This is a genomic window from Mesobacillus maritimus (assembly GCF_044803185.1).
GTDB classification, from domain to species: domain Bacteria; phylum Bacillota; class Bacilli; order Bacillales; family Cytobacillaceae; genus Mesobacillus_B; species Mesobacillus_B maritimus_B.
On the sequence record NZ_CP085225.1, the window covers coordinates 5,304,980 to 5,535,665 of the forward strand.

Annotated in this window: 202 protein-coding genes, 1 pseudogene, 1 riboswitch and 1 other annotated feature (2 of these 205 cut by a window edge); of the genes and pseudogenes, 40 read left to right on the forward strand and 163 right to left on the reverse strand. The window is 40.9% G+C overall.

Translation table 11 applies throughout. The features are described from left to right. The 7 genes from LG336_RS25570 to LG336_RS25600 form a co-directional block, all read right to left on the reverse strand. On the reverse strand, window positions 1-184 hold the start of the coding sequence (locus LG336_RS25570) for an NAD-dependent epimerase/dehydratase family protein (protein ID WP_404330290.1). 830 nt of this gene lie to the left of the window's left edge; 184 of the gene's 1,014 nt are visible here — the first part of the coding sequence; it begins with the start codon at window positions 182-184; the stop codon falls past the left edge of the window. A 140-nt stretch (window positions 185-324) separates the two neighbouring features. After that, window positions 325-1,056 carry a FadR/GntR family transcriptional regulator gene (locus LG336_RS25575; RefSeq protein WP_404330291.1) on the reverse strand — a complete coding sequence of 244 codons (732 nt, stop codon included), beginning with the start codon at window positions 1,054-1,056 and terminating at the stop codon, window positions 325-327. A 128-nt stretch (window positions 1,057-1,184) separates the two neighbouring features. Continuing rightward, on the reverse strand, window positions 1,185-2,570 hold the full coding sequence (locus LG336_RS25580) for an NCS1 family transporter (protein ID WP_404330292.1): 1,386 nt from the start codon (window positions 2,568-2,570) through the stop codon (window positions 1,185-1,187). Further along, a complete protein-coding gene (locus LG336_RS25585; RefSeq protein WP_404330293.1) occupies window positions 2,563-3,846 on the reverse strand; it encodes a M20 family metallo-hydrolase in 1,284 nt (427 codons plus the stop codon). The genes LG336_RS25580 and LG336_RS25585 overlap by 8 nt, the downstream gene beginning before the upstream one ends. Next, entirely contained in the window at window positions 3,815-5,239 is a 1,425-nt protein-coding gene (hydA, locus tag LG336_RS25590; protein WP_404333284.1) for a dihydropyrimidinase, read from the reverse strand. Before hydA ends, LG336_RS25585 begins: the two co-directional genes overlap by 32 nt. A gap of 495 nt (window positions 5,240-5,734) precedes the next feature. After that, on the reverse strand, window positions 5,735-6,520 hold the full coding sequence (locus tag LG336_RS25595) for a glucose 1-dehydrogenase (protein ID WP_404330294.1): 786 nt from the start codon (window positions 6,518-6,520) through the stop codon (window positions 5,735-5,737). 152 nt (window positions 6,521-6,672) lie between these two features. Beyond that, entirely contained in the window at window positions 6,673-7,410 is a 738-nt protein-coding gene (locus LG336_RS25600) for an SDR family NAD(P)-dependent oxidoreductase (protein WP_404333285.1), read from the reverse strand. A 751-nt stretch (window positions 7,411-8,161) separates the two neighbouring features. On the opposite strand from LG336_RS25600, the gene LG336_RS25605 reads away from it, so the two are divergent. Next, on the forward strand, window positions 8,162-8,758 hold the full coding sequence (locus LG336_RS25605) for a TetR/AcrR family transcriptional regulator (RefSeq protein WP_404333286.1): 597 nt from the start codon (window positions 8,162-8,164) through the stop codon (window positions 8,756-8,758). Between the two features lie 87 nt (window positions 8,759-8,845). Here LG336_RS25605 and LG336_RS25610 read toward each other — a convergent pair whose 3' ends face one another. The 11 genes from LG336_RS25610 to LG336_RS25660 form a co-directional block, all read right to left on the reverse strand. After that, window positions 8,846-8,989 carry a hypothetical protein gene (locus LG336_RS25610; RefSeq protein WP_404330295.1) on the reverse strand — a complete coding sequence of 48 codons (144 nt, stop codon included), beginning with the start codon at window positions 8,987-8,989 and terminating at the stop codon, window positions 8,846-8,848. 31 nt (window positions 8,990-9,020) lie between these two features. Continuing rightward, on the reverse strand, window positions 9,021-9,662 hold the full coding sequence (locus LG336_RS25615; protein WP_404330296.1) for an SDR family NAD(P)-dependent oxidoreductase: 642 nt from the start codon (window positions 9,660-9,662) through the stop codon (window positions 9,021-9,023). A gap of 171 nt (window positions 9,663-9,833) precedes the next feature. Continuing rightward, a complete protein-coding gene (locus tag LG336_RS25620; protein WP_404330297.1) occupies window positions 9,834-10,811 on the reverse strand; it encodes an alpha/beta hydrolase fold domain-containing protein in 978 nt (325 codons plus the stop codon). A gap of 243 nt (window positions 10,812-11,054) precedes the next feature. Next, window positions 11,055-11,756: a TerC family protein gene (locus tag LG336_RS25625; RefSeq protein WP_404330298.1), complete on the reverse strand. Its 702-nt coding sequence runs from the start codon at window positions 11,754-11,756 to the stop codon at window positions 11,055-11,057. 490 nt (window positions 11,757-12,246) lie between these two features. Further along, complete coding sequence (locus LG336_RS25630) at window positions 12,247-13,533, reverse strand: SLC13 family permease (RefSeq protein WP_404330299.1); 1,287 nt, start codon at window positions 13,531-13,533, stop codon at window positions 12,247-12,249. 140 nt (window positions 13,534-13,673) lie between these two features. Further along, window positions 13,674-14,837, reverse strand: coding sequence for an exo-alpha-sialidase (locus LG336_RS25635; protein ID WP_404330300.1), 1,164 nt, complete (start codon window positions 14,835-14,837; stop codon window positions 13,674-13,676). A 31-nt stretch (window positions 14,838-14,868) separates the two neighbouring features. Further along, window positions 14,869-15,309: a YhcH/YjgK/YiaL family protein gene (locus tag LG336_RS25640; RefSeq protein ID WP_404330301.1), complete on the reverse strand. Its 441-nt coding sequence runs from the start codon at window positions 15,307-15,309 to the stop codon at window positions 14,869-14,871. Then, window positions 15,306-16,355: a 4-hydroxythreonine-4-phosphate dehydrogenase PdxA gene (gene pdxA, locus LG336_RS25645; RefSeq protein WP_404330302.1), complete on the reverse strand. Its 1,050-nt coding sequence runs from the start codon at window positions 16,353-16,355 to the stop codon at window positions 15,306-15,308. Before pdxA ends, LG336_RS25640 begins: the two co-directional genes overlap by 4 nt. A gap of 13 nt (window positions 16,356-16,368) precedes the next feature. After that, window positions 16,369-17,268, reverse strand: coding sequence for a 4-hydroxy-tetrahydrodipicolinate synthase (gene dapA / locus LG336_RS25650; protein WP_404330303.1), 900 nt, complete (start codon window positions 17,266-17,268; stop codon window positions 16,369-16,371). 11 nt (window positions 17,269-17,279) lie between these two features. Next, a complete protein-coding gene (locus tag LG336_RS25655) occupies window positions 17,280-18,437 on the reverse strand; it encodes an iron-containing alcohol dehydrogenase (protein WP_404330304.1) in 1,158 nt (385 codons plus the stop codon). After that, complete coding sequence (locus LG336_RS25660; protein WP_404330305.1) at window positions 18,421-19,671, reverse strand: four-carbon acid sugar kinase family protein; 1,251 nt, start codon at window positions 19,669-19,671, stop codon at window positions 18,421-18,423. Before LG336_RS25660 ends, LG336_RS25655 begins: the two co-directional genes overlap by 17 nt. A 171-nt stretch (window positions 19,672-19,842) precedes the next feature. Between LG336_RS25660 and LG336_RS25665 the strand changes: the two genes are divergently transcribed. Then, on the forward strand, window positions 19,843-21,630 hold the full coding sequence (locus tag LG336_RS25665; protein ID WP_404330306.1) for a PrpR N-terminal domain-containing protein: 1,788 nt from the start codon (window positions 19,843-19,845) through the stop codon (window positions 21,628-21,630). Window positions 21,631-22,082: 452 nt separating this feature from the next. Here the strand turns inward: LG336_RS25665 and LG336_RS25670 are convergent, their stop codons facing one another. The 7 genes from LG336_RS25670 to LG336_RS25700 all read right to left on the reverse strand — a co-directional run bounded on the left by LG336_RS25670 (window position 22,083) and on the right by LG336_RS25700 (window position 31,134). Beyond that, a complete protein-coding gene (locus LG336_RS25670; RefSeq protein WP_404330307.1) occupies window positions 22,083-23,714 on the reverse strand; it encodes an alpha-glucosidase in 1,632 nt (543 codons plus the stop codon). A gap of 136 nt (window positions 23,715-23,850) precedes the next feature. Beyond that, window positions 23,851-24,870, reverse strand: coding sequence for a LacI family DNA-binding transcriptional regulator (locus LG336_RS25675; protein WP_404330308.1), 1,020 nt, complete (start codon window positions 24,868-24,870; stop codon window positions 23,851-23,853). A 35-nt stretch (window positions 24,871-24,905) separates the two neighbouring features. Further along, window positions 24,906-25,583, reverse strand: coding sequence for a beta-phosphoglucomutase (gene pgmB / locus LG336_RS25680; RefSeq protein ID WP_404330309.1), 678 nt, complete (start codon window positions 25,581-25,583; stop codon window positions 24,906-24,908). Window positions 25,584-25,603: 20 nt separating this feature from the next. Beyond that, entirely contained in the window at window positions 25,604-26,431 is an 828-nt protein-coding gene (locus LG336_RS25685) for a carbohydrate ABC transporter permease (RefSeq protein WP_404330310.1), read from the reverse strand. Window positions 26,432-26,436: 5 nt separating this feature from the next. Further along, window positions 26,437-27,318, reverse strand: a complete 882-nt coding sequence (locus tag LG336_RS25690) for a carbohydrate ABC transporter permease (protein ID WP_404330311.1) — start codon at window positions 27,316-27,318, stop codon at window positions 26,437-26,439. A gap of 188 nt (window positions 27,319-27,506) precedes the next feature. Further along, the gene (locus tag LG336_RS25695; protein WP_404330312.1) at window positions 27,507-28,763 is read right to left on the reverse strand and encodes an extracellular solute-binding protein; all 1,257 of its coding nucleotides are present in this window, start codon (window positions 28,761-28,763) and stop codon (window positions 27,507-27,509) included. A gap of 28 nt (window positions 28,764-28,791) precedes the next feature. Then, window positions 28,792-31,134 (reverse strand): glycoside hydrolase family 65 protein, encoded by a 2,343-nt coding sequence (locus LG336_RS25700; RefSeq protein WP_404330313.1) that lies wholly within the window; start codon window positions 31,132-31,134, stop codon window positions 28,792-28,794. A gap of 829 nt (window positions 31,135-31,963) precedes the next feature. Between LG336_RS25700 and LG336_RS25705 the strand changes: the two genes are divergently transcribed. The 5 genes from LG336_RS25705 to LG336_RS25725 all read left to right on the forward strand — a co-directional run bounded on the left by LG336_RS25705 (window position 31,964) and on the right by LG336_RS25725 (window position 37,292). Further along, window positions 31,964-32,200, forward strand: a complete 237-nt coding sequence (locus LG336_RS25705; RefSeq protein ID WP_404330314.1) for a hypothetical protein — start codon at window positions 31,964-31,966, stop codon at window positions 32,198-32,200. 124 nt (window positions 32,201-32,324) lie between these two features. Further along, window positions 32,325-33,107, forward strand: coding sequence for an NUDIX domain-containing protein (locus LG336_RS25710; protein WP_404330315.1), 783 nt, complete (start codon window positions 32,325-32,327; stop codon window positions 33,105-33,107). A gap of 1,337 nt (window positions 33,108-34,444) precedes the next feature. Continuing rightward, the gene (locus tag LG336_RS25715) at window positions 34,445-35,458 is read left to right on the forward strand and encodes a TRAP transporter substrate-binding protein (RefSeq protein WP_404330316.1); all 1,014 of its coding nucleotides are present in this window, start codon (window positions 34,445-34,447) and stop codon (window positions 35,456-35,458) included. A 28-nt stretch (window positions 35,459-35,486) separates the two neighbouring features. After that, complete coding sequence (locus LG336_RS25720) at window positions 35,487-35,960, forward strand: TRAP transporter small permease (protein WP_404330317.1); 474 nt, start codon at window positions 35,487-35,489, stop codon at window positions 35,958-35,960. A 24-nt stretch (window positions 35,961-35,984) separates the two neighbouring features. Further along, entirely contained in the window at window positions 35,985-37,292 is a 1,308-nt protein-coding gene (locus tag LG336_RS25725; protein WP_404330318.1) for a TRAP transporter large permease, read from the forward strand. Window positions 37,293-37,912: 620 nt separating this feature from the next. Here the strand turns inward: LG336_RS25725 and LG336_RS25730 are convergent. The 11 genes from LG336_RS25730 to LG336_RS25780 form a co-directional block, all read right to left on the reverse strand. Further along, window positions 37,913-39,271 carry a multi antimicrobial extrusion protein MatE gene (locus LG336_RS25730; RefSeq protein ID WP_404330319.1) on the reverse strand — a complete coding sequence of 453 codons (1,359 nt, stop codon included), beginning with the start codon at window positions 39,269-39,271 and terminating at the stop codon, window positions 37,913-37,915. 424 nt (window positions 39,272-39,695) lie between these two features. After that, window positions 39,696-41,183, reverse strand: a complete 1,488-nt coding sequence (locus LG336_RS25735) for a UxaA family hydrolase (RefSeq protein ID WP_404330320.1) — start codon at window positions 41,181-41,183, stop codon at window positions 39,696-39,698. 12 nt (window positions 41,184-41,195) lie between these two features. Next, window positions 41,196-42,665 carry a tagaturonate reductase gene (locus LG336_RS25740; RefSeq protein ID WP_404330321.1) on the reverse strand — a complete coding sequence of 490 codons (1,470 nt, stop codon included), beginning with the start codon at window positions 42,663-42,665 and terminating at the stop codon, window positions 41,196-41,198. Window positions 42,666-42,739: 74 nt separating this feature from the next. Beyond that, on the reverse strand, window positions 42,740-43,750 hold the full coding sequence (locus LG336_RS25745; protein WP_404330322.1) for a LacI family DNA-binding transcriptional regulator: 1,011 nt from the start codon (window positions 43,748-43,750) through the stop codon (window positions 42,740-42,742). A gap of 84 nt (window positions 43,751-43,834) precedes the next feature. Then, window positions 43,835-45,247, reverse strand: a complete 1,413-nt coding sequence (gene uxaC, locus LG336_RS25750; RefSeq protein WP_404330323.1) for a glucuronate isomerase — start codon at window positions 45,245-45,247, stop codon at window positions 43,835-43,837. Window positions 45,248-45,625: 378 nt separating this feature from the next. Further along, a complete protein-coding gene (locus LG336_RS25755; protein WP_404330324.1) occupies window positions 45,626-46,639 on the reverse strand; it encodes a PfkB family carbohydrate kinase in 1,014 nt (337 codons plus the stop codon). A 4-nt stretch (window positions 46,640-46,643) separates the two neighbouring features. Further along, window positions 46,644-47,291, reverse strand: a complete 648-nt coding sequence (locus tag LG336_RS25760; RefSeq protein WP_404330325.1) for a bifunctional 4-hydroxy-2-oxoglutarate aldolase/2-dehydro-3-deoxy-phosphogluconate aldolase — start codon at window positions 47,289-47,291, stop codon at window positions 46,644-46,646. A 1,137-nt stretch (window positions 47,292-48,428) separates the two neighbouring features. Continuing rightward, window positions 48,429-50,102, reverse strand: coding sequence for an SLC13 family permease (locus LG336_RS25765; protein ID WP_404330326.1), 1,674 nt, complete (start codon window positions 50,100-50,102; stop codon window positions 48,429-48,431). 80 nt (window positions 50,103-50,182) lie between these two features. Further along, window positions 50,183-50,881 carry a response regulator gene (locus LG336_RS25770; RefSeq protein WP_404330327.1) on the reverse strand — a complete coding sequence of 233 codons (699 nt, stop codon included), beginning with the start codon at window positions 50,879-50,881 and terminating at the stop codon, window positions 50,183-50,185. 59 nt (window positions 50,882-50,940) lie between these two features. Continuing rightward, window positions 50,941-52,551 carry an ATP-binding protein gene (locus LG336_RS25775; RefSeq protein ID WP_404330328.1) on the reverse strand — a complete coding sequence of 537 codons (1,611 nt, stop codon included), beginning with the start codon at window positions 52,549-52,551 and terminating at the stop codon, window positions 50,941-50,943. Between the two features lie 459 nt (window positions 52,552-53,010). Beyond that, entirely contained in the window at window positions 53,011-53,457 is a 447-nt protein-coding gene (locus LG336_RS25780) for a transposase (protein WP_404330329.1), read from the reverse strand. A gap of 841 nt (window positions 53,458-54,298) precedes the next feature. Between LG336_RS25780 and LG336_RS25785 the strand changes: the two genes are divergently transcribed. The 3 genes from LG336_RS25785 (at window position 54,299) to LG336_RS25795 (ending at window position 57,346) form a co-directional block, all read left to right on the forward strand. After that, complete coding sequence (locus LG336_RS25785) at window positions 54,299-54,541, forward strand: hypothetical protein (protein WP_404330330.1); 243 nt, start codon at window positions 54,299-54,301, stop codon at window positions 54,539-54,541. Window positions 54,542-54,663: 122 nt separating this feature from the next. Next, window positions 54,664-55,446, forward strand: a complete 783-nt coding sequence (locus tag LG336_RS25790; RefSeq protein ID WP_404330331.1) for an NUDIX domain-containing protein — start codon at window positions 54,664-54,666, stop codon at window positions 55,444-55,446. Between the two features lie 298 nt (window positions 55,447-55,744). Further along, window positions 55,745-55,859: a sequence feature (23S ribosomal RNA rRNA prediction is too short), on the forward strand. Between the two features lie 218 nt (window positions 55,860-56,077). Continuing rightward, window positions 56,078-57,346 (forward strand): IS4 family transposase, encoded by a 1,269-nt coding sequence (locus LG336_RS25795; protein WP_404330332.1) that lies wholly within the window; start codon window positions 56,078-56,080, stop codon window positions 57,344-57,346. A 229-nt stretch (window positions 57,347-57,575) separates the two neighbouring features. Here LG336_RS25795 and LG336_RS25800 read toward each other — a convergent pair whose 3' ends face one another. From LG336_RS25800 to LG336_RS25820, 5 genes are all read right to left on the reverse strand, one after another. Next, a complete protein-coding gene (locus LG336_RS25800) occupies window positions 57,576-58,445 on the reverse strand; it encodes a S8 family peptidase (protein WP_404330333.1) in 870 nt (289 codons plus the stop codon). 268 nt (window positions 58,446-58,713) lie between these two features. Beyond that, complete coding sequence (locus LG336_RS25805; protein ID WP_404330334.1) at window positions 58,714-59,352, reverse strand: hypothetical protein; 639 nt, start codon at window positions 59,350-59,352, stop codon at window positions 58,714-58,716. 865 nt (window positions 59,353-60,217) lie between these two features. Then, the gene (locus tag LG336_RS25810; protein WP_404333287.1) at window positions 60,218-61,141 is read right to left on the reverse strand and encodes an ArsA family ATPase; all 924 of its coding nucleotides are present in this window, start codon (window positions 61,139-61,141) and stop codon (window positions 60,218-60,220) included. A gap of 36 nt (window positions 61,142-61,177) precedes the next feature. Continuing rightward, the gene (locus LG336_RS25815; RefSeq protein ID WP_404330335.1) at window positions 61,178-61,441 is read right to left on the reverse strand and encodes a cory-CC-star protein; all 264 of its coding nucleotides are present in this window, start codon (window positions 61,439-61,441) and stop codon (window positions 61,178-61,180) included. Window positions 61,442-61,506: 65 nt separating this feature from the next. Continuing rightward, the gene (locus LG336_RS25820) at window positions 61,507-63,237 is read right to left on the reverse strand and encodes a carbon starvation protein A (protein ID WP_404330336.1); all 1,731 of its coding nucleotides are present in this window, start codon (window positions 63,235-63,237) and stop codon (window positions 61,507-61,509) included. A 924-nt stretch (window positions 63,238-64,161) separates the two neighbouring features. On the opposite strand from LG336_RS25820, the gene LG336_RS25825 reads away from it, so the two are divergent. After that, window positions 64,162-64,893: a hypothetical protein gene (locus LG336_RS25825; protein WP_404330337.1), complete on the forward strand. Its 732-nt coding sequence runs from the start codon at window positions 64,162-64,164 to the stop codon at window positions 64,891-64,893. A gap of 544 nt (window positions 64,894-65,437) precedes the next feature. Here LG336_RS25825 and LG336_RS25830 read toward each other — a convergent pair. The 4 genes from LG336_RS25830 to LG336_RS25845 form a co-directional block, all read right to left on the reverse strand. Next, on the reverse strand, window positions 65,438-65,647 hold the full coding sequence (locus LG336_RS25830; RefSeq protein ID WP_404330338.1) for a hypothetical protein: 210 nt from the start codon (window positions 65,645-65,647) through the stop codon (window positions 65,438-65,440). 594 nt (window positions 65,648-66,241) lie between these two features. Further along, complete coding sequence (locus LG336_RS25835; protein WP_404330339.1) at window positions 66,242-66,721, reverse strand: hypothetical protein; 480 nt, start codon at window positions 66,719-66,721, stop codon at window positions 66,242-66,244. A gap of 1,048 nt (window positions 66,722-67,769) precedes the next feature. Beyond that, a complete protein-coding gene (locus tag LG336_RS25840; RefSeq protein WP_404330340.1) occupies window positions 67,770-68,609 on the reverse strand; it encodes a protein kinase in 840 nt (279 codons plus the stop codon). A gap of 591 nt (window positions 68,610-69,200) precedes the next feature. Next, window positions 69,201-70,709, reverse strand: coding sequence for an amidase family protein (locus LG336_RS25845; RefSeq protein ID WP_404333288.1), 1,509 nt, complete (start codon window positions 70,707-70,709; stop codon window positions 69,201-69,203). A 440-nt stretch (window positions 70,710-71,149) separates the two neighbouring features. On the opposite strand from LG336_RS25845, the gene LG336_RS25850 reads away from it, so the two are divergent. The 3 genes from LG336_RS25850 (at window position 71,150) to LG336_RS25860 (ending at window position 73,630) form a co-directional block, all read left to right on the forward strand. After that, window positions 71,150-71,920: a hypothetical protein gene (locus LG336_RS25850; protein ID WP_404330341.1), complete on the forward strand. Its 771-nt coding sequence runs from the start codon at window positions 71,150-71,152 to the stop codon at window positions 71,918-71,920. Window positions 71,921-72,684: 764 nt separating this feature from the next. After that, window positions 72,685-72,915, forward strand: coding sequence for a helix-turn-helix domain-containing protein (locus LG336_RS25855; protein WP_404330342.1), 231 nt, complete (start codon window positions 72,685-72,687; stop codon window positions 72,913-72,915). A 193-nt stretch (window positions 72,916-73,108) separates the two neighbouring features. Next, window positions 73,109-73,630 (forward strand): competence protein ComK, encoded by a 522-nt coding sequence (locus LG336_RS25860; RefSeq protein WP_404330343.1) that lies wholly within the window; start codon window positions 73,109-73,111, stop codon window positions 73,628-73,630. A 166-nt stretch (window positions 73,631-73,796) separates the two neighbouring features. Here the strand turns inward: LG336_RS25860 and LG336_RS25865 are convergent, their stop codons facing one another. Next, entirely contained in the window at window positions 73,797-74,117 is a 321-nt protein-coding gene (locus LG336_RS25865) for a carboxymuconolactone decarboxylase family protein (RefSeq protein ID WP_404330344.1), read from the reverse strand. Window positions 74,118-74,132: 15 nt separating this feature from the next. Further along, window positions 74,133-74,378: a hypothetical protein gene (locus LG336_RS25870; protein ID WP_404330345.1), complete on the reverse strand. Its 246-nt coding sequence runs from the start codon at window positions 74,376-74,378 to the stop codon at window positions 74,133-74,135. A gap of 497 nt (window positions 74,379-74,875) precedes the next feature. Between LG336_RS25870 and LG336_RS25875 the strand changes: the two genes are divergently transcribed. From LG336_RS25875 to LG336_RS25885, 3 genes are all read left to right on the forward strand, one after another. Continuing rightward, the gene (locus LG336_RS25875) at window positions 74,876-75,340 is read left to right on the forward strand and encodes a hypothetical protein (protein ID WP_404330346.1); all 465 of its coding nucleotides are present in this window, start codon (window positions 74,876-74,878) and stop codon (window positions 75,338-75,340) included. A gap of 412 nt (window positions 75,341-75,752) precedes the next feature. Further along, window positions 75,753-75,938 carry a hypothetical protein gene (locus LG336_RS25880; protein WP_404330347.1) on the forward strand — a complete coding sequence of 62 codons (186 nt, stop codon included), beginning with the start codon at window positions 75,753-75,755 and terminating at the stop codon, window positions 75,936-75,938. Window positions 75,939-76,444: 506 nt separating this feature from the next. Further along, entirely contained in the window at window positions 76,445-78,046 is a 1,602-nt protein-coding gene (locus LG336_RS25885) for an acetamidase/formamidase family protein (protein WP_404330348.1), read from the forward strand. Window positions 78,047-78,378: 332 nt separating this feature from the next. On the opposite strand, the gene LG336_RS25890 is transcribed toward LG336_RS25885, so the two are convergent. The 3 genes from LG336_RS25890 to LG336_RS25900 all read right to left on the reverse strand — a co-directional run bounded on the left by LG336_RS25890 (window position 78,379) and on the right by LG336_RS25900 (window position 81,597). Beyond that, on the reverse strand, window positions 78,379-79,119 hold the full coding sequence (locus LG336_RS25890; RefSeq protein WP_404330349.1) for a hypothetical protein: 741 nt from the start codon (window positions 79,117-79,119) through the stop codon (window positions 78,379-78,381). Window positions 79,120-79,304: 185 nt separating this feature from the next. Next, window positions 79,305-80,090 carry an REP-associated tyrosine transposase gene (locus LG336_RS25895; RefSeq protein WP_404330350.1) on the reverse strand — a complete coding sequence of 262 codons (786 nt, stop codon included), beginning with the start codon at window positions 80,088-80,090 and terminating at the stop codon, window positions 79,305-79,307. Between the two features lie 10 nt (window positions 80,091-80,100). Beyond that, window positions 80,101-81,597: a YifB family Mg chelatase-like AAA ATPase gene (locus LG336_RS25900; RefSeq protein ID WP_404330351.1), complete on the reverse strand. Its 1,497-nt coding sequence runs from the start codon at window positions 81,595-81,597 to the stop codon at window positions 80,101-80,103. A gap of 505 nt (window positions 81,598-82,102) precedes the next feature. Here LG336_RS25900 and LG336_RS25905 point away from each other — a divergent pair. From LG336_RS25905 to LG336_RS25915, 3 genes are all read left to right on the forward strand, one after another. Continuing rightward, complete coding sequence (locus LG336_RS25905) at window positions 82,103-82,312, forward strand: ATP-binding protein (RefSeq protein WP_404333289.1); 210 nt, start codon at window positions 82,103-82,105, stop codon at window positions 82,310-82,312. 21 nt (window positions 82,313-82,333) lie between these two features. Next, window positions 82,334-82,660: a hypothetical protein gene (locus LG336_RS25910; RefSeq protein ID WP_404330352.1), complete on the forward strand. Its 327-nt coding sequence runs from the start codon at window positions 82,334-82,336 to the stop codon at window positions 82,658-82,660. A 137-nt stretch (window positions 82,661-82,797) separates the two neighbouring features. Beyond that, the gene (locus LG336_RS25915) at window positions 82,798-84,075 is read left to right on the forward strand and encodes an IS110 family transposase (RefSeq protein ID WP_404333290.1); all 1,278 of its coding nucleotides are present in this window, start codon (window positions 82,798-82,800) and stop codon (window positions 84,073-84,075) included. A 530-nt stretch (window positions 84,076-84,605) separates the two neighbouring features. On the opposite strand, the gene LG336_RS25920 is transcribed toward LG336_RS25915, so the two are convergent. From LG336_RS25920 to LG336_RS25935, 4 genes are all read right to left on the reverse strand, one after another. Further along, a complete protein-coding gene (locus tag LG336_RS25920) occupies window positions 84,606-85,589 on the reverse strand; it encodes an ATP-binding protein (RefSeq protein WP_404330353.1) in 984 nt (327 codons plus the stop codon). A gap of 425 nt (window positions 85,590-86,014) precedes the next feature. Next, a complete protein-coding gene (locus tag LG336_RS25925; RefSeq protein ID WP_404330354.1) occupies window positions 86,015-86,164 on the reverse strand; it encodes a hypothetical protein in 150 nt (49 codons plus the stop codon). 152 nt (window positions 86,165-86,316) lie between these two features. Continuing rightward, window positions 86,317-87,210 carry a DUF4393 domain-containing protein gene (locus tag LG336_RS25930; protein ID WP_404330355.1) on the reverse strand — a complete coding sequence of 298 codons (894 nt, stop codon included), beginning with the start codon at window positions 87,208-87,210 and terminating at the stop codon, window positions 86,317-86,319. A gap of 266 nt (window positions 87,211-87,476) precedes the next feature. Then, window positions 87,477-88,040 (reverse strand): hypothetical protein, encoded by a 564-nt coding sequence (locus tag LG336_RS25935; protein ID WP_404330356.1) that lies wholly within the window; start codon window positions 88,038-88,040, stop codon window positions 87,477-87,479. A 424-nt stretch (window positions 88,041-88,464) separates the two neighbouring features. Here LG336_RS25935 and LG336_RS25940 point away from each other — a divergent pair, with 424 nt between their 5' ends. Beyond that, complete coding sequence (locus LG336_RS25940) at window positions 88,465-88,968, forward strand: hypothetical protein (protein WP_404330357.1); 504 nt, start codon at window positions 88,465-88,467, stop codon at window positions 88,966-88,968. A 2,680-nt stretch (window positions 88,969-91,648) separates the two neighbouring features. Here the strand turns inward: LG336_RS25940 and LG336_RS25945 are convergent. The 3 genes and pseudogenes from LG336_RS25945 to LG336_RS25955 all read right to left on the reverse strand — a co-directional run bounded on the left by LG336_RS25945 (window position 91,649) and on the right by LG336_RS25955 (window position 95,471). Next, window positions 91,649-92,236, reverse strand: coding sequence for a magnesium chelatase domain-containing protein (locus tag LG336_RS25945; protein ID WP_404330358.1), 588 nt, complete (start codon window positions 92,234-92,236; stop codon window positions 91,649-91,651). Window positions 92,237-92,806: 570 nt separating this feature from the next. Next, the gene (locus tag LG336_RS25950; protein WP_404330359.1) at window positions 92,807-94,255 is read right to left on the reverse strand and encodes a YifB family Mg chelatase-like AAA ATPase; all 1,449 of its coding nucleotides are present in this window, start codon (window positions 94,253-94,255) and stop codon (window positions 92,807-92,809) included. Window positions 94,256-94,878: 623 nt separating this feature from the next. Further along, window positions 94,879-95,471 (reverse strand): annotated as a pseudogene (locus LG336_RS25955) (magnesium chelatase domain-containing protein). 403 nt (window positions 95,472-95,874) lie between these two features. Here LG336_RS25955 and LG336_RS25960 point away from each other — a divergent pair. Next, window positions 95,875-96,456, forward strand: coding sequence for a hypothetical protein (locus LG336_RS25960; protein WP_404330360.1), 582 nt, complete (start codon window positions 95,875-95,877; stop codon window positions 96,454-96,456). Window positions 96,457-96,565: 109 nt separating this feature from the next. On the opposite strand, the gene LG336_RS25965 is transcribed toward LG336_RS25960, so the two are convergent. From LG336_RS25965 to LG336_RS26070, 22 genes are all read right to left on the reverse strand, one after another. After that, a complete protein-coding gene (locus LG336_RS25965) occupies window positions 96,566-97,594 on the reverse strand; it encodes a GDP-mannose 4,6-dehydratase (RefSeq protein WP_404330361.1) in 1,029 nt (342 codons plus the stop codon). Next, on the reverse strand, window positions 97,575-98,945 hold the full coding sequence (locus tag LG336_RS25970) for a UDP-glucose dehydrogenase family protein (protein ID WP_404330362.1): 1,371 nt from the start codon (window positions 98,943-98,945) through the stop codon (window positions 97,575-97,577). The genes LG336_RS25965 and LG336_RS25970 overlap by 20 nt, the downstream gene beginning before the upstream one ends. Before the next feature lie 97 nt (window positions 98,946-99,042). After that, window positions 99,043-99,936, reverse strand: a complete 894-nt coding sequence (locus LG336_RS25975) for an ATP-grasp fold amidoligase family protein (protein WP_404330363.1) — start codon at window positions 99,934-99,936, stop codon at window positions 99,043-99,045. A 93-nt stretch (window positions 99,937-100,029) separates the two neighbouring features. Next, on the reverse strand, window positions 100,030-101,400 hold the full coding sequence (locus LG336_RS25980) for a lipopolysaccharide biosynthesis protein (RefSeq protein WP_404330364.1): 1,371 nt from the start codon (window positions 101,398-101,400) through the stop codon (window positions 100,030-100,032). 52 nt (window positions 101,401-101,452) lie between these two features. Then, complete coding sequence (locus tag LG336_RS25985; protein WP_404330365.1) at window positions 101,453-102,565, reverse strand: glycosyltransferase; 1,113 nt, start codon at window positions 102,563-102,565, stop codon at window positions 101,453-101,455. A gap of 111 nt (window positions 102,566-102,676) precedes the next feature. Continuing rightward, a complete protein-coding gene (locus LG336_RS25990) occupies window positions 102,677-103,750 on the reverse strand; it encodes a glycosyltransferase family 2 protein (protein ID WP_404330366.1) in 1,074 nt (357 codons plus the stop codon). 88 nt (window positions 103,751-103,838) lie between these two features. After that, window positions 103,839-104,966, reverse strand: a complete 1,128-nt coding sequence (wecB, locus tag LG336_RS25995; RefSeq protein WP_404330367.1) for a non-hydrolyzing UDP-N-acetylglucosamine 2-epimerase — start codon at window positions 104,964-104,966, stop codon at window positions 103,839-103,841. A 3-nt stretch (window positions 104,967-104,969) separates the two neighbouring features. After that, the gene (locus LG336_RS26000; protein WP_404330368.1) at window positions 104,970-106,079 is read right to left on the reverse strand and encodes a capsular polysaccharide biosynthesis protein CapF; all 1,110 of its coding nucleotides are present in this window, start codon (window positions 106,077-106,079) and stop codon (window positions 104,970-104,972) included. Between the two features lie 28 nt (window positions 106,080-106,107). Then, window positions 106,108-107,364, reverse strand: a complete 1,257-nt coding sequence (locus LG336_RS26005) for a glycosyltransferase (protein WP_404330369.1) — start codon at window positions 107,362-107,364, stop codon at window positions 106,108-106,110. 11 nt (window positions 107,365-107,375) lie between these two features. Next, window positions 107,376-108,605 (reverse strand): hypothetical protein, encoded by a 1,230-nt coding sequence (locus tag LG336_RS26010; RefSeq protein WP_404330370.1) that lies wholly within the window; start codon window positions 108,603-108,605, stop codon window positions 107,376-107,378. Window positions 108,606-108,608: 3 nt separating this feature from the next. Beyond that, on the reverse strand, window positions 108,609-109,733 hold the full coding sequence (locus LG336_RS26015; protein WP_404330371.1) for a hypothetical protein: 1,125 nt from the start codon (window positions 109,731-109,733) through the stop codon (window positions 108,609-108,611). Window positions 109,734-109,750: 17 nt separating this feature from the next. Further along, a complete protein-coding gene (locus LG336_RS26020; protein ID WP_404330372.1) occupies window positions 109,751-110,788 on the reverse strand; it encodes a polysaccharide biosynthesis protein in 1,038 nt (345 codons plus the stop codon). 4 nt (window positions 110,789-110,792) lie between these two features. Then, window positions 110,793-112,028 (reverse strand): glycosyltransferase family 4 protein, encoded by a 1,236-nt coding sequence (locus LG336_RS26025; RefSeq protein ID WP_404330373.1) that lies wholly within the window; start codon window positions 112,026-112,028, stop codon window positions 110,793-110,795. A gap of 5 nt (window positions 112,029-112,033) precedes the next feature. Further along, a complete protein-coding gene (locus tag LG336_RS26030) occupies window positions 112,034-112,906 on the reverse strand; it encodes an NAD-dependent epimerase/dehydratase family protein (RefSeq protein ID WP_404330374.1) in 873 nt (290 codons plus the stop codon). Beyond that, window positions 112,903-113,562: a sugar transferase gene (locus tag LG336_RS26035; RefSeq protein WP_404330375.1), complete on the reverse strand. Its 660-nt coding sequence runs from the start codon at window positions 113,560-113,562 to the stop codon at window positions 112,903-112,905. Before LG336_RS26035 ends, LG336_RS26030 begins: the two co-directional genes overlap by 4 nt. Before the next feature lie 2 nt (window positions 113,563-113,564). Next, window positions 113,565-114,386, reverse strand: coding sequence for a formyltransferase family protein (locus LG336_RS26040; protein WP_404330376.1), 822 nt, complete (start codon window positions 114,384-114,386; stop codon window positions 113,565-113,567). Between the two features lie 22 nt (window positions 114,387-114,408). Next, window positions 114,409-115,089, reverse strand: a complete 681-nt coding sequence (locus tag LG336_RS26045; protein WP_075983040.1) for a PIG-L deacetylase family protein — start codon at window positions 115,087-115,089, stop codon at window positions 114,409-114,411. Window positions 115,090-116,375: 1,286 nt separating this feature from the next. Beyond that, a complete protein-coding gene (locus LG336_RS26050; protein ID WP_404330377.1) occupies window positions 116,376-116,795 on the reverse strand; it encodes a type IV pilin protein in 420 nt (139 codons plus the stop codon). A 221-nt stretch (window positions 116,796-117,016) separates the two neighbouring features. Continuing rightward, the gene (locus LG336_RS26055) at window positions 117,017-118,834 is read right to left on the reverse strand and encodes a polysaccharide biosynthesis protein (protein WP_404330378.1); all 1,818 of its coding nucleotides are present in this window, start codon (window positions 118,832-118,834) and stop codon (window positions 117,017-117,019) included. Between the two features lie 487 nt (window positions 118,835-119,321). After that, entirely contained in the window at window positions 119,322-120,086 is a 765-nt protein-coding gene (locus tag LG336_RS26060; RefSeq protein WP_404330379.1) for a tyrosine-protein phosphatase, read from the reverse strand. Between the two features lie 116 nt (window positions 120,087-120,202). Continuing rightward, the gene (locus LG336_RS26065; RefSeq protein ID WP_404330380.1) at window positions 120,203-120,907 is read right to left on the reverse strand and encodes a CpsD/CapB family tyrosine-protein kinase; all 705 of its coding nucleotides are present in this window, start codon (window positions 120,905-120,907) and stop codon (window positions 120,203-120,205) included. Continuing rightward, entirely contained in the window at window positions 120,897-121,643 is a 747-nt protein-coding gene (locus LG336_RS26070) for a YveK family protein (protein WP_404330381.1), read from the reverse strand. The genes LG336_RS26065 and LG336_RS26070 overlap by 11 nt, the downstream gene beginning before the upstream one ends. Before the next feature lie 204 nt (window positions 121,644-121,847). On the opposite strand from LG336_RS26070, the gene LG336_RS26075 reads away from it, so the two are divergent. Then, entirely contained in the window at window positions 121,848-122,630 is a 783-nt protein-coding gene (locus tag LG336_RS26075; RefSeq protein ID WP_404330382.1) for an SGNH/GDSL hydrolase family protein, read from the forward strand. A gap of 66 nt (window positions 122,631-122,696) precedes the next feature. Here LG336_RS26075 and LG336_RS26080 read toward each other — a convergent pair whose 3' ends face one another. Then, window positions 122,697-122,834 carry a hypothetical protein gene (locus LG336_RS26080; protein WP_404330383.1) on the reverse strand — a complete coding sequence of 46 codons (138 nt, stop codon included), beginning with the start codon at window positions 122,832-122,834 and terminating at the stop codon, window positions 122,697-122,699. A gap of 21 nt (window positions 122,835-122,855) precedes the next feature. Further along, a riboswitch (cyclic di-GMP riboswitch) is annotated at window positions 122,856-122,941 on the reverse strand. A gap of 180 nt (window positions 122,942-123,121) precedes the next feature. Then, a complete protein-coding gene (locus LG336_RS26085; protein WP_404330384.1) occupies window positions 123,122-123,277 on the reverse strand; it encodes a hypothetical protein in 156 nt (51 codons plus the stop codon). A gap of 189 nt (window positions 123,278-123,466) precedes the next feature. Here LG336_RS26085 and LG336_RS26090 point away from each other — a divergent pair, with 189 nt between their 5' ends. Beyond that, window positions 123,467-124,522 (forward strand): LysM peptidoglycan-binding domain-containing protein, encoded by a 1,056-nt coding sequence (locus tag LG336_RS26090; protein ID WP_404330385.1) that lies wholly within the window; start codon window positions 123,467-123,469, stop codon window positions 124,520-124,522. 329 nt (window positions 124,523-124,851) lie between these two features. Here LG336_RS26090 and LG336_RS26095 read toward each other — a convergent pair whose 3' ends face one another. From LG336_RS26095 to LG336_RS26130, 8 genes are all read right to left on the reverse strand, one after another. Next, window positions 124,852-126,957, reverse strand: a complete 2,106-nt coding sequence (locus LG336_RS26095) for an OmpL47-type beta-barrel domain-containing protein (RefSeq protein WP_404330386.1) — start codon at window positions 126,955-126,957, stop codon at window positions 124,852-124,854. A gap of 189 nt (window positions 126,958-127,146) precedes the next feature. Further along, entirely contained in the window at window positions 127,147-127,557 is a 411-nt protein-coding gene (locus LG336_RS26100; protein WP_404330387.1) for a DUF2809 domain-containing protein, read from the reverse strand. Between the two features lie 309 nt (window positions 127,558-127,866). After that, complete coding sequence (locus LG336_RS26105) at window positions 127,867-129,309, reverse strand: DUF4179 domain-containing protein (RefSeq protein WP_404330388.1); 1,443 nt, start codon at window positions 129,307-129,309, stop codon at window positions 127,867-127,869. After that, window positions 129,306-129,812 (reverse strand): sigma-70 family RNA polymerase sigma factor, encoded by a 507-nt coding sequence (locus LG336_RS26110; RefSeq protein WP_404330389.1) that lies wholly within the window; start codon window positions 129,810-129,812, stop codon window positions 129,306-129,308. Before LG336_RS26110 ends, LG336_RS26105 begins: the two co-directional genes overlap by 4 nt. A 380-nt stretch (window positions 129,813-130,192) precedes the next feature. Next, on the reverse strand, window positions 130,193-132,556 hold the full coding sequence (locus tag LG336_RS26115) for a carboxypeptidase regulatory-like domain-containing protein (protein ID WP_404330390.1): 2,364 nt from the start codon (window positions 132,554-132,556) through the stop codon (window positions 130,193-130,195). A 202-nt stretch (window positions 132,557-132,758) separates the two neighbouring features. Beyond that, window positions 132,759-132,929, reverse strand: a complete 171-nt coding sequence (locus LG336_RS26120) for a hypothetical protein (protein ID WP_404330391.1) — start codon at window positions 132,927-132,929, stop codon at window positions 132,759-132,761. Window positions 132,930-133,197: 268 nt separating this feature from the next. Continuing rightward, window positions 133,198-133,374 (reverse strand): hypothetical protein, encoded by a 177-nt coding sequence (locus LG336_RS26125; RefSeq protein ID WP_404330392.1) that lies wholly within the window; start codon window positions 133,372-133,374, stop codon window positions 133,198-133,200. 3 nt (window positions 133,375-133,377) lie between these two features. Next, window positions 133,378-133,653 (reverse strand): hypothetical protein, encoded by a 276-nt coding sequence (locus tag LG336_RS26130; RefSeq protein WP_404330393.1) that lies wholly within the window; start codon window positions 133,651-133,653, stop codon window positions 133,378-133,380. Window positions 133,654-134,029: 376 nt separating this feature from the next. On the opposite strand from LG336_RS26130, the gene LG336_RS26135 reads away from it, so the two are divergent. The 3 genes from LG336_RS26135 to LG336_RS26145 all read left to right on the forward strand — a co-directional run bounded on the left by LG336_RS26135 (window position 134,030) and on the right by LG336_RS26145 (window position 137,915). Next, window positions 134,030-135,109: a Fe(3+) ABC transporter substrate-binding protein gene (locus tag LG336_RS26135; protein WP_404330394.1), complete on the forward strand. Its 1,080-nt coding sequence runs from the start codon at window positions 134,030-134,032 to the stop codon at window positions 135,107-135,109. Between the two features lie 473 nt (window positions 135,110-135,582). Then, entirely contained in the window at window positions 135,583-137,232 is a 1,650-nt protein-coding gene (locus LG336_RS26140; RefSeq protein WP_404330395.1) for an ABC transporter permease, read from the forward strand. Continuing rightward, window positions 137,229-137,915 (forward strand): ABC transporter ATP-binding protein, encoded by a 687-nt coding sequence (locus tag LG336_RS26145; RefSeq protein ID WP_404330396.1) that lies wholly within the window; start codon window positions 137,229-137,231, stop codon window positions 137,913-137,915. Before LG336_RS26140 ends, LG336_RS26145 begins: the two co-directional genes overlap by 4 nt. Before the next feature lie 219 nt (window positions 137,916-138,134). Here LG336_RS26145 and LG336_RS26150 read toward each other — a convergent pair whose 3' ends face one another. The 4 genes from LG336_RS26150 to LG336_RS26165 all read right to left on the reverse strand — a co-directional run bounded on the left by LG336_RS26150 (window position 138,135) and on the right by LG336_RS26165 (window position 142,103). Next, on the reverse strand, window positions 138,135-138,845 hold the full coding sequence (locus LG336_RS26150; RefSeq protein WP_404330397.1) for a hypothetical protein: 711 nt from the start codon (window positions 138,843-138,845) through the stop codon (window positions 138,135-138,137). Window positions 138,846-139,942: 1,097 nt separating this feature from the next. After that, window positions 139,943-141,325, reverse strand: coding sequence for an L-cystine transporter (locus tag LG336_RS26155; RefSeq protein ID WP_404330398.1), 1,383 nt, complete (start codon window positions 141,323-141,325; stop codon window positions 139,943-139,945). Window positions 141,326-141,544: 219 nt separating this feature from the next. Next, window positions 141,545-141,889, reverse strand: coding sequence for a type II toxin-antitoxin system PemK/MazF family toxin (locus LG336_RS26160; RefSeq protein WP_404330399.1), 345 nt, complete (start codon window positions 141,887-141,889; stop codon window positions 141,545-141,547). Further along, on the reverse strand, window positions 141,879-142,103 hold the full coding sequence (locus LG336_RS26165; protein ID WP_404330400.1) for a hypothetical protein: 225 nt from the start codon (window positions 142,101-142,103) through the stop codon (window positions 141,879-141,881). Before LG336_RS26165 ends, LG336_RS26160 begins: the two co-directional genes overlap by 11 nt. Before the next feature lie 242 nt (window positions 142,104-142,345). On the opposite strand from LG336_RS26165, the gene LG336_RS26170 reads away from it, so the two are divergent. The 3 genes from LG336_RS26170 (at window position 142,346) to LG336_RS26180 (ending at window position 147,278) form a co-directional block, all read left to right on the forward strand. Continuing rightward, complete coding sequence (locus tag LG336_RS26170; RefSeq protein ID WP_404330401.1) at window positions 142,346-144,781, forward strand: Lon protease family protein; 2,436 nt, start codon at window positions 142,346-142,348, stop codon at window positions 144,779-144,781. A 539-nt stretch (window positions 144,782-145,320) separates the two neighbouring features. Beyond that, window positions 145,321-146,673: a TrkH family potassium uptake protein gene (locus LG336_RS26175; protein ID WP_404330402.1), complete on the forward strand. Its 1,353-nt coding sequence runs from the start codon at window positions 145,321-145,323 to the stop codon at window positions 146,671-146,673. A gap of 188 nt (window positions 146,674-146,861) precedes the next feature. Further along, window positions 146,862-147,278 carry a hypothetical protein gene (locus LG336_RS26180; protein ID WP_404330403.1) on the forward strand — a complete coding sequence of 139 codons (417 nt, stop codon included), beginning with the start codon at window positions 146,862-146,864 and terminating at the stop codon, window positions 147,276-147,278. A 293-nt stretch (window positions 147,279-147,571) separates the two neighbouring features. Here the strand turns inward: LG336_RS26180 and LG336_RS26185 are convergent, their stop codons facing one another. After that, a complete protein-coding gene (locus LG336_RS26185; RefSeq protein ID WP_404330404.1) occupies window positions 147,572-148,096 on the reverse strand; it encodes a hypothetical protein in 525 nt (174 codons plus the stop codon). A 190-nt stretch (window positions 148,097-148,286) separates the two neighbouring features. On the opposite strand from LG336_RS26185, the gene crcB (LG336_RS26190) reads away from it, so the two are divergent. From crcB (LG336_RS26190) to LG336_RS26200, 3 genes are all read left to right on the forward strand, one after another. Beyond that, window positions 148,287-148,661, forward strand: coding sequence for a fluoride efflux transporter CrcB (gene crcB, locus LG336_RS26190; RefSeq protein ID WP_404330405.1), 375 nt, complete (start codon window positions 148,287-148,289; stop codon window positions 148,659-148,661). Further along, window positions 148,658-149,014, forward strand: a complete 357-nt coding sequence (gene crcB / locus LG336_RS26195) for a fluoride efflux transporter CrcB (protein WP_404330406.1) — start codon at window positions 148,658-148,660, stop codon at window positions 149,012-149,014. Before crcB (LG336_RS26190) ends, crcB (LG336_RS26195) begins: the two co-directional genes overlap by 4 nt. Before the next feature lie 686 nt (window positions 149,015-149,700). After that, complete coding sequence (locus LG336_RS26200) at window positions 149,701-150,714, forward strand: DUF3231 family protein (RefSeq protein WP_404330407.1); 1,014 nt, start codon at window positions 149,701-149,703, stop codon at window positions 150,712-150,714. Between the two features lie 50 nt (window positions 150,715-150,764). Here the strand turns inward: LG336_RS26200 and LG336_RS26205 are convergent, their stop codons facing one another. Together LG336_RS26205 and LG336_RS26210 are read right to left on the reverse strand one after the other, a co-directional pair. Continuing rightward, on the reverse strand, window positions 150,765-152,186 hold the full coding sequence (locus tag LG336_RS26205; protein ID WP_404330408.1) for an efflux RND transporter periplasmic adaptor subunit: 1,422 nt from the start codon (window positions 152,184-152,186) through the stop codon (window positions 150,765-150,767). 17 nt (window positions 152,187-152,203) lie between these two features. Then, window positions 152,204-152,866, reverse strand: a complete 663-nt coding sequence (locus tag LG336_RS26210) for a hypothetical protein (protein ID WP_404330409.1) — start codon at window positions 152,864-152,866, stop codon at window positions 152,204-152,206. 250 nt (window positions 152,867-153,116) lie between these two features. Between LG336_RS26210 and LG336_RS26215 the strand changes: the two genes are divergently transcribed. Together LG336_RS26215 and LG336_RS26220 are read left to right on the forward strand one after the other, a co-directional pair. Next, window positions 153,117-154,742, forward strand: coding sequence for an SWIM zinc finger domain-containing protein (locus LG336_RS26215; protein WP_404333291.1), 1,626 nt, complete (start codon window positions 153,117-153,119; stop codon window positions 154,740-154,742). Window positions 154,743-154,962: 220 nt separating this feature from the next. Beyond that, entirely contained in the window at window positions 154,963-157,875 is a 2,913-nt protein-coding gene (locus LG336_RS26220) for a DEAD/DEAH box helicase (RefSeq protein ID WP_404330410.1), read from the forward strand. 937 nt (window positions 157,876-158,812) lie between these two features. Here the strand turns inward: LG336_RS26220 and LG336_RS26225 are convergent. The 10 genes from LG336_RS26225 to ssb all read right to left on the reverse strand — a co-directional run bounded on the left by LG336_RS26225 (window position 158,813) and on the right by ssb (window position 166,542). Beyond that, window positions 158,813-159,529 carry a sulfite exporter TauE/SafE family protein gene (locus LG336_RS26225; protein ID WP_404330411.1) on the reverse strand — a complete coding sequence of 239 codons (717 nt, stop codon included), beginning with the start codon at window positions 159,527-159,529 and terminating at the stop codon, window positions 158,813-158,815. Between the two features lie 68 nt (window positions 159,530-159,597). After that, on the reverse strand, window positions 159,598-160,269 hold the full coding sequence (locus tag LG336_RS26230; protein ID WP_404330412.1) for a YdeI/OmpD-associated family protein: 672 nt from the start codon (window positions 160,267-160,269) through the stop codon (window positions 159,598-159,600). A gap of 84 nt (window positions 160,270-160,353) precedes the next feature. After that, the gene (locus tag LG336_RS26235) at window positions 160,354-161,352 is read right to left on the reverse strand and encodes a D-cysteine desulfhydrase (protein ID WP_404330413.1); all 999 of its coding nucleotides are present in this window, start codon (window positions 161,350-161,352) and stop codon (window positions 160,354-160,356) included. A 265-nt stretch (window positions 161,353-161,617) separates the two neighbouring features. Beyond that, complete coding sequence (locus tag LG336_RS26240; RefSeq protein ID WP_404330414.1) at window positions 161,618-162,082, reverse strand: NUDIX hydrolase; 465 nt, start codon at window positions 162,080-162,082, stop codon at window positions 161,618-161,620. A gap of 134 nt (window positions 162,083-162,216) precedes the next feature. Next, window positions 162,217-162,690 (reverse strand): DUF2062 domain-containing protein, encoded by a 474-nt coding sequence (locus LG336_RS26245; RefSeq protein ID WP_404330415.1) that lies wholly within the window; start codon window positions 162,688-162,690, stop codon window positions 162,217-162,219. 101 nt (window positions 162,691-162,791) lie between these two features. Further along, the gene (locus tag LG336_RS26250) at window positions 162,792-164,330 is read right to left on the reverse strand and encodes a BCCT family transporter (RefSeq protein WP_404330416.1); all 1,539 of its coding nucleotides are present in this window, start codon (window positions 164,328-164,330) and stop codon (window positions 162,792-162,794) included. A gap of 88 nt (window positions 164,331-164,418) precedes the next feature. Next, window positions 164,419-165,276 carry an MBL fold metallo-hydrolase gene (locus LG336_RS26255; protein ID WP_404330417.1) on the reverse strand — a complete coding sequence of 286 codons (858 nt, stop codon included), beginning with the start codon at window positions 165,274-165,276 and terminating at the stop codon, window positions 164,419-164,421. A 20-nt stretch (window positions 165,277-165,296) separates the two neighbouring features. Then, window positions 165,297-165,725 (reverse strand): VOC family protein, encoded by a 429-nt coding sequence (locus LG336_RS26260; protein WP_404330418.1) that lies wholly within the window; start codon window positions 165,723-165,725, stop codon window positions 165,297-165,299. Between the two features lie 246 nt (window positions 165,726-165,971). Continuing rightward, window positions 165,972-166,175 carry a hypothetical protein gene (locus tag LG336_RS26265; protein WP_404330419.1) on the reverse strand — a complete coding sequence of 68 codons (204 nt, stop codon included), beginning with the start codon at window positions 166,173-166,175 and terminating at the stop codon, window positions 165,972-165,974. Beyond that, window positions 166,156-166,542 carry a single-stranded DNA-binding protein gene (gene ssb / locus LG336_RS26270; RefSeq protein ID WP_404330420.1) on the reverse strand — a complete coding sequence of 129 codons (387 nt, stop codon included), beginning with the start codon at window positions 166,540-166,542 and terminating at the stop codon, window positions 166,156-166,158. The genes LG336_RS26265 and ssb overlap by 20 nt, the downstream gene beginning before the upstream one ends. A 257-nt stretch (window positions 166,543-166,799) precedes the next feature. Between ssb and LG336_RS26275 the strand changes: the two genes are divergently transcribed. Beyond that, on the forward strand, window positions 166,800-167,234 hold the full coding sequence (locus LG336_RS26275; RefSeq protein ID WP_404330421.1) for a YwpF family protein: 435 nt from the start codon (window positions 166,800-166,802) through the stop codon (window positions 167,232-167,234). A gap of 63 nt (window positions 167,235-167,297) precedes the next feature. On the opposite strand, the gene LG336_RS26280 is transcribed toward LG336_RS26275, so the two are convergent. Next, on the reverse strand, window positions 167,298-167,711 hold the full coding sequence (locus LG336_RS26280) for a hypothetical protein (protein ID WP_404330422.1): 414 nt from the start codon (window positions 167,709-167,711) through the stop codon (window positions 167,298-167,300). Window positions 167,712-168,073: 362 nt separating this feature from the next. Between LG336_RS26280 and LG336_RS26285 the strand changes: the two genes are divergently transcribed. Then, window positions 168,074-168,382 (forward strand): DUF3221 domain-containing protein, encoded by a 309-nt coding sequence (locus LG336_RS26285; RefSeq protein ID WP_404330423.1) that lies wholly within the window; start codon window positions 168,074-168,076, stop codon window positions 168,380-168,382. 94 nt (window positions 168,383-168,476) lie between these two features. Here the strand turns inward: LG336_RS26285 and fabZ are convergent, their stop codons facing one another. The 11 genes from fabZ to LG336_RS26340 all read right to left on the reverse strand — a co-directional run bounded on the left by fabZ (window position 168,477) and on the right by LG336_RS26340 (window position 180,984). Beyond that, window positions 168,477-168,899 carry a 3-hydroxyacyl-ACP dehydratase FabZ gene (gene fabZ, locus LG336_RS26290; protein ID WP_404330424.1) on the reverse strand — a complete coding sequence of 141 codons (423 nt, stop codon included), beginning with the start codon at window positions 168,897-168,899 and terminating at the stop codon, window positions 168,477-168,479. 98 nt (window positions 168,900-168,997) lie between these two features. Continuing rightward, a complete protein-coding gene (locus LG336_RS26295; protein ID WP_404330425.1) occupies window positions 168,998-169,267 on the reverse strand; it encodes a DNA-directed RNA polymerase subunit beta in 270 nt (89 codons plus the stop codon). 385 nt (window positions 169,268-169,652) lie between these two features. Further along, window positions 169,653-170,654 carry a rod shape-determining protein gene (locus tag LG336_RS26300; protein ID WP_404330426.1) on the reverse strand — a complete coding sequence of 334 codons (1,002 nt, stop codon included), beginning with the start codon at window positions 170,652-170,654 and terminating at the stop codon, window positions 169,653-169,655. 641 nt (window positions 170,655-171,295) lie between these two features. Further along, complete coding sequence (gene spoIIID / locus LG336_RS26305) at window positions 171,296-171,568, reverse strand: sporulation transcriptional regulator SpoIIID (RefSeq protein ID WP_046522783.1); 273 nt, start codon at window positions 171,566-171,568, stop codon at window positions 171,296-171,298. 334 nt (window positions 171,569-171,902) lie between these two features. Then, a complete protein-coding gene (locus LG336_RS26310) occupies window positions 171,903-172,556 on the reverse strand; it encodes a PolC-type DNA polymerase III (protein WP_404330427.1) in 654 nt (217 codons plus the stop codon). Between the two features lie 156 nt (window positions 172,557-172,712). Continuing rightward, window positions 172,713-174,593, reverse strand: a complete 1,881-nt coding sequence (locus tag LG336_RS26315) for a DUF294 nucleotidyltransferase-like domain-containing protein (protein WP_404330428.1) — start codon at window positions 174,591-174,593, stop codon at window positions 172,713-172,715. After that, window positions 174,574-176,244, reverse strand: a complete 1,671-nt coding sequence (locus LG336_RS26320) for a sodium:solute symporter family protein (protein WP_404330429.1) — start codon at window positions 176,242-176,244, stop codon at window positions 174,574-174,576. Before LG336_RS26320 ends, LG336_RS26315 begins: the two co-directional genes overlap by 20 nt. A 33-nt stretch (window positions 176,245-176,277) precedes the next feature. Further along, the gene (locus tag LG336_RS26325; RefSeq protein WP_404330430.1) at window positions 176,278-176,583 is read right to left on the reverse strand and encodes a DUF4212 domain-containing protein; all 306 of its coding nucleotides are present in this window, start codon (window positions 176,581-176,583) and stop codon (window positions 176,278-176,280) included. 273 nt (window positions 176,584-176,856) lie between these two features. Further along, window positions 176,857-177,039 carry a hypothetical protein gene (locus LG336_RS26330; RefSeq protein ID WP_404330431.1) on the reverse strand — a complete coding sequence of 61 codons (183 nt, stop codon included), beginning with the start codon at window positions 177,037-177,039 and terminating at the stop codon, window positions 176,857-176,859. 882 nt (window positions 177,040-177,921) lie between these two features. After that, the gene (locus LG336_RS26335; protein ID WP_404330432.1) at window positions 177,922-179,913 is read right to left on the reverse strand and encodes a penicillin-binding transpeptidase domain-containing protein; all 1,992 of its coding nucleotides are present in this window, start codon (window positions 179,911-179,913) and stop codon (window positions 177,922-177,924) included. Between the two features lie 102 nt (window positions 179,914-180,015). Beyond that, window positions 180,016-180,984 carry a peptidoglycan DD-metalloendopeptidase family protein gene (locus tag LG336_RS26340; protein ID WP_404330433.1) on the reverse strand — a complete coding sequence of 323 codons (969 nt, stop codon included), beginning with the start codon at window positions 180,982-180,984 and terminating at the stop codon, window positions 180,016-180,018. Window positions 180,985-181,110: 126 nt separating this feature from the next. Between LG336_RS26340 and LG336_RS26345 the strand changes: the two genes are divergently transcribed. Both LG336_RS26345 and LG336_RS26350 read left to right on the forward strand, forming a co-directional pair. Then, window positions 181,111-181,530: a VanZ family protein gene (locus tag LG336_RS26345; RefSeq protein WP_404330434.1), complete on the forward strand. Its 420-nt coding sequence runs from the start codon at window positions 181,111-181,113 to the stop codon at window positions 181,528-181,530. Between the two features lie 315 nt (window positions 181,531-181,845). Then, on the forward strand, window positions 181,846-182,868 hold the full coding sequence (locus LG336_RS26350; protein WP_404330435.1) for a nuclease-related domain-containing protein: 1,023 nt from the start codon (window positions 181,846-181,848) through the stop codon (window positions 182,866-182,868). Window positions 182,869-182,909: 41 nt separating this feature from the next. Here the strand turns inward: LG336_RS26350 and spoIID are convergent, their stop codons facing one another. From spoIID to LG336_RS26520, 34 genes are all read right to left on the reverse strand, one after another. Then, complete coding sequence (gene spoIID / locus LG336_RS26355) at window positions 182,910-183,941, reverse strand: stage II sporulation protein D (protein ID WP_404330436.1); 1,032 nt, start codon at window positions 183,939-183,941, stop codon at window positions 182,910-182,912. A 342-nt stretch (window positions 183,942-184,283) separates the two neighbouring features. Further along, entirely contained in the window at window positions 184,284-185,591 is a 1,308-nt protein-coding gene (gene murA / locus LG336_RS26360; protein WP_404330437.1) for a UDP-N-acetylglucosamine 1-carboxyvinyltransferase, read from the reverse strand. Window positions 185,592-185,623: 32 nt separating this feature from the next. Then, window positions 185,624-186,322, reverse strand: coding sequence for a YwmB family TATA-box binding protein (locus LG336_RS26365; RefSeq protein WP_404330438.1), 699 nt, complete (start codon window positions 186,320-186,322; stop codon window positions 185,624-185,626). 325 nt (window positions 186,323-186,647) lie between these two features. Then, on the reverse strand, window positions 186,648-186,884 hold the full coding sequence (locus LG336_RS26370; RefSeq protein WP_404330439.1) for a DUF1146 family protein: 237 nt from the start codon (window positions 186,882-186,884) through the stop codon (window positions 186,648-186,650). 290 nt (window positions 186,885-187,174) lie between these two features. Further along, window positions 187,175-188,686: an NADH-quinone oxidoreductase subunit NuoN gene (gene nuoN, locus LG336_RS26375; protein WP_404330440.1), complete on the reverse strand. Its 1,512-nt coding sequence runs from the start codon at window positions 188,684-188,686 to the stop codon at window positions 187,175-187,177. 6 nt (window positions 188,687-188,692) lie between these two features. Continuing rightward, complete coding sequence (locus LG336_RS26380; RefSeq protein ID WP_404330441.1) at window positions 188,693-190,195, reverse strand: NADH-quinone oxidoreductase subunit M; 1,503 nt, start codon at window positions 190,193-190,195, stop codon at window positions 188,693-188,695. Then, a complete protein-coding gene (gene nuoL / locus LG336_RS26385; protein ID WP_404333292.1) occupies window positions 190,195-192,060 on the reverse strand; it encodes an NADH-quinone oxidoreductase subunit L in 1,866 nt (621 codons plus the stop codon). The genes LG336_RS26380 and nuoL overlap by 1 nt, the downstream gene beginning before the upstream one ends. A 158-nt stretch (window positions 192,061-192,218) precedes the next feature. Next, window positions 192,219-192,524: an NADH-quinone oxidoreductase subunit NuoK gene (gene nuoK, locus LG336_RS26390; protein WP_404330442.1), complete on the reverse strand. Its 306-nt coding sequence runs from the start codon at window positions 192,522-192,524 to the stop codon at window positions 192,219-192,221. Continuing rightward, window positions 192,521-193,048, reverse strand: a complete 528-nt coding sequence (locus tag LG336_RS26395) for an NADH-quinone oxidoreductase subunit J (RefSeq protein ID WP_404330443.1) — start codon at window positions 193,046-193,048, stop codon at window positions 192,521-192,523. The genes nuoK and LG336_RS26395 overlap by 4 nt, the downstream gene beginning before the upstream one ends. Beyond that, a complete protein-coding gene (nuoI, locus tag LG336_RS26400; protein ID WP_404330444.1) occupies window positions 193,045-193,464 on the reverse strand; it encodes an NADH-quinone oxidoreductase subunit NuoI in 420 nt (139 codons plus the stop codon). Before nuoI ends, LG336_RS26395 begins: the two co-directional genes overlap by 4 nt. Before the next feature lie 277 nt (window positions 193,465-193,741). Further along, window positions 193,742-194,755 (reverse strand): NADH-quinone oxidoreductase subunit NuoH, encoded by a 1,014-nt coding sequence (nuoH, locus tag LG336_RS26405; RefSeq protein ID WP_404330445.1) that lies wholly within the window; start codon window positions 194,753-194,755, stop codon window positions 193,742-193,744. Next, window positions 194,755-195,855, reverse strand: a complete 1,101-nt coding sequence (locus tag LG336_RS26410; RefSeq protein WP_404333293.1) for an NADH-quinone oxidoreductase subunit D — start codon at window positions 195,853-195,855, stop codon at window positions 194,755-194,757. The genes nuoH and LG336_RS26410 overlap by 1 nt, the downstream gene beginning before the upstream one ends. Before the next feature lie 6 nt (window positions 195,856-195,861). Then, window positions 195,862-197,181, reverse strand: coding sequence for an NADH-quinone oxidoreductase subunit C (locus LG336_RS26415; RefSeq protein WP_404330446.1), 1,320 nt, complete (start codon window positions 197,179-197,181; stop codon window positions 195,862-195,864). 3 nt (window positions 197,182-197,184) lie between these two features. Further along, window positions 197,185-197,697: an NADH-quinone oxidoreductase subunit B family protein gene (locus tag LG336_RS26420; RefSeq protein WP_221873617.1), complete on the reverse strand. Its 513-nt coding sequence runs from the start codon at window positions 197,695-197,697 to the stop codon at window positions 197,185-197,187. Beyond that, window positions 197,688-198,065 (reverse strand): NADH-quinone oxidoreductase subunit A, encoded by a 378-nt coding sequence (locus LG336_RS26425; RefSeq protein WP_404330447.1) that lies wholly within the window; start codon window positions 198,063-198,065, stop codon window positions 197,688-197,690. Before LG336_RS26425 ends, LG336_RS26420 begins: the two co-directional genes overlap by 10 nt. A gap of 1,019 nt (window positions 198,066-199,084) precedes the next feature. Then, entirely contained in the window at window positions 199,085-199,492 is a 408-nt protein-coding gene (locus LG336_RS26430; protein ID WP_404330448.1) for a F0F1 ATP synthase subunit epsilon, read from the reverse strand. A 22-nt stretch (window positions 199,493-199,514) separates the two neighbouring features. Beyond that, window positions 199,515-200,936 carry a F0F1 ATP synthase subunit beta gene (gene atpD, locus LG336_RS26435; protein WP_404330449.1) on the reverse strand — a complete coding sequence of 474 codons (1,422 nt, stop codon included), beginning with the start codon at window positions 200,934-200,936 and terminating at the stop codon, window positions 199,515-199,517. Between the two features lie 84 nt (window positions 200,937-201,020). Beyond that, window positions 201,021-201,878 (reverse strand): ATP synthase F1 subunit gamma, encoded by an 858-nt coding sequence (atpG, locus tag LG336_RS26440; protein ID WP_404330450.1) that lies wholly within the window; start codon window positions 201,876-201,878, stop codon window positions 201,021-201,023. Window positions 201,879-202,079: 201 nt separating this feature from the next. Beyond that, window positions 202,080-203,588 carry a F0F1 ATP synthase subunit alpha gene (gene atpA / locus LG336_RS26445; protein WP_404330451.1) on the reverse strand — a complete coding sequence of 503 codons (1,509 nt, stop codon included), beginning with the start codon at window positions 203,586-203,588 and terminating at the stop codon, window positions 202,080-202,082. Between the two features lie 24 nt (window positions 203,589-203,612). Further along, window positions 203,613-204,149 carry a F0F1 ATP synthase subunit delta gene (locus LG336_RS26450; RefSeq protein WP_404330452.1) on the reverse strand — a complete coding sequence of 179 codons (537 nt, stop codon included), beginning with the start codon at window positions 204,147-204,149 and terminating at the stop codon, window positions 203,613-203,615. Then, window positions 204,146-204,667 (reverse strand): F0F1 ATP synthase subunit B, encoded by a 522-nt coding sequence (locus LG336_RS26455; protein WP_404330453.1) that lies wholly within the window; start codon window positions 204,665-204,667, stop codon window positions 204,146-204,148. The genes LG336_RS26450 and LG336_RS26455 overlap by 4 nt, the downstream gene beginning before the upstream one ends. A 177-nt stretch (window positions 204,668-204,844) precedes the next feature. Further along, entirely contained in the window at window positions 204,845-205,057 is a 213-nt protein-coding gene (gene atpE, locus LG336_RS26460) for a F0F1 ATP synthase subunit C (protein ID WP_404330454.1), read from the reverse strand. 69 nt (window positions 205,058-205,126) lie between these two features. Further along, window positions 205,127-205,840 carry a F0F1 ATP synthase subunit A gene (gene atpB / locus LG336_RS26465; RefSeq protein WP_404330455.1) on the reverse strand — a complete coding sequence of 238 codons (714 nt, stop codon included), beginning with the start codon at window positions 205,838-205,840 and terminating at the stop codon, window positions 205,127-205,129. Between the two features lie 23 nt (window positions 205,841-205,863). Beyond that, window positions 205,864-206,238: an ATP synthase subunit I gene (locus LG336_RS26470; protein ID WP_404330456.1), complete on the reverse strand. Its 375-nt coding sequence runs from the start codon at window positions 206,236-206,238 to the stop codon at window positions 205,864-205,866. Then, window positions 206,238-206,465: an AtpZ/AtpI family protein gene (locus LG336_RS26475; RefSeq protein ID WP_404330457.1), complete on the reverse strand. Its 228-nt coding sequence runs from the start codon at window positions 206,463-206,465 to the stop codon at window positions 206,238-206,240. Before LG336_RS26475 ends, LG336_RS26470 begins: the two co-directional genes overlap by 1 nt. 264 nt (window positions 206,466-206,729) lie before the next feature. After that, window positions 206,730-209,114 carry a S8 family serine peptidase gene (locus LG336_RS26480; protein WP_404330458.1) on the reverse strand — a complete coding sequence of 795 codons (2,385 nt, stop codon included), beginning with the start codon at window positions 209,112-209,114 and terminating at the stop codon, window positions 206,730-206,732. A 474-nt stretch (window positions 209,115-209,588) separates the two neighbouring features. Next, a complete protein-coding gene (gene upp / locus LG336_RS26485) occupies window positions 209,589-210,218 on the reverse strand; it encodes a uracil phosphoribosyltransferase (RefSeq protein ID WP_404330459.1) in 630 nt (209 codons plus the stop codon). Between the two features lie 258 nt (window positions 210,219-210,476). Continuing rightward, window positions 210,477-211,718 (reverse strand): serine hydroxymethyltransferase, encoded by a 1,242-nt coding sequence (glyA, locus tag LG336_RS26490; protein ID WP_404330460.1) that lies wholly within the window; start codon window positions 211,716-211,718, stop codon window positions 210,477-210,479. A gap of 814 nt (window positions 211,719-212,532) precedes the next feature. Further along, window positions 212,533-213,096, reverse strand: a complete 564-nt coding sequence (locus tag LG336_RS26495; RefSeq protein ID WP_404330461.1) for a TIGR01440 family protein — start codon at window positions 213,094-213,096, stop codon at window positions 212,533-212,535. Between the two features lie 72 nt (window positions 213,097-213,168). Then, complete coding sequence (gene rpiB, locus LG336_RS26500) at window positions 213,169-213,609, reverse strand: ribose 5-phosphate isomerase B (RefSeq protein ID WP_404330462.1); 441 nt, start codon at window positions 213,607-213,609, stop codon at window positions 213,169-213,171. A 97-nt stretch (window positions 213,610-213,706) separates the two neighbouring features. Continuing rightward, complete coding sequence (locus tag LG336_RS26505) at window positions 213,707-214,144, reverse strand: low molecular weight protein arginine phosphatase (protein WP_404330463.1); 438 nt, start codon at window positions 214,142-214,144, stop codon at window positions 213,707-213,709. A 157-nt stretch (window positions 214,145-214,301) separates the two neighbouring features. Next, window positions 214,302-214,850, reverse strand: a complete 549-nt coding sequence (locus tag LG336_RS26510) for a manganese efflux pump MntP family protein (protein ID WP_404330464.1) — start codon at window positions 214,848-214,850, stop codon at window positions 214,302-214,304. Between the two features lie 905 nt (window positions 214,851-215,755). Continuing rightward, a complete protein-coding gene (locus tag LG336_RS26515) occupies window positions 215,756-216,802 on the reverse strand; it encodes an L-threonylcarbamoyladenylate synthase (protein WP_404330465.1) in 1,047 nt (348 codons plus the stop codon). Window positions 216,803-217,011: 209 nt separating this feature from the next. After that, window positions 217,012-217,467, reverse strand: coding sequence for a hypothetical protein (locus tag LG336_RS26520; protein ID WP_404330466.1), 456 nt, complete (start codon window positions 217,465-217,467; stop codon window positions 217,012-217,014). Window positions 217,468-217,626: 159 nt separating this feature from the next. On the opposite strand from LG336_RS26520, the gene LG336_RS26525 reads away from it, so the two are divergent. Next, complete coding sequence (locus tag LG336_RS26525) at window positions 217,627-217,968, forward strand: cupin domain-containing protein (protein ID WP_404330467.1); 342 nt, start codon at window positions 217,627-217,629, stop codon at window positions 217,966-217,968. Between the two features lie 266 nt (window positions 217,969-218,234). Here LG336_RS26525 and spoIIR read toward each other — a convergent pair whose 3' ends face one another. From spoIIR to LG336_RS26580, 11 genes are all read right to left on the reverse strand, one after another. Next, window positions 218,235-218,981, reverse strand: a complete 747-nt coding sequence (spoIIR, locus tag LG336_RS26530; protein WP_404330468.1) for a stage II sporulation protein R — start codon at window positions 218,979-218,981, stop codon at window positions 218,235-218,237. Window positions 218,982-219,764: 783 nt separating this feature from the next. Next, window positions 219,765-221,345: a Vga family ABC-F type ribosomal protection protein gene (locus LG336_RS26535; protein ID WP_404330469.1), complete on the reverse strand. Its 1,581-nt coding sequence runs from the start codon at window positions 221,343-221,345 to the stop codon at window positions 219,765-219,767. A 388-nt stretch (window positions 221,346-221,733) separates the two neighbouring features. After that, window positions 221,734-222,594, reverse strand: coding sequence for a peptide chain release factor N(5)-glutamine methyltransferase (gene prmC, locus LG336_RS26540; RefSeq protein ID WP_404330470.1), 861 nt, complete (start codon window positions 222,592-222,594; stop codon window positions 221,734-221,736). Next, entirely contained in the window at window positions 222,587-223,660 is a 1,074-nt protein-coding gene (prfA, locus tag LG336_RS26545) for a peptide chain release factor 1 (RefSeq protein WP_404330471.1), read from the reverse strand. Before prfA ends, prmC begins: the two co-directional genes overlap by 8 nt. Before the next feature lie 724 nt (window positions 223,661-224,384). Next, on the reverse strand, window positions 224,385-225,005 hold the full coding sequence (locus LG336_RS26550) for a thymidine kinase (RefSeq protein WP_404333294.1): 621 nt from the start codon (window positions 225,003-225,005) through the stop codon (window positions 224,385-224,387). 136 nt (window positions 225,006-225,141) lie between these two features. Further along, complete coding sequence (rpmE, locus tag LG336_RS26555; RefSeq protein WP_404330472.1) at window positions 225,142-225,360, reverse strand: 50S ribosomal protein L31; 219 nt, start codon at window positions 225,358-225,360, stop codon at window positions 225,142-225,144. 168 nt (window positions 225,361-225,528) lie between these two features. Then, a complete protein-coding gene (rho, locus tag LG336_RS26560; RefSeq protein ID WP_404330473.1) occupies window positions 225,529-226,803 on the reverse strand; it encodes a transcription termination factor Rho in 1,275 nt (424 codons plus the stop codon). Window positions 226,804-227,082: 279 nt separating this feature from the next. Then, entirely contained in the window at window positions 227,083-228,045 is a 963-nt protein-coding gene (gene glpX, locus LG336_RS26565; RefSeq protein WP_404330474.1) for a class II fructose-bisphosphatase, read from the reverse strand. Window positions 228,046-228,138: 93 nt separating this feature from the next. Beyond that, complete coding sequence (locus tag LG336_RS26570) at window positions 228,139-229,425, reverse strand: UDP-N-acetylglucosamine 1-carboxyvinyltransferase (protein WP_404330475.1); 1,287 nt, start codon at window positions 229,423-229,425, stop codon at window positions 228,139-228,141. 365 nt (window positions 229,426-229,790) lie between these two features. Then, entirely contained in the window at window positions 229,791-230,435 is a 645-nt protein-coding gene (gene fsa / locus LG336_RS26575; protein WP_404330476.1) for a fructose-6-phosphate aldolase, read from the reverse strand. A gap of 98 nt (window positions 230,436-230,533) precedes the next feature. After that, window positions 230,534-230,686 carry the 3' portion of a class II fructose-bisphosphate aldolase gene (locus LG336_RS26580; protein ID WP_404330477.1) on the reverse strand. The gene runs 705 nt beyond the window's last position, so only the last 153 of its 858 coding nucleotides appear in the window; the start codon falls outside the window, past its right edge — the gene reads right to left on this strand; it ends in the stop codon at window positions 230,534-230,536.

Consider the following 230,686-nt stretch of genomic DNA (forward strand, 5'->3'; position numbering starts at 1 on the left):
GGCTTCTATCTAAAACATTGCCTTCAATATATTCATATTTTCCAAGACGCCCCTCTAAGGATGGAATAGCTTCATCCGGTACAGGGAGGGTTGCATAATTTACTACATTTATATTTTCATCTAAAAGCCGTTCAGTAATATTAATTCCCACAAACCCTGAACCCCCCGTTAGTAAAACAGTCATGAAAACCACCCTTTCCCTTCTATTACTCTAGTTAAAATTAGACTAGTAACTCAAAGCCATCTAATGATGTTCCCTCTCCCCAACCTTTGATGACTCAACTAAGTAAAGCAGTGCGTTCAAATCAGCCGAGGCTTTATCTATTAATCGTTCTGGACAATGTTCTTTTGCCGATTCTGGATAACGATTGATTTGTTGGAGGTATATTCAAGGTGCTCATACATGGCATCATAAGCTGCATCCGCATCCTGGTCACGAATCGCATGAAAGATTTTAATATGGTAGTTTGCTGATATTTCATTTTCACCTGGCTCTGTAAAGAGTATGTTCCTCGTTTTTCGAATTCCATGTTTCATCAGTTCCTGCACAATCGCGATAAAACTATTAAGAGTTGGGTTTTTAGCAGCCTTTAACACGCTTGCATGGAAGTTAATATCCGCCTGGATTACCTTTTCTAATTCATTGGTTTCCTTAATTTCGTAAGCATATTTTCCAATGGCTTGCAGATCCTCTTCTGTTCTCCTAAGGGCAGCTAACCGAGCAATTCCGGATTCCAACAATGTTCTTGTTTCAAAAAGATTACTGTGACTTTCCGTATCTTCCTGTAAAAACATCAGTAAAGGCGCAATAATCCCATTCATGGTCGGTTTTTTAAGAAACGTACCTTCTCCCGGCTTTACATACACCACATCAAGCGCTTCCAAAATACGTAATGCTTCTCGAACTGAGGTCCTACTTACATTTAGCTCCTCTGCAAGCTTACGTTCAGGCAAAATCAAGTCACCTGGCTTTAACCTTCCATCAGCAATTAATAAATGCAATTGTTCTATGACAAGTTCATAGTTTCGTTTACTTTTTTCAACTGGTTTAAACATTTAATCCCCCTACCTATAACCGTTATCAACCTCAAATTTTGCTACTTTTCCAGTTGTTTTACACCGTCCCCATGTCTCACAAAAATTGAAGCACCTCTAGAAGAGGCGCCACAAATGAGATGAATCCCTCAGTTCTTCGCTTCAACAGCAGGCGGATTTACCGATATCCAGTCCGCTTCCACCTGTTCATATTTCTTTTCAACCCCTAACTTTTTAAGAGCCAAATAGACAACAAATCCTGTCGGAAGACCAACTAACCAAGCAATCTCGAGCAGCCAGAAAGAAACGACGGCACCGACAAACATCGCAATATAGGCAACAGGACTATATCCCTTCCAATAGCTGTACACCCCTGTGCTTTGTTCATAGATCGCTTTCATATTCACCTTCTGCCTTCTAACAAACCAATAGTCTGCAAGCATGATTCCTAAAATCGGACCAAGGAAGGAAGAATAAACATTTTGGAAGGTAAAAAACATTTCACTGGTGAATAACAACCATGGCATGGTAACAAAAGAAAGAATTCCTGTGATGATAACGCCATTCTTCCATTTCGTTTTAAATAAATCCTGAAAAACTAACGCTGGTGGCAGAATGTTCAAAGTAAGATTGGAGGTCACCTGTGCCAACACGATAAAGATTAAGAGAACAATTCCAAAAAACGGTGTCGGCGATAAGGTAACCAAAGCGGTGATCGGATCATCACTACCCGTACCCATAAAAATGATCATCCCTGAGAAGACCATATAGAGCCATGGCGGAATAATTCCCCCCAAGTTAGCAGTAAAACTAGCCTTTTGTGTCGCTGGTTTAATATGACGAATTAAATCGGAACTATTGAGCATTACCGTAGAGAAGTTTGCCACGGCACCGGCAACACCGGCCCAGAAAAGGAACCCCCATGAACCTGGGACTTCAGTATACTGACCAAAATTTATTTTCCCATTGGTAAATACATGCCACATGAAATACGTCAACATGACAAAGATAATGATGGACATAGCGGAGTCAAACCAAGCAATAGACTCGATTCCCTTGATCGCGATAATGGTTTGAAGGATGATTAGGAGAGTAAAATAGAGATATTTCAGATCAGGTAAATCAAATAACATCGTCATAACTGTATTGATTGAGAGGGCCCCTATCCATGTTCCAATTCCATACCAAGCAATGGCAGGGATGGAACGAAGGATATGTGGAAGCTTTGCCCCTCTATAGCCAAAGCTGGAACGAGCCTGAATCGTAAAAGGAATTCCGTATTTCAAGCCAGCTGCTCCATTCAGCGTCATAAAAACACCTACCAGTAAAGCTGAAACAATCCCGACACCAATCGTCTGATAGAGATTTAATCCACCCTGTAACAGGAAGGAACCAATCACCATGACCTGGACGATAATCGCGGAGGACCACATGACCATCATATACGAGAGAGGACTCATGGTCCGCTGATCGAGCGGGATGGGATTTAACCCATCCAAATCGACTGTTTTATTTTCAACTGGAGCTTTACTCATTTGACCCAACCCCTTCATTGGCTAATTGATAGAGCGTGTTTGTCAAAACCTGAACTCCACTTGCCACCTGCTTAAATTCGGTCCATTCCCTTGCATCGTGACTAATTCCATCACGGCTTGGAATAAAAATCATCCCAAATGGAACAATTTTGGACATGATCATCGAGTCGTGATAGGCTCCACTTGCCAACACTTGGTGATCCATTTTTAATTCTTCACAAACCTTTTTAATCGTGTTCGTGATGAGACTGTCAGCTTGAGCAGGCTGATCATGGGTTTTTACCTCTAGTTCATAGGAAACGCCCCGTTTAGCACATACAGCTTGAATGACCTCGTTTAAAAGGGCCATAAATTTCTCTTTGTTTTCTCCATCCGCATCTCGGCTATCAATCGTCATCACAACCTCATTAGGTATAACATTGCTAGCCCCTGGAAATACCTTCAAATCGCCAACGGTAAAAACAGTATGAGCTTTTGTGGAATCTTTAGCCCATGTTTCCAATGTTAAAAGAATCTCCGCAGCCGCCGGCATCGGGTCCTTTCGTAAGTTCATTGGAGTGGACCCTGCATGGCGCTGTTCCCCTTTTATCGTCAGTTTGACTTCTGTTGGAGCGGCAATAACGTTGACAATTCCAATTTCCTTTTGATTAGTTTCAAGTACAGGGCCCTGTTCAATATGCAGCTCGACAAACATCCCAATTTCACCTTGTTTAATGCGAACTTGCTCCAATTTGTCTGGTCGGTAGTTTGCCCGTTTCATTGCTTCATAGAGAGAAATTCCGTCCTTATCCTTGAGTTTCACTAGGTCTTCACTAGAAAGCTGGTTTGTCATCGCGCGACTACCTAAACAGCCCATCCCAAAGCGTGTCGGTTCCTCGGAAACAAAGATAACAGCAACCAAGTCACGTTCATGTTTTAGCCCACTTTCTTTTATCAAACGCAAGGCCTCAATCGCCCCAAGTACCCCGACAATTCCATCAAACATTCCACTGTTCAAAGGGGCATCCAAATGGGAGCCGCTCCAAACTGGCGGAAGATCCGAATTACTTCCGGGAAGCTTCCCAAAGATATTCCCCATCACATCCTCGGACACTTCCAATCCAATTTCTTTCATATATTCCTTTACATAATGCTTTGCCGCCAAATCACGGTTTGTGTAGACAATTCTCGTAATCCCATGCTCCGGAGTTTCATTGAATTCAGCCAGTTCGTAAAGCTGCGCTTTTAAGCGTTCAAGCGACTGGTCAAATAGTACTTTTCTGTTTAGATCTAGCATCTGCAGAACCCCCTAGTAAGGAAGAATGAAACGCTCGACGGTACTGGTATTTTCCTCTACCTAACTCTCCAGTAAATTTTCCTTCCTTCGCAATCACGTCGCCTCGTGAGAGAACATGGGTTAAAACACCTTGAATCTCTCTACCTTCATATGCGTTATAATCTAGGTTTTGATATTGTGTCTCAGCCGTAATCGTTCGAGTGCGATTCGGGTCTACAAGGACGAGATCGGCATCAAATCCCACCGCAACACTTCCTTTATTTGGATAAAGACCAAAGAGCTTAGCTGGTGCCGTACTGGTGATTTCTACAAATTTCTGCAGCGAGATGCGTCCTTCTTGAACACCATATTGGAAGGCGATGGAGTACAGATCCTCGATTCCAGGCACACCGTTTGGAATCTTTGAAAAGTTGTTTCTTCCCATTGTCTTTTGCCCTTCAAAACGGAATGGACAATGATCAGAACCTAGCGTTGAAAGTGAGCCTGAAGCCAATCCCGCCCAAAGCACCTCTTGGTTCGATTTATCCCTTAATGGTGGCGAGCAGACGTACTTCCCTCCTTCAAAGTCCGGTAAAGCAAGATAGCTTTCATCTAAAACTAAATATTGAGGACAAGTCTCCGCAAAAGCTGTGACTCCTCTTTTTTTAGCCATTTCGACCTTTTCAAGAGCTTCCTTACAACTAACATGAACAATATAGACCGGGGCATTCGCTACTTCAGCAATCGAAAGTGCTCGTGCTGTTGCTTCCGCTTCCAGTTCAGCCGGACGAGTATAGGCGTGATAGATGGGATCGGTATTGCCTTTTGAGATCGCCTCAGCAACCATATCGTCGATAATATCGCCATTTTCAGCATGGACATTGGTCACAATTCCATGTTCGCCGGCTTTTTTCATGATTTTATACATCTCTAAATCATTCACCATGAGTTCGCCTTTATAAGCCATAAACAGCTTAATCGATGTAACCCCTTCTTCCTTCGCTAACACTGGCAACTCTTCTAAAATTTCATCGCTATATTCATTGATAATGGAGTGAAAGCCATAATCGATCGCAGAGATTTTCGCTTTCTCCTTCCATTCTCGCAGATTTTCAATTAGCGTCTGGTTTTTACCGGGGTTGGTGAAATTGATGATCGAGGTAATGCCTCCAACCGCTGCAGCCTTTGACCCGCTTTCGAAATCATCTGCCGTCCCCGTACTTTGGAATGGCCAAGCAAGATGAGTATGAACATCAATACCGCCTGGCATGATGTATTGCCCACGGGCATCAATCACCTCAGCCCCAGCAGAAGGAAGAATCTCCTCCGCGATCTCAACAATCTTTTCCCCCTTCACTCGAATATCCGCCTGATACACATCCGTCGCCGTCACAATCGTCCCGTTTTTAATCACCTTTTCCAACCAACATCATCCCCCTATTCCCTAGTCTTCAAATTGGTTTATTGGTCCACTGGTCTAACCAGTAAATTCTATAAAGTATATTCCTTGTACTTTTCTGATTATTCCAATAAGTCGAGATTAAATTTTGACATCCTTTGCCTAATCCACCCCTCAAACGTCTCGCATAAAAAAAGCCCAGCTAGCAGATACTGCCAGTTGGGCTTTTTAGACTTATTCATCTATGCGATAAAACCGGCTGCCCTTTAGGGGGAAATAGGTTCTTGATCCCGCACATTTTTCTAAAATAGATTTCTCTAATTCCACTAATCAAACGTTTGTATAAGTTCGACTTGGTGTGACAAGCTTCTTCGGACTTCCCCTCCATGTAGAACAAAAAACCGGTGAGCGGATCTCACCGGTTTTGCTATCTTATTATAAGAAACTACCCCATATTCACTGACACCATCTTATTATTCTGGGACAAGGAACCTGTCCCCTTGTCCCGCATTAGTACTTATAAGACTGTCCGCCATCAATTGGAATAACGGTTGCGTTGATGAAGTTGGCTTGGTCAGATAATAGGAATGCGGCGAGGTATCCTACTTCTTCTGGCTTTCCAAAGCGCTTCATTGGGTTTGGTTGCACAAATTGTTTTCCTACTTCTTCCCAGTTGTCTGGATCCATTTGTTTTAGTGAACCTTCGACCATTGGCGTCATGATTGCCCCTGGTGCAATCGCTTTGACACTGACTCCGTATTGGCCATATTCGATTCCAGAGTTCCTCGTTAATCCGACAACACCATGTTTACTTGCAGCATAACCCGATTGGTTCCCAACCCCACGGATTCCACCAACAGAAGCGGTATTGACGACAGAACCATATCCTTGTTCCTTCATCACCTTCAGCACATATTTCATACCATAGAACACACCGTTTAAGTTAACATTGACAACTTTTTGGAATTCCTCAATACCAAAATCCTCTGTGAGGTTTTGCTTTCCTTCGATTCCCGCATTATTGAAGAAACTATCAATCTTACCGAACGTTTCAACCGTCTGATTCACGTAGTTTTCAACCGCTTTTTCATCTGCCACATTTGCCGTAATCAGTAACACTTCTGCGTTAGGTGCCAATTCTAAAACTTTCTGTTTTGTTTCTTCTAATGCTGCCTGATTTAAATCAACAAGCACAAGCTTTGCTCCCTCTTTTGCCACTTGCAGGGCCGCAGCTTGGCCTAGGCCAGAGCCTCCCCCAGTAATTAAAACGACTTTGCCATCAAAACGATTGTTCATGCTAGTTTCCTCCTATGATTTCAAAGGGAAAGTTCTTCCCCTTGTAAAATATTTTTAAGTCAAACATCTCTATTTAAAGATACACATTTAGAGATTTCTACTAAAATTTTTATCAGACACCAATTGTAACCAGCCTTTACTAGATTGCCCGATTACTGAGCCGTATATCCACCATCAACAGTCAAAGTATTTCCTGTCATGAACGACGAATCATCTGATGCCATGAACAGGACCGCTTTGGCCATTTCCCCCGCTTTTCCTAGACGCTTCATAGGAGTCGCAGCCGCCAACACTTGCTTGCTTTCCTCTGGGATAATCGGTGTATCGATGAATCCTGGGCATAATGCGTTCACGCGAATATTTTGTTCTGCATATTCAAGGGCTAGCGAACGTGTTAGGTTGATGACGCCACCTTTTGCGGCATTGTAGGCTGCTGACCCCGGCGAACCAACCCAACCGTACATCGATGCTGTATTCACAATTGTACCGCCGCCCGCTTTTAACATTTCCCGGATCGCTTCACGTGCGACCAAGAAAACGCCATCCAAGTCTACATTTACGGTGTTTCGCCATTCTGAGTACTCTAATTCATGTGAAGGTTGAACACGGCCAATTCCAGCGTTGTTAAAAACAATATCCACCTTGCCGAACGCTTCCACGGTTTGCTTAAATAAGTCCGCAACCTCTTCCTCACTCGTAATATTGGCTTTGATAAACAGAGCTTCTGCTTTAAGCGCTTTCAATTCCGCTTCAAAAGCCTTCCCCTTTTCTTCATTTAAATCCACAAGCACCACTTTGGCACCTTCTGAAACGAATAAACGTGCAGTCTCTGCGCCAATTCCAGATGCACCACCGGTAATCACAGCGACTTTATCTTGTAATTTTTTCATCATACATACCCCCTGTTCTGATGTCAGCGACAAAAACACACAATCTATCAGGAAAGTCACACTTTATTCAGTAAATTGTGCTATTTTGTTCACACTTTAATTGTCGCTCTTTTATTTTCTTTTCACAATCAGTAAGATATCAGTAAGTGTCTAGTTAATAGACACTTACTGAGACTTTGTCTACTTTCAAGGGAGCACAGGGACGTACCGAGACCACTGAAAAAGTAAATTTCAGCTAATTAACGTCATACAGCACTTTTTCTTTCTTCCTGGCCATTTTGGTGCGTCATGAAACTTTCATACAGCACTTTTTCCTTCTCCTCAGCCATTTTGGCGCGCTATGAAGCTTTCATACAGCACTTTTTCTTTCTCCTCGGCCATTTTGGTGCGCTATGAAGCTTTCATACAGCACTTTTTCTTTCTCCTCAGCCATTTTGGCGCGCTATGAAGCTTTCATACAGCACTTTTTCCTTCCTCTCAGTCATTTTGGCGCGCTATGAAGCTTTCATACAGCACTTTTTCTTTCTCCCCAGCCATTTTGGCGCGCTATGAAGCTTTCATACAGCACTTTTTCTTTCTCCTCGGCCATTTTGGTGCGCTATAAAGCTTTCATACAGCACTTTTTCCTTCCTCTCGGACGTACCCAGTGCTTCATTTGATATAATGACTCTGATGGAAGCAATGGGGCCGTCCCTCTGCCTCTACTTCTACTTCTACTTCTACTTATATCCAGGGAGGGTTTTCTGTGAAAATGGACCAAAACTCCGTATCTCCTCGAAAAAATCGAACAAAGGAACATTTAAAACTTGCCTTGATCGACCTAATTAAAGAAAAGGGATACCACTCCGTTTCAGTAAAAGACATCGTTGATCGGGCTGCCTATAATCGGAGCACGTTCTATATCCATTTTCTTGATAAAATGGAACTAGCAGAGGACTTGCTTGTTTCCATGCTTCAAGGGTTAGAGGAGGCTGTCGCTGAACCGTATGCCCCTGGTCAAAAAGTGTACACCTCAAAACTCAACCCGCCAGCGTTTAATATCATTTCCTATATCTATAAGCAGCGGAACTTTTTCGAGCTGATCAATTGTGATGACACCTTACCCGGCTTACACCTGAAATTTCCGCGGACCATTTTAAAGATTTATCAGGAAAAATTCACGTTCGAAACCATCAATCACATGCCAGTAAATATGGATTATTTCAAACGATACACGGCCTACGGCTTTTACGGACTCATCCAAAATTGGATTACAGGCGGCTTCAAAGAAACCCAAGAAGAATTCATCCGCGAAATCATTGATCTATCAAAAACACATATTTATTCAGTAAAATATATCGGGGAATAACGGGGAAGAAGGGAAGCACTGCTCCTCCTATCCCCAAAAAAGAAAAAGCCCCCTTAATAAGGGGACCTTCTCTAAAATGTACAGGGACTATACACCTGAAACCTCAACCTGACCTGAAACATGGGGACGGTTCTTCTGTCCCACATAAATACATTTGTTCATCGCAATCCAGCCAAGCAATAAATGATGAAATAAAGAAATGCCACCAATGACATTTAAATTTTCAGCCACAGTGGATCATTAATATCAAAAGTAAAAAGGACTAAAAAGATGCGTAAAGCCACACTCCTTCTATCCCTTTACTTCGACTCCCGAATGGGACCTGAGAACCGTCCCCATGTCTAGGACCCGGTGACACTCCATTCACATAGATGTTATGTTTTGACATTTCTAAGGCAAGGTGCCTCGTCAAATAATCAACCCCTGCCTTAGAGGCTCCGTAGGACGGTGCTGCATTTTTGTGACCGGATTTAGCTGTAGAGGAACTGACATTCACAATTTTCCCATACTTTTGTTCAATCATATAAGGCAAAACAGCTTTGCTAAAATATATATTTCCATTCAAATTGACATCCAGAACTTTATACCAATCTTCCAAGTTCATATCTAGCGTGGAACTGCGCATATTTATACCAGCATTATTGACTAAAATATCGATTTTACCGAAAAAACTCTTCGTCTTCTTAGCTGTCACTGTCGCTGTCTCTGGATTCGTTACATCTCCTAAATGAACAATACACTGCCTTCCCATGGATTGAACTTCGTCAGCCACCTCGTTCAATAACATAGCATTTGTCCCAATTATGACAAGGGATGCACCGTTTTTCGCTAACGTTAAAGCAATGCTCTTTCCAATGCCTCTACTAGCCCCTGAAACAATTGCTACTTTCCCTTCCAATAACATCCAAACACCCTCCTCCAGACATAGGAACGGTTCCGTCCCACATAAACACATATTTTCCGCTACAAGATCGTTGTAGAGGAGAGACACAGGGACAGGTTCATTGTCCCAGTCCCTATAGCCACTACTGACTAGTGACAAAACTGGGACACGGTGCCTGTCCCCTTGTCCCTACTACAGTCTGTTTTTTAAAAACTGATAGGCCATTTGATCAGCTTCATGTCCCATCGATGGGCCATGATTAGCCTGGGAAGATGATAAATACATCGCGTCCGCATTAGAAGACACTAGGGCTTTATAAAGACTCTCGCTCTGATCAATAGGCACTAGAGGGTCCTTGCCACCGTGCAAAATCATCATCGGTGGACAATCTGCACTTACATATGTAATAGGACTACATTTTTTTGCTAATTCTATATACTTCCAATCAGGGTCACCCGTATCGCAGCTTTCTAGCACTTGATTCAAATCTACTAACGATTTTCCAGGTTCAGTATATCCAAGAATTTGGGTGATCACATCATCCATGGATTTGCCTGCATGATCGACTTCTGTTCCAGACAGATTCTTTATTGCTTCATTCGCGTTGCTCCTGAGGAGTGCTACTAGGTCGGATGGAGCATAAAAAATGGTTGCTGCCTTGACTGCACTCGTATATTCTTGGTTACCGCCGACATCCCCTTCCATTTCACTGCAATTTGCGCTCATTGCGACCATTGCGGCTAGATGTCCGCCAGCAGAATTCCCCAACACACCAATCCGTTCGGGATCGATATGATATTTCTCTGAATTTGCTTTTAGGAACCGCACTACTCCCTTGCAGTCATGGATACACGCTGGGAAAACAGACTGACTAGCCAACCGGTAGGATGGGGATACAACAGTAAATCCTTGCTCTACCAATCTTATAAGTTCCCGGCAATAGACTGCTTTTTGAGTAACCTGCTTGTATTCTCCATACATCCATCCACCTCCGAAATAGTAAATGATGCATGGTCCTGGCGTTTTCTGGTTAAGATCTTGATAGATATCCATTTTCAGCGTGTATGGCTCCCCATTATCCAGGGTTACCTCCGCAAAGGGAACATCTTCGTAGCGCGGCGGGCGCCCAGGTGGACATAAAGGTTTTACTTTAGGTAGTAGTTGTTCCATACAAGTTTCCTCCCTATATTCTATTACTTTTAGACTCACAATCTACTTGTAATAGACTAAAACATGGGGACGGTTCTTCTGTCCCACACGACTCCATAATGGGACCTGAGAACCGTCCCCATGTCTACCGGACCTGAGAACCGTCCCCATGTCTACCGACTTCATTCTTCTAAAAAAACCCCTGCTTCTAGGAAAAGGGAAACTGTCAGCAAGGGGGATCTTTTTCTTTTTAACTCAATACTTTTAAACCACCTGTTTTGATTTCTCTTTTTCATCACTTACACTTTTCATTACTACCACTTTATTTTCCTTTAGTTTCCCCGCAATAATAACCCCTGCAACGACCACTAGTTCGAATCCATATTTAATGAAAGGGTTTGTGAAATATCCTTTTAAGAAAGGTTCACCTACGATCATTTTCGATGCTGTCCAAGCTAAGATTCCTGATCCAATTGTAATAATGACAGGGAATCGTTCAATCCATTTCAAGATTAATGTACTTCCCCACATCACAACAGGTACAGAAATAAGTAGTCCAAGAATAACAAGCAAAGTATTACCGTGCGCAGCACCTGCTACCGCTAATACATTATCTAATCCCATTAATGCATCGGCTATAATGACCGTTCGGATGGCTGCCCAAAAATTGTCTCCAGCTTTAATATCATCATGTTTGTCATCATCAACTAGTAGTTTATATGCAATAATAACTAGAAGAAGACCCCCTACTAAATGCAATCCCGGTATATTCAAAAGCCATACGACTGCAAGAGTTGCAATTGTCCGAATAATAATGGCTCCAATTGATCCCCATAAAATTACTTTCTTTTGTTGATGTACGGGCAGCTTCCTTGCTGCAAGCCCAATTAGTATGGCATTATCGCCCGCTAATACCAAATCAATGGCAATGATCATAAATAGTGCTGTTAAAAATTCCATTTCCATTTATATTCCTCCCTTAATAAAAGGCTCTTTTCGTAAAGATTGTTGTTAAAATTGTAAAAATCATAAAACCGATTTTTACTACCTAAAGCCGATTTTAACGTAATATAAGCTATTTACTACGTTATAGTAAGTTTGCAAGCTCTTTTCTCAAATAATAATAGCTATTTTGGCATGTAACAAAGCTTAATTCATTCAATTCTATTTCTAAAAGCAACAAAGTTTGAGAAAAGAGCCTAATAAAAAGTAAAAATAAAGAGACCTTTGCCATTTAATTAGGCAAAGGTCTCGCTAAGCATGGTTATATGCCAACAAAGCCGATGGAGTAATCCATGTATTGACGACTTTGTTTCAGGTTCCCCTGACGCTACTCCCCTTCACAAGGATTCATGTTGCCCCTCTAGGAATTGCAAAGGAAGGGAACCCCTCCCTACTATATGTTCAATTTCTACAGCTCGTCCCACTTAATTCAACTGTTCCTTCTATCACTTTATTAGTTTACAGGGAACATCACGATAGCACCTACACATAGTGCAAAAATACGGATCAGGTACATAGGTACTGAGAACAACCAGAACTGTGGAAGCTTATATTTACCCATACCTAGAATCATTGCAGGCATCCCATCGATTGGCATGAACCCGCCGTTCCATCCAGATATTACAACCGCAGTTGCGGCAGCAACAGGATTAAGTCCCAAACTCATGCTAGTAGCAATAGCGATTGGCGCAAAGATGAATACAGAACCCATATTTGAACCAGTAAAAGTCGCACAGGTACTAGTTAGAAGTGCGAAGATGAAGATAAGAAGGAATGGATTGATATCCGTACCCAATGCATTCGCAACAGCATCTCCAATCATAGCTGTAAATCCAGAGTTAGCCAGAGCGTCAGCAACGCCAATAACACCAGCCATCATAATAATTACAGGTGCACCCATATTATCTCGAACTTCCTTGAAGTCAAGTACGTTGATCATTAGTATGAATGCTCCCATAAGGCCAGGGATGACAAAGGCAGCATTGCCCAACACATTCATAAGCATCATTCCAACAACACTGACCATAAATGCAGCGATGGTGCTGTATTCTTTCCATGCAGGCATAGCCCCCATTTCAGTCGTAGCTGCCACCTCATCAAATGCAGAACCACCTTCTGTTATTGAATGATCTGGTAGAAGACGATAAGCAACCAAAGCCCATACTAAGAAACCAAGAGCCAGGATGAAATTTACTACAGCAAATTTCGACATAGACAGTCCGCCGGTATAACCTGCCGTTTCCAGTACGCTAACCGTAACCCCATAGAAGAGTGCTACATTGAAAGGAATTAAAGGGTGGTTCGTAGCGAACCCCAAAGGCATCATCAGTTTGGACGTAGGCATTTTTTTATTGTAAGGGATCGTAGAGATCAAAGATAGAATCAGTACATAGTAACCAGTGGCACCGGCACCTGGAAAACTGGCACCAAGCATAACGACCACGAGCAAAAGAGCATAGCTCTTGTAACCGCCCTTTTTTACCAAACCAAGCATAGAGGACTGAACCTTACCAATTAATCTAGTCTTCATTAGTCCGGCCATCACAACCATAAAGCCTGCGACCATGACAACGCTTGGGTTAATAAAGCCTGCGAACGCCTCCTGAACAGTGGACAGACCGACAACGACTAGCAAAAGGCAGGCCAGGATTGGTGGTGCGCCGAAGGCCATTTTGTCTGTCATGATTAGTACAATCATCAGAACCAAGATACCTAGGGCAAGAATCATTTCCATTGTCATTTTTGTTTCTCCTCTCTCTTAGGGGATGACACTTTGCTATCATATTTTAGAGACTGTCAAGGTCTCTTAGTGAGCCTAAGCAGCTGTTTGGTTATAGAGACCTACTCTCTTTTCTTTATAATAATGTGACAACTTACTATCTAACCTATTTCTCCAGATGTAGGGTTGTACACACCTTCATTTTCGCGTTTTTCACCATAAATATCTTCAACTGAAAAACTGGTATATTTTACACATATTCTATTCTTATAGGCATATACTAAATGTAAAAGTCCTTCCGCATCTTGGTAAATAGTAGGATATTCAAATTGTGAATTATTCGTTTTATTTTCTGCTCCAATGAAACCTTCAGCGTGTTCAATAATTCGACCGATTGGCCAAGTATTTCCGCCATCTTCAGACACTGAAACCACTACCGGGTTTCTTAATCCAGGCCATGCTACTTTTCCAAATTCAGGATTGTTGGCAGCGTTTGCATTATAGGCAATCGCAATCGCATTGTTATCCAGTTTAATTGCACTGATACTTGCATTATTATTTGGTAGAGTTGTTGGCTGAGGCACTGTCCAAGAATCTCCATTATCCGTTGACTCGCTTCTATAAATAGAATCTGCAAATCTACTTCTCATAAAAGCCACTAAATGGCCATCTTCTAATTCGATCACATTGGCATGTACTCGTCCATTACTTTCAGGCATGCGTACTTCTTTCCATGTTTGTCCTTCATCATCTGATACTTGAAATACGGTAGGATCGTTTGTAAGACCGAATTCCGAATCCTCACATACCCACGTACTAAAAATCCATCTTCCATTGCTTAATACTTGAATACTTTGGCGCGCAAATGTACCAGGCTGGCTAAATAATACTTCTGGTTCCGTCCAATTTTCACCATTGTCGTAAGTTTTCTGATATTTAATAATCGACGTAAACTGCATATTATCTTTATCTGGTCGTCGACCTTCCTGAGAAGTATAGAGTAACCATACTGATTGATCAGGTGCGTGGAAAAATGATGGGTTTTGCTCACTACGCGTCTCATCCTGCGAGACAATTTTCGGTTCATTCCACTCCCCCGATTCATGATTAAATTTTGATAATACAATTGAAATATCGGGACTGCCTTCAAATGAACCTGCAAACCATGCACACAATAAATCCCCATTGTCTAACTTCGTAATCGTTGGTGCATGTGCGGTTGGAAAAGGACCAGATGGAATTAACGAAAAATCAATATTTGTATAAGCATCATGATATAATTTACCGTTTGGAATAGACTCGTTAATGACTATTTTATTACTCATATTAATCACTCTAATCACCTTATCTTTCTAATTAAATTTCGATCTTAATGACCGCTTTCTTGTATTTCGTCGCTTGATTTATATATTTTAACGCTTTATGTCCATCGTGAGGCAGGCAAATATAGGCCATCCCTTTAGTGATTTTCATGGTTTCTTTCGGACTACCGTTTAGTCGAACTACATCCTTTTCCGGGTTGTATTCAACTTCAACTACTAATTGATTAATGGGTGCCCACGCTACATATTCCGAACCATCCAAAACAATTTGAACATCCATATATTTTTTATGTGCTTCAAATGTTCCTTCATCTATAGGAGTCGTAGTTCCTTCCTGAAAGAATAAATACCCACCATCAAAATCAAATCGCTTGGTATAATCTAGTTCGACTTCGTTTAATTTCTCTAAACCATTAGCAATTCTAGGATTTAACGACCTATATTCGCCTAAATTTTCTGTTAAATCAATGATCATACGATTGACTGCGTTTCTTTATTCGCATTATTTGCTAGCTGTACCGCGTAATCAATAGCATTTTCAAGACTAATTTCACTCGCAGTCATACTACCCGCTTGATCGAATGCTGTTCCATGATCAACTGAGGTTCGGATAATGGGTAATCCCAATGTAATATTAACTCCAGAAACCTCTTTCCATTTATTTTGTTCTTTATCATATACAAACCCTAATAGTTTTAATGGGATATGTCCTTGGTCATGGTACATGACCACAACGATATCATACATCCCTCCACGCGCTTTTGAGAATACTGTATCTGCTGGTAAAGGTCCGATTGCATTGATCCCTTCACTTTTAGCTACTTCAATAGCAGGGATGATCTCATCAATTTCTTCCGTACCAAACAATCCATTTTCTCCACAATGTGGATTTAATCCCGCCACAGCAATCCTTGGATTTTCAATCCCCAAGTTTACACAAGCTTGATGGGCAATTTTTATGACATCCAATACTCTCTCTTTTTTCACTAAATCGCAGGCTTGTCTTAAAGAAACATGCGTTGAAACGTGAACCACCCTTAAATCACCATCAGCTAACATCATCGAGAATTTACTAGTATTTGTAAGCTCTCCATAAATTTCAGTATGACCAGCAAAGTGGTGTCCAGCTAAGTTTAACGCTTCTTTATTCAATGGATTCGTAACGGTTGCGTCTACTTTCCCCTCAAGTGCTAATTCAATGACTTTTTCAACATAGAGATAGGCCGCATTTCCGGCTTCTTTAGACACTTCACCAATCGGTAATTCATTTGCATCTACAGAACCTAAGTCAATGACATCCATTGTTCCCCATTCATACAATCCATCTTCTGGTGTAGTAATGACATTTACTTTAATTTTGAACTCTGGGAATTTCTCTAAATAGCTTTCTATAATACTTTTATCTCCAATGAGTAAGGGGTTACATTTTTCATATAAGCTTTTCTTTTGAAAAGCTTTGATTGAGATCTCGGGTCCGATACCTGCAGGATCTCCCATTGTTATTCCGATAATTTTTTTCATAATGTCCTCCTAACTACTTCATCCCTGCTTCACTATTTTCATTTAGTACTGATTTTAATGCTGCAATTCCTTCATCAGACACTTGATTGAATGGTGCACGGCACTTCCCAACCGGATAGCCAAGTAGTTCAACCGCAGTTTTTACCACAGTATTTGGATTCGCAAATTTAAAACAATCTCTAAAACTTCTGATAGAATCTTGATAGTTACGAGCTTCTTCAATTTGACCCTTTACAAATTGTTCATATATTTGAGCCATCGTAAACGGGTACACATTCGAACATCCTGCAATACCGCCTGTTCCCCCAGCAAGTAACGTCCATAATATTAAGGAATCATTCCCTGATAGCACAGAAAAATCTTCTCTATTTCTAGTTCGTTCAATATATTGAAGAATATTATCAAAGTTCCCACTACTATCTTTAACTCCAACAATATTGTCAATGCGACTTAGTTTTTCAACCGTCGCAGGTTGAATCGTATTCCCTGTTCTAGCTGGAATATTGTATAAAACAATTGGCATATCCACCGCTTCAGCAACAGTTTTAAAATGATGATAAATCTCTTCTTGGGTTGCTGCTGCAAAATATGGTGTGATGATGGATAGGTAGTCTACACCAACACGCTTTGCTTCTAGAGACAAGCGAATGGTATCTTGTGTTCCGACTAACCCGGTTGATGCATATACCGGAACTCTTCCCGCTACTGTAGCAACGACTGTTTCCATGATATGCACTTTTTCTTCTTCACTTAAAATATAGCCTTCTCCATTCGTACCGAACGTAAAAATACCATGAACACCATTCTCAATGACTCTATTCACTTGATTGACGAGTTCGTCATAGTTCACTTCTTCATTGTCATCCATTGGGGTAACAATTGGTGCGATAATTCCTTGTAGTTTGTTTTGCACGCTCTTCACTCCTACATAATTTCTAGATAAATTTTACGAGCATCTTCTGGTGTTACTTCTCTCATATTATTCACAAGTAATCTTTGAACTTGCATTCCAGCCTCGACCAATCCTTCTAGATCTTCCTCAGGCACATTGAACTCTTTTAAGCTAGTTGGAATTTCAAGTGTTTTCACAATGTTTTCTAATAAATCAATGATATATTTAGATTTTTCATCTACATTTAATTCTTCATTTGTTTGTTTTACAACTCGATCATATGCTTTAGCTAGGAGGTCTTTAATCACTGGCTCATTAAACTTCATCACTGGTGTTAGGAGAATGGCATTCGAAACACCATGAGCAATGTGATATTTCCCACCTAAAGGATAGGACAATGCATGAACAGCAGTAGTTCCTGAGGAAGTAATCGCTACCCCAGCATAGAAAGAACCTAGTAACATTTTACGCTTGGCCTCAAGTGCATCTGGATTTGTGCAAGCTTCAATGATGTTATTTAAAATTAAATCTAATGCCTCTAGTGCAAATGTGTCACTGATTGAATTCGCCTTTTTTGAAGTAAAACATTCGATCGCATGTGCTAGAGCATCAATACCTGTTGCTGCCGCAATCGGTTTAGGTAAATTCTTGATCATGTTGCTATCTAAAATAACATGGTCAGCAATTAATTCACCATTGACAATGCCAACTTTTAAATTTTTCTCAGGTACACCTACAATGCTATTGGGAGTTGCTTCAGATCCTGTACCAGCTGTGGTAGGAATCATTAAGGATGTCACTTGTTTTTTAGCTAATAACGGATTGTCTAGTAAATCTTTGACCGTATAATCATCAGTCGATAACACGGATGCTAATTTAGCGATATCCATCACACTTCCGCCACCAACTCCAATGATTAAATCAGAGTTCAATGCTTTAAAATGGTCAATAACCTCTTGAGCTTCTAGGTAAGATGGCTCTGTTGGGATATCAGATAAGATTTCGTACTCGATGTTATTTTTTTCTATCATACTGATGACTTCGTCTAGCAATCCCAGGTTAAAGATGCCTTTATCTGTAAAAATCGTGATTTTTGTTACACCGTCTTTGATGATTGTATCTAGGTTTTGCATGGCATCTGCACCTGCAAACACATTTGTTGGCATTTTTAAATTATATTGATTTAACATAATAAGCATCTCCTTTGTTACGAATCAATTCATTTAATTTAATAAATAGATCTTCATCACCTAATCCGCCAGATTTTGTAATGATATAATGATTTTCATCCTGATAATCAATACTTCCAAGAACAATTCCTGGGAATAATTCGTTCAGAGGTTTAATTTCGGTAATCCCTAATACTCTCATCGATTGATATAATGTATCTCCTCCGGTAAATAATAAAGTTCTTTTAATCCCATTTGACATAAGATTCTTTACTAAATATCCGAGAGACTGTCCGATCCTAAATCTTAGTTCATTCCTTTGATCAGATAGTGGATTTACTTTATCAGTCGATACCTTCCCATAGGTTTCGATCATTAAAGGTTGTTCAATACTTAAATAGTGGTTTATCTGTTCTTGCCCTTTTCCTGTATCCCAATATTGCTTATCCCAAAGTTGCTCAATCGTTAAAGAGATTCTTTCAAACCCATTCACTTCCGCAAATGCAATTTGTTTCTTTGTTACTGGATTCACACTTCCACAAACAATCAATAAGGGAAGTTTACTATCGGTTTGATTTACAGCCCTTTTTTTATAAATGATCGTTGCTAATGCTTTAGCAAACCCTGCACATCCGACCGTTACATTTAATGCACCATTCTTGAATAGCTCATTCGCTTGAGATAACATCTCCTCATCGGAGTGACTTTCTATTAACAAAATTCTTTCTTCATTTGGTGGAATTTTATATTCTTTCGTAATATACGTTTTTAAATCTGCTTCTTTAAGGAGAAGAGATGGGATATGGCTTTCCGTTACTGGCTCGTACGGATCTTGTCCAAAAACACTTTCACTTACTGGGATTGAATCTATATGTAAGATTCCTTCGTAACTAAAGCGATTTTGTTCTGGATAAGCCGGAATAAAAGGAATGGATACATCTTCGAAAACATCACTCAACGCTCTTAACTCAGAAGCAACATTTCCTCTTAATGCTGAATCCACTTTTTTAAATATATATTGAATATTTTCATCTTTCGCTTTTAAGGCGATCTTCTTAATCACTTCATATGCTTCACTTTTATTCAAATATCTTGTTTCAGTATTGAAGACAAGTACGTCTATTTGATCTGTAGTTTCACTAAATTCAAACTCTAAATCAGAGGTCACTACAGTATTCACACCGTAATTAGAGAACTGGACTCCGGTATCAAGTGCTCCCGTAAAGTCGTCAGCCATTATAAGTACCGTTATCATTTGTTCACCACCTTAGTACTTTATAAGTAGATTATAGGCTTATACTCTACGCGAAAAAATAAGATAATAATGGTTATTGTTACATTTTGAAACTTTTCTATAGAAAACGCTATCATAATTCTAGAATTAGTGTTAAATTGTTTAATTATGAAACACATAAGGGGAATTCATATGCAAAAGATAACAAAAATCCTTGGGATAGCACCTTACGAAGAGTTACGATACTCAATGGAAAATGTAGGATCTACTTTCACTAACATTTTGCTCCATACGTATACTGGTGATTTACAAGAAGGAAAAAATCTGGCCCTGGAGATGAGTCATCACGATTACGATATTGTCATATCAAGAGGAGGTACTGCTGACTTAATTAGGAAACATATCTCTATACCCGTTATAGATGTTTCGATATCTGTTTATGACATTTTAGGAGCAATCAAACTAGCAAATAACTACACTTCTAAATTTGCGATTGTAGGTTATTCAAGTATTACTAAAACGGCCCATCTAATTTGTGACATATTAGACTATTCTGTGGAAATCTATACGATCGATGATTCAAGTGATCACTTAGGTCTACTAAAATCGTTGGAGAAAAAAGGGGTTGAGTTAGTTCTTTGTGATGCAATCACGAATAAACTAGCACTCGAAATTTCTTTAAATACAATCCTGATTACATCAGGAAGTGAAAGTATTAAACGCACATACGAACAAGCAATCGAGTTAAATATGCATCTTCAAAAATTAAAATTACAAAATAACTTACTTACAGAGGCGATTGAGAAATTTAAAACGGACTGCTTAATTTTAACCAGTCAGTTTGAGTTGATTTATTCAAGTTTAGATAGTGAAATTAATGCCTCAATCTATCATTATTTACTTAATAAAAAAGAGACTACTCCCTTTAGTGAATCCCATACTTTTTATCATTCAGTAAACAACACTCTATATAACTTAAAAGTAAATAGTTCATATAAGGCAAATGATTTTTACTATATTGTAACTGTTCAAAAATCGGTAACACCGATCATGAATGCTAAATTCGGTGTTACATATGAAGATAAGTCAGAAGTGGAACAAAAATTAAATCAAAACTTATATAAAAATCCTATTATCACAGATGATCTTAACGATAAAATCAAACAAATTGCTTCGAATAATTCGCCAATTATCTTACTAGGAGAAAGAGGTACAGGAAAAGATATCGTCTCTCAAAGAGTATTCACCAGTCAAAATAATCACAATCATACATTGGTAACCATTAATTGTACCTTACTAAATGATGCAATGTGGAAACATCTTTTAAACACAAGCAACGGCCCTTTACTTGAAGCTGGTAATACAATCCTGTTTCATCAGTTTGATAAAATTTCAAGTGAAAACTTCGAAAAGTTACTCACGATTGTTGAATCAACTAACTTACACGTAAGTAATCGATTGATCTTTATTTGCGATAAAACTTCTGAAGGGATGACATCAGAATCTTATAAAGAATTAATGAATCGGATGAATTGTATCAGTTTTCTTCTCCCTACATTAAGAGAAAGAAGAAATGAACTATCGGCTATCTTAACGATGTTTTTAAATAAGGTTAATATTGAAAACAATACCGATATTATCGGGTACGAGCCCAATGCACTGGCTGCTCTTTCACAATATAATTGGCCAGGGAATTTCAAACAATTAAAACAAGTTCTAACCGAATTAGTCTACTTATCTAAATCGCTCTATATCACTAGTCATAATGTCAATAGTATTTTGGGCAAACAAAAAATGGTTGAAACGATTTCTCATTCAGAAGCTGGAATGAATATTTCATTTAACAGCAGCAAAACATTACATGAATTTAATTTAGATATGATCAAACTAGTACTTGACCAACATAAAGGCAACCAAACCTTAGCAGCCGAGCAGCTGGGTATCAGTCGAACAACGTTATGGAGGTACTTAAATAAATAGTGGGACAAGGGGACAGGTTCCTTGTCCCAGTACCCATGAAAAACTCCTTTATCCACCAGTTTCTCTTCACTCGCCCAGTTGAAAGGCCCGTCAAGCTTTTTGAAGGGCCTTTCAGCTTGCGATTCGCTCTATGATGAAACAAAACTCCACATAGTTCAGTTTCCGACTCTCCTACCCGAGGAATAAAATTAAACAAACACTAACTATGAACGGGATCTAGCAGGTTAGCCTTTAATACATCCCCGCATTTTGGGATAAGGTGTCTGCCTTGTGTTCATCCCAAACATAAATGAGTGGGACAAGGTACCTGTCCCTCTGTCTTACCAGAAAAAAATGGCCCTTCTGCCGTAAAGCAGTAGGGCGATCTATCTATTTAATGACTATCTTCTTTCTACGAATCTCCCAAAACTTGAGTGGTGGCATTAGATACCGTTCCACCGTTCCGTTTCCGCTCAAACCTGATAGATCCGCGCTTCATGGGGGCGTAGGGTTAGTTTTTGTAGGGATTCTTGTTGGCTGCTGTCTTGATAATTTGCCAGGACCAATTGTGCGTTTTCTGTGCTTACCTCTTCTGGGATCATGAATAAACTTTCATTATCGCTATGGTTCAGTAGCACCAACCACGTCACACCTTGATCGGTTCTTGTGTAGGCATAGACATGCTCATCCCCAGCTGATACATCTTGATAATTCCCATAAATCATCACGGGATTCTCTTTGCGTAAGCGAATTAACTTTTGATAGTAATAGAAAACAGAATCAGGGCCAGCGAGAGCCGCCTCGACATTGATTTCTTGATAATTAGGATTGACCTTGATCCACGGGGTTCCTGTTGTAAAACCAGCCTGTTCGCCCGTGTTCCACTGGATGGGAGTTCTTGAGTTATCACGGCTTAGTACTAATAAATCTTCAAATACTTCTTCCGGGTCGCGGCCTTTTTCCACTTCTTCTTTGTACTTATTCTTCATCGCAATGTCGTTATAATCTTCAATCGAGGGAAAGCGCACACCTGTCATCCCAATTTCCTCCCCTTGGTAGACGTACGGGATGCCAGGAAGGGTATGGATCATTGTTGCTAATAATTTCGCAGACTCAACGCGGTACTTTCCGTCATTTCCGTAACGAGTCACTTGCCTTGTATGGTCATGATTATTTAAAAATTGCGAGTTTGTCCCTCTGCCTTTTAACCCCTCATACCAACGGGTTTGAATCTCCTTAAACCGGGTCATATCCCATGTTGGCATATCGTCGGCGACCTCAAAGTGGAACAATGTATGCAGCTCGTTGCGATCTTCTCCGACATAGAGAACCCCATCCTCAGGGGTCACAAATGGGATTTCGCCGACGGTCATAATATCATAATGCTGAAGCACTTCTCGATTCATTTCTCGTAAATACTCATGAATCCCTGGATTATTGCCAAGATAGTTGATGTTTTGAGGATTTTCCACATCTGGGAAGCCTTTGACCTTAGCGAGGAGATTAATGACATCTAAGCGAAAACCATCAATCCCTTTGTCTAACCAGAAACGCATCATTTGGTAAATCGCCTGGCGAACTTCTTCGTTTTCCCAGTTCAAATCAGGCTGCTGGATTGCAAAGGAATGCATGTAATACTGCTCCGTTGTTGAATCATACTCCCAAACAGATGGTGTGAAATAAGAGCGCCAGTTATTCGGCTCCTTAGCATCTTTCGGATCCTTCCAAATGTACCAATCGCGCTTCGGATTGTCTTTTGAAGACCTAGACTCGAGAAACCATGGGTGTTGGTCAGATGTATGATTCAGCACAAGGTCCATAATCAATTTCATCCCACGCTTATGTACCTCAGCCAAAAGCCTTTCCCATGTGGCCATATTCCCAGCCTTATCCATAATTTGATAATAATCAGAAATATCATACCCATTATCAAAATCAGGAGACTCATAACATGGGTTGAGCCAAATCACATCCACCCCAAGTTTTTTTATATAATCCAGCTTCGCGATTACACCTTCTAAATCCCCAAACCCATCTCCATTCGTATCATAAAAGCTGCGCCAGTAGACCTGATAGACAACAGCCTCTTTCCACCATGTTTTCATATCCTCTCTCCTCCTAAGTAACATCCAAATCCGAACTAAAAAAAATGGAGAAGCCAAACAACCTTTTTAGGTGTTCAACTTCTCCAATGACAGCAAGCTTCTGACCGGAAGCGGGTTATCCCTGCACCCATGCATTTTATGAAAGTGGTTTGACACTTTCCCGCTTGATCAGCTGATGCGGGACAAACACTCTTTGATTGGTTGACTTCTTTTCCATCATTTGTTGGAGCAATAAAGCCGATTGTTTGCCAATTTCAAAGAAATCCTGCCTGACGGTTGTGAGCAGCGGCTGAGTGTATTCCGTGATGATCAACCCATCAAAGCCTGTAATCGAAATATCCTCTGGAATTCTCAAACCCGCTTCTTTCACAGCCTTCATAACACCGAAAGCCATCAAATCACTAAAGCATAAAAATGCAGTTGGCTTCTTTGTTTCAAGATACTGCTTCGCCATCGTATAGGCATCTTCTTCGGAAAAGTTCGCATGCAGAACATCCTCTTCTTGAAGCTCCAATCCATGGTCTTTGAAAGCCGCAATCACTCCAGCTAAGCGTTCCGCATTGACGACGGCCTCCACTTTCCCAGCGATCACCGCGATGTTACGGTGTTGGCTTTCAAGCAAATAGTTCGCAACCTCACGACTCGCTTCAAAGTTATCGGTCGAAACATTGCCTATCAGGCCTTTTTCGTCATTGGTCGTGATATCGATGAGCACGCATGGAATATTCGTGTCAACGAGCTCTTTGAAATACGGGTCATCGACACTAATCCCTTGCAAGATAGCCCCGCCGATATTCCGTTCTCGACAGAATTGAGCGTAACTCTTTTCTTTTTGTTTAATCGAATCGGTAAAGAAGTAAGCAAGTTCATACTGCTTATCCTCTACTGCACTATAAGCACCTTTGTACATATTAAAAAGGTTAAAATTATCTTTTCCATCCATATTGAGTAAACCAGAGGTAATAATCCCAATTGTTAGCTGCTTTTTCGATGATAAGTTTTTTGCCACAACATTGGGCGTATAATTCATTTCCTTAGCGATTTCTAATATCCTCTGCTTCGTCTTTTCACTCACATCTGGATAATTATTGAACGCCTTTGAGACGATTCCAATCGAAACACCCGCTCTTTTAGCTACATCCTTAATAGTGGCCATTTCTTTCACCTACTCCCTGCCTAACAATGTATATTCTATCCATTCACTTTCGCCGTAAATGCTTCTTGCAGCTGATCCCAAACCAATTCAGTCGTATCAGCTAAAACCAAGTCGGCTCCAGCCTTTCTCATTACTTCCACCGTACCAACACCAACAGCGTACATATTCGCCGATTGAATCGCTTCAATTCCAGCTTCTGAGTCCTCAACGCCGATACAATCTTGTGGAGAGACCCCGAGTTGTTCCGCTGCTTTGAGAAAAATGTCCGGTGCTGGCTTGCCGTTTATAACCGAATCAGGGTCGGCAATCGTATCAAAGTAGTCGGTAATTTGCAAATAGTCAAGGATAGCTGGTCCATTTTTACTTGCCGATGCTAAACCTATCTTTATATTACTTTGTTTTAAAGCATTTAGAAATTCCTTAATGCCAGGATAAATATTCTCTGGCTTTAAATGAATGAGTAACCCTTTATACTCTTCATTTTTTTTCGTTGCTAATTCCAGCTTTTCCTCTTCGGTATACTGATCAGCCACGCCTCCATGTTGGAGAATTTTATTTAAACTATCCATCCGACTGATTCCCTTTAACTCTTCGTTAAACTCCCGATTGAAATCAATCGCGATCGAGTTGGCTAGATTTTTCCATGCTTGATAATGTAATTCAGCAGTATCGGTAATCACACCATCTAAATCAAATATAACTGCTTTCACCATATATAACCCCTCTATCTGTTTTATTTTACCCCAGCGGTTTGGTCGTTTTCAGTAATAAAGTACTTATTTAACACAATGTAAAGGATGAAAATTGGAATGATTGAGAGCAGAGATCCTGCCATGATGACATCCCATTGCGTTGAGTTTTTAAACGTCTTCGATAAGGCGTTTAACCCTTGGGTAAGCATGTATTTATCCGGACTTGAAATGAAGAGCAATGGCTTCATGAATTCATTCCACACACCCATAAACACGAATACCCCTTGTGTCGCCACGGCAGCCTTTGCATTTGGAAGAACAATGCGGAGAAATGTACCAAAACGCGTGAGTCCGTCCATTTCAGCCGCTTCTTCCACATCGCGTGGAAAGTTAATAAAGAACTGCCTCATCATAAAGATGTACCCAATATTAATCATCGTCGTAAAAATGATCGACCACTGTGAGTCAACTAAACCTAAGTCTGAGATGACAATATAAAGCGGAATCATCGTGACTTGGGAAGGAACCATAATTAAGATAAGAAGAAAGCTAAATAATAATTGCCGCCCTTTAAAATTAATCCTTGCGAGCGCATAGCCGGCCATTGTATTAAAGAAAATATTAAAGATGGTCGTGATCAGTGCAACAAACAAGGAATTCATTACCCATGTTGGATATTGAGAGTCCAAGATTGTCCGATAACCATCCGTACTCCATATTTCCGGGAAAAATGTCCCGCCTCCTGCAATTTCTGCAGTAGTTTTAAAAGAGGTTAAAACACTCCAGACAAAAGGTGCTAGTGTGACTAGTGAGTAAGCAATTAATAACGTATAGACTATGATTTTCAGGGTTCGATTATTTTTTTTCATGTTTATCACCCATTCACTTCATCGGCTTTTAATAGTTTGTTCACAATGAACGTTACTGTAAAGATAATGATTCCTAGTAGAAATGCTAAGGCTGTAGCTCGTCCCATATCATTACTTGAGAATGCTAATTGATAAATATATAGGGAGAATGTGAGCGTTGAGTTTTGCGGTCCACCTGTCCCGTTTGAAATGATAAATGCCTGGTCAAAGATTTGGAAACACCCAACCAATCCCATAGTAACAACATAAAACGTAATAGGCATTAACTGTGGAACAGTTACATTGAAGAACTGCTTGACTTTATTGGCACCATCAATCGATGCGGCCTCATAAAGGCTACCTGGAATGTCTTGAAGACCTGATAGGAAGACAACCATAAAATGCGGTACCGTTGAAAAAATATTCATCACCATAATGACCGAAAGTGCTAAGTCCGGATTCGTTAAGAATTGGACTTTTGTCCCAAATACGGATTCCAATACATTTGTCACTAACCCATTGTTGTTAAACAACCACATAAAAATCAACGTCATAGCCGAAGATGATGTGAGGGTAGGAATAAACATAACCGTTAAGAAAGCCCGGTTAAACCTCACTCTACTATTTAATAAGGATGCTAGAATCATGGCAATAATGGTTTGGATCGGAACGACAACGGCTACGTACTTAATCGTATTTTCAAATGATGCCCAAAACTTTGGATCACTGAAGATTTTTTCAAAGTTACCGAATCCAACAAAGGTTCTTGCTCCAGATAAAAGATCAACTTTAAAGAACATCATGAAAAACGCATATGCAATTGGGACCACGGTAAATACAAGGATCACCAATAATGCTGGTAATAAAAAGGAATAACCTTGCAGATTGTTGTAACGTTTCTTACCCATTTTCTTTCACCTCTTATTTAGAGAAACACAAGCGTCTTATTTGTCAGACGTACATCTGAAGTACGGTATCCCACGAGGACATGGAGGTTAACCGGTATAGAAGCACATATTTCCGTCATCCGCTTCGTGTAATTGATTAAAAGAGGGGCTACTTCACTATCAATAGCCCCATTATGTTGTGTGGCAAATTACTGTTGACGTTCGATTTCATCATTTGCTTCTTTTTCCGCATCCTTCATGGCTTCTTCAACGGTTTTGTCACCGTTAATTGCTGCAAGGAATTGGTTGTCAAAGGCGTTTGCAATTACAGGAAGGTAGACACCTGAAGACCAAACTGTCCCGTATTCTGCACCAAGTACATGGGCTGCTAGAACTTCATCTTTTTCAAGTTCCATCGCTTCTGCAACCGATTGACGAGTTGGGAATGTCCCAGAAATTTCACTCCACTGCCGTTGTCCTTCACCAGTCATATAGTTTACAAACTCTGTTGCGGCTTCTTTCTTCTCTGTATCCTTCGCGATAGCATAACCAACTGTGAAGGTCATCGTTTGGTTTTCACCATATACAGTTGGTGCTTCGACGACTTCATAATTCACATCAGGATAATTTTGACGCAATGCACTAAGTACCCAGTTTCCTTCAATCATGATCACCGCTTTGTTTAAACCGAATGCTGCCCCAGCAGAATCCATTCCAAGGTCGATTGTTGGGTTTTGAAGATAGCCTGCCTCATTTCCATCTACAAGACTTTGAAGATAGTCGAATGCTTCTGGGCTAGATGTAAAGTCGGCACGGTTTTCTTCATTAACAGGATTCAATCCACTTGCAATCATGCTGCTCATATTACGCGCTAAAGTAGCATCAAAGATCATTGCTGCCTGGTCTTCTGTTAATTTAGGTTGAAGCTCTTCAGCGAAGGCTACAAGCCCTTCCCAATCTGTTGGAACATCTTCAACCGAATAGCCAGCTTGTGCTAAAAGGTCCGTATTGATATACATTCCAAGTGTAGAATAATCTTTAGGTAGAGCATAAAGCTTACCGTCTTCATCTTTGAAAGAGTCGATAAGTGGCTGATAAAAATCCTCTGGGTTATCTACGTCTTCAGTAATGTCCGCTAACACACCACTTTGGATAAATTTAGGCGCGGCAAAAGATTCTAAATAGAAAACATCTGGAGCATTATTCGCTGCGAATCGCGCTGTTAAAGCATCTTGGAAGTTATCCTGAATGATTTCTACGTTTACATCAATTCCAGACTGCTCTTCAAAGCTTGCGACTGTTTTTTCTAACCCTTCTGTTTCAGAAGGAGATGAACCCCAAACCGCTAACGTAATGGACTCTTCTGCTGCACCGCCAGCATCGCTCTTACCTTCATCTGAAGAACCGCATGCTGTCAAACCTGCTACTAACAACGCACCAGCAATAAATTTAGCCACTTTTTTCATGAGTTTTCCTCCTAAAATAAACATGATTTTATTTGTTAAGATTAATTTCTATCTGATCTTGGCACTCATACGTATTTCCGTATGTTTCAAATACAATAGTTTCCTTATTCTCCGCTTTTACAGTTAGTGAAGTTTGGGTGATTGTTAAGTTCACTGGTTGTCCCTTCCAATAAATCGTAAATTTCATATCATCCCAATGCTTTGGCAGGTTTGGATTGATTCGTAATTTGCCATCTAAAACGCGGACACCCGCAAATCCTAATACAGCAGACATCCAGATTCCGCCGATCGAAGCTGCATGCACACCATGGTCGGATGAGTGCTTTGATGGACCTAGGTCAATTTCGCATGCTCGTTTGAAGAGCGAGTATGCAAGCTCTTCTTCCTTAAGGTCATTTGCCAAAATCGCGTGAGAAGAAAGGCTTAGTGAAGAATCATGCAGCGTTCTTGGCTCATAATAATCGAAGTTCGCTTTCTTCACTTCAGCAGAAAAGGCCTGTTCTAACAGCAATTGCAGAATGACAACGTCCGCTTGCTTCGTAATTTGCATTTGGTTAACTTGCTCGAGGTTGTACTCATTGAACAAGCTGCCCACTTTTTCTTGATTTTTATATTTCGTCAAGTCGATTTCTTTCAATTGGAGGTACGTATCATCCTGAGGAATGACAAGGTCTTCTTCCCGCGGTTGTGGCAAGTATAATTTCTCCGATTTTGATTGCCATTTTGGATAAGCCGTATCGAGATGTAACCGCTCATTCAGTTCCGCAAAACGCCCTGGGTTTTCTTCTTTCAGCACATCCGCATAGTGGATGGCAAGCTGCATGTTATGATGGGCCATATGATTTGTAAACGCGTTGTTATCAACATGTTCTTTGTATTCATCTGGTCCAACTACTTGATTAATATGGTACTCTTGCTTTTCTTCATTCCACTCTAAACGACTTGCCCAGAAGATTGCCGTATCAAAGATCATCTCATACCCATATTGATCCATGAACTCATGATCCCCTGTGATGGTGTAATATTGATGAACAGCATTCGCAATATCCGCTGTAATATGTTGTTCAATGAACCCAGACCAGATTTTGGTTTGTTTTCCAGTTACAATATCAACCGCTCCCCAAACTGGCGTTACTTCACCGTCTGTTGGCCAAGCTGCTTCCCAAGGGTACATCGCACCTTCATAGCCGTTTTCAGCTGCTTTTTTACGCGCGCCTACCAAGCCAAGATAACGATATTTTAATAGAGATTTAGCAACCTTTGGATTGGCATACATGAAGAATGGTAGAATGAATACTTCTGAATCCCAGAAGGAATGACCTTTGTATCCTTCCCCACTCAATGCCTTTGCACCGATTCCCATTCTTTCGTCATGAGCTGGAGTCATGATTGTTAAGTGGTACATCGCAAAGCGAAGCGCAAGCATATCAAAGTTGTCTTTACTGTTTACTTCGAGATTATACGCATTCCAGACCTTTTGGCTCCATGCCTCTTGGTGAGCTTGGAACAGAGCTTCATATCCTTGCTCATAGCTTGTCCGCAAATCTTCTAAAGAATGTTCGCGAAGTTTGCTTAAATCGTATTCTGGATGATCAAAATCCTTATCGCGGCTTGTGTACACCGTCGTAAGTTTATCCATGGTTAATTGATCGCCTGGATCAAGGTTCGCATCAAAACTCAACCAGACTTTGCGACGATCCATGTTCATCACAGGTTCGTTTACTTCCACGCCGTTCACTGCTACTTTATGAGCTGTGTTCATCACGATATCAATTTTAGATTGTATGGTTGTTTGGATGAGCTGAACAAAACGCTTGTCAAAAATCCGACGCTCACCTTCATGGAAATGCTGTGAGCCGGAGTTGCTCATTTGTGCATTGATTCCAGAATCAAAGGAAATCGCAACTGGATGGGTTAAGCTTTCGACATCCATCTTGATTCCAATTAAATGGAGATTCTCGAGGGAAACGAATCTTCTGAAATGAAAGCGCAATGCCTTCCCTTTTGGTGAAGTCCAAGTGAAGCTTCGTGTTAGTTCGGCAGTCTTTAGGTTAAGCTGACGCACATATTCCGATGTCTCACCAAACTCTAGGCTAAAGCGTTCCCCATCGACACGAATGTCAAGGCGGGTAATATCCGCTAGATTTGGCAGCTCGGTTACTTCTTCTTCGTCAAATTTATTAAATGTACCGCTTACAAATAGATTTCTAGTTTCCTTTAAATATGGCTCTTCCGTAGTAGATCGCATTCCCATGTATCCGTTCCCAAGATACATAATCGATTCACATTTCCCAAGCGTATCCGGGGAAAATTCGACCTCTGACACGATCCAATTTGTATAATTACCTTTTCCGAGTGTGTAATTCATCATAAAACAAAAGAACTCCCTTCGAAAACGTTTTAGTTTGATTCGAAAAAAAATCACTGAAAACGTTTTAATTTTACTCTAAAAGAATAGTTTCGAAAACGTTTTAGTTTTGGCTTAAAAAAATACGTTCTCTTTTCGAAAACGTTTTAGTAGCTTGTATATACATATCATAATGGTAACGCTTTAATTAGTCAATGAAAATTTTTGGGGCAAAAACAGGGGTGGGACAAAGGGACTTAATTCCTCGCCCCTCCCATGCTCGTGAAACATTCTGTTAAACAGGTAAAGCTGGGGAATACAGTAATCGGAAACCTATGCTGAATCTAGTTATTTGTTGTCATATAATATATTCTGACTTTATGATGTAACGTACCATTATACACTACTTCTACATCTCTGCCTCAACCACCTATTTATCCAACACTGGACACTTTAAAAGTCAATGAAAAATCTTAATCCAATAGTTTCTAAGACGGTTATACATTATGTGGATTTATGGAAATAGAAAGGGAGGAGAATACACGAAAGGAACTATAGGAGAATGCAAGAGGAAAACAATCATCAAATCCATCATAAACCAAACAATTAAAATAAGCACTCATACTATTTAAGCCGACAAGATAAATATAAAAAGAGCGCCACCAATGCCACATCCATTAACCCGTTATCCACATCAGGATTATTCATATTAAAAGGAATAAGTTAAAAAGATGCATAGAGCCATACCCCCTACACATCCCCTTCCCTTGATTTAGATCCCAGAATGGGACCTGAGAGCCGTACCCATTTCATCCAATATTTGCTATTATATAAAATTAGGAGGTGTTTAGATATGAAGTTAAAGAGTTTTGTAGTTACTTTTGGATCGTTCGTATTGACCACTGCCCTACTTTACTTGATTGGTTATGTGTTCACTATTCCTCTGTTAATGTTTCATTACGAATACACAGATAACGCAAACGGCTTTTTTCTAACAACTGGTTCATTGGTTCCGATAATAATCGGCTTGGTGATAAGTTTTATTTCAGAAAGGATTTATCTATACAAACACCGAACAAGACTAAGTTAATTATCCCAAGTTTTTGCACTCTTAATTTCCCAACTGTGATGAATAAAATTTGGGTGGTGACGCCTTCCCTTGATTGAGTTCCCAGAATGAGACATAAGAACCATACCCAGAAGAGAGGGTTGTTATGTATTACAGAAGAGAAAGATACAAAGTTCTCCCCGAAAAGCTCGAGGAGTTTCAACAATTCTTTGAGCAATTTATCCTGCCGGTTCAAGTTAAAAATGGGGCCAAACTAGTTGGCAAGTGGCTAGCGGAGTCAAATGAGGTAATGGTGATATGGGAATATCCAAACCTGGAGGAATATCGTAAAATACAGCAGCGAGTCAATAAGGATGAAATGGTGAAGAAAATGCAGGAGCAAATGCATCGCTTAGGAAAACCATATATACAATCTTCCGAGGAAGTTTTAACTGCACTAGGAGATTCCGAAAGCCCAAAACAAAACGTCACGGTTAGTGGTTTTATTACAAATGAATTAGGAGAGGTCCTTTTAGTTCAAACCTATTGGAGAAATGATACATGGGAGCTTCCTGGAGGGGGAGTAGATGATGGTGAGACGCTTGACCAAGCTTTATGCCGCGAAATAAAAGAAGAAACTGGGATTATCGTGAAGCTATCCGGCATTACAGGTGTTTATTCAAACGGTAAGACCATCGCCATTGTTTTCCGCGGGAAAATGATTGGAGGGAAACTTACTACTTCCCAAGAAACTCAAGATGTTAGTTTCTTCCCCCTCGATTCAAGTAATGTTTCTACCTACATTAAAAGAGGAAAATTCATTCCTAGGGTATTGGATGGGTTGAAAGGAAAATGCATTCCATATGAAGCATTTCAAGTTCGACCTTACAAGCTAGTGAAAAGATATGATGAGGAAGATGAAAGGAAGAGAGATGAACTAGGAAATTAACTATAAGTGAAAGAAATAGGTTCCTTCTCCGAATGGAACCCCCTTACCACTAATAAACTCGGTCCATTATCTTAATCAGGGACGAGGCCAGTCCCTTTGTCCTTCTGGCATACCCCCTAAACATCCCTCTCCCTTGATTTAGAGCCCAGAATGGGAATTGAGAACCGTCCCCATTTCATCTGACCACTGCCCTACTTTACTTAATTGGTTATGTGTTCACTATTCCTCTGTAAATGTTTCATTACGAATATACAGAAAACGCAAATGGCTTTATTATTACAACTGGTTCATTCGTTCCGATAATAATCGGTTTAGTGATAAGTTTTATTTCAGAAAGGATTTATATATACAAACACCGACCAAGACTTAGTTAATTATCCAAGTTTTTGCACTCTTAATTTCTCAACTGTGATGAATGAAATTCGGGTGGTGACGCCTTCCCTTGATTTAGACCCAGAATGGGACATGAGAACCGTCCCCAAGTCCTTCCAAGTCCTTCGGTGCAATTGTGCTAGCTCGTATCAATAAAGACAATGATTCAAAATAACCTTTTCATAGGTACAACCTGTGACTCTAACCCCACTCTATGGGAAGAAACTGCTTATGAACTGGGCATACCAGGATCAGTAGATAACTAGAGGAATTGCCGACCTAAAATAATAAGCTTCTGAATTAAAAAGGTAAAAGGAAAATTCTGGTGCTCTTTCATTAAGCCTCGGACTGGTTTACTGTCCCAAGGTATTGTTGTTACACAGATTCACTAAAACCTTGGGACAAGGTGCCTGTCCCCTTGTCCCACCACCCATCCCCTTGTCCCAATTATGTCATAAATTCAACAAATGAAATTTGGGGTACCATAGATGAATTCAATCTGGTAATATAAAAGTACTTAAGATGTACAGATGAGTTTTCTTAAGTTGTACGCATAAAAAAATGAAAGGGGTCAAGTGTCGGACTAAATTCTATATCTATCTTGCAAAATGAGCATGTATGATCCAGTTTCAGGTGATGGATTTTTTTATTAACGTATTTTGTTAACGTTAACATTCCAAGACATACCATAAAAAAATGAACTGGTATCCCCTCCATAAACAATGGTAACATTTTTTGTTCCTCATTTTGTTAACGTTAACATTTTTGAGAAGAGGAAAATTTTGAGAAGTTAAAAAATGACAAGCTTTAAGGTATAAATGATGGTACATTATTTTGGAGTGTTATTGAATGTCGTAATTGTAAGCGATTCCCTTACAACGTAAACACGTTGTTAATAGACTTAAACTGTAATCAATAAGAAAACAAATTTATTCATAGAGACAACAGAATGGAGGAAAGTACAGATGAAGAATAAGAAGAAACTTGGTGTTTTAATGAGTCTACTCTTATTATTAGGGATTTTTACTGGCTGTTCGTCAATGACAGTTGCAAGTGAGAGTGAAGATAAATCCTTTGAATTTATCATTTCAAGCAATCAACCAGACTCACACCCAACCGTTGTTGCCCTAAAACAATTTGCAGAGGATCTAGAGGAAAAATCTCAAGGAACATTGAAGGGAAAAGTCTACTCAAGCGGAGTTTTAGGTTCGGACCGTGAAGTACTTGAATTGGTTCAATTCGGAGCGGTCGATATGGTTTCCACTGGGGTATCCACAATTGAATCCTATGAAAAGATGTACTCTTTGTTTAGCGTTCCTTACTTATTTAATGATAAGTCCCATTACTATCGAATGATGGACAGCGAGTATATGCAAGAAGAAATCTTCCCGCAAACGGCTGAACTGGGCTTTGTAGTCAAAACATGGTTCGATGCAGGTGCCCGCAGCTTCTATACAAGGGATATTCCAATATCAGAACCTTCTGATTTAAAAGGCTTAAAAATGCGGACACTAGCTTCTCCTACCTTGATGGAAATGGTGAGCTTAATGGGTGGTAACCCAACACCGCTTGACTGGGGAGAAGTGTATGGTGCACTCCAACAAGGAGTAATTGACGGATTAGAAAATAACGAATTAGCTTTAACGGTTAACAAACATGCGGAAGTAGCGAAAGAGTTTTCCAATACGAGACACTTATTTGCACCTGACGTATTAATTATGAATACAAACACCTTGAACAAGTTAACGAGTAACCAAAGAGATATCCTAGATGAAGCACTTCATGAATTAAGCCTAAATCAACGTGAATTATGGGCGGCTGAAACAGAAAAAGCGATCAAAGAAGCAACAGAACAAGGAGTTAATTTTACCGAACCAAATGTTCAGGCATTTATTGATAGCGTAAAACCAATGCATGAAAAGGTCGGAAAAGAATATCCAGAATTTGTAGAGGTCATTAAAAGTTTTAGTGAAGAATAATCAGTTGGACTATTAAGGAGGGTAAATCATGAACAAGGTATTAAAGTCTTTTAATAAGAGCATTGAGTATTTACTAATGCTTTTAGTAGCGTTAATGGTGATTTCCTGTGTATGGCAAGTACTGTCTAGATATATATTTGGACAAGCTAGTGCACAGACCGAGGAACTAATGCGGTACGCGATTATTTGGGTTTCTGTTATTGGAGGAGCTTATGTTTATGGAGAAAAAGGACACTTGGCCATCACTTATTTTTCAGATAAGCTGAATCAAGCGTTAGCCAAAGCGGTTTCCATCTTAATTGATGCGTCCATTTCCATCTTTTCAGCCATCGTCTTAATCTATGGAGGGTACAAGATTGTAACCGCCACCATGATTCAGATCTCCCCAGGAATGGGTTTACCTATGGGGTATATGTACATGGCCTTACCGATTGCAGGATTCATGTTTATACTTTATTCAATCCAACATATCACTGCTAAAATAAAAACCGAAGTCATCTAGCTTAATAGATTGGAGGAAAAATAGATGGATGTTGCAGTTCAAGCTGGACTTATATTATTAGTCGTATTTGCCTTTTTGTTACTCATAGGAACCCCTATTGCATTTAGTATCATTATCTCATCTGTTCTAACAGCGGTCGTGATTTTCCCAATCAATACATCGATTATTATTGCCGCTCAAAAGGCTGCCACGGGTGTTGATAAACTTTCATTGTTAGCGATTCCATTCTTTATTTTAGCTGGAATCATCATGAATAATGGTGGAATAGCCGTAAGACTTGTTAATTTTGCCAAAGTAATGGCCGGACGAGTTCCTGGTTCACTTGGACAAACAAACGTAGTCGGAAATATGCTTTTTGGTTCCATTTCCGGTTCAGCGGTTGCTTCCGCTGCTGCAATGGGCGGAATTCTTGGACCCATGCAAGAAAAAGAAGGATATGATAAAACCTTCTCTGCCACTTTAAATATCGCATCAGCACCTACTGGTTTATTGATTCCACCTAGTAATGTACTAATCACCTATTCTCTTGTGTCAGGTGGAACGTCTGTTGCAGCGTTATTTATGGCCGGATATTTACCTGGGCTACTCTGGGGTCTGTTAACGATGTTGGTTGGATTTTTCATCGCCAAAAAGAACAAATACTCAATTAGTGAAAAAATCCCAGCCATGTTAAAGCTAAAATTATTCTTAGATGCCATTCCTTCTTTACTGCTCATCGTCATTGTCATTGGCGGAATTACCGCGGGTATCTTCACCGCAACGGAAGGAGCCGCTATTGCAGTCGTTTACGCATTATTCCTAGCGATGGTTGTGTATCGCACGCTAAAGGTGAAGGATATACCGAGGATTCTAGTTGAAACTTCAAAAACGACGGCAATCATTATGTTCTTAATTGCAGGCTCAACCATTATGAGTTATGTAATGACGGTTGCAGGAATTCCACAAGCGATTAGTGAAGGCATCCTTGGCCTTACAGATAATCCAATTGCAATTTTATTAATCATGAACTTAATTTTGTTGATCATTGGTACCTTTATGGATATGACGCCAGCCATTCTAATTTTTACTCCAATTCTATTACCAATTGCGATGCAACTAGGTATGGACCCTGTTCACTTTGGGATCATGATTACAATGAACCTATGTATTGGAAGCATCACCCCACCAGTTGGGAACTGTCTGTTTATCGGCTGTAAGGTCGGAAACATTAATATTGATAAAGTCATTAAACCATTGATTCCTTATTACTTCGCGATCATTGTGGCATTATTGATTGTTACCTTTGTTCCGGAATTATCTCTTTGGATTCCGAGGTTGACGGGGAATTTATAATTTGTTTCATTTAAATGAGGTTCTCATGGATTTTTTGAAAAGCTAATTTGTCTCAATTCCTTTAAAAAAGATGTCATGTCCTTAATTGAGTACCCAGCTATATGTCCTTAATTGAGTACCCAGCTATAGAAAAATAACGGGAGATTTTTCCGTTAAATGCAGATTAGAGCTCGTTTTGGGGTAAATAGGGGGAGTTTTTCCCCTTATACAAAGCAAATTACCTATTTTCACGCTTTTCGGGCCAAATAAGAGGAATTTCTCCCTCTATTTACGCTATTTTCAGTACGATTTGCAAATTAAGGGGAATTTTTCCCCTTATTTATCAGATCAAAGTGCCTAACCTAATCCCCTAACCGATAAGAGCGAAAATTCACGGTCCCAGATCTATTTTTCACATACTTGATGGCTTGTTTTCTTTTTAAGCTTAAAAAGCAACCATGTTTGAGAAAAGAGCCAAAAATAAAGAAGGTGCTATCTTTAGTATGAGATAGCACCTTCTATTTTATATTTTGGCAGGCAACAGCAAGGAAAGCCTGTTCGATCACATTCTTCAATCCCACCCCCATTACTACCAGGAGAAACTCAAAAATGATGCCCCCCAGCATACCGGGGACCTCCCCTCACGATGGATTCACCTTTTCGTACCCTTTCTCTACGGAATCCTTTTTCAGATTGAATGACCCCTTTCCCCGTGAGCGATTTAAGGCGTGAATGATGCTGCTTACGACTACTAGCTCTGCTAGCAGACCCATGGACTGCGCGAATGCCCCTATCACTCCGTTCCACTCTGCAGCAATCCTGATTCCAACCATCAAACAGATGAACGTCACAATGAGGTTCGATGCCTGAGAGACAATCGTCACCTTGGTTTGTTTATGGACCATTAACAGACCGTTAAAATAATCAACGAATGGAAACACCAGTGCCATTAGCAAGAAAACTTTTAGCACATCTAAGCTTGCCATTAATAGTCTGCCCTCTACCCCCATGATTTCTTCTAAAAAGAACCTCCCCATAGGCGTAAAGCTAAATAAAGCAATCAGAATGAACGGAAGGAACCCGACAAGAAAGGTGAACTTCTTAACCTTTTCACTATGATCCTCATAAAAATTAATCACGATTTGGTGAGTATAGGAAAAAAAGCTAAGAAATAACTGCGTGACACTCAAGGCAACCGCATAACTGGCAATAGCAAGCTCGATATCCGAGGTTTTGCCTAAAAAGACATTGATTGCTGGCCCAATCATCACGGTAATAACAGATGAAAACATTAGAGGAAAGTAGAATCTTGAGATCACACGCTGTGACTCTACTTGCCTCTCATGCTTTTCCGGCATATGAGAAACAAGTTTCCTAGCTTCTAAGAAACTAATCAAACATTCAATCGCCATTCCGACGAGAAAAATGACCGCGCCTGTTTTTCCAGATATCTGTCCTGTATGGATAAAAACCATCGCCAATCCGTACATGACCGCAAGCCGAATGCCCATCCCAATGGTTAGCCATTTCGTTTGCCGATGATAAATAATGACTCCTTGACATAAACAACGTAACGTCGAAAAGACCGTCACAAAAATCAGAATCTGATAAATCCCTTTTATCGTAGCAACCATTTGGGCATTCACACCATAGATGGTGGCGAAAATAAAATCTCCTACTGATGTATAGGCGATGGCAACCGAGATCAGCATTAAAGTAGTAAGCAAGTAGAGGGCAAACTTTGATAGCAACTTGAAGGAATACCGGTCCCTCACTAAGGACGAACACGTTTGCCGAAGCAACACCCCTAGCCGTTCAATCATTCCAAAAAAGCTCAAGGCAATCGTATAACTAGCTATGATAAATTCAGAATTCTCTCCTCTTACCAACGTACTGTTGATGATGAGATGAGACATCGTTACAAGACTTGCTGAAAATCCTAACGGAATAAAGAACACCAACAACGTTTTATAGTCTAGTGCCTCAGTAGCTTTTTTCATCTTAGCCAACACCTTTCAGACAATCATAAAAAAAACAGGTACCTATACGGAAAAGACGAGGACCCATAAAACCGAGCCTTTCGGATAACCCAGGGAGCAATGAATGTAAAAAATTCAGTATGAAGAACATATTTTTCAAGGTTTCACTAAATGTAAGAAAAACGATAGGATGTTTCCCTATCGTTTCTCGCATGCTCCAAGACTTGATTTTATAAGGCTCTTTTCTCAAACTTTGTTGCTCTTGGATACAAAATAGGTTGGATTAAGCTTTGTTTCACAACAAAGTTGCCTTTTAATTATGAGAAAAGAGCGTGCAAACTAGCTATTACGTACGAAATAGCTTATCTTGCGTTAAAATCGGCTTTAGGTAGTAAAAATCCGTTTTATGATTTTTACAATTTTAACAACAATCTTAAACAGCCTTTTATAAAGTAACTCCCGTTTTAAAAATCGCAATTTCTCTAAACTCATTTTTCTCGTTATTCACCAGTTCTCCACTAGCAACCCTTATAATATACTCCGTAAAATCTCGTAAGACAACATCTGGTTCTTGTTCCAACAGCACTCCAGCATTGTAGTCAATCCAATGCGGTTTTGCTTCATAAAGTGGAGTATTGGTTGAAATTTTCATCGTTGGGACAAAGGCTCCAAATGGTGTACCACGTCCAGTCGTAAATAACACCAATTGACAGCCTGCAGAAGCTAAGGCCGAAGAGGCGACCAAGTCATTCCCAGGAGCACTTAATAGATTTAGCCCTTTATGCTCTAATCTTTCGCCATATTTTAGAACGTCGACTACAGTGGAGGTTCCCGCTTTTTGCGTACAGCCTAGCGATTTATCCTCTAATGTAGAAATTCCGCCATCCTTGTTTCCAGGAGAAGGATTTTCATAGACTGGTTGTTTATTTTCTATAAAGTATTCTTTGAATTCATTGATTAGGCCTACTGTTTTATCAAATACTTCCCCGTCCGCTGCACGTTCCATTAAAATGGTTTCTGCACCGAACATTTCAGGTACTTCAGTTAAAACAGTCGTTCCACCCTGAGCCACAAGGAAATCTGAGAAGCGACCCAATAGCGGATTGGCCGTAATACCAGAGAATCCATCAGATCCTCCACATTTTAATCCAACCTTCAACTCGGATAATGGTACGGTTTCACGCTTGTCACCTTTGGCATTTTCATAGATTTCTTTTAATAGTTGGACACCGGCATCAATTTCATTATTTACTTCTTGAGAAACAAGGAACTTAACACGGTCTTCATCAAACTCTCCCAAACTTTCCTTGAACTCATATAGATTATTATTCTCACAGCCTAGCCCTAGAACCAAGACACCACCAGCATTAGGGTGTAAAACGGCATCCTTTAAAATTTTCCTTGTATTTTCATGGTCGTCTCCTAGCTGAGAGCAGCCATAATTATGCTTCAAGACAAGAATGTTTTCGAATGGGTGAATATCGCCCACTTCTTTTTCAAACAGCTTAATCATTCTTTCCGCAACACCGTTGACACAGCCTACCGTCGGAACAATCCAAAGCTCATTGCGGATCCCGACATCCCCATTTTTCCGTCTATACCCTTGGAACGTTAAATCTTGTTGCTCGTATGGGTTGGAAGTCAGCTTTTGATTGAACTGATACTCCTGAATCCCATCTAAATTCGTTTTCGTATTATGGGTATGAACATGTTCACCGACTCCTACCTCTTGGATTGCATGGCCGATTGGATACCCGTATTTTACGACATTCTCGTTGACGGCAACGTCTGTAATCGCGACCTTATGTCCTCTTTTAATTCCTTCCTTAAGCTCGATTTCTTTCCCTTGAACGGCAATCGTTTGACCTGCTTGTAAATCCTTTAATGCGACAACCACATTATCCTGTTCATTGAGTTGAATGATATCTAACATTGTCTTTCCCCCTTAGTTCGCTGCCTTTTGTCCTAATACAGTCTCAAGCGCTTGCTTCATACCCTTTGTTTCAATCTCATAAAGGTCCTTTGTAACAGCTGCTGTTAAACCTGGTACCTCGTTTAAATCCATCTCCCAGTTCTTTTCATATCCTAATACATTCGTTACAATCGTTTGAACACGTTCAACCGATCCATCAAACTGGCTCCATTGCTCCTTGAATAGTTCTAAGATATCTTGGTCATCAGATAACTTGATTTCCTCTTCTCCTCTTTTCCCTTTATAAAAAGAAATCAGTGCCGCAAGAGAGAATACGAGTTTTCTAGGCAACTCCTGCTTACGATTGTAAAATTCTAATAAAGATGGCAAGTCTCTTGTCTTAAATTTTGACATCGAGTTAAGTGAAATGCTTAATAAGAAATGCTGGATAAATGGATTTTGGAATCGTTCTAAAACCGCGTGTGCAAAAGACTGCAATTCTTCGAGCGAAAGATCCAAGGTTGGAATGATTTCATCATAGATCAGTTCTTTTACATATCGACCAACCACTTCATGCTCAACTGTTTCAGCTACCGTATCCAATCCATAAAGGTAGGAAACAGGTGTTAATGCCGTATGCGCTCCATTTAATATGCGGACTTTCCGTGTTCTGTATGGAGTCATATCATCGACAAACAATGTATTTAACCCCGCCAAATGCGCTGGGAATTCCTCCCGAATCCACTGTGGTCCTTCAATCACCCATAAATGGAACTGCTCCCCAACAACCACTAGGTCATCCTTATAACCAAGCTCTTGGGTAATCTCATCAATGGTATCTCGCGGATATCCTGGAACAATACGGTCCACAAGGCTACAGCAGAATGTATTGGCCTCTTCAATCCATTGAACAAAGCTTTCTCCAAGCTCCCAAAGCGCAGCATATTGAAGCACAATCTTCTTTAATTTTTCCCCGTTCCGATCAATTAGTTCGCAAGGGATAATAATGAATCCTTTTTCTTTATCGCCATTGAACGCTTGGTAGCGGTGATATAAGAACGCCGTTAACTTTCCAGGGAAGCTACTTTGTGGGCGGTCTTCTAATCGATCATGTTCAGCAAAGGCAATCCCAGCTTCCGTTGTATTAGAAAAAATGAAGCGAAGCTCTGGATTTTCAGCTAGTTTTTTAAATTCGTCATACTGTGTATAAAGGTTCAAGCCTCTGCTGACAGAGCTAATGGTTGAATGCTCCTTCACCGCTTTCCCATCTTTTACACCTTGTAAATAAAGCGTATATAGCCCATCTTGTTCATTTATTTTTTCAACCATGCCTTGACCAAGTGGTTGAACCACGACCACACTTCCATTAAATTCGGTGGTTTTGTTCATGACATCGATTTGCCAATCTACAAATGCACGCATAAAATTTCCTTCGCCAAACTGCAGAACCTTTTCTGGATATTGGCTTGCTTCCTTCACTAGACTTCTCGATAACTTTTCCATAGGTATTCCTCCTTATTTATGCACACGTTAACAATTTTATTCAAAAGAATTACTAGTCAGATGACTAGTAACCATTAAACTTTTAAAGGTGAAACTGAACGTCTGATGACAAGTTCCGTTTCGACATAAATCTTTTCACCTGGCGCTTCTTTGTTTTCTTCTATCTCCAGCATCTCTAACATCTTTTTTGCTCCTAATGAACTGATCTGTTCAATTGGCCGTTTTACGGTTGTAAGAGATGGGTTGGTGTATCGGGCAAATTCGATGTCATCAAAGCCGACAATCGAGATATCTTTTGGTACTGTCAGACCTTTTGCGAATGCCGCGTTCAGTGCACCGATGGCCATATCATCGTTTGAACAAAAAAGGGCTGTCGGGGGATGGTCCAAAGCAAGTAACTTTTCCAACGCTTGATAACCACTTTCCATATCATAATTACCTTGAACAATGTATTCATTTTTAATAGGAATCTGATAATCAATCAGCGCTTTTAGATATCCTTCTCTTCGCTCCATTGTCGATTTAAATCCTTTAATCCCTTCGACGATCGCAATGTCCCGGTGACCATTTTTGATCAAATGCTTGACGATTTGGGTAGATCCTTCACGGTCATTCGATACAATATTCGTAAGGGTTGGGTCCCCTATATCCCTTCCTAAAACCACACATGGAATCTTTTTCTCTTTCAAGTAAGCAATAAAATCATCATCGACATCACTTTGGCTCATTAAAATAATCCCATCGAACCGTTTGTGATGAATCATCGTAAAATCGTCAAGATCTTCAATTCCTCTTACATACAAATTATATTGTTGATCGATCACGGAATTGACACCTTTTACGGTCTCAACAAAGAAACTGGAAGACGTTCCGTTCGTAATACTTGTTAGGAAAAGCCCAATCGTATGGGACTTTTGCATGACAAGACTTTTCGCGTTATAGTTCGGTGTATAGTTCAGCTGAGAGGCGAGCTCTAGTATTTTCTTTTTCGTCCCCGGTTTGATCAGCGGACTGTCATTAAGTGCCCGTGACACGGTTGTATGAGAAACATTTGCTAGTTTTGCAATGTCTTTAATGGTAACCATTGATTCCATCCTTTTCAATATTCAGTCCTTCATTTCATCATATCAAAAAAACTAGAATTTCATAGCCCCTCAGCTTGCTTTTACCTATTTTGCTGAAATCGCCGCTTTTTCAAATTGAAAATACTCCTTCGCATTGTCAAAGGAAATCCCTTGAACGATTTTACCTAGGAACTCAAGATCATTTGGTACTTCGCCATTTTCAACCCATTCCGCAATCAAAGCACAAGCAAGTCTTCTAAAATATTCATGTCTAGTATACGAAAGAAAACTTCTAGAATCCGTCAGCATTCCGATAAACCGAGTGAATAGCCCTAAATTGGCGAGTGATTTCATTTGGTCTAACATGCCGGTTTTATTATCGTTAAACCACCATGCTGTTCCAAATTGGATTTTCCCAGGAACTCCACCACTCTGGAAGCTGCCAATCATCGTGCCAATCACGTCATTGTCTTTCGCATTTAACGAATAAATAATCGTTTTCGGCAAGCCACTTTCCTGCTCAATGCTATCCAATAACCGCGCTAAAGGCTTCGCAACCTGATCATCATTGATCGAATCAAAGCCAGTATCCGGACCTAGGGTATTCAACATTCTCGTGTTATTATTTCGCAACGCATTAATATGGAACTGCATGGCCCAACCTAGTTCAGCATATAACCCACCTAAGAATTTCATCGTATACGCCTTGTATTTCTTTTCATCTTCAACGGAAACGTTCTTGCCTTGCAACGCTTCTTCAAAAATGCGCGTAACTTCCTCTTTCGTCGTTTCGGCATACATCATTGAATCAATGGCATGGTCAGAAACTCTTCCGCCTACAGCATGGAAAAAGCGAACTCGTGACTCAATGGCTTGTAAAAAAGCATCATAGGAAGTAATGTCTATAGCTGAAACGTCCTGAAGTTTTTGCACCCATTGTAGATACCCTTCACGATTTATCTCTAGTCCCTTATCTGGACGGAAACTTGGCAGAACTTGGACGTCAAAGTCTCCCTCTTCTTGTAAAAGTAAATGATACTCTAGAGAATCAACCGGATCATCTGTCGTACAAACAACCTGAACATTGGATTTCTTGATGAAATCTCTCGCGCTATAACCAGGGCTATTTAACAAGGCATTCACCTTTTCCCAGATTTGCGGCGCACTCTTTTCGTCCAACAACTCATCGATTCCAAAAAATCTTTGTAATTCTAGATGTGTCCAGTTATATAATGGATTTCCAATGGTCATTGGAACGGTCTTTGCCCATGCAAGAAATTTTTCATAATCACTTGCATCCCCCGTAATATACTTTTCCTCAATCCCATTGCTTCTCATCGCACGCCATTTATAATGATCACCGTACAACCAAATTTCTGTAATGTTCTTAAACGTTTTATTTTCGTAAATTTCCTTTGGACTTAAATGGCAATGGTAATCGATAATCGGCATATCTTTTGCAAAATCATGATATAAGCGAATTGCTGTTTCATTATTTAATAGAAAATTATCGTCCATGAAATCCTTCACTAATAGCACCAGCTTTCGAATATTTGGTAGACTAGTTGATAAATGTTTGCGCTAACATTCTTTGAGTCTCTTCATTTTCAATTGGTTTTTACTTTGTTCACGTTAACAAACTTATTTATTCAATAATGTTAACGTGAACAATTTGTAATTTTATTGTAACTCGTTACCAGGTTGTTGGCAATCTTTTTCACAAAAAATACACGTAAAGTTTTTATTAGAAAGAGTGTGTTAAACTGGGATGTTGATTTCCGCTTTAGGTACTTAGCGCACGTTCGGGTAGTCCGGGCGCCTGGGCAGCTCCAACCACCCGTGTGAGTAACCAACCATTTTCTTTAATACAGCATGAGAAATAAACGTTCCTTCTTCTTATCGAACAATTTTCCCTGGTGTACTATTGGCAAATGCATGAATTTCTTCCTCAGAGAATAGGTTGCAGTCCCCATGAACGGTATGCTTCAAGACGGATGCAGCCGTTGCAAATGATACAATTTCTTCAGGAGTCCTTTTTTCAAGGATCCCATGGAGAATGCCTGCTGCAAATGCATCGCCGCCACCTACGCGGTCAATGATGTGGTCTATCGAAAACACCTTTGACTGATAAAGCACTCCATCCGTGTATACATTTCCTTGCAGCGTATTGGTTGAAGCAGAGGTCACACCACGGAATGTAGAGCTCATCCAGCGAATATTCGGATACATTCGCTGAATCTGTTCGTAATAATAGGCCAGCTTTTCACCCTTCTCTAATGAGACATCCGCTTGTTCGATTCCTAATAAATAAAGCGCATCTAATTCCCCACATGAGCAAATATCTACATAGGGCAAATACGTTTTAATCGTTTCAGCCGCTTCTTCCTGACTCCACAATTTCGCCCGATAATTAAAGTCAAAGCTCGTTGTAACGCCAAATTCCTTTGCTTTTTTCAAAGAATATAAAACAATTTCTCTCATACCCGAAGACAGTGCAGCCGTAATACCTGTAACATGGTATAGAGAGGCTCCAGTAAAAATTTCTTCAAAATCAATTTCCTCTAAGACGACCTCCGAAATACTTGAGTACTTCCGGTCATAGGTCACTTGGGCGCTTCTTGGTCCTACTCCTGATTCAACATAATAGGTCCCTAGTCTGTCCCCACCTTTTACCAAATAGTCTGTATGAACCCCATGTAATCTTAAATGTCTCTCAACGGCCGAACCAAGTGGGTTTTTCGGCACTTTACTGACAAAATCGACCTTATGTCCAAACCTTGCTAAGGACACTGCGACATTGGCCTCCGCCCCACCAAAATGAGTATGGATCGTATCTGTTTGGAAAAGACGTTCACCGATATTCGTTGAGAATCGAAGCAGAATTTCTCCAAAAGTAACGACTTTTTTCATAGCCTTATACTCCTCTGGCAGCTTGCACTTTTTCGACGTAGGCTTGAGCAAGTTCAGTAATTTTCTCGAACTCCCCTGTTTTCGCAGGTGCCACTAAATTCCCACCGACCCCTACAGCGACACAACCATTTTTAATCCATTGATCCACATTCTCCAGGCTAACGCCACCAGTTGGCATGATGTTCACTTGCGGGAGTGGTGCTTTCACAGATTTCACAAAATCTGGTCCATAGGCATTCCCAGGGAATAGTTTTACAATATCAACCCCAGCCGCCAGTGCCTCTTTCATTTCTGTAATGGTCATGCAACCAGGCATATAAGGAATTTGGTAAAGATTACATAGCTTTGCTGTTTCCTCATCAAAACAAGGACTCACAATATACTGGGCTCCTGCTAATATCGCAATCCTCGCCGTTGTTGCATCAAGAACCGTTCCAGCACCGATCACGACCTCACTGTTTTCCTTATAGAAGGAAGTCAATTCTTTAATCACAGCATCCGCATCCTGAACTGTGAAAGTAACCTCTATCCCATAAATTCCACCTTTTACGCATGCTTCAGAGATTTTTACTGCCTCTTCCTTCGAATCGGCTCTAACAACAGCCACAACACCGCAGTCCGTTAATTTTTTCAGTGTAGCTACCTTTTTCATATCCTATCTCTCCCTATATAAATGATTTTTTTCCCTCTTTGTGTGGGTCTCTCAAGTTTTATGCACACGTTAACATTTTTGTCGATGATAAGACCGATAAAATACATATAATGAAGTGAATGAATAACAACCACTCATTGTTATTCCGCTTTTAATGTTAAAAGATTCTAGCGATGATTACAAGAGTAATAGAGGATGAAATCTGAATAATGTTTGAACAGGGACAGGTCCTGTCCCGTCCATTATCTAACGTTTAACCAAAGTCACCTTGCTTTAACATACTCCCTGGACCTTTATACCCATGTAAAATAATTTCCTATGTGGTTGTCCCACCGGGTTTTGCTAAAGGAAACACAAACCCATCTCGCTCTTTCAACCCTCTTCTTCCACATCTATACCATCGAAGTAAGCAGAAAAAACACCCCATTCCTCCCCCGGCCTGTACCGTTTTATGATTGGGTCTGTCGAGCATCGGGGGATATTGAACAGGTTAGACATATGGAGGAGGAATGTTCAAGCCCCCATCCTTCTCTAAAGGAACGGGCTCGAAAAATGTTTAATAGACACCATTTCCTCACTCCTTAGGGTCCTCTTATTTGCGAATCCGATCAATGACACTTTTGGAAACCCCTGTTATCCTAGAAATCTGCCTTATCGACACACCGTTTAATTCTTTAAGACTAATTAGGATCGCATCCCTCTCTTTTTTATCCATTTGCTGGATTTTATTTTTATTGTGACGCCTATTGAATGCAATTAATCTCTCACTTGGGACAGGTCCCATTTTCCGAGCCTCAAAAACGCCGGGATAGGTGCTCGCCTGAGACCACTAATTCGGTGCTGTGACGGGAAACACAAGAAAAACATAACCGTTGGACTGAAAAGACCCCCTTCCATTCACCGAGCTAGTTGTTGAGATAAATCCAGTTTAGGACAAATAAAAGGACTACTATTTCTATACTATACCTGTTTATAAAAAAAGACCCTTCTGCCGCAAAGCAAAAGGGTCATCAATATCACTAAATACTAATCTCTCGTTCTACAACTTTCCGCAAAACTCTGGTGGGGACAGGAACCCAATCCTTAAACCCTCAACGGGACAACGGGACATGGTGCCTGTCCCCTTGTCCCGCGAAGCTACCTTCTAAAGCTCTCAGGAAATACACTAATATCAATATTGAAAACGATTGGTAGTGCATAGTAAGCAAATAAGACAATGAGCACTGTTGCGAAAATGTTTAACCAGAAACCCGTACGGACCATTTCGATGATTTTAATCTTTCCTGTACCAAATATGATGGCATTCGGTGGTGTACCGACAGGTAGCATAAAGGCACAGTTTGCTGCAATGGCACATGAAGCCATGATGGCAAACGGGTGAATATTGATTGCTACTGCAAGAGAGGCTAAAATGGGCATAATCATGGTAGCTGTTGCTGTATTGGATGTAATCTCTGTTAATACCATGATTAATAGAGTTGCACCAGCAATAATGAATAGGATATGGAGTCCATCTAATACAGTAAGCTGTTCCCCTAACCATAAAGATAGTCCGCTTGAAGAGAAACCGGCAGCAATGGCGAGCCCACCACCAAATAACAACAAGACGCCCCACGGAATATCTTTCGAGTCTGCCCAATCGATAATCCGTGCACTCGTTTTCCCAGGAATTAAGAATAATAGGATGGTAGCAATCATGGCAATCATCCCGTCAGAAATTCCGGTCAATTGGAGAATCAGTGCGCCTTCTCCACTCCAGAAAAAGTCTTTTGTAATCCACATAAAAGCAGCAAAAACAAAGACTGCAGCGACAATCCCTTCTTCATAGGTGATTTTCCCAAGCTTTTGCCGTTCCTTTTGGATGAGCTCTTTTCCACCAGGAAGTTGCTTAAGATTAATTTTAAAAGCAACCTTTACTAAATAAAACCACGTAGAAAGGAGAATGACCAACATGATTGGTGTGGCAAACATCATCCATGATGCAAAGGAAACTTCCACGCCGAATAATTCTCGAACTTGCCCTGCGAAAATGATGGTTGGAGGAGTTCCAATCAAAGTAGCAAATCCACCAATTGTCCCTGCATAGCCCACACCAAAGAGCATGCACTTTTCAAATTTAGTTAAATCAGAACCATACTTATTTTCTTTTATAGTTCCTGCCACTTGAGCCGTAATCGCTAAGGCCATTGGCACCATCATCATAACAGCTGCCGTATTCGATACCCACATGGATAAAAATCCAGTAGATAACATAAACCCAAGCATGATTCGTTGCGTACTCGAACCGATTACAGCGATGATGAAAAGAGCGATTCTTCGATGTAAATTCCATTTCTCCATAGCAGTAGCAATAAAGAAACCGCCTAGAAATAAGAAAATAATATCGTTCCCGTAAGAAGACGCCACAGCAGGTCCTTCCATTGTACCTGTTAAGGGAAGTAATATAAGTGGCATTAGCGATGTGACTGGAATTGGAATCGCCTCGGTTATCCACCAGGTGGCAATCCATAATGTAATCGCAAGGACATATTTCCCTTCTAATGCTAAATTTTCTGGATGAAAGAATAGAAGGGTTAACGCAAATAATAACGGGCCTAATAACAAACCGATTAACTGTCCTCTTGTATAAGAAGGCTTTTCCTTTCCAGGCTTACTATTCATATCTTTTTGTATTGGTTGATCGTACTCAATAGCCTCTTTCTTTAAAGTGTTGCCGCTTTTTTCCGCATAAGCAAAGACATTAAGAGCATCTTTTGTTTTACTGTGTTGTTGCCACATTCTTCCCCAAGCAAGAGAGAAGCTCTGTTTCATCGTAACCACCCCTTTATAAAAGTATGAAAGCGTTTCCTCTATTTTTTCAATATTTGGGCAATTACGTCTAGCTTATTTAATTAAATGAAACTAGCTTTTAGAAAATGGGAGGATTCCGGTAGTGCTTTATGTTGTTGAAATGGCCTGCCAGAATTTTGGTAGATGAGCTTCGTTTCGATTAACTTTTCTGCTTCAAAAAAACGAATATACTTCCGCAAAGACACATGGGAAATGAAACACCTTTCAGAAAGTTCATTTGCCGTAAGCCAATCATTTGCATCTTTTAAACAGCGAAGCACACGAATAGCCGTTGCTTTCGTAATTCCTTTTGGGAGAGTGTAGACTTGATTTTGACCACCTTTATGTAATAATCGATCAACCTCTTGCTGCGAAAAGGTTTGATTGTTATCAAACCTGTTTGCACGGTACCGGTTTAAGGCCTCTTGAAAGCGAGTAAATGAAAAGGGTTTGATCAAATAATCGACCACGCCATAGCGGTGCCCAGTTTGAACCGTATAAGCATCATTCGCAGAAGTAATGAGGATCACATCGATATTCTTCCCTTCTGCTCGAATTTGTTTTAATAAATCAAGTCCACTCGTGTTCCCAATATAGACATCAAGCAGGAGCAAATCAGGCTGATTCTGATGAATTTGTTTTAATCCTTCCTCAAGCGAATGTGCTTCACCGATTAGTTCAAATCCATCCACTTTTTTTAAAAACAAACGGTGATATTTGCTCACATCTAAGTCATCTTCAACCATCGCAACCTTGATCATGTTGTTTACTCCTTTCTTTGGGACGGAGGGACAGGCTCCTTGTCCCCCCTGTAGCATCCTTAATTATGTTGTTTACCCCTTCCTTTAAAAGGAATGTGGACAGTAATGATGGTGCCTTTCTCTTGCTCCGATAAAATGTCTATTGTTCCGTTAAAGGGGCGAAGTTTCTGTTGGATATTAGCTAAACCATAACCACGGTCTCCCTTTTTTGTACTTTTCAACGCTTTCCCTTGTTCGTTTGATGAAAATCCAACTCCGTTATCTTCAATGACATAACGAAGTACACCCCCCACTTGTTTTAAGGTAAGGGTTATTCTTTTATCATCCTTATGCTGCATAGCTTCCCACGCATTTTCAAACGTATTGCCAATGACTGTGACCCAGACATCAATGAACTCGGCATTCATACTTGGCCAAGAGACCCCGCTCTGAAGATGAACACTGACGCCCATTTGTTCCATCCAGCTAATTTGTTTCGTTAAATAGTGAGCGATACTCACATCCTCGACAAGCTTTTCCACTTCACTAGCAGCGCTTGCAGTTTTTAGATGGTAACGGTCAGAGAGGTCTTCAATGTAGTCTTTTAATTCTAGATAGGATTCTGTCTCGACCATCGCTTGAATAATATGGAGTTTATTCATAAATTCATGTGTTTCACTTCTTAAACTATGGGCGTATACCTCTGCACCAACAAGTTGTCTCATCATATCATTTAGGTGACTTCGTTCTTTAAAAGTTGCTAGCGCTCCTACACATTCTTGATGGACATACATTGGAACACATGTGACAACCGTTTCGACATCCCCTTTTTTGACTAATTCATTGTAAAAGGCAGATGTGGTGGCTAACGCTTTTGGTAGTTTTAATTCTGGCCAAATCAGGTGGATCGGAGTGTGTTCGAAATGGCCTTGGTAACCCGTTCGTCTTAGAAATTGTTTGGCTGTATCATTAACTAAAAGGACCTCACCAGCATTATTAATCGCCAATATTCCATCATCCACAGCTTCCAGCATCGAATCGCGTTCTTGAACCGCTAATGCAATTTCTTTTGGCTCCATTCCATTCAATGTTTTCTTTAATCGATTTGCCAATAACCAAGCACCAATTAGGCCAATCATTAAACTGATTGCCGTAACCAAAATCAACATCAATTCATTTTCTAAAACGGCGTTCGCAATCGCGTCTGTTGAAATTCCAACAGAAACAGCACCGATTTGATTCCCTACATCATCCCATACTGGGTGGAAAGCACGCATCGAACGACCTAATGTCCCGACATTTTCTGAAACATATCTTTCTCCTGTAAATACACGATCAGCATCCGTTCCAACAAAGATTTGCCCAATTTGCTCACGAACTGGGTGAGTAAAACGTACTTTATCATTATCCATTACGACAATATAAAGAAGGTCATTTTCTGTTCGAATAAGCTCGATTACTTCGATTAAGGTTTGATTGGATTCTCCTGCGAGCAGCGAATCCCGGACAAGCGTGTGATTCGCAATATGATTGGCACTCATTCGAACCTTTTCAGCCAAATATTCTTTTGTTTGATTTGTTTGCTTATATCCCATAAACAAACTCAAGATCATAAGGGAAAGTAAGACAACAAGACTTGCAAATAGCATGACCTGACCTTTTAGTGTAATCTTCTCCCATAAACGTTTCATCGATTGTACCCCTTTTTCAACATTCTTGGTGTAACACGAAGGGACATGCCTGTGAACTAAACCCAGCCAAAACAAAAAAGCCCCTTAATTAAATCAGGTTGACCTTCACTCCATTACAACAAGGTTCCCTCTCTGATGATGTAGAAATAGAAACAAAAATGAAGGAATCTTGTAAATGATTCGACACAAACAAACAAAACCCTTCAGGGACACCGGGACAGGTTCACTGTCCCATTTACCGAGCCTCAAAAACGAAGGGGAAGGTGGTTGCGTGAGACCACTAATTGGGTACACTGGGACGGGAACATAAGAAAAAAGACTACTACTTCTATACCTGTTTACAAAAACCCCCTTCTGCCGCAAAGCAAAAGGGGCCATCAATATCACTTCATACCAATCTCTTTTTCTACAACTTCCCGCAAAAATTTCGGGTGGTACAGGAAACTGAATCCTTACTCCTCAACGGGACATGGTGCCTGTCCCTCTGTCCCTCTTTCCCGTTTCAACACATTCGCTTTTGAACCGGTCCTGGAAAAGATGTCCGGTCGTACAATACTTCCAATTGTAAAAACTTACATAGCTTACCCCAATCCGCTTCATGGTCGTAGCCAGTTCTTCTTCCCCTTCCTTTAAAAGCAAATGGACGTGGTTGTCCATCAGGCACCAGGCATATAGGTTGAATTTAGCGATTCCTTTATATTTTTTCAAACAATTAAGGAACTTCATACGGTCTTCATCATCATGGAAAATCTCCTGGCGGTTTGCTCCCCTTAGCATCACATGATAAACCCCGCTTGTGCTCTTCTGTCTAGCTTCCCGAGGCATCACTGCCACCTCACTTCCTATCCTACGCATCGCTAACGCTTCCTCAATGGCAACATCTGTAATCGATTGCTCGTCCATCATGTCGGAAATCGTCCTAGCCATTCGAATGATTTGATTTGCACCCTGTCGCTAAGTCCATACTTCATGGACACATTCTATATCCAATTCTGCTGGAAACCTGTTATCGGCCTGCTTCCCATCAAATGCTCAAACGATAAACTGCTATTGCAAATTTCCTTCCCCTATCTTTCGTATTTCCTTTCCCTAGCAGCTAAGACTCTTCTTCTAACGCCTTCGGATGATTCATTTTGTCTAAAACCATGCCCCTAAGATTGACGACTTTTAAGGGCAGGAGGATATCAATTCTGTCTAAAGTTGGACCTGAAACCCTGCTCTTGTAAGCCTTGAAACTTTTGCAGAAATACACAAACCTCCAAACAGATTAAAATAGAAAAAATGTTTAGATAGAAATAAAGAAATAGAAGCAAAAAAGAAATAGTAAACATGGTGGATTTTATGAAGAAATTCAGAAAAGGGAAAGAGTTGAGAAGACTAGCTCATTGATGTGGAAAATCACAGAAGAAATCAACACTGAAAAGAAGAATACACGAAAGAAACTAAAGGAGAATGCTAGAGGAAAACAATCATAAAATCCATCATAAACCAATCAATAAAAATAAGCACTCATAATAATTAAGTCGACAAGATAAATATAAAAAGAGCGCCACCAATGCCACATCCATTAACTCGTTATCCACATCAGGATTATTCATATTAAAAGGAATAAGTTAAAAAGATACATAGAGCCATCCCCCATACACCTACACGTCCCTCTCCCTTGATTTAGACCCCAGAATGGGACCTGAGAGCCGTACCCACTTTATCCAATATTTGGTATTATATAATTAGGAGGTGTTTAAGTATGAAGTTAAAGAGTTTTGTAGTTACTTTTGGATCTTTCGTATTGACCACTGCCCTACTTTACTTGATTGGTCATGTGTTCACTATTCCTCTGTTAATGTTTCATTATGAATACACAGATAACGCAAACGGCTTTTTTCTAACAACTGGTTCATTGGTTCCGATAATAATCGGCTTGGTGATAAGTTTTATATCAGAAAGAATTTACCTATACAAACACAAACACCGAACAAGACTTAGTTAATTATCCCCAGTCTTTGCACCCTTAATTTCCCAACTGTGATGAATAAAATTCGATGGTGACGCCTTCCCTAGATTTAGACCCAGAATGGGACATGAGAACCGTCCCCAGAAGAGAGGGTTGTTATGTATTACAAAAGAGAAAGTTTCAAAGTTCTCCCTGAAAGGGTAGAGGAGTTTCAACAATTATTCGAGCAATACCTCCTGCCGGTTCAGGTTAAAAATGGGGCCAAACTAGTTGGCAAGTGGCTAACGGAGTCAAATGAGGTAATGGTGATATGGGAATATCCAAACCAGGAGGAATATCAAAAAATACAGCAGCGAGTCAATAAGGATGAAATGATGAAGAAAATGCAGGAGCAAGTGCATCGCTTAGGAAAACCATATTTACAATCTTCCGAGGAAGTTTTGACCGCCCTAGGAGATTCCGAAAGCACAAAACAAAACGTGACAGTTAGTGGTTTTATTACAAATGAATTAGGAGAGGTCCTTTTAGTTCAAACCTATTGGAGAAATGATACATGGGAGCTTCCTGGAGGGGGAGTAGATGATGGTGAGACACTTGATCAAGCATTATGCCGCGAAATAAAAGAAGAAACTGGGATTATCGTGAAGCTATCCGGCATAACAGGTGTTTATTCAAACGGTAAGACCATCGCCATTGTTTTCCGCGGGAAAATGATTGGAGGAAAACTTACTACTTCCGAAGAGACTCAAGATGTTAGGTTCTTCCCCCTCAATCCAAGTAATGTTTCTAACTACGTTAAAAGAGGAAAATTCATTCCTAGGGTATTGGATGGGTTGAAAGGAAAATCCATTCCGTACGAAGCCTTTCAAGTTCGACCTTACAAGCTAGTGAAAAGATATGATGAGGAAGATGAAAGGAAGAGAGATGAACTAGGTAATTAACTTTATAATGAAAGAAATAGGTTCCTTCCGGTTCCTTCTCCAAAGGGGTCCCCCTTACCACGAATGAACTCGGTCAATTATTTTAATCAGGGACGAGGCCAGTCCCTATGTCCCTCTGGCCATCCCCCCACACATCCCTCTCCCTTGATTTAGACCCAGGATGGGACATGAGAACCGTCCCCTTGTTCTTACTGGGACAATGAACCTGTCCCAAAACACCCTCTGCTTGTAGACTAACTAAACTCAATTCAACTAATCAATCGTAAGATTAAAACCGTATTGATACCATAGGCTTTTCGGGGCTATGCCATGTTTCCATGTTTCCAGTTGTCTTGCCAAAGGCATCGCTGGGTAGCTATGTGCGGACGGGATAAGTGCTGAAAGCATCTAAGCATGAAGCCCCCCTCAAGATTTCACCTATCTGGGTTAAATGGGACGATGTATCACACAAGTGTATTGATTTCTACATACGAATATAGGGACGATCCATTCCGGACCGCCCCTGTTCTTCTATAAATCTACTGGGACACGGTGCCTGTCCCACTAGCTTTGCACAGGTTCCAAAAAAAGTAAATCTCAAAAAAGATGTATGTAGACAAACGCAAAAAAAGCTCCTATTGTAGAAATGTTGATGTTTGTTCCCAAAAACAAACTTTCTACAAAAGGAGCCTTAAACAGTAAGATTATGATAACCGTAAATACTGTAATACGTCAATGTTTGTCATTATTACCTACAGAATACTTAACCTGTCCTATATTAAACTATGATACGAAAAAGCTTTCAATAGATGGACTTATTAAAATTTTTGTAGCTGCCCAGTTGGGCAAATGGGAGTCTTATCCCGAATTTGATATTAAAATGCGCGCACACAAAGATCTAATGGAATATATCGGGGTAGAGAGTATTAGTTCCTCACAATTAAGCAGAAGAATTAATGATTTAGATACCGAAATACTACAAACCCTCTTCTTTAAAGTTGTAAAAGAACTTGAATCTTATACCAAAGGCTTCGTTGGTTTACCTCGGGATGTTGGCAAACTTCGCATCGTAGATGCGACACATATAAAACTTCCAGCTGTTTTATCAGAATGGGCCTATGTAACTAAAGGCTGGACAGTCGTAAAAATGCATACACGTTTGATAGTTGCATCACCAGACGTACACTACCCTGATAAGATTGTTCCTTCTAATGGTAAGGTACAAGACCATGAAGGTGGAGATCTGTTAATAGAAGAGTCTGATGCAACATATGTAATGGACCGAGGATATATGGACCTTTTTCGCATGAACGAGTGGATAAAGAAAGCGATAAAATTTGTGGTTAGATTAAGGGGAAAACTCGTTGAAAGAATCTTAGAAGAATACGAAGTACCCGAAGGGTCTAATATCCAAAGAGATGTTAAGGTGATATTAGGAGAATCGGGTAAGATGAACCCAATCAGAGTTGTGGAATTTCTTGATGAAGAGGGGAAAGTTTACAGGCTAGCTACTACTAGATGGGATTTAGATGCAACAGAGATTGCGGAAATTTATAAAAACCGCTGGATTATTGAACTGTTCTTTAAGTGGATTAAGCAATCACTTCGATATATCAAGGTCTGGAGTACAAAGCCGCAAGGAATATGGAATCAGATGTTTATAGCGATGATTGCCTACATTTTAACACTTATTGTAAAGCTAAAAACCAAATCACAGAAAAGCCTAAAATTTATCCTAACAAACATTAGAACTTACTTTGATAAAACATGGGAAGTATTTATAACGGCAATAGAATTTAAACCTAAAAAAACATCAAAAGGCCGACAAAAGATTCCAGATAAACCGAAGAAAGAAATATTCTATGGTAGTGTTGCGCTAATCGGTGAAAAAAAGAAACGCATTAAAAGGAAGATCAAGTAAAAAACGAATACCAAAAATTGGGAACAAAAGACAATCTTATTAATGATTGTCTTTTTAGCTCCCAAGACAAAAACCTAATTGTAAAAATATTACTTATTTTCAAATGAAATACAACTATACAAAGCTAGTGTGCCTGTCCCCTTGTCCCTCTCGGGTGGTGACAGGCACTTTCCCCACTATCTTCCAACTTCTGTGGATACCTGGTTGGTTGCCTGGCACCCCATATTTATTACTTTAGAAAAAGTTGTTCATAGTTAACATCTTTATTAACTTGTGATTGTAAGGATTTTAAGTCTTGAATGATTTTATCATTAGTATAACTAATATCGTTTTTTTCATAATAATCCCTTAGTAAAGCAATATAACCACTTGCCAATGCAGTAGCAATAGATGTTCCGTTCATTCTAATTTTTTCATTATCTAGTGTGAGGCTATTAATTTCGACTCCAGGAAATGCCACTACATCACTTTCAGATACGTTTGATAACTCCCATATGGTGCCTTTTTCATTCTTTGCTGCTACCGATACAACCCCCTGCAATTTTGCTGGAAAAAGTATATCTTTATTACCGTAATCTCCAGTGGAAGCAACAACAGTAATATTGTTTTGTAAAGCTGAGTATATCTTAGACTCTATATCAGAATCAGATGTAAAAGATCCAAAACTCATATTTATTATATCTACTTTTTTTGATATGGCCCAATTTATAGCCTTAGCTATGTGGAGCGGTTCTACTTGTTCTCCCTCTTCAAACGCTTTTATGATTATAATTTTGGTATTGGTTCCAATCCCCCATATACCTTCCTTCCCATTTCCACTAGCAACACTAACCATTTGTGTACCGTGTCCATGATAATCCGTTACATCTTTATTATCTTCAATACTATTATATGTATCAATTATCCTATCTCCATATAAATTCTTCGCTTCGTAAGAGATACCAGTATCAATAAATGCAATAGTTTGCGATTCTCCATCCGAATACTCCCAGATTTCCTCTAAATTTATCTCCTGGAAATAGTATTCTTTATCATTTATCGATGTGTTGCAACCAGAAAGCAGAATAATAACGATTAATAATTTACCTACAATCTTCACAGTGATTTCCTCCACTTGTCCACTTGAAATATTGAATATCTCTACTTAAAATAAAAGGTTAAAGCATTCTAAATGCTTTAACCTTTTACACTTACATAAGTATAAAATTGACTACATTAATAATAAAAATGGTTACCAGAAATCCTAATACAATTTTTTTAGCGGTAAATTTAATTTTGCCATTTTTTATTCCATTCACAACTAATATAATTGTTATTAAATTAAGCAGTAACACAGTTAAAAGGGTAGTTGTTGCCATTGTTCACCTCTATTGTCGTTCTGTCCAGTAAACCGAAGCCCATGTTACATGCATTATAATTCCTCTGTAGTGTCCAGAGTTTGCTTGAGCAATATCCAGGGCTAAGTTTGCAAAATACCAAGAAGTTAATCCACCAAAAAGAGCTGAGGTTCCTGCGCTAAAATATGAGGCAAGTACTCCTACTCCAGCAGCACCAACGGCTACTTTGTTAGCTGAATATACAAAGTCATTAGCTGACTTAGTGCTGAAATACCTTACTCTTCCGTACCATTTATATACTACCTTATCAATTCCACCTTGTACAGAGTAGCTAGTATCGTCAGCCTCGTATATAGTTTTATTGTCTGTAATGATTAATTCTCCATCATTAGCAGATTTATTCAATTCTTTAATTCCATCGGTCATTGCTTTTACATTCTTTTTCCCAAACTCATCATAAACGCTGTCTGGTATGTTCTTTATTTTTAGATTATTATTTTGAGCATATACGTATTCATCCAATGTATCTACTAGTTGTTGCGTTTTTTCCTCCGTCAGTACCTCTTCCGACTTAATTCTGCCATGTTCAGCTGCGTTAGAAGTCACTGGAACAAAATAAGTGAACATCAATACAAAGGCAATTACTAAAAAACTACATCTTTTCAACATTTAAAAACTCCTATTCTACTATTATTTTATACATTTACAAATTATACCAACCTAGCATTACCAAATATAGTAAAACCGTGCGACAAATTTCTACAATTTCCGTATCAGATATAAAAAGTTTAATAGTACTCATAAGTACAATAATATTTAGGTTTTTTCAAAACAAACCTATCATTATGGAAAATTCAAGGGCATTGCACTACCCTATTTCCAAAAACAACAAAAAAGGCCCGGTAAGTGCTTTTCTTGCCGGGCCTTTTATTATTGTCTACTTATGTACAGCCCCATCCTCATCCCTCCCTCTCAAACTATATAAAGAAACATGGGGACGTTTCTTCTGTCCCACATAAATACATATTTTTCATCGCTATACAGCCGTTAAACGGGTGGTGACTAGGCTCCATTCCCTATCCAGGCCAACTAACCTGGATGGTGCCTCAACACCCATTCTCATCAAACATATCTACATAAGGCAAGTTTCCAAGTCCCAACTTCAGCATATTGTCTAATATTGTAGCTTCCTTCATATACTCCGGTATTAGGGTTATAGGTTAAAGTTATATACTTCTCCCTTCCAGATGGTGTTTTCTTCAAACACTAAAGATTTTTTAAGAAAAGAAAAGTGAAGGACAGAAGAGATCCTTCGAGGGACTCCCCTTCTGCCTTCTGTTATCAATCTACAATTCCTACAAAACTCGGGTGATGACAGGCACCATAACCACTCCTCTTTCAACGCTTTCCTCCACTCTACAATACTCTCAATCTTCGACAAAACTCGGGTGGTGACAGGCACCACACTCCTGAGAACCGTCCCCATGTCCCTTTGCCGTGCTTCACTGGGACACGGTGCCTGTCCCCTTGTCCCTCATAAATACTGTGCGTATTGCTCAAGTAGTTGAACGGAGTGGATATCGGTTGGAAATAATGGGATGTAATGTTTTTGTTGGGACGGAAACTTCTGTTCAATCCAAGCTAAGTATTCTTTTTCGTTTTCTTTACGTTTCTGCCAAAACACCCCATCGACTTCGTCAGAAAGAACTTTATTGATAATTAGAGTATCGACAGCTAACTCGTGTTTCTTCAGCATGTCGATTGCCTTTGATGTTTCGATGATTGGAAGCCGTTCGGGATTGAGGACAAAGATAAAGCCTGTCTGCTTTTGGTCTAACAAAATTTTTCGAACGGCGGCAAACCTTGTCTTCCGAGTTTGCAGAACTTGATAAATCGGATCATCAACCGGCTCGCCATCGTTCAACAACTGGGTATAGTTTTCATTGCGTTTCTTCCGTCTTTCAAGCATCCCATCAATCCAAACGCCCATAATTTCTGGAAGTGTTAATAGCCGAAGTGTATGGCCGGTCGGGGCTGTATCAAAAACAATGCAATCATAACGCTCACGTTCATCAAGAATCAGCGAAACAATACGGTCAAACATTGCCGCTTCCTCTGCACCTGGAGAAGAGCTGGCGGCTTCAATTTGCCGGTTCACTTCTTGCTGCATTTGCGCGCTTACGACCCCTTTAATGTTTTCTTTGACCCTTTCAATATAGTTCCTTGACTCGAGCGAAGGATCAATTTCAATTGCATCCAAATTTGGGCGCACTTCAACTGCTTTATTTTTTAAAGGCTGGTGAAAAAGATCGCCAACATTATGAGCAGGGTCGGTTGAAACTAGCAATGTTTTCTTGCTGTTCTGGGCTAACGTTAGGGCAATTGCGGCCGCACTCGTGGACTTCCCGACACCACCTTTTCCACCGACGAATAGTACATTTTTCTGGTCTATCATTATCAGCGCTCCTTTACTATCGCTAAAATTAACCTCTGGTTAGCAACAACGAAATCCGGTTAATGGCGATTTTTCCATCCCCATGCGCAAATGCCACTCATGAAATTTTTCAAGCATATATGGATAAAGTTCTAAGGTGTAGTAGTACGCCGGGTTTGGCAGTCCTAATGTCTCTGACAAACAGAGAAACAAAAACAGGTCATCTTCATCACGCAATTCACGGGCAATTTCGGTTCGATGGTTGACCGAGATAATTTCTTCATAAAGCTGAACCAATTGTTTTAAGCTAAATTTTCCGTTCATAACCCTTCCCCACTTTTATAAAAGGAAAAAGGAAACCTAGTAGCAACTAGGTTCCTCTTTTACCTTTATTTATTGAGATTACTTCGTTTCGATAATTCCATCATCGCTGTCAACGTAATCCAGAGTGCAAACACGAGAATGATTGCACCGAAAACAAACAGCAGCAAGTTCATATCTGTCGCCCCGAGACCGGACCATTCAAAGACAACCTGTTGGATCATCGCCCAAACCGTCATGACGAGTAAAAATACCATCGGCACAAACGTCACTAAATAGTTCCGACCAAGTCGTTTTAGCCAAATTGAAATGAGCATTAAACTGATGGCTGCAAGCAGCTGGTTGGCGGTACCGAACAATGGCCATAACAGATAGCCACCAGAACCAAATCCGTTTGGCCCCTTTGGCAATAACACTAACGCGGCACTTGCGATAACCGCAAAACTAGTCGCAGCGTGTGTTTTCGTTAGTGGTTTGAAGTTATACTCATCTGCCAGCTCCGTGATGATATAGCGCATTAACCGGACCGACGAATCCAAAGTCGTGGCGGCAAAGCTGACGACGATAACGGAAATGATTGTCATTGCGATATCCGCTGGAATGCCGATTCCCGATGCGAGGTTAGCCCCACCGTTAATAAAGTGACCCAAACCACCGCCGTTTGCGGCACTAAAGCTTGAGTAAGCTGCGGAAAAATCACCGGCATTTGCAAACAAGGTGACAACAGCAATGATCGAAATCAGCGCGAGGAATCCTTCCCCGACAGCACCAAGATAGCCGACAAACCGGGCATCGGTTTCTTTATTCAGTTGTTTCGAAGATGTTCCCGATGACACGAGACCATGGAAACCGGAGATTGCCCCACAAGCAATCGTAATAAATAGCAATGGGAACCAAGATTTATCCGTCGCGGCCGAATTGATTGCCGGTGCGGTTACATCTGGGTTTAAAAACAATAAACCCAAATACATAATTCCTAATCCTACAACAAGTTGGTGAGAGTTGATAAAGTCACGCGGCTGAAGCAATTTCCATACTGGCAAGGTCGAAGCGATATAACAATATACCATGAGAATGACAATCCAGACGAAGAAGGCCATGGACACACCATTCAGCCCAAATAATGTAATCGCTTCCGCTCCGCCGAAATAAGAGACCAAGTCAATTTGCAAGGCAGGGACTCGGCTTGTGATGATGGCAGCTAGGTACATGACAGCCAAGGCAATCAGTGATGGAATAAGCATTTTCTTCTGCTTTTTATAGACGGCATACCCTATCCAAACTGCCAATGGGATTTGAATAAAAACTGGAATGACACTGGCTGGGAATTTTACAAATAGATTGGATATCACCCAGGCAAAGACGGCATTCACCATTAAGACAAGAATCAAAATAATAAATAAAAATAATACCTTTGCCCGCTTACCGATAAGCTTATGTGCGAGCGTTCCAACAGACTGACCTTTGTTTCTTACAGATAAGACAAGTGTGCCAAAGTCATGAACCCCGGCGGCAAACACCGTCCCGAGCACGACCCACAATAGCGCTGGCAGCCAGCCCCAATAGACAGCAATCGCTGGCCCGACAATCGGCGCAGCTCCAGCAACCGATGTAAAATGGTGGCCCCATAAGACAATTTTCTTTGTCGGAACAAAATCGATATCATCCCGAAATTCATGTGCAGGCGTCACAAAGTTCGGGTCAAGCCGATAAATCTTCTCTGCGACAAACTTTGAATAATAGCGATACCCTAATATAAAAACAACCGTACCAATTACCGCCAACCAAATGGCAGACATTCCAATCCCCTCCTATTTTTGATGTTTCTGTAGTACAGGTGGTTTTCGTGGAGCTATTAGTATGTATACTAGTCGTTGTGTTAAATTAGAATATTCAGTTAATTAAACTTACTTTTTCCACAAGGTGAATAAGGACGGTTCTGAACCTTCCCCATGTCCTCCCTCATGCCAAGCCTAGAAATCAACAAATTAAAAATGAGAGATTACAAGTGTTAATTACTACTCAGTTGGAAAATCACTGGATGGTGCCTGGCACTCATATTCTCGTCCCACAGAAACACATACCTTTCCACTATAAGATTGTTGTAGAGGAATTATTCCCTTCTATGTAGCCCACAAGGATTGGTTAGTTAACATCATTTCAATCGTTCACTGCTGGTCAAGTAATGTTCTTAATTTAATCTAGCTCCGTCTGTCCCTACCATTCCCTCACTTCCCTCCTCCTATATTTCAACTTCGAATAGGACATGAGAACTGTCCTGTCCCCATGTCCCGCAAGGAATTTTGAGTTTTTGCTGACATTCAATCTATAATACTGTCGAATTTCTACTTGATTGTTACATCAAATAGATCCAAATGCATTTTTACAACAAACCTTAACCAATAAGCTTGGCAGCATTGTACAATTACCGCCCAAAGATGAAAGGCCCGGCAAGCGTTTTCTTGCCGGGCCTTTCACCTTATCTACATTTATATCCAAAACTCTCATTAAAATAAAAAGAATCTATCAAACCTATTTTCAGAATGGGACTCGAGAACCTTCCCCATGTCTCCCACATGTCTTTCAATAACCACGAGACAAGTGAAAAAATCCCCTTGCCCCCTAGGTTTTGTGCTAATACAACCTCTATGCTAAAATTTTCTTAAAAAGAAATTAAAAGGCAACGGGTGGAACTATAAAATAAAATTGATTGGAGCGGGGAAATGAAGAATGTTTGGATAATTGGGTGCATGACCTTACTTTTGGTAGCCTGTGGACAGGATAGAGTACAGGAGGATGTTTCGTCCGAACCCAAGGGTGGAACTAGCGAAACGGAAACAAACGCCCCAAAAATGGACAATAATGAACATGAACCAGGGACCAAATCGGTTGAAGGTACAGATGAGAATGGGGAACAAATCATTGCTTATCATTTCCATGATGTGGAGTCATTACCAAGGACAGAGAGTTTCATTCAGGCAGTAGAAGCGATATTCGGTACTGATCGCTATTACTATGAATACTCTAAAGAGTCGATTTCTGAATTTAATGAGATGGTTGTCTCCGATGATAGAAAAGATTATAGGTTTAATTTTGATACTAAAAATGGAAATGTTATTAGAGATTATGCTAGTGGTTTTATTTTAGATCTAGAGCTTGACCCAACCTACGACCCAAGAATGGAAATGATTGATTTAATTCATTACTTAAAATTAAGTGATTTAATTAGAGAATTTAGCCCAACAGATGAGAACTATAATTACCAAAACGATTTCTACTACACGATTAATTTATATAACGCACGCGAACCTGGTATGAATTATGAAGAGCCAGCTGTCATATGGAAATTAAGTGGTCGAACAATAACAGAAATGGAGTTCTCCAATAAAAAGGATATTCTAGCGTCTATTCACCGCTATGGTAAATATGAAGGAATGTTTCCTCCAGTCGACTAACTTTTGGTGCATACACATTATTAGTTCAGTGTAGATAGGAAGGAACTACTTATGAATAGGGCATAGATGATACAACGAAGATTAATAGATTACTATAGAAAATTGCCGAACTAGACAACATATAACTGAATTTAAAACTTGTATACAGAAAATTAATAGTCCAGCTTGGGCTATTACCATTTTAAGTCAGAAAAACAGTTTCCCCCTCCCTTTTATAATGGATACCTGAGCTTGTTATAAGAACCAGGTTATATTAATTTATAATTCTTCAAATATCGACTAAAATCGGGTGATGACACCAGGGACCATTTCCTAAAACAAATAAGCCACCGGTTAAGGGTGGCTTATCCACGGTACTCACACGCAGGGGAACGTGTCGTTACCTATTCATCAAACTCCTGGAAGGACGTATTAGGTTGAATCAATTACATTGAACACGCGCAAACGAACGTTAATGAACCTTTTGTTTCCCATTTCCCATCACCCTCCTTTCATTATAACTGTAACGGAACGATGCTCTTGGGAGCGGGTCAGCTCCTCAGTCCTAAGACAAGAGGAGCTTTAGCATCTCTACCAAAAACCAAATAAATAATGAAGCCATCATTCCCAGTGCAAGGACCTCCAGCAATTTGTAGAAGTAGCCTTCCTGGACGCTAACATTTACTACAAAGATTCCTTGCTTATAAAGTGCAAAAGCAAGGAGTGCCAAAATAACAACCAACAACAACAAAGCCTGAGTGAATAGAATAAACATTACACATTTCCCCTTTGGATGAGTTTTTTGTCCCTTCCGAACCCACCAGCGGGGCGGGCCAGTCGGGCCCGTTAAGCAAATTTTACCATTATTGTAAAATCTCAATCAAGTAGTCTGCTTGCATTTGAGTCTTTAATAAGATGATAGGGTAACAAAAAAGCAAAGCCATGAATGCTGCGCCATTTATGGTTGAGAAATTAGGCACATGTTGTTCCCTTGTATTACAAAGTTAAATGCTCACATCTAGGGAGGAATCAAAATGAATTTGGGATTTTATACGGGGCTTTTTTCCTTGTGCCCAGGCCTATTGCCGCTGTGCTGTTCCCAATACACATAATAAAAAGCACCAAAGTAATTGAGTGCTTTCATCTCTGTTATTCAACCTTTCAAGTTGCTTCAATATCAACCAATTTTGCTTTACAACAGGTGGTGACACAGGACACAGGGACGGTTCTTCCGTCCCACAAAAATAAAGGAGCACATACATTTCCATAGTTTTACAGCTGGTTATGGAAATTTCCTGATTAGGTTCGGGTCCCAATGTCCCCAAGAATGGGACATGAGAATGAACTGCACCCCATGTCTCCCTAAAGATTAGTTAGTTAATTTGACTAGTTCCTTTGAAATTAACTTTAAATACAAAGGATAGAAAAATTTAAAAATTATAAAATAAACAGGTATTCCATACCATGTTTTCCAAGCGTTATTTTTCATATATCCAAACTGGACTAAACCTAATTCTAAGACAAAACACAAAAATGTAAAAACAAAAACATAACTCCATTTCTTTTGAGGTTTATAAAAATTAACATAGATTGTAGCAATGCTCGCAGGGACAAAGCCAATTAATAAAGCATCACTTAACTCAATGGATATTTTTTTTGCTAGATCAAATAAGTCAAATATGGACATTGAAATAGTATCAAAAGTCCAAGTCAATCCCGCGGAAAAAACAAAAGTAATAAATATGCCTACCCCTGTTAAATTTTTTTTAGGCATGATTAATACAAATAATATCGATACTATCACTAAGGTCCAGACATACCATTCACCTTTATACTCCATAAATTCCATTAAATCACCTTATTATTATTTATTTTCAAAAGAAATCTACCTAATAGGATCATCCCTCTTAGCTTATCTTGATTAAATTAGTTATAAAATATACCAATCCTCCTTAAACTAGTACCTATACACCCAAAACTTTTCATTTACTAAGCAGTAAGGCTTTCAGTTTATTTCTTTATGTTCATTCAGTCATGAGCATTCCTTTAATAATAGTAGGTATACTTGATGTAATCCCCTATTTTGAATCAAACTACCATAGAAAACTAGATTCCCACCTCTTTGATTACTTGTTTGATTCTCAAGGTTTCGTAAACTGTTTTCAGTTTCATCTCTCCTTCCTTTGTTTGGGAAGGTCTTAACAACTCGCGCAATAGGGAGAAGGGTTCGCTTACGAAGAAGTGAAAAATATAAAAAGTCCAATTTCTCAACATTAAATTTAAGAAATTGGACTTTTATCATTACTTTGGAATAGTGCCCGAATTGCTGAATAGTGGTAAAGCCGGAGACTCTCATCCCAGCATGACGACTTTGTTATTAAAGGTACTCCCCTTTGGAGGATTATGTATAGTTAAAATACGAATCATGTAATGTTAAACAGCCAACAGTCATAGAATTCATATACCCTATAGGTCTTGAATAGTTATTAGTTATTATAACAAGTTTCCGATATAAATCAATTTTGTGTAGTTCAGTTCGATATCGTAGGAGACAGGTGTTTTAAGCAAGGAGATCTGGGACCCGACGTCAAAGCGAAGGCTTATACGTTATCTTCATGCTTATTTTTAAGATTTTTCTATCAACTATGTTAGACTTAAAAAAACTTACAACCACTCAAAAAAGAAAAGAGGTAAAATATGTTTAAAAAAATCTTGAAACAAATTAAGCAACTTTCCCAAGGCAGCAGCGAACGTAGACATAACCATTATCGCCGAGGAAGTAGCAGTGACCGAAGAAAAAGTCATTATCACCGAGGGAGTAGTAGCAGCAATCGAGGGTATAAACGATCTCCGATGAGTGGAAGTAGCTACTACAAACGAAAGGGCCGGAGCAGTAGCTAATCTTCCATTCTCCGGTTCATGTATGTTTCTTTCGCTTTAAGCGCGGCATGAAGATCGGTTGAAATTTCACTAGTAGTTGAATAAGGTTCGTTAATTCCTAGGAGTCTTTTCAACAAATGAACCGTTTCCTTTTCTAAAGAAAGTTCTTCTGTCCAAGGAAGGGCTTTTTTGTTTTTGGGAGAGTACGTTGTATAAAGCAAATATAAAAGGATTTCTCCTAAATCATAGTAGTCCTGTTGTTTCATCACTAGGATATCCTTTTGATTGTTCGGTGAAGAATGAAATGAAGAGTGAGAGGAGTCAACTGTTCCTCGATGCTTGGACAAACCAAAGTCAATCAAGAAAAGCTCCTCGTTTTTTAGTAACATGTTTGGAATACGTAAATCTTGATGGTAAATGCCTTTTTTATGTAGGTCCTCTACTAAATCAAGCAGGAGAGTCAAAACTAGTAGAGACTCTTTCTCGTTAAACGTTGTTTTCCTAAAAAAAATCTGATCTTCTAGATTATCCCCTTCAATAAAACTCATGACATAAAAAAAATGTCCGTTACGTGAAAAAGCCTCATATAACATCGGCAGATTTTTATGGTTAAGCATACGCATTACTAAGATTTCATTTTCAAATAGCATAAGCTCCTTTTTATTACGGCGCTTACTTGGCCGAAGCTGCTTGATGACTCTTTTCTCCTTTGTTTTCAACTCTATGCAAAGATAAACAAGGCCATAGCTTCCAGTTCCTATCACACTCAAAACCTCGTAGCGATCATTCAAAACCGTCCCTACCTTAATCGGTCTATCTACAAAAAACTGATACATTTTTCGTATGGTACGTAACATTGAAACGTTCATCATCTCCTCTGGATTACAGGATGCTTTGATTAAATTTAATAAGCACTATACAGGATAACCCTCAAATAAATGATTTGTCTAACGGAAAATAATCCAACCTTTTGGTTTCTACTTAACAAGATATCATAATAAGTCTAAGAGTTCCTAACACAACGAGGGAGACTGTGACACGGTGCCTGTCCCCTTGTCCTGCCCGAGCGAATGAGAGAACGGGCTTGAAGGACACGGGTGTAGCCGTGTCCCTTTCCATTTCACAAAACTAATGGGACACAGGGATATATACTGTCCCTCTCGCACGAAATAACTTTTTGTTCCAATCTTTTAACCCACTAATCAAACGTTTGAACTATTTCCTCTTAATACAATAGGTTCCAAACCGTCTCACCGCTAAGGAATATCAAAACCAATCTCGATGCTATATCACCGTTTGCTTTTCCGAAATAATAGAATCATCATACGCAACGGCTTCTAAAACGTAAGACAATGTACCTGTCCCCCTGTCCTTCCCCGGGTGTTGACAGGCACCGTTCCATAGAAAAAACGAGCCCTTAGAGCTCGTTTTTTCATGAAATTCTTTTATTACTTGAAAACAGGAGCCACCCGTTTTTGAGAATGTTGCTCATATGAATAGGCTAATTCGATTAAGCGAGGTTCGCTATAAGCCATACCGGAGAAGGTAACGCCGACAGGCATTCCAATGTTGCTATAGCCAGCCGGAACGGTTATTGATGGATATCCAGCTTTGGCAGGGATTCCCGCACCACGGTTGTTCGCAAAAAGTAATGCATCAAGGTTGTTTTCCTTCATCACCTTATTAATACCTAATTCTCTTGAATACTTAAGATCGTCTGCACGTTGCTTCAAATATTCTGGATCATTGAGGCTTTCGCTGAAATTCTGTGAGTTTTCTAAGTAGGTTTGTCCGTACTTCATTCGAACTTCTGGGTCCTGTTTGTTAAATTCGATAATGTCTGCCAGAGACTTCACTGGAACTTCATCAGAAACTGTTTTTAAATAGTCATTCAAATTGTGTTTAAACTCGTAAAATAGCACATTTGATGTATATTGATACCTTGGTATCGTTACCTCTTCGATAATTGCTCCTTGCTCCTTCATCACTTCAATCGCTTCTTCTACGATTCTTCTTTGTTCTTGTGCTGCGTCAGAACTACCTGTCAGGAAACTGTAATCAATCCCAATTCTAGCACCTTTTAAGCCATCCTTTTTAAGATGTTTTGTGTAATCGGTCAATGCTTTTCCTGCACTCTCGCTAGTAACAGAATCTTTTGGGTCAACGCCTGTTAACACACCCAAAGTAATCGCTGCATCTGAAACAGTTCTTGTCATAGGACCAGCTGTATCCTGACTCATGGCAAGAGGGATAATCCCAGAACGACTAACTAAGCCAACTGTCGGTTTAATCCCAACCAAAGAATTGGCACTTGAAGGGCTAAGAATCGAACCTGAAGTTTCGGTTCCAATCCCAACGACAGCAAAGTTAGAAGCAATACCTGCTCCTGACCCAGAACTTGACCCACCGACGCTACCCGCAGCGAAGGTATCAGGACCATATGGATGTAGCACCTGTCCACCTAGACCGCTATACCCACTAGGAGCCCCACGAGTCATAAAGTATGCCCACTCACTCATATTGGCTTTTCCTAAAATAATCGCACCAGCGTCACGTAGCTTTTTCGCTACCCATGAATCTTCTTCGGAATAATTGTTTTCTAGAGCAATCGCTCCAGCTGTCGTGGGCATGTCATCTTTGGATTCAATATTGTCTTTTAAAATAACCGGAATCCCATGGAGGGGACCTTGATTTCCTTTCCCACGAATTTTGTCCATTTCAGCAGCAATCGTTAGCGCATCTGGATTGATCGTTAAAATCGAGTTGATTCTCGGTCCATTTTGGTCATAAGCTTCAATGCGATCTAGATACATCTGAATTAACTCTACGGAAGTAATTTTGTTTGTTTGTAAGGCCTTCTGAATCTCCCCAATGGTTGTTTCCTCAAGATCAAAAGTACCAATCTCCGTTGCTAATGCAGCATTAGAATTTTTTGAAACAGCCTCAGATGCTTTCATGTTTTTGGACAATGCGTTTGCAGCGTTTCCATTTGCAAAAGCCATTGTTGGTAAAAGCATGATGACTAAAACTAGAAGTGAATTTATCACTATCTTCTTAATCATTCTTCTCTCATTTTCATTCCTCAAGCCCCATCCATCTCCTCTACTAATTAATCGAACAATTTAATATTAATAGTTAGAGAGAAAGGTTGTCTTAGGTTATGTAAGGACATATAACATGAAATTTTTTCTTCCCGTTATCATTTTCTTCCACAATCTCGGCTGCTAATACGTTCCACTCTTTATATAAAATCCTCCAAAAAGTACAGGTGATTTGTGACAAATTTAAAAATAGCGTAATCTTAACCTTTCACAAAACTGTAACATCCTCTCCCCTCTCCCCCTGTCCATATTCGCACTTCCTTTCTATTTAGATAGTAAAAGGGTGGTGCATTTGTATGAATTTAAAAATAGGGAGCATTGATCAGTTTGTGGGGTATTCGCAGTTTGGTAGTTTGAAGGAGTTTAACACTCATTTTGAGTTGTGGATGTCGAAGGTAAAGAATGAGTTTTCAAAGGGGGAGCTTGTGGCGTTGAAGCGTTTGGTTCGTTTTTCTGCGAAACTTCCTGGCGTAAGCAATGCTAAGATTGGCACGATGCTTAAAGCGATTCATGAGGAATACAACGGCAATGGCATTTCTCGTTCTACCTTCAAAAGAATGATTATCAAGTCCACAGCTCTGGGCATTTTAACAGTTCATGAAACGGAACGAAAGAATGGATCACAGTCTAGCAATCTCTATGTGTTCAATCGCTTTCCTCAAAGTGAACCACCTAAAGCCAAACAAATGAACCACCAATATAAAGCTAGTATTCCTTCTAAAACAACCAATAAAGATATAAAAGAACGTAAAGAAACCAGTCTGGATGATACCTTCACTAGCAATCGAGTTCCAAAACCTTTTATTGATTTAGTGAAATACTTTTTTCCTAATGCCAAGACCATTGAGGAGTATTGGAAAATGACCATCATCGCCACCAGTCGATCAAGATTTACCCTTGATTCCGGTACGACCCTTGAAATAGCCATTCACTCTTTTAAACAGCTGATTTCTAAAATAAAATCGTCAACCTCAGTAAAAAACCACTTTGCCTATTACTATGGCATTCTTAATAAAAAGCTAGGGAGACATATTCATGAGCTGTTTGGCAATTGGTTACACTCATAAGCTATTGGATAGGTCAAAGTCTCAATGGAACTCACAGACACAGTCTTTTGCCTTTTTCAACAAAATGAAAAGAAGTTAAGGGACTCTCTCTACTCCGATAAGTCGTGAACTAGTAGCCTATTTGAATCATTTTGTAACCAAGTAGGGAGGATTTTTTGCCGTGAGCGATAAGAAAAGAAGTATTTAAACACGATACGTTCACGTGCCGTGCTACGATACGGGGGCAAAAAGAAAAAGAAAAAGAAAATAAAAAAGAAAAACAACAACAACAACTAGCCTTTTACACCAATCATGCCAAAAATCTATCTAGAGTGGGGTTACACTTGGCATTTTGGCGGTAGCATAAAGCGTTTTTAAACGACAACACAAGAAGTCCTATTATGCTATTTATCTGCTGTCCCCCTGTGCGGACTCAGGGTTATAGCAATCAACAGCTCTATATCTCCCGATAAGATCCAAGTAGGTCACCAGGAGGAGGACAAACCGTCCCCGTCTATGTCAAAAATTTTACAGAGCCACTCATTCTTTAGGTTTTTATTATGCAGCGCTATTAAATACTTCGATACTTTTTATCTAGGGAACCCGTTCATTCCATACTGAATTCACTAGATATGAATATATTTAACTCGAGCATTAGATTATCCATACCTCATTTCACCTTTTTATCATATTGAACTTAAAACGGTACGCATAGGCGTACCACCTTGAGAGAGTCGATATGATAATTTTTGAATATAAGTCTATTTGAATGGGTGTTGAGGACATTGGAAAAGGATGTACAAATCCTTATATATGAGTTAATGGAATCTCGTGGTATCCGTTCTATTAGAGAATTGGGTAGATTAACGGACATACGGCATGCTGCCCTTGTGGAGTTGGCTAATCAAAAAAGGCAAAATATTAACCTTACTCATCTAGGAAAAATTGCTGGAGCCCTTGATATTACCGATGCAAATGAAGTGATAAGGTTTGTAGATCCTGAAGAAAAGGAATAATTCGCGTCCATTCATCTACCAGCAGGGTTAGAAACCCTCCACTTTTGTTTGCATCTACCAGCACATATATCATCAAATCCACCTTTATTCAATGGAGACTTATTCTCAACTATTTTTCAAAATAATGACAGCGTTTACAGTAAATTGTTCAGTCAATCACATGACAATCCCCTACACAAAGGAGCCAACCCATTTGTTTATTGAGAACGATTATATCATCACTCCGCAGTTCCAGTACATGATGGCCTATTATGATCGCAACGGTAAGTTATGCACCCATATCACCGAAACCACTCGAACCTTCATTGTGGACAAATCCCCATTAGAAGTGATAAATGATAGCATTCGAGCCATTGGGTTTGATTTAAGAGGAGCACTAGAGACCTCCAAATGGCTTCTTGGTAATATCCATATGTGCCCCATTATGATCAACCCAATCCATCGAATCGTCTTATTCCCAACACGATCCTACAAACACGAAGAAACTATCTGGTTAAACCCTCATCAGATTAAGAGAACAACAGGCTTCAATCGAAAAACAATCATCCTATTCAACAACGACTCCACACTCACCGTTCCTATCAAACTATCATCATTCAACACAAAGCTACAAAACGCCGAACAACTAGAAAAAATCACCATCGGAATTGCCACAAGACCCTTCACCGTTGTACTCGATCCAGAGAAAAGACGTAAGATTACTGATAAGCAATAACATACCAATTTTACAAAAGCAGACAGACACTCCCCATTTAGTAAGAGGAAATTGCCTGTCTGCTATATACATACAAAACCTTTACTAAATGTACCAATCACAGGGGATGACACCGGCACCACAACCCCAGAATGGGACATGAGAACCGTCCCCAGGTCCTCGAAACCTATTTCTCTAACAGCTTGTCCAGGCTTTCCTGCACTTTCTGCCTTGAGGAGGTGAATTCTTCTAATTCAGTTTTGAAGGTACCATGAATCCGGTTGATCATACCGGCCACACCAACGGTTGTACAAAGGACAAGTATTTGCCTTGGAGTAAAATGCTCTTGTAGTCGAGCATACATTTCATCGTCAATGCGAACATCGGTAGCCAACTGCTCTGTGTATTCAAGTACCAGACGTTCTAAATCCGTATAAACCGTACTTTCTCTCCAATAACGGAGTTGTTCCACTTTTTCTTTAGATAGTCCAATGCCCCGACCGAGCATAATATGGGTCGGAACTCAATAATGACACTTGTACAAGGTCGAAGTGTAAAGATAGGCTAGTTCGGTTAATTGAATATCTACCTCTCCGGACCGATAGACCCCAAATAGAAGATTTGAGATTCCTTCTAAAACATTCGGCTGATTGCCTAACACCTTGAAAACATTCATCACATGTCCGCCGGAGGCCTCCTGAATGAAATCTAAGGATGCTTTCACCGCGGGTTCGGCCTGGTCATACTCTATCATATCGATTCGTTTCATGTTCTACCTACTCTCATCCCCATTTACTGATAGTTTATAATTTTCTGTCACAAAATTCAAATAAAATACAAGCACAAAGCAGATATAACTTAAGGCTGTTTTCGTAAAGATTGTTGTTAAAATTGTAAAAATCTTAAAGCCGATTTTTACTACCTAAAGCCGATTTTAACGCAAGATAAGCTATTTGGTACGTGATAAGAAGTTTGCGCGCTCTTTTCTCATTAATAAAAGGGTACTTTGAAGGGAAACAAAGCTTAATTCAACCGAATTTGTATCCAAGAGCAACAAAGTTTGAGAAAAGAGCCTAACTTAAAGAATATCATAAGCCCCGAACGGGTCTGTCCATTACCGGGTGGTTACACAGGCACCAGATTCAGGCCGTGGGAATGCTGTTAAGCATACGGTCAGGTTTGTTTAAAAGCAACATAAATTTACCAAAGTTGAATATTAAAAACAGTTAGGGAAAATATAAGAAAAAAAGGAGTATAAAAAATAATATGTCATTGAAAAATCAGTGGTTAATTAATATTGCAATCGTTTTACTCTCTTGGTTATCCTTATCTTTTTTCGGAAAACGTAATATAAAAAGATTTCTCCCAGCATCCGTTCTTATTGTTTTGTTAGAAGCATTTACTGTTCAAGTTGGAAAAAAACGAAAATGGTGGACTTTTTTTAATAAACCAAGCTCATATATTACAGGGGAGTTACCTTTCAACATTGGTCCTTTTCTTGTTGGCTCAATGTGGATATTAAAGTGGACATATGGGAATTTCAAACAGTTTATATTACTTAATGCCACCGTTAATGCTTTCTTCGCTTTTATTTTAATTAAGTTAATGGAAAAATTAAAAGTGGCTAAATTAGTTCGATTCAATAATTTCAATTTTTTCCTTTATTTCTTTTACAAAGCTCCTTTGTTATATGCATTACAATACACTATTGAAAGTAAAAAGAAATTTTGATCAATTTTAACTGGTGCTTTAATAATAGGTAAAACATGGGGACGGGACTCGCATTCACCTAATATCACCAATTTAACCGGCCCCCTGTTTCCGAGAACGAGGTCTTTGTCCACTATTTTTTCAAGTTTTATAAGCCTCTCTGTGTTCGAAATATTTACAGCAGATCTCACTGTTACAATTGCTATATATTTATCACCTCTATATTTAATATCTAAATCGTTAATAGCTATCCCTCATTCTATAAATCTCGACAAAACTCAACCCAGGCATCGGAACCGATCTAATATACCAGGCACGAATAAAGAGATAAAACTTTTTGTATAAGCTATGAAAATGTTGTCCATGCTTGAACTATAGTTAATAGTTTTGGAATATAGGAGAGATGTAATTTGATAAAAAAGGAGGGTTAACTGTGAGCAAAGAGGAATTGAATAAGTTTATTGCCATAAAAAAGATGGATTTAGAGGAATGCGAACTGGAGCTTAATAGTCGTTATTATCCTGCTATAGCTAGAGTCGCCATGATGAATTATATAACCATTCTACAAGAGCAATTAGAACATTATAACGAGCTTATCAAAAGAGAAGGAATTGCTTAATTGCAAGCGAGCACCTTAAATTAGAAAAGGGTTGTTCTTCTACTTCTTCAAAAATTTTTTTCATATTATAACTTTAGGTTTAAAGTTGCGTAATGCTTAAGGGATATTTTTCTTTTTGTGTTTCAGCGACCCTAGCATTCTACAAGTCTCGACAAAACTCGGGTGGTGACTGGCACCATAACCGTGAAAGGTCCGGCAAGCGCTTTTCTTGCCGGGCCTTTCATCGTATCTACTTATGTATCCAAACCTCTCAAATAAAATTGCATCCATTTAACTTACCTCCTGTTTTGGAAAACAATGCGCAATCCTATCCATATAGTTATATGTTAATTTTAGGGATTGCTCTCACGAGCACCAGCCTTCAGGATGGGACTAGAGAACCGTCCCCATGTCTTCCCCTGTATATTTATGTAAGGAAACCTCACACACTTATAGAATACCTCCCCCATCCTTTGTTACCTTTAATACAGAAAATAAACTACATAGGGAAGAAAGAGGAGATGACCATGGGGAATAGAAAGAAATTAAAAACAATCGGTTTCATCGGGGTAACTGCAGCTACTTTACTATCCGCAACACTAGTATTGAACAACCCAACGAGCGGGGCGAAGACTCAAAAGGATGAGTCCTTTAAGATTCTTCAAACCACAACAGCAGATAAGGTAGAAGGAAAATACTATCTTCCAACGTCTGTGGAAACCATGCAATGGGGGCATCTGCCAAACCGTGATAGCAAGCCGATTATGAGCATCCCTTCAGGAAGCACCATCACCGTTGATACACTATCACATGAAGGAATTCTTGAAGACCAAGGACGTAATCCAGTGGAATTCTTTAGTCAACATGGGATAAGCGAGGACCAAATTTTAGAAGAGGCGATTGAAATAACTGGCTCTGATATCGAACATGATTTTGATGCCCATGGCCCCCATATCGTTACAGGCCCGGTTGCAGTGGAAGGCGCGGAACCTGGTGATGTGTTAAAGGTAGAGGTTTTATCCTTAGCACCAAGGGTCCCATATGGCGTTATTTCGAACCGCCACTATAAAGGAGCACTTCCAGGTGAATTCCCCGAAAACGAAGGTCGCCAAGAAGGGGCTAGTGCTGAACATCCTGAGCTTTACAACAACGTCTCGAGGTTTACCCCATTAGAAGAGATCAATGGAAAATACTACGGGGTATTACCAATTGAAACAGGCGGAGAGGTACGCTTCCCTGTAAAGCCTTTTATGGGAATGATGGGGGTCGCTCCAAATACAAGCGACAAGCTTAGTTCTGTTCCTCCTATTGAAACTGGAGGCAATATTGATATCAATGAACTAGGCGTTGGATCCACTTTATACCTGCCAGTCCAAGTGAAAGATGCGCTCTTCTTCACTGGAGACCCTCACTTTTCACAGGGGGATGGCGAAGTTGCCTTAACGGCTTGGGAAGCATCTTTACGTGGTACCTTCCGTTTAACGGTATTAAAGCAGGATGACCCTTCCCTTCCGAACAACGGTGAGTTTACTCAGCCATTTGCCGAAACAGAAGATTACTGGATTCCAATCGGCCTTGATGAGGATTTAGATGAAGCGATGAAAGAAAGCGTCCGTGAAGCTGTAGGCTTTTTAAATGAAAAGCTTGGAATGGATCGGGCAACGGCCATGGCCTATATGAGTGCTGCAACCGATTATGAAGTGTCCCAAGTCGTGGATAAAACGAAAGGGATTCATGCATTAATTGAAAAAAGGCATTTCATTGATAATCTAGAATTGGATGTATATGTCGATGGAAATAAAATTGATTCTAAACTAGCAAACGATGATTTCTTTGTCTCGATTGATTCCCTAATTGAGAGCTTAGGAGGCAAAACGAAAACCAACAATAAAAAAGGTGCTGTCAATGTTACTGCAACAACTGGAGCTCAAAAAACAACATTCGTTGAGAAGTCCATTATCTATACAGTTGACGGAAAGGAACTGCAGCTTGACGCCATTCCAATTGTCATCAACGATGAGCTCCACGCCCCAATTTCCGTTATTGATGATCTGCTTGGGGTAAAAGTCAACTGGACAACCACAGGAAAGACCTTAGTTGCTAACGTTAGTTACGATACAAAGAAATAAGCCAACATTTAGACGGTTCTTTCTCAGAACCGTCTTTTCCTTTGGCGCTTTTCTCAAACCTTATTGCTTTTGGTGATCAAATAGGAGTGTCCTAGCTAATTTCCACTGGAGGGACACAGGGGACAGGCACCATGTCCCGGAGTATCGAAAAAGCTAATATCGCTATCCATGTTTACAAAAAAAATGGCCCTTTCACTACAAAGCAAAAGGGCAATCAAATCTATTTTATACCAACTTCTCAATCTACAAATCTTGACAAAATTCGGGTGGTGACAGTGCACCCAATCTTTACTACACTAGGGATACGGTGTTTTTGTTGTTGTTTTGTATAACTACTGTTCAAAACCCAGCTCACTAAGAATAACCGATTTTAGATTATCAACTTCAGGGGTTTTCAATTTTATGCACTCTCTAACAAGCAAATGAATAAATCTATCATATTTAATACCTTCTACAAATAGGTTTACAAATTCCTTTAAAATGTCTCTTCCGGGTGGAAAATCCCTCCATATATTTTCCCAGTTATCACTGATATAATTCTTTTTTTCATCTAGGTTAACAGCTATGCTACTATCACCAAGTATGTCATTTATTCGCTCTCTTTGAGCAGCTACTCGTTCTTTGAGTCTTTCCTCTAAATTTTCACCACCTACATTAAAGTTGAATTTTCTTAACTCTTCATGTAATTCAAATGCAATCCATTGGGCTATAACATCGTCTCTTTGACTATCAGCAATTTCCTTTAATTTAATATCAATCTGATTCGAATTATTGAACGTATCAAGACCTAAATTTTTTAAGACATTTATAATTGCTTCACCATTTAAAAAATAATTTTCAATATGGTACTTTGATAGGACATGGATTTTTTGGTTAAGCTTTATCCTAAGTTCCTCTATTTGTGAAGTTATCAAGAAATCTTTATCTCTAACCAAATAAAAATCAGATGCTTTACTCGCCTCGGTTAATAAATCTACTACAGCATTACTTACCCTCATTAGATTGTTTATACCAGTAGACGATTCTAATTTCCTAATCATAACGAAAACACAAAAGACATAGGCAAAAGACATAGGGACGGTTCTCCCCTCCCACAGAAATACATTTTTTCCGCTACAAGATTGTTGTAGTGGCATTAATTTCTTCTTGCAGCAACAATAATTCTCGTTAGTTAAATCATTCGCCGATTTACTGAGTTAAGGAAATTCCTTTTCCTACACCGGCTGTGCAAGGAGTGCTTCAAGATGGCTTTTGTTCTTCAGCTAACATGAAATGCCCTATGAACAAGAGTTTTCGAGACTCCCAAGATTCTTGCAATCTGTCGAATATTAATTCCTTCAATATATTTTATTTTTATAAGGTAATGATCCCTTTGCCACCCGGGTAGGCTCTTTATCTGGGCAATTTCCACTTCACCGAGTAGGCGTTTGATTTCATCCCTTGCCTGCTCGTCTGTGAGTTTTCTTCTATAGTTATCTTCGAGGCATTCGTCGTTGTTGGTTCGTTCGTTGAACGCTTTGAACTGGGTGATTGCCAATGACCGGGTTTCTCCAAACATCTCTAATACGGTATCTCGATCAAGAAGGCCCTCTGAATCATCCCCCCGGTTATAATACCCGGCGCAACTGCTCCATTTCCATTCTTCAACCTGCGAACAGATACCTGCCTTGACGGGGTTTTGGTGAATATAGCGAACGACGGTGAGGAAGTACTCTTCAGTTTCGACATTTTCGCTTTTGAACCGGTCTTGGAAAAGATGTCCTGTCGTACAATACTTCCAATTGTAAAAACCTACATAACTTACCCCGATCCGCTTCATGGTATTGGCCAGTTCTTCTTCCCCTTCCCTTAAAAGCAAATGGATGTGGTTGTCCATCAAGCACCAGGCATAGAGGGTGAAATTAGCGATTCCTTTATATTTTTTTAAACAATCAAGGAACTTGATCCGGTCTTCATCATCATGGAAAATTTCTTGCCGGTTTGCTCCTCTTAGCATCACATGATAAACACCGCTAGTGCTCTTCCGTCTTGCTTCCCTAGGCATCGCATCCACCTCACTTTCCTATCCTGCGCATCGTTAACGCTTCCTCAATAGCACGATCTGAAATCGATGGCTCGCCCCTCATGTCAGAGATCGTCCTAGCCATTCGAATGATTTTGATTTGCACCCTGTTGCTTAGTCCATACTTCATAGACAAATTCTGTAACCCATTCTGCTGGGAACTTGTTAACGGTCTGCCTCCAATCAACTGCTCAAACGGTACACTGCTATTGCAAATTTCCCTTCCGTATCTTTCGTATTGTCTTTCCCTGGCAGCCGACACTCTTCTTCTAACTTGTTCGGATGATTCATTTTGGCTAAAATCATGCCCCTTAAGATTCACGGCTTTTAAGGTAAGGAGGAGATCGATTCTGTCTAAAATTGGACCGGAAACCCGGTTCTTGTATAACTTGATCTGCTTCTCCGAACAAGTGCAGTAGTGGCTGTCCGAACCTAAATACCCACACGGACATGGGTTCATTGCCGCAATAAAAATAAACTTAGCCGGATAGGTCACAGTCGAATGGATCCGGCTGATGGTCACCTTCTCATTCTCCAAAGGCTGCCTTAGCATATCCAATGTCTTTTTCGAAAACTCACCTAATTCATCTAGGAAAAGGACACCCCGGTGGGCTAGAGAAACTTCTCCAGGTTTGGGATTGGTGCCGCCCCCGATAATCGAGACGGATGATGCGGAGTGGTGAGGATGGCGGTATGGAGGAAGAGTAAGAGAGGAATAAGGGGCACCCGCCAGCTGATACAAGCTGATTTTTTCAAGTTGAGCTTCTTTCGAAAGGGAAGGCAAGATGGTCGGAAATGTTTCAGCGAGAAGGCTCTTCCCGCAGCCAGGCGGCCCATCCATCAGCACATAATGTTCGCCACTAGCGGCAATCTCAAGTGCACGTTTTGCAAACTCGTGGCCAATAATCTGATTAAAATCCCGGCTGGCAACCTTGGGCTCCTCAATCATATCCGCCTCCGGTAGCAAAGGCAGCAATTGCTGGCCGGCCAGTAGATTCAAAACATCTTGCAGCGACTCAACGTACACCAGCTCCAAGCCATCGATTTCGATTCTTGGGATAGATGAATCAAAAGGAAGAATAAGCGTTTTTAAGTTCAATTTCTTAGCAGCGAGGATTGCAGCGATCATCCCCTCAACCGGATGAACCGTTCCATCCAGTGACAACGCACCGATAAAACCAGTTTCCACCGGAATCTTTTCCTGGATGAAACCACCACTCTTAAGGATGCAAAGTGCAATAGCTAAATCAAACAAAGGGCCGTTCTTCTTCTGCTCCGCCGGTGACAGATTGATGATTACCTTCCTCTCCACCAGCGGAAACCCAAGTGAATGCAGCGCCGCCGTCACCCTCTCCTTCGACTCCTTCACCGAAGCATCAGGTAGGCCAACAATCACAATCGACTCAAACCCCTCCTTCACCTGAACCTCAACATCAACCCGATATCCCTCAAGCCCTTTCAAACCAACACTTGAAACTTTTGCAGACATACACAAACCTCCAACCAGATTAAAATAGAGAAAATTTATAGATTGATATATAAAGGAATGGAAACAACAAATAAATAGAAAGACATTGTGAAATTTATGGAGAAAAATCAAATAAATAAAAGAAGAGTAGAAAAGACTAGCTCGAAATGGAGGAAATAAAGAAAGAACAAACTAAAAAGAAGAATACATGAAAGGAACTAAAGTAGAATACTAGAGGATAACAATCATCAAATCTATCATAAACCAAACAATAAAAATAAGCACTCATAATATTTAAAACGACAAAATAAATCTAAAATAGCAGCCACCAATGTCACATTAGGATCATTCATACTAAAAGCAATACGTTTAAAGGATGCATAGAGCCAACCCCCTACACATCCCTCTCCCTGATATAGGCCCTAAAATGGGACTTGAGAACCGTCCCCATGTCCTCCATCCCTGATTTAGGCCCTAAAATGGGACTTAAGAACCGTCCCCATGTCCTCCCCATGTCCTCCAGTTTATTTATGAGATGTATGACAAGGCAGCATTTATCCTTACATCTAATAAAGGTCCAGGGGAATGGGGAAAGTTCCTAGGAGATCCAACACTGACTACGGCTATTTTAGACCGCCTCCTTCATCGAAGTGAGATTCTTACCTTTAGTGAGGAGCAAGATAGCATTAGGATGAAATATAGAAAGGCATTATTCCATGATCAAAAAACTGAATAATAGAATAAGGGGATAAATACAATGAGTCTTTTAAACACAGAGGAAGCAATTCGTTTTTTTAACTCCTACGGGATTAGAGTAGATGAAGGATCGGTTAAGGAAGGGGTTGAGGAAAATAATAAAAGAGCAAACTCGATGGGTGAAAGCCGCCCAACCGTTGAGGATGATCTCTATAGATATAATGATTGGTGTTACGTTAAAGGGACAGCTTATGAGGAAGGCATCGATGATAAAACGAAAGTCAAGAGATTGTTAGAAGATGTATCCCTGCTTAAAAAGGAAGTTGAAAGTTTAAAAGAACAAAAACGGCATTTAGAGAATTTACTAGGAATGAACGATTTAATTTGAAAGTAAAAAATATCCCCTACCTAGGTAGGGGGTGTTCCTTAGGGCTATATAAATTAAGAACGAAGTGTTGAATCTTAATTGATGAAAACTGTTTAATCTTATTTATTAAAAACTGTTTAATTCTACTTGACGGTTACATTTGTACTTTTTATGGGGATGTTTTAGTAAACCCCTTTGAATTCGATTCTTCGCTGACTGGATTTGAAAAAGTAAAAGAACAAATCCAAGTACAGAGAGAACTCCATGGAATGAAGGCTGTTGTAATTGGGGTAGAAACCACAGGGCATTATTATGAGGATTTGGTTAGACGTTCTCACTCACAAGGTTATCATGTCAGAATCCTAAACGCAGCGACGACTGCTCAAGAAAGACAAGCCCTTTTAAACTGGTCAAAAACGGATAACTTAGACCTGATGGCAATTGTTCAATCCATGATTCATGGGAGGGGGACATCTAGTGAATTGTCCACTGGCTCTGTTCACAACCTACAAAAATTAACACGTGCGCGTCGCGAGCTAGTCGATGAAAGGACGGCAACACAAAACCACATTCGCGTACATCTAGACCATATCTTCCGTGAGTTCCAGGGGAAAAGTGTATGGGTAAATGGAAAACGTGAACACGTTCAGCCTTTTTCAACATTATTTGGTAAGGCACCTCGTTATTTAATGAGGCATCATCTCCATCCCAGTGATATTCTTTCCCTTGGAGAACAAGGCCTACGTGACATTTCTATTCGTGAGAATCTTAAGATTCGAGATAAAAGTATTGAGATATTGATAGATTTTGCACAAAACTCAATTTCTCAGCCAAAGGAATTCGTAGAGGTGAACCAATTTCTTCTTAATCAAGGGTTGGATCGTTTGGATTTATTAGATGAACAAATTAAATTACTGGAAAGGAAAATAGAGGATTTATTCGTTCAAACTGAGGGCGCTGTTATCCTTAGTGTCCAGGGAATAGGTGTAGTCACCGGTGCTGAATTATACGCTGAAATGGGCAATATTTCTGATTTCGACCATGCGGGGCAATTAATTAAAATGGCGGGAACCAATCCGATTGTAAAGCAATCTGGCGGGAGAAAACCTTCGTATTATGGTGTATCTAAGCAAGGAAGAAGGAGTTTCCGGAATGTTACGTACCAGGTTGGTAAATCCTTAGCTGTAAATAACCCTGAAATGAAAAAGAAGTATCAAGACTTAAAAGAGCGTGGAAAGCATCCTAGACAAGCGTATATTGCTTTAGGGAACAGGATGATCCGTCTAGCCTTTTCGATGATTCGTCATCAAACACTGTACCGTACAAATCAATCTAACTATGTCTTATACGATGAAATAAGCAAGAAGCTGCGTATGCCAAATGTAAAACAGTTCTTTGAGAATTTTGTAAAGCTAGCTGTTGGCCAGTCGGCTTAGAAGAATGACTCAAGTTAAAGTCAGACCTAAGGTCTGAGGATTATGTTTTCTGAATTTTGTTTGCCTAAATAAACAGTTTTAACATTATTGAACGCTTCTCAAGCAAAGTAGTTTTTAAACTTTAAATTGGGCTCCTCTAGGACGTTAGATCACATTGAATTTCGTGCCTGAGGCTTCAGACCTCGCATGCCACGTTATGGATCTTGTCCTACAAGTACGAATAATACGTGAAAATCTAAGTTTATACTTACTAGGCGGTATCCTCTGTAGGATGAAAAACACAAGATCCTTTCACGTTCTAGAGGGGCCCTATATATTTTTTTGTGATAGTTGAACCTTCAAAAAAATGGAAAATAGGGGTTTTACTTAAGGTCGGTCTTTTTTATAAATTTATTTCTATTGACTTATTTACCATTATACGCTGGCACCCTTTTTCCCTGATTTAAACCCCAAACTGGGATATGAGAACCGTCCCCAGGTCCTTTGTGAAGCGATTTCGTTCTTCAGAACAGTCCCTTTTTCCCCTTCGACTACCAAAAAGGACACGAGAACCGTCCCCAAGTCCTTTCTAGCGTCTTCTTTGTAAACTCTGCCATTTCATCAAGGAACAACACACCACGATGGGCAAGTGAGATTTCTCCTGGTCTCGGTGAAGAACCTCCCCCAATAATGGCAACGGATGATGCCGAATGATGAGGGTGGCGAAAAGGAACTTGATGATGAACCCCTCTTTTTTCTCCAGCCAATTGATAGAGGCTCATCACTTCTAGCTGCCCCTTACTTGTTAGAGACGGAAGAATAGATGGAAAGGTTTCTGCGAGAAGACTTTTTCCACACCCAGGCGGACCAGTCATTAATACATTATGTTCCCCTGCAGCTGCAATTTCTAGCGCTCGCTTTGGATACTCATGGCCAATTACATGGAGGAAATCTTTTGAATAAGGTTCAATCTTCGAAAGAGTTGGCTCTAATTGTTCAGGGGTTGGAAAAAACGAAAGACTGCTCTGACCCTCCAAATGGTTGACCACCTCTTCAATATGGTTGACAACCACACAATCCAAGCCCTCCAGCATATGAATTGGAATAAAAGGATCGTAAGGAAAGTAGACCTGCTTCAACCCAAGTTCCCTAGCGGAAACAAGTGCTGGAAGCATCCCTTCCGCTTTCTCGACCGTTCCATCAAGAGATAAAGCCCCAATAAAAGCCGTATCTCTTGGAACATCACTCTCGATCATACCCAACTCTTTTAAAGCGGCAATCCCGATCGCTAAATCAAACAGCGGGCCGTTTTTCTTCTGCTCGGAAGGAGAAAGGTTAACCACTACCTTCTGGTCAGTCACATCAGCACCAAAATGACTCAGTGCCGCAACCACCCGCTCCCGTGACTCCTTCACCGAAGCATCCGGCAACCCCACAATCGTCATCGACTCAGTCCCAGGTGATATCCGAACCTCCACTTGCACACGGTACCCCTCAAGCCCTTTAAGGCCAATACTAGACACTTTAACCGTCAAAAAAAAACCTCCAAACCTATTTAATTTTCATTACTTAAAAGGAATAAAAAAGAATAGTACAAAACGGTAGTTCAAAACAGAGGGAAGTAGAACTAGAATGGATTGATTGCTGGTAAAAAAATAAAACGAGGAATCTACCAATAACATTTCGACAGAAACAAACAATATCCTCCAAACTCTAAAAATTTATTAAATAGGCTAAGGGCAGAAGAGACCCTCTCCATGGGCATTTCCCTTCTGCCCTCTACTACATAACTCGAGTGGTGTCACAGGCACCATCCCATGGGTGGTGACAAGCACAGTTCCCGATTCTTCTCAAACAGAATATTTTCCTGTATAATGGTCATATAATAAAAAGAGAGAAGTGTTGGTAGCACTCCTCTCCCTGCAACCTCTACCGTCAGGGTGGTGGTTGTCAATAATATTTAATCCTTATCTTGAAAACCACCCTTAAGCTTGCGACGGCGTAGGGTGGTTTTCTTGTATTCTAGAACCTTTTTCCGAAAGATATATGCAGTTCCTTCCCGCACAATTCCTTTCAAGATTTCACGAATAAATTCAAGAAATGTTTCCATGGTTATCACCTCCTTTCCTAATGGAAAGAAGACTGACAACCAACCACCCTCACAATATTCAGTTGCAACTCCATTTTATCATTTACTTTCTCTCAAAAACCCTATCAACCTTCGACAAATTTCGGGTGGTGACAGGCACCTTTCCCCAATTTTTATTGGTTTTTATCTTGTAATCGGGTTATACATGCTTTGAAAAAGGAATCTGCATAGAAAGTTCTTTTGTAATAGCCTTTTTTGATATTAATTCGTGCAGATGGAACTCTTTCATCTTTAATCCTTTCAATATCTTCCACCATATCTTGGTAGGTATTTTCTAAATTTTTATATTTTTGTTCGTCTGATAAATATGCGGTACCAGGGATGTCTAATAATCCTAAGCCCATAAAATTATCAAAATATAGATGGTCATTCTGAGGGAATAATAAATTTAATTCTTCCATTCGGTCAAAACCAGTTAAGCGTGAAGTAAATTCTTCGTTTCCCTGTTTTTCGTGTACCTGCATTTGTAGCTGTATAATAATAAAAGGGAGGTTTTCGATTTCATTGTCTGAAAGATATTTTAATATTTTTGCTTCATCTGGAGTTAAATTGTTGATGATATTGATAAAACCTGGATGAGCCAAGGAACAGGTTTTTACAGAAGATGCGCTAGCCAGTAAAGTAGTAAATAAATCAACTAGGTCATCATTTTGGATATAAGTAAGTTTTTGAAGAATGGGAACTCCTAATTCTGGCGGTACTTGAGCAATTTCATGTTCATCGATTGTTTCAATTTTCTTTTTATATTGATCCATGTTTTTTTGTAAGTTAAGCTTTCTTTTCTCACTTACATTTTGTAAGGGAGCGAAAATCATTGTATAGCCGAAGTCCATAACGGTTTCTAAGGCCATCCCGACCTTTTTGACCGCAGGAGAAGCTAGATCAGTATAAATTTCTTTTAGTATTGGGGTGATTGGACTTATAATATCAGGAAGTATACTGACACTTACATTATTGGAATTGCTACTTGGATTAGCTGGGGTATTATTAGTTTCTTCAGAACTCATTTTTGACATCCTCTCTATATCTAGAAAGATAATATAATAATACTTTTTTTATACAATTTATAATCAACTTTTATTTACATGGATTCCAGCCAACAAAACGCGGATATTATACGCTAAGTAAATTTCAACCTAAAATTTTGTATCTTCGGGTGGTGACAGACACCGAACCCAAATCCTCCACTAGGGAAAAAGGGGTACCTTTTTAGTGGTCTGAACCTGTCCCTTTGTCCCCTCCAATGCGGAACCCACTATGATAAGCTCTGTGTTTATAAATCTACATACATGGCAAGTGAGCGCTTTTCGGGTGTCTCAATATAAATTAACGCTCTAGTAAAGTTCATTTCATCTGTTTTCATTTCGTAATAAATATTTCTAACTAATTCTTGAATTTCCTTTTCAGAAATATACTCAAAAATGTTGTAATACGGGTTACCGATGGTTGCCATATCATCATAAGAAAAATAATCTCTTGCTAAAGGAGTAACCATTAAACCCTCTCTAATTATCCCTCTCAGCTGTTCTGGTATTCGCGTGAGATCTTCTTGGATTGATTCCTCATCAATTCCATGAATTTTCATTAACCTATTTATGTTGTCCTCACTTTGACTAAGTCTTAAAACCATATTCTCATTATTATTCCAAGCAAGTGCCTCTACTTTCTCTTCGACTGCTAGTAATTGTGTTTGTAGTGCCTCAATTGCCATCTGTTGTTCCATAACAATTTCTTCAAGGGCTTTTTTACTTACAGCGTCAGTGTTACCTGGTGTCAATAGTATGCTCAAAGAAATAACCAGAATCACCAACATAGAATAAACTAGATACTTTTTCATTGTTAACCCCCATTTTATTAAATTGCAACACCTGAATAGATTACTAACTCCCTAATCTTACATAAGAAACTTACCGAATAAGATTTCGACAAAAAATATATTATTCCTTCAATATTATAAATTTCTCATAGCAAATAAGGGACTAAAAAGATCCTTGTAAAACAAGATACTTACAATACAAAAATCAAAACACCTGTGGAACATTCCGTAAAACAGAAAAAACGAGAAGTGATTGGCACTGTTCTGTTCAGTTATAAAAAGGATGACCAAAGAAAATGCCATCAATATCATCTCGTATCCTCCTTGCACTCTACAAATCTTTACAAAACTCGGGTGGTGAACACTGTTCCCCAAACTCGAATGACGTGCAGCTTTATTGTATGATGGAAATGAAATCAAAATATATTTATTTGGGGGAGTATTCATGAAAAAACGTTTTATATTTCTTTTATTCTTAGGTATCCTTTTTTCCATGCCATTTATGACTTCTAAGATCGCAGCACTCAGTAAGGTTGCACTTGAAGATATGGTAATGAACCATGAGTTCAGAATTGAGTCTTTAGAAAAAAACAATTCTTCTGCTGAAAAGCTTGATTCAGAGTTAAAGCAATCTTTGTTAAACGAAGCAGAGATGTATACGAGCTGGCAGTATTGGGAGAATGGGCAACTCCAAGAAATCAATATTACCGGTATAGATATAGTTGAAAGGAATGGGGAACTTACTCTTCAAATATTCACAGAAGGAAATAATGGTTGGGGTTATTATAGTATTTATTATGAAACTGAAGGAGAAATATGGCTACCTGAACCCGGTCGTGATCATTTTGAGAGTTTTATAAGGAATTTTAAAATTATAGAAGAACTCTATCAAGTTGAATTAGATTATGAGATTTATGAAAATGGAAACAAAGTTAAGTTTTCCTTATAGAACACAACTTCTAATACAGTGCATACAGACATGTAAAAGTGGCAGCTCTGCCATGTCGAGACCACCCCAGGATACGAATAGACATGCACTTTATACATGGTGGTCCGCATGATACTCTTGTTGACTTAGCCAGTATCATGAGTACTGTCCCAAATGGACCTTCTAAAACGTTAGACTTAAACTAGAATTGCCTTGGCAACTAGTTGATGCCCAATCCTTCAATAAAAGCACGAGCATAAAGATACAAAATCCAATGGCTCCAATTTTTCCTTTCCATTGCTTAAATTTACGAGTCTTAGCCAGTTCATCAAGAAAGTTGGAAGAGAAAATGCGACCAATTCATCAACAAGAGCTTTAATTCGTCTTCAAATGTTAGTTCGACCATACAAAACGCCTAACTTTCTATGGAATTAAAGAAAGGATTGGGCATTTCCTAGAAAGATGGTATCTATTTGCTTAACTTGATGGATATGGGCTGCTTCCCCTTCATTTTGTACTGTATCTCGGATGGTGACTAGGCACTGTTCCAATCGCATAGCGCATCTGTTGGTCCACAACCCCTTCAATATTAAAGTAGCTGAAGGGGTATTTTTCTATTTGTATAAAACATATCAAACATGCGACCCTAGCATTCTACAAACCTCGACAAAACTCGGGTGGTGACAGGCACCATAGCCAAAATAGCAGCCAGGCACCCTCATCAAAAACAAGTGGATGCCTGGCAAGAACTCCCAACACCCAATTACTTGAGGATGACTGTACTCCAGAACGGGACATCAGAACCGTCCCCAGGTCCTCAAAAAAAATAAGTAAAAAGGATGCATAGAGCTATTCCCCCTACACATCCCTCTCCCTTCTTTATACCCAAAACGGGACGTGAGAACCGTCCCCAAGTCCCTCCCAGGTGGTGACAGCGCACTGTTCCCAAATAACAAGGTTTAATATAGAATATATATAACCTTGTTATTTTATCTAAGGAGTCTTAAAAGCATGTCTTCTAAAACTTTCAATATATTTATCTTGCTCTATGCTACTTTCCCACTAATTCCGACCAACAAATACACCATGTCAGTAGTTTCGTTATCTTTTTCGGTTATCTTTCTATTATTAAGTATATTTGTTTACAAAGTTAAACTCCACTCGTTGTTATTGATGTTTTGGCTAAGAATAATATTTATATCAATAAGTATATTGTTCTTCACTACAGGTATTCAGCATTTCATCGAACCCATAATGAAATTTACAGGTAATGAAATGGTAGAGAAACACATAATCATTGGAATAATAGTATTCCTAATATTCTTGTTTACATATTTTATGTTTGATTATTTTTATAGGATAATTAGGCGTATATCAAATTTAGAGGAGGCAAAAAGTTTTTTAGAAAAGCTGGAGTTATACGGAATCTTGCTTTTAGCACTTATATCTCCTTTACTTTTACCTATTTTTATTTTCGGCCTTATTTATCAAATAATCTTAGGTACATTCTATAATTTTGAGTTATCAATATGGGAGTCATCTTATTTGACTTTTTTAATAAGCTATACATTACCTGTTAGTGATAATTATATTTTGAAGATAATCGAAAAAATTAACTCCGATAATTTTTTGAGAATTTTCCAATTGGTTCACATAATACTTAATAAGGTTATTGACCTTACAATAATTGCAATTATTATAAGTTATATAAAAGATCTGTTAAAAAATTAATAGAATTTAGACCATATAAATTGTTCACTTCTGAGCGGGGGTCTGACCCCAAAATACCGAAATTTCAAGGGAAATACTAATAGGCCGGAGAACTTAATCTCCGGCCTTCATTATTCCGTAAGAGATACTCATCAGATTGACCAAATGGAAAGAGTATCAACAATGTGAAACAAAATTTTCGGGGAGTCACTGTGACGGGACCTCATAGGCACACTAACCACCAAGAAATACTTGCTCATTATTTATCCACTTCATTGGAAATGGATATTGTTTATGAAACATTAAAAAGGCTAAAGAAAAAGGTTTTGAATCCATTCCATCAGGATGCAATACTTCATTCAGATCAAGGGTTCCATTATACTAGTCCACTATTTCAAAAAAAGGTTATGAAATTAGGAAATACTAATCTTCCCCTTCATATTGGACAGTGAATCCGTCAGGTTTAGGACAATTAATAACGTCAATTTCAGGACATTATGGAACGTCATTAACAGTGGAATAAAAGATAATTAATAAGGAAAGACAAAGAGAAAAAAGAGTGCTTCTTGTTCTGTAATAACAAAATGCATCTCTCTTCTAATCATTAACCCTGAGCTTGTTATAAGACTCAGGGTATACTAACATTTCATTCTACAATTCTCGACAAAACTCGGGTGGTGACAGGCACTGTTCCCCAAGAAAAAACCCTCCCTACTTTAATCATTGCAACCCTGAGCTACTAAAAGACTCAGGGTTATACTTAACATATCATTCTACAAATATCGACAAAACTCGGGTGGTGACAGGCACTGTTCCCCTACAACCCCAGAATGGGACTTGAGAACCGTCCCCGTGTACTTCTTTCCTACTCAATTGGAAAATCCCTAGATGGTGCCAGGCACCCATTTTTAATTTGTTGTACAAAACCTCCTACACATCGCCAAGCCTAAAAATCAACAAATTAAAAATGAGAGGTTACAAGTGTTAATTACTACGCAATTGGAAAATCTCTGGATGGTGCCTGGCACCCTTTTTCAATATCTGCCTCTGACAGCAAAGGCAGCAATTGCTGGCCGGCCAGTAGATTCAAAACATCCCGTAGCGACTCAACGTATACCAGCTCCAAGCCATCGATTTCAATTCTTGGGATCGATGAATCAAAAGGAAGAATAAGCGTTTTTAAGTTCAATTTCCTCGCAGCGAGGATTGCAGCAATCATCCCCTCAACCGGGTGAACCGTTCCATCCAGTGACAACGCACCAATAAAACCAGTTTCCACCGGAATCCTTTCCTGTATGAAACCACCACTCTTAAGGATGCCAAGTGCAATCGCCAGATCAAACAAAGGACCGTTCTTCTTCTGCTCCGCCGGTGACAAGTTGATGATTACCTTCTTCTCCACCAGCGGAAACCCAAGTGTGTGCAGCGCAGCCGTCACCCTCTCCTTCGACTCCTTCACCGAAGCATCAGGTAGCCCAACAATCACAACGGACTCAAACCCCTCCTTCACCTGAACCTCAACATCAACCCGGTATCCCTCAAGCCCTTTCAAACCAATGCTTAAAACTTTTGCAGACATACACAAACCTCCAAACAGATTAAAATAAAAGAAAATTTATGGATAGAAATAAATGGAGTGAAAGCAAAAAATGAATAGAAAGACATTGTGGATTTTAAAAAGACATGAAATTCAGAAATGAAAAAAGGAGAAGAAACTAGCTCAATGATGGGGAAAAATAAAGAAAAAACAACACTGAAAAGAAGAATGCACGAAAGGAACGAATGTAGAATACTAGAGGAAAACAATCACCAAATCTATCATAAACCAAACATTAAAAATAAGCACTCATAATATGTAAACCGGCAAAATAAATCTAAAAACAGTAGCCATCAATCCCACATCAGGATCATTCATACTAAAAGAAATAAGTAAAAAGGATGCATAGAGCCAGTCCCCCTACACATCCCCCCCTTAATCTAGGCCCCAAAATGGGACGTGAGAACCGTCCCCAGGTCCTTCCCTTATACCTACTTCTTAATCTACAAATCTTGACAAATCTCGGGTGGTGACAGGCACCATTTTATAATTAATACTATAAGAATAAGTAAAAAGGATGCATAGAGCCAGCCCCCTACACATCCCTCTCCCTCACTTATACCCTAAAATGGGACTTGAGAACCGTCCCCAAGTCCTCCGAATGATTTTGATTTGCACCCTGTTGCTTAGTCCATACTTCATAGACAAATTCTGTAACCCATTCTGCTGGGAACTTGTTAACGGTCTGCCTCCAATCAACTGCTCAAACGGTACACTGCTATTGCAAATTTCCCTTCCGTATCTTTCGTATTGTCTTTCCCTGGCAGCCGACACTCTTCTTCTAACTTGTTCGGATGATTCATTTTGGCTAAAATCATGCCCCTTAAGATTCACGGCTTTTAAGGTAAGGAGGAGATCGATTCTGTCTAAAATTGGACCGGAAACCCGGTTCTTGTATAACTTGATCTGCTTCTCCGAACAAGTGCAGTAGTGGCTGTCCGAACCTAAATACCCACACGGACATGGGTTCATTGCCGCAATAAAAATAAACTTAGCCGGATAGGTCACAGTCGAATGGATCCGGCTGATGGTCACCTTCTCATTCTCCAAAGGTTGTCTGAGCATATCCAATGTCTTTTTCGAAAACTCACCTAATTCATCTAGGAAAAGGACACCCCGGTGGGCTAGAGAAACTTCTCCAGGTTTGGGATTGGTGCCGCCCCCGATAATCGAGACGGATGATGCGGAGTGGTGAGGATGGCGGTATGGAGGAATAGTAAGAGAGGAATAAGGGGCACCCGCCAGCTGATACAAGCTGATTTTTTCAAGTTGAGCTTCTTTCGAAAGGGAAGGCAAGATGGTCGGAAATGTTTCAGCGAGAAGGCTCTTCCCGCAGCCAGGCGGCCCATCCATCAACACATAATGTTCGCCGCTAGCGGCAATCTCAAGTGCACGTTTTGCAAACTCATGGCCAATAATCTGATTGAAATCCCGATTGGCTACCTTGGGCTCCTCAACCCTTTCCGCCTCCGGTAGCAAAGGCAACAATTGCTGGCCGGCCAGTAGATTCAAAACATCCTGTAGCGACTCAACGTATACCAGCTCCAAGCCATCGATTTCGATTCTTGGAATCGATGAATCAAAAGGAAGAATAAGCATTTTCAAGTTCAATTTCCTCGCAGCGAGGATTGCAGCAATCATCCCCTCAACCGGATGAACCGTTCCATCCAGTGACAACGCACCGATAAAGCCAGTTTCCACCGGAATCTTTTCCTGGATGAAACCACCACTCTTAAGGATGCCAAGTGCAATGGCCAAATCAAACAAAGGGCCGTTCTTTTTCTGCTCCGCCGGTGACAGATTGATGATTACCTTCCTCTCCACCAGCGGAAACCCAAGTGAATGCAGCGCCGCCGTCACCCTCTCCTTCGACTCCTTCACTGAAGCATCAGGTAGCCCGACAATCACAATGGACTCAAACCCCTCCTTCACCTGAACCTCAACATCAACCCGATATCCCTCAAGCCCTTTCAAACCAACACTTGAAACTTTTGCAGACATACACAAACCTCCAACCAGATTAAAATAGAGAAAATTTATAGATTGATATATAAAGGAATGGAAACAACAAATAAATAGAAAGACATTGTGAAATTTATGGAGAAAAATCAAATAAATAAAAGAAGAGTAGAAAAGACTAGCTCGAAATGGAGGAAATAAAGAAAGAACAAACTAAAAAGAAGAATACATGAAAGGAACTAAAGTAGAATACTAGAGGATAACAATCATCAAATCTATCATAAACCAAACAATAAAAATAAGCACTCATAATATTTAAACCGACAAAATAAATCTAAAAGAGCAGCCACCAATGTCGCTAGGATCATTCATACTAAAAGTAATACATTTAAAGGATGCATAGAGCCAACCCCCTACACATCCCTCTCCCCAAATTTAAGCCCTAAAACGGGACATGAGAACCGTCCCCAGGTCCTTTCTGAAGATGGAATTGATGATCAAACAAAAATGGACCGCCTTTTTGAAGAAGTTATTGAACTCAAAAAGGAAATAGAGAAATTGGAAAAGGAAAAAGCTGCATTAGAAGAATCGTTGGGTGTTCTACCCTTTTAAAAAGTAGGTTCCTCTGCCTATTTGGAAAAATTAGGTGGAGGAATTTTAAATGCTTAAGTGGGGGATTTTTCGATTGACAAATACAACTCAACGTATACCAGCTCCAAGCCATCAATTTCGATTCTTGGAATCGATGAATCCAAAGGAAGAATAAGCATTTTCAAGTTCAATTTCCTAGCAGCGAGGATTGCAGCAATCATCCCCTCAACCGGTTGAACCGTTCCATCCAGTGACAACGCACCGATAAAGCCAGTTTCCACCGGAATCTTTTCCTGGATGAAACCACCACTCTTAAGGATGCCAAGTGCAATGGCCAAATCAAACAAGGGCCGTTCTTCTTCTGCTCCGCCGGTGACAGATTGATGATTACCTTCCTCTCCACCAGCGGAAACCCAAGTGTATGCAGCGCAGCCGTCACCCGCTCCTTCGACTCCTTCACTGAAGCATCAGGTAGCCCGACAATCACAATGGACTCAAACCCCTCCTTCACCTGAACCTCAACATCAACACGGTATCCCTCAAGCCCTTTCAAACCAACACTTGAAACTTTTGCAGACATACACAAACCTCCAAAAAGATTAAAATAGAAGAAAATTAATAGATTGAGATAAAAAGGTATGGAAACAACAAATAAATAGAAAGACATTGTGAAATTTATGGAGAAAAATCAAATAAAAGAAGAGTAGAAAAGACTAGCTCGAAATGGAGGAAATAAAGAAAGAACAAACTAAAAAGAAGAATACATGAAAGGAACTAAAGTAGAATACTAGAGGATAACAATCATCAAATCTATCATAAACCAAACAATAAAAATAAGCACTCATAATATTTAAACCGACAAAATAAATCTAAAAGAGCAGCCACCAATGTCGCATTAGGATCATTCATACTAAAAGAAATACGTTTAAAGGATGCAAGAGCCACCCCCCTACACATCCCTCTCCCTGATTTAAGCCCTAAAATGGGACTAGAGAACCGTCCCCAGGTCCTTCCACTTCGCTAATGAAACAGGTGTAAGTGCCGCTCACATCTCCAGGTTTCTTAGACAAATGATCGCTTCACCTCCCACGCCGGAAACAATATCAAAATTTGCAGCAAAAGCACATAATGAAGTTACATATCAAGATCTTATGGTTGCTGCTGGGCATTTAGCTAGAAAAGATGAATCGGATGAAAATAGAAATGGCGGAGTAGAGAAATACTCTCCGATGAACTTTAGAGAGCAAATGGAAGAGTTAGAGAGAAAATTCCTACAGGTTATATTGGCTGATTTATTTGAGAGGCCATTTAAATGGAGTGTAGAAAAGACTGAGGAAAGATTTAGATTCCCTGATATGGTACTTAACATAGAGCACAATGAATATAAAAGATGGTATCTAGATTTTAGACCAAGTATTCCAGGCCGGAACCACCCTTCATTCCACCCATTTCATCTTTATGGGCGGATTGCTACATTTGAATTACTTGAAACTGATAAATTTACTATAGTTGTTAATGATGAAAAGGATTTTAATTATATCATGAGGAGACTACCATTATCTCTTCGAGCTAATTTATATGTAATGCTTATTGATCTTGAGTGGGGAAAAATATTAAAAGAAGAAATGCTGTGCAAATATAGGAAGGATTAAATGTGGAGTATTATGTTATGAAGTACATGATCCTCTTTGTGGTGGGAAAAGATAAAAAGCACGACAAATAAGCCCGCCGAGCCACTTTTGGCCCAGCGGGTAATTGTAATTAGTCCTTCAAATTATAATAATCTACATACCAATCGGCAAATTTCTGAAGCCCTTCTTCAATCGAAGTCTCCGGCTTAAAGCCTACGGCTTTCTGTAATTGATCCGTCGAAGCATAAGTAGCTGGCACATCACCTGGCTTAATAGGTTCAAAGACCTTTTCAAATTGTACTTCTTTGCCTAGCGCTTTACTTAAGGCCTTTTCTAACGTTTCAATAAACACCATCAATTTTTCTGGGCTATTGTTTCCGATGTTAAAGACTTTATGTTGAACATCACCTTCAGGTGGATTACTTAGTAATCGATCAATCCCCTCAACGATGTCATCTATATAAGTAAAATCACGATAAAGGTCATTTTCAAAATCGCCATTATTAAATATCTTAATTGGTTCACCAGCAAAATATTTATTTGCAAATCCAAAATAGGCCATATCTGGTCTACCCATAGGGCCATAAACTGTAAAGAACCTAAGCCCAGTAGCTGGAATCTTATAAAGGTGGCTATACGTATGTGCCATTAATTCATTTGATTTCTTTGTAGATGCATAAAGTGATACTGGATTATCTACAAAATCTGTTTCCTCAAAAGGAACCTTTTTATTGGCCCCATAAACTGAACTAGATGATGCATACACTAGATGATCTACTGGATGATATCTACATGCCTCAAGGATATTATAAAAGCCAATGATATTACTTTGAATATAGACATCCGGGTTCTCAATTGAATACCTTACTCCTGCTTGAGCAGCTAGGTTTACTACAATGTTAGGCTTGTACTCTTCAAAGGTCTTCATTACCAAATCCTTGTCTGATATGTCACCTTTGATAAAACTAAACTTCTCATAAGGTTCCAAATTCCCTAAGCGAGTATGTTTAAGATTCACATCATAGTAGTCATTGACGTTATCAATACCAATCACCTGGCACCCTTGTTCTAGTAGTTTCCTAGATAGGTAGTATCCGATAAAACCAGCTGCTCCAGTTATTAGGTATGTTTTACTAGGATCAAGAGTTTTGTAATTCAAGGTTTTTCGACTCCTTTATTCCTTCTCTTGTTGCAGGCTTTCTTCCGATTGAGTGATACTCTACTCCAGCTTCTTGCATCTCTTCAACAAGATAAATATTTCTACCATCATATACTAGAGGAGTTCGCATTAGTTTCTTATACATTTCAGGTGTTAAAGCTTTTACTTCTCCCCATTCAGTAAAGATAAAGCAGACATTGGCCCCTTCCAAAGCATGCTCGATATTGGAAACATAAGTGATACTACCTTTGCCATCCTTACCTTCTGGGTGAACTTTAGCAAAATTCTCTGCTCCAACAGGATCAAATGCATAAATATCTGCACCTTGTTCTAATAATAAAGGTACATTTTCAAGAGATGCAGCTTCTCTCAAATCATCCGTTCCTGGCTTAAATGTCAATCCTAGCACAGCTACTTTAAGACCATTAAAGGTAATAAGCCTTTTACTAGCTTTCTTATATAGCATTGTTTTCTGCTCTTTATTAACATCAATAGCTGCTTTAACAGTTTTAAGTTCATAACCGTTCTGTTTAGCAATATATTCAAGTGCTTTAGTGTCCTTAGGGAAACATGATCCTCCAAAACCAATGCCTGCATTTAAAAACTTACTGCCGATACGTTCGTCAAAACTCATCCCTTTTGCTACATCTTGAATATCAGCACCAACTAATTCACAAAGGTTAGCAATATCATTCATATAAGAAATTTTCAGTGCAAGAAAGTCATTGGATGCGTATTTTATCATTTCAGCTGATCTTCTATTTACTGAAACAATCGGTAAATGGAATGGCTCATAAATCTTCATTAATAACTCTTCAGCCCACTTACTCTCTGTTCCGATAATTATTCTTTCTGCATGAAGTGTATCATGAACAGCAGATCCTTGAGCCAAGAACTCAGGATTCGATGCCACTTCTACTTTTACATCGTTAACTAAAAAATCTTGGATAAATTGTTCTACTTTATCGTTTGTGCCCACAGGAACTGTCGATTTAACTACTACTAAACAATCTTTTTCTACCGATTCAGCAATTTCTCTTGCAACAGTTGCAATGTAGGAAAGATTTGCAGAACCATCAGGTTGCTCAGGTGTCCCAACACCAATAAAAATTGCATCTGCATCCTTGTAAGCTGATTTGAAGTCAGATGAATACTCGATTCTTCCAGCAGCATAATTTTTTTGCATCAACTCTTCTAAACCTGTTTCAAATATTGGAGAAACTCCAGATTTCATTAATTCTATTTTTTTTTCATCTATATCTACACAGGTTACTTGGTGACCCATTTCAGCAAAACAAACGCCAGCCACTAAGCCGACGTAACCAGTTCCTGCAACTGCTATTTTGTACATATTCATGCCTTCCTTTTCTTTAATTTTTTTCCATAATAAAATGTAAATACACATACTAAAGTGAATTTATTTTGCTTCTAAAATATCATAATGCTAATTAAGAGTTGTTTGGTAAATGTAACCAACCCCCCAATGTATCTCCAAATTCTTGTGGCCTAAATTCCCCTAGACCACTTTGATGATAGAAAGTCATTTCACCAAATAGGATTTTTTTATTTATATAATAAAAGTCAATCCTAACATGCGGAAAACCTTCAGCCAACTTTTTACTCAATTCAATCATTTCTTCTAATTTTTCCGGTTTTTTCAGTTTCATATTAAGTTCCCTAGGATAAGATATCTCTGCATCCATAAGATTCCATTCTAAATCATATAAATTTCTTCTTGTTTTAGATTTATCAGTTATACTAAAATCAACACTTATAAATTTAGGAACACCATTAAAACAAAAAAATCGATAGTCCCTTAGTTCTTTATCGTCATCTTGTTCTAGGAAACTCTCACAAATAATTTTAGGAGGGATATCTTTATATACCCACTCTCTTTTAGGATGATAAAAGTCTTGAGATAACCAGGTACTTAGTTGTTCAACCACTTTAGCCTTATCCATGGAGCCCTTGTCATTTACAATAATATTAGTACCACTAGCGTTGTTAGTCTTTAATACAAATGAATTTGGGAACTTTTCAAACGGAATCTCCTGTGGGTTATCCCCATACCATAGAAGAGGTACTAATACATCCTCGCCTATCTTTTCCTTTACAAACTCTCTTACTTTAAGTTTGTCCGCACAAATAGTCATAATCGGTTTTCGATCATACAACTTTATCCAATTTATCTTGTCATTAAAAGACTTTGGCTTTTTTAAATTCACTGATTTTCCAGTTCTTAATCTTGAATAAAGTTTTAAATAAATATTATCTGGAACCCAATTTCCATACCTCACCATAAAATTCATCATTGAGTATCTTATTTTTTTGTTATTTTTCACTAACTTCACCTTCCTTAACGATAAAGACTTAATAAGCTATATCATATAAAACTTTCTCTTCTAAACTCTTATAGCTATATCATAAACATTTTTTTAATCATTTAGCTTTATTGCTCTTCTTAAGATAAAATTCTTACTTTTTAATATTGTTATAACAATTAGAATTATATTAAGAACTCCTCCAGAAATAGCATATAGAGCTACTGCGATAATATCACTGTTAAACATATAGCCACCTACAGCAAGTGTAGCGATTCTCACTACTGTTGAAATAATAGAGAAAAACAAAAAGAACCTTTGCGCAGAAATAACTGGCAGGGTTTTAACACTCGGTATATTTATAAAAACAAAATAAGACCACAGCGCTATCCATCTAGCATATTCTCCAGCAACTATCCATTCTTCTCCAAATACTAATCCAAATAAGAACGGTCCAAAGGAAACTATTATTCCAAAAGGAATCAGTCCAACTGCAGCCATGACTAACGTTGCCTTAGTTAAAAATCCTGAAATGCTCCCACCTTCATTAGCCACTTCTGTTATACGGGGATAAAAGACATCACCAACTGAACGTCCGACTAATTGTGAAGGCAACTCCATTACTCTTTTCCCAATAGCGTAGAACCCAGCAGATGCTGGCCCGAAAAAAGTGGTAAGCATAATTATAGGAAGACCCTGTGATATAGCGTTAAAAAACATCTCAGGTGCTCGGTATACCGGAAAATCATAATATTTCTTCGCTAAGTTAAAGAGTGATCTTTTTGTTTTTCGTCTGTCCATATGTTTTTTCTTATTTGAAAAATTCAAAGATCTTCGGGCACCCCATACAAGCATTATACTATTCAATGCATTGCCTATTGTTGTGATAAAAATTAATGATGTAGCAACAGGATGGAAAAATCCGACTGCTGTTTTTGATATATTAACGAATAATGAATTAGTCACACTAACTTTTGCTGTCACTTTATAATATTTTTTTCGAATTAACCATTGCTCTGTTACCTGAAGCGTTGCTCCTAGAAACATCATTATAGGAATGAATAATAAATATGGGGCAAGCATTTCAGCATTAAATACCTTTATAATTGGGGCACTAAAAAGAATAAGAATAAATGACATTATTGTGGAAAGAATGATTGCAATATATAGTGAAAGGCGGATTAAACCTTTTGCCTCCGAATCTTCTCTTGGTAATACAATAGCAATAGGATAGGTTAATGAAGTAATAGGGCCCACTATGCCTATCATTGACATAAATAAACCAAGAATACCGAATATTTCAGGACCATACAAACGTGTGATTATTGGCGAAAATATAAGTGTAATAGCTTGTGCCGCCATAGTACCAGACGCTACAGTGAGAACATTTTTAATAAATCGCCTTTGTAATAAGCTTTTCAAAGTATATCCTGACCATTTAGTTTTGTATTGCTCACGCAAGTTCTTGCTGATGTTATCCAGCATATAGAAACTCCTTTATATCGACAATAATGTTAGTCTTCATTAGATATAATATTTACTGCTTTTTTATTAAACTTAAAAATACATCTTCATACTGTTTGACTATATTTTTTACATCAAATATATTAGATCTTCGCAATCCCGCTTTAGTAAAATGTTCTCTTCTTTTTTCATCATTCAGCAACTCGATGATTTTTTCAGCTATTGTTTTATGATCTTCAACTGGTACTAGTACTCCATATTTATTTTTATCGATTATTTCCCCAGGTCCTGAATTGCAATTTGTAGCAACTACCGGTGTTCCTACAGTCATTGCTTCAACTATTACATGGCCAAACCCTTCCCACTTTGAGGTCAAAACAAATACATCTGCTTTCTTCATATATTTATAAGGATTATCTTTAAACCCCATAAAATGGACCTTTTTTTCTATGCGTAATTCTTTGCATAAACCTTTTAGTTTATATTCATCAGCACCCTTGCCAATAATTAAAAGATTAGTATGGTATTCTCTTTGTACAATTTCAAATGCTTTTAATAATGTTGGGTAATCCTTTTGTTCGCCTAATTTCCCTACTGCAACTATTAACTTTTCATCTTTAATAAAGTCTAAATCAGACACTACTTCATCTTTAAGTAGATTAATATTGGTAATATCAACAGGATTATAAATAACCTCTATTCTATTTTCTTTAATTTTAAAGTTTTTTATTAGATCATCTTGCACTCCTTTTGAAAGGGATATTATTATGTGAGAACAGAGATTATATAAAAGAGAAGTAATAATTTTATTTTTAATAGTAACAGAACCAGACTGTGTTCTATTATTTGCTTCTCTTACAATGGTTGGAATTTTTTTAAAAGAGAATAATTTCGCCAAAAGTAAAACAATGTTATTTGTATTTAAAGTACTAAATAATAAATCTGGTTTTTCCTTTTTTATAATTTTATTTAGTTTAAAGATTATCTGCCTACGTTTTTCTGAATGTAAGAAGATTAATTTAATATCATTATTAACTAAATATAAGTAATCATTTTTATTATTTGATCCAATTACTAAAACTACTTCAAATTCACTTTTATTAATATTATTAATAATGTTCACTATTGTGCGCTCTGCACCACCACCAGCTAAATTATACATATAAATTAACAGTTTTTTTTTCAAAAGATTCCCTCCGATCCATAATGATTTTTCTACTCCTTTATGCACCATTTTTTTCATCTCAGAAAGACATAGTACAAATTTAATATCATAAATTTATATTCTCGTGATTTGTTAATGGGCAAAACTCACACCCTTTAGTACCCAAATCAAACGAAACAATTTTTGTCTAAGATTTAAATATAAAAATAACGAACTCTTATTGCGCTTTATCAGCAAGACACAAAAAGTTCGTAAGGATAGGGTTCTCATTTGTTCAGGGTCTATAACTAACTTGTTATTTTCATGTAAGAATTCTTTGTTTAATATACAAAACTCCTCAAACTTGGTCTTTAATACATTATATTTTGAAGTAGAATTAAACAAATCACTCGCTGCATAATCTAACATGGTTACATATAATTTACTTATCTCTAGAAATATTGAATCAGAATACCCTAGTTTACGAACTTCTTCAATAATATTATTGAAAATTATCATAAAACCCTTTTGTAGTTGCTTATCTTTACGCCTTACTCTTGAATTTTCAAGAACTTGATAATTATAAAGCGCCTCATTTACAACCGAAACCTTAGGTAAATGCAGCAGCAATAAATGATTAAATAATAAATCCGTACCATTAAAACTTTTCTTTAAAGAAAACCTTACTCCAGAATTTCTAATAAAGTCCAATCTATAAATTTTATTCCAAGAATCACTCATATAATACGTCTGTGCTAGTTCAGCATAGTGTTGTTCAACACTATCTTTAGTAATTTGTACAGTATCATAGGCCTTTTCGTTAATTCGAAAATACCTTACATATTTAGGATGATCTTCAGAATACACTCTTGTTTCACATACACAAATATCCGAACTCTCCTTGGATATTTTCCAAGTCATTTTTTCTATAAAATCATTATTAATATAATCATCCGAATCTACTGTACATAAATAATCTCCACTTGCTGCGTCAATTCCGGTTTGTCTTGCACTGCTTAATCCTTCGTTTTTCTTATTTATTAGTTTTACCCGGTTATCACTCTCATAACTACTACATATTTCCAAAGAAGAATCAGAAGATCCATCATTAACTAAAATTATTTCTATGTTACTGTATGTTTGATTAATAATACTATCAATACATTTGTTCAAATACCTTTCAGCATTATAAATTGGTACAACTACAGATACTAAAGGTGTATTCATTATATACTTTCCTTTCTACCAAAATTTTTTAGCTAGACATATCAGTCTAGCTAAAAAGGCAAGGTACTACTTTTTGTGTAAAAATTAATTACTTTTTAGCCCAAACAACTCTATTCACATAATCGGTATAAGAAATAATTATCCTTAGTACCTTTTCAGAAACATTGGGCATGCTATAATCTTTTACTAGTTTTAAAGTTTCTTTATTCTGACTCTCAATTACTTCAAGTCCTTGTAATATTCTTTCCTTTCCTAGCCCAACCATCATTACCGATGCTTCTTCCATAGCCTCTGGTCTTTCATGAGCTTGTCTAATGTTAAGAGCTCTAAATCCAAGTATAGAAGACTCTTCACTTATCGTGCCACTATCACTTAATACCGCTTTTGAATTTAACTGTAACTTATTATAATCATTAAACCCTAAAGGCTTCATCGTTTTCACTAAAGGATTAAATTCTACTCCTTTAGCTTCAATCATCTTTCTAGTTCTAGGATGAGTACTTACAATAACAGGCATATTATATTTTTCTGCTATTGCATTTAAGCTATCAACCATATTCAGAAAATTAGTTTCTGAATTAATATTTTCTTCTCTATGAGCTGATACAACAAAGTAGTTTCCTTTCTCAAGTTCCAATCTCTCTAACACATCTGAATTTTCAATATCATCTTTTCTAGAATTTAGCACTTCATACATTGGGCTACCCGTTTTAATAATTCGATCCGCTGGCAACCCTTCTCTTAAAAGATATTCTCTTGCAATATCACTATAAGTTAAATTGATATCTGCGGTATGGTCGACGATTTTTCTGTTCGTCTCTTCTGGTACTCTTTGGTCAAAACATCTATTACCTGCTTCCATATGGAAAATAGGAATATATCTTCTCTTTGCAGCAATCGCACATAAGCAGCTATTAGTGTCGCCTAGTACTAAAAATGCATCCGGTTTAACCTCTTCTAAAATAGGGTCAATTTTAATAAGTATTTTTCCTACCGTTTCAATTGCCGTCCCAGTAGCTGCATTAAGAAAATAGTCTGGTTTTTTCAAATTAAAATCTTTAAAGAAAACTTCATTTAATTCATAATCATAATTTTGCCCTGTATGAACAAGTGTATGCTCAATTGCATTTGATTCTTCTAATTTATTAATGACAGCTGACAATCTTATAATCTCTGGTCTAGTACCAACGACTGTCATGACTTTTAATTTCTTCATTAATTATACCTCCACGAAATAAGTGTCCGGCTTTTCCGGATTAAAGCATTCATTTGCCCACATTACTGTTACTAAATCACTATCTCCTACGTTTACAATTGAGTGTGTATATCCAGTAGGAATATCTACAACTTGTAACTTTTCTCCACTTACCCTATATTCAATAATTTCATCAGAATCTATCCTTCTAAAACGAATTACACCTTCTCCACTAACAACTAAGAATTTTTCATTTTTAGTATGATGCCAATGATTACCTTTTGTAATCCCAGGTTTTGACACATTCACCGAAACCTGTCCTCTTTCAGGTGTTCTGATAAATTCTGTAAAGGAACCTCTGTGATCACAATTCATTTTAAGATCATAAGAAAATTGATCCTCTGGTAAAAAGCTTAAATAAGTACTATAAAGTTTCTTAGTTAGTTCATCTTCCATATTAGGAATATTCAAATTTATTCTACTTTCTTTAAAACTCTTTATAAGATCCGCTAAATCTCCAAGTTTAATACTATGTGTTACAGGTACAACACAGAAATCATCCTGCATAGTTGGATTTCCTTCTAAAGCTTTTAAAAACTCTTCTAATACATCATCTATATAACAAAGATTAAGTTCTGCATCTGGATTATTTATCTGAATGCCCAAGCCTCTTGCTATATTATGGCAAAATGTAGCCACCACTGTATTATAATTAGGTTTACTCCACTTACCAAATAAATTTGGTAGTCGATATACATAAACTTTGACATCAGTCTCATAATAATAATTGAATAATAAGTCCTCTCCAGCCTTCTTACTCCTTCCATAAGGGTTGTCCTTTTCTGCTTGAATTGAAGAAGTAATAAGAACAGGAGCTTTATTATCATGTTTCTTTAATAATTCTAGTAATTGAGAAGTAAAACCAAAATTGCCATCCATAAATTCATCTTCATCTATTGGTCTGTTTACTCCAGCTAAATGAAAAATAAAATCTGCTTCCCTACAGTATTCATTTAGTAAATAAGGTTCCGATTTTCTACTATATTCAAGGATATCGTGATAGTTATTATTTCTTAATTCTGAAATTAGGTTCTTTCCAATAAAGCCGTTGGCCCCAGTAACTAGTATTTTCATACTCAAACCCACCTTTCTATTACAAAAACTATCTGAATACTTTTTTTATTTCTTCTACAAAAGACTGGGGTGTATTTCTATACATCTTTACCATTAAATCTTCTGTCGCCACTCTATGGTTTCTAGAATCTTTTATAAAGTTTTCAACTTTAACTACATTTTTATCAATCCAATTCCAATCCTCTTTCACTAGTAGAGAAAGGGGGTAATCTTTCAAATATTTTTTACTTGGTTCATCTTCAATAGGATAAGTTGATATTATTGGTTTTCCAATCGACATGTATTCAAATATCTTACTAGGTACCATTGAATTAATATTATTTCCAATATTTATTAATACGTCAGCATTTTTCAATACTTTTAGAGCTTCCTCATGGGGAATTTTATTTATAATTACTATTTTATTTTTTTTAGATTCATTTTGGTAATTTTCCAACATATTATTACATGTACTTGTACCTATTATAGTAAGTACACAATCTTTAATTCTTAGTCTTTTAAATATCTCTAGTAAATATTGGGGGTTACGTATATGGTGTGGTAGAGAACCAACGTATACCAAATTTATTTTGTCTTTTTCCAAGATTTCAGAAGTGCCCTCTACCTCATGCTTTTGGGTTAGTAAAGGAATATCAAGAAACTTTATTCGTGGGAAATATGATTCTGATTTACTGAAGACTTCATGGTGTTTTCGGCTTGATTCCATCATAATTATTTTATCCGCATATTTTAGTAACCGCCTCTCCCACTTCATCCCTCTTCTAATTGTCCAATTTCTCGAAAAAATTTTAGGCCCAATCCCTCCTGATAGTGAATCAAGAAAATAGGGTACAAATTTCACATTAGGATATTTTCTTTTAATTAAATATCCTGCAATCACAGTATCTATTTGTGTATAGACTGATATTATACAATCATATTCATTTCGAATATAAGCACTTTTGGCAGCCTTATAAAATCTATAAGAATAAAGAGGGGAAACCAAAGGCCATGTAGGAATACTTATAAATAATTTTGCTTTATTTAGTAAATATGATATCTTACTTAAAATCCTAGACATAGGTACTTTATTATTAGTGCACCACGAATCCATTCGATATGTTAAACGAGGTTTAATTCTTTTAATTTTTATTCCATTATTTTTTTCGAATTTAGGAACCTGATACTCTTGATTAGTTATTAGGTCAACCTCACATCCGTTAGATTTTAGTTCTTGCATTACCGCATCTGCACAAATCCCATTAGCTGACATGTGTTCGCCTACTAAAACTAGTACCTTTTTCATAGCTACCCTCCTTAGCGACTAACGTTTAATTGGATGGAATTATTGTCTCTGACTTTGATTTTAACATTATGGTTTGAATAACAGATAAGAGAAAGTATTAGTACAACCCAGAAACTATGAATAATTTCTGCCGATGCTGATAGCCCAAAACATAAAATAATTAACATTTTAGTATATAAGTTCTTCGCGTTAATATAAAACATTAATAGTATTCCAACAAAAAATACCAGACCTATTATTCCCGTACAATATAATAAATAGGCTAAACTTGAATACCAAATTCCTTCCGGGGTATTCCCAAAACCAGCTCCAAAAAACAAAGTGAAAATATTATCCTTTAATCCAAAAGCAAAATATCCTTCAGCTCTTGCAGCAAAAGCTGTGCCAGTTCCACTAGCTAATATTCGTGATATATTATTTTGTACAACATCACTTTGTAATATAAATGGTAAAATTACTAATAAAAGAATAGGAAAGATCATTCCAAATAATCTTTTTTGTTTTGATAGGGTATTGCTAAATAATATATAAACAGCATAGAGCACCCACAAAAATGCAGCCAAAATTAAGCCTTGTCCAGATGTTGAAATTAAAATACCAGTAGTTAAGAATATAGAAGATATAATATTCTTCATGTTAAACTTTTCTTTGTACAATAATACTACTAATCCAATAAGAGCATACTGACTGTAGTGTGCAGGTTCTAAAAAAAATGATGTTGGCCTATAAAAAAGCATGTTATATATTGAAGCATAATCATACGTTTCATAATGTGATGTATAAACTGGTATAAATGGTAAAAAACCCTTAAGAATTATTCCAAAATAGTTATAACTAATGTTTTGAATTAATATATATATAGTTGCTAAAATAGATACATTTTTAATAATTTTACTTGTATAATCTATACTAAAATATTTTTTAGATAAATAATAAATTATTAGAAGATAAAAGGTAAATCTTACAGTACGAACAAAAACATCAGCAATTTGACTTGAATCAAAGAACATAGCTATTAAGGTTGTCATTACAATAAACCATCCAAATAAAATGATTGAATTAAAATGTTTTGGATTAAATACTACTCTTCGATTTAACAATACAGAATATGCAAGGAAGGCTATCAAAAGTATTTCCCCAAGATTAACTCCAGGTATTCCAGAGGAATAAATTGATATTATCGGTAGTAACGCAATTAAGACTGAATAAACTTTTACTACTTTACTGTCAATATTAATCATTTATTATTTCATCCTATTGTTTATTTTTCCGGATTGAATCATAGGCATGAAAATGTTATTAAGTACATTTATCCCATTATTATATTCAACCATTATTTTACTTAACAGGTGATTACATTTTTGTTCAAAGATGTCCCAAGATATAGAATTATAGTAGTTATATAAGTTATCTGCAAAATCCTGATTATAAGGGTTACATTCGAATCCAACTTTATTCTTTTCAACTTGTTCTCCCATAAAAGATCCACGATTACACAATTGAGGTATATATAGTGCGATTGCATCATAGAATTTATTTGCCATTGCCGATTGCATCGTCTTATCATTATCAAACAGATTGTGTATTATATCGGTCTCTTCTGCAAATTTATATCTATCATTAGGTTTATATTCACCATGAAAATGAACATTTTGTACATCATTTATTCTACAGAACTCTTTTAGATTTTGAGCTGTTTCTTGTTCTCTGCCGTGATAGTGCAGCTCAAATCTTCCATCATTAGCAATTCTACTGATAATGGCCTTATTAATTCTTTCATGTCTAATAAACCCCCAGTATCTAATACGAATAGGTTCCCTTTTTCTTAATTTTTCTTTTCTAATACTTCTATTAGTTAACGAATCTAAGATTATATTATGTGTAGTATAAATATTCTTGTTAGCGGGTAAATAGTCCCTAAAGGCATTAGAACTAACAAATGTTGCTACTGAATTGTCTACAAGCTTATGGAGCATTTTTTTATAAAATTTTATATTTTCATAAGTTACATCCCGGTAATCTAAAATATATCTTTTGTTATAGTCTTTTATCAAAACATCATATAATAGGATACAAGGTATAGTTGTTAGGCCAATTATAAGATCAAACTGCTCATTGTCTAAAATATTTTTTACAAAATATCGGTATTTTATGAAACTCTTTACCTTTTTTGCCTTTGCAACTTCATCCTCTTGAAATAACTTAAATTCGTGATACCTTAATTCATAAGGCAGATTAATATCTTCTTTTTCATCTCTATTCCAGTATATAACATGAATTTCATTTTCTTTTTCAGTTATATTATTAAGGTAAAAATTTAGGTAGGGCATATATCCTAGTTTACTAAAACCGATTATCAAAACTTTCATTTTCCACTTCACTCCAGTTAGCTTATCGTTAAAGTGCGTTCACTCCATAGTTCAAGTTCTTTTCTTACATAGTCCAACTCTAATAATTTCCCTTTTATTTGTTCTACGGTGAGAATCTCAGTATTATCTGAGTTATATTCATTTACGTTTGTAAGCTTTTGATCTCCTTCAGCGAAGTATTTGTCATAGTTTAAGTCTCTTTGGTCTGCAGGAACTCTATAGAAACCGGGTAAATCTTCTGCCTTTACATATTCCTCTTTGGTAAGAAGAGTTTCGTAACGCTTTTCACCATGGCGGGTTCCAATAATTTTTATTTCGTTGTCTGCATTAAATAACTCTTTTACAGCTTGAGCAAGGTCTCCAATAGTGCTGGCCGGGGATTTTTGAACCATAATATCTCCTGCCTCAGCATTATGAAATGCAAACACTACTAATTCTACCGCTTCTTCTAAACTCATAAGAAATCTTGTCATATTAGGATCCGTTACTGTTAAAGGCTGACCACTTTTAATTTGTTCAATAAATAAAGGTATAACCGATCCACGTGAGGCCATCACATTGCCATATCTAGTTCCACAAATTAGTGTCCTACTCGGGTCAACAGTTTTTGATTTTGCAACAAATACTTTTTCCATCATCGCTTTTGATATTCCCATTGCGTTGATGGGATATGCTGCTTTATCTGTTGAAAGACAAATAGCCTTTTTAACTCCGTACTCAATTGCAGCGGTTAAAACATTGTCTGTACCTATAATATTAGTTTTAACAGCCTCAAGAGGAAAAAACTCACATGATGGAACTTGTTTTAATGCAGCAGCATGAAAGATATAATCAACACCATGCATAGCATTTTTAACACTTGCTAGGTCCCTTACATCGCCAAGATAAAACTTAAGTTTATCATTTTTGTATAATTTCCTCATGTCATCCTGTTTTTTCTCATCACGTGAGAAAATGCGAATTTCTCTTATATCTGTATCTAGAAATCTTTTCATTACAGCATTTCCAAAAGAACCCGTACCACCTGTAATTAATAATGTTTTATTCTTAAACATAATTTTAACCCTCCAGTATTTTTTGAATCATTTTGACATATTGTTGTGTACAATGATCCTTTGTATATTTTTCAAGGAAAACTTTCCTACAATTCTCTCCCATATAGTTAAGTTTAACTTTATCTTCCCATAGTTCTTTTATAGCACTCACAAGTTTAGAGCTCTCTCCTACCTCCATCGAATAGCCAGCATTATTTTTTGTTAAATCTTGAGCAATATCGGATTCCTTCCCCATAATTGCAATTACCGGTTTACCAGCCATCATATAACTATAAGTTTTGCTGGGTACAGCTAGTCCAGTTAAGCCATCTGCTAAGCTTACGATGAAACAATCACTGATATTGAGTGCATCTTGGAAATCTTGCCCGTGTAAGAAATCAAAGATGGTCACATTGTTTAGATTCTCTGTTTCTACAATATTTTTTAGTGTTTGCATCTTATTTCCGTGTCCAGCAAAAACAAACTGAATTCTATTATCATCTTTTAGTTCCCTTATTGCATCAGCAATAGTATCTAGATCTTGACATATCCCCATATTGCCAAAATAAGACACAACAAGGTTTCCATCTTTTTTAATTGAACTGAATAGTGTATTTTTAGATGACTCCACTTCATTTGACAATCCCTTATCCTCATACCAATTAGGAATTACTTCAATTTGCTGCTCAGATAACGATTTTCTATGTTTAAGTAGGTAAGCTTTCATTTCATTTGATAAAGCCACTACTTTATTTACATGCTTAAAAATACTTTTATTAACAATTTTCATCATTTTACTTATAATACTATCCTCTGAAATAGTGTTTGTAATATATGCCATTTCAGGGTACACATCATAACTAACAAAGATTACCTTTGTATTAAATAATTTTTTAGCAAGCGCTGCAATTAACGGTAGAACTGGTGGATTTGAATAAACAATAATTGCTTTATATTTTCTTAGTTGCCAAAATCGTAAAGCAACTGAAAATGTAAATGAGAAATAGTTTATTAATCTACCAATAAAGTTTGTACGCTTAAGTTGAATATATTTTAATCTCTTTATCTTAATATTCCCATTTGTCTCTGTCATTGGTACTTCATCAATTTGATTGTACTCTTTGGGATATCCAGACATCGCCTCAACAGTAAACCCAGATTTACTAAGAGCCAACGCAGTGTCAAATGGTAGTGTAGCAGAGGAAACATATTCAGGATAAAAGTACTGACATAAAAATAAAATATCTTTCTTCTTTTTCATTACATTTACTCCCTACCTTCAGTAAATATAATTGACTCTTCGAATGAAACAACCTCATAGTCTATTTTTTCACAAATTTTTTCAGCGCCAGGACTTCCTGAGATTTCTAAATCATAAACAAACGATCCAAATACCTTCCTCAAAGTCCCTGACAGTTTAATGCCTATTGCAACAGCCCAGTTAAAAATCTTTGATGTCTTAACGTCTTTCCCTTGAGTCTTTGCGATAAGCCTTACTAAATCAGTAGTATTCACATAATCCTTATTTTGAGGAAAATATATACCACCTTGGCTATTATTAATTATTATCCTTATAAATTCAGATAGATTATCAATGTATATCATGCTTCGCTCGTTATTTATATCCGGAAAAATTGGTAGCATTACAGCCAACTTCGCTAGCCTAGCATAGTTCCCAGGACATCCCCTTCCATATACAATCGGTGGACGTAGAATTGCCACATTAAAATCACTAGAATTGATTTCTAATAATAACTGTTCAGCTTCATATTTTGACTGCGCATAAGGGGTCTTTGGAAATGGCTCAGTATCTTTAGTAATATAGCCTGTTTCAGTGCCATAAACCCCCATAGTACTTGTAAATATGAATTGCTTAACACCTTCTTTTTTGGCTTTCTTAGCTAGGTCTACAGTTAAATCTCTATTTATTTTAAAACACTTAGCTGTATCGTTTTCTTTTACATGGACAATTGCTGCTGTATGAAAAATGACATCATATCCAGAGAATGACCTTTCCTTCCATTGGTCATCTCTTATACTAATAAAATCTACAGAATACTTATCAGGATATTGTGAAACCCATTTTTTAAATGAAGTACCTATATAACTATTAATTCCTGTTATAAGTATCTTTTTCATTTCAAAATCTTCTCCTCATTAGTAGATGCTACTTCCGCAAATCCTAAATTAATATCTACCAAATACTTGTTAACATATCTATTTTCGCCAAATAACACAACACCAACAGTCCTAATAATTATTTTTAGATCAAGTAACAAGCTATAATGCTCTACATAATAAACATCAAACTTATACCGGTCTCCTAAAGAAAGATATATATTACCACTTACTTGAGCTAATCCTGTCATACCTGGATTCATATTAAGCCTTTTTGAAATTTCATCCGTATAATCAGCAAGGGATGCTACTCGTTCGGGTCTTGGACCAACAAGGCTCATTTCACCTTTTAATACATTTAATACTTGAGGTATTTCATCTAGCTTACTTCTTCTAAGAAACTTTCCAATGGCCGTGATACGGTCATCGTCTTTCATTACTTCTTGACCTTTAACCATTTTTTCTGAACCTGGTCTCATCGTTCGAAATTTATAGACCTTAAAGATTTTCTTATTTAATCCCGGTCTATCTTGTAAGAAAAACACTGGCCCAGGAGAAGTAACTCTAATTAAAATTGCAATTAATACCCATATTGGAAGAAAAGGAATAAGAACTACTAACGAAACAACAACATCAAATATACGTTTAATTAATTTTTGAAATTTCTTATCCTCCATAACTAACTCTCGACCTCATAATCGATAGGAATTAAATACCCATCAATTAGTTTTATAGACCCGTCATTTTTATTTGTTTTAGCAGACCAAATTCTATATGATTTATCCCCATCTTTGTAAAAGGCACCTGGATAGGGATGTGTAACTGCCCTTACTAACTTATCTGCTTCATCCATAGTCATACTGTTTAAAACTTCGCCATCTTCAGGCTTTCTTCCAGGCCATTCTGTAGCTTCTACTTCATTTTGTTTCGTAAGTGTAATATTGTTATTAACGATATCTTCCCAGTGCTTTGAAATTAATGTAATGTGCATATCATCAACTTTTTGATAAAGTTGAGTTGCTGTAGTATTCTGATCTAATTTAATAACCCCTTGACCGATAATATCACCGGTATCAACACCTTCATCCAACTTAAACATAGTTACACCAGTTTCTTCTAACCCCTTGATAATTGCCCATGGTATCGCCGCTCTTCCTCTACCGATTGGTAATAAAGTAGGATGCATACCAATACAGCCATAAGTCGGTGTTTCAAGTACATCTTTCTTAGCAATTTGTGACCAACCAATAATAAACAACCAATCGATCTGATATTCCTTTAAAGCAGAAAGAACCTCTTGATCGTTGATATTATCAATCTTCAATAGAGGTGCATTGTTTTCATCTGCAATATCATCCAAATAGATTCTTCCAGACTTATTCTTCGCTTTTTCATCTTTAAGCGTAATGAGTAAATCTAGATTTCCACCAATACGATATATTTCTTCAATACAACTTAGCCCTAATTGAACACAAGTTGCAAATGCAATTCTCTTCTTCAACGTATACCATCCTCTCTACTTTCTAGAATCCGCGTCTAAATACACTCTCAAAGGCTTCTGCATAAACCATTCCTGATTGTCCACCACGGTAAGCTGCTAGTCCTTTGATTGCTTCTTTACTTCTAGGATGAGGATAATCTCTCATAACTCCACGATATTGAGCAAGAGCCTCAATTTTTTTATCCACACTCAACTCACCAACTTCAATAAATGTATTAGGTGAAAATTGATTCATGGCTTTATTTAATCCCCATTCAGTAGAGGATGGCACTTCCATGAAAAGTAGTTCTTTAAGAGGTGCTACATCATTTCTTCTTTGGAATAACCTAACTGCGGCTTGGCACGCCATAGAAGTGTGTAGGTGATCATTATTTAAGTCAGCTGGATGATGAGTAAATACAACATCAGCATTTGTTTCTAGAATTGCCGCTTCAATAAACTGAACAAGTTTTAAATGACCAGCATTATTAAACTCTATATTTGGAAAGTTACCAGTTATCACTCTATCAACACCTAATATATTCATAGAGTTGTTCACATCTTCATTAAGCTCATCGGTAGTAGGGCGGAAATTTCTTGCATTCACTTCTCCAGATAAAATGCAGACATTTACTGAATGTCCTTCTTGAGCAAGCTTATACATTGTAGCGCCTGCCCCTAAAACCTCATCATCTGGATGTGCAACAACAACTAAATATGACATATGATTTAACCTCACTTGTTTTTTATTCTCAACTCTTATAATCTATAATTAAACTCTTTATTGGCTTTTTAGTTGGTTAGGACTTAATTAGAATCTGTTATTCTCTATTCCAATCAACTACTAAACTACTAAAATTGTTATCTACTACTGATAGCCACCTCGTAATTTCTATTCAATCTACCTAACAAATACGAAATAGATATTCACTAATTAATCGCTCTTAACCGAGTTTCTTCCTATTATATAAACCATTCAATCAATCTATAATTCTCACTAAAATCGCCTCAAACCCTTATCCCGCAAGGCTTCTAGCATCTTATCTGATTACGATAGTCAGTTCCTTAACTCCATTCAATATTTTCCCATATTTTAGGGTGTCAAAAAGCCTGTCAAATCAACGTTTTCCAAAATCAAAACACCCAATTTTAGCCATTTTATCTTTATATACTAACAAAATGGTACTATGTTATATAGATAAACCCCATATATTGTATATTTTTGTGATTTCTCACTGATTTCAACACAACATATTGTAATTGTCTATTGACCATTCTGACTTCCTTAACTCCATTCAATATTTTCCCATATTTTAGGGTGTCAAAAAGCCTGTCAAATCAACGTTTTCCAAAATCAAAACACCCAATTTTAGCCATTTTATCTTTATATACTAACAAAATGGTACTATGTTATATAGATAAACCCCATATATTGTATATTTTTGTGATTTCTCACTGATTTCAACACAACATATTGTAATTGTCTATTGACCATTCTGACTTCCTTAACTCCATTCAATATTTTCCCATATTTTAGGGTGTCAAAAAGCCTGTCAAATCAACGTTTTCCAAAATCAAAACACCCAATTTTAGCCATTTTATCTTTATATACTAACAAAATGGTACTATGTTATATAGATAAACCCCATATATTGTATATTTTTGTGATTTCTCACTGATTTCAACACAACATATTGTAATTGTCTATTGACCATTCTGACTTCCTTAACTCCATTCAATATTTTTCCATATTTTAGGTTGCCAAAAAGCCCGTCAAATCAACGTTTTTCAAAGTCAAAAAACCCGATTTTAACCATTTTATCTTTATATACTGACAAAATAGTACTATGTTACATAGATAAATCCCATATATTGTATAATTTTGTGATTTTCCGCTGGATTTAACACAACATACAGTGGTTATCTCTTAACCATTCTGACTTCCCATCCCAAATTCAATCCCAAAATGAATGTTGGTTAGAAGTAACCCCTCCAACCAACATTAATGGGTTATAAAAACGGAACCTCTTCGTCGTCCTCTTGTTCATACTCATGTTCCTCAGCATTTGAATGAATACTACACTGAACTCGTCCTTCAACATAGCTAATCTCACCATGATTGGAGCCCGTGTTCTCAACATGATCCTTTAAAAACTGAGAAAATCTCATATCTGTATGATCAATACTCTCTATTGCCAAATATGTCTCATACATCCGATCAATTTCCGCAGTACTCACATGACATGCATCAGCTTCTGCCTTTTCAATCAAACGAAATACCGAGGGTATCGCAATTCCAGCAAGTATACCAAGAATAACAAGCACAGCTAACAATTCGACCAATGTAAAACCTTTTGAATCAAGTTTAACTTTCTCAACACCTAAGCACTTCTCGACCAAACCCCGTATCGATTCATCATTACTTAACAATTCATTCACCTCAGATATTTTCGTAATTTAATATCCAATATGGTCAGTGAACCTATAAGTTAAACACCATGCAATGCATACATAGCCATAATCTAACAATCCCTGTATAATCCCCAATAAAAAACCGAAAGGTTTTTATTAAAGAAATAGTTATAAAGTCAAACAACCTAGCTGCTCATTCTAATTTAGTCAATTAATTAAAAGCATCAGTTCATAAAAACTCACTTCGCAACAAGAAACCGAAGGTTTTCCCGCCTATTAGCAAGATTAACCACAAACTCCTTCAACTCACCCTCAGATAAGTCTTCAAAGTTTTTAAGTAAGTATTCAACCTCCTCATCCTGCTCATGCAACGCCTTCCCAATAAAAATCTTTGGAAAAATCGGCTCAGAATGAATCTCCTTCTCATTCAATAACTCCTCAAACATCTTCTCCCCAGGACGAAGACCCGAAAAAGAAATCCCAATCTCCTCAACAGAATAACCCGAAAGGGTTATAAGGTTCTTCGCCAAATCAACAATCTTAACAGGCTCACCCATATCAAGCACAAAAATCTCCCCACCACGAGCAAGCGAACCTGCCTGAATCACAAGCCGCGAGGCTTCCGGAATCGTCATAAAATACCGCGTCATATCAGGATGTGTAACTGTAACCGGACCACCAGCCTGAATCTGCTTCTTAAACAACGGAATCACGCTCCCACGACTCCCAAGCACATTCCCAAATCTCACCGCAACAAACTTCGTCTCACTAGTCTCCGCCAACTGCTGAATCACCATCTCCGCAATTCGCTTCGTAGACCCCATAACATTAGTTGGGTTTACGGCTTTATCAGAAGATATAAGAACGAAGTTCTTAACTCCAAATGTGTGAGCAGCCCCCGCAACATTCCGAGTCCCAAAAACATTATTCTTAACAGCTTCCCTTGGATTATACTCCATCAAAGGCACATGCTTATGAGCTGCCGCATGATAAACAACATCAGGCATATGTTGCTCCATCACCTCAAACATCCGCTCTCTATCTTGGATATCCCCAATAACAGGGATAATCTGTATAGAATCTCGATAGAGATTCCTTAACTCCATATCAATCGAATAAATACTATTCTCCCCATGCCCAACCAAAACAAGTTTCGCAGGTTCAAACAAACAAATCTGTCGACAAATCTCCGAACCAATCGATCCCCCAGCACCGGTAACAAGCACGGTTTTCCCAGACACATACTCTGAAATTCCTTCAATATCAAGCTTAATCGGCTCCCGTCCCAATAAGTCCTCTACCTCAACATCACGGAACTGACTGACTGGTACATTCCCGAGCATAACATCCTCAATATTTGGCATGATCTGCGTTTTTAGCTTTGTCTTCGAACACTCATCAAAAATCCGATTAATCTCTTTTCTACTTAATGAAGGAATCGCAATGACAATTCTCTCAATCTTGTACTTTTCAACGGCATCGACAATCCCCTTCGAAGTCCCGACAACCGGAATATCGAGGATCTGTAGTTTATACTTACGAAAGTCATCATCAATAAAAGCCGCTGGGCGTAAGCCTAGCTCTGGATTGTTTAACAGTTGCCTAGCTACAAGAGTACCACCTTGACCGGCCCCAATGATCAAGACATTTTCCATATCCTGCTTCTTTTTCATATAACGGTCACGATACATCCGCCATGCAAAACGCGAACCACCAATTAAGATAACATGCAAAGTCCAAGTCGTGAACAAAACACGCCCAAAAATCGGGATATCCATCATGTATTGAAAAATCGCTGTCCCGAGAATCGAGAATGTTACAGCTTTAACAATAATAAGTATTTCCCCAATACTCGCATACTCCCATGCCTTGTTATACAGTTGAAAAATGGAGGCAAATAAATGATGAAGGCCTAATAAAACAAGAACACTCCATAATAGACTTTCAAATCTAACCTCAACCGATGGATGAAGTAGTACATAACTAAAATAAATGGCTGTAAGCACAATCAATGTATCTAATCCTGCCAAAAACGTAACGCGATTACGATAGCTCACCCATGCTCCTCCTCTTCTCTTATTAAGTAAGTTCTGCTCATAAAGAAAGTCCAACTTCATCTAGCAATGGCTCATCACTAAATACGAGTTGAACTTATCGGATAAATACCTAATGAAAATCCATGTAGATGCTGACATACGCTTTCATTAGATATTTATCATTTAGTTTATTTAAATAATGGGCATCGAACCCACCCTCACATCATGCTCTCGACGACATAACGCGTCTAAGGCCTGCAAACTAATGCATCCCACAGCATGATCGAGTGTCCCCATATATAACGGATAGGAGACATCACCGGTCAGGAGTTAACTCTCGAAGCTGTTGTTACATAGCTAGATTTATCTATTTGAAGTTATTCTATAGCTTCAAGTCTTTATAAAACAGGGTCTTTAATCCTTAAAATATAGGAACGAAGTTCCATTATCCTAAAAAAACATTGCTACTATAGAAGAAACAAAAGTTCCTCCCCCGAATATCTCAACATCAAAATATCCCCAAAAACTTCTTCCTTTTCACCCTTTGAGGCACTTCCTTGTAAACATTCAATCCCTCAACAAGCAACTCAGCATTCTCGGTAAACAGATAAACCATATCCACTCCGTACTGTTTCTCAATCACATCATAAGCTTGTCCTAAATGAAACGCACGACTTGTCACATTATGGGCATCCGAAGCAATGAAATGAACAAGATTCGCCTCAATCAACTGCTCTGAAAAACTCTTAATCTTCTTCCCAAACCTGCCACATACACTCCCAGCAGTTAGTTGTGCTAATGCACCCTTTTCTACTAATTTGTATAGCAACTCTGGGCGCTCATGAATTTCGCTATTTCGCTCAGGATGAACAATCACCGGAATGAGCCCTTTCAATTGCAAATCATACAGCAATTTCTCTGTGTATCTCGGTACATGATTTGACGGAAGTTCGACAAACACATAATTTGTATCATTCAACGTCATAATCTGTCCACTTTCGAAATCTTCAGCTAATTCTCCCGTTATTGCAGGCTCTTGTCCAGGTAAGATTTGCAAATCTACCTTTTCCGCTTGCAATCTCTTATTTAGCTCCGCTACTTTTCCCAAGATGTCCTGTTTCGGATTCTCGTAGATTCCATTCTTATGGTGGGGGGTCGCAATGATGGTGGTGATTCCTTGCTGAACAGCTGCTCTCGCCATCGCAAGACTATCATCGTCACTTTGTGCGCCATCATCAATCCCTGGTAGTATATGACAATGCAAGTCTATCATTGCGCTCTCCCCCTCTCCATTTGTCGAAATATAAGTCTTTTAATATAGTACCACCGACCTACAATATGGGTCAAAGGGGGTATTTTGTCGCATTTTGTCGAAATGGTTATTTGGAATTATTTGGCGCCGTAATAGTAGTAATAATCTGAGTTCTCTAGCTTTTTATGATTTAACACCGCACCAAGCAATTTCCCTTTTGTATTTAAAAGTAATTCCTTCGCCTTCGTTGCTTCTTCCATTTCTGTCTTACCGCTATAAATCACCATAACGGTCCCATCACATGAGTTGGCTAGTACTTGGGCATCTGTGACCGCTAAAAGTGGCGGTGTATCAAATATGATGATGTCATAGTTTTCTTTTGCTTCTTTTAAAAATCGTGCCATGCTCTTTGAGCCCATTAACTCAGCTGGATTTGGCGGAATCGGACCACTAGTCAACACAGATAAATTGAACACATCTGTCGGATTAATGGCCTCATTCAACGGAATCTGCCCTGCAAGCACAGTCGTTAACCCAAATGTATTAGTTTGGTTAAAGGTATAGTGCATCGTCGGTTTCCGTAAATCGGCATCAACAATTAATACCTTTTTCTCTTGCTGTGCGAACGTAACCGCTAGGTTCGCTGCCGTTGTCGACTTCCCTTCTCCAGGACCAGCAGACGTCACCATGATCGTTTGAACGTCTTCATCCACAGAAGAAAATTGGATGCTTGTCCGTACAGTCCGATATTGCTCAGAAATCGGTGATTTCGGGTCAATCGAGGTCACTAGTTTTCGGCGTGTTTCGGTTGTCGGTTTCTTTGCTTTTTTCTTAAGACCCAACTGTCTCACCTCTTGCTTTTGTATTACGTGCTTGACGTCTTGCAGATGCTTCTACCATCTTCGCTTCATCAATGACTGAAATTACACCTAGGATTGGAAGCTCAAGCACTTTCTCAACATCTTGCTCATTTTTAACCGTATTGTCTAAGTACTCTAATAGGAATGCAAGTCCCACACCAGCCATTAAGCCAACAACTAAGGCAATCGCGATATTTAGCATCGGTTGTGGTTTTACTGGAGATTGTGCATCTGCAACCTCTGCTGTCCAGAGCACACTCACATTGTCGACTTCAAAAATGTCGATTACTTCTTTTGTGAACACAGAAGCAATCGTATTGGCAATGTCCACCGCTTGTTGAGGATTTTCATCTTGTACAGAAATATTCATAACCTGGGAATCATCCGTTTGCACCGTAACTTTCCCAATCAATTGTTTGCCATCCATATCTAGGTTCAATTCATTTGCAACGATATCTAAGATTCTCGGACTCGTTAATATTCTTTGATAAGTATTAATAAGCTGCATGCTCGTCTGCAGTTCATTCGAATTGTAATATAGCTGATCTTCTGATTTTTTGTTAACTAATATCTGTGTTGATGCTTGATAAATCGGCGTTAGAAAGAAAAAGCTGACTACTCCCGATATAATAACGGCTGTTAACGTAATCGCTAGGATTAAAGCCAAACGTTTTCTAAGTGTCTGCAGCAACTCTTTTAAACTAATTGTTTCTTCCATGATATCCTCCGCTCTTTTTCTACAAATCTTTTAGTATTATAGCATATCAACTTGTAATAATTGCCGTTATTTGTCATAATTTTATTAAACTTGTCATGTGCCCTTAGCACTACTTTATTTAAACATGGATTGTGACTTTTATTAAGGTATTTTAGAAACATGGCATAATTTACATTTAACTGGAAGAGAGGGTGATCTCCTTTTATGAAACGGTTCCTTGTCACACTTCTCGCACTTGGCTGCATTGCGGTTCTCATTGTCGGAAACAAACACTGGAAAGAGAAAACCTTCGTTGCAGCAGAGAAAGGCAAACAAGAAATACCACTCGAAGTAGAAGAACCTCAAGTTGATCCCGAATCATTCCTGAAGCTTACAGCAAACTGGCCTGCCCAAGCAAAGGAGAACTATCAACTTGCCCTTGAAGAAAATCGACCGTTTACGATTTTAATCGCCGGTTCCACTGATGCTCTCGGCTCAGACGAAACCGCTTGGAGTACAATCGTAAAAAAAGAACTCGAACAAACTTACGGCGAAACCGTCCAAGTGATCGTCAAAAGCTATGATCTTACCTCGAAGCAATTTAAGGATAAAGACAAACTTGAAGAGTTAATCGCCGAAAAGCCAGATGTCACACTTCTCGAACCTTTTACCTTAATGGACAATGGCAATGTCATGATTAGTGAATCCCATCAGACGATTGAGGAAATCATGACAGGATTAGCAGAGGAAAAGCCTGAACATGTTTTGCTTCTCCAGCCTCCAAACCCACTTTATCAAGCAAACTACTATCCAGTTCAAGTGGATGCCTTGCAAAAGTACGCAGACGAGGAAAAGATTCCTTATCTGAATCACTGGACAGCCTGGCCAAATCCAGACAAAAAGGAAATTCAAGCTTACTTAACAAAGGATAGCCAATCAATAACCCCTAGTGAAAAAGGACATCAAGCATGGGCAGAGTTTGTCTTGGATTACTTTATTGCAGATTAAGAAACTAATAGAAAAGGAGCGTCCAGAAATGGAACAGCTCCTTTTTTGTTGTATGGATCTTGAATTCTATAGTTGGTTCGCTAGGAATGTCACGGCTGTGCTTAAAACGGCTGTCATTAAAATGAGCGAAAAATAAAGAAGCTTCTTATCCCGTGCTTTCTTCCTCATTCTCTCCTCTGGAGTCATAAAATACGACTTGGACATGATTTTTCCCCTTTACTATTTGATGGCAACTGGCTAGCCTTGCTGAATTAGCGGAGGCCCCTATAGCTTTGCGTCATCACCTTTCAGTGATTTTGCCTTTATACACAAATCACTATTCATTATAATCCTAGGGGGAAATATATGGAAAGCTACTTTCGTAGGGTTTTGTCTAATTGTGTCGATTTTAAGGCGGGGAGGAATGACCTAGATGTTGATTTCCGCTCCATACAACCATATTCCTTTACACAGCTCCTAATAACAAAAAAAAGACGCATCTGCGCCTTATGCTATTTCGTAATGACTCTACGAATATCCACTTTTAAGTCTTCTAGCAATCTTTCAACGGTCATCTCTTTCTCTGTCATACCCTTTTCATAGGTACGCTTAAGCAAGTCGAAAAACTCATCCTGTTTTCCACTCATATCCGACATCTCAGTATTCAATAGTATAATCCTCCGTGGTAATCTGACATTATTCTATTAAAATTCGGAACATTTGTAAATCCTTTTCCAATAATTACTTCTTTTCCTAGGAAACTATGGGGAATATTGACAGAATTTAATGACCTCTATCATTTCGATATGGTAGAATATTTAGTAAGGAAAAACAATCATAGGAGTGATTTACAAATAATGAAGAAAAAAGTTGCCACCATCGCTACGGCCGCGATTCTGTCATCGGCATTCGCCTCAACTGCCTTTGCTGATACATACACCGTCAAATCAGGAGATACTCTCTCACATATTGCGAGAAACCACTCCATCACTGTTAGCAAACTAAAAAGCCTAAACGGGTTATCATCAGACCTCATCTTTCCAAATCAAAAGCTAACAGTCTCAAAAACAACTGAAGTACAACCATCTACTCCTGCACCAAGCGCACCAAGCACCACGACCAATACCGGAACAAGTACATATACCATTAAAAGTGGCGACACCTTAAGTGCCATCGCATCCAAACATAAGGTAACGGTCGCGAAACTTAAGAGCTGGAATAAGCTGACGAGTGACCTGATTTTCCCTGGCCAGAAGCTTTCTGTCTCTGATCCGGCCAAAGGAACAACCACAGCACCTGCACCAAGCGCACCACAGGCGCCAAGCACTGGCTCAACTGCACCGGCTCCATCTAATGAAACAGCCACAACGGTCTATTATAAAATTAAAGCTGGCGATACTTTAGGCAAAATCGCCCAGCAACACAAGATGACGGTTACACAGCTAAAAGCATTAAATAATCTATCCTCAGATTTAATTTATGCAGGCAAAACGCTAAAGGTTTCTGGACAAGTGACTATTAGTGAGCCCGAAAAAGAAGTTGCCGCTTCAAATAGTGCAGATCAACTCATTAAAGATGCCAAAGCCTTACTTGGAACGCCTTATGTATGGGGTGGCAGCTCAACAAAAGGCTTTGATTGCAGTGGGTTTATCAACTACGTTTATAACAAATCAGGTAAAGGGTTAGTCCGCACATCCGCAGATGGATACTTTAACCGCTCCTATTATGTCGACAAGCCACAACCCGGCGATCTTGTCTTCTTTGCCAATACGTATAAAAAAGGCATCTCACATGTAGGCATCTATCTAGGAAACAACGAATTCATCCACGCCGGCAACGATAAAGTTGAAATTTCAAGCCTAACCAACACCTATTACAAAAAGCATTTTGAGAGCTTTAAGCGATTCTATTAAACTTTGATTTTTAAGGAAGCACCTTGTTGGGTGCTTCTTTTTGCTTCAGCTAACATCGTAAGATGTCTTCCTTCCCTAATCGTTCAACTCCTTCCCTCCCACTACTATGTTCAAAAAAATGGGTCCAGGCATCCAAAACTCCACCCTGGCCACATACACTTTTTGTGTAAACGCTTACCGAGTTTCTTCTATTAAATAGGTGTTTATCTTATATTAAATTGCTGAGTTTTGGGAACAAGCCTGAGAGTATGGGGGTTCACTGGCTTGTATTTGAGTAGAACTAACAACAAAAAAGGTGGCGATACCTCGTATCTCCACCTTTTTTCCTTTTATTTCGCTTGATTGCCCTTAACCCTAATCTCTTCAGTAGCAAGGACTTCGTTTCCAGCGTTGTCGGTTGCTTTGTACGTAACTGTATAAATCCGATCCTCGTTTGCAGTTGTTTCTGCTCGAACGAGGAATGCTGTATCAGCTGTCCCTATTTCGAAGCCTTGAATGTCTTGCTCCGTGTTCCCATCCCCTGAACCGTTATCCGCTTGATTGCTTTTAATCGATACTAATTCAACCGATGCAACACCAGATAATGAATCGTCAGATACGATGGTCGATTTTATCGGAACAAGCTTGTGGTTCTTCTTCGTTATGACAGATTGATCAAAGGAAACGTGTAAAGTGGGCTTCATTTTATCGATTTTTACTTCAACATGTTGAGCTTCCTCCACGTTCCCAGCAACATTCACGCTTCTGTATTCAATCACGTTGTTCCCATCTTCTGTCACTTGAATAGGAGCTTTATACTCTGTCCATTCCCCATTATTCATTCTGTACTCTGTAAAGGCTACTCCTGAAATTTCATCGGTACCTTCTAACGTTACAGCGACGTTTTCATTTGTCCAGTTTTCAGGCACATCACTTGCGCTTGTCACAGGTGCCGTTTGATCGAATTGAATCACTTCACTCTGTTCTGCTTCTTCATTTCCGGCTTTGTCGACACTCTTATAGGCAATCGTGGTTAATCCTTCATCCTGTATGTCAAAGGGTTCTTTATATTGGATCCAATCCCCATCATTGATTTTATAAAAAGTCTTGTCTACTCCCTGGTCATCGTCGGCATTTAACGAAACCGTGACATAGGATGAATACCACTCACCGTTTTTAGGTGAAGAAGATTCGATATCCATATTCGTAACGGGCGCTTGTTGGTCAAATTCTTCAACAACAACGTCGTATTCGCTTAGATTCTTATACTCATAATCCTCATATTTCATTTCATTCTTTCGGTTTTGATACAAGTAGGAATTTCCCTGATTGTCATACAATGCAATGTATTCGATCTTCCAAGTTCCGATTGCATCGTATTGGGTAATCCCAAAGGTACCTTCGTACTTACCTGTTTCTGGATTGACGTCTAGAGGAACGTACTTATAACTTGTCCCTTCAGGGGCTTCATAGCGGACACTTACACGCTCCACTCCTGAAAAATCGTCTGTTACATCGGCTTCTATTTTTACCGTATCGCCTTTCTTGACCTGCTGCGGTGAGACCGTAAAGCTCTGCAATACTGGTGGTTCCTTGTCCTCTTCCATCTCAGAGATGACGATATCAAATTCACTTAAATCCTTGTATTCGTAATCCTCATATTTGGTTTCAGCTCTACCATTTGAATTTTGGTAAAGATAATGATTATCTTGGTGGTCATACATCGCAATGTACGCTATTGTCCAATTCCCGATTGCATCAAATTGGTCAATCTCGATGGTCCCTTCGTACATTCCTGTTTCCTGATTTAATTCTAAAGGAACGTACTTATAACTTGTCCCTTCAGGGGCTTCATAGCGGACACTCACTCGTTTCACACCTGATATATCGTCTGTTACGTCCGCCTCGATTTTTACCAGATCCCCAATCTCTACATTCGTTGGAGAAACGATAAACTTATTTAGTGTCGGTGGTTCCTTGTCCTCTTCTGTCCCCGATACGAGAACATCATATTGACTTAAATCCTTGTATTCATAATCCTTGTACTTGGTTTCATTTCCACCATTTGAATTTTGGTAAAGATAATGATTTCCTTGATGATCATACATCGCAATGTATGATATGTTCCAATGACCAGTTGCGTCATATTGGCCAATTACAAATGTCCCTTCATACTTTCCTGTTTCAGGATTTACCTCTAGAGGAACATACTTATAACCAGTTCCTTCAGGCGCTTCATAGCGGACACTTACTCGTTGCACCCCTGACAAATCATCTGTCACATCCGCCACAATCCTTACTGTATCGCCAACTGTTGCCTCTTTGGCTGAAACTGTAAAATCATGCAAGGTTGGCGCTGTTACATCAGATGCCGCGAAACTTGTTGCTGGTAAAACGACTGAAAATACCATTACCACAACAAGAAGTAGCGCTACCAAACTCTTTTTATTTTTCACAAGCCTTTTCCCCCTTCTCTCTATTTTTTTAATTTAAAAACAGTAGGGAAGCTAACTCCCTACTGTTACTCCTCTTATAGTCTAGTACAGAAAAACGGTCTTTTGGGCTAAATTGACTAATTTCCATAATCTTTTAGGGGAAAGGGGCAATTGACCTTCGATTTTCACTATTATTCTACCGTTTTATGGTCATTCGCCTTTCCCTATATCCAAAAGGGTTGCAATGATAATTCCAACTGTATAGCGGACCAAATCCACCATCAAAAACCCTTTCCCAAGAACCAGTGCTCCGAGGGCTGTACTGCGAATGAAATTGATCCATTCTGCCTGATAAAGCTGACTTAATTCAATGCCGTAACAGAATATAATGCTTAGCCAAATGGAATGGGTTGGCCTTTTATGAACTAGTAAAAAACGGAGCCCAAAATAAACCATCATCGCCCACAGCATATCCCCAGCGTTATCCGCAACAAATACCGGTAGAAACTCACCGTACCTCCTCGAGGCTAAACCTAGTAAAATACTTAGCACGACTGCTGCGAAGTAAAATATTCTACCTTTTCCATATTGCTTAATAGTTGATTTTTTAAATGCCTTCAATGAAATCACTCTTTTTATTGTATTGGCTTTGTTTAAGTACTTCTTTGTTTTTATCTACCTTTGATTGGAGCGGAAGGCACGGTGCAGGGGAAACCCACAGGCGCACAATCGCCGAGGAGATAGAAAAGCGGAAGCGCCTTGTTCAGCCCCGACGAGCGTTGGAGGGCTGACAGATGAAGTCTTACTTTGACTTGAACTGTCAGCCTGAAGCGACTCGAGGGGCTAGGAGCTATAGCTAGACAGGCTCCCCGGCACGCCCGCGGAAAGCGAAGTGCCTGGAGCGGAAATCAACATCCTCGTTTAACATAGCTACTTTTGACTTGAAAGCTCCACCGTAAACGGAGCTAATTCCTTGTTATCAATATAACTATTAAAGTCCATTCGTAACACGGTATCTGCTAACGAGAAGTTCTCGAATTTCTCTTCTCCTTTTAGATCAAAGATGGCCTGGTACTCGTGTTTCTTTTGATCGATAACCTTGACTTCGTTGCGTGAAATGCTATGGCCCTCTGGTGGGAATGGGTTTTCCGGGTCTATTTTATCGACAAAGTCTTGATCGACTAAAGTAAACGCATAGGATAGGTTATGCTGAATGATTTCGAGCTTTTGGTTGCTTAGGTCATCCGCTAGCCCTTGGAACTGATAGTCAAGAATTAGCTTGTCGCCTTCCTGCGTAACATTGTTGACCTTGATGGCTAAATCAGACCGCTCGCTTTCTAAGGTAAAACTAGTTTCATCCAGCCTTTGTTGTACGGTTGGGTCGGCAATTGTGAAAGCTGGATAGAAGGTGATGGCTTTCGTTCCTGCTGCGATTTGATCGACGGTTTTTCGGAAGGTCTGATGATAGCCATCATCTTGTTTGCTACTTGCTAGGAGCGTATCATTTTCATAATGGAATAGAACGTTTCCGTTTTCATCCTCTGCTTTATAGAGTTCGACGTTATCTCCTTCAAAGCTAGTAATGGTTTCAAAAGTAAGGGTCGACGAAGCCTTGGATTGCTTTAGTTCTGTGACCTTAATCGTGACACCGTCAGCTTCGTAGTGTTGAGAATGGTCTAGGACCAGTGCCTTACTATGTTCTTGGCTGATTGGGACATTAAATGTCCACTCCCCTTCGATGCCATTGATGTTATGAATTGAAATCGGCAGCGTGAAGTCTTCTTTTATGCTTTTATAAGGATAGTTTATCTTCCACTGAAAGTCATGGCCGTTGTCACCTTCCTGCATGTCGGTAGACATCCCGTTTAACCATGGGTCGTTGTCGCCTTTGTTGTTTTCAAAGTTCAGATCCATGCTCACTTCACCTGGTTCGTTATGCCCCTTGGACAGGTCGCCACTTACATTTCCGGTGATGCTGACAACATCGCCGTCAAAGTAGACATTGGTTAATTTTACAGTGACGCCGTTCTTGGTGACTGCTTGGGTTATTGGGGTGACTAGGTTTTGCTCTGCCAGATGCATGCCCATTTTATCGCCAAACTTTTCGTAGATTCCGCCTACTAGCGGCGTACTAGCTAACACTTGATTCATGCTTGGGTGAACAAAGCCGGAAGAGAGCGTGATCGTTAGGATGGACGCTGCTACAAGGCCGCCAACCTTCCACTTGTTTCTTTTACTAGGTCGCTTCCTTGGTGTGTGGTTTTGCTCGGCCAGCATCTCTTCTTTCGCCTGATTGACGCCCAATTTGACTCGGTTATGGAGCTCTGCTGGGATGTCAATTTTCTCTAGTTCGCTTTTAATGTGCTTGCTCATAAAAGATCCGCTCCCTTCATTTGAACCCGTAGCTTTTCTAATGCCCGATACAGCGTGGTTTTGACAGTCCCCAATGGCAGGTCCTTCAATTCCGCAATTTCTTTAAAGGTTAACTCACTGTAATACTTCAGAAAAACGAGGGTCTTTTCATGCTCGTCCAAACTTTCAAGGATTTGCTTCACGGTGATGGTCATGGACACATCGGTGTTGTCCTTGCCGATAAGCTCCATATCGGTTTGGTTCATGTAGACGACATTCTTCCGCTTCCTTAGTAAATCTGTCGCACAGCTGATGGCAATTTTGATTAACCATGTTTTTAAAAAGCGTGGTTCGCGTAAGCTTTGAATGTTTTTAAAAGCCTTATAGGCCGTCTCCTGGACCACATCAAGCGCATCGTCTTGATTCTTCACATACACAAACGCCATGCGGTATAAATCCTGCTCATATCTCTGAAACAGCTCCAAAAAGGCTTCATCATCGCCTGATTGAGCTTTATGTATCAACTCTAAAATCCTCGCCACCCCCTTAGTTGCGGACGCAAGAGGACGTTTCTCTCGCAAAAGCAGCGTCCCTCTGCATCCTCATTGATTAGACGAACATGTTGTGTGTTTGGCTTTGGTTTTTTCTAGGCTCTTTTGTTGCCCTTGGATACAAATTCGGTTGAATTAAGCTTTGTTTCCCTTCAAAGTACCATTTTATTAATGAGAAAAGAGCGCGCAAACTTCTTATTACGTACCAAATAGCTTATCTAGTAAAAATCGGCTTTAAGATTTTTACAATTTTAACAACAATCTATACGAAAACAGCCTTTTTCTATTATACTCTCAAATGAAAAAAGCCCTCGTCATTTTGAGGGCTTTCTACTTTTACATATAGTCGAAACTTAGGCTTCACCTTCTACGGGTTCTTCCCAATTGTCTTCAGGGAACGTTTCTTGTACGCCATCCTGCAAATTAAGATCCAATGTACTTACTTCTTCCCCATCTACAAAGATTCTTCCTTCACTCAAGGTGAATGGTTTATTAAAGTAATAATCACCAGAATAAAAGTCTTGGACCATAGTAATTTGGTACTCCCCGTCAGGAAGTCGCATTTGATAATTCCCACCTTGAATCCAACCTGGATAGCCAGCGCTCCAGTTGCCATCTAATGAAGCAATGGACACAAAGCCTTCGTATACCAACTCTTCGCCGTTGGTGACAGTGCCGGTTACGGTTACTGGATCAAGCGCAATGTTCAGTTGCTCTGCTTTTTCACCATTGATGTATAGTTGACCGTCAGCAATTTTAAATTCTGCACCTGAATGGAAGGCAGGACCGTCCCAAGGGTAAATATCGTAAACTTTGTACTCGCCATCTGGAAGACGGAGTTGGAAGCGACCTTGTTCATCTGATGAGGTGTGTGCCTGTAAAGGATCTTCCGCATCATACATTTCCATGATGTACAAACTTCCCATGACTGGGATTCCAGATTCCGTTAACGTTCCTGTTACCGTAACTGGTGGGACGATAATCTCTAGCCTTTCTTGAAGCTGACCATCCACATAGGTTTGACCATCTTGAACGGAAAATGCTTGATTTACATTTGCAGTAGTTCCATCTTCTAGCTGAACCTCCATCAATTGATAGTTGCCATCTGCTAAACGAAGGCTAAAGGTTCCGTCTTCGTTGATCTGCTTAAAACTGTAACCCCCATGATCTTCTGACATGATGGATACGTGCCCACTAGTTACGACTTGACTGCCATCTTTTACAAGACCGTGAACACTTACAGGAGGAATTTGCACATCTAACTTTGCTTGTTCCTGACCATCGACAACAAGCTTACCGTCGACAATCTCAAATGGAAGATAGAGGCTTAAATCTTCTCCTTCGTCAAATAAGTACCCGCCCGTTACTTGATAGCTGCCGTCTGGCAAGCGTAGCGAGTAAACCCCATTTTCATCTGTTTGTGCATGATACCATTCATAACTTTCTTCGGAAATTTGCTCAACATTAACCGCACCTTGTAGAGCCTGTCCTCCATCAACGAGCTTGCCGCTGAATGTTACTGGCGGCAGGGTGATTTTTAAGTTTGATATGATTTCGTCGTTCTGATAGATCTGTCCGTCGCGGAGTTCAAACGAGATGTTCACAGCGTTGTCGCGGTTTTGTTCGCTAATATAAGTGATGGTATAGCTGCCATCTTCTAAGCGGTATTGAAAGTTACCCGATGAATCGACTGGCATCCAATAATCGTTATACTCTCCTGATTCATTTTCTCCACCAAAGCTGATATAGGCGTTTGTCGATATTGGCTGATCGCCGTCATAGAGCGTTCCATTTAACGTTATTTCCGGTACGGTGATGCGAAAAGAATCGGTTTGGACGCCATCAACATAAATTGCGCCATCGATTACTTCAAAGGTTTGAAAGTTCCAGGAACTGAATGTGTCATGGGTCACACTTAGAGTATAGACGCCATCCGGTAGGGCACGTAGCGAGAACGCCCCTTTTTTATTCGTCATTGTCTCTTGAATAAACTCTGTTCCCTCCTCCTCACTGGCTCCCTTTTTCTCTACTATGAGGTGCGCATTGGTTAAAGGTGTTGAGGAATCAGCTACTTGGCCTGTGTAGGCATTTTTAGGAATGGTGATCGTTAGATTTGCTTGTTCCTCGCCATTGGCAACCATCTTTCCGTCTTGAACGGTAAACTGCAGTTCATGACGGTAAAACCCATCGTCCAGTTGGATTCCAAATAGAAAGTAGTTGCCATCCGGCAGTGAAGCCGCGAAGTTACCGTTGCCCTTTGTGTTAATAGTGTAAAATTCCTCTTCGTATTCGCTATAATTTGAGAGGAGAAGGGTTGCTTTTAATCCTTTGTTTCCTTCCTTTAGCACTCCGGTAAAATTGCTAGCTTGTGCTGTTGGTGTCTTGCTTTGTTTCTTTTCTGAAAGAACAATCTCGCCGTTGATTTTGCCTTTTTTGACGACAAATTGTTCATTTGTGCTAAACCATGTATCGTTCTTCCCCTTTACGGCTTTAATGGCATACGTTCCATCGGCCAGCTTGGCCTTAAATGAACCGTTCCCATCAGTTCTGGTCTGGATTAGGTTGTTGTTTCCTTGCTCGCGAATGACCACCTGGGTGTTTTGTAAACTTGTGGCCCCTTCTTTAATTTCCCCCTGCACCTCAGCAGCACTGACATGGCTAATGGCAACGCTCATGAATAAGATCATGAATAAAAGCATGTACAGCCCCTTTTTCATTGTGTTTCCCCCATCACGATTAAAAGTAAAAAATAGTCGCTTGTCCAACAAGCAAGTATTTTTTCCAATCTAATTAATTCTTCCTGATAAGTGAAATCCCCTTCCTAATTTCGACTATAATGTTTCGACAAAATTGGAAGGATATGGAGATTCCTTTTATTGAACAGAAACAAGGGACGAATCTAGATCCGTCCCTCTGCTTTCAATATCTCATTCCTTTTATATATAGCATCACCATGACGATTAAGACAAAGCCAATGAATAAAAACGGTCCTATCCCAGAACTGTACACAACATAGATTCTAAGACTGTTAAGCGTGTTGACAATCAGAAAGAGTAGCAAGGAAGCGCCCATGAACAAAATGATTGGCATGTTTCGATTTCTCCTCAAGCAACCAGCCCCTTTCGAAGCTATGTGTTCATTCATCAATATGCGGGGTAGAACTTGTTTTATTCAGAATTTGTTGGATGAAGGGTGGGGTTGAACGTTGTACGACTAGTTTAAAAGCTTAATTACCTTAATAGGAAGAGCTTTGGGCCTGCTATGCAGCACTTTTGCGTGGTATTGGGTTGGTTTTATCTGAAAAAGGGTCATTAGGGGTTCGAGTACTATGCTAGTACTCGGAGCTTTAATCCAAGTACTAGCGTTTTTTCCTATGAACCTTCTTCTCTATAATAAACACGCCAAGCACGACCAACACAGAGAGGAAGCTGATTAGGGTTTGGATGGTCTCCCCTAATGGGAGGAAGCTCTTCATAAGCATGATGAAGATGACCACTAGATAAATTTGCAGAGCATTATTTGCGATTTTTTTCATAGGCTAGTTCCCACTCTTTAGCTTGTCCACGTATTGTTTTCCCTCAGCTAATGAAAGGCCGAACTCGTTGCGCGCTTGGCGAATTGCCTCGACCTCTTTGCCGACTTTTAATAGCTGGCGGAGTTCCTTATTGATAGCTGGTTCTGGAAGCTTCACCTTGGACGTTAACTGGTCAATTGTTTTTTGCATCGCACTGATGCGGTGTTCTAACTTACTGATTTTAGTCAGTAGATAAATCACGATAATAAAAAAGACTATATCGATAATCGTAATCCCCATTTTTATGTTACCCTCACTTTCTTTTGTTGCCCTCTTACAAGTTTAACACGAACACTCACGTAGAAATCATGAAGCATGACTTTTAACTATGCTTTTCTATTGCTTCCTTGTAATCTTTAAAAATTATTATCTAAAATATAGTTTATTTTTCCCATATTTTAATGAAATTACGGCAATGGCTATTCCTCACTACCGGGTGCAAGGGCTATAGAAACAGGCCCCATGCATTCAGGGAAAAGATTTATTGAATAAACTGTGAACTTTCAGAAAAGTTATTGACGTATTCACTATCACAAGGTAGAATAAAATCATCTAATTGATAATGAATTTCATTACCAACTATACGACAAAACAAACAACAAAGGAGCAATTATTCATGATTATCTCGAAATGGATCAAACCTGTATTAGCAAGCGCACTACTAACAGTTGGACTAGCTGGCTGTGGCACAGATTCGGGCTCAGAGCCGGAAAAAACAACTGATAAAGCGGCTGAACCAGAAAGTAAAATTGTAAATGTCTATACGGCTCGACACTATGAAGCCGATGAGCAAGTGTTTAAGGACTTTACTGAGAAAACGGGCATTGAAGTAAATGTTGTCAAAGCAGAAGCGGAAGAACTTATTGAACGCTTAAAGCGTGAGGGCGAAAGCACAGAAGCCGATCTATTTATCACGGTTGATGGCGGTGTGTTAGCAAACGCAAAAAACAACGATGTTCTACAACCTGTTGAGTCTGATATTGTGAACGAACAAGTTCCTGAAAATTTAAGAGATAAAGAGAATTACTGGGTGGGAATGTCTACTAGAGCACGTGTAATTGTGTACTCAAAGGACCGTGTGAAACCGGAAGATCTTTTAACGTATGAGGATTTAACAAGTGATAAATGGCAAGGCAAAGTGCTTGCTCGTTCATCAACAAACCTTTACAACCAGTCCCTTCTTGCTTCTTTCATTGAGTTGAATGGCGAAGAGGCTGCACAAGAATGGGCAGATGGAATTGTGAAAAACTTTGCTCGTCAGCCTGATGGCGGCGACCGTGACCAAGCGAAAGCCATTGCAGCGGGTACAGGTGATGTTGCAATCATGAACACTTACTATGTTGGTCTTATGTTAAACTCTGAGGATGCAGAGGAAAAGAAAGTTGCTGAGAACATCGGTGTCTTTTATCCAAACCAAGAAACAAATGGTACTCACGTGAACATCTCTGGACTTGCTTTAACGAAGCACAGCCCTAACAAAGAAAACGCTGTTGAACTGATTGAATATATGACAAGCGTAGAAGCGCAAGAATACTTGTCTGCAAACAACTATGAATTCCCAGTGAATCCAGAAGCAGCACTACCTGAAGTCCTTTCATCATGGGGCGAGTTCAAAATGCAAGAGCTGAACTTTGATACACTTGGTGAGCATAACGCGAAGGCAATTGAAATCTTTAATAAGAGTGGTTGGAAGTAATCGGCCTAAGACAGCAGTTTATTCTGCTGTCTTTTTTGTTGTGGAAGTTCTTTCATTTGGGAGAGATTTAGAGGTGTTCTATTTTATAGATTAGGCGATGTAAAAGTAAATTGTTGATTGGAGCGGAGGGCACTCGACTCCTGTGGGATAGAGAGGTCACTGGAGACCCCGCAGGAGCTGAAAGCGCCAAGGAGGCTCCAGGAGCTCCCCACGGAAAGCGAGTGCCCGGAGCGGAAATCAACAATCCTTGTTCAGTAGCAAAAACAGCCATCTCAGTTAAACAACACTCTTTCCGACTTTGAACATTATATGAACATTCTAAAATCTTATTGACCTTAACACTATAGATAGATAGAATAAAGGTAGCAACTATTGATAATGATTATCATTTCTATCACCCCTACTAACTTTACAATCATGGGGAATATATCCAGATCCTATGGAAATTTTAAATAAGACAGGTTGGAGTTAAAATGAACCTACATCGAGTTAAGCGCTATGCACAAAAGGAGCTTAACGGTTGGTGGATCATCAGCATGATTGGGGCAGCTGTAATCCTGATGCCCATCCTGTTTGTGTTTCTCGAGCTTTTTCAGGAGCCAAATAAAAATTGGTTCCAAATTCGTGAATATTTACTACAAAACTATCTTTTTAACACGATGACCCTTGTGGTATTAACCGGGGTGCTTACATCGTTTTTGGGCATCACACTGGCATGGTTAACCACTGCCTATGAGTTTCCACTTCGGAATTTCTTCCGCTGGGGACTGATGCTTCCGCTGGCGATCCCCCCTTACATTGCGGCTTACACGTATCGCACGATGTTAAGCTATACCGGGGTCGTTCAATCCACGCTGCGGAATGAATTTGGGTACCAAGTCAACCCTGAGCTTTTATCGATCTCCTCCCTACGTGGAGCTGTGTTTATTTTTACTTTATTCTTATTCCCGTATGTGTACTTGATTTCGAAAGCGTTTCTCGAAAATCAAAGTTCATCTTATATCGAATCCGCAAGGCTACTGGGCAGAAAGCCACTAGATGTTTTTATAAAAGTAGTGCTTCCCCTCTCAAGGCCAGCCATTGTTGGCGGGGCCGCATTGGTTATCTTTGAAGTGTTAAGTGACTATGGTGTAACGAGTTATTTTGGCATTCATACAATCACAACGGCGATTTTCCAAACTTGGTTTGGGATGTATGATGTCGATACTGCGATGAGATTGGCCGCTTGGTTGATGGTGATTCTCGTTGGATTGTTTATCATTGAGCGCTTGCTCAGACAGCGTCAGCGTTATAATTTGAACAATAAATCGAAACCACTTGTTCCCATGAAGCTTACCGGCTTTAAGGCTGCTACTGCGTTTAGCTATTGTGCGCTGATTTTTCTATTAGGATTTGCGATTCCGTTGATCCAGTTGCTTTCATGGGCAGGATTGACGTTTGAAAAGGTCTGGAGCACGTCGTTCTTCACCTTGCTAAAACAGACCGTTATGGTTGCAGGGGTTTCGTCCACATTGGTGATCATCCTTGCGGTTGTCGTAGCGAATGTCAGTCGTTCGAAAACGGTCTTTTCTTACTTTTTAGCTAAAATAGTCACCGCAGGGTATTCGATTCCTGGAGCGATTATTGCCATCGGCGTTTTAGCGGTGTTCATCACGCTTGATGAAAAATTAGCACCCTTGTATTCTTCGCTAGGCTGGGGTGAGGCGCCACTTATTCTCAGCATGTCGATCTTCATGTTGATTATCGGCTACAGCATCCGGTTCATGGCCACTGGCTTCAACTCCATTGAGGTCGGGTTTGAGCGAATCGGAACGAAATACTTAGAAGCTTCAAGGTTGATGGGAAACGGAATAACAAGAACGTTTTTTAAAGTCGAATTGCCGCTCTTGAAAGGTGCACTATTAAGCGGCTTTATCCTTACATTTGTTGAAATTACGAAAGAACTGCCACTTGTGTTGCTATTACGGCCATTTAACTTTGAAACGCTCGCAACGAAGACCTACCAATTTGCCAAAGATGAAATGATTCATGAAGCCGCGATCCCGTCGCTCATGATCATTGCGATTAGTTCTTTATCTGTCGTTCTATTCTACTTAATCGATAAGAAGAGGGTGAAACAATGAAAATTTTGGATGTTGAAGGGTTAACGTTTTCCTTTAGGGGAGCGAAAAAACCGATTCTAAACGATGTTTCTTTTAAAATGAACCAGGGTGAGATTGTCGGCGTTCTCGGCCAAAGCGGTAGCGGGAAAAGTACGTTGCTTCGAGTGATTGCAGGGTTAGAGGTTCCCGAGCGCGGGACGGTTACGGTTGCGGGTAAGACGGTTGTCAATCATAAGCTGTTTGTTCAGCCTGAAAATCGAGGCATCGGAATGGTGTTCCAGGATTATGCATTGTTCCCTCATATGACGGTGAAGGATAATATTTTATTTGGGTTAAATGGCATGAGCCGCAGCGAGCGAAAGGCTCGATTGACGGAAATGCTCGAGCTTGTGCAGATGACCGAGTATGCAAAGCGTTACCCGCATGAGCTGAGCGGTGGACAGCAGCAAAGGATCGCCCTCGCACGGGCCTTGGCGCCGAAGCCGAGTTTGCTGTTAATGGATGAGCCATTCAGTAATTTGGATGCAGACTTAAAGGGCGAGATTCGCGAAGAGCTGCGTTTGATCTTAAAGGCCGCAAATATGACCTGCATGATGGTCACTCACGACCGCCACGACGTCGACGCCATCTGTGACCGGAGTATCTCGCTGACCGAAGAAAAGTCACGGGCTGTAGAGAAGGTTAAGGTGTTGGTTCACGGGTAGGTCTCCTGTTTCCTTTGTTTTTGTGATTTTCAGTAGCAAGTACATTCATTTGTAATCGATAAAGTGGGGAACTCCCACACGAACAAAGCCTGCTTCTTTAAAGGAGTGGGCTTTTTCGTTCTATAAGGGGCGGTTGTTCTGCTTTCTTTTTAGGATGATAGTTAAAGAATTACCCCTATTCAGTAAATAATGCAAAAAAAAGAGCCTTTAACAGGCACCTTATTTTCGAAAGATGGACATAAGTTTTCCCCATGTATCTTTGGGCTGTTTGTGAACCACTTCTTCAACCTTTCGATTAAGCTCATTTTGTGAACGCAATACTTTACTCTGTTCTTCCCTTAATGTTTGGATTTCCCTTTGTAAAGTGTCGTTTTTTTCTTTTTCCTGTTGCAACATTTCTTCGTAATGGGTTCGTTCTTGTTCCGCTAGTTTTTCAATTTTTAATTGAGTTTTTTGTGCGGAGTTTCGAATATTCGCCCCTAAATCATGATGGTCTTGCTGAAGCCGCGAAACCGTTACTTTCAGTTGGGACATATCGTTCGTGAGTTGGACATTCATTTCCCTTGTTGCTGCGAGCTCATTGGCTAAAAAAGTGAACATCTCTTTTAACTGATTCGGGTCTTGGAGCATATTGTCATATGTATCGGGTACAGCCACTTCGATTTCAGTTGAGCCTATTAATCTTGCTTTCTGTTGAGAAGCAAGCTCTTTCGCTTCATCTTCAAGGGGGTTGTCCGTATCGCGTAGCGCTACAAGCACTTCAATATCGGATTGAACAAAAACCCGTCGATCGCCCTCTTTTAGAAATTCATACCCATTTCTCTCTAAGATTTGGGCATACTTCCGAACAGTCGGTGTAGCAATCCCTGCTTTTTCCGCCACCTCCTTGGAAGTGAACGATAGTTCATACGGTTGGATATCGCTTCTCATATCGAACCTCCTTTCATATTAAATATGAAGGTTTTCAGCTGAATTTGCAAGAGTCATATCGCCTAGCGATACAAATAGTGTGGGGAGTTCAACCTTACTCTCAAGAATGTTTCTAACAAACATTATAGATTCGTAAATTCTTAGCTTATATATCGCTCTTCACTCCCAATCAATTGATTGGTCACCCAATCGCTGCGTTGTTTCACTCTTCAAAGTGACTTTCCGTATCGCATGGCGATACAAGACTTTTCATGATTGGAATTCCCACCTACAACCTATTTAGGTCCTTCTCATGGATGTCTGTGCCCCTTCCGATTTTTTTTGAAAAATAAGCCCCTCTTAAGGATGCACAACGTATATCGATTGCCCATATCGCATAGCGATACAAATATTGTAGGGAGTTCAACCTTACTCTCAAAGATGTTTCTAACAAACATTATAGATTCGTAAATTCTTAGCTTATATATTGCTGAAGTAGATCGCCAATAAATTTCACTCCCATTGAGTTGATTGGCCACACGATAGCCGCATGGTTTTACTCTCCAAAGTGAGCTTTCCGTATCGCATAGCGATACAACATCCTCAAAAGGCTCATAGCCTTTTCGGAGGGTCTTCCGTGTCCATATCGGATGGCGATATAATCGCTTCGATGCTAGGTTGAATGATTATCACCATTTCACCATCGGAATGCTTGTAACCTTGTTTTTTCAGAACTCAGTTACATTATTGGATGTGAATATTTATTACTAAAGCTCCCTCATATCGCCCAGCGATACGCGATCTACGAACCCAAATATCACCCCGTTCAATTCCCTAGATCAATTTAATAGAAAACCGCAACGATATTTTATTATAAATAGATTCATAGACAAAATCGGCTACATATTTCCTCGGAAATGCAAACTTCGACTATTTATATTATTTTTCTCCATAGGGTCTTTTGCAAAATCATACAATCCATTGATTTTTGTCTTTGTATCGCCCCTATGGAACAAAGCCTACCTATCCAACAGTCCCCTTGCATCCACAAAAAATGCCTGCCCTACACATCAATCATGTAGGGCAGGCATTAGGTTTATTTTATTATAATGAAAGTCTTATGCTTCGACGACTTCTGGCTTATCGTATACTTCTTGCTCGAACTCGCCCGTGATGCGGCTTGTTAAGATACCGGCTGTCATGCTGCCGCTGACGTTTAATGCGGTACGGCCCATGTCGATTAGTGGTTCTACAGAGATTAATAGACCGACAATCGCTAATGGCAGATCCATAACGGAAAGAACGATAAGAGATGCAAATGTTGCGCCACCGCCGACACCAGCTACTCCAAAGGAGCTGATCATAACGACAAGAATAAGCATTAGGATGAATGATGGATCTAATGGGTTAATTCCAACGGTTGGTGCGACCATCACCGCAAGCATTGCTGGGTAAATTCCGGCACAGCCATTTTGGCCGATGCTCAGACTGAATGGACCGGCAAAGTTGGCGATCCCTTCAGATACACCAAAGTCCTTTGTTTGTGATTTGATGTTTAATGGCAATGTTCCGGCACTAGAGCGTGACGTGAACGCAAATAGCAAGGTTGGGAAGCCTTTTTTCACATATCGAACTGGGCTTAACTTTGCAAATGCTAGTAAAATCAAATGAACAACGAACATTAAGATTAACGCGACATAGGACGCAACCACAAACTTGCCTAAGCTAACAATCGCTTCATAATTACTTGTTGCTGCGACTTTTGTGATCAACGCCAAGATTCCGTATGGAGTGAGGCGAAGAACCAAGGTGACGACTCTCATCGTGATGGCGTATAAGCTATCAACGATTTTAGCAAAAAGGGCTGCTTCTTCTGGCTGTTTCTTTCTAACCCCAAGATACGCCACACCGATGAAGGCAGCAAAGATGACGACGGCAATCGTAGAAGTTGCGCGTGAACCTGTTAAATCAGCAAACGGATTGTTTGGAATCATTTGCACAAGCTGCTGAGGAACCGTTAAGCTTTCAACCTCGCCTGCACGTTCAGCTAGCATCGCATTTCGACTTGCTTCAGCTTCTCCCTCTGTTAGCTCAACGCCATCAAGACCAAAACCTACAGTTGTTCCGATCGCGATTGCTGCTGAAACCGCGGTGGTTCCTAGTAAAATAGCAAGCACGAGGAAACTGATTTTCCCGACGTTTTTCGTTAGTTTCATTCTAGTGAATGCTCCGACGATTGAAACGAACACAAGCGGCATAACGACCATTTGCAGCAAGCGTACATAGCCCGTTCCGACAACATTTAACCACTCAATCGTGCCTGATGTGACATCCGAAGCGGATCCGTACAATAAATGAAGGATAACACCAAAAATAATACCTATACCTAAACCTGCGAATACACGCTTCGAAAATGAAATATGTTTCTTTTGCATGTAGAACAATACGCCTAGCAACACGAGAAACACAGCGATGTTGACAATAATGAGTAAACTATTCATTTCCCTTCCCCCTATCTTAGAATATGAAAATAATAAATAATCCTGTAAATAAGACTCACAAATCTTACTACTATAATTCCTATGTGTCAAGTCGGAATTATAGAACTGTGGGAGGAAGGGAATCGGCATCCTGTTCTCCTTGCTAAGTTCGTTCAAAGACCCGGTAACACAGGCATAAAAAAAGAGCAGATGCACCGCCCCTTCATAACTACTAATATCTTATTTATAGATGTTATCAAACATTGGTTCAACAATTCTGAGGTTGACATAACCAATTTCACCTAGCTTTTTTAATATGAAACGGTCCTCGGTAGTAAACACCTTGTCCACTATCACAAAGGAAGGTTCTAATACCAATCCTCTGCTTAGTGGAGAATTAATATTGTGTTCATATCGCTCTGTTCCTTCGGAAGCTCCTTGGCTTGTAATCATTAAGCACACATACTTATCATAGGTAGTATGATGTCCTTCTTTGCTTAAAACTAAAGCAGGCCTTTTCTTGCTCCCTTTCCCGTCTGTAAACGGAAAAGGAACCAAGACTACATCGCCTTTTTTATAGGTCATTGTAAACATCATCCTTTTCATTATCCCATACTTCTTTCATTGACTCATTCACTATCCCATAATATAGCTCATCTTCTTCTTCCTTCAAAAGCTTTTCTACGCCTTCCTTGATTTTCAAAAGCCGCTGAGCGTAAGTATGTTTTTCTTCTTTCGTCATGGATTTAATGAGTTCATCCATCTCACTTAGAACATCTTCTTTTTTCAATGCAGACATGAGTTTTTCACCCCATTTATTCTTTGGTTTATTATAACATCTGGCTGATATTAAAGTGAAACCTCCGTCAGTGGGATTATTCGGAAGTATGGGAATGTTTCCAAATTAGTAGATTTGTTGAACAATTGTTTCTTTGCAAGGTTTGTTCAGGTTCTGTATCGAAGGGATATAGATAGACGATTATTTGCACTCGCCCCTTCCCTGTCTCTTGCTTAAAAACAATTAGAAATGAGGGATTTATTTTGACTAGTGAACCTGTCCTTTCTCGCCACCTGGTGCATGCCGCTATGCTTCGTGCTGAATTTGACCCGAACCTCCTCCCTTTTGAAACGACCCGTGACCTTGATACTTTACCGACCGAGATGATTGGCCAACATCGCGCGAAACAAGCGATGGAGTTTGGCTTGGCGGTTGAACAATCTGGCTATAATTTGTTTGTGGTTGGGCCGTCTGGGACTGGGCGGATGACGTATACCCAGAATAGCGTTCGGAAAATGGCTGCCAAGCACGCCGTCCCGGATGATATGTGTTATGTTTACCATTTTGAGAACCCTGACCGGCCTGTGGTGATTTCCTTGCCAGCTGGTGAAGGCTTGCGATTCCAACGGAAAATCGAGACGTTAGTCATTGAGATTGAACGCGAAATCCGCTCTACTTTTAAAGCGGAAGAGTTTGAGAAAAAGAAGCAAAGTGTCATGAAGCAATTTCAGAAAAAAGCGGATGAACTGTGGGCCGAGGTGGAAAACTTTGCCCTCGGATTGGACCTTCGCCTTGAACGTGCCCCAAATGGCTATGCGACCTTTCCGCTGATGAACGGGAAGCCGATTGATCGCATGGTCTATGAACAGATGCCTGAGGAGGAAAAAGAAAGGATTCTTGCGAAGGAAAAGCTGGTTGAGGAGAAAATCCGTGAAACGGTTTATCAGATTCGGACGATTGATGAGCAGCTACGCAAGACGGCCGAGCAATTTATGCGCCAAACCGCCGTTGATGCGGTTGAAGGGCTGTTTCTGCCGCTTCGCGATCACTATAAAAATCACCCAAAGGTGCTTAGCTATTTGGAGGCGTTTTTCCATGATGTCGTCGTCCACTTTTCCTTCTTTTTAGAGGAAGAGGAGCAAGTGAATCCGCTGAACGCACTCACGGCATCAAAGGAGCAGCAGCTCAACCGGTACCGCGTGAACTTACTGGTGAATCATAAAGGGCTGGAGGGCGCGCCCGTCATCTACGAAACGAATCCGACGTATCACAACTTGTTTGGCAAGGTGGAATATCATGGCTCGCTCGGGATGTGGACGACTGATTTCACGTACATCAAGCCAGGTGTCCTCCATATGGCGAACGGTGGGTATTTAATTTTACAAGCGTCAGAATTGCTGCAGCAGCCTTATGTGTGGACGTTGTTGAAACGAGCGCTGCAAACAGGAAAGCTGCAGATTGAAAACTTGAGCGAGGAGCGCGGGGTATTCCCGACGAGCGGCATCAAGCCTGAGCCGATTCCGCTCAATCTTAAAATCATCATGATTGGTTCGTATTATTTGTATGACCTCCTCTCTAGGCTAGACGAGGACTTTCATAAGCTGTTTAAGGTTAAAGTTGAATTTAATACGGTGATGCAAAAGAGTGAAGAAAACAGCCTGAAGATGGCTCACTTTGTGAAAAATTACGCTGATAATGAAGGCTTGCTTCCCTTCCACCGGCGGGCGGTTGCAAAGGTCATTGATTACAGCTCACGTCTTGTTGAGGAGCAAAGCAAGCTGTCGACGAGGTTCCATGATATTGTCAAAGTCCTCGTTGAATCCAGCTATTGGGCGAGGAAGGCTGGCGCTGAGGTTGTCGAGGACACCCATATTGCCCAGGCGCTTGCCGAGCAGGTGCATCGTTCGAATCATGTGTCTGAGCAGTACCGCGAAATGATTCATCAAGGTGTGATTATGGTGGATACCGACGGCTACCGGGTTGGCCAGATCAACGGGCTTGCCGTGATGGGGACGCGGGATTCAAGCTTTGGGATTCCGACGAAAATAACCGCCCAGACCTTTGTGGGCAAAAGCGGGTTTATGAATATTGAACGTGAAGCGGCCTTGAGTGGGCAGATTCATAATAAAGGTCATATGATCTTGAACGGCTTTCTCGCAGGGCTGTTTGCTAAAAACAATCCAATCCCGTTATCCGCGAGCATTGCTTTTGAACAAACGTATTCGCGCATTGATGGGGATAGTGCCTCAAGCACCGAGTTATATGTGCTGCTATCGTCACTTGCAGAGGTTCCGATTTATCAAGGGATTGCCGTGACCGGATCGGTTAACCAATGGGGCGAAATCCAGCCAATTGGTGGGGTGAATGAAAAGATAGAAGGCTTTTATCATATTTGCGTGGAGCAGGGCTTAACCGGGAAACAAGGTGTGATTATCCCGAAACAGAATGTCCGCAACTTGATGTTGGCTGAAGAGGTGGTTGCTGCCGTTGAGCGCGGAGAATTCCATATTTGGGAGGTTGGCCATATTGCTGAAGGGATTGAGATTTTAACAGGTGTTCCTGCAGGGAATGTGCGTGAGGACGATGGACAGTATCCTGAAGGTACTATTTTTGCTAAGGTTGAGACGCGGTTTACTTCGATGTATGAGGCGGCGAAGGAACAGCAGCGGAAAGAAGGCGCTGGAGTTGGGACTGCTTGATGAACTGCTGGGGGGTATCCCAGTTAATTTGCTTCTTTTTGGGGTTAATTGAAGGCTTATCGTGCTCTGGTTATAAGTAAAATGCTTAAAAGAAGAGCTTTTTGCTCTTCTTTTGCGTTTGGGCTTGGGTTTTAGCGTGTTGGGGTTGGGTTTTAGCTGAAAAAAGGTCATTAGATACGGTGAGGGGGTAAACTATATTCGCCCTAGGGGAATATATTGGGCGGTCTTTGGCTTTTATTCTCCCTGAGGGACGATATATTCCCCCTAAGAGACGTTATATTCCCTATTTGAGAATATAATCGAGGACCAACAGCGTTATATTCTCTGTACGGGAATATATTGGGGTTTTATTCCCCGTACGGGAATATATTTTGCCTTTTACAGAATGGAAATCTAATTTTCATTCAAGGACACGTAGGGACGTACCCTCAGATTGTCGAAAAACTTCCTTTCTAAACATCTAGTCTTTATAATGTGAGAGACTATAATAAATTACATACATTTGGATCAATGGGTCCTCTTTTAAGGAGTTTTTTGACATGGTACCTTTGAAAATGCGGTTTGAAAAACTATCCCCTTCACAATTAATTGTCTCTTTTTACTTTTTTGCTGTTTTGATTTCGGTCGCTTTGCTCAGCTTGCCGATTGCCTTGAAGCCAGGGGTGGAATGGTCGTTTATTGACGTGCTGTTTACGGCGGTGAGTGCGATTAGTGTGACAGGCCTAACGGTTGTCTCTACTCCAGATACGTTTAGCACCACGGGGATCTTTATTTTGATGTTCATCCTCCAATTTGGTGGTATTGGAATAATGACGTTGGGAACCTTTTTTTGGTTGATTTTAGGGAGAAAGATTGGCTTAAAAGAACGTCAGCTCATCAAGACGGATCAGAATCAGTCGTCTTTGTCTGGACTTGTGATCCTAATGAAAAATATTTTAATCATCATTGTTGCGATTGAGCTTGTTGGCGCTTTACTATTGGGGACTTACTTTTTAGGCTACTTCCCTACCTGGCAAGAGGCGTTTTTACAGGGGATGTTTGCTTCTGTGAGTGCCACCACCAATGCAGGCTTTGATATTACCGGACAATCGCTGATTCCCTTTGCACATGATTACTATGTGCAGACCGTTAACATCGTCCTCCTTACCTTAGGGGCGATTGGATTTCCGGTGTTGATTGAGTTAAAGGACTATTTTGCAACGAGAAAAACACGTCAGCGAACCCGTTTTTCTTTATATACGAAACTAACGACTTCCACGTTTTTTGGATTAATGATTTTTGGTACTGTTGCAATTTTACTATTAGAATTTAACCATTTCTTCGCGGATAAAACTTGGCATGAGTCGTTTTTCTACGCCTTCTTCCAATCATCGACGACGAGAAATGGTGGCTTGGCCACGGTCGATGTTAGCTTGTTTACCAATCCTACACTCCTTGTGATTAGTGGATTGATGTTCATTGGAGCTTCGCCTAGCTCTGTCGGCGGTGGCGTACGGACGACGACGGTCGCGATTATCCTGTTGTTTTTATACAGCTTTGCTCGCGGGCGGAAGTCGGTAAAAGTATTCAATCGGGAGTTTGAGCCTGAGGATATTTTAAAATCAATGGCCGTGATGTCGACGGCACTCCTGTTATGCTTTATTGCAGTCGTCACGCTTTCGATTACCGAGCCGTTTACAACGATGCAACTGATTTTCGAAGTGGCCTCGGCGTTCGGGACAACCGGTTTATCAATGGGTATCACACCTGAACTCAGTACCATTGGGAAGATTATTATTATTTTACTGATGTTTATCGGTCGGATTGGAATCCTGTCATTTATCACGATTATATCAAGACCTGGGGCAGATGATTTGTATCATTTCCCTAGGGAGAAAGTGATTATTGGATAGTATCAGGCTTGAGGGTTGGCATTTAGTTGCCCACCCTTTTTATTATTTTATAGATAGTAATGATTTTAAAACATTGAATAGATTTTCTTATCATAACTTATATAAGGAAGATATTTCCTCACTCGTTTAAGCGGCTTTAATTCATTTAATTTCGGATGAATGTACGAACTTGGAAGGTGTGTATGAGGATGCCTGACTTTAGTTTAGTGCTTTGGGGACTGCTTATCGTTGCGGCTGTGGTTGTGATGTTGATTAAGAAGGATTTTCGTGATTCAGCAGTAGCGACCATGACCTTCGTTTCTGAAAATGTGCCGCCCTTTTTCTGTCGGTTGTCTGCTATTTTTGACTCTAGCTTTAAAGTTTCCGATGTTCACGCTATCCAATTGATGATTGAACAAATGAATGAGGACAATGAAGTGAAGGATCTTGGCTGCTACTCTGTTCAATTTCAAGGAAAGAAGATGAGAATCCGTATCAAAGCGGAAATTCATCTTGATCTTGAGGACAACACTAAAGAAGTCGTGTTGTCTTTATCCAGCCGGCCTGAGTTGGTTCTGGCGATTAATCGAGTGATGAGAAGATTTGCCGAGGAATACGAGAATTAAGTGGGTCAATCAAACGTTTGGTTGAATTCGCCTTGGTGGAACAAGGATTATTGGCTCTAAGGTCGTAGTAAATAGGGAAAATGAAATTGCCTTATATGGGGTGTTCTTTCCCTATTTACTTCTGCAATATTGCCGTAGACGGGAACGAATGAATTTTTACATTGAATTGAAGGTTGAATTTCATTGATGGAAAGAAGTTCATTTGTTTTCTATATGAAAACAAGGAAGTATTTAGTAAAGCGTAGAATAGATAGAATTGCCTATAGAGTACCTAGACTCCAAAGGGAACAATCTTAATTTTTTGTGAGTTTCTCAATTTCTAATTCTGTTTTTGATACCCGTATATTCAAAGCTAGAATTTCACTTCTACTTTCATCAAACTTGACGTTTATTTGATTTAGCATTGAAGTAATATTGACTGGTTCATTTTCCTCAATCCTGGTAACTGCCGCCTCTATCCGAACTAGTCGGTCATCTACCTCGTTAAACCTCTGGTCTACTCCATCGAAGCGTTCATCCACCTCGCTAAACCTCTGGTCCACTCCATCGAAGCGTTCATCCATTGCGATAAACTTCTGGTCTACTCCATCGAAGCGTTCATCCATCTCGCTAAACCTCTGGTCTACTCCATTGAAGCGTTCATCCATCTCGCTAAACCTCTGGTCTACTCCATCGAAGCGTTCATCCATTGCGATGATCCGCTCTGTATTTTTTGCTACGAGATGAATGAGTTGCTGCATCATTTCATCCTGTTTGTTGAGTCTCTCATTCATCGTATTTTCAAGTTTTTTTATGGCGTGTATCGTACCCTTCTTCATGAGTTTTCACCTCCTTAATCAGATAGATTTATTATAGAACCGATTACCTCAAGAGACAACAAGTATCATACCTAGCCTGTTTATTTTGTCCCACTGGTGGAGATTTTTACATTTCATTAAAATTAAGGTCAGGATGGTATATGATAAAGCTATACTTTATCTCTTCAACGCAATGGGGGTCAGGCACCAAATGAAACTTATTTTTGTTGGTTTAGGTGGTTTTTTCGGGGCTATTCTGCGGTTTGCGCTTGGGGAATGGCTGCATACAGATAACGGATTTCCGATTGGGACCTTGCTGGTTAATTTACTTGGCTGCCTAGCACTTGGCTGGTTTTTGGCGTTTGCCAAGCGGCGGGCGTTTCGTGGGGAAACGGTTCTGCTAATCGGTACTGGCTTTTTAGGCTCTTTTACGACGTTTTCTACCTTTTCAGTTGAAACCGTTAACCTGTTGGTAGCTGGCCAAGTCTTGTTTGCGCTGCTTTATGTTCTTCTCTCTATTTTAGTAGGACTTCTGTTGGCGTTTCTCGGCTTTAAGCTTGCCACCAAGGGGGATGCCACTGTATGAGTTATCTCCTAATTGGCATTGGCGGTGCGCTCGGTGCGATTTGCCGATATTCTCTTGGACTCGCAGTCATGCGCAATTACAGAGGTCATTTTCCCCGCGGAACGTGGATCATCAACATAACCGGTTCATTTTTACTTGGACTACTTTTTAACTTACATACTCAAGGCTTGATACAAGATTGGGCTCTGTCCCTCTTTGGAATAGGTTTTTGTGGCGCTTATACCACATTTTCCACCTTTGGGAACGAGACTGTGCAATTGATTGTGGCTAACAAACTTAAGCTGGCGACGATTTATGTTGGAACCTCCTTCCTGCTCTCAGTTTTAGCTGCTTGGATTGGATGGGTGGTTTAGGGGAAATGCCGACAAGTAAGCTTTGTTCCCGTACCTGTTGATTGAAGTGAAGGTACAAAGACTCCTCGAAAATCAACGACGTGCGTGGGCCTATTCAAAGGGTCCTGCGGGAGTGCAAGGCCAAGGGAAACCCAACAGGAGCGAAGTGCTCGAGGAGGCATCCATATTGGAAATGCCCCGCTCTTTTCGACATTCCTACTTTCCACCTTTAACACTTAACAATAATAGGGGGAAAAATTCCCCTTAATTTGTAAATAGCGTTGAAAATAGCTGAAATAAAGGGAGAAGTTCCCGCTATTCACTAGAAAAGCGTGAAAACGGGGCATTTTTATTTGCATAAAGGGAAAATCTCCCCTTATATCCCCCGAAACGAGCTCAATACTGTATTTAAGGGGAAAATCTCCCCTTATTTCACTTTCAATAGTTACCAAATTTAGGAAGACCTTCTTTTTTAAGAGAGAGGTCAGGAATTTTAATGACTTCATAATGCTATAATCGTTGAGATTTAGAACTCTAATTATCGTGTAAAATGGTTCTTTTGCACCGTTAAAGAGGACCCCTCACTAATGGGAAGGGTCTTCTTTTATTTTGTTCTAAAACTCACCACATGAAATCCGCTTGGAAATACATAATGAGTATCAAGAATGGAAAACATGGAATATAGACTTCAAATTGGAGTGATAAATATGAGTAATGTAGGTCAGGTTCGGCTAACATCCTCTGAAATAGCCCAGCTTTGGGCACAGTACATGAATGATAGTGGAAGCATCTGTATGCTTACGTTTTTTCTAGAAAAGGCTGAAGACGAAGAAATAAAACCAATCATTGATCACGCTTTAAACATATCGAAAAGTCATATTGACAAGCTGACAAGCATTTTTAAGGAAGAGAAGCAAGTCGTACCGGATGGGTTTAGTGTGGGGACTGATGTGAATCTCCAAGCACCTAGGCTGTACTCAGACACCTATGTACTTCAATTTATCCATACTATGTCTAAAATTGGGCTAACAAATTACTCGGCCGCCGTTGCTTCGACGACAAGGGCCGATATAACCGACTATTTTATGGAATGTATGACTGAAACCATGGAGTTATATAAAATTTCCAAGGAGCTGCTGTTAGCAAAGGGGATATACATCCGCTCCCCTTACCTTCCAAACCAAACAGACGTGGATTATGTTAAAAAACAAGGGTTTGTTTTAGATGTCATCGGCGAAAAGCGTCCTTTAGTCGCCTCTGAGGTTAGCAATCTGTTCGCGAATCACCAGCGAAATGCATTGGGAGAGGCCACCATAACAGGGTTTAGTCAGGTGGCCCAGTCAAAGGACGTGAAGCAGTTCCTTGTGAAAGGCATTGGAATTGCCCAAAAGCATACAAGGTTATTTGGTGATAAACTGACAGAAAGCAACCTTCCAATTCCGTCTACATGGGCTGCGGAAGTCACGGAGAGCACCTCGACTACCTTTTCGGACAAACTGATGATGTTTTTTACATCTGGAATGATTAGTTTGAGTGTCGGCTATTATGGGACCGCGATTGCGCAAAGTCCACGTGGCGACATTGGGGTCATGTATAATCGATTATCTGTTGAGGTCCAATTGTATTCGGAAGATGGGGCCAATATCATGATTAAAAATGGCTGGATGGAGCAGCCTCCAATGGCCGCGGATCGCGATGAGTTAGTCTGGAAAAAGAAGTAGTGGGACATGGTCCCCGTGTCCCAAATCAGGCTCAACTGGAGCCTGATTCTTTATTGTTTTGAAAATCCGACGCCGATGGCTTTTACCCAATCCATCGGTTCGCCGTCCTTCAGTAATTTTAGATTGAGTCTAAGGAGGTCTAACCTGGTGATGAACGGTGCGTTTGGTTTCGCTACCCGCTCAGCGTTTTCCACAACTGTTTCACCCACTTGTAATCCGTCGATGATCTCGATTCGGTCGTCCACTTCGAGGCCCATATTGATGAACCGACGCTCTACCTTCCCGGTTCTTGTGAGGACGTACAAGTAGCTGCCGTTTTGAATTTGCTCGTCCGCAACGGTTACAGCCCCCACCCTTTGATCGGTGATGATGGTGATGTCGACATGCTGGCCGTGGACGAGGTTGGGCTCCCCCTTATTCGGTTGCAAATCATCACCGTCATTGATCGGTTGGGAGTCCCTTGATGTATCCGCTAGGTCCTCGTCCGCTAGTTCCCAAGGGTCCTCAAGTTCTGTGCCTTCGGAGTCTGCCACCATTTCTTCTGCCTCATCCATTTCCTCGGTGGAAGCTACGAGCGTCTCGCTGTCACTTGCTGGCTGCGGGTCCAATTCGATTTCAAAGCTGAACTCACTTTCTTTGCTAACGTCTGGGTCTTCCTTAGAATGGCTAGCGATTTTCGTTAGCTTGCCGGCAAGCTTGTCCTGAATGAGGTCGGAGGTGATATACGCCTCCATCCCCTCGGTAACATTGGCCAAGTCCTTTTCGGTAAAAGTCCCCTGAACCTTTGGGTCATCCGAGATGATGGTCATAATTGGATTTTTCAGGTCCAGATTGATCTCTTTTACCGTGCCATTCACCTGACTGCGGACGTCAAGTTCATTATTTCTTTCTAGGGCCGCTAGGTTGTCCTCATGGACCTCGATTTCTTTTTCAAGATTGCGGATTTCCCTTTCTTTATCGTAGATTTCCTTTTCAATCGTTACTTCGACTAGCGTCTCTAATTTTAACCCAGGCACTGGAGTTACCAAGCCATCACCACTTACCGCGACGCTATCGGACGAACTTCCGGCAGAAACGGTCTGCAAGTATTCTAGCTGCTGAACTTGGTCCTCAATCAACGCGACTTCCCTGTTCAGTTGCTTGATTTCGGTTTCTAGCCTTTGCCGATCGGCATCAACCTGTGCCGATTTATATTCATATAAAGGCGTCCCTGCCGTAACGGAATCACCCTTTTGCACATAGAATTGCTGAAAGCCGCCCTCTTCTCCATTAAAATAAATCGGATGTTCCTCGGTCGGAGTGACGACGCCCGCAGTTTGGAGCGTTTCCGTAAGGGTTTCGGCCTTCGCTTCAAACCAGCTTGTGAGAAAGTTGGTGCGGCTAACCTTGCTATCATTATGTAGAGTAAGAAACACATTCGTCGCAATGAACAATGCGCCAGTTGCTGTGAGGATTGCGGTTCGTTTTTTCATGAACATCACCTGCCGTTCTATATAACTTTCTCAAACTGAATGATGGAAAAAAACGCAGACAGTAGCCAATAAACGAGATTCAAGCCAAGTACCAATGATAAGACGATTATTCGTGATTTGTCCGTCAACGCGCGAACATAAAGGTATTGAATCACAACTACCCACACTTTAAAAAGAGAAATTCCTGCGAAGAAATTTATCATAAAGCTGTTTTCTGTTAGCGTTTGGGCAATTGGCCCGAGTGAAAATGGTGAGCTTACCTCTGGGACTCCGAGCAGGAGACTGACAGGAATCAAAACAAGCCTTTCTAGAAGGAGAACGATTAAGACAAGCAGCTGCATCACAACAAAGCGGTTCAAGTCTGTGTCGGTCATGCTCCAAAACCAGAAGGATGATATGTATAGGATGACTAGCCCGTAAAACAGCCCCCAAAGCGTTTGGCCGGCAACGAATAAGGCTTTTTGCAGCTGAAATTCTTCTATGCTAACGGTGAGAAATTTCTTCGCCAAATACTCCGACCCAATCCCGAAATAGCCGCTTAGCCCAAACACCAACCCGCTGATGAGGATCATAATCAGGGTATGGCGCCACACCTTCCCCACACTCTCGGTCGTTCTCAGTTCATACATAAAATAATTCGGGTGGCGTAATCCGCGCATCAGGCGAATTTGGAACATCATTTTCATTTCCCTCCAATTTTGTTGGACTTGTGGGTGTTATTTTGTTTTCTATGGAAAGGCTGATTATTTGTGAACATATATACATTGATATTCTTTTCGCAAAGGTGAAAATCCTCTATTGATTTCAAATAACCTCAAGACTCCTCTAAGTGGGATTTTTAGGGTATAATAAAGAAATATGGTTTTTTAGCGACGGAATGTTTTTACATAATAACCCAGATTTATTTTTAAAGGAGGAATGACGGTGACGATGGTTCCAGAGGTGCAGGTGCGGCAAGCGGCTGATGAACTAAAGAAGCTGCTGCGGCCGGAGTCTGAAGAAGATGCTAAAGTTGTCCAAAAGGGCCTGATGCTTTACCGCCAGGGCCTTGTTCATCATGTGAAATTTATCGGTGGCTCTGTGTGGGCGACGGTTCAGGATGTAACTCCGGTTCGCGTGTATGTGAGTCTCAGCAATCCCGAGGACAGTACGTGTACATGTCCGGCCTATGGATTCTGCCGTCACCGCATGGCTGCGTTTTTCCATGCCTATAGCCAGGTTGATAGTGTCTCCGATTGGGTGGAAAACTGGCGCAAGCCTGCGAAGGAAAGCCAGCAGGCCGAAGAATGGGGCATGAAAAAGGCCAAGGATTTGATGAAATCAAGGCAAAGTGACAGTCATGATTATGGTCGTTGGGTGGAGGAGTTCGTGGACAGCTTTGAGGAGATTGTTCTCGGTCAAGGCAAGCCAACGCCATACGTGATTGCAAGCCTACTGCATGCTTATATGCGCAAGGTCCGAGCTTCGGCCCCGCTTCAACAGGAGTGGAAAGCATTGTATGAGCTGGTTGGGAACTTATATGCTTTTAAGCAACTGACGATTTTAAGTGAGCAGCTTGGGCACTCGGGTGAAACGGTTGATCGCTATTACCGCTATTTATTCGATACGTTGGAAGAAGATATCGAAGACTTGGTTGCGTCGTTAGCGGTGCATAGCTTGCCGTTTGACTTTGATCCTTTTATGGAAGAGTTAAAGCTAGAGACCGCCGACTTGGTGGAGCGCGAGGACCTGTTCAATTATGAGCGGATGAATTTGTACCGGATGCTGTGGAGCCATTTGTTAAAAAAGAAAAGCTGGCGCGATGGTGAGCGCAAGCGGCTTGAAGCATTTGGTGATGGCAAGCGAACGCAGGCTGAGGAAATCGCTCTCGCCCATCAGTATTTCTTGGCCCATCAGGACCGAGATACACTTGAGCATCTTAAAAAGCTGGGAAATCACACGCTGCCGTTTACGTTTTATTGGATTGAAGAGCTGACCTCGCAAGGAGATTTTAATCGGGCTGGCGTTTTTATTGAGTATATGACCCAGCATATGCGGAATGCAGTGGTCCAGATGGGCAATTATCATCAAGCGCGCGACTTTACGCGTCATGCGTTGCGGACCTCGATGCCGTATTTCCGCTCAGGTGGACGCGAGGATCTCTATGAAAAAATGTTAGCGCAGTCTCTCCCCTACAGTTTTATTGAATATGAGGACTTTTTATTTACAAAAGGTCAGTATGACAAATGGGGCGAGCTGTTTACCTATACGAACTTCGAATCGTTGAGTGTGCCGAACGATAAGATAAAGGTTCTCCAAAAAGAGGATCCGGAGGTGCTGCTTCCGATTCTTCATCAGGCGGTTGATGGACTGATTAGTCAAAAGAACCGACCGAGCTATAAGCAAGCTGTCCGCTTGTTGAAAAAGCTCCGTGCCGTTTATAAAAAACTAAAGCGTGTACCTGAGTGGGAAACGTTTCTCGAGAAACTTCTCGACCGAAATAAACGCCTGCGTGCGTTTCATGCTGAGTGTGAGCGCGGGAAGTTGATCGAGCCGAAAGTGAAGGTGGAAGAATAAGGGCGGTGCCAGGTGTCGGCCGGATTTTAAGCGATACATACCAAGCTATTACTAACCAAGTTTCAAGCGTTACCTACCTGGCTACTACTTACCAAGTTTCAGGCGTTACCTATCTAGCTACTACTTACCAAATTTCAGGCGTTACCTACCTGGCTGCTACTAACCAAATTTCAGGCGATGCCGCCTACCTAACCACTACTAAAAGAAAGGAGCGGCTGTGATGCTGCAGATGAAACTGATTTCGATTCATATGAAGCCGTTGGAGGATGGGAGGTTTTTCCTTCATGGGATGGATGCTAATGGGCGTGATATTGAGCTGTCGTCCTGGAGGCATCTGCTGTTTAACCGTCACAAGGAAAGCTATTATGGCACGATGCTTGAAGACGGCAAGCTAAACGGGGCGGTCGGTGTGTTCATCAGCAGCTGGCAGCTTGTCACGCTCTTTGCTGAGGAAGGCTTCAACCGGATCGTCGAGTGGGAATGGGATGAGCTCTCCCACCTCTGCCTCGCTTCAGCCCTTGCGATTTACGATGCGATACATGAAAAGGATTGGCATCCAGATTTTCGGGCGCTTGACGGTGCGGGGTCTGGGGGAAACGGAGATGACACCACCGTTGGCAAGGCTGCCGCGCCCGTTACCGAGTCCCGTGCGTTCCGCTGGTTGCTTCCTGAACAAGTGAAAGATGAGTTTGGCGATAATTTTTGGGACGATACCATCCACCAGGACGGTCAATCTTGGCATGTTGAGAAGTTTATCTCCGACCTGTTTCACTACGCACTGGATTCTTATTTTAATGAAAATGAATCTCTTAAATACCTGCTTGGAGAAAAGCTTGAACTGTTGCGCAACAATCAGCTTTCTGGCAGGGAACTGGCCGCCTACTTTGATGAAACGCGTTGGCTTGAGTGGATTGGCTTAAAAGAAAACCCTGCACCGTTCCATATTGGTCTCCGCTTGGAGGAGCCTGAAGACGGCGAAGGCGACTGGAAGCTTGGATTATTTTTACGCGGCCATAATGGCATGGTGATTGACGCCAATAACTATGCGGATTATCCAGCTGACTGGGAAGGCTTTTACGATAAAATTGATGCTGAGGAACAGCGTTTGGCGAACGTATTCCCTTGGTTGTCCGAGGAAGGCGAGCGCGGTGCCGATGACATTCACCTCAAGTCCTCGTTAACCGAGGAGGATGCGTGGCAATTTTTAACCGAAACAAGCGAAACCTTGATTGCCCTTGGCATCGAGATTCTCCTCCCTTCATGGTGGGAAGCGATTCGTAACTCGCAATTAAAGGTGAAGGCGAGGTTAAAGAGCCAGGGCGGTTACCGGCGTTCGTTCGTTGGCCTCAATGCCCTGCTTGATTATGATTGGCGCTTCTCCATGAATGGCGTTGACCTTGATGAGGATGAGTTCCAGCGGCTCGTCAATGAAAAGCGGCGGCTTGTGTTTGTGCGCGGCAAATGGATTAAGCTCGACCAAGGGTTTATCCGCCAGATTCAGGATTTGATGAAAAAGGCAGACAAAGAAGGCTTACATATTCGCGATCTGCTGCAGCAGGAATTGCATGAAGAAGGCGAGGAACCGTCCGACCAGCTTGAGGATCCGCGTGCATTTGCGAAAATACAAATTGAGTTGAATCGCCATTGGAAGCAGATGATGAAGCAGTTGTCTGAAACGAAGGAAATTCCGGACCAACCGGTGCCTGATGGGCTCGAAGGTGAGCTTCGCCCTTATCAAAAACTAGGGATGAACTGGTTGTTATTTTTACGAAAATACGGATTTGGCGCGGTGTTAGCCGATGATATGGGGCTTGGGAAAACGATTCAGCTTATCTCCTACCTGTTGGCGGTCAAAGATCAGGAGTCAGACAGTGGTCCGGCGTTGATTATCTGTCCGACTTCCGTTCTTGGAAACTGGCAGAAGGAAATCGAGCGCTTTGCGCCTAGTCTTGATGTGATGTTGCATTATGGTTCGAACCGGCTGAAAGGTGAAGAATTGCTCGAGCGGACAGGGCGCGCCGACATTGTTCTCACTTCTTATGGGTTAACTCATCTTGATTTTGAAGAGCTTGAACATGTTGAATGGAGTGCGGTCGCGATTGATGAAGCGCAGAATATTAAAAATGCGGACACGAAGCAGTCCCGCGCTGTTCGCAAGTTGAAGGGCCGACATCATATTGCCCTAACCGGGACGCCAATGGAAAACCGCCTGTCTGAGCTATGGTCGATTTTTGATTTTACCAATCGTGGCTATCTTGGGAGTGCCGGTCAGTTCCAGAAGCGGTTCATTGTTCCGATTGAAAAGGACGGCGAGGTGGAACGAATCCGCCAGTTGCAAGGCTTGATTCGACCATTCTTGCTTCGTCGGACGAAGAAGGATGAAGATGTGGCCTTGAATCTTCCTGATAAAATTGAGCAGAAAGAGTATTGTCCACTGACGGCGGAACAGGCTTCGCTTTATGAGCAATTGGTGAAGGACACGTTCGGCGAGATTGAAAAATTGTCTGGATTTGAGCGCAAAGGCTTGATCCTGCAAATGCTTGGCCGCTTGAAGCAGCTGTGCAACCACCCTGCGCTTTATCTAAAAGAACCGGAGCCGGTGGAGCTTGTGACCCGCTCGGCGAAGTTAGAGAAGCTGATGGAGCTGGCCGGTGCAGTAAGGGAGCAGGATGAAAGCTGCTTGATTTTTACCCAATATATTGGCATGGGCGAAATGATTCGTAGCGTGCTGCAAAAGGAATTTGGCGTCGATGTTCCATTTTTACACGGAAGCTTGCCGAAAACGAAGCGCGATCAGATGATTGAACAGTTCCAGAATCGAGAGTTCCCATTCTTCCTGCTATCGTTGAAAGCTGGAGGAACTGGGTTGAACCTGACGGCCGCCAACCACGTGATTCATTATGATCGCTGGTGGAACCCCGCGGTCGAGAACCAGGCCACAGACCGAGCATATAGGATTGGCCAAAGCCGGTTCGTGCACGTTCACAAACTCATCGCCACCGGCACACTTGAAGAGAAAATTGACGCCATGCTTGAAAAGAAACAAACCCTAAACGACCAAATCATCCAAAGCGATACCTGGATGACCGAGCTCTCTACAGGCGAGTTAGAAGAGTTAGTAAGGTTGGGGTAAGGCGGGACAAGGGGACAGGTTCCTTGTCCCAGCGGGGGACATATGGACCTGTCCCCTTGTCTCGATTGACTCTGTGAGGTGACTTGCAGGGTCTTTTTTCTTTATTGGTGTGTTTATTTTTGGATCTACAAAGTCGGCGGGTATTTCCTCCGTGACCGAAATAGATTGAAATCAGACCTAAAGAGCAAGTTGAACGCTTCAAATTGAACCAGCTCGAGAACACCAAAAAAAAACGGTCATCATGAAACTCTCATGATGACCGAAATTGTGTGCACTATCGAAAAACGGGCTCCATGAAACTCTCATGATGACCAAAACCGGATGCATCATCGATAAACGGGCTCCATGAAGCTCTCATGATGACCGAAATCGTGTGCACCTTCGATAAACGGGCTCCATGAAACTCTCATGATGACCAAAACCGGATGCATCTTCGATAAACGGGCTCCATGAAGCTCTCATGATGACCGAAATCGTGTGCACCTTCGATAAACGGGCTCCATGAAACTCTCATGATGACCAAAATCGGATGCACCTTCGATAAACGGGCTCCATGAAACTCTCATGGTGACCAAAACCGGATGCATCATCGATAAACGGGCTCCATGAAGCTCTCATGATGACCGAAATCGTGTGCACTATCGATAAACGGGCTCCATGAAGCTCTCATGATGACCAAAATCGGATGCATCTTCGATAAACGGGCTCCATGAAACCCTCATGGTGACCAAAATCGGATGCACCTTCGATAAACGGGCTCCATGAAGCTCTCATGATGACCGAAATCGTGTGCACTATCGATAAACGGGCTCCATGAAGCTCTCATGATGACCAAATGATAGAGTAGCTGCAAAAAACAGGCTCCATCAAGTACAAATTACCTACACACAGAAAAACCTACCCCACACCCATAATTGATGTCTAGTAACCTCTTGAACTAAATCCAGCTCTCTACCAACAAATAGATTCCGGTAAATAGCAGAATGATATACGTAAAGACGGTGAACATTTTCTGGTTGATTTTATGAAAGATTCGTTGTCCTAGTATCAAGCCTATAATCACTAATGGTAGAGCCATAGCACTGGAAACCCAGACTGTCGCATTCGTTCCGGCAAACCCCACTTGAATGACTAGGCTTACGAAATAGATAAACAAATAAAATGCTAGCGTCGTGCCTCTTAATCTTTCTTTTGGTGTATCTGTTCCGGAAAAATAGAGCAAAATCGGTGGTCCAGGCATTCCGATGCTGGTGGTCAGGGATCCTGAAATTCCGCCTATCACCAAGTCTCTCTTCTGTGTTTGCTTGATGCGAAACTGTAGCATCAACAATACCGTTAAGGCCAAGAGCAGTACACTAATTCCAAGCTTCAACTTGGTGGTTTCGGTAAACATAAAAACGATGATACCGCCTGGAAGACCGACCATCCCCCCTATGATAAATCTTTTTAAAATCGTTCGCTCGATGTCCTTTTTAATTTTAGAAAGAAGTGCCGATGAAATGACGAGAGACAAAACTAAGTTGATTTGAATCGCTTCAGCAGGCTCAAATAACAATAATAGAAAGGGCGTAGCCAGTATGGAAAACCCAAAACCTGTACTCGTTTGTAGGATTGAGGCCACTAAGATGATTAGCCCGAACAACACAATCTCCATACTCTCCCCACCTCCGAGGAACGAGGGTTCCGTGTCCTCGCTGGGACAATGAACCTGTCCCCTTGTCCCTATCTCTGTCTATACAGATCCATCGTTTTATAACCGGCTGCGAGGACGGATTCCATATCAGCTAACCGCTTTTCTTGCGTTGCTTGTCGTTTTGCACTATAAACGTAGCGGGCCCAATCCTTTTGGTAGCCATAGGTTAACTCATTGTAAATTTTTAAGGTTTCCTCTTTGTCGGCGAAGTGTTTCTTCAGGTCTTCAATATGCTCAATATAATCATCCACACATTGGCTCGCCTTCGTTGACGTCGTCTTCTTCTTTTTCTCCGGTTGCACCTTAATGCCGATGACCGTAAAAACATCATTAAAGCTGGCCATTCGTGCAAACTTCAACTGACTGCCATGAATATAGCGTTCTTCATTGTAATACTTTTCGGTATAGATGGTATCACGCTCTATGTACTGGTCATACTTTTTGTTCCCTTTTTTCGGGTAGGCAAAGTACAAATACCCATTTTCTTTTAAAAGGTTCTTATCGACAACTTGCTTCAGGTGTTGCTCATATTCTTCCATAGTAAAAATAAAAGCAAAGATGAGATCATATTGCTCCTTCTTCACCTCAACATCATAGTCAAGTTCATTAAAGTCCTCGACATCGTCAGGGATATTGAGAATTACCTTTGATGGGTATTTCGCCAGGTTCAGTTTTTCAATCACCGTCTTTTGAGAATTCACTTCATTTGCTCCTTTCTTAGGGACAAGGGGATAGGGACAAGGGGACAGGTTCATTGTCCCACCCTGGGACAATGAACCTGTCCCTTAGTCCCGAAATAACTCTGTATTTGCATAAAGCGATGGCGATCCGCCGGAATGGATGAATAACAGGGAATCTTCTTTTTTAAAGATGCCTTTGCGGATTAGGTCCATCATGCCTGCTACGGCTTTGCCGGTATAAACGGGGTCAAGCAAAATCCCTTCTGTTTTGGCCACGAGCTGCACGGCTTCGACCATTTCCGGGGTAGGCTCGGCATAGCCTGGGCCGACGTATTCTTCAAAGCAAGTGATGGCTTCCCGCTGAACGGGGTTCGGAATGCCAATATGCGCCGATGTTTCATTGACAAGCTTAAACACTTTCTCTTCTTGCTCGGGCTTTCCACGACTCACATTGATGCCAATGACGGGAATATTGCTTTGCAGCCCCTGCAGACCAGTGACCAATCCGGCATGCATCCCTCCGCTTCCGCTCACACAAACGACCGCACTTAGATTAATCTCCTGCTCAAAGGTTTGAGCGAGAATTTCATGGGCACAGGATACATATCCCTTTGCCCCGATAAAATTGCTGCCGCCAACGGGAATCATGTACGGCTGACGTCCTTCTTCTTTTAGCTGTGCCGCAATCTTCTGCATTTCCTTGTTCAAATCTGTTCCATGCGGGACAATCTTGATCTCCTCTGCCCCAAGCAGATGATAGAGAAAATAATTGCCGTTAAAATCCGGGTCCATATTCGGCGTGACGCCCTCCTCCAACACAAGAATGCATTTCATATCCTCTTTCACGGCTGCGGAAAGCGTCAAACGACAATGATTCGATTGAATTGCCCCACAAGTAATGATGGTGTCTGCCCCTTTTTTTAGAGCATCGGCAACGAGAAACTCCAACTTGCGTGTTTTATTGCCGCCTCCGGTCAAACCAAGCTGATCATCCCTTTTAAAATAAATCGATGGCCCGCCAAGCGCCTTCGTAAAATGAGGCAAATATTCGATTGGCGTAAACCCTGGTGTATACCGACGCCTCGGAAATTGTGCTAAGTTCATGCTATATCCCCTTTGTATATCGCACTATTTTTTTGATTGATATTAGCCTGCTGATATTCCGCTTGTAAGTTTAAGTTTTTAGGGACAAGGAACCTGTCCCCTTGTCTTACTTGTTAGTTTAATTTTCTAGGGACGAGGAACCTGTCCCCTTGTTCTTACTTGTTAGTTTATTTTTCTAGGGACAAGGAACCTGTCCCCTTGTCTAGTATAGCAAAATGAAACTAGAAAATGGAAAAACCCCGGGTTGGTGCCAGGGGTTTTCTACTTAACCTTGTTTATCATGCTTCATTAAATACTCGTCGATAATCGCTTTATGACTTTTCACCATTTTTGTAGGGAACTTTTCTGGTTCAAAAAACTCAAACGAAATGGACTCTTTCTCATTTACTTTTACTTTTCCCTCAAAGCACTCGGTATAATAAGCCACGGTCACAACGTAAAACTCGTCCCCGTTTTCTGCCTTGACAAAGTGATTTGCCCCTGAGTACACGTTGATTAGCTTTAAGTCCTTCACCGTTAACCCTGTCTCTTCCAAAACCTCACGCTTAGCCACCTCTTCTGTCGATTCCCCGAGCTCCATTAGACCGCCTGGAAGTCCCCATGTCTCTTTCGGAAACCTCCGTTGCTCCAATAAAATTCGACCTGCCTCATCGATGATGACCGTTACCGCACCCACTAAAATTAACGGCCGATGGCCCACTATTATTCGTAAATCCTCAATGTAACCCAATCCCTCACCCCAAACTTTTTTATCTGGGGACACAGGGACAGGTTCATTGTCCCACGCTGGGACAATGAACCTGTCCCTGTGTCCCTCCCTTTATTTTATGTATAAACTCGTACGGTGAACTGGACAAATACCACCTAACATGGAAATGAAGAACGGTCTCCTTGTTTCCTACGGTATATTTTAAAAATCATAAAAACAAGGAGGTAAAGTACCATGGAGGAAAGCAAAATGTTGATGAAAGCTCCTGTTAAAAATTGTAGGCTACCTGATTGGATGCTTCCTACGGTATCGTTTACTGCTTCTATGTACTCCACTTCTACAATCTCCTCTACCTTACTTGGGTTATCCTGGAACAGTCCGCCGACCCGATAATTTAACAAAAATAACACTGGCCAAAGTGGGGTCCCAATGATTCCCCCCATTACAGCAGCGAAGACATTCACTTTTGCTAATTTGGCAATCCCCACCGAGAGGATCGGACCGAGGCCAAATGTCGGAAACCAATTTGGGATAAAGCCTAACGTAAAGCCTAATGCAACCTGATGGGGGCTTGCCTTTAGACGAGAGAATCGAAGAAGATAATATCGAGTGCGACGCTTCAGTTTCAATTCAAGACTCCTAACATTTGACTAGTTTTACCTTTTATTTTACCAGAGAAAGGGACAAGGGGACAGGTTCCTTGTCCCACACTGGGTAAGGAACCTGTCCCCTAAATTGGGTCTGGCTCTTCTTCGCGTTTTGGTGCTTTACGCTTTTTCTTTTCAGCAGCGGACACGGCTGGGACTTCTTTTCGGAAGTCTTTTAACACGGCAAAGGACATCCCAATGAGGACGAAGGTCAGTGGAAAGGCACTGACGATGATGGCCGTTTGCATGGCATCTAGTCCGCCTGAGAGCATGAGAACCACAGCCGACGCAGATAAAAACAGTCCCCACGTAATTTTAACAAAATTCGGTGGATCCATATCCCCTCTAGTGGTTTGCATCCCCAGTACAAAGGTCGCGGAGTCTGCTGACGTAACGAAAAACGTAGAAATTAGAATCAACGTTACCACCACTAATACCCCAGATAGCGGAAGCAGATCAAACACCGCAAACAAGGCCGTTTCGAGGTTTTCACCCGCGATATTCGCTCCTTGGAAAAAGTCAAAGTAGATGGCGGTTCCCCCAAAAACACCGAACCAAAAGGCACAAACCAAGGTCGGAATCACCAGTACGGCAATCATAAACTCCCGAACGGTCCTTCCCTTTGACACCCGCGCAATAAACGTTCCAACAAAAGGCGCCCAGGCAATCCACCATGCCCAATAAAAGATTGTCCAGTCTTGAATCCAAGTCGCCCGCTCCTGATTAAAAGGTGCTAATCGCAATCCCATACTAGGTAGATTTTGAACATAGCTTCCTAATGTCGTGACAAATAGATCCAGTACGAACCCGGTTGGACCGACAAATAAAAAGGTAAACAGAAGGATAACAGCAAGCACAAGATTGGCATTGCTTAAATACTTAATTCCCTTTTGTAGACCTGTGCTAGCCGAGAGAATAAACAACACTGTAACCACCGCAATAATGATTAACTGCACGGTAAAATTATTCGGTACACCTGCCACATAGTTTAATCCTCCATTAATTTGGGCTGCCCCTAATCCAAGCGAAGCAGCAACCCCAAAAATCGTCGCGAAAACAGCCACAACATCAACCGTCGTTCCGATTGGGCCCTTTGCACGATCTCCGATGAGGGGGATAAGGGTCACACTCATTAACCCCGGCTCGTCTTTTCTAAACTTATAGTAAGCTAACACCAGCGCGATCACCGAGTAAATCGCCCATGCATGAAACCCCCAATGCAAATACGTATAGCGAAGCGCCGTTGTAGCTGCTTCTGAGGTTCCACCTTCCCCCACTGGAGGGAGCGCAAAGTGGGAAATCGGTTCGGATACACCATAAAACAACAACCCAATCCCCATGCCGGCACTAAACAGCATCGCAAACCAAGTTGGCCGCTTAAACTGTGGCTTATCATCATCTTTTCCTAATTTTATTTTTCCATATTTGCTAAAAATCAAGAAGAGTGCAAACAGCAGAAAAAAGGTCGCTGCTAATTGATAAAACCAACCGAACGTTTCTAAAAAGAAAGCCTTCGCTACACTCATCATTTCGCCTAACTGAACCGGAGCGACGACACCCCATATGACAAATACACTCGCAAACGCGAGGGAAATCCAAAAGACATTTGACACCTTGCTCACATACGCCATCTCCCTGTTGTAGATTTAAATGATTACAAGGTTATATTTCCCGAAAACATAGAAACCATGTGAAGACATGGGGACAGGTTCATTGTCCCTGCGTCCCATTCACAAAGTATTGCATTGTTTCAAGCTCATTTTCAGTCAGTTCACGTCCTAGATTTCCTTCATACGCTTGCTTTATTTTTACTGAGTCGCCTTTAAATTCTTCGGTCAAGCTCGCCATCGTCCTTAGTAAGGCAACTTCTTTTTGGTATTTTTCCTTCGATAATGTTCCCGAATGGGAGAGGACATAGGTTTCTGCTTCAAACGCCTCTAACTGGTTCAATAAATCCCGAGTCTTTTGAATCGGATAGTTTGTTTTGGGTGAAAAAATGTCAGCATAAATGCAATCCCCTAAGAAGAGAATCTTTTCTTCTTTTATGTAGATCACCACAGAGTCGGATGCATGGCCACCGCCGACATGCTGCAGAATGCAGGTCACGCCGCCAAGGTCGATTTCCATTCGCCCCTCAAAGGTCATCGTTGGCAGAGCGATGGTAATGTTCCGCTCATGAGGGAACTCCTTTTTTATGGCCGCCGCACAAAATTCAATCTCTGTTCCTGCTTCTACCCGCTCATCCAACGCCTCATCCGACCATGAGAGCGAAATGAGTTTTTCCATTGCCTCTTTCGTTTCTGTATAGGCTAACGAAATGATTCCTCCTAATGCTGGCAGTCCAAAGATGTGATCCCAGTGCCAGTGGGTTAACGCAAGAATATCAGGTTTAGGGACCTGCCTGCTTGCCAATTCATCTAAAAAATATTTAGCATGTGCTTCTGAATTTCCGGCATCAATCATTAGCGTTTTCTCGTTTCCTACCACCATTCCAAGTATTGGACGGTCGGTCTCCGAAACAGGTGTCTGGTACCAAAAACGTTCGCCTATCTTTTCAATTGTTTGCATCTTACATCCCCTTTTCCAAATTACGGGGACAACGTGTCCCTCTCTGGGACAGTGAACCTGTCCCCTTGTCCCACGCTCCATACATCAAATATATTGCCATTAATATCATAAAAAACAAAATTTTTGCCTGGATGTCCTCTGTCTTCGATTTCCCCTACCTGTACTCCTTTTTCAGTCAATTCTTGATGTAAGGACAATAAAGCCTGCATCCCATCGACCTCAAAGGTTACCGAAAACCTCTCTTTTCCATGTCTATCAATGAAGTTAGCACTCTGATTTTCAGCGGCTTTTACTAAAAAGAAGCTCAGGTTGGCAAAATTCACGATCGCCTTGTCTTCATCTTGATAGCTTACCCAAGCTTCCAGCTTCTCTACATACCACTTTGCCGAAGAAGCCACATCACTCACAGGGATGTAGATAGTCCCTACCCTTACAATTACCGTTCCCATTGTCCTACCCCTCCTAAAAAAGTTCTATCCATACATTCTCCATGTTGTAGGTTTTTCCCTTTAAAAGGGACAGGGGGACAGGTTCATTGTCCCAGCTGGGACAATGAACCTGTCCCCCTGTCCCGCCGCGTTCGTGTCGGGTCAAAAAAACACCGGCTAATTTCTTAGCCGGCTAAATGAGGGGGATATTGGAGATAGGGTTTGATTTTCTCTATTAGCGTAATGATGGTTGAAGAATTGGGAGGGTCATGCTTTTTCCAATTCTTCAGGCTTGGTTGCGTCCGCGATAAAAGAATAGACCTTTGGAAAGGATTGCTCGCTCGCGGCTACTTCGAGCTGATGGACTCGTCTGGACAGTCCATCTACCTTTTCATTCGTTTTGCCTACCATTTTGATGAGACTTTCAAGAAGCTTTTCCAATCCATCCAACTCAGAATGGGACCGGTTCAATCGGCATGACCTCCACTTCTGGTGATTGTGGTGCTCGGTTTTCGGTTGTTTTTCTGCTAAGAAATTGGACATGTTCGGCCATGACTTCGGTGACGTAAACTCGCTTTTTTTCTTGATTTTCATAAGAGCGGGTTTGAATCCTACCTGTTACGCCAATAACGGAGCCTTTTCGGCAATAGAGGGCTGTATTTTCTGCGGTTTTTCTCCAGAGGATGCATTGGACAAAGTCTGTGTCAAGCTCACCGTTTGCATTTCGAAATTGGCGGGTCACGGCTATGGTGACATTGGTGTATGCTCGTCCATCACTGGTGTGTTTCAGTTCGGGATCACGTGTCAACCGCCCTACTAGAATGACCTGATTGATCATTTGCTCTCTCCTTTCTTTTGGATAATTTCATCTTACCCCCGAATGAAATTACCGTAAAATCCACAAAATGTTTTAAAATACGACAAAACCCTCCACACTGCCTTAATTGTTGCTAGAAAATTGCGATTTGAATGACGAAACATTTTTTATATAAATTTTTCAACAGCTCTTGAAAGAATTTTCGACAAAAGAGGGATTCGCAATCCTTTTTCACAGTATGTTATAATTTTCCTAAAAGTAAGGATAGGAGGGCGCACATGAAATCATTCAGGCTAATCTCCATGCAAATTGCCGATAAAGAACAATTAACGGATATTGAATTCACTGAAGGATTGATCATCAACAAAGAAGATGATAGCGGCACTTGGCTGATTGAAGTATTTGTGGAAGAAAAGTATGTTAAATATTTTGAAGAGGCCTGCTCCGACCAAAGTGATATTATCGTGCAAGTTGTCATTACGAAGAAAGAAAATGATCCTGCTGCTTTTAAATCCAAGGTTTGCAGTGTGAGTAGAGTGAATGGCTATGCCAGCATCCTACTGATGGGAAATCTGACAAAAATACAAAATGATTATCCAGCTATGCTTCTCGAGCATTTGATTGACCAAGGGCTTTCTGGTGACGCACTATTATCTGAATTTAGAAGGAAGATCATTGCTCGACCACGAATTCTTTTGCCTAAAAAAGTGTAAAAAGAGCAGGGACAGCATCCCTGCTCTTGCTAGTTTGACCCTCTGATGATCCCTAGCCCTTAATTAACGGTCACGGTTGTCGCGATCTTCAAGGTCTAGTCTATCCTCAAGACCTTCTTCGTCACGAGTGTTTAGGTCTCTAAACATATCCCCATCGTTATCAGTGTTGGTATCATTGTTTCTTCTGTTATTATCGTTGAACAACCCAGCTCCATTGTTGCCATTGTTGTTGTAGTTGTTTAGGTTATTGTTATCTCTGCGATTATTGTCAAACATATCATTGTCACCAGTATTACGGTTGTTGTTAAAGATACGGTTGTCACGATCGTTACGATTTAAATCGTTGATCTCAGTCGTACCGTCATCTGTCCCTCCACCATCATTTGGAGGCGGGTCATTATCGTTTGCTCCACATCCAGCAAGTAGCATAGCAGTAAGGGCAGAACCCCCGATTACTTTCAACAGCTTGTTATTCATTTAATTAACCCCTTTCCTTTGATGTTTGTTACAAGGTGACCAGCAAGGGCCTGTTGTTATATTGCCCGAGTGCAGATGAGAACTTGCAGGAAAATATTATAAGAAAAGCGGAAGCGCCCTGTTCAGCGGCGTATGGCCTGGAGCGCTCCAACTGAGATAAAGGAAACACGAAGAGCGTTAGCGATTCGATGTTGACTTATCGTAGGGCGGAGAGCGAAGGACACTAGCCGATAGGGCGCTGGAGCTAGACAATTCTTTCAGTTGAAACTTTTGTACTTTTTAATCTCTTTACAAGTAAGCATAGGAATGGTCTTCTGCATCCATGCAAGCAGAAGCAATAGAAACGCCTTGAGGTGATTTTTATGTTAAAAAGAACCATTATTTTGATGGCTGCACTTATTCTCCTCGGTTGTGGTAATCCTGATATTATGGATGGGATATCTGATGAAAAAATTCTCGAAGGCAAAATCATTGAAAAAACTGGAAATGGGCTTTTTCTTGAATTAATTGGAGAGTCACAGAAGATTTCAGATAAGATCAGCGTTGAGGTTGAAGACGGCAAGTTTTTAGCTGATATTGAAGAAGGACAGACGGTAAAGGTTTGGTATGACCATATTCGCGAATCCTATCCGCCACAGACACGAGGGTTGAAAGTTGAAGTTTTAGAATAGACAAAAGACGGTCCTTCTGCCTCCATACAAGGATGGAGGCAAGAAAACCGTCCCTTAGCTTCTAAAAAAAGCATTGAGGTTACCCTCTGAGCTTCTATTTTAGCGCAAACATAATCTCCGTTTCACAAACGACTTCTCCGTCGACCGTAGCGATTCCTTTGCCTTTGCCCATTGGTCCGCGAACTTTGATCATTTCGACCTCAAGGCGGAGTTGATCGCCAGGCTTGACCTGTTTTTTAAAGCGACAGTTGTCTATTCCTGCGAAAAACGCAAGCTTTCCACGGTTCGCCTCAGGTTTTAGCATCGCTACCGCTCCTACTTGAGCAAGAGCTTCAACAATTAGAACACCTGGCATAACAGGGTAGTCAGGAAAATGACCGTTAAAAAACTCTTCATTTGCAGTCACATTTTTCAAGCCGATTGCGCGCTTTCCGTCCTCTACCTCAATGATTTTATCAATTAATAAAAATGGATATCGATGGGGAATAATTTCTTTGATTTCGTTTATATCTAACATTTCAATTAGGACCTCCTACTAATATTAGGTTATTAACCCATTGTACTAAAAGAGGCATACAAAAAGGAAGGGAATTCTCCCTTCCTTTTAAAATTTATCTAATTCTTCTCGACTAAGTCCAAAACATGAGTCCAGGTTGATTTTTCAAAGACGTCCATCGGTTCGCCATTTCCTAGTACACCATAGCCCACCGCTGCACCGAGCCCAATGCTAAGAGCAAATAATGCAATGACCACTAGAATCCGAAGCCAGATTGGAATAAGGCGCACTCGAACGCGAACTTTTTGGCGTTCTTGACTCTGCTCCTTTACCTTCTCCTTTTTCACTTGTTCTCGCGTTAATACTGCTTGTTTGCCATTCATTGCCATTCTGCTCTTCCCCTTTTAAAGAGTTCATTCAGAGTATTATTATTTTTCACTATCCCCTATTATAAAAAAAAATGCAACAAGAATCATTAGTAAATTGTAGAAATTTGCAATTTTTCTTGTTAAAAGGCCACCTTCGTAAAGATTGTTGTTAGAATTGTAAAAACCGATTTTTACTACCTAAGGCCGTTTTTAACGCAAGGTAAGAGGGTTTATACGTTATAGTATGTTTGCAAGCTCTGTTCTCCTAAGTAAAAAGCTATTTTGCAGGGGAACAAGCTTCATCCATCCTATTTTGTATCCAAGAGGAACAAAGTTTGAGAAAAGAGCCTTCGAAAAAGAGAAAAAAACCATGGCTCAGCTCTTCTGAACCATAGTTTTTTCGAAATTAAACAATCTTTCTACGACTGATTTTATCCAGGTTATCAAGCATGATGCCTGTGCCTAGTGCTACGCACTCCATTGGTTGCTCAGCAACAAGTACAGGTACTTTTAACTCTTCAGCGAGGAGAGTATCAATGCCATGAAGCAAAGCGCCACCGCCGGTTAAAATGACTCCACGGTCAATAATATCAGCAGAAAGCTCAGGTGGCGTTCTTTCCAGAACCGTTTTTGCTGCGTGAACAATCACGGCCACGGATTCTCTAAGTGCCCCTTCGATTTCTTCCGAACGAACGGTAATCGTTCTTGGTAAGCCGGACACCATGTCACGACCACGAATATCCATTTCCTCACTACGGGAGCCTGGGAAGCAAGTCCCAATATTGACTTTAATGTTTTCAGCTGTACGCTCACCAATCAACAGCTTGTACTCACGCTTAATATAATTTAAAATTTCAGCGTCAAACTTGTCCCCAGCCATTTTAATGGAAGAAGATGTTACGATGTCGCCCATTGAAAGCACAGCTACATCCGTCGTTCCGCCACCAATGTCAACGACCATATTCCCACTAGGTTGGAAGATGTCCATTCCGGCACCGATTGCCGCTACCTTTGGTTCTTCTTCAAGATATATTTTCTTGCCGCCACTTTTCTCTGCCGCTTCTTTGATTGCCTTTTGCTCAACGCTTGTAATATTCGTTGGGCAGCAAATCAAAATGCGTGGCTTAGAAAGCAGACCTTTTACGTTTAATTTGTTAATAAAGTGCTTTAGCATCGCTTCTGTTACATCAAAATCTGCAATAACCCCATCCTTCAACGGACGAATCGCAACGATGTTTCCTGGTGTACGCCCTACCATCTGACGCGCTTCTTCACCGACTGCTAAAACTCTGTTTGTATTTTTATCAATTGCCACTACAGACGGCTCATTTAATACAATCCCACGGCCTTTAACGTGTATCAACACATTCGCTGTACCAAGGTCAATTCCAATATCCCTTGCTAACATTCTTATCTTAACCTCCTTGACAAATGGCTGGCTGCGGCTGGTTCATCCTCACCTCTACCAACAACTAGACAAGGATTTCTTTATCTTTAAACAGACGCGCGGCCACTACCTTCGATCCATATTCACCTAATTTTCAATTTTACCACACCTATAGCATTAAGTGTAACAATAATCGAAGAAAATCGACACTTTTTGCAAAGCTCTTTTCTCAAACTTTGTTGCTCTTGGATACAAAATAGGTTGGATTAAGCTTTGTTTCACTACAAAGTAGCCTTTTAATTATGAGGAAAGAGCGTGCAAACTGCCTATAACGTACGAAATGGCTTATCTTGCGTTAAAATCGGCTTTAGGTAGTAAAAACGGTTTTAAGATTTTTACAATTTTAACAACACTCTTTACGAAAACAGCCTTTTGCGAATTTGGTTACGGGACCTTGGATGATTTACGGTATTCAAAACTCATTCTGTTTTATTCATCTCCACTTGATAAAGGTTTATCCGTTTTTCGGGCACACAAAAAGGCGACTGCCTAGAGGGCAACTCGCCTTTTGTCCTGCCCAGTTGAATCCTCCGGACATGCCATATTCTCCTTTGCATTTTAAAATAAAAATTGAAAAGCATCATCGATTGGAGACAGAAAGGTTATTTTACGGGCTCACCTTCCCTTTCTTCTTTTCGGTACTTTAATTTTGTTGCTTCGCCACCCCTTAAGTGCCGAATCGATTTATGATAATCGAGAATTTCTTTTACTTCATTCGCAAGTTCCGGGTTGATCTCAGGCAGTCTTTCCGTCAAGTCTTTATGGACTGTACTTTTGGATACGCCAAACTCCTTCGCGATTACGCGAACCGTTTTTTTCGTCTCCACGATATACTTTCCAATCTTGATGGTTCTCTCTTTGATGTAATCGTGCACACCACTCGCCCTCCCTAAATTGGATGTGAGAAGTGTGAAATGAGACTCGCTTTTCCTCATAGTATACTGTAACCGCACAAACCTGCTTTTGATTTTAAAAAAACTGTGCGGCAAGAAGGCCTGGCCTTCTAGACATTACTGGAAATAATCATGACTCCGGCTAAATCCCCATATTCTGCAAACGACTCCTCACCTCAAACACTCTCTTTGACAGGTTTGTAACCATTCTATTAGCTTGGATAAAGGAATATGCACGAAAAACACAATAAGGACGAGGAAACCTGTATTTTTTCAGAAAATTTAATTATTTTTGTGATTTTTAGGGTGGTTTTCTCTATGTCCCACTTTTACTTACTGACTGAATCAACTCTCCCCAGGTATTGCCGCCTCTAATTCTAAACAGATGGAGAAGTTCAGTGAAAAGAAATGCGGTAGTTAGAGCGTCCCCGATGGCACTATGGCGTTCGTACATTCTCGTACCGAACGCCCTTGCGTATCGTTCAAGATCGCGCATATCGTAAGACGGAGCAATATACCCAATTAAATCGAGCGTATCTAGGGTTTGCAGTCCTTTTAACGAGCATTTTGCTCGCTTTAACTCGTTGGTAAACACTAGGCTATCAAAGCTAACATAATGCCCCACTAAAGAAACGGCTTCTCGCTTTTTTATATAGTAAAAAAAGTCTTCAATTGCTTGCAATGCCTCCGGTGCTCTTTCGACTTTTTCCTGTGTAATCGATGTTAGTTCGATTATTTCCTGAGAAATTTGTCGTTTTGGGTTCACATAAGTCTGGAAAATATCTTCCTCGACTACTTTTAACCCTCGTATCGGTACAGCCCCGATCTCAATCAATCGATCATCTGCACCAACATTGAAGCCTGTTGTCTCCGTATCAAAGACGATAAACGTTAAATCCTCAATCGGCGTCGATAGAGGCATAGACTGAAATGAAATCGGACACGCAATTGCTTTTTTACGAAATATCATCGAGACCTCCTCTATATGGGGGGCTAGCCCTTTTTTGCTTTTTTTAATACTAGGACTTGGGATTATTCTAGTACTGGGATTAGAGTGCTTTTCACTGGGATAAAGTGCTTTTTACTAGGATTAAATTACTCCTCGTACCACGCTATTGGCCAAGATTTATACCGAAAACCTCGCAAATACCATACTTTGGAGCTCATTTAGGGTGTGGAGGCTTAACTCCAACTCATCCTTCTCCCTGGTTGATAGTGTGTTAAATGCTAGAACAGTCCCGGCACCCGCCCATCTCAATCGAATATAAATGGAAAGAATCTGCTCAACTCCAGCCTTCAACTCATCAGCAAAATCAGCTGTAAACACACCCTTTGCCTTGAGTGAATCAATCTTTTGCACCGGCGTTCCTGTTAAAACTCCATTTACAAGCCCCAAAATCTGCAAACTATGATGGTAGGGAAACAGCACCTCTTTCTTCAAATCAATATTCTTTCGGCTCCTTTTAAACAGGGCACGAATCGGTTGATCCAACTCGGGGATTTTTCCTTGGACCCTTTCAACCTGAGCCAGACGGTATAAGAAGATTTTTGACCTTCCAAGCAACTCCTCTAGCAAAATATCTAGCTTTTGAGAAACCTTCTTATCGCCAGCAACAAACCGGTACGAGAAGAAGTTCTGCGCTAACAGTAGATTTTCGTTTGTCGATTTTAGCATCCATTGTCGGACGCGCTCTTGCCACTGACTAATAGAGCCTCGCCAAGCCGACTCACTGGCCATCATCAACCCAGAACAGCGCGCATAGCCAGCTTTTTCTAACAGTCTCGTAATCTCAATTCCAAGCTTTTTAAAATAAACAGGGTCACCTGAATCTTCATAAACAAGAAAATGGTCCTGGTCGGTCAACATAAACTGCTCCCCGCGACCGCTTGAGCCCATTTGGAAGAACGCGTATCGGGGCGATTTACCTTGGGTACCTGCCCTGCCGTTCCCCACCTTTGTCTCTGCTAACTCAACCACGCGCACGACAACACGATCGTAAAGCGTCGTGACAACCTCTAATAATGAAAAAGCAGGTACTCGTTCTTTTATCAACGTTTCTGTTAACTCATAGATCGCTGCCTTTATCGACGGCAGCGACTCTTCGTCCGCCTCCTCTATGCTTTTAATCGTCTTCATGACGCTGGCATTTTTTTTACGGAACAAATCGGATAGGGTCACGATGCCGATTGTTTTTTTACTATCAACAACTGGCAAATGCTTGATACCGGTTAACAGCATTTCAGAAATGGCCTCATAATAATAGGCAAACCGGGAAATCGTAATCGGGTTGGGGGTCATAATCTCATTTGCGGTGGTTTGGTAGGACTTCCCCATGGCAACCAGACGCGAGACAATGTCACGCTCGGTGAGGATTCCCGTGAGCCGCTCATTTTCCATCACGAGCACTGAACTCGTGTGATTTGCCGACATCGTTTCAGCAATCGCTTGAACCGTTGTGTCCGGCTGGACAGTCACTAGCTTTTCAATCATGATGTCCTGAACTCTCATCATGAACGGTTCTTTTTCACCAAAATCATTCGCTAGTTTTACTTGTTCAGCAAGCGAAGCATAAACATCCCTTAACCGGACGGTCACCTGAGCAAGCAAATATTCCATCACCCGTGGTTCCTTCCACCTGTTTTCTAACACATCGAATGGAATGAACAGTGCCTCGATGTCTTCCACGGCCCTTACCTGAACCATCGCCTGTACTTCCGGCACTTGAACCTCTTTGCCAACCACCTCTGCTAAATTTGAAAATCCAATTAATTCTCCCACCTGGAGAATCTCTAGCACTTCCTCTTCAACAAACACCTCCGCCATTCCTGATAAAATCACCAATAGACCGTAGCGCGGTTCTTCGGCCTCGAGGATGATTTGTTGTTTTTTATACACCCTCTGCTCACACTTTTGTACAAGGGAAAGGGCTGTACGTTGCTCCAGCCCCTGAAATAGGGGGTGAAGTCGCACAGCCTCATATAAATTCTTATGCTTTTGTTGATCCATCTTCATTCATCCATACTTCGCCATCCTTGTAGACCATTTGCTCAGGGTAGCGCAAGTCGAGAACTTCTTCTTGGATTTTTTGCGACGGTGCTGGTGTGGCAAGCGAAACGATAATATTCGTTAAGAAAGCCGCTGCAGCTCCAAAGACACCCGCGCCAGTGTCAATGATGCCAAGAATCGTGAATCCGCCGTACTTTGCTGCAAAAATGTAGCCAAGGGTAACGCCCAGACCAACTAAAAGTCCGGCAATAACGCCCTGTGCATTCGAACGCTTCCACCAAACTCCAAGAACGAGAGCTGGGAAGAAAGTTCCTGTCGCAAGTGCGAACGCCCAAGCAACAATTTGCGTAATCGCGCCTGGAGGGTTCAAAGCAATCAATCCTGCAAATAAAGTTGCTAAAACAATCGACCAACGAGCTACAGAAAGACGAGTTTTTTCCGTTGCATTTGGCTTCCAAACGCGGTAGAAAATATCATGTGCGAAGGAAGATGAAATTGAAATCATCAAACCACCAGCAGTTGAAAGGGCCGCGGCCATCGCACCCGCTGCAACCAACCCGATGACGAATACGCCAAGATTGGCAATTTCCGGAGTCGCCATAACGACGATATCGTTGGAGATGATCAGTTCACTCCACTGCAGGACGCCATCGCCATTCCCGTCAGCAAGCTGCAGCTTACCAGTATCAATCCACGACTTCGTCCAAGCAGGAAGGTTGGTAATCTCACTTCCAGCAATCTTTGTCATTAAAATAAATCTAGAAAACGCGGCATATGCCGGTGCTGATAAATATAAAAGTCCGATAAATAGTAACGCCCAAGCTCCAGACCAACGAGCAGCCTTCATCGTTGCCACCGTGTAAAAACGAACAATTACGTGCGGCAAACCGGCCGTTCCACACATAAGCGTAAACATTAGGGCGATAAACTGCCATTTCGTTCCGTTTGTAAATGGTGCAAAGTATTCGGAAATGCCGAGCTCACGGTCAAGCTCCCCCATTTTCCCAACCAGCTCCCCGTAAGAAAGCCATGGCAATGCACTGTTTGTTAACTGCAAACTCATAAAAATAACTGGGATTAGGTAAGCAATGATCAACACAATATACTGCGCTACCTGTGTCCAGGTAATTCCCTTCATTCCACCAAAAGCCGCGTAGAATGCAATCAAGACTACGCCAATCATTGTGCCAAGCTTGGCATCAATTTCAAATAAACGGCCAATTACCACGCCTGATCCAGACAGCTGGCCGATTGAATACGTAAAGGAAATAATAATTGTACAAATCGCGGCAATAACACGAGCCGTATGGCTATCATAGCGGTCACCGATGAATTCAGGCACTGTATAGCGGCCATATTTTCGAAGCTGCGGAGCGAGTAGGAAGGTTAACAGCAGGTAACCACCGGTCCACCCCATAATATAAGCAAGCCCGTCATACCCGAGCAACATGATCGTTCCGGCCATCCCGATGAACGAAGCGGCGCTCATCCAGTCAGCACCAATCGCCATACCATTAAAAACTGGCGGAACCCCGCGGCTCGCTACATAAAAGTCCGATGTCGCCCGCGCCTTATTGTAAACAGCAATTCCGATATATAGTGCAAATGTCGCAATTATAATTGAAAATGAGACCAAAAACTGAGTATCCAAACATTTTCCCCCTCTACTTACTGACTTACGTTTTTAGTGGTCGACACTTTTCCCCGCGCTTAGCTTGATGTTTTGTTCTTCATCAATGCCGTATTTTTTATCAATCATGTCACCGACCTTGGCGTTGATAAATAACAGAATAATGAAGGTGACGACCGCTCCCTGGGCGCCCATGAAATAATGGAACGGGAATCCCCCCATAATGGTAATACCGCTAAGCGGCTCGGCTAATAGCACGCAACCGTACGATACGACGAACCAAATAATTAAATAAATGACCATATAGCGGTTCTTCTCACGAAAATACTGATCCGCAACTGCTTTCTCAATTTTCTTCACACTTCCACCCCTTTTTAAAATAAGGCTATTTTCGTAAAGATGTTGTTAAAATTGTAAAAATCTTAAAACCGATTTTAACGCAAGATAAGTTATTTCCTTCGTTATAGGAAGTTAGCACGCTCTTTTCTCATAATTAAAAGGCTACTTGTAGTGAAACAAGGCTTAATCAAACCTATTTTGTTTCCAAGAGCACCAATGATTGAGAAAAGAGCCTAAATAAAAATTGGTTCCTACTACTTATGTAAATTTCACCTCCTCCCAATTTGGCACCAATCAACTTAAGCTGAAAATAAATTTGACTGTATCAAAAAATGGCTCTGGCACCATGGCGATTTCAAATAGGAAATATAAAAAGATACTAATGAAGGGAATTGCAAGGAAGTAGGATTTCTTCTGACGCAACGCCATCACTAAAGACACCCCAGTAATGGAGATTAAGAGTATAAATACGAACAAACTAAACACCTCCTTGTAAGCGTTACCAAACTAGTCCAAGAAATGAAGCATACTAGATTACCTTTTCACACCCGTTTCAGTTTATTTAATTTTTAGAAAATTGTAATTTTTATTATCCACGCTACATAGCAACAGGTCAAGTAAAAACTAATATGAATTTTAGTAATATTCTGTCGATATCTCTCACGTATTGCTCTTCACCCTTACTAGAAACAGGATTCTGCCTCTTTATCCATGTCGAAAAAAATTTGAAGATTTTAGGAGAGGAAATTACTATTTTTGGTTAGTAGTCTAGTTTTAATAGGGGGCAGCATTCTGGCTTTCTTTTTAACTAGGGGATTTTTGGTGAGCTTTATTGGGGCGGTCTTTACTTACTGCCTGCCTAGATAGGTTTACACAATCCCCCTTCTAATTGCCCGTACTCCGCTAGAAAGTTGCCGAATGGGTAAATAGAACCCTTCTAATTGCCCGTACTGGGCTGGAAAGTTGCCCAACGGGTTAATAGAACCCTTCTAATTGCCCGTACTACGCTGGAAAGTTGCCGAACGGGTTAATAGAACCCTTCTAATTGCCCGTACTGGGCTGGAAAGTTGCCGAACGGGTTAATAGAACCCTTCTAATTGCCCGTACTGGGCTGGAAAGTTGCCCAACGGGTTAATAGAACCCTTCTAATTGCCCGTACTACGCTGGAAAGTTGCCGAACGGGTTAATAGAACCCTTCTAATTGCCCGTACTCCGCTGGAAAGTTACCGAACGGGTTAATAGAGCCCTTCTAATTGCCCGTACTACGCTGAACAACAGCCAATCGGGATTATATAACCTGATATAAGGCCACCACCCCCAAAAGACCAGTGGGCTTCCCCGCTGGTCTACTCCTACACTTTATTCCTGCTCGGCGACAAACACATTCTTGATGCGAACGGCTGCTGATTTTGAGCGGTCGATGTCTTGGACGTCTTCAATCATCATTGAGATCAATAGATTTGGGTTTTCAGGGTTATAGCCGACGAACCAACCGAGTTCACGGCCTTTTGTTCCCTGTTCAGCCTTGATTTCCGCTGTCCCCGTTTTTCCAGCAAATGGGGTGCCTTCGATTCTAGCGATATGAGCGGTCCCGTTTGGATCACTGACGACCTTTTTAAGCATCGAATTGATTCCAGAGGCATCTTCAGCGCTCACAAGTCCCTCTTCCCAAACCTGCTTTTGTTCCTCTTCGGTTAATAAAATCGGTTTGATTAAGTTCCCATTATTGACGAGTGGCGTGTAGGTTGCCGCTAAGTGGAGAATGTTCATCTCTACCTGCCCTTGACCATAACCAGAATCAGCAACAAGCATATCGCTGCTAAGCTCGCCTATTTGTGACGCCTCAAGTGGATAAGGATATTCCATCTCTTCAAAACCAAATTTCCTCAACCCGTCAGCAAAATCCTCTTTGCCAATTTCTAATGCGGTACGAGCAAAATAGATATTATCTGAGTAAATGAACGCCTTCTCGAGGTCGACCTCGCCTGCTAAATTCGTGTAGCGCGTTACTTTGTAATCTCCCCAAGATTTATCTGGCTGCCATTGTTTATCCGTAATTTCATAGGCTGAATCCAGGTTGATTTTACCGGTGTTTAATCCAATTGCTGCTGTAATCGGCTTAATCACGGATCCTGGAACATATGTCACCTTGAAACGGTTCAGATACGGTTTTAATGGATTGTCCTCTAGCGCGGTTCGTTCCGCTACCGAAATCCCTAGTGTTTCTGCATTCGGATCAAAGCCTGGGGCACTAACCAACGCCAATGTTTCTCCGGTAACCGGATTAATCGCTGCGGCTGTACCGGCCTCCCCTTTTAATTGATCATAGATTCTCTGCTGAAGAACCACGTCAATCGTAAGTTGAACATCCTCTCCATCTTCTACCGGCTTTTCAGCAAGCACTTTTTCACTGCCATCTTCTTTTATAATCGAAATTTTGACACCGTTTGTTCCTTTTAACTTCTCTTCGAAAACCTGCTCGAGGCCCCGCTTGCCGATATAATCTTGCGCAGTATAGCCTTTTCCCTCATTCTTCTCAAGGTCTTCGGCTGTTACCACTGATACGTAGCCAACTAGATGGGACACATCCTCACCATACGGGTATTCCCTTGCCCCAACTTCCATATTCGTGACGCCATCTACGGCAAATACCTTTTCCTTCAGCTCTTCGTCGGTTTTTGAGATATTTTTAAGGGGCACAAATAAATCTGGTTTTACCCAAGAAGCATTGATCGCTTTATTGATTTGCTCCTCAGACATTCCTATAATTTCACTCAGTTGTTTGACAGAGTCCTCAGTCATTTTTCCAGGAACTACGCCAATTTGTAACGCCGTTCCGTTGATTGCTAGGCCATTGCCCCTGCGGTCGAGAATGCTCCCACGGACAGCAGGCACATTGTTAAAACTAATTTTATCGCCTTCCTGCAGGTCCGGGAATATGTATGTTGTGTCCCAATTCACGTACCAATTGTTGGTTTCCTCGCGTTCCTCTTTTACTAGAACCGCAGTATGATCAAACTCAATGGGACCAGCTACACTTTCCATGCTTGCGGAATAAGCAAAATTCGCTTGTTCTTCATAGTCAGCTTCTTCTTCTGGTGGACTGAATTCAACATCAAGCTCCCCGATTTCGAGGTCCTGATAAATTTTATTATAGCGACCGACAAAGTCATCTTTTGTGATGGCGTCTCTGGATGACTGTGATAGTAGTTCATACATTTCTTCAAACTTTTGCTCATTCCAGAGACTTACATATTCTGAAAATCTCTCATCCGGCGTTGGCTCCTTGCTCGAGCACCCGGCAATCAGAATCGTTAAAAGAACTGTTATCAGGATGATTGCTTTTTTCAATGCGACTCCCCCTTCTAAACTAAATTTTAACATATTTTATGTATTGTCCATGAAAAAAAACCCACCATAATGGCGGGTTTCTTAATTCTATTACTACTGATATTAAGAGTTACTAGATTCAGTTGAGTCCGTTTCCTCTTTAGAGTCATCAGCTGGAGTTTCTTCTTCTGTGTCAGTACCTTCCTCAGCGTCAGAACCTTCTTCAGTTGGAGAGCCTTCCTCTGTACCTGCACCCTCTTCAGTTGAAGATTCTTCCTCTGTACCAGTACCTTCTTCAGTTGAAGATTCCTCATCAGTACTTGTTCCGCTTGATTCAGTTGAAGTGTCTTCATCCATATTGGCTTCTTCGCCTGCTTCAGATTTACCAGCATCGCCTTCAGTATCCATTTCTAAGTCCTGAAGAGCACTTACTGGCTTGTCCATGAAATCAAGTGGGTTTACAGGAGTACCGTCTTTGCGGATCTCAAAGTGTACATGAATACCAGCTTTTTCGTTAAACTGGCTTGTACCAGCAGTTGCGATTTGGTCACCTTGCTTAACGGTGTCGCCTGCTTTCACTTTCATATTTTTAATTGACTGATACTGTGTTACAATTCCATTGTCGTGTTCGATTTCAATTACGTTTCCTAGCAGTGAATCTTCCTTAACCATTGTTACTTCCCCGCTTAAAGATGCAACGACATCAAATTCTTTGCCTTCTTTATCAGCGATGTCGATCCCTGTGTTCGGATGATACTGGTTATTGTAGACTACTAGTGCTGCTTCTTGCTCTGCTTTGTCGCTGTTATTGTCATAGAACTGCATTTTGACAACTGCATTGTCGACATCTTCCACTGGCATTGTGAAATTTTCCAAAGACGTATTTACTTCTAGTGCTGGTTCGTCATTGAACTGTCTGCTCGGATTATCCGTCGCTTGTTCAATGTCTGTACTTTGTTCACCGCTGCCTTGGAAGTAAAGAACACCTGTTAGTATGATTGCGGCACTTGCTAAATAAATTGCTGGGTACATCCACCGCTTCTTAAAAAAGCGTTTAAAGCTCTTTTCTTGAGAAGATTTTTCCTCTCTCATTTTCATCACCTCAGCAATCATTCTGAACAGATGCGAAAAAATATATACATAGAGTGAAAAATTTTTTACTGCTTATTTTTCGACAAACCTTGCAGAATTATACATTTTATTTTTTGGAGGCTTTTTATGAAATACGTGATTAGGTTTTTGCCCGTCCTTTATATGGTGCTCATTTGGGTCCTTTCAAGCATGCCTGCCGATGCGGTTGTTGAGTTACCCGATAAGGGGATCGATGCTTTTATAAAAGAAAGTCTTCATCTAGTGGAGTTTGGAATATTGTATGTGCTGTTGTTTTTAGCGGGGCTCACGTTTACGAACTTTAAACCTTTGATGAGTTTTATTTTTATGGGAGTGGCGATTGGCTATGGGCTGGTTGATGAAATACATCAATCCTTTGTGCCCTATCGTTCCGCGACGGTTATTGACTTTGTAAAAGATACCATTGGTGTCCTAGTTGCTTCTCATTTTATGCATCATGCTTATTTTAGTGGGAAGTTTGTGCGGTTGGGGGATTGGTTGCGGAAGTTTGCTGCGTGGGTGCGGTGATTTTATTCCCTCTACGGGGAATATCCCGGTCGTTTATTCCCTCTAGGGGAATAAATTAGGTTCGATATTCTCTCTGAGGGAATATATTAAGCCCGATATTCTCTTTGAGGGAATATCTGGTCCATTTTAGGGAATATAACGTCTCTCAGAGGGAATATAATTTTGCACCCCATTATTATATTCTCCCTAAGGGTAATAAAATTTACCCCCACCCCTATAAAGTCACAAATCCTTCACAATATCTTACCGTTTCATGAAGGAAACTGCCCCACTAGTGCCGTATTTTTTTATCAAACCTAATAAGGAGGAATCCATTTGTACATAAAACCTCGCCCAATCCCTCTAAATGTGCTATTTTGCCATGCTCTCATTCCCAGACTGAGTCCCGACCATCCTAAAATACCTCAATTAGAAAGAGAAATCAGCAGCTATATGTCAGGGTATCGTGGCGAAAAGGCGACTGAATTCCATTTAACGTTCCTCGATGACAAAAAACATCTTATATTCGGAGGTTTACGTCTCCCTCACGAACAGCATTACTTCCAAATCGACACTCCTATTCTTTCGCGTAAGTATATTCTCATTCTTGAAACCAAAAACATGGGTGGCGAACTCGATTTTAGTCCCGACCAATTTAGCCAAAACTCTTATTATGGAAAAAAGGGCTATAAAAATCCAATCGTACAAGTAAACCGCCATAAGGAACAGTTACAAGATTGGCTAGAAACTCATAAACTCCCTCTAACTATTCCGTTGATCCCTCTTGTCGTTCTGAGCAACCCATCGGCCATCATCAAAACAGATGAACCAGACATTCTGCAGCAGGTCTGCAAAGTAGAGAACCTTAAAAACAAACTTACGAATCTCACTAACCCCTATACGAAGGATGTTCTAACAGATAGATTGGTTAAAAAAGTCTCCATGCTTCTCCTTCAAGACGACACACCACTTTTCCCTGATATAGAAAAAACGTACGGTCTTTCACCACAAGACGTTCTCCCTGGTGCTCTTTGTCCTAAGTGTCCCTCGACTAAATTAATCAGAAAAGACCGCATTTGGATCTGTCCCCGCTGTCTTACCCATTCCAAAGATACACACCATGACGGGATCCTTGATTACTTCCTTTTCAATAAACCAACCATAACAAACAAAGAGTTCAGAGATTATTTTGGAATAGACTGCATCAAAACAGCGAGTAGGATTCTTTTGTCGCTAAACCTGCCAAGCACCGGTGAAAATAAAGGCCGCATCTACCACCGCCCAACCGATTTTCTCGACCAGCTAGAAGCACGGTACCTTCGTTTAACGAAAAAGAGCGATAAAAAAACCCCTCAATGACCTACAATAGAAAAAACCAGAGCGTGTTAAACGCCCTGGTTCTATTTCTTCGCCGTTACTTGGGCCAAGGTGCTTTCGCCTGAGGCGATTTCGACTCCTTGGTAGTAGTGCTGGACGATGTCTTGATAGTTCTTGCCTTCGGCGGCCATGCCGTTTGCGCCGTATTGGCTCATGCCGACGCCGTGGCCATAGCCTTTCGTTTCAATCACGATGTTGTTCCCTTTCGCATACCATTTAAAATCACTGGAGTTTAACCCGAGCATATCGCGGACATCTCTCCCACTTAAGACTTTGCCGCCAATTTCTACTTTCCCGACGCGATTGCCTTCTGTCTTCTGAGTAATCTTGCCCACTTCGCTTCGGTCTGCCAGCTTAACCCCAAGCTTTTTTTCAAATTCACTGATTGGAATAATCTTTTGCTCGGTATATTTAGGGGACACTGTATCCCATGGACTTTTTACGCTTCGTAAATAAGGAATATTATTTGACCAGTAATCCTCAGAGTTTTCGGTAAAGCCATTGCTTGTTGAAAAGAATGTCGCTTCAATCGGCTCACCGTCGTAGGTTAAAATCTGACCATCCGTTGCCTGAACGGCTTCTTTTACTTTTGCGTACTTTTGGTTAAAAGCAGATCCCCATTGCTGCTGCAATTCCGTTTTATTTTTATAGACTTGATGGGCTTGGGTATCGGTGACATGCGCGCCTTCTGGTAATCCCTTTGTTGCCGTTCCCATCATTTGTTTAACGTAATAGGTCCGTGCCGTTAGCGCTTGTGCCTTCAACGCCTCTATTTCGAATTCAGCTGGCATTTCGGCCGCGACCACGCCAACTAAGTATTCATTGAGAGGCACCTTCTCCACTTGTGACTGAGCGGTACGGAAGACGGCGACTTCAACGCTTGAGTCTGCAGATGGCTCGGATGAGACCTCAACTTCTGCGGTGTTCACCTCTTCACTAAGTTCTCCAATTGCCTGTTCTCCACTAAAGGGAAGCACCAGTACTGTCGGAATTAGGAGGATAACTGTAAATAGAAGAGCTGCTAGGACGATGATTGGGTTGAATTTTTTTTTCATTGAATGGCCTCCATAACGATTGAATTATTAAACGGAGAAGTACCCGTCTCCCTTCAATCATATGGTGGAGGACAAGCATTTATGACACCAACCCTGCAAGTAAATTAGATGAAAATAACATTACAACTTATCCATTTCAGTAACTTTTTTACAATTTCAATATATTCCAGATTTTCACGAATTATTTTGTACATTTTCCCATATGGATATAAAAAATTCAAAAATGAATCGGAATAAAAGTGCAAGCTCTTATAGATACTATGCGTGGCAAACAGCTAAAAACCGCAGAATCTCGCTGGATTCTCCGGTTTTATGGGTATCTTATATAAATGTTTACCTATCTTACGCATTCAGATCGGAAATGAAGGTTTGAGTTTCTTCCATTTCCTCGACTTCATTTACGCGTTCGATGTCGGCACCTAATCCAGCGAGTTTGTCATGGAAATCAACGTAACCACGGTCTAAATGCTTTAGTTCCGTAACGCGTGTGATTCCATCTGCTACTAATCCGGTTAAAATAAGTGAGGCAGCTGCACGTAGGTCTGTTGCTGCAACCTCTGCACCTTGTAAATCAGATGGACCATTCATGATGACAGAGCGGCCATCAATTTTAATTTGTGCGTTCATCCGGCGGAATTCTTCAACATGCATGAAACGGTTCTCAAACACAGTCTCCGTAATCATACTTGTGCCTTCTGCACGAAGAAGTAACGCCATCATTTGTGATTGCATATCTGTTGGGAAACCAGGATGTGGCATTGTTTTGATATCAACAGCCTTTAGCTTCTCTGGTCCGATTACACGAATCCCTTCAGCTTCTTCTTCAATAATGACACCCATTTCTTGCATTTTGGCAATCAAGGAAGAAAGATGTTCTGGAACGGCACCTTTGACAAGTACGTTCCCGCCTGTAATTGCTGAAGCAACCATAAAGGTCCCAGCTTCAATGCGGTCAGGAATAATGTTATGATCTGCTCCAAAGAGCATTTTTACGCCTTCAATTTTAATCGTTCCAGTGCCGGCTCCTTTTACTTTCGCTCCCATTTTATTAAGGAAGTTTGCAAGGTCGACAATCTCTGGTTCTTTCGCTACGTTTTCAATCGTAGTAAGGCCATTTGCAAGTACAGCAGCCATCATGATGTTTTCTGTTGCTCCCACACTTGGGAAATCTAGATAAATCTTTGCACCGTGAAGACCTTCTGGCGCTTCTGCTTCAATAAATCCATTTCCAACCTTCACTTTTGCACCCATTGCTTCAAAACCTTTTAAGTGCTGGTCGATTGGACGGGAACCAATTGCACAGCCTCCAGGCAGAGCCACGCGTGCACGGCCATTACGGGCAAGCAAAGATCCCATTACTAAAACGGAAGCACGCATTTTCCGAACATATTCAAATGGTGCCTCAATTTTCAACTCTCGAGATGCATCGACAACTATTGTATTATTTTTAAACACCACTTCGGCGTTTAAAGATCGTAGTACCTGGTTGATCGTATATACATCGGAGAGAGTTGGCACATCACGAATAATACTTTTTCCATCACTTGCTAATAATGTTGCAGCGATAACGGGCAGTACGGCATTTTTTGCTCCCTCAACTTTAACTGTGCCGCTAAGCCTTTGTCCGCCGCGGACGATGATTTTTTCCAAATGTATTCCCCTCCGCGTCCAATTTCTCTATATTAATATTCAATCGTTATGATGGGTGTGCCAACTACGAGGGTAGTATTTCCGCCCATTCCGTCTGGTTTTCTAAGTCCAAGCTGTAAATTCATATCATGGTCTTCGCTTATCGTTCCTGAAAATAATGGAGAATAGGCAGATGTTGATAGGAAATTGTCTTCTTCTAATGCTTCAATTTCTTCTGCATCAAAAGCATCCAAAAGCCCATTCATGAAAACCGGCAAAGCCTCATCCATCTTATCACCGAACTCGCCTTTTATACAAGAAAAAGTTGAAGCCTGACCATCAAAGATGGTAAGAAGATGCTCTTGCCACTCTTTTGTCACGAAAGCTTCGGTTTTTTCATTCCACCCTTGTCCCTTAACCTCATACATGACATATGTATGCGAATGGCTAGTAATGACTTTTATTTCTTGATGGATGTTGTTTGACGAAGTTGATGTGGCCGTAGACTCATTCCAGGACCAACCTGCTAATTGGTCTTTTAGATTGGCAATCACCTGGTCTGGCTCATGATTTTCCACTATTTCCCTTGAATATAACGACCACTCTTTGACTAAAATATGTTCGTCCTGTAAGACAGAGACCAGAGTTAATAAATCTTGATCAGAGTCCGCTTCAATGGTTCTATTCCCTACCTGTAACACGATAAAACTAATAATGCCAATAACTACTAAATAAAATGACCACTTTTTCATCTCTATCTCTCCTCCCCTTACTACCATTTTTACCGATTTGGGAAGGAGCATACTTGGGAATTGTCGTCACTTTTTGACATTTTATAAATTTTGGACAACCGTACCAGGCGTTCACCTAAAATAAAAAGACTCCTACAAGTTGAAACTGTTTTTTATTGTGAGGCTTGTATAAATCAATGAGGTTACTGTATATGTGAGGTTTTCTGTGTTGTAGCATGCTACATGTTTCACAATAAAAATCAACCCAAAAACAATCTTACTCAATAATACATGATTTGGAAACATGTATTAATACCTAATTTTTTACCAAAAGCATAGGAAAACTTTACTGAAATAAAGTTGGCAATTGCTGAGACCATAACAAATAATCAAGGAAGAAATTACTTACCGTTGACCCAATCACAATGGAAAGCAATATGTACAGTACTCTAGCTTGCATCACGCGATGTGCTCGTAGAAGTTTGTCGAAATGAAGCGCCTGAAGCGCCCACCATGCTAAAGCGATAAAAGCAAGATGTGAAATAATACTAAGCAAAGATTGTGAACCAAAGTCTGAAATCACAAATCCTTCCCCCCTTTTTCCAAACCCATAGAGCAATCTACTCCTTATTATATAACGGAACCATCGCTAAAAGGTTTCATTTTATTATTTACATCCAATAAAATATCCCCATTTTTAATATGTGAACATTTTGTGACATTTGTTGAATGATGTCGAATTTCTTTCTATTTCTTATTTTATCATAAATAAAAGAAGCTGACCTCCCCCAAGGCCAGCTTCTGGTAAAACTATATCCTTTTCCCCTTTGTAAAACCAAAGTCATCCAAATCCCCCAATTTGGACGACCATTTTTAACTCATAAAATCCATAAACTGATTGAAGTTTGTTTGTAAGAAGTCAAATGCCAATTGCGGCATGACTCCAAATAATACCGTTGCCGCGGCACAAATAATGAGCACAACGGTTGTTGCTGCAGGCACCTTTAGCTTTCCTTCTGCTGCTGCAGGACGGAAGAACATTTGTGTCATGATGCCGAAATAGTAGAAATACGATACTACCGACGTGGCAATCATGATCGATGCAAGCACATAATGCGATGGGCTTACCATCAAGGCTCCAAGGAAGATATTCAGCTTCCCGATAAACCCAGCTGTTCCTGGAATTCCTGCAAGCGAGAGAATGAATACAGCCATTGTTACCGCTAAAAGTGGCGCACGGCGGTAAAGACCAGCAAAATGAGTAATATCCTCTGAACCCTCTTTTGCCGTAATCAACTGGATGATGGCAAATGCTCCAAGGTTCATGAACAGGTAGGCAAGCATATAGAACCAAATGCTGTCGAACATCACATAAGACATCGCTGTGAATGCGACCAGAAGGTACCCTGCATGCGCAATACTTGAGTAAGCAAATAGGCGTTTGATATTTCTCTGTCTAAGAGCGACCAAGTTTCCGACAATCATCGTTACAGCGGCTAGGAAGCCAATGAAGTCCTGTAAGCCAAACAGCATCGGAGTTGTCCCATCTTCCATCGGAATCGCGGAGTAAATGGATACCATGATCCGAATCATGATGACGAAACCAGCGATTTTCGAAACGACACTCAAGAAAGCTGTAACCGGTGTTGGTGCGCCTTCGTATACATCTGGCGCCCACATATGGAACGGAACAGACGCAAGCTTAAATGATAAGCCGACAAAAATCATAAAGAACGATAGACCAAGAAGATAAATATATTGCGGGTCAGTTAAGCTCACTAACGACCCAGCCATTGCCTTCAGGTTGGTTGAACCTGTGATCCCGTATAAATAGCTCATTCCGAACAAAGTAATTGCCGTGGAAATACTTCCATTAATCACATACTTCATGGCAGATTCATTCGACTTTAAGTTTTTCTTTCGCAAGCCCGCTAAAATATAGGAAGAAATTGAAAGCAACTCAAGTCCTACAAATAATGTGATCAAATCTCCACTTGAAGACATGATCATCGTTCCGAGTAGACCTGTCAAGAACAAGTAGTAAAACTCTCCGCGGTACTCGTTTAAGCCTTCTTTTGGTTGATAATCAATCGCTAACAACAGCACCAATGCTGAGCCGACAAGCAATAGCATTTTAAATGCTTTTGCAAATGAGTCTAACCTAAAGGTATCATGTAAAATCGATCCGACTTGCTCGCCCAGCAATCCACCAAGTGCAGCAATGGCAACAAGGATAGAGGCAAAAGCGACCCAGCCGAGGATTCTACGGTTGATTTTTTTCGGTAAAAATAAATCTAGCAAGGTTAATAGCACTGTGGCGATGAGAATGATGAATTCTGGTGCCATCAAACCCCAGTCAAATGATACTAATGTCTCTAAATCCATCCTTCATCACCCTCCTATCCCTAGCACGATGTTCTCTAATGGCTGACTTAACACAGCTGGATATACGCCAATTAGGATGATTAGTCCGATAAGGACAAGGACCGGTGCCCATTCATAAGAACGGAGGTCAGTAATGCCGGCATATTCGCGGTTTGACTTTCCGTACGTGATCGCAAGGACTGCACGAAGCAAGTAGACCGCCGTCATAATAATACCGAGGGCTCCAACTGCTGCTAAAATTGGCATTTCCTTAAACAAGCCAAGGAAGGCCATAAATTCACTAACAAATCCTGACATCCCTGGTAAACCAAGTGACGCCATCGCTCCCGCTAGTAAAAAGCCGGACACAATTGGCATTCCCTTCGCCAAGCCACCAAGGTTGTTGATATGCGTGGTCTGGACACGCTCATACAAGACGCTAACTAAGAAGAACAATAGAGCTGAGATTAACCCGTGGGATACAACTTGGAAGATCGCTCCCTGAACCCCTGCTTCATTGTAAGCTCCTAAGCCAATTAGGACGATTCCCATATGCGAAATCGAGGAATACGCTAGGACCATTTTAAAGTCTGTTTGAATAAAGGCTAAAAATGCACCATAAAGCAGATTCACGACTCCGAGAACGGCGATTAACACCGCTAGCTCCTGGAACTGCTCTGGGAAGATCCCCATTCCAAAACGAATGAGACCATATGCACCAATTTTCAAAAGAATCCCGGAGTGCAACATAACAATTGAAGGCGGCGCCTCAACGTGCACGCGCAACATCCAGCTATGCAATGGGAAGATTGGCAATTTGACTCCAAAGGCAATGAGTAACGCAATGAAGAGTCCCATTTTTAAAGAATCTGAGATTGGTGTTAATACTTGCTCAGGTGAATTGACTAAAACCTTTAGGGCCTCGATATTCGTTGTCCCTGTTTTTGCAAATAACACCATGATGACAATCAATAGAACAGCAGAGCCTAATCCGTTGTAGATTAAGAAGCTATAAGCTGCTTTCTCTTTGTCAAAATAACCCCATTTCCCGATTAAGAAGAACATTGGGATCAAGGTAATTTCAAAGAAGATAAAGAATAAAATCAAGTTCTCTGCGGTGAATACCCCAAGCATTCCAATTTCCAAAAGCAAGAAAAGCATGAAATAGCCTTTCCATTCTTTTTTAATATGAAAAGAGGCAATCGCCGCTAACAACGCTAGAACCGAGGTTAACACAATCATTAAGAGTGAAAAACCATCTATTGCTAGCTCATATTTGACCGTGAACAGGTTTGGATCAAGGGCACCGAAGCTGCCGAACTGAATCCAGTTCACCTTTTCAGCAAAGCTTTCTAGGCTCTTCCCACCTAAATATGCGAAGTATGCCATTAATGCAAGAATTGCTGCAGGCACTGTGCCTAACACTCCAAGCATTTTCAAGCCTTTTTCATTCGTCTTTGGCATAAAAGCCAATAATATAATGCCTAATAACGGGGAGAAAACGAGTAGGCTTAAGTAGAAACTATCCATTATAAATACCCCCCTGTTAACGCGAAGATGAGCAACAGCACAGCAAGTCCGAGAAACGCCACCGTGCTATAGGTTTGAACCTGACCACTTTGTAGCTTCGAGCCAGTCGCTCCAAGACCTTTCACGATACCTGTTACCGTTTTAACCAAGCCTTCAACAAGGAAGAGCTCGATAAAGCGTAGGAACAGACTGATCGACTTGGTCGCATACACAATTGTAGTGTTGTAGATTTCATCGATAAAGTACTTGTTTACCACAATGCTGTACAACGTTGGTGCACGGCTTGTGAACCAATCACGAGCAATACTCTTTTTGCGGTACATCAGGTAAGCTAAGTAAATTCCGGCCAATGAAACAAGAGTTGCGACAATCATAATCCAGGCTGGACCTTCGATATGGCCGTGCCCAAGCGCTTCATTGCCTTCAACAAGCCAATCGCCTAGGAATGTCCCGAACCATGGTGTGTTGACATATCCACTGACAACGGCAAGAACTCCAAGAACAATCATAGGACCTGTCATCGAGACCGGTGATTCGTGAACGTTTTTCATTTCGCTTCGTTCTTTGCCTACAAACACCATGAAGAAGAGGCGGAACATGTAAAAAGCGGTAAAGAAAGCAGCAATCACCGCTAACCAGAACAAGACATAATTTCCATTTGCCCAAGCAGCAATCAGAATTTCATCTTTACTGAAGAAGCCTGAGAATAACGGTACACCGCTAATCGCTAACGTTCCAATTAAAAATAATGGAGCCGTAAACGAAAGCTTCTTCCAAAGACCACCCATTTTCTCAATGTCCTGTGTATGAACAGCATGAATGACACTTCCTGCTGCTAAGAACAGCAACGCTTTGAAAAATGCATGAGTCATTAAGTGGAACACACCTGCTACATAGCCAGCGGCACCAAGGGCAAGCATCATATACCCGAGCTGACTGACTGTGGAGTATGCTAGTACTCTTTTAATATCTGTTTGGGTAAGACCTATTGTTGCAGCAAAGATTGCCGTGAACGCTCCTACAATGGCCACAGTGGACATCGCGGTTTCACTTGCTGCGAATAGTGGGAACATCGTTGCCACTAAATAAACACCGGCGGCAACCATTGTCGCTGCGTGGATTAAGGCCGATACAGGTGTCGGACCTTCCATCGCATCTGGAAGCCAGGTATGAAGCGGAAACTGACCGGATTTTCCGACCGCACCGATAAAAATTAAAATCGCTGTTAGTGTAATCATCGTTCCTGAAACCTCGCCAGCGTGAACACTTGCAAAGATTTCGTCATATTCAAAGCTACCCGTTTGCCAGAATAATAGGATCATCCCGATCAAAAGACCGACGTCCCCGATTCTAGTCATGATAAAGGCTTTCTTCGCTGCAGCTTTAGCACTTTCTTTATTAAAATAAAAGCCAATTAGCAGGAAGGACCCTACCCCTACAAGCTCCCAGAAAATATAGGTTTGCAAGAGGTTTGGTGAGAGAACAAGCCCGAGCATCGCAAACGTGAATAGGCCAAGATAGGCATAAAACACTGGAAAGCGCTCGTCCCCATGCATATAGCCCTTTGAATAAGTATGTACTAGAAAGCTGACTAGTGACACAATCACCAGCATCAATGCGTTTAATTGATTTACCTCAAATCCCACTGTTAATTGCAGATCTCCTATTTGTAGCCAATCAGCTTCGGCTTTAAAGGTGGCATTCGTAAAACGTCCCACCAGCACGATGACTGAAAAAACCAAAGAGGCAAGGGTCAGCAAAATCCCTACATACGCACTCGCTTCTTTCAGCTTTTTGCCAAACAGAAGGAGAACTAGAAATGATAAAAGCGGGAAAAGCGGAATGAGCCAAGCATTCTCCATGATATCACAATCCCCTTTTTTTGAACGCGCCTACCTTTTGTGACTTTGCGCGTCAGATTGTGCCCAATTTGGGGCATCGTTCTTCTTTCTAAGCGCCGCTTTAGCGGTTTTTCTTCATTAATGGTTCATTTCATTTTAAGCACCGCTTTTTGCGGCCTACATTAATGCTTCAATTCATTCATTTCATCAATATTGACCGTTCTGCGGTTGCGATATAAAGCAAGTAAGATCGCAATTCCAACAGCTACCTCCGCAGCGGCAACGGCAATGACAAAGACTGCAAAGATTTGACCAGTAATCGATGGCGCGAATCCCATTTTACTGAAAGCAATTAAATTGATGTTAACGGCATTGAGCATCAATTCAATCGAAATTAACACGATGATGGTGTTTCTTTTCGTCAACGCCCCATAAAGTCCGATACAAAATAAAATTAAGGCAAGCGCCAGATAGGCTGAAAGATTCATTCCTTCTCCGCCTCCTCTTCTTTATCCTTCTTAGAAAGAACAATTGCCCCTACAAAGGCCACTAATAGAAGGACTGACATTAACTCAAATGGAATCACATAATCGCTAAACAACGAAATCCCGATTTGCTCTGCATTGTTTTCATGAAGCGCAACCGGTGCACTGCCAAAGTCAAGATTATAAATTCCAATATAAAAGACGGCTCCAAAGGCTGTGACACCTAGCAGGAGCAGGGCTTTTCGCCACTTACCGCCTTTTTGCGTTTCCTCATCCTCATCATTATGCTTGGTCAGCATAATCCCAAAGAGCATAATGATTGAAATGGCACCAGAGTAAATTAAAATCTGGACAACCGCAAGGAACTCAGCCGACAACAGAATATAAATGCCGGCAATGCTGATAAAAGTAAAGACGAGTGCCACCACCATATGGACTACTTTGGTTAGGTTCAATAGAAGCACGCCGCCAATAATTGCTACTAAAGCAAGTGCGATAAATGCTAAAAATTCGCCAGAAAACGTCATGCCTTATTCACCTTCCGTATGTTCTCGTCATTTTCATCGAGCCATTCAAGGTTTTTAAATAAATCATCCCGACTGTATTCTGCCAATTCAAACTCATTTGTCATGATGATGGCCTCTGTCGGGCAGACCTCTGTACACAGATCACAAAGGATACAGATTTCAAAGTTGATATCATACGTATCGATGATTTTTCCCTTTTTGGTTGGATCAGGGTGTTTTTTTCCGGTTAATTGAATGCAATCTGTTGGGCAAATATTGGCGCATTGATTGCAGACAATGCACTTTTCCGGATAAAACTTCTGGATCCCCCTGAACCGGTCCGGAAGCGGCAACGGCTCATTAGGATAATCGTACGTAACCTTTTCTTTGCTCAGGTTTTTAAGGGTATAAGCTAATCCTTTCGTCCATCCTAGCACGTTTTATTTCACCCCTTGTTTGTAAAGCGGAAGCGCCTGTCTGGGACTGCCCCCGAAGGGAAAGGCGCTGCAGCAAAACATTGATTATGAATACTATTTTCGTAAAATTGTTGTTAAAATCCTAAAGCCGATTTTAACGCATAATAAGCTATTTGGTGCGTTTAAACTGAGTTTGCAAGCACTTTTCTCATAAACCATAGCTAGTTTCGCAGAGTAAACATGGTTATATAAATCCTATCCTAACTGTGAAGGCAACGAAGTTTGAGAAAAGAGCCTCTTAGAAAATATTTAGCAATTCTTTTAATAGCGCTGTTAAGAAGATGTTCGCTAATGCGACTGGAAGCAATACCTTCCAAGCAAATTCCATTAACTGGTCCGCTCTCATTCGTGGGAAAGTAGCTCGGAACCAGATCAGGATATAGATCACAAGGCTAAACTTGAGTGCAAACCACACAGCTCCAGGAATAAATCCTAGGAATTCAAATGGCGGCAGCCAGCCTCCTAAGAATAATACAGAGATGAGCGAAGCCATCGCAAACATGTACACATATTCAGATAGCATGAACATGGCCCAACGGAATCCTGAATACTCGGTATGGAAACCGGCAACAAGTTCGTTTTCAGCTTCGGCAAGGTCAAATGGAACCCTGTATAACTCGGCCGTTGCTGAGATAAAGAAGACGACAAATGCTATCGGTTGCCACAGGATGAACCAGCCTGACTCCTGTTGTTGCGCGACAATCTCATTCAGGTTCAAACTACCAGTTAAAAGAACAATTCCAAGTCCACTCATAACAAGCGGAATCTCGTAAGATACCATCTGTGCCGCAGCACGCATGCCTCCAAGCAAGGAATACTTATTGTTTGAAGCCCATGCAGCCATTAGCGTCCCGATAACTGAGATCCCAGAAATCGCGATATAGTAGAGCAAACCTACATTCAAGTCGGCAAACTGCAGCTTATCCGTAAGCGGAATGGTGGCCATAACAATAAAGGATGGCGCAAAGGCAATCACTGGTGCAATAATGAACAATGGTCGATCTGCTGCTTTAGGGATAAGGTCTTCTTTTACAAGAAGCTTTAAAACGTCCGCCACAGTCTGTAAAAGGCCCCAACGTCCACCGAGTTGGTTAGGCCCAATCCGCCCTTGCATGAAGCCTAGCACTTTCCGCTCAGCAAGGATGGCGTAAGTAACAAAGCCAAGAATTACAAATAAAAGTAATAGAGCCAGCACGAAGAAGATTCCAAAGTTGAGTATACCAGGGCTCGAATGGAGCAGATCCTGAATCATTATCCGTCAACCTCCCCAAGAACGATGTCAATGGCTCCTAAAATCGAAATAAGATTCGAGATGTTTTCCCCTACTAATAGCTTAGGGAGGATTTGTAGGTTATAGAAAGACGGTCTTCTAAACTTCAAGCGATACGGTTCTTTCTTTCCATCACTTGCAATATAACATCCGATTTCTCCTCGAGAGCCTTCAATTCGGACAAACGCTTCCCCTTTTGGTGCTTTGATGATTTTTGGCACTTTCGCCATAATCGGTCCATCTTGTGGAAATTGCTCGCATGCCTGCTCAATAATTTTAAGTGATTCCAAGATTTCCTCTAGTCGACACTCATATCGAGCAAACGCATCTCCTGCGTCGCGTGTAACGACATCAAAATCAAAGCGGTCATAAATGGAATATGACTCATCTTTCCGCAAGTCCCATTTCACGCCAGTACTTCTTAGGTTTACACCACTTAAGCTATAGTTAAGGGCATCCTCCTTCGTATAGGTACCAATGCCTTTTGTTCGGTTGAGAAAGATTTCATTTCCTGAGACTAACTCATGATAGCCTTTAAGCTGTTTTCTCATATATGGAACAAATTCTTGAACCTTTTCAATCCAACCTTCTGGTGCATCCCACTTAACGCCACCAACACGCATATAGTTGAACGTAAGACGTGCACCTGAAAGTTCATTTAGTAGATTCAGAATCATTTCCCGTTCACGGAAGGCATAGAGCAATGGGCTCGTTGCCCCGAAATCTAGGATAAATGTACCCCACCACAACAGGTGGCTAGCTACCCTGTTTAATTCCATCGCCAATACTCGTAAGTACTCGGCACGTTCTGGAATTTCCGTACCCATCATGGTTTCAACGGCATGAACCAGTACATAGTTATTAGTCATGGCTGAGACATAATCCAACCGGTCCGTATAAGGAATGATTTGGGTATATTGAAGATTTTCAGCAATTTTTTCTGTCCCGCGGTGCAAATAACCGATCACTGGTTTGGCATCCGTAATCACTTCGCCGTCAATGGTTAAAACTAGACGGAACACGCCGTGTGTACTTGGATGCTGCGGGCCAACGTTCAAGAGTATTTCTTCTGTGCGTGCCACCACCGGCTACACCTCCACATCATACGGTTCATAATCTTTTCTTAATGGGTGTCCGATCCAGTCTTCACCAAGCATGATGCGGCGCAAATCCGGATGTCCCGTAAAGCGGATTCCTAATAGGTCATAGGCTTCGCACTCTGGCCATTCGGCCCCGGCCCAAAGCTTTGCCAGTGATTCAATCTCAGGTTGATCACGGTCAATTTTAACTTTAAGGGCAACAGACTGACGGTTTTTATATGAATAAAAGTGAGCATAGACTTCCATATGTGTTTCAAAGTCTGACCCATGAATCTCTGATAAATAGTCAAAGCTAAGACTCTCGTTAAACTTGAGGAACTCGGCCACTTTATAATAGGAGTCTCTCTTCGCCACAAGCGTCGGAACATCTTTCGAAAGATTGTTAATATAGGAGTCTTCTAACACATCTTCGCCCAGATGCTTTTTAATGATTTCGACGTATTTATCGAGATATTTCTGATTTGGTGATGGTGCTTTTGCTTCCTCTGGTGTATCCGCTCCGGCGGCTTTTCCACCTTTTGCTCTAGCTGCTGCTGCAGCCTTTGCTTTGGCAGCGGCAATCGCCTTCGCTTTCGCATCGTCTCCAGAAGCTGCTCCACCTTCAGCTGCTTTCTTTTTCGCAGCTGCGGCCGCTTTTGCTTTTGCAATGGCTGCTGCTTTTTTCTTTGCTAGGTCGTCATCGCCTGCTGGTGCTTCTTCGGCTTCTGCTTCTTGACCCATTGCTTTGCGTTTTGCGGCTGCTGCAGCCTTTGCTTTGGCTACTGCGGCGGCTTTTTTCTTTGCTAGGTCGTCGTCTCCGCCTGATGGAGCTTCTTCCGCTTCTGTTTCTTGACCCATTGCTTTGCGTTTTGCGGCTGCTGCAGCCTTTGCTTTGGCTACTGCGGCGGCTTTTTTCTTTGCTAGGTCGTCGTCTCCGCCTGATGGGGCTTCTTCCGCTTCGGCTTCTTGACCCATTGCTTTACGTTTTGCGGCTGCTGCAGCCTTTGCTTTGGCTACTGCGGCGGCTTTTTTCTTTGCTAGGTCGTCGTCTCCGCCTGCGGCTTCCGCTGGTGGAGCTTCTTCTTCCTTCGCTCCACTTTCAGCTAGTTCTTTCGCTTTCCTTTTAGCAGCTGCGGCCGCTTTCGCTTTTGCTACTGCTTCAGCCTTTTGTTTCGCTAGATCATCGCCTGATGGCTCTGCTGGTGGGGCTTCTTCTTCTTTAGCTCCACTTTCAGCTAGTTCTTTCGCTTTTCTTTTAGCAGCTGCGGCCGCTTTTGCTTTGGCTACTGCTTCTTTTTTTAATTGTTCAAGATCTTTTTCCCCGCTCATCGGTTAGATCACCTTCTTCCCGGTTTTCGCCTCATAACGGATTTTCTCTTTTAATTTATTAATCCCGTAAATTAGCGCTGCCGGATTTGGCGGACAGCCTGGTATGTATACATCTACTGGGACTATCTGGTCGACTCCTTTAACAACGGAGTAGGATTTTACATAAGGACCACCTGCAGTTGCACAGGATCCCATTGCGACCACCCATTTTGGCTCTGCCATCTGATCATAAAGTCTACGAACAGTTGGAGCCATTTTTTTCGTAACGGTACCGGATACAATCATGACATCTGATTGACGCGGTGAGTTTCGGTAGAAGGTACCAAAGCGCTCAATATCGTAGTGCGCGGAGCTTGTTCCCATCATTTCGATGGCACAACAAGCAAGACCGAATGTCATCGGCCATAGCGATGCACTTCGAGCCCAACCTTTTACCTCTTCAAGTTTTCCGAAAAATACATTTCTTCTTACCTCTTCGATCTCTTCTTGTGATAAAAACTCCAAGTTTAAATCCATTTCAGCACACCCTTTTTCCAAGCATAGATGAGGCCAATCAGAAGCATCACAACAAAGATTAGCATTTCAATCAGAGCAAAGATGCCCAATTTTTCATAGGCAATCGCCCATGGGTACAAGAATACCGTCTCCACATCAAAAATAACGAACATCAGGGCAAACACATAATAGCGGACATTGAATTGTATCCGCGCATCGTGGAATGGCTCAATTCCGCTCTCGTATGTAGTGTACTTCGAGTCAATCGCCTTATATTTTGGGCGAAGAAGCTTCGCTGCAAACAAAGCAACTACTGGTAACAAAACACCGAGACATAGGAACACAAAAACAATCAAATAATTATTTTGATATACATTCAAAAGTTCCATGCCTAACCCCCCATTGTTGTAAAATAAATTCAGATTATTAAAATTGTAATCGATAACAATTATATCATTGTTACCAAAATGTGTCGATAAAGCCTTAGAAAACTGGAAAATTAAATTCACAAACTTTTAAACTATTTTTTGGGGTGAGAGCCCTTTGTTCTAAACACTATTCCTGTCCACTTTGCGGTATGCAGAATTGAGGGATTTTCGTGAATAATATTACTCTGAAGTGTTCATGAAGCCCCATTTTCACTGGTTTCCTCTTAGAATGGTTCTATGAAGTTTTTATAGAGCACTTTTTCCGCTGATTTCCTCTTAGAATGGTTCTATGAAGTTTTCATAGAACACTTTTTCCGCTGATTTCTCCTTAAAATGGCTCTATGAGGCTTTCATGGGGCACTTTTTTCACTGGTTTCATCTTATAATGGCTCTATGAAGCTTTCATGGAGCACTTTTTTTACTGGTTTCATCATATAATGGCTCTATGAAGCTTTCATGGAGCACTTTTTCCGCTGATTTCTCCTCAAAATGGCTCTATGAAGTTTTCATGGAGCACTTTTTTCACTGGTTTCCTCTTAAAATGGCTCTATGAAGCTTTCATGGAGCACTTTTTTCACTGGTTTCCTCTTAAAATGGCTCTATGAAGCTTTCATGGAGCACTTTTTTCACTGGTTTCCCCTTAAAATGGCTCTATGAGGCTTTCATGGAGCACTTTTTTCACTGGTTTCTTCCAAAACGTGCTCTATGGTGCTGTTTATTCAGGATAATCTTCTTAAACGGCTCTATGAAGCTGCCATCACAAATTGATCCCACTGGTGTTTACTCTCCCCTCCTCTTCTGCATAATAACCCTTTCAATCTCCCACTAATTCCCTTCTAATTTTAGACACATCTTCCCTCTTTACACTGTGACGAACTTCTCATTCCAGCAATTTTCCACCAGCGTCTCAAAACTTATATCCATATAACGAAAAAGAGTGCCCTGAATAAAACATTCAGGACACTCTTACATGTCAATTTTTATAATCTTCCCTGGGCAATGGAAATCCGGTTGATCGCGCGTCGAAGCGATAGCTCGGCACGTCTAAAATCAACGTTTTCCTGCTGTTTTTCACGCAGACGTTGTTCCGCACGTTCTTTCGCACGGATGGCACGTTCAACATCAATCTCTTCTGATTTCTCAGCAGTTTGAGCCAGAACCGTAACCGTGTCAGGGCGAACTTCAAGAAAACCACCACTGACCGCAACCAATTCGGTCTTCCCGTCATTTTTCATACGGACTGCACCAATTTGAAGTGGCGCAACCATTGGTATATGGCCTGGCAAAATTCCAAGCTCCCCAGTTTGAGCTTTGGTGCTGACCATTTCAACGTCAGATTCATAAACCGGTCCATCAGGAGTAACAACATTGACTTTCATCGTCTTCATTTTTTACCCTCCTGGTCCGTTATTAAACCTCTACACCCATGCTCTTTGCTTTCTCAATAACATCCTCGATACGACCAACAAGACGGAATGCATCTTCTGGAAGATGGTCATATTTGCCTGCAAGGATATCCTTGAAGCCTTTAACGGTTTCTTTAACTGGCACGTATGAACCTTTCTGTCCAGTGAACTGCTCGGCAACGTGGAAGTTTTGAGATAAGAAGAACTGGATACGACGAGCGCGGTGTACGACAAGCTTGTCCTCGTCCCCTAGCTCATCCATACCAAGGATGGCAATGATATCCTGTAATTCACGGTAACGCTGAAGCGTAGACTGTACTTGACGAGCCACTTCGTAATGTTCTTCACCCACGATTTCTCCAGAAAGTGCGCGGGAAGTAGAAGCAAGTGGATCCACCGCAGGGTAGATACCCATCTCAGAAAGCTTACGCTCAAGGTTTGTAGTTGCATCTAAGTGAGCGAACGTTGTCGCTGGAGCCGGATCCGTATAGTCATCGGCTGGTACATAGATTGCTTGGATGGAAGTAACAGAACCTACGTTTGTAGATGTGATACGTTCCTGTAATTTACCCATTTCAGTCGCAAGTGTTGGCTGGTAACCAACGGCAGATGGCATACGGCCAAGTAGGGCAGATACCTCAGAACCTGCTTGCGTGAAACGGAAGATGTTATCCATGAAGAATAGAACGTCCTGTCCTTGCTCATCACGGAAATATTCAGCCATTGTCAAACCAGTTAGGGCAACACGCATACGTGCACCTGGTGGCTCGTTCATCTGTCCGAATACCATCGCTGTTTGCTTAATAACGCCTGAGTCAGTCATTTCGTGGTAAAGGTCATTTCCTTCACGCGTACGCTCACCAACTCCAGCAAATACGGAAATCCCGCTATGCTCTTGGGCGATGTTGTTGATTAATTCCTGGATTAAAACGGTTTTACCAACACCGGCACCACCGAACAGACCGATTTTACCACCTTTGATATAAGGAGCAAGAAGGTCTACTACTTTAATACCAGTTTCAAGAATTTCAACTTCTGTTGATAATTGTTCAAATGTAGGAGCTTCCCGGTGGATAGCATCACGGCGTACATCTGCAGGAATTGCCTCATCAAGGTCAATATTTTCCCCTAGTACGTTGAATACACGACCAAGTGTCGCATCGCCAACTGGTACAGAGATAGCAGCACCTGTATCCACTACTTCGACTCCACGTTGAAGTCCATCTGTTGATGACATCGCAATTGTACGAACAGTATCATCACCTAAATGAAGGGCTACTTCAAGAGTTAAGTTGATTTGAACTTCTGTTTCATTCTGCGGTTTCGTTTCAATCCTCAATGCGTTATAGATCTCAGGAAGGTTGCCGCTTTCGAACTTAACGTCAACGACCGGACCCATAACTTGGAGAACGCGTCCTTTGTTCATCTTGTTCCCTCCTAACTAGCTTCTTTCAATGTATATACATCATGAGGGGATGTGGGGTAACTGTAACCACATCCCATTAAAGTCCTACTCTAGTGCCGCTGCACCGCCAACAATCTCAGTGATTTCCTGGGTAATTGCTGCCTGACGGGCACGGTTATAGCTAAGGCTAAGTGATTTAATCAGCTCGCCTGCGTTGTCTGTTGCATTCTTCATCGCGTTCATACGGGCAGCATGCTCACTGGCTTTACTGTCTAGTAATGAACCGAAGATTAAGCTTTCAGCATATTGAGGTAAGAGAACCTCTAAAATTTCTTCCGCATTTGGTTCAAATTCATAGGAGGTCACTTTTGATGGAACTTCAATATCCGTTAACGGGAGAAGTTTCTTCTCGGTTACTTCCTGTGAAATTGCGCTGACATAATGATTGTAATAAACAAACAGTTCGTCGAATGTACCATCTTCGAACATCCCAACTGTGCTGCTGGTAATATCGTGAATTTCGCTAAAAGAAGGTTGGTCGGCTACTCCAATGATTTCAAGGATTACGTTCATTCCTTGTTTCACGAAGAAGTCACGTCCTACCCGACCGATGGCGATGATGGCAAACTCATCATTCGACTTATGACGTTGCTGGATAGTCTGATACACTTGGCGGATGACGTTGCTGTTAAATGCACCAGCAAGCCCACGGTCCGAAGTGATGACCAGATAACCCGTCTTTTTGACCGGACGACTTTGAAGCATTGGATGATTTACATCCTTACTGCCCATCGCGATGGACGCTGTCACTTCCTGCATTTTTTCCATGTAAGGGACGAAAGCTTTTGCATTCATCACTCCACGGTTCCACTTGGAAGAGGACACCATTTCCATTGCTTTTGTAATCTGGCTTGTCTTTTTCGTCGAAGTGATCCGGTTTTTTATATCACGTAAAGATGCCATAGGTTCTCACCACCCTTTTAAAGAAATTGTTAATCTGATGAGGTCGGCCGCGCGGCGGCTGAGGACCTCGTTTTCGTTGTCCAGCTCCAGCGCCTAGACCCTCGAGTCATAAGTCAATCCCTTTCAGAAGTCAAAGAGCGACTTCTGGAATGGCTCGCCTTATGCTTGTCGGGTCTGATCAAGGCACTTCCGCTTTTCGTTTTATTCAGATACTGCGAACGTCTTTTTGAAGTCGTTGATTGCAGCAACCATATCTTCGTCCTTCGGAAGTTCCTTCGTTGTACGGATATGATCTAACACTTCTTTACGGTTGGTGTCTAACCAAGCAAGGTATTCACTTTCAAAACGGCGGATGTCCGTTAATGGAATATCATCAAGGAATCCTTTTGTTAGTGCATATAGGATCGCAACTTGCTTCTCAACTGAAAGCGGCTTGTTTAGGTCCTGCTTTAGGACTTCAACTGTACGCGCTCCACGGTTTAATTTTGCTTGAGTTGCTTTATCAAGGTCAGAACCGAACTGTGCAAATGACTCAAGCTCACGATAAGAAGCTAGGTCAAGACGCAATGTACCGGCAACCTTTTTCATTGCTTTAATCTGTGCAGATCCACCAACACGGGATACAGAAAGACCTGCGTTGATCGCCGGACGAACACCGGAGAAGAACAAGTCAGACTGAAGGAAAATCTGTCCGTCAGTGATGGAGATAACGTTTGTCGGGATATAAGCCGAAACGTCCCCTGCTTGTGTTTCAATAAATGGTAGTGCAGTAATAGAACCAGCACCTTTTGCGTCACTCAATTTAGCAGCACGCTCTAAAAGGCGGCTGTGTAGGTAGAAGACATCCCCTGGATATGCTTCACGACCTGGAGGACGACGAAGGAGCAAGGAAAGTTCACGGTATGCTGATGCTTGTTTTGTTAAGTCATCATAGATAACAAGAACATGCTTGCCTTGGTACATAAACTCTTCTGCCATGGATACACCAGCATAAGGAGCTAAGTATAAAAGTGGTGCAGGCTGTGAAGCAGCTGCAGTCACAACGATTGTGTATTCTAGTGCACCGTGCTTACGAAGTGTTTCAACTGCGTTACGTACAGTTGATTCCTTCTGACCAATTGCTACGTAGATACAGATCATATCTTGACCTTTTTGGTTCAAGATTGTATCGATTGCAACAGAAGTTTTACCTGTTTGACGGTCCCCAATGATCAACTCACGCTGACCACGGCCGATTGGAACAAGTGCATCAATCGCTTTAATACCTGTTTGCAATGGCTCATGAACGGATTTACGATCCATAACGCCTGGTGCATTGTATTCGATTGGACGACTTTTTGTTGTATTAATTGGACCCATGCCATCAACTGGCTGTCCAAGTGAATTCACGACACGACCGATTAGTTCCTCACCTACAGGAACCTCCATGATACGGCCTGTGCGGCGGACCTCATCGCCTTCACGGATTTCCGTGAAAGGTCCAAGGATAATGATACCGACGTTATTTTCTTCAAGGTTTTGCGCCATACCCATAACGCCATTTGAAAATTCAACAAGTTCTCCAGCCATAGCACTATCCAGGCCATGAACACGAGCGATACCGTCACCAACAGAGATAACTGTACCAACGTCACTTACTTGAATTTCCGCCTGATAGTTTTCAATTTGCGACTTTATCAGCGCACTAATTTCTTCAGCTTTGATGCTCATGAGTTTCACCCCTATCTACGAATCTTAGCCTAGCAATTTACGTTCAAGACGATCGAGCTTCCCGCGGAGAGAGCCGTCGAAAATACGGTTCCCAACACGTAGCTTTACGCCACCTAGTAAATTGGAATCTGTAATGTTTTCAATGCGAAGTGTTTGTTTCCCAACCTTCGGTGCAAAAGCCAATGATAGAGCTTCTTTTTGAGCATCCGTTAATGGTTGAACACTGTATACTTTTGCGTCCGCTACCCCTTTTGCATCATTGGCAAGCTCGATAAAATAATCTGCCACATGAGGAATACTATCCTCACGGTGACGCTCAACCAAGATCAAAAGAGTGTTTTGAACATACTGGCTTGCACCAGCAAAAGCAGTTGTAACTAACTCACGTTTTTTCTGCGGAGTAAGTTTAGGAGATTTCAATGTTTTGATTAAGCCTGGGTTGCTTTGAAAGACTTCTTTTACGACCCGAAGCTCGTCCTCAACGGTATCTAGCAGGTTTTGCTTACTTGCGACCTCATATAGCGCCGTAGCATAGCGTTTCGCTACTGTCGGGTTGCTCATCGGCCTTCCCCTGCCTCATTGATATACTCGTTGATTAATTTTTCTTGTTCTGTAACACTAAGTTCTTTTTCAATCACTTTCGAAGCAATCATAACAGACAATGAAGCAACCTGATCGCGAATGGCCGCAACCGCTTGGTCCTTCTGTTGTTCGATTTCAAGTTTAGCTGATTCTTTTAAACGGTCAGATTCTGTACGAGCAGTCGTAAGAATCTCTTCACGTTGGATGTCAGCTTGTTTTTTAGCGTTTTCAATAAGACCTTGAGCTTCCTGGCGTGCCTGCTTTAAAAGCTCACGCTGCTCTTCTAAATACTTTTGGGCTTCCGTACGACTCTTTTCAGCCGCATCGATTTCCCCTGCTATATGTTGTTCACGGTTTTGCATAACTCCCATTAGAGGGCCCCATGCAAACTTCTTCAATAACGCCATTAAAATTAGGAACATCGCCAATTGGAAAATGATATCTCCCGTATTTAATTGGCCTGCTGCTGCTCCTAGTGCGTATAGGTTTGTACTCACTCCAGGTTCACTCCCTTCAGTAGTCGTTCACTTTAAGAGAACCGCGATATTTAAGCCGGTTTATTTCTTCTTAAAACTTCCAAATAAAAGCGCGAAAAAAACGCTTTTCTAACTAAACATAAAGGAATGGCGAAGCTCCTGTTTATGTGATCTTCGCCATCGTTAAAATTCTTATCGTTATTGGCCAACTACCATAAACGCGATAACAACCGCCATGATAGGAATCGCCTCTACGAAGGCAACCCCGATGAACATTGTAGATTGAAGCATTCCGCGAGCCTCTGGCTGACGAGCAATACCTTCTACTGTTCTTGAAACGATCATACCGTTACCTAAACCTGCACCTAATGCTGCTAAACCAATTGCGATTGCTGCTGCTATTGCACCCATTAATTCTTCCTCCTCAAAATAATGTAGTTTGTATGGGATTTTGTTCATTAAATGAACGGTGTTTATATATTAATGGTCCTCACTAACTTTATGAGATATATAGACCATTGTTAACAATGTAAAGATAAATGCTTGGATGGAACCGATAAAAATAGAAAAGGCTTGCCATACAATTGTAGGTAATGCTGCAACTAAAATACCAGCAAAACCTGATGCTGCCAGTGAACCGGCGAGTAATGCGAGCAAGATTTCACCCGCGTAGATGTTTCCGTAAAGACGGAGACCAAGTGTCAGAGTATTTGAGAACTCCTCAATAATCTTTAATGGTAGTAGGAATCCAACGGGTTGGACAAACCCTTTTGCGTATCCCTTCATCCCCTTTAATTTAACACCATAGTAATGAGATAAAGCTGTAACCATTACCGCAAGTGTCAAGGTTATGACTGGGTCTGCTGTAGGTGACTTCCACCATAGATCGTGGCCTACTGCGATGGCAAATGGAAGACCTAACATATTTGAAATAAATATGTACATAATTAAGGTCAGACCTAAAAGATGGAATCGACCACCTGTTTTCCAGTCCATATTGCTTTTGATTAGATTCCGAACGAAGTCCATGACCCATTCGAGAAAGTTTTGAAGCCCAGTTGGTTTCATCGCAAGTTTCCTAGTGGATACTACAGCAATGATAAACACAAGTACACTGGCTACAGTGATCATTAGGACATTCGAAAGGTTAAACCAAAGGCCCATAAACTCATACATAGGAGCTTCATGATTCAAACGTATTCACCTCTCTTCCCCCGCTATTTACGTATAAGAATTGAATGTAAAAAATAATCTATCATAATGACAAGAATATATGTCATTAATCCTATAATCACACTTATAAAGTGGAATATATCCGGGTATCTTAATGCTACAATCACTGCTAATACTGCTGTGGCCATTCTTGATAGGGTACCCATTGTTCGAACGGTTGTCCCAGAAATGACCGATTGACCGAGTGTATCGGTCTTTTTTGCTAGAAGCCACATATTAAAAAAGCCCAGGCTTGTGCCAAGGATTAACCCTGCAAACACAGACTGGTATGCGGTAAAACCCCAACCAAGAACATATAAAGCTAGCAAATAGAACATGTATTTGCGGTATCGTAAAGTCATCTGCTGCAAATCTTGCATTATTGTTTGTCCCCCGAGTAGAAATAACGTATCGTGGTCAACACCGCATAAACACCTGCTGCCAGACCCGCAAAAATCCCAATTATCAGAAAAAGAGGGGCAGTCCCGAATTCCCCATCCAGCCATCTCCCCGCAAAAATTCCAACCAAGGTAGATCCAGCTAGTTGTGATAGAATCGCAGAAGTCAGTGCCATTGCTTGAAAAGGACGATTATTATTTTGACGCATAAAACTCATCCTATTCTTTGGGAAATAATTCGGCAGAGGAAGACCAATGAACCTAGTAAAACTCACGTAATTTCATTTTGAAAACCTTACCATTACATCCTTTGTAAGCATACAATAGCCATCTGTCAATGTCAATCTATTAAAGGGAAAAAGTTCACATACTTTTCATAGGAAAATTTTACAGATAAAAACCATTTTAATCAAGTAGGAAATATAAGAAAGGCAGCAGGTATTACCCAGTATTTGGATAATACCTGCTGCCTTTTATTCTTCACGCGGGACGATAAAGATTGATGTATCGATTCGGTCTTCTTGCCCTGCCTTTTTAGCAAAAACTTTAGCAAGATATCCTCCGGCTGGAGGCAAATCTTCAGGTTTTAATTCTTGCTCAAGCAGCCCCTTCTTCACTTTCCTTTTTGAATCGAGAAACCCGATAAAGCGATAATCATCTGGATCAAACAAGGCGATTCCAAATTCCTCTGCTCCGCCCGGAAGGTAAACTTCGTAACGATAATGACCTGGTTTATCAGCCGGAGCAAGTGCAAAGCCCATCACGCGTGGGTAATCTGGTTCCTCTAACACATACAAGTAAGGGATACTAATTTTATTAGAACCTTCATTCAAGGTAAGATAGCCATCGTGGATTTTCCCCTTAAAAGCTGCCGGGTCCACTAGCATGCTAATTTCAACCTTCTTCTTTTTCCCTGGCTCTAATTCGAAGCTCATTGGCATCTCCCACTCAATGCCTTCTGCTCTTTTCGGTAACGTAAAAGAATACTTTTTTGTTTTTGTACCGTGGTTTTGAACCTCAATCACGGTAGAATGACGGTGGAGCCGGTCAGCAAGCCTGAACTTGCCGAACTGTAAGGAAGCCGGTAACACAAGTGTCTCTGTCTTTACCGCTTTTTCTACTTGGATCCGACCTGCCCCTTGTTCATAGGTATGATACCCCTTGCCTTCTCGGTTTTGGATTGGTACGGAGGTATTCATTAAAGCGGCTTTGATTTGTTCTGGCCCCCAATCGGGATGTGCCTGCTTAATCAGTGCACTTGCACCAGCTACATGTGGCGCCGCCATACTCGTTCCCTGCAGGGCTAGGTAACCTCCAGGAATCGTACTGTTAATCGCAACTCCTGGAGCAACAACATCCGGCTTGATTTCCCAAGTGTTGGTCACCGGCCCACGAGAACTGAAATCCGCTAAAATATCCTTTTCTTCAACTAAGTCCATTCTCGCAAATTCCTTGGTTTTCTTGATTGCCTTTCTTAGCCTCTCTCCTTCTTCCATCGTGATGGAGGCCACCGGAATATCAAGCGATTCTTCTAGGTTTCCAAGGAATCCACCTTTCGTATTGTTAAAAATAATGACGCCGATTGCTCCTGCCTCGGCCGCATTCTTTGCTTTTTCTGTAAACGTGAGCTCACCTCTTTTGATTAAAACTAGTTTTCCCTTAGCTCCTTTTACCTGGCTTTTCCGTCCGATACCACCATCTAAGATCTCAATGCTACGGTCCAGCTTCCAACCCTCTGAACCCATCAGTGGTTCGAGTCTTATTTTATCTGGAACACCAGTAACACTAAGGTATGGAACCTGAAGCGGTGGTGTTGACGCACCAACGGAAATGGCCTTCGTTGCAGTTCCTGGCGAGCCAACCGTCCATTTATTCGGACCGGAGTTCCCTGAAGATGTGACAGCGGTAATTCCCTGTTCAACCGCCTTATTAATCGCAAGCGAGATTGGGAGGTCCGGGCCATTGATATCATTCCCGAGCGACAGGTTGAGCACATCTACTTTATCCTCAATCGCTTGGTCAATAGCAGCAAGAACCTGTTCGGTTGTTCCCATTCCTCCTGGACCGAGCGCTCGGTAGGCAATCAGTTTAGCGTCAGGGGCAACGCCAGTAATCCTTCCGTTTGCTCCAATGATCCCCGCGACATGTGTGCCATGAAGGGTGCTGCCACCGATTGTCCCCTTTGTTTCCATCGGATCATCGTCGCCGTCGACCAAATCATGGCCACCACCATAATTACGATGCAAATCTGGATGCTCATAATCAATACCGGTATCGATGACGCCAACCGTGATGCCTTTACCTGACAACCGCTGCCCATTGGTATCGAAAATACCGCGAACCTTTTCCCCACCGATCAGTTCAATGTTGGTGGCGGTGGCTTCGGCTTTATAAGATTGAACTGGTGAAACTTGCTTGGCTCCTTGAATTTTTTCTAATTCTTGAAGCGGCCCCTCAACCGAGTAACCAGGTAATGCGTGCTTGAACACTCTACGAAGTTTTATTTTAGGATGTTTGGCTAATTGTTTTTTTATGGTTGCTTCTGCTTGGAATTCATCGGTTAACACAATTGCAACCTTGTTTGCTTGCTTATCTTCTGCTGGAATTTGTGGGTGGTGTAGGTTTTTCGTGTTTGTTTCCTTAGTTGTCTCTGATTCTGTTGGCCTTCCTGTAGTTGCCTCTGTTTCTGTTGACCTTACTGTAGTTGCCTCTGAACCTGTTAACCTTACTGTCGAATCTGTTTTAATTGTCCTGACTTCTACGTTATCCGTTTCCCACGCGACGTCCGCCTCTGCATTCGTCCACGTCGGAGCCACTGTTGCCAATAGTAAAATCGTTATGTAGACGAAGTTTCGCATGCGCACACCTACTTTTTACCTTTTAGAGTAAACAAAGCATGTGCGGTCTATGCATTACTACGTCAATAGTTTTTATCGCTTTATTTATGTGGTTTATCCTTATTTTCTGTGTAATATCTTACTGAATATTCACTTTTCTTCCTATTATATATAAAAACCATTTACAATCTGAAATAAGGGGATGTACTGGAAGACAATTCTATTTTATGGACAGATTTCTATTTAGGATGTGAAAATTGTCACTATTTTAAAATTAGTTGGTTGATTTCCACTCCAGGCACTTCGCTTTCCACGGGCGTGCCGGGGAGCCTCCTCGGCGCTTAAGCGCCTGTGGGGTCTCCCCGGCCCGTACTACCGCAGGAGTCTTCGTGCCTTCCGCTCCAATCAACGGTCTAAAAAATCAAAATTGTACTTTAACATTTCCTAAAAATAAAAATCTCCCTTTTCGTTGAAAGGGAGATAATCGTATTGTTCTTATTTTGTACCGAAAAGACGGTCGCCGGCATCGCCTAGGCCTGGCACGATATAGCCATGGTCGTTTAGCTTTTCATCAAGGGCTGCGATATAGATATCAACATCCGGGTGAGCTTCCTTCAACGCGTCAACGCCTTCAGGTGCAGCGATTAGACACATAAACTTGATATGCTTTGCGCCACGAGTTTTTAAAGAGTTAATTGCTTCAATTGCTGATCCACCTGTCGCAAGCATTGGGTCGACAACGATGAAATCACGCTCTTCCACATCGCTTGGAAGCTTCACGTAATATTCAACTGGCTTTAGCGTTTGGGGATCACGGTAAAGTCCGACATGTCCAACTTTTGCTGCCGGAATCAATTTTAGGATTCCATCAACCATTCCAATTCCCGCACGTAAAATCGGAACAAGTCCTAGTTTCTTTCCAGAAAGAACCTTTGAAGTTGTCTTTTGAACTGGAGTTTCGACTTCGATGTCCTGCAATGGCATATCGCGAGTAATTTCAAATGCCATCAATGTCCCTACTTCATCAACCAATTCACGGAACTCCTTCGTCCCTGTGTTCTTATCACGAATATACGTTAACTTATGTTGGATTAGAGGGTGGTCAAACACATATACCTTTGCCATCGAATCTCTCCTTTAAAGTAGAATTTTGTCTTATTATGTAAAATAATCTCTGTTTACACTCCGTCTAATTTTACAGAAAAACAATTGTAAGAGCAACAGTCTAGAAGAGGAAAATATTGTTTGTTAAGAGAGAAGATTCAGTTAATTTATATACAAAGCGCAGTCCCTACGCTGAGGCATATGCCTTGGAACTGGACAATTCTCTTATCTCATGAGAAAAAGCGGTCCTCCCTATGAGAACCGCTTCTTCGTTGTATTTTAGTATTCAGGATAAAGAACGAACTTGCTTGATAAAGCTTCTACACGCTTGCTTGCCTCTGCAAGTTTTTCCTCATTTTCATGATTTTTAAGTGTGAATGCAATAATTGATGCAATCTCTTCCATGTCTTCAAGACCGAAGCCACGGCTTGTAACAGCAGCTGTTCCAATTCGAATTCCGCTTGTAACAAATGGACTAGCAGGGTCGAAAGGAATGGTATTTTTATTCACGGTGATGCCGACTTCATCAAGAACCTTTTCGGCAACCTTACCAGTTAGATCAAGAGAACGCGTATCGATGAGTACTAAGTGATTATCGGTTCCACCAGAAACAAGGGTAATCCCCTCTTTTTGCAGGCTCTCAGCCAAACGCTTAGCGTTCGCCACAATATTCTCAGAGTACACTTTAAAATCATCCTGAAGCGCTTCGCCAAACGCGACCGCCTTCGCGGAAATGACATGCATCAATGGACCACCTTGAATTCCAGGGAAAATCGATTTGTCGATTTTCTTCGCAAACTCCTCACGGCAAAGAATCATGCCGCCACGTGGACCGCGAAGTGTTTTATGAGTAGTGGTCGTTACAAAATCAGCGTAAGGAACTGGGTTTTGATGATGGCCAGTCGCAACAAGACCCGCAATGTGAGCCATATCGACCATTAAATATGCTCCTACTTCGTCAGCAATTTCTCTAAACTTTTTAAAATCAATTTCACGAGGATACGCACTTGCACCAGCAACGATTAGCTTCGGCTTATGCTCAAGCGCCTTTTGACGAACATCTTCGTAGTTGATTCTGTGCGTTGTCTCATCTACACCGTACTCAATGAAGTTATATTGAACTCCGCTGAAGTTTACCGGGCTACCATGTGTTAAGTGACCGCCGTGAGAAAGATTCATCCCAAGAACAGTGTCACCTTGTTCGAGAATAGTAAAATAAACCGCCATGTTCGCCTGTGCACCGGAGTGTGGCTGAACATTTACATGCTCTGCACCAAAGATTTGTTTCGCGCGGTCACGAGCAATATTCTCAACAATATCAACATACTCACAACCACCATAATAACGCTTTGCTGGGTAACCTTCTGCATATTTATTGGTTAAAACAGACCCCTGCGCTTCCATCACTGCTTCACTGACAAAGTTTTCTGAGGCAATCAATTCAATCTTTGTACGCTGACGACCTAATTCCTTCTGGATCGCCTCAAATACCTGGATATCCTGCTCCTTAAGATGGTTCATGTTTATCCCCCTTTTATATTGACTAATGTCGAAAAAAATGTAGCTCTCATCATGATTAGTGTGAAAATTCTTTTTTATTGTAGCCCAACTCGTCGGGAAAAGAAAGAAGGTTCTTTCAATGTAAACGGTTACTTGTAAAATTTTTTATAAAAATACGACCTTTTTCTCATTTTCGGGTGCTAATGTTCGGTTTTTGGATGAATTTGGGGAGTGGAATAGTAGAATTCTTATTTTTAGATTGGGAATTGATTTATTGAGTCGTTTCTATTCAGGTGGAACTTGGTTCTATTACGTGAAGTCCTGATCTATTTGTAGGGAATTATCCTATTCACGTAAATCCTCGTTCTATTCATGCATTTTCCAATTCTATTCACGCAAACTGGACTTCTATTCACGTTTAATTGTCGGCTATTCACGTTTTTCCTCACTCTATTCACGAAACCTCGTTCTATTCGCGCATTTCCCATTTCTATTCACGCAAACTGGACTCCTATTCACGTTTAATTGTCGGCTATTCACGTTTTTCCTCACTCTATTCGCGAAACCTCGTTCTATTCACGCGTTTCCCAATTCTATTCACGCAAACTGGACTTCTATTCACGTTTAATTGTCGGCTATTCACGTTTTTCCTCACTCTATTCGCGAAACCTCGTTCTATTCGCGCATTTCCCATTTCTATTCACGCAAACTGGACTCCTATTCACGTTTAATTGTCGGCTATTCGCACTTTTCCTCACTCTATTCGCGAAACCTCCCACTACTCACATTACATCTCCCCAAAAAGAAAAAAAGCCCCAACTAGGAGCTTCTCCTTTTAACAGGATTCGTTTTCGCGGTTTTTTTCGTATACTGCTCGGTTGCCGCCGATGAGCTTTGGTCTTGTTGTAGCGAGCGTCACATAGGCTTGTCCTACTGTTTTTTGCGAGACCCTTAGTGGTACCGCCACAGGTTTCAGATGCATGCCAATCAGCGTGCTGCCAATATCAATGCCTGCCTCCGCTTTAATAAACTCGACTACAACCGGGTCACTCAGATTTCCGTAAGCATATGTAGCCATTGCGCCGCCAGCTGTCCGAACGGGAATGACTGTGACTTCCTCTAACTGACGCTTTTCAGCGGTCGTACGTTCGACGACGAGTGCTCTGTTCAAATGCTCGCAGCACTGAAACGCCAGCTGTACTCCTGTGTCTACCTGCAGCTGTTTTAGCTGACGAAACACAAATGCAGCCACTTCCTCGGAACCTGCTGTGCCAATTTTTTCGCCGATAATTTCGCTCGTGCTACAACCAATCACAAGCACTTGCGCCGCACTCAATTTTACTTGATCCTTGAACTCAGAAAGGACTCTATTGAATTCCACTTCCCATTGATTAATCATCCAACCCACATCCTTTCTTCGTTTAAGGTGTTTCACTAAAAATTAGTCGCCTAGTATAACAGTCCATTCAACTTACTTATTTTCGTACTCCGTAATCTTCCCAACACGGTTTGCATGTCGGCCCCCTTCGAAGTCTGATGTTAGCCATGCTTTGGCAATCTCACGGGCTAAACCTGCGCCGATAACGCGCTCGCCCATGGCAATGATGTTGCTGTCGTTATGCTGGCGAGTAACCTTCGCACTAAAAACATCATGAACAAGTGCACAACGAATGCCCTTGACCTTGTTGGCCGCGATGCTCATCCCAATTCCTGTCCCACAAATCAGAATGCCGCGGTCAAACTCTCCGGCAGCCACTTTTTCAGCAACTGGCAATGCAAAATCGGGATAGTCGACTGATGTGTCGCATTCACAGCCAAAATCCTCATACTCAATGCCCATCTCTTCCATTTGCTGTTTAATCTCTTCACGGATATTTATGCCGCCGTGGTCGGACGCAATTGCAACCTTCATCCTTCATTCCTCCTGATCCATCGATTCTACCGTTATTTTCTCACAAACCTATCAAATTAAAAAGATTTCTCGTTGAAATTCACGATTACAACAAAGCTTAGTGTTTCCACTTTTCATCTGCCTTTTCAATCGCATCTTTAATTTCCGCAAATGCGGCACGATAGATTTCAATGCTCCCGCCATAAGGGTCGGCGATATCATAGCTGTCTTTTCCGGCAAATTCACTAAGAGTGAAGGTTTTGCCGCTTGCTGGTGGAAAATGACTTAACACCGCATCTTTATGACTTGCTGTCATAGTCAGAACAATCGTTGCCCATTCAATTTCCTTTGCCGAAAGCTGGGTTGATTGGTGATTAAAATCTATCTCATTTTCCGATAACACCTTTCCTGCATTCGTTGAGGCTGCGCTCCCTACAGCGGCAAAAACCCCCGCTGATTTTACCTCAAGACCAGGAATGTTCTTGCTTCTTAAAATCGCCTCGGCCATCGGACTACGACAGGTATTCCCCGTACATACAAATAAAATCCGTTTCATTCGCCAGCCTCCTTTATTTTTTATCCTTTGTTTTTATTATACGTATTTATGTTAAAAAACAGAAAAAAAAGACACCCAAATTCAGGTGCCTAGCAAAAAATAACACTATTTTTATATGTATGAAACATTTGAAAAATAGCTCTTTGAATGGTTTATTCTAAAATAGCAACTTCAACCCAAAAGCAAGTAGAATGCCGCCACCTAGTGCTTCACTATATTGACCTAGCCATCCTTGAACCCTTCTACCAAGAAACAGCCCGGCCCAGGTTAGGATGGTTGCGACTGCTCCAAAGCAAATCAGAACAAGGAATGTTTTCGCACCATAGATCCCTAGCGTCAAACCTGCTGAAAAACTATCCAAACTCACGCCGAAGGCAAAAAAAAGCAAGCCTTTCCCGACAGGAGCAATTAAACTTTCTTCCTCTTCCTTAAAACTGGACCGTATCATTTGGATGCCTAATAAAATCAACAGCCCTCCACCAAGATAGCTGGCGATGGCTCCGAATTGATCTGATAAAAAACGTCCGGCAATCATGCCAACGAGAGGCATCCAGACATGAAAGATTCCAATCATGATTCCTATTTTTAAAATTTGCCTTAACGAAAGCCTAAACATCCCCATGCCTAGGCCAACTGAAAAAGCATCCATTCCTAGCGCAAAGGCCATCAAGATTAGTGTTACGACTTCTCCGATTACTGCTCCCATTTTCTAGCCTCCCTGGACATACGTGGACTTGCTATATCAACATATGCACGTCCTCCAGAGTTTAGAAGCATTTCTCCTAGCCCCGCTTTTTGATGGGGGTTTCTCTAATTAAGAAATTGTTTGATCGGTTCTATTTGTCCGTTCGCACTAGTTTTAACTCCGTTCGGATAATTAGAGCCCTTCTATTTGACCGTTCTCCCTTATTTCAACCTCGTTTGGGTAATTAGAACCCTCCTATTTGACCGTTCGACCTTGTTTCACTCTCGTTCGGGTAATTAAAGACCCTCTATTTGACCGTTCATCCTCGTCTTCAACCTCGTTCGGGTAATTAGAACCCTCCTATTTGACCGTTCCACCCTGTTTTTAACCTCATTCGGGTAATTAGAGCCCTCCTATTTGACCGTTCGACCTTGTTTCAATCTCGTTCGGGTAATTAGAATCCTTCTATTTGACCGTTCATCCTCGTCTTCAACCTCGTTCGGGTAATTAGAACCCTGCTATTTGACCGTTCGACCCTGTTTCAACCTCGTTCGGGTAATTAGAACCCTTCTATTTGACCGTTCGACCCTGTTTCAACCTCGTTCGGGTAATTAGAGACCCTCTATTTGACCGTTCTCCCTTATTTCAACCTCGTTTGGGTAATTAGAACCCTCCTATTTGACCGTTCGACCTTGTTTCAATCTCGTTCGGGTAATTAGAATCCTTCTATTTGACCGTTCATCCTCGTCTTCAACCTCGTTCGGGTAATTAGAGCCCCTCTTTTTGACCGTTCATCCTCGTCTTCCACCTCGTTCGGGTAATTAGAACCCTGCTATTTGACCGTCCCTACTAGATCAAACCTCATTAAAACTATAATTACCACAAACTAAAGAAGAACTAGCATTTGCCAGTTCTTCTCTGTCTCATTAGTCATTAACAATAATCGGAAAGCCCGATGCTTTCGTCAGTCTGTTCATAATCGCCACGCCGACTCCTGTTTCGGGGAATACCTCGCCGAAAATGATGTCTACATCGCTTTCATTAAAAGCTCTTAAAGTGTCATATAGGGCTTCAGCAACGGTTTCGAGCTGAGTTCGGCGTCCACATGGAAAGATGACATCCGCACGGTAGCTTTCCACATTATCTTCGGTGGTCATGACACCGACCTTCATACCTTGAGCTCGTTTTTCATCGACAAGCCCTTGTATCTTGTTCACACCGCCCGCTACCAAATACAACGGAGCATTTGGGGCATAGTGGCGATATTTCATTCCTGGAGACTTTGGCGCTAAGGCTTCATCCGTTAAAGCTGGGTCTGTTGACACTTCCCCCACCACTTCCTCAAGCTGTTCTTTCGTGATTCCACCTGGTCGTAAAATGACGGGGATATCCCCCGTACAGTCGACCACGGTAGATTCAACCCCAACGCCTGTTGGTCCTCCGTCGACAATTCCCGCAATTCTTCCATCCAAATCATCATGGACATGTTGAGCAGTTGTAGGGCTTGGGCGACCTGATAGATTGGCACTAGGCGCCGCGATTGGTAAGTTGGCGACCTCGATAAGGGCCAAGGCAACGGGGTGATTCGGCATGCGAACGGCAACTGTGGATAACCCTGCCGTCGCCAGCTCCGACAGCTTCCCTATCTTTTTATTAAAAATAAGAGTTAACGGTCCCGGCCAAAAAGCATCCATTAACCTTTTCGCCAGTTCAGGTATTTCTTGAGCAATGTTACTTAGCTGGTTGAGATTTGCGATATGAATAATGAGCGGATTGTCACTTGGTCTTCCTTTTGCAGCAAAAATTTTCGCAACAGCTTCATCACTTTCAGCATTTCCACCAAGCCCATAAACGGTTTCGGTCGGCAGAGCTACTACCTCATTTTTCGCCAAAATCCGCGCAGCTTCGACAATTTGTGGATATGTGATTAACCTATCCACATCTTTATCCACTTTCCACATACTTGTTAACATACTTGTCCACCTTTTATTTATGAGACGATTGTCCCCAAATTAGTTCTTTTATCCCTATATTATAGGGGTTAAGGAATGCAATTTCTATGAAAGTATAAAAGAAGAACGGACCGATGACAAGTTTCTATCCACAAATTGTGCATAACATTGTTGAAATCGTGGATAACTTTTTTCGAGTTACCCACATTTTCCCCAAACTTCTCCACAAATTAGCAGTTATCCACATTTTCTACCTTCATTCCCATAATAATCGAATTGTCCACACTGGATACCTGCTCAAAGTGTGGATGATTAAAAAGAGCCGTTGGAATATCTTTTACCACATTAAAACCAATTTTATTAAAAAAAGAAACCGCACTTTCTTTATTCGTAACAAGATAAAGAGACTTGAGTTTGTTCCCTTCTGCAATTCGAATCACGCGATCAAACAACATCAAGATTTGGACCTGGGACGTTCCCTCAGATAAAACAAACGACCGTAGCATCCCAACCCCATTTACTGGTTCAATGCCAATACATGCCTTCAATGCACCACTTTTGGTTTCTAGGAGAGAATAATAGTCAATAGCATCGGCAACCCCATCTGCATTTAAGTTTGCCTCTAATAGAAACGATTCTACCCTTTTAACATCCTTTTTCTCTGCCTTGCGAATGGTCTCTTCCATTTCTCCACCCCATTTTTTGAATTCTACTATATAGTTATGGGTATTGTAGAAAAGATAGAACCAAAGCGTCTATTTTTCTGTAGGAGTGACGGGACTCACTACTGTTTTTGGTAGGAAGCGTATACTAATAATAGATTCTACTAATTGGAGGGTATTTAAATGGAAAAACAAACATTGAGTCAATATCAAGAGTTTAGCGAAGAACGCTTCACGAAACGAATTGTCTTTAAAAAAGGCGATAGTACGGTGTTTTTACTAAACTTCTTACCAGGACAAGAGCTTCCACCCCATGCCCATCCAGGCAGTGAAGTGTTTATTCAAATGATGCAGGGTGAAGGAACTTTTAATGTCGACGGTGAAGATACGGTCGTTCGTCAAAATGAAGTGATTCACTGTCGAGATCAAGAAAAAATGGCGTTTAAAAATACCGGGGCCGAACCGGTTTCTCTATATGTGATGTTAAGTAAGATTCCTGATGAGCGATTCGCACAGGATCTCTAAGATACCAACCCAATCGAAAAGAGCCTGACTCAAAATTTGCTTTGAGTTCAGGCTCTTTTTTAAGGCTCTTTTCTCAAACTTTGTTGCTCATGGATACAATTAAGCATGTTTACTACAAAGTAGGCATCTAATTATGAGAAAAGAGCGTGCAAACTTCCTAAAACGTTCAAAATAGCTTATCTTGCGTTAAAATCGGCTTTAGGTAGTAAAAATCGGCTTTAAGATTTTTACAATTTTAACAACAATCTTTACGAAAACATCCTTTTTTAACCAAAAATCTTATTCCAAAGCTCCACAACGAAGAACTTTACTTCAACCGACTCTTCTTCTTGGTCTTTATAAAGCGGTGCTGTTTCTTCCGCTAGGACGTTTTCTTCTTGATCAGATTGTTCATCGGACTCTTTCGATACTTGCTCTTCAGCTGCTGCAGCTTGCTCTTCTGAATCTACTTGCTCAGTCGAACTTGCCTCAACCGCTTCTCCGTTTTCAAACCCTGGGCTTGTTGCTTCCCCATTTGAAAAATCAAGAAAGCATAATGGCGGGAACAGGACGCACCACCAGTTGGAGCCAGTTCCTTCACCAAGCGTGATTAAAACCGCTTCGTATTCTCCCGCGGGGTACAAGTACTGACCGTAAAGCTTGGTCGGAAACTTGACTTTATTAAACTCTGCTTTTACGGATTGATTGCTTCCATGTTCAGCAACGACGTCTTCCGCTATTTTCTGTAGCTCAGGAATCCCATCCTTAATCACGGTACGAGCCTCTTCAAGCGATACTAGATTCTCCACCCAACTCGTAATTTCTGCGTTCACGGCATCGCGAACCTTCCGCTTGATTTCCTGGTCTTTTGTTGAATCACTATCAGCTAGAATTCTCAACCGGATCGCTTCATTTGGGATTACCATTGGATCCTGTGTGGTTGCCTCTGTAGTCGGCATATATAAATTTAAAATAGTAGCAGCACATAATAACATAATATAAAGTTCAGCTAATCGCTTTTGTTTGATTTTCATCTTCTAGCACCATCCCTTCACTAGTCACAGTGTGGACAGATTGCTAGATTCTTAAACTAGTAAATTTAAGTTTTTTTTTGTTAAAAGAACCTTTGTTTTGTTGTAAGTTGGTTGAGTGAATTTATGAGCGCTGTATAAACCAACGTATTTAAATTAGAGATTTATGAATCCTTCATGACGTCCATTTTTAGAAGCTCAATCTGTTTTCGGGCTCCATGAACCTTTTATGACACCCGTTTTGGAGGCTCCTTTCTTTTTTCGGGCTCCATGAACCTTTCATGACCCCCGTTTTGGAGACTCCATTCTATTTTCGGGCTCCATGAACCTTTCATGACGCCCGTTTTAGAGGCTCCATTCTATTTTTGGGCTCCATGAACCTTTCATGACGCCCGTTTTGGAGGCTCCATTCTATTTTCGGGCTCCATGAACCTTTTATGACGCCCGTTTTAGAGGCTCCATTCTATTTTTGGGCTCCATGAACCTTTCATGACGCCCGTTTTGGAGACTCCATTCTATTTTCGGGCTCCATGAACCTTTCATGACGCCCGTTTTAGAGGCTTTATTCTATTTTCGGGCTCCATGAACCTTTCATGGCGCCCGTTTTGGAGGCTCCATTCTATTTTCGGGCTCCATGAACCTTTTATGACGCCCGTTTTAAAGGCTCTATTCTATTTTTGGGCTCCATGAACCTTTCATGACGCCCAATTTTATAGCTAAACCCTAATTTCGAGCCCACGAATAGCACTCAGGCATATTCTAGGCGCACATGTTGCATTCACCTAGCTAGTTATCTTTACTCCCATCCGCCATCAACGCACGCTTCTCCGCTAACAATGCTTGAAACTCCTGCTCAAGCTCTTCCGAAGGCTCGATGCTCAATCGACTCAACACTTCCGTAATCTTCGTTTCAATCAGCATCCACTTATCCTCGATAAGATTCCGGTGGTCCTGGGGTTCATAGTTTTTATATTCCTCATAAGTCCCTTCAAAAACATGAATACCCCCATTCTCAATCGCCAATATCCGCGTCCCTACCTTCTCAATAAACCGCCGATCATGCGAGACAAAGATAATACTTCCTTCGTAATCTTGCAACAGTGACTCAAGTGCCTCAACAGATTCTAAGTCAAGGAAGTTGGTCGGTTCATCTAATATTAGCGTGTTGATTTCACTCACAAATAACTTCGCCAAGGCCACCTTGATACGCTCGCCTCCACTCAGAACCCGAACAGGTTTATAGACATCCTCACGAAAGAAATGAAGTCTCGCCAATACCGTACGAATAAACGCTTCCGTTTGCGCCGAAGTGCTGCTTACGTTCTCCAAGATGCTTTTCTCCAAATCCAGTGTCTCAATTATTTGACTAAAATAGCCCACCTTAGCAGCTGGAGAAACCGATATCCCGGCATCTCTCTGAAGGATCTTTTTCACCAGTGTCGTTTTGCCACTCCCATTCGGCCCAATAATCGCAAGCTTATCGCCACCTTGCACCGTAAAACTTGCCGGCTTCCATAACACACGTTTCCCGATAACACCGCCAACGTTCTCAACCCGAAGAACAATCCGACCTTTAAACGAATCTTCATTTGGTAGATTCATCTTAATTGGGCTAATTTCTTTCACTTTTTCGACCTTCTCAAGCTTTTCTAGTCTAGTTTTAATTGCGCCGGCTGCTTTGTCTAGCTTCTTTTGTTTTTTCGCAAAATACGGCTTCGACGCACCACTTTCCATCTTCCCCACCTTTTTCGGGATTTTGGTCGCGCGAGCTGCTTTAGTCTCCTTCAGCGTTAACGCCTCTTCTAGCTGCTGCTTCTTTTTCTCGTATTTTTCATAAGCCTGTTCATGTTGGTGGCGCTCTAGTTCCTTTTGCTCGGCGTAAGCGGAGTAATTGCCTGGGTACTCCTTTACCTTCCCTTCGTGAATCTCCCAGATTTTTGTGCAGATTGCATCTAAAAATACCCGGTCATGCGAGACTATGACGAGCGCTCCCCGCCACCTAATTAGCTTCTTTTCTAGCCACTCAATATGTTCCGTATCAAGATGTGTTGTAGGTTCGTCCGCTAACAACAAATCAGACCGTCGAGCCAAGGCTGAATTGATGTATTCCTGCGTCACTTCGCCCCCACTTTTATAGGTGTCTGTCCTTTTCAACTGTGGCAACAGCTCAACACTGCCATGATGAGTGACGGTTCCCGCTTCAGGCAAGCGCACTCCAGCAAACACTTCTAACAAGGTCGTTTTCCCACTTCCATTGCGGCCAACAAGACCAATTCGGTCATCACTGCCCACCTGCAACCTCTCCAAATCGAGCAGTACCCGATCTTTTATCGATAACTTCAAGGCATTCGCTTCTAATCTAATCATTTTATCGCCCCCTATTTTCGTCAGTCACGGAGGCAAACAAAAAAGCCTCCTATCTACAATCAGAATAGGAGGCTACGATGGGTGCACGAAACTAAAGAGACCAGTCCCCTTTAGCCCAACCACCTGAAATCCAATCCTATTCTGAAAACAATCTTTAAAGGCAATATGAAATAAGAGCAGAACACTTCTCTGCTTTTAAAATGAACGCCTTTAAAATAAGTTGTTTTCGAAAAAATAGGATTAAAACTTCATCGGTATTGGGTCACCCTTCCGTTATTTGAATTAATCTAACAGTACTCTAAAGTGGGAGGAATTGTCAATAGGAGAAAATCGACGGTTCGTTTGTTTGTCTTTGGGACAGGAGAACCGTCCCCACGTCCCCGCTCTCCTAGCCGATTTCCGCAAACACCATTCGGTCTTTACCGTTGATATCGAACTCAACTTCTACCTTTGCTCTAGGAAAGGTCTGTTTCAACAAGTCTGCCACTGCTTCTCCTTGCCCAGCTCCAATTTCAAAGCCGACGAGCGCCTTCTCTTTTAACACAAGCGGGAGTTCGTTCATAAAACGGCGGTATAGGTCGAGACCGGCTTCTCCAGCAAACAAGGCCATATGTGGCTCATGGTCGGTGACGATTTCAGACATCGTCGATTGATCGGCAACTGGAATATAAGGCGGATTAGATATCACAACATCTAGCTTCTTGCCAGTACGAATAAACGGTGCTAACAAGTCGCCTTGAATGAATTCAATTCCAGCACCAAGTCTTGTTGCGTTAGCCCGCGCTGTTGCCAAGGCTTGTTCGGAAAGGTCAGTCGCTGTTACTTTCAAGCGAGGGTTTTCCAATTTTAACGTAATCGCAATTGCCCCACTTCCTGTCCCAACATCTGCAAGCTCCAACACTCCCTCAACGCCAAACATTGAATCTAGCCGTTTTAGCACGCCATAGACCAACTCTTCCGTTTCTGGACGAGGAATTAACACTGCTGGATTCACGTTGAACAGACGCCCGTAAAACTCCTCTGCACCGATAATATATTGGACAGGTACTCCCTTTTCATGCTGACGAACCGCTTCTTCAAACTGTGCCCATACCTCTGGCTGCAAATCTTCTCGCAGTTCCGCGAACAGCTTCGAGCGACTCATTCCGGTAAAATGACGGAGCAGCAGTTCACCGACGTTCTCGTCTCGCTGCTTTTCTTTTAAAAAAGAAGAAGCCCAGTTGAGGGCTTCATATAGTTTCTTACTCATTGGATGCAGCCTCTAAACGGCTTGATTGGTCTTCCATGATCAAAGCTTCGATGATTTCATCCATTTTCCCTTGAAGAATTTGGTCGAGCTTTTGAATCGTTAAGCCAATACGATGGTCGGTCACACGGTTTTGCGGGAAGTTATACGTACGGATTCGCTCCGAACGGTCACCCGTCCCAACAGCCGATTTACGCACGGAATCGTATTCCGCTTGAGCTTCCTGCTGGAATTTATCATAAACACGGGCACGCAAGACCTTCATCGCTTTGTCTTTATTTTTATGCTGAGATTTTTCATCCTGAATGGAAACGACGATACCAGTCGGGATATGCGTTAAGCGCACCGCTGACATGGTCGTGTTAACGCTCTGTCCGCCCGCTCCACTCGATGCAAAGGCATCAAAACGAATATCTTTATCATGAAGCTCGATTTCAACCTCTTCTGCCTCTGGAAGGCAGGCAACTGTCGCAGTTGAGGTATGAATTCGGCCGCCAGATTCAGTTTCCGGTACACGTTGAACGCGGTGTGCACCATTCTCAAACTTCATTTTCGAATAAGCCCCAGTTCCATTGATCATAAAAATAATTTCTTTAAAGCCGCCAACTCCTGTTGAACTAGCCTCAAGGACTTCTACTTTCCAGCCTTGGCTTTCAGCAAAACGGCTGTACATACGGTATAAATCACCCGCAAACAACGCCGCCTCATCGCCACCTGCTGCGCCACGGATTTCCATGATAACGTTTTTATCATCATTAGGGTCCTTTGGAATGAGAAGAATCTTCAGACGTGCTTCTAGATCTTCAATTTGATCTTCGAGCTCAGAAATTTCTTCTTTCACCATTTCACGCATCTCAGCATCCAGCTTTTCCTCAAGCATCGCCTTTGCGTCTTGGAACTGTTCTTTTGCTACCTTGTATTCACGGTAAACTTCAACAGTCTCTTGAATATCAGACTGTTCCTTCGAGTATTCACGGAGTTTCTTTGGGTCATTTACAATATCAGGATCACTTAAAAGCTCATTTAGTCTTTCATAGCGGTCCTCAACGGCTTGAAGACGATCAAACAAAGTCATTCACCTCAAATTTTATATGTTAGGCTCTGGTCACACCTAATTGTTGATTTCCGCTCCAAACAACGATGCGGGAATCTTGCCACAACCTATATGTTAAATAGATTCATTCATATTATCATTTTTACCCATAACTACTTAATTATAGTATATGGACAATATTGCGTCAAAATCAAAATTAGGGAAACCTGTGAGTATCATTACGGTGGTCTTGCAAACGCGAATAGCAATGGACTTTTACAAATAGACCCGTGTTTTATACAAATAGAGTCTGATTTCGAACGTTTTATCCCCTGTAAGCGTTATACGGTGTACGGTATCTATTCGAAATTTAATCGTGCTAGCTATTAATTTGTGCTCTATTAACATAAAAAAGCACAAAACCTAATGACCTATACTAGAAAAAGACTTTTAGGTGGGTATTTTTATCCTTAATTGACCACTAGACCGTTAAAAACCTCATAAAATACCCTCACCTAGGCCGCTTTTTTCTGAATAAGGTTATTATATTCCCTGTTTCAGGCATTATATTCCCCGTTAGAGACGTTTTATTCCCTGTATGGGAATAAATACCCTACACCGTACTGTATCCAAACCCAATATAATTAGGAAGACCATTTTTAAACCTAGTTAAAGGCGATTTCGTGCAAATAATGTATCGCGCCCCAACCCAATCAAAAAACCAGCTCCTACTAAAAGAAGCTGGTTTTTTGACGTCCCCCTATTTTACGCTATCACTTTTTGGAGTAGCTTCCTGCTCGCGCGGAGCCTTTGGTACTTCGTGGTGATGGCGGCAGCGGGGCTCGTACGATTCTGCTGCGCCCACTTGGATGATGGGATCATAGTAAGAGGCCGGTTCCCCATTGATAAGACGCTGGGTTCTGCTTGCAGGTGAACCACAGACAGCACAAACAGCCTGGAGTTTCGTCACTTGTTCGGCAATGGCCATCAAAGCTGGCATTTGGCCAAAGGGCTCTCCACGAAAGTCTTGGTCAAGACCGGCAAGGATGACTCGGTGGCCACTATTGGCTAAGTGCTGAGCGACCTGAGTAATTTCTTCATCAAAAAATTGGACCTCATCGATTGCGATGACATCAATTTCAGGATTGATATGCTGAAAAATGTCAGTGGAATTTGCTACAGGTTTGGCAATCACAGACGTTCCGTTATGCGAAACGACCGATTCTTCACTGTAACGGTTATCAATTAACGGTTTAAATACAGCAATCTTTTGTTTAGCAAACTGAGTCCTTCTGACCCTGCGAATCAATTCCTCTGACTTGCCGGAAAACATGCTGCCGCAGATAATTTCAATCCAGCCGCTGTGCTTCATCACATACATAGGCACGGCCTCTCCTTCCTTGCTTTAAAATCAAATCGCCCGGTTTATGTACCCAGAGCTTGGTTTTCTATCTATTTTACTCAATAAAAAACAGGCAAGTCGTGTTGCTTCTTGCCTGTTTTTTTCATTTTTAAAATTACTCTTGTTCTTGTTGGTTCTTAAGGCCGTATTTTTTGTTGAAGCGGTCTACACGTCCACCAGCTTCAGCAAATTTTTGACGTCCAGTATAGAATGGGTGGCACTCAGAGCAAGTTTCCACGCGAAGCTCATTCTTTACAGAACCAGTCTCGAATGTGTTTCCACATGCGCAAGATACCGTAATTGTCTTGTAGTTTGGATGAATTCCTGTTTTCATTCCTTTTCATCTCCTTTTGCCCTGAATCATTTGCTGAAACAGAGTTATATTGTAGGGCACGAGAATGGTGCCTAGTGAATACTTCAAAAACACACTGCTGTTATTATAGCAAGGCTATACCATTTTATCAAGCTTGTTTTTAGCGCAATAATTTCCATTAAAAGAAAATTAGTTTGATTGTTTATTTCTAGCCTTAGCTTCTTGGTTCAAAATTTCAAAGAACTCTTCATTCGATTTCGTCTGCTTCAGCCTGCGTAGGAACTTCTCAGCGAAATCAGGTGAATCGGATAAAGATTTACGAATGGCCCAGAGCTTATCAAGATGCTCTTTCGGAATAAGCAACTCTTCTTTTCGCGTCCCTGAGCGGCGAATATCAAGTGCTGGGAAGATCCGACGTTCAGCAAGTGAGCGGTCTAGATGCAATTCCATATTTCCGGTTCCCTTGAATTCCTCGTAAATGACGTCATCCATCCGTGAGCCTGTATCAACAAGTGCTGTCGCTAAGATAGTCAAGCTACCGCCCTCTTCAATATTACGGGCTGCACCGAAGAAACGTTTTGGACGGTGGAACGCAGCAGGGTCAATCCCCCCTGAAAGCGTACGACCACTAGGTGGAATGACAAGGTTATAGGCACGTGCTAAACGAGTAATGCTGTCCATGAGGATAATAACATCGCGTTTATGCTCCACAAGGCGCATTGCCCGCTCTAGAACAAGTTCCGCCACTTTAATATGGTTTTCAGGCACTTCATCGAAGGTTGAGCTAACAACATCTCCGGCAACAGAGCGTTCGATGTCGGTTACTTCCTCTGGACGCTCATCGATTAGCAACACAATTAATTCAGCCTCTGGATGGTTTGTTGTGACACTGTTGGCAATTTCTTTTAACAGCATCGTTTTACCAGCCTTAGGTGGGGCCACAATCAATCCACGTTGGCCAAAACCAACTGGCGCTAGCACGTCCATAATTCGCGTTGAAATATGCTTTGGCGTTGTTTCAAGCTTCATTTGGCGGTCTGGATAAAGCGGTGTTAAACCTGGGAAGTGAACACGTTCTTTTGCTGTTTCTGGGTCATCCCCGTTAACCGCCTCGACTTGAAGCAAGCCGAAATAACGTTCATTTTCCTTCGGTGGACGAACCTTACCAGAGACTTTATCTCCATTTCGGAGGTCAAAACGACGGATTTGTGAAGCAGAGATATAAATATCCTCTGAGCTTGGTGAGTAATTAATTGGACGTAGGAATCCAAAGCCTTCTGACTGGATAATCTCCAATACGCCTTCCATAAAAAAGTACCCTTGACGCTCTGCACGTGCTTTTAAAATTGCGAAGATTAGTTCTTTTTTCGACAGTTTGCTGTAATAAGACACCTTATATTCACGGGCAAGCTCATACAGCTCTTTTAATTTCATATTTTCTAAACTAGATATATTGACTTCCATTTCGCCACCACACTTAATAGTATTTCGATTTCCTCCATAAAGCTTGTAAAAGTAATGTTGAGTTCACGTACTATGGATGGAAAAAGAAGAAAAGAGTTTCCATTGAAGGATGTAAGAAGGATTTTTTTGAAAAGCAGTTGTTCGAAGATCCTTTTAAAAATAATTTTAATTGTACCTTGTTCGTTCAATAGAATCAATCAAAATTTTACAAATCGGAAGAACTCCCTTTTAATCAATAGAAAAAAGGGAGCCCTCACTAGCTATTGCCCTGACAACATTCTATTTAATTACTAGATTTGGCTTTTTATTTAAGCTATGCTGCCCTTCAACAAAGCGGACGGTACCAGATTTCGCTCGCATAACGAGGGAATGTGTCGTTGCCACATTTCCTTTGTACTGAACGCCTTTTAACATTTCACCGTCGGTAATTCCGGTTGCTGCAAAGATGGCATCATCCCCTTTTACAAGGTCCTCCATCAAGAGCACTTTCGACACATCAAGGCCCATTTTAATGCAGCGCTCTGCTTCGGCATCGTTCTGTGGCACAAGACGGCCTTGAAGTTCTCCACCTAAGCATTTTAACGCAACTGCCGCGATGACGCCTTCGGGAGCTCCACCCGTTCCAAATAAAATATCGACACCGGTATAATCAAAGGCTGTATTGATGGCACCAGCGACATCGCCGTTATCAATCAACTTGATCCTCGCACCTGCTTCACGAATTTCTTGAATGATATGCTCATGGCGTTCACGGTTCAATACGGTTGCGACAACATCTTCGATATCTTTGTTTTTTGCTTTTGCTACTGCTTTTAAATTGTCGGTTACCGAAGCATTGATATCAATCTTACCAACAGCCTCAGGGCCCACTGCAATTTTATCCATATACATATCTGGTGCATGAAGAAGATTTCCGTGATCCGCAACGGCTAAAACCGCTAAGGCATTCCATCCTCCAGAAGCGAGAATTTCTGTACCTTCGACAGGGTCAACAGCCACATCAACACGTGGTCCGTATCCTGTTCCAAGCTTTTCCCCAATATAAAGCATCGGCGCTTCATCCATTTCGCCTTCCCCAATGACAACCGTACCTTTCATCGGAACGGTATCAAACACGTCCCGCATTGCAGAAGTAGCAGCGCCATCGGCTTCGTCTTTCTTGCCGCGGCCCATCCAACGAGCGGACGATAAGGCTGCTGCTTCCGTTACACGAACAAGCTCCATTGATAAACTTCTCTCCATTGGTTTCTCTCCTCGATTCTCTTGTTTCAACCCAGAATTCTATGTTTTTATCTTCTCTCTAAAATTCTCAACCGGACTAGCACCTATATGGACCTAGGCATTTTTCATTTGTTCAAGTTCTTCTTTAGTCATTTTTTCACGCCATGCAGTTGCTCCAAGTCCGTTTAGTTTTTCAACCAAATGGCTGTAGCCTCGGTCGATATGCTCAAGGCCGGTAATTTCGGTTACTCCTTCTGCGATTAGACCGGCAATGACTAGTGCAGCTCCAGCGCGTAAATCACTTGCCTTCACTTTTGCACCTTGAAGCTGGATTGGTCCGTTTATAATCGCCGAGCGTCCCTCTACTTTGATGGTGGCATTCATTCTTCTTAGTTCATCAATATGCTTAAAGCGGGCTCCGTAGATGGTGTCCGTGACCACACTTGAGCCGGTTGCCTTGGTTAACAGAGAGGTAAACGGCTGTTGGAGATCTGTTGGAAAGCCTGGGTAGACAAGGGTCTTGATATCAACCGCTTTATAGTCTCCTACAGGACCAACATATACTTGATCATCCTTAGTTTGAATTGGGACACCCATTTCTTTCAGTTTGGCAATTAAGGATTCAAGATGAAGTGGAATGACATTGTCAATGAGGATTCCTTCGCCAATTGCAGCAGCTAAAATCATATAGGTACCTGCTTCAATACGGTCAGGAATAATAGTATGACGGCACCCATGGAGCTTGTCGACTCCATCGATACGAATCACATCCGTGCCGGCGCCTTTGATTTTTGCTCCCATATTTGATAAAAGCGTAGCGACATCAATGATTTCCGGTTCTTTAGCGGCGTTTTCAATGATGGTTCTTCCTTTAGCACGAACAGCAGCAAGCATGATATTGATTGTTGCCCCAACGCTAACGACGTCCAGATAAATCCGCGCACCTCGTAGTTCATCCGCACGGAGGTAAATCGCACCTTGCTCGTTGGTAATTTTAGCACCGAGAGCTTCAAAGCCTTTAATATGCTGATCAATTGGCCGCGGTCCTAAATGGCAGCCTCCTGGCAACCCAATTACTGCTTTTTTAAAACGACCGAGCATGGCACCCATGAGGTAGTAGGAAGCACGAAGTTTTTTCACTTTGCCATTTGGCAAAGGCATGGAAATCATCGATGAGGGATCAACCGTCATTTCATTATCTGAAAATGTTGCTGGACCACCGATTTCCTCTAAAAGGTCTTTCAGAATATGGACATCGGAAATATCAGGTAAACCTTCAATTGTAACAGGCGATTCAGCCAAAATCGTTGCGGGAATCAGCGCAACAGCACTGTTTTTGGCTCCACTAATACGAACGGTTCCCTTTAATGGGTATCCACCTGCAATCTTTAACTTTTCCATTTTTGACTCCCTTCTATTCTAAACCGAGTTGTCTGTTCTAGTCTTCCATGCACAAGGGCTTGTCCTAATTAAGAACGAAGCCCTCATAGCTTGCATTATGCATTATTTACAAAGAAAGGTGAAAATATAATAGTCCGGATGATTCCTATTCTTTTATCTTACACGATATTGATGAGTTACGGGGTATGAAAGTTTTTTTGTCCAGCTGTCGGGCCTGTTCAAGGCGCTTCCGCTTTTCTACTTGTCCAGCTCCAGCGCCTAGTCCCTCGGGTCATAAGTCACCCCTGAATTGAAGGCAAAGAACGCCTTCTATTCAGGTGCGTCTTATGCCTGTCGGGCCTGTTCAAGGCGCTTCCGCTTTTCGTTTAAGCACGTTTCTCCCAATCCGCTAAGAAGGCTTCGATGCCTTTGTCTGTTAATGGGTGGTTGAATAATTGCATTAGTACTTTATATGGAATTGTTGCGATATGGGCGCCGTTCAGGGCTGCATCTGTTACGTGTTGAGGATGGCGAATGGATGCCGCAATGATTTCTGTTTCAATTCCATGGATAGCAAAGATTTCAGCAATCGTTGAAACTAAATCCATTCCGTTATGTCCGATATCATCAAGTCTGCCGAGGAATGGGGATACATATGTAGCACCTGCTCTTGCAGCAAGCAATGCTTGGTTGGCACTGAAAATAAGCGTTACATTTGTTTTGATTCCCTCTTTTGCAAAGGTTGAAACCGCCTTTAAGCCTTCGGGAGTCATTGGTACTTTTACCGTGATGTTTGGTGCAATCGCTGCCAATTCACGGCCTTCTTTAATCATGCCCTCTGCATCAAGCGCGATGACCTCTGCACTAACGGATCCTGATACCAATTCAGTGATTTCTTTTAATCGATCATGGAAGCTGACGTTCTTTTCTTTTGCTACTAAAGATGGATTTGTCGTTACCCCTGCAACGAGTCCAAGTGCATATGCTTCTTTAATTTCATCAAAATTAGCTGTATCAATAAAAAACTTCATAAATAAAGCGCCTCCATTCGACATAATTTTCAGTTAGTTTTTAATGAAGGAAAACCGCCTATTGAAAGGCGGTTTCACCTGTAATCTGTCTATAATGTTTATGCTTTTTGGCTAGAACCAAATTCGCGCATTTTACCAATTACTGTAGCTTTGATTGCATCGCGAGCTGGTCCAAGATATTTACGTGGATCGTACTCTTCTGGCTTAGCTGCAAGAGTTTCACGAACTGCTTTAGCAGACGCGATTTGGTT

Bases quoted from the DNA above. Each gene is read 5' to 3' on its own strand.
- LG336_RS25575 (WP_404330291.1), bottom strand. From the start codon at position 1,056: ATGTTTAAACCAGTTGAAAAAAGTAAACGAAACTATGAACTTGTCATA.
- LG336_RS25580 (WP_404330292.1), bottom strand. From the start codon at position 2,570: ATGAGTAAAGCTCCAGTTGAAAATAAAACAGTCGATTTGGATGGGTTA.
- LG336_RS25585 (WP_404330293.1), bottom strand. From the start codon at position 3,846: ATGCTAGATCTAAACAGAAAAGTACTATTTGACCAGTCGCTTGAACGC.
- LG336_RS25595 (WP_404330294.1), bottom strand. From the start codon at position 6,520: ATGAACAATCGTTTTGATGGCAAAGTCGTTTTAATTACTGGGGGAGGC.
- LG336_RS25600 (WP_404333285.1), bottom strand. From the start codon at position 7,410: ATGAAAAAATTACAAGATAAAGTCGCTGTGATTACCGGTGGTGCATCT.
- LG336_RS25605 (WP_404333286.1), top strand. From the start codon at position 8,162: ATGGACCAAAACTCCGTATCTCCTCGAAAAAATCGAACAAAGGAACAT.
- LG336_RS25615 (WP_404330296.1), bottom strand. From the start codon at position 9,662: ATGTTATTGGAAGGGAAAGTAGCAATTGTTTCAGGGGCTAGTAGAGGC.
- LG336_RS25620 (WP_404330297.1), bottom strand. From the start codon at position 10,811: ATGGAACAACTACTACCTAAAGTAAAACCTTTATGTCCACCTGGGCGC.
- LG336_RS25625 (WP_404330298.1), bottom strand. From the start codon at position 11,756: ATGGAAATGGAATTTTTAACAGCACTATTTATGATCATTGCCATTGAT.
- LG336_RS25630 (WP_404330299.1), bottom strand. From the start codon at position 13,533: ATGACAATGGAAATGATTCTTGCCCTAGGTATCTTGGTTCTGATGATT.
- LG336_RS25635 (WP_404330300.1), bottom strand. From the start codon at position 14,837: ATGAGTAATAAAATAGTCATTAACGAGTCTATTCCAAACGGTAAATTA.
- LG336_RS25640 (WP_404330301.1), bottom strand. From the start codon at position 15,309: ATGATCATTGATTTAACAGAAAATTTAGGCGAATATAGGTCGTTAAAT.
- pdxA (WP_404330302.1), bottom strand. From the start codon at position 16,355: ATGAAAAAAATTATCGGAATAACAATGGGAGATCCTGCAGGTATCGGA.
- LG336_RS25655 (WP_404330304.1), bottom strand. From the start codon at position 18,437: ATGTTAAATCAATATAATTTAAAAATGCCAACAAATGTGTTTGCAGGT.
- LG336_RS25660 (WP_404330305.1), bottom strand. From the start codon at position 19,671: ATGATAACGGTACTTATAATGGCTGACGACTTTACGGGAGCACTTGAT.
- LG336_RS25665 (WP_404330306.1), top strand. From the start codon at position 19,843: ATGCAAAAGATAACAAAAATCCTTGGGATAGCACCTTACGAAGAGTTA.
- LG336_RS25670 (WP_404330307.1), bottom strand. From the start codon at position 23,714: ATGAAAACATGGTGGAAAGAGGCTGTTGTCTATCAGGTCTACTGGCGC.
- LG336_RS25675 (WP_404330308.1), bottom strand. From the start codon at position 24,870: ATGGCCACTATTAAGGATGTAGCTAAAAGAGCGGGTGTTTCGATTGGA.
- pgmB (WP_404330309.1), bottom strand. From the start codon at position 25,583: ATGGTGAAAGCAGTTATATTTGATTTAGATGGTGTGATTACCGATACT.
- LG336_RS25685 (WP_404330310.1), bottom strand. From the start codon at position 26,431: ATGAAAAAAAATAATCGAACCCTGAAAATCATAGTCTATACGTTATTA.
- LG336_RS25690 (WP_404330311.1), bottom strand. From the start codon at position 27,318: ATGGGTAAGAAACGTTACAACAATCTGCAAGGTTATTCCTTTTTATTA.
- LG336_RS25695 (WP_404330312.1), bottom strand. From the start codon at position 28,763: ATGAAAAAAGTGGCTAAATTTATTGCTGGTGCGTTGTTAGTAGCAGGT.
- LG336_RS25700 (WP_404330313.1), bottom strand. From the start codon at position 31,134: ATGATGAATTACACACTCGGAAAAGGTAATTATACAAATTGGATCGTG.
- LG336_RS25705 (WP_404330314.1), top strand. From the start codon at position 31,964: ATGAAGTTAAAGAGTTTTGTAGTTACTTTTGGATCGTTCGTATTGACC.
- LG336_RS25710 (WP_404330315.1), top strand. From the start codon at position 32,325: ATGTATTACAGAAGAGAAAGATACAAAGTTCTCCCCGAAAAGCTCGAG.
- LG336_RS25715 (WP_404330316.1), top strand. From the start codon at position 34,445: ATGAAGAATAAGAAGAAACTTGGTGTTTTAATGAGTCTACTCTTATTA.
- LG336_RS25720 (WP_404330317.1), top strand. From the start codon at position 35,487: ATGAACAAGGTATTAAAGTCTTTTAATAAGAGCATTGAGTATTTACTA.
- LG336_RS25725 (WP_404330318.1), top strand. From the start codon at position 35,985: ATGGATGTTGCAGTTCAAGCTGGACTTATATTATTAGTCGTATTTGCC.
- LG336_RS25730 (WP_404330319.1), bottom strand. From the start codon at position 39,271: ATGAAAAAAGCTACTGAGGCACTAGACTATAAAACGTTGTTGGTGTTC.
- LG336_RS25735 (WP_404330320.1), bottom strand. From the start codon at position 41,183: ATGTTAGATATCATTCAACTCAATGAACAGGATAATGTGGTTGTCGCA.
- LG336_RS25740 (WP_404330321.1), bottom strand. From the start codon at position 42,665: ATGGAAAAGTTATCGAGAAGTCTAGTGAAGGAAGCAAGCCAATATCCA.
- LG336_RS25745 (WP_404330322.1), bottom strand. From the start codon at position 43,750: ATGGTTACCATTAAAGACATTGCAAAACTAGCAAATGTTTCTCATACA.
- uxaC (WP_404330323.1), bottom strand. From the start codon at position 45,247: ATGGACGATAATTTTCTATTAAATAATGAAACAGCAATTCGCTTATAT.
- LG336_RS25755 (WP_404330324.1), bottom strand. From the start codon at position 46,639: ATGAAAAAAGTCGTTACTTTTGGAGAAATTCTGCTTCGATTCTCAACG.
- LG336_RS25760 (WP_404330325.1), bottom strand. From the start codon at position 47,291: ATGAAAAAGGTAGCTACACTGAAAAAATTAACGGACTGCGGTGTTGTG.
- LG336_RS25765 (WP_404330326.1), bottom strand. From the start codon at position 50,102: ATGAAACAGAGCTTCTCTCTTGCTTGGGGAAGAATGTGGCAACAACAC.
- LG336_RS25770 (WP_404330327.1), bottom strand. From the start codon at position 50,881: ATGATCAAGGTTGCGATGGTTGAAGATGACTTAGATGTGAGCAAATAT.
- LG336_RS25775 (WP_404330328.1), bottom strand. From the start codon at position 52,551: ATGAAACGTTTATGGGAGAAGATTACACTAAAAGGTCAGGTCATGCTA.
- LG336_RS25780 (WP_404330329.1), bottom strand. From the start codon at position 53,457: ATGATGGACGAGCAATCGATTACAGATGTTGCCATTGAGGAAGCGTTA.
- LG336_RS25785 (WP_404330330.1), top strand. From the start codon at position 54,299: ATGAAGTTAAAGAGTTTTGTAGTTACTTTTGGATCTTTCGTATTGACC.
- LG336_RS25790 (WP_404330331.1), top strand. From the start codon at position 54,664: ATGTATTACAAAAGAGAAAGTTTCAAAGTTCTCCCTGAAAGGGTAGAG.
- LG336_RS25795 (WP_404330332.1), top strand. From the start codon at position 56,078: ATGTTTGTTCCCAAAAACAAACTTTCTACAAAAGGAGCCTTAAACAGT.
- LG336_RS25805 (WP_404330334.1), bottom strand. From the start codon at position 59,352: ATGTTGAAAAGATGTAGTTTTTTAGTAATTGCCTTTGTATTGATGTTC.
- LG336_RS25815 (WP_404330335.1), bottom strand. From the start codon at position 61,441: ATGAACGGAAAATTTAGCTTAAAACAATTGGTTCAGCTTTATGAAGAA.
- LG336_RS25820 (WP_404330336.1), bottom strand. From the start codon at position 63,237: ATGTCTGCCATTTGGTTGGCGGTAATTGGTACGGTTGTTTTTATATTA.
- LG336_RS25825 (WP_404330337.1), top strand. From the start codon at position 64,162: ATGAAGAATGTTTGGATAATTGGGTGCATGACCTTACTTTTGGTAGCC.
- LG336_RS25830 (WP_404330338.1), bottom strand. From the start codon at position 65,647: ATGTTTATTCTATTCACTCAGGCTTTGTTGTTGTTGGTTGTTATTTTG.
- LG336_RS25835 (WP_404330339.1), bottom strand. From the start codon at position 66,721: ATGGAATTTATGGAGTATAAAGGTGAATGGTATGTCTGGACCTTAGTG.
- LG336_RS25840 (WP_404330340.1), bottom strand. From the start codon at position 68,609: ATGTTACGTACCATACGAAAAATGTATCAGTTTTTTGTAGATAGACCG.
- LG336_RS25845 (WP_404333288.1), bottom strand. From the start codon at position 70,709: ATGAAAGCATCTGAGGCTGTTTCAAAAAATTCTAATGCTGCATTAGCA.
- LG336_RS25850 (WP_404330341.1), top strand. From the start codon at position 71,150: ATGAATTTAAAAATAGGGAGCATTGATCAGTTTGTGGGGTATTCGCAG.
- LG336_RS25865 (WP_404330344.1), bottom strand. From the start codon at position 74,117: ATGCTCGGTCGGGGCATTGGACTATCTAAAGAAAAAGTGGAACAACTC.
- LG336_RS25870 (WP_404330345.1), bottom strand. From the start codon at position 74,378: ATGAAACGAATCGATATGATAGAGTATGACCAGGCCGAACCCGCGGTG.
- LG336_RS25875 (WP_404330346.1), top strand. From the start codon at position 74,876: ATGTCATTGAAAAATCAGTGGTTAATTAATATTGCAATCGTTTTACTC.
- LG336_RS25885 (WP_404330348.1), top strand. From the start codon at position 76,445: ATGGGGAATAGAAAGAAATTAAAAACAATCGGTTTCATCGGGGTAACT.
- LG336_RS25890 (WP_404330349.1), bottom strand. From the start codon at position 79,119: ATGTCTTTTGCCTATGTCTTTTGTGTTTTCGTTATGATTAGGAAATTA.
- LG336_RS25895 (WP_404330350.1), bottom strand. From the start codon at position 80,090: ATGCCTAGGGAAGCAAGACGGAAGAGCACTAGCGGTGTTTATCATGTG.
- LG336_RS25900 (WP_404330351.1), bottom strand. From the start codon at position 81,597: ATGTCTGCAAAAGTTTCAAGTGTTGGTTTGAAAGGGCTTGAGGGATAT.
- LG336_RS25910 (WP_404330352.1), top strand. From the start codon at position 82,334: ATGAGTCTTTTAAACACAGAGGAAGCAATTCGTTTTTTTAACTCCTAC.
- LG336_RS25925 (WP_404330354.1), bottom strand. From the start codon at position 86,164: ATGGAAACATTTCTTGAATTTATTCGTGAAATCTTGAAAGGAATTGTG.
- LG336_RS25930 (WP_404330355.1), bottom strand. From the start codon at position 87,210: ATGAGTTCTGAAGAAACTAATAATACCCCAGCTAATCCAAGTAGCAAT.
- LG336_RS25935 (WP_404330356.1), bottom strand. From the start codon at position 88,040: ATGAAAAAGTATCTAGTTTATTCTATGTTGGTGATTCTGGTTATTTCT.
- LG336_RS25940 (WP_404330357.1), top strand. From the start codon at position 88,465: ATGAAAAAACGTTTTATATTTCTTTTATTCTTAGGTATCCTTTTTTCC.
- LG336_RS25945 (WP_404330358.1), bottom strand. From the start codon at position 92,236: ATGTCTGCAAAAGTTTTAAGCATTGGTTTGAAAGGGCTTGAGGGATAC.
- LG336_RS25950 (WP_404330359.1), bottom strand. From the start codon at position 94,255: ATGTCTGCAAAAGTTTCAAGTGTTGGTTTGAAAGGGCTTGAGGGATAT.
- LG336_RS25960 (WP_404330360.1), top strand. From the start codon at position 95,875: ATGATCGCTTCACCTCCCACGCCGGAAACAATATCAAAATTTGCAGCA.
- LG336_RS25970 (WP_404330362.1), bottom strand. From the start codon at position 98,945: ATGTACAAAATAGCAGTTGCAGGAACTGGTTACGTCGGCTTAGTGGCT.
- LG336_RS25980 (WP_404330364.1), bottom strand. From the start codon at position 101,400: ATGCTGGATAACATCAGCAAGAACTTGCGTGAGCAATACAAAACTAAA.
- LG336_RS25990 (WP_404330366.1), bottom strand. From the start codon at position 103,750: ATGAATACACCTTTAGTATCTGTAGTTGTACCAATTTATAATGCTGAA.
- wecB (WP_404330367.1), bottom strand. From the start codon at position 104,966: ATGAAGAAATTAAAAGTCATGACAGTCGTTGGTACTAGACCAGAGATT.
- LG336_RS26000 (WP_404330368.1), bottom strand. From the start codon at position 106,079: ATGAAAATACTAGTTACTGGGGCCAACGGCTTTATTGGAAAGAACCTA.
- LG336_RS26005 (WP_404330369.1), bottom strand. From the start codon at position 107,364: ATGAAAAAGGTACTAGTTTTAGTAGGCGAACACATGTCAGCTAATGGG.
- LG336_RS26010 (WP_404330370.1), bottom strand. From the start codon at position 108,605: ATGATTAATATTGACAGTAAAGTAGTAAAAGTTTATTCAGTCTTAATT.
- LG336_RS26015 (WP_404330371.1), bottom strand. From the start codon at position 109,733: ATGAAAGTTTTGATAATCGGTTTTAGTAAACTAGGATATATGCCCTAC.
- LG336_RS26020 (WP_404330372.1), bottom strand. From the start codon at position 110,788: ATGTTTAAGAATAAAACATTATTAATTACAGGTGGTACGGGTTCTTTT.
- LG336_RS26025 (WP_404330373.1), bottom strand. From the start codon at position 112,028: ATGAAAAAGAAGAAAGATATTTTATTTTTATGTCAGTACTTTTATCCT.
- LG336_RS26030 (WP_404330374.1), bottom strand. From the start codon at position 112,906: ATGAAAAAGATACTTATAACAGGAATTAATAGTTATATAGGTACTTCA.
- LG336_RS26035 (WP_404330375.1), bottom strand. From the start codon at position 113,562: ATGGAGGATAAGAAATTTCAAAAATTAATTAAACGTATATTTGATGTT.
- LG336_RS26045 (WP_075983040.1), bottom strand. From the start codon at position 115,089: ATGTCATATTTAGTTGTTGTTGCACATCCAGATGATGAGGTTTTAGGG.
- LG336_RS26060 (WP_404330379.1), bottom strand. From the start codon at position 120,086: ATGATAGACTTGCATTGTCATATACTACCAGGGATTGATGATGGCGCA.
- LG336_RS26070 (WP_404330381.1), bottom strand. From the start codon at position 121,643: ATGGAAGAAACAATTAGTTTAAAAGAGTTGCTGCAGACACTTAGAAAA.
- LG336_RS26075 (WP_404330382.1), top strand. From the start codon at position 121,848: ATGAAACGGTTCCTTGTCACACTTCTCGCACTTGGCTGCATTGCGGTT.
- LG336_RS26080 (WP_404330383.1), bottom strand. From the start codon at position 122,834: ATGTCCAAGTCGTATTTTATGACTCCAGAGGAGAGAATGAGGAAGAAA.
- LG336_RS26090 (WP_404330385.1), top strand. From the start codon at position 123,467: ATGAAGAAAAAAGTTGCCACCATCGCTACGGCCGCGATTCTGTCATCG.
- LG336_RS26105 (WP_404330388.1), bottom strand. From the start codon at position 129,309: ATGAGCAAGCACATTAAAAGCGAACTAGAGAAAATTGACATCCCAGCA.
- LG336_RS26115 (WP_404330390.1), bottom strand. From the start codon at position 132,556: ATGAAAAAGGGGCTGTACATGCTTTTATTCATGATCTTATTCATGAGC.
- LG336_RS26120 (WP_404330391.1), bottom strand. From the start codon at position 132,929: ATGCCAATCATTTTGTTCATGGGCGCTTCCTTGCTACTCTTTCTGATT.
- LG336_RS26125 (WP_404330392.1), bottom strand. From the start codon at position 133,374: ATGAAAAAAATCGCAAATAATGCTCTGCAAATTTATCTAGTGGTCATC.
- LG336_RS26130 (WP_404330393.1), bottom strand. From the start codon at position 133,653: ATGGGGATTACGATTATCGATATAGTCTTTTTTATTATCGTGATTTAT.
- LG336_RS26135 (WP_404330394.1), top strand. From the start codon at position 134,030: ATGATTATCTCGAAATGGATCAAACCTGTATTAGCAAGCGCACTACTA.
- LG336_RS26140 (WP_404330395.1), top strand. From the start codon at position 135,583: ATGAACCTACATCGAGTTAAGCGCTATGCACAAAAGGAGCTTAACGGT.
- LG336_RS26145 (WP_404330396.1), top strand. From the start codon at position 137,229: ATGAAAATTTTGGATGTTGAAGGGTTAACGTTTTCCTTTAGGGGAGCG.
- LG336_RS26150 (WP_404330397.1), bottom strand. From the start codon at position 138,845: ATGAGAAGCGATATCCAACCGTATGAACTATCGTTCACTTCCAAGGAG.
- LG336_RS26155 (WP_404330398.1), bottom strand. From the start codon at position 141,325: ATGAATAGTTTACTCATTATTGTCAACATCGCTGTGTTTCTCGTGTTG.
- LG336_RS26160 (WP_404330399.1), bottom strand. From the start codon at position 141,889: ATGACCTATAAAAAAGGCGATGTAGTCTTGGTTCCTTTTCCGTTTACA.
- LG336_RS26165 (WP_404330400.1), bottom strand. From the start codon at position 142,103: ATGTCTGCATTGAAAAAAGAAGATGTTCTAAGTGAGATGGATGAACTC.
- LG336_RS26175 (WP_404330402.1), top strand. From the start codon at position 145,321: ATGGTACCTTTGAAAATGCGGTTTGAAAAACTATCCCCTTCACAATTA.
- LG336_RS26180 (WP_404330403.1), top strand. From the start codon at position 146,862: ATGCCTGACTTTAGTTTAGTGCTTTGGGGACTGCTTATCGTTGCGGCT.
- LG336_RS26185 (WP_404330404.1), bottom strand. From the start codon at position 148,096: ATGAAGAAGGGTACGATACACGCCATAAAAAAACTTGAAAATACGATG.
- crcB (WP_404330405.1), top strand. From the start codon at position 148,287: ATGAAACTTATTTTTGTTGGTTTAGGTGGTTTTTTCGGGGCTATTCTG.
- crcB (WP_404330406.1), top strand. From the start codon at position 148,658: ATGAGTTATCTCCTAATTGGCATTGGCGGTGCGCTCGGTGCGATTTGC.
- LG336_RS26200 (WP_404330407.1), top strand. From the start codon at position 149,701: ATGAGTAATGTAGGTCAGGTTCGGCTAACATCCTCTGAAATAGCCCAG.
- LG336_RS26205 (WP_404330408.1), bottom strand. From the start codon at position 152,186: ATGAAAAAACGAACCGCAATCCTCACAGCAACTGGCGCATTGTTCATT.
- LG336_RS26210 (WP_404330409.1), bottom strand. From the start codon at position 152,866: ATGATGTTCCAAATTCGCCTGATGCGCGGATTACGCCACCCGAATTAT.
- LG336_RS26215 (WP_404333291.1), top strand. From the start codon at position 153,117: ATGGTTCCAGAGGTGCAGGTGCGGCAAGCGGCTGATGAACTAAAGAAG.
- LG336_RS26220 (WP_404330410.1), top strand. From the start codon at position 154,963: ATGCTGCAGATGAAACTGATTTCGATTCATATGAAGCCGTTGGAGGAT.
- LG336_RS26225 (WP_404330411.1), bottom strand. From the start codon at position 159,529: ATGGAGATTGTGTTGTTCGGGCTAATCATCTTAGTGGCCTCAATCCTA.
- LG336_RS26235 (WP_404330413.1), bottom strand. From the start codon at position 161,352: ATGAACTTAGCACAATTTCCGAGGCGTCGGTATACACCAGGGTTTACG.
- LG336_RS26255 (WP_404330417.1), bottom strand. From the start codon at position 165,276: ATGCAAACAATTGAAAAGATAGGCGAACGTTTTTGGTACCAGACACCT.
- LG336_RS26260 (WP_404330418.1), bottom strand. From the start codon at position 165,725: ATGGGAACGGTAATTGTAAGGGTAGGGACTATCTACATCCCTGTGAGT.
- ssb (WP_404330420.1), bottom strand. From the start codon at position 166,542: ATGATCAATCAGGTCATTCTAGTAGGGCGGTTGACACGTGATCCCGAA.
- LG336_RS26275 (WP_404330421.1), top strand. From the start codon at position 166,800: ATGAAATCATTCAGGCTAATCTCCATGCAAATTGCCGATAAAGAACAA.
- LG336_RS26280 (WP_404330422.1), bottom strand. From the start codon at position 167,711: ATGAATAACAAGCTGTTGAAAGTAATCGGGGGTTCTGCCCTTACTGCT.
- LG336_RS26285 (WP_404330423.1), top strand. From the start codon at position 168,074: ATGTTAAAAAGAACCATTATTTTGATGGCTGCACTTATTCTCCTCGGT.
- fabZ (WP_404330424.1), bottom strand. From the start codon at position 168,899: ATGTTAGATATAAACGAAATCAAAGAAATTATTCCCCATCGATATCCA.
- LG336_RS26295 (WP_404330425.1), bottom strand. From the start codon at position 169,267: ATGGCAATGAATGGCAAACAAGCAGTATTAACGCGAGAACAAGTGAAA.
- LG336_RS26300 (WP_404330426.1), bottom strand. From the start codon at position 170,654: ATGTTAGCAAGGGATATTGGAATTGACCTTGGTACAGCGAATGTGTTG.
- LG336_RS26310 (WP_404330427.1), bottom strand. From the start codon at position 172,556: ATGATATTTCGTAAAAAAGCAATTGCGTGTCCGATTTCATTTCAGTCT.
- LG336_RS26315 (WP_404330428.1), bottom strand. From the start codon at position 174,593: ATGGATCAACAAAAGCATAAGAATTTATATGAGGCTGTGCGACTTCAC.
- LG336_RS26340 (WP_404330433.1), bottom strand. From the start codon at position 180,984: ATGAGAGAGGAAAAATCTTCTCAAGAAAAGAGCTTTAAACGCTTTTTT.
- LG336_RS26345 (WP_404330434.1), top strand. From the start codon at position 181,111: ATGAAATACGTGATTAGGTTTTTGCCCGTCCTTTATATGGTGCTCATT.
- spoIID (WP_404330436.1), bottom strand. From the start codon at position 183,941: ATGAAAAAAAAATTCAACCCAATCATCGTCCTAGCAGCTCTTCTATTT.
- LG336_RS26365 (WP_404330438.1), bottom strand. From the start codon at position 186,322: ATGAAAAAGTGGTCATTTTATTTAGTAGTTATTGGCATTATTAGTTTT.
- nuoN (WP_404330440.1), bottom strand. From the start codon at position 188,686: ATGGATTTAGAGACATTAGTATCATTTGACTGGGGTTTGATGGCACCA.
- LG336_RS26380 (WP_404330441.1), bottom strand. From the start codon at position 190,195: ATGGATAGTTTCTACTTAAGCCTACTCGTTTTCTCCCCGTTATTAGGC.
- nuoK (WP_404330442.1), bottom strand. From the start codon at position 192,524: ATGAATCTTTCAGCCTATCTGGCGCTTGCCTTAATTTTATTTTGTATC.
- LG336_RS26395 (WP_404330443.1), bottom strand. From the start codon at position 193,048: ATGACGTTTTCTGGCGAATTTTTAGCATTTATCGCACTTGCTTTAGTA.
- nuoH (WP_404330445.1), bottom strand. From the start codon at position 194,755: ATGATTCAGGATCTGCTCCATTCGAGCCCTGGTATACTCAACTTTGGA.
- LG336_RS26415 (WP_404330446.1), bottom strand. From the start codon at position 197,181: ATGAGCGGGGAAAAAGATCTTGAACAATTAAAAAAAGAAGCAGTAGCC.
- LG336_RS26420 (WP_221873617.1), bottom strand. From the start codon at position 197,697: ATGGATTTAAACTTGGAGTTTTTATCACAAGAAGAGATCGAAGAGGTA.
- LG336_RS26425 (WP_404330447.1), bottom strand. From the start codon at position 198,065: ATGGAACTTTTGAATGTATATCAAAATAATTATTTGATTGTTTTTGTG.
- LG336_RS26430 (WP_404330448.1), bottom strand. From the start codon at position 199,492: ATGAAGACGATGAAAGTCAATGTTGTTACTCCTGATGGACCGGTTTAT.
- atpD (WP_404330449.1), bottom strand. From the start codon at position 200,936: ATGAACAAAGGACGCGTTCTCCAAGTTATGGGTCCGGTCGTTGACGTT.
- atpG (WP_404330450.1), bottom strand. From the start codon at position 201,878: ATGGCATCTTTACGTGATATAAAAAACCGGATCACTTCGACGAAAAAG.
- atpA (WP_404330451.1), bottom strand. From the start codon at position 203,588: ATGAGCATCAAAGCTGAAGAAATTAGTGCGCTGATAAAGTCGCAAATT.
- LG336_RS26450 (WP_404330452.1), bottom strand. From the start codon at position 204,149: ATGAGCAACCCGACAGTAGCGAAACGCTATGCTACGGCGCTATATGAG.
- atpE (WP_404330454.1), bottom strand. From the start codon at position 205,057: ATGGGTGCAATAGCAGCAGCAATCGCAATTGGTTTAGCAGCATTAGGT.
- LG336_RS26470 (WP_404330456.1), bottom strand. From the start codon at position 206,238: ATGCAAGATTTGCAGCAGATGACTTTACGATACCGCAAATACATGTTC.
- LG336_RS26475 (WP_404330457.1), bottom strand. From the start codon at position 206,465: ATGCGTCAAAATAATAATCGTCCTTTTCAAGCAATGGCACTGACTTCT.
- LG336_RS26480 (WP_404330458.1), bottom strand. From the start codon at position 209,114: ATGCGAAACTTCGTCTACATAACGATTTTACTATTGGCAACAGTGGCT.
- upp (WP_404330459.1), bottom strand. From the start codon at position 210,218: ATGGCAAAGGTATATGTGTTTGACCACCCTCTAATCCAACATAAGTTA.
- glyA (WP_404330460.1), bottom strand. From the start codon at position 211,718: ATGAACCATCTTAAGGAGCAGGATATCCAGGTATTTGAGGCGATCCAG.
- LG336_RS26495 (WP_404330461.1), bottom strand. From the start codon at position 213,096: ATGATTAATCAATGGGAAGTGGAATTCAATAGAGTCCTTTCTGAGTTC.
- rpiB (WP_404330462.1), bottom strand. From the start codon at position 213,609: ATGAAGGTTGCAATTGCGTCCGACCACGGCGGCATAAATATCCGTGAA.
- LG336_RS26505 (WP_404330463.1), bottom strand. From the start codon at position 214,144: ATGAAACGGATTTTATTTGTATGTACGGGGAATACCTGTCGTAGTCCG.
- LG336_RS26510 (WP_404330464.1), bottom strand. From the start codon at position 214,850: ATGGGAGCAGTAATCGGAGAAGTCGTAACACTAATCTTGATGGCCTTT.
- LG336_RS26515 (WP_404330465.1), bottom strand. From the start codon at position 216,802: ATGTTAACAAGTATGTGGAAAGTGGATAAAGATGTGGATAGGTTAATC.
- LG336_RS26520 (WP_404330466.1), bottom strand. From the start codon at position 217,467: ATGGAAGAGACCATTCGCAAGGCAGAGAAAAAGGATGTTAAAAGGGTA.
- LG336_RS26525 (WP_404330467.1), top strand. From the start codon at position 217,627: ATGGAAAAACAAACATTGAGTCAATATCAAGAGTTTAGCGAAGAACGC.
- spoIIR (WP_404330468.1), bottom strand. From the start codon at position 218,981: ATGAAAATCAAACAAAAGCGATTAGCTGAACTTTATATTATGTTATTA.
- LG336_RS26535 (WP_404330469.1), bottom strand. From the start codon at position 221,345: ATGATTAGATTAGAAGCGAATGCCTTGAAGTTATCGATAAAAGATCGG.
- prmC (WP_404330470.1), bottom strand. From the start codon at position 222,594: ATGAGTAAGAAACTATATGAAGCCCTCAACTGGGCTTCTTCTTTTTTA.
- LG336_RS26550 (WP_404333294.1), bottom strand. From the start codon at position 225,005: ATGTATGTGATGAAGCACAGCGGCTGGATTGAAATTATCTGCGGCAGC.
- rpmE (WP_404330472.1), bottom strand. From the start codon at position 225,360: ATGAAAACAGGAATTCATCCAAACTACAAGACAATTACGGTATCTTGC.
- rho (WP_404330473.1), bottom strand. From the start codon at position 226,803: ATGGAAGTCAATATATCTAGTTTAGAAAATATGAAATTAAAAGAGCTG.
- glpX (WP_404330474.1), bottom strand. From the start codon at position 228,045: ATGGAGAGAAGTTTATCAATGGAGCTTGTTCGTGTAACGGAAGCAGCA.
- LG336_RS26570 (WP_404330475.1), bottom strand. From the start codon at position 229,425: ATGGAAAAGTTAAAGATTGCAGGTGGATACCCATTAAAGGGAACCGTT.
- fsa (WP_404330476.1), bottom strand. From the start codon at position 230,435: ATGAAGTTTTTTATTGATACAGCTAATTTTGATGAAATTAAAGAAGCA.